General features: G+C 67.6%; 186 protein-coding genes, 5 tRNA genes and 1 pseudogene. 102 read left to right on the top strand and 90 right to left on the bottom strand.

Annotated features, from left to right (window positions below):
- Positions 1-74: 74 nt before the first annotated feature.
- The 4 genes from ACFOMP_RS04015 to ihfA form a co-directional block, all read right to left on the bottom strand.
- The gene (locus tag ACFOMP_RS04015; RefSeq protein WP_289895053.1) at positions 75-1,142 is read right to left on the bottom strand and encodes a 2'-deoxycytidine 5'-triphosphate deaminase; all 1,068 of its coding nucleotides are present in this window, start codon (positions 1,140-1,142) and stop codon (positions 75-77) included.
- A gap of 60 nt (positions 1,143-1,202) precedes the next feature.
- Positions 1,203-1,280: transfer RNA gene (locus ACFOMP_RS04010), tRNA-Pro, on the bottom strand.
- 124 nt (positions 1,281-1,404) lie between these two features.
- Entirely contained in the window at positions 1,405-2,016 is a 612-nt protein-coding gene (locus tag ACFOMP_RS04005) for a MerR family transcriptional regulator (RefSeq protein ID WP_379028025.1), read from the bottom strand.
- Positions 2,016-2,324, bottom strand: a complete 309-nt coding sequence (gene ihfA / locus ACFOMP_RS04000; protein ID WP_289895055.1) for an integration host factor subunit alpha — start codon at positions 2,322-2,324, stop codon at positions 2,016-2,018. The genes ACFOMP_RS04005 and ihfA overlap by 1 nt, the downstream gene beginning before the upstream one ends.
- A gap of 212 nt (positions 2,325-2,536) precedes the next feature.
- Between ihfA and ACFOMP_RS03995 the strand changes: the two genes are divergently transcribed.
- Entirely contained in the window at positions 2,537-2,812 is a 276-nt protein-coding gene (locus ACFOMP_RS03995) for a DksA/TraR family C4-type zinc finger protein (RefSeq protein WP_289895056.1), read from the top strand.
- A 4-nt stretch (positions 2,813-2,816) separates the two neighbouring features.
- Here ACFOMP_RS03995 and ACFOMP_RS03990 read toward each other — a convergent pair whose 3' ends face one another.
- The 4 genes from ACFOMP_RS03990 to ACFOMP_RS03975 all read right to left on the bottom strand — a co-directional run bounded on the left by ACFOMP_RS03990 (position 2,817) and on the right by ACFOMP_RS03975 (position 6,260).
- Positions 2,817-3,788 (bottom strand): beta-ketoacyl-ACP synthase III, encoded by a 972-nt coding sequence (locus tag ACFOMP_RS03990; protein ID WP_379028022.1) that lies wholly within the window; start codon positions 3,786-3,788, stop codon positions 2,817-2,819.
- Positions 3,788-4,900, bottom strand: coding sequence for a phosphate acyltransferase PlsX (plsX, locus tag ACFOMP_RS03985; RefSeq protein ID WP_289895058.1), 1,113 nt, complete (start codon positions 4,898-4,900; stop codon positions 3,788-3,790). The genes ACFOMP_RS03990 and plsX overlap by 1 nt, the downstream gene beginning before the upstream one ends.
- A gap of 17 nt (positions 4,901-4,917) precedes the next feature.
- A complete protein-coding gene (rpmF, locus tag ACFOMP_RS03980) occupies positions 4,918-5,124 on the bottom strand; it encodes a 50S ribosomal protein L32 (RefSeq protein WP_155037761.1) in 207 nt (68 codons plus the stop codon).
- 317 nt (positions 5,125-5,441) lie between these two features.
- Positions 5,442-6,260, bottom strand: coding sequence for a sulfotransferase family protein (locus tag ACFOMP_RS03975; protein ID WP_379028020.1), 819 nt, complete (start codon positions 6,258-6,260; stop codon positions 5,442-5,444).
- Positions 6,261-6,422: 162 nt separating this feature from the next.
- Here ACFOMP_RS03975 and ACFOMP_RS03970 point away from each other — a divergent pair, with 162 nt between their 5' ends.
- Both ACFOMP_RS03970 and ACFOMP_RS03965 read left to right on the top strand, forming a co-directional pair.
- A complete protein-coding gene (locus tag ACFOMP_RS03970; RefSeq protein WP_379028018.1) occupies positions 6,423-8,000 on the top strand; it encodes a DUF5928 domain-containing protein in 1,578 nt (525 codons plus the stop codon).
- A gap of 13 nt (positions 8,001-8,013) precedes the next feature.
- Positions 8,014-8,388 (top strand): histidine triad nucleotide-binding protein, encoded by a 375-nt coding sequence (locus tag ACFOMP_RS03965; protein WP_019352952.1) that lies wholly within the window; start codon positions 8,014-8,016, stop codon positions 8,386-8,388.
- On the opposite strand, the gene ACFOMP_RS03960 is transcribed toward ACFOMP_RS03965, so the two are convergent.
- The gene (locus ACFOMP_RS03960; protein WP_379028016.1) at positions 8,376-9,335 is read right to left on the bottom strand and encodes an ABC transporter ATP-binding protein; all 960 of its coding nucleotides are present in this window, start codon (positions 9,333-9,335) and stop codon (positions 8,376-8,378) included. The two genes, ACFOMP_RS03965 and ACFOMP_RS03960, sit on opposite strands and share 13 nt — an antisense overlap.
- Before the next feature lie 69 nt (positions 9,336-9,404).
- Here ACFOMP_RS03960 and ACFOMP_RS03955 point away from each other — a divergent pair, with 69 nt between their 5' ends.
- The 3 genes from ACFOMP_RS03955 to ACFOMP_RS03945 all read left to right on the top strand — a co-directional run bounded on the left by ACFOMP_RS03955 (position 9,405) and on the right by ACFOMP_RS03945 (position 13,579).
- The gene (locus tag ACFOMP_RS03955) at positions 9,405-9,593 is read left to right on the top strand and encodes a zinc-finger domain-containing protein (protein WP_379028015.1); all 189 of its coding nucleotides are present in this window, start codon (positions 9,405-9,407) and stop codon (positions 9,591-9,593) included.
- A gap of 172 nt (positions 9,594-9,765) precedes the next feature.
- Complete coding sequence (polA, locus tag ACFOMP_RS03950; protein ID WP_379028013.1) at positions 9,766-12,579, top strand: DNA polymerase I; 2,814 nt, start codon at positions 9,766-9,768, stop codon at positions 12,577-12,579.
- Positions 12,580-12,652: 73 nt separating this feature from the next.
- Positions 12,653-13,579: a cation diffusion facilitator family transporter gene (locus ACFOMP_RS03945; protein ID WP_379028011.1), complete on the top strand. Its 927-nt coding sequence runs from the start codon at positions 12,653-12,655 to the stop codon at positions 13,577-13,579.
- 2 nt (positions 13,580-13,581) lie between these two features.
- Here ACFOMP_RS03945 and hemN read toward each other — a convergent pair whose 3' ends face one another.
- Positions 13,582-14,937, bottom strand: a complete 1,356-nt coding sequence (gene hemN / locus ACFOMP_RS03940; RefSeq protein ID WP_289895065.1) for an oxygen-independent coproporphyrinogen III oxidase — start codon at positions 14,935-14,937, stop codon at positions 13,582-13,584.
- Between the two features lie 48 nt (positions 14,938-14,985).
- On the opposite strand from hemN, the gene fnrL reads away from it, so the two are divergent.
- A complete protein-coding gene (gene fnrL, locus ACFOMP_RS03935) occupies positions 14,986-15,735 on the top strand; it encodes a transcriptional regulator FnrL (protein ID WP_289895066.1) in 750 nt (249 codons plus the stop codon).
- Between the two features lie 60 nt (positions 15,736-15,795).
- Here fnrL and ACFOMP_RS03930 read toward each other — a convergent pair whose 3' ends face one another.
- Complete coding sequence (locus ACFOMP_RS03930; protein ID WP_289895067.1) at positions 15,796-16,629, bottom strand: universal stress protein; 834 nt, start codon at positions 16,627-16,629, stop codon at positions 15,796-15,798.
- Between the two features lie 238 nt (positions 16,630-16,867).
- Here ACFOMP_RS03930 and ccoN point away from each other — a divergent pair, with 238 nt between their 5' ends.
- The 8 genes from ccoN to ccoS all read left to right on the top strand — a co-directional run bounded on the left by ccoN (position 16,868) and on the right by ccoS (position 25,049).
- Positions 16,868-18,487 (top strand): cytochrome-c oxidase, cbb3-type subunit I, encoded by a 1,620-nt coding sequence (ccoN, locus tag ACFOMP_RS03925; protein WP_289895068.1) that lies wholly within the window; start codon positions 16,868-16,870, stop codon positions 18,485-18,487.
- 9 nt (positions 18,488-18,496) lie between these two features.
- Positions 18,497-19,222, top strand: coding sequence for a cytochrome-c oxidase, cbb3-type subunit II (ccoO, locus tag ACFOMP_RS03920; protein WP_289895069.1), 726 nt, complete (start codon positions 18,497-18,499; stop codon positions 19,220-19,222).
- Between the two features lie 8 nt (positions 19,223-19,230).
- Positions 19,231-19,419, top strand: a complete 189-nt coding sequence (locus tag ACFOMP_RS03915) for a cbb3-type cytochrome c oxidase subunit 3 (protein WP_379028007.1) — start codon at positions 19,231-19,233, stop codon at positions 19,417-19,419.
- Positions 19,419-20,465, top strand: coding sequence for a cytochrome-c oxidase, cbb3-type subunit III (gene ccoP, locus ACFOMP_RS03910; protein ID WP_379028005.1), 1,047 nt, complete (start codon positions 19,419-19,421; stop codon positions 20,463-20,465). Before ACFOMP_RS03915 ends, ccoP begins: the two co-directional genes overlap by 1 nt.
- A 287-nt stretch (positions 20,466-20,752) precedes the next feature.
- The gene (gene ccoG, locus ACFOMP_RS03905) at positions 20,753-22,210 is read left to right on the top strand and encodes a cytochrome c oxidase accessory protein CcoG (RefSeq protein WP_379028003.1); all 1,458 of its coding nucleotides are present in this window, start codon (positions 20,753-20,755) and stop codon (positions 22,208-22,210) included.
- A complete protein-coding gene (locus tag ACFOMP_RS03900; RefSeq protein WP_379028001.1) occupies positions 22,210-22,674 on the top strand; it encodes a FixH family protein in 465 nt (154 codons plus the stop codon). Before ccoG ends, ACFOMP_RS03900 begins: the two co-directional genes overlap by 1 nt.
- A 1-nt stretch (position 22,675) precedes the next feature.
- Positions 22,676-24,877 carry a heavy metal translocating P-type ATPase gene (locus ACFOMP_RS03895; RefSeq protein ID WP_379027999.1) on the top strand — a complete coding sequence of 734 codons (2,202 nt, stop codon included), beginning with the start codon at positions 22,676-22,678 and terminating at the stop codon, positions 24,875-24,877.
- 13 nt (positions 24,878-24,890) lie between these two features.
- Positions 24,891-25,049, top strand: a complete 159-nt coding sequence (gene ccoS / locus ACFOMP_RS03890) for a cbb3-type cytochrome oxidase assembly protein CcoS (RefSeq protein ID WP_019353195.1) — start codon at positions 24,891-24,893, stop codon at positions 25,047-25,049.
- Between the two features lie 83 nt (positions 25,050-25,132).
- Here the strand turns inward: ccoS and ACFOMP_RS03885 are convergent, their stop codons facing one another.
- Entirely contained in the window at positions 25,133-26,713 is a 1,581-nt protein-coding gene (locus tag ACFOMP_RS03885) for a serine hydrolase (protein ID WP_449302605.1), read from the bottom strand.
- Positions 26,714-27,057: 344 nt separating this feature from the next.
- Here ACFOMP_RS03885 and clpS point away from each other — a divergent pair, with 344 nt between their 5' ends.
- The 3 genes from clpS to ACFOMP_RS03870 are packed head-to-tail and all read left to right on the top strand — an operon-like array spanning position 27,058 to position 29,204.
- A complete protein-coding gene (gene clpS, locus ACFOMP_RS03880) occupies positions 27,058-27,375 on the top strand; it encodes an ATP-dependent Clp protease adapter ClpS (RefSeq protein WP_199259112.1) in 318 nt (105 codons plus the stop codon).
- 3 nt (positions 27,376-27,378) lie between these two features.
- Positions 27,379-28,398, top strand: coding sequence for a class I SAM-dependent methyltransferase (locus ACFOMP_RS03875; protein WP_379027994.1), 1,020 nt, complete (start codon positions 27,379-27,381; stop codon positions 28,396-28,398).
- On the top strand, positions 28,395-29,204 hold the full coding sequence (locus ACFOMP_RS03870) for an SDR family NAD(P)-dependent oxidoreductase (protein ID WP_289895075.1): 810 nt from the start codon (positions 28,395-28,397) through the stop codon (positions 29,202-29,204). The genes ACFOMP_RS03875 and ACFOMP_RS03870 overlap by 4 nt, the downstream gene beginning before the upstream one ends.
- On the opposite strand, the gene ACFOMP_RS03865 is transcribed toward ACFOMP_RS03870, so the two are convergent.
- The gene (locus ACFOMP_RS03865) at positions 29,201-29,617 is read right to left on the bottom strand and encodes a hypothetical protein (protein WP_379027991.1); all 417 of its coding nucleotides are present in this window, start codon (positions 29,615-29,617) and stop codon (positions 29,201-29,203) included. The genes ACFOMP_RS03870 and ACFOMP_RS03865 overlap by 4 nt on opposite strands.
- An 80-nt stretch (positions 29,618-29,697) precedes the next feature.
- Here ACFOMP_RS03865 and hemF point away from each other — a divergent pair, with 80 nt between their 5' ends.
- Complete coding sequence (gene hemF / locus ACFOMP_RS03860; RefSeq protein WP_379027989.1) at positions 29,698-30,558, top strand: oxygen-dependent coproporphyrinogen oxidase; 861 nt, start codon at positions 29,698-29,700, stop codon at positions 30,556-30,558.
- Positions 30,558-31,118 (top strand): histidine phosphatase family protein, encoded by a 561-nt coding sequence (locus ACFOMP_RS03855; RefSeq protein ID WP_289895078.1) that lies wholly within the window; start codon positions 30,558-30,560, stop codon positions 31,116-31,118. The genes hemF and ACFOMP_RS03855 overlap by 1 nt, the downstream gene beginning before the upstream one ends.
- On the opposite strand, the gene ACFOMP_RS03850 is transcribed toward ACFOMP_RS03855, so the two are convergent.
- The 4 genes from ACFOMP_RS03850 to ACFOMP_RS03835 form a co-directional block, all read right to left on the bottom strand.
- The gene (locus ACFOMP_RS03850; protein WP_289895079.1) at positions 31,115-31,663 is read right to left on the bottom strand and encodes a sugar O-acetyltransferase; all 549 of its coding nucleotides are present in this window, start codon (positions 31,661-31,663) and stop codon (positions 31,115-31,117) included. The genes ACFOMP_RS03855 and ACFOMP_RS03850 overlap by 4 nt on opposite strands.
- Positions 31,660-32,019, bottom strand: a complete 360-nt coding sequence (locus ACFOMP_RS03845) for an SUF system Fe-S cluster assembly protein (protein WP_019352663.1) — start codon at positions 32,017-32,019, stop codon at positions 31,660-31,662. The genes ACFOMP_RS03850 and ACFOMP_RS03845 overlap by 4 nt, the downstream gene beginning before the upstream one ends.
- Positions 32,020-32,086: 67 nt before the next feature.
- Positions 32,087-32,821: a MipA/OmpV family protein gene (locus ACFOMP_RS03840; RefSeq protein ID WP_289895080.1), complete on the bottom strand. Its 735-nt coding sequence runs from the start codon at positions 32,819-32,821 to the stop codon at positions 32,087-32,089.
- A gap of 103 nt (positions 32,822-32,924) precedes the next feature.
- The gene (locus ACFOMP_RS03835) at positions 32,925-34,769 is read right to left on the bottom strand and encodes an ABC-F family ATP-binding cassette domain-containing protein (RefSeq protein WP_379027986.1); all 1,845 of its coding nucleotides are present in this window, start codon (positions 34,767-34,769) and stop codon (positions 32,925-32,927) included.
- Between the two features lie 164 nt (positions 34,770-34,933).
- Here ACFOMP_RS03835 and ndk point away from each other — a divergent pair, with 164 nt between their 5' ends.
- Positions 34,934-35,356 (top strand): nucleoside-diphosphate kinase, encoded by a 423-nt coding sequence (gene ndk, locus ACFOMP_RS03830; protein WP_289895082.1) that lies wholly within the window; start codon positions 34,934-34,936, stop codon positions 35,354-35,356.
- Between the two features lie 120 nt (positions 35,357-35,476).
- Here the strand turns inward: ndk and ACFOMP_RS03825 are convergent, their stop codons facing one another.
- From ACFOMP_RS03825 to ACFOMP_RS03805, 5 genes are all read right to left on the bottom strand, one after another.
- Positions 35,477-36,685 (bottom strand): cytochrome b/b6 domain-containing protein, encoded by a 1,209-nt coding sequence (locus tag ACFOMP_RS03825; RefSeq protein WP_379027984.1) that lies wholly within the window; start codon positions 36,683-36,685, stop codon positions 35,477-35,479.
- Positions 36,682-37,260, bottom strand: a complete 579-nt coding sequence (locus ACFOMP_RS03820; protein ID WP_289895084.1) for a thymidine kinase — start codon at positions 37,258-37,260, stop codon at positions 36,682-36,684. Before ACFOMP_RS03820 ends, ACFOMP_RS03825 begins: the two co-directional genes overlap by 4 nt.
- An 83-nt stretch (positions 37,261-37,343) precedes the next feature.
- The gene (locus ACFOMP_RS03815; protein WP_379027982.1) at positions 37,344-38,786 is read right to left on the bottom strand and encodes a DEAD/DEAH box helicase; all 1,443 of its coding nucleotides are present in this window, start codon (positions 38,784-38,786) and stop codon (positions 37,344-37,346) included.
- Between the two features lie 182 nt (positions 38,787-38,968).
- Positions 38,969-39,418 (bottom strand): D-aminoacyl-tRNA deacylase, encoded by a 450-nt coding sequence (gene dtd / locus ACFOMP_RS03810; protein WP_289895086.1) that lies wholly within the window; start codon positions 39,416-39,418, stop codon positions 38,969-38,971.
- Between the two features lies 1 nt (position 39,419).
- Positions 39,420-39,647, bottom strand: coding sequence for a hypothetical protein (locus ACFOMP_RS03805; protein ID WP_289895087.1), 228 nt, complete (start codon positions 39,645-39,647; stop codon positions 39,420-39,422).
- A 93-nt stretch (positions 39,648-39,740) separates the two neighbouring features.
- On the opposite strand from ACFOMP_RS03805, the gene ACFOMP_RS03800 reads away from it, so the two are divergent.
- Positions 39,741-39,992: a DUF2312 domain-containing protein gene (locus ACFOMP_RS03800; protein ID WP_289895088.1), complete on the top strand. Its 252-nt coding sequence runs from the start codon at positions 39,741-39,743 to the stop codon at positions 39,990-39,992.
- Between the two features lie 68 nt (positions 39,993-40,060).
- Here the strand turns inward: ACFOMP_RS03800 and ACFOMP_RS03795 are convergent, their stop codons facing one another.
- The gene (locus ACFOMP_RS03795) at positions 40,061-40,936 is read right to left on the bottom strand and encodes a hypothetical protein (protein ID WP_379027980.1); all 876 of its coding nucleotides are present in this window, start codon (positions 40,934-40,936) and stop codon (positions 40,061-40,063) included.
- Positions 40,937-41,248: 312 nt separating this feature from the next.
- On the opposite strand from ACFOMP_RS03795, the gene ACFOMP_RS03790 reads away from it, so the two are divergent.
- Complete coding sequence (locus tag ACFOMP_RS03790; RefSeq protein WP_379027978.1) at positions 41,249-42,127, top strand: helix-turn-helix transcriptional regulator; 879 nt, start codon at positions 41,249-41,251, stop codon at positions 42,125-42,127.
- A gap of 307 nt (positions 42,128-42,434) precedes the next feature.
- Here ACFOMP_RS03790 and tsf read toward each other — a convergent pair whose 3' ends face one another.
- Both tsf and rpsB read right to left on the bottom strand, forming a co-directional pair.
- Positions 42,435-43,346 carry a translation elongation factor Ts gene (gene tsf / locus ACFOMP_RS03785; RefSeq protein ID WP_379027976.1) on the bottom strand — a complete coding sequence of 304 codons (912 nt, stop codon included), beginning with the start codon at positions 43,344-43,346 and terminating at the stop codon, positions 42,435-42,437.
- A 109-nt stretch (positions 43,347-43,455) separates the two neighbouring features.
- Positions 43,456-44,235, bottom strand: a complete 780-nt coding sequence (gene rpsB, locus ACFOMP_RS03780) for a 30S ribosomal protein S2 (protein ID WP_289895092.1) — start codon at positions 44,233-44,235, stop codon at positions 43,456-43,458.
- 354 nt (positions 44,236-44,589) lie between these two features.
- Between rpsB and ACFOMP_RS03775 the strand changes: the two genes are divergently transcribed.
- The 10 genes from ACFOMP_RS03775 to trpB all read left to right on the top strand — a co-directional run bounded on the left by ACFOMP_RS03775 (position 44,590) and on the right by trpB (position 52,136).
- Positions 44,590-44,997, top strand: coding sequence for a response regulator (locus tag ACFOMP_RS03775; RefSeq protein ID WP_289895093.1), 408 nt, complete (start codon positions 44,590-44,592; stop codon positions 44,995-44,997).
- Positions 44,998-45,056: 59 nt separating this feature from the next.
- Positions 45,057-45,132, top strand: a tRNA-Thr gene (locus ACFOMP_RS03770).
- A 148-nt stretch (positions 45,133-45,280) separates the two neighbouring features.
- Positions 45,281-45,865, top strand: a complete 585-nt coding sequence (locus tag ACFOMP_RS03765; protein ID WP_289895094.1) for a (d)CMP kinase — start codon at positions 45,281-45,283, stop codon at positions 45,863-45,865.
- Positions 45,862-46,941: an NAD(P)H-dependent flavin oxidoreductase gene (locus ACFOMP_RS03760; protein ID WP_379027973.1), complete on the top strand. Its 1,080-nt coding sequence runs from the start codon at positions 45,862-45,864 to the stop codon at positions 46,939-46,941. Before ACFOMP_RS03765 ends, ACFOMP_RS03760 begins: the two co-directional genes overlap by 4 nt.
- A 163-nt stretch (positions 46,942-47,104) precedes the next feature.
- Positions 47,105-48,784 carry a 30S ribosomal protein S1 gene (gene rpsA / locus ACFOMP_RS03755; RefSeq protein WP_289895096.1) on the top strand — a complete coding sequence of 560 codons (1,680 nt, stop codon included), beginning with the start codon at positions 47,105-47,107 and terminating at the stop codon, positions 48,782-48,784.
- Between the two features lie 157 nt (positions 48,785-48,941).
- Positions 48,942-49,295, top strand: a complete 354-nt coding sequence (gene ihfB / locus ACFOMP_RS03750; RefSeq protein WP_379027971.1) for an integration host factor subunit beta — start codon at positions 48,942-48,944, stop codon at positions 49,293-49,295.
- A 36-nt stretch (positions 49,296-49,331) separates the two neighbouring features.
- Positions 49,332-49,733 carry a LapA family protein gene (locus ACFOMP_RS03745; protein ID WP_379027969.1) on the top strand — a complete coding sequence of 134 codons (402 nt, stop codon included), beginning with the start codon at positions 49,332-49,334 and terminating at the stop codon, positions 49,731-49,733.
- Positions 49,734-49,737: 4 nt separating this feature from the next.
- The gene (locus tag ACFOMP_RS03740) at positions 49,738-50,385 is read left to right on the top strand and encodes a phosphoribosylanthranilate isomerase (RefSeq protein ID WP_379027967.1); all 648 of its coding nucleotides are present in this window, start codon (positions 49,738-49,740) and stop codon (positions 50,383-50,385) included.
- Positions 50,382-50,834: a GNAT family N-acetyltransferase gene (locus ACFOMP_RS03735; RefSeq protein WP_289895099.1), complete on the top strand. Its 453-nt coding sequence runs from the start codon at positions 50,382-50,384 to the stop codon at positions 50,832-50,834. Before ACFOMP_RS03740 ends, ACFOMP_RS03735 begins: the two co-directional genes overlap by 4 nt.
- A gap of 69 nt (positions 50,835-50,903) precedes the next feature.
- On the top strand, positions 50,904-52,136 hold the full coding sequence (gene trpB / locus ACFOMP_RS03730) for a tryptophan synthase subunit beta (protein ID WP_379027965.1): 1,233 nt from the start codon (positions 50,904-50,906) through the stop codon (positions 52,134-52,136).
- Positions 52,137-52,153: 17 nt separating this feature from the next.
- On the opposite strand, the gene ACFOMP_RS03725 is transcribed toward trpB, so the two are convergent.
- Positions 52,154-52,783 (bottom strand): DsbA family protein, encoded by a 630-nt coding sequence (locus ACFOMP_RS03725; RefSeq protein WP_379027963.1) that lies wholly within the window; start codon positions 52,781-52,783, stop codon positions 52,154-52,156.
- Between the two features lie 67 nt (positions 52,784-52,850).
- Here ACFOMP_RS03725 and alkB point away from each other — a divergent pair, with 67 nt between their 5' ends.
- Complete coding sequence (alkB, locus tag ACFOMP_RS03720; protein WP_379027961.1) at positions 52,851-53,507, top strand: DNA oxidative demethylase AlkB; 657 nt, start codon at positions 52,851-52,853, stop codon at positions 53,505-53,507.
- Between the two features lie 67 nt (positions 53,508-53,574).
- Here the strand turns inward: alkB and ACFOMP_RS03715 are convergent, their stop codons facing one another.
- Positions 53,575-54,939: an NCS2 family permease gene (locus ACFOMP_RS03715; protein WP_289895103.1), complete on the bottom strand. Its 1,365-nt coding sequence runs from the start codon at positions 54,937-54,939 to the stop codon at positions 53,575-53,577.
- Between the two features lie 216 nt (positions 54,940-55,155).
- Here ACFOMP_RS03715 and puuE point away from each other — a divergent pair, with 216 nt between their 5' ends.
- Together puuE and ACFOMP_RS03705 are read left to right on the top strand one after the other, a co-directional pair.
- Entirely contained in the window at positions 55,156-56,568 is a 1,413-nt protein-coding gene (puuE, locus tag ACFOMP_RS03710) for an allantoinase PuuE (RefSeq protein WP_379027959.1), read from the top strand.
- An 84-nt stretch (positions 56,569-56,652) separates the two neighbouring features.
- Positions 56,653-57,480, top strand: coding sequence for a bifunctional allantoicase/(S)-ureidoglycine aminohydrolase (locus ACFOMP_RS03705; RefSeq protein WP_379027957.1), 828 nt, complete (start codon positions 56,653-56,655; stop codon positions 57,478-57,480).
- A gap of 164 nt (positions 57,481-57,644) precedes the next feature.
- Here the strand turns inward: ACFOMP_RS03705 and ACFOMP_RS03700 are convergent.
- Positions 57,645-57,728: transfer RNA gene (locus ACFOMP_RS03700), tRNA-Leu, on the bottom strand.
- A gap of 83 nt (positions 57,729-57,811) precedes the next feature.
- The gene (locus tag ACFOMP_RS03695) at positions 57,812-57,979 is read right to left on the bottom strand and encodes a hypothetical protein (protein ID WP_289895107.1); all 168 of its coding nucleotides are present in this window, start codon (positions 57,977-57,979) and stop codon (positions 57,812-57,814) included.
- Between the two features lie 154 nt (positions 57,980-58,133).
- Between ACFOMP_RS03695 and ACFOMP_RS03690 the strand changes: the two genes are divergently transcribed.
- The gene (locus ACFOMP_RS03690) at positions 58,134-59,216 is read left to right on the top strand and encodes a PA0069 family radical SAM protein (RefSeq protein WP_379027955.1); all 1,083 of its coding nucleotides are present in this window, start codon (positions 58,134-58,136) and stop codon (positions 59,214-59,216) included.
- Here the strand turns inward: ACFOMP_RS03690 and bmt are convergent, their stop codons facing one another.
- On the bottom strand, positions 59,217-60,176 hold the full coding sequence (gene bmt, locus ACFOMP_RS03685) for a betaine--homocysteine S-methyltransferase (RefSeq protein ID WP_379027953.1): 960 nt from the start codon (positions 60,174-60,176) through the stop codon (positions 59,217-59,219).
- A 78-nt stretch (positions 60,177-60,254) separates the two neighbouring features.
- Positions 60,255-61,274 (bottom strand): tryptophan--tRNA ligase, encoded by a 1,020-nt coding sequence (gene trpS / locus ACFOMP_RS03680; protein ID WP_289895110.1) that lies wholly within the window; start codon positions 61,272-61,274, stop codon positions 60,255-60,257.
- 83 nt (positions 61,275-61,357) lie between these two features.
- On the opposite strand from trpS, the gene ACFOMP_RS03675 reads away from it, so the two are divergent.
- Positions 61,358-62,071 (top strand): rhomboid family intramembrane serine protease, encoded by a 714-nt coding sequence (locus ACFOMP_RS03675; protein ID WP_289895111.1) that lies wholly within the window; start codon positions 61,358-61,360, stop codon positions 62,069-62,071.
- On the opposite strand, the gene murJ is transcribed toward ACFOMP_RS03675, so the two are convergent.
- From murJ to ACFOMP_RS03660, 3 genes are read right to left on the bottom strand one after another with little or no spacing between them, the layout of a single operon-like run.
- On the bottom strand, positions 62,062-63,606 hold the full coding sequence (gene murJ, locus ACFOMP_RS03670) for a murein biosynthesis integral membrane protein MurJ (protein ID WP_379027951.1): 1,545 nt from the start codon (positions 63,604-63,606) through the stop codon (positions 62,062-62,064). The genes ACFOMP_RS03675 and murJ overlap by 10 nt on opposite strands.
- 10 nt (positions 63,607-63,616) lie before the next feature.
- The gene (locus tag ACFOMP_RS03665) at positions 63,617-66,427 is read right to left on the bottom strand and encodes a [protein-PII] uridylyltransferase (RefSeq protein WP_379027949.1); all 2,811 of its coding nucleotides are present in this window, start codon (positions 66,425-66,427) and stop codon (positions 63,617-63,619) included.
- A 2-nt stretch (positions 66,428-66,429) separates the two neighbouring features.
- Positions 66,430-67,632 carry a penicillin-binding protein activator gene (locus tag ACFOMP_RS03660; protein ID WP_379027947.1) on the bottom strand — a complete coding sequence of 401 codons (1,203 nt, stop codon included), beginning with the start codon at positions 67,630-67,632 and terminating at the stop codon, positions 66,430-66,432.
- Between the two features lie 103 nt (positions 67,633-67,735).
- Here ACFOMP_RS03660 and rsmI point away from each other — a divergent pair, with 103 nt between their 5' ends.
- The 3 genes from rsmI to gshB all read left to right on the top strand — a co-directional run bounded on the left by rsmI (position 67,736) and on the right by gshB (position 70,073).
- Positions 67,736-68,644: a 16S rRNA (cytidine(1402)-2'-O)-methyltransferase gene (gene rsmI / locus ACFOMP_RS03655; RefSeq protein WP_289895115.1), complete on the top strand. Its 909-nt coding sequence runs from the start codon at positions 67,736-67,738 to the stop codon at positions 68,642-68,644.
- Complete coding sequence (locus ACFOMP_RS03650) at positions 68,641-69,054, top strand: YraN family protein (protein ID WP_289895116.1); 414 nt, start codon at positions 68,641-68,643, stop codon at positions 69,052-69,054. Before rsmI ends, ACFOMP_RS03650 begins: the two co-directional genes overlap by 4 nt.
- A gap of 68 nt (positions 69,055-69,122) precedes the next feature.
- Positions 69,123-70,073 (top strand): glutathione synthase, encoded by a 951-nt coding sequence (gene gshB / locus ACFOMP_RS03645; RefSeq protein ID WP_289895118.1) that lies wholly within the window; start codon positions 69,123-69,125, stop codon positions 70,071-70,073.
- A 1,201-nt stretch (positions 70,074-71,274) separates the two neighbouring features.
- On the opposite strand, the gene ACFOMP_RS03640 is transcribed toward gshB, so the two are convergent.
- Positions 71,275-72,789, bottom strand: coding sequence for a YifB family Mg chelatase-like AAA ATPase (locus ACFOMP_RS03640; RefSeq protein WP_379027944.1), 1,515 nt, complete (start codon positions 72,787-72,789; stop codon positions 71,275-71,277).
- 134 nt (positions 72,790-72,923) lie between these two features.
- On the opposite strand from ACFOMP_RS03640, the gene coaBC reads away from it, so the two are divergent.
- The 10 genes from coaBC to ACFOMP_RS03590 all read left to right on the top strand — a co-directional run bounded on the left by coaBC (position 72,924) and on the right by ACFOMP_RS03590 (position 81,622).
- Positions 72,924-74,195 (top strand): bifunctional phosphopantothenoylcysteine decarboxylase/phosphopantothenate--cysteine ligase CoaBC, encoded by a 1,272-nt coding sequence (coaBC, locus tag ACFOMP_RS03635; RefSeq protein WP_379027942.1) that lies wholly within the window; start codon positions 72,924-72,926, stop codon positions 74,193-74,195.
- Positions 74,192-75,259: a cysteine desulfurase family protein gene (locus ACFOMP_RS03630; RefSeq protein ID WP_379027940.1), complete on the top strand. Its 1,068-nt coding sequence runs from the start codon at positions 74,192-74,194 to the stop codon at positions 75,257-75,259. The genes coaBC and ACFOMP_RS03630 overlap by 4 nt, the downstream gene beginning before the upstream one ends.
- A 1-nt stretch (position 75,260) precedes the next feature.
- Entirely contained in the window at positions 75,261-76,787 is a 1,527-nt protein-coding gene (gene sufB / locus ACFOMP_RS03625) for a Fe-S cluster assembly protein SufB (RefSeq protein WP_289895122.1), read from the top strand.
- Positions 76,784-77,095, top strand: a complete 312-nt coding sequence (locus ACFOMP_RS03620) for a heavy metal-binding domain-containing protein (RefSeq protein ID WP_028712396.1) — start codon at positions 76,784-76,786, stop codon at positions 77,093-77,095. Before sufB ends, ACFOMP_RS03620 begins: the two co-directional genes overlap by 4 nt.
- Before the next feature lie 9 nt (positions 77,096-77,104).
- Complete coding sequence (gene sufC, locus ACFOMP_RS03615) at positions 77,105-77,860, top strand: Fe-S cluster assembly ATPase SufC (protein WP_289895123.1); 756 nt, start codon at positions 77,105-77,107, stop codon at positions 77,858-77,860.
- Entirely contained in the window at positions 77,860-79,221 is a 1,362-nt protein-coding gene (locus ACFOMP_RS03610; protein ID WP_379027937.1) for a SufB/SufD family protein, read from the top strand. Before sufC ends, ACFOMP_RS03610 begins: the two co-directional genes overlap by 1 nt.
- The gene (locus ACFOMP_RS03605) at positions 79,218-79,706 is read left to right on the top strand and encodes a hypothetical protein (protein WP_379027935.1); all 489 of its coding nucleotides are present in this window, start codon (positions 79,218-79,220) and stop codon (positions 79,704-79,706) included. Before ACFOMP_RS03610 ends, ACFOMP_RS03605 begins: the two co-directional genes overlap by 4 nt.
- Complete coding sequence (locus tag ACFOMP_RS03600) at positions 79,703-80,290, top strand: YIP1 family protein (RefSeq protein WP_379027933.1); 588 nt, start codon at positions 79,703-79,705, stop codon at positions 80,288-80,290. Before ACFOMP_RS03605 ends, ACFOMP_RS03600 begins: the two co-directional genes overlap by 4 nt.
- Positions 80,287-81,498 (top strand): cysteine desulfurase, encoded by a 1,212-nt coding sequence (locus ACFOMP_RS03595; protein WP_289895127.1) that lies wholly within the window; start codon positions 80,287-80,289, stop codon positions 81,496-81,498. The genes ACFOMP_RS03600 and ACFOMP_RS03595 overlap by 4 nt, the downstream gene beginning before the upstream one ends.
- A 47-nt stretch (positions 81,499-81,545) precedes the next feature.
- Positions 81,546-81,622: transfer RNA gene (locus ACFOMP_RS03590), tRNA-Arg, on the top strand.
- A 315-nt stretch (positions 81,623-81,937) separates the two neighbouring features.
- Here the strand turns inward: ACFOMP_RS03590 and purL are convergent.
- The gene (gene purL, locus ACFOMP_RS03585; RefSeq protein WP_379027930.1) at positions 81,938-84,109 is read right to left on the bottom strand and encodes a phosphoribosylformylglycinamidine synthase subunit PurL; all 2,172 of its coding nucleotides are present in this window, start codon (positions 84,107-84,109) and stop codon (positions 81,938-81,940) included.
- 341 nt (positions 84,110-84,450) lie between these two features.
- Entirely contained in the window at positions 84,451-85,371 is a 921-nt protein-coding gene (locus ACFOMP_RS03580; RefSeq protein ID WP_289895130.1) for a LysR family transcriptional regulator, read from the bottom strand.
- Positions 85,372-85,772: 401 nt separating this feature from the next.
- On the opposite strand from ACFOMP_RS03580, the gene ACFOMP_RS03575 reads away from it, so the two are divergent.
- The 7 genes from ACFOMP_RS03575 (at position 85,773) to ACFOMP_RS03545 (ending at position 91,599) form a co-directional block, all read left to right on the top strand.
- Positions 85,773-86,585: a glutamate racemase gene (locus ACFOMP_RS03575; protein WP_289895131.1), complete on the top strand. Its 813-nt coding sequence runs from the start codon at positions 85,773-85,775 to the stop codon at positions 86,583-86,585.
- 18 nt (positions 86,586-86,603) lie between these two features.
- The gene (ccmE, locus tag ACFOMP_RS03570; RefSeq protein WP_289895132.1) at positions 86,604-87,047 is read left to right on the top strand and encodes a cytochrome c maturation protein CcmE; all 444 of its coding nucleotides are present in this window, start codon (positions 86,604-86,606) and stop codon (positions 87,045-87,047) included.
- Positions 87,048-87,124: 77 nt separating this feature from the next.
- The gene (locus ACFOMP_RS03565; protein ID WP_289895133.1) at positions 87,125-87,736 is read left to right on the top strand and encodes a holin-associated N-acetylmuramidase; all 612 of its coding nucleotides are present in this window, start codon (positions 87,125-87,127) and stop codon (positions 87,734-87,736) included.
- On the top strand, positions 87,727-88,239 hold the full coding sequence (locus ACFOMP_RS03560) for a holin family protein (protein ID WP_289895135.1): 513 nt from the start codon (positions 87,727-87,729) through the stop codon (positions 88,237-88,239). The genes ACFOMP_RS03565 and ACFOMP_RS03560 overlap by 10 nt, the downstream gene beginning before the upstream one ends.
- Positions 88,240-88,327: 88 nt before the next feature.
- Positions 88,328-90,289, top strand: coding sequence for a heme lyase CcmF/NrfE family subunit (locus ACFOMP_RS03555; protein WP_379027927.1), 1,962 nt, complete (start codon positions 88,328-88,330; stop codon positions 90,287-90,289).
- A 6-nt stretch (positions 90,290-90,295) separates the two neighbouring features.
- On the top strand, positions 90,296-90,760 hold the full coding sequence (locus ACFOMP_RS03550; RefSeq protein ID WP_379027925.1) for a cytochrome c-type biogenesis protein: 465 nt from the start codon (positions 90,296-90,298) through the stop codon (positions 90,758-90,760).
- Between the two features lie 68 nt (positions 90,761-90,828).
- Positions 90,829-91,599 (top strand): enoyl-CoA hydratase-related protein, encoded by a 771-nt coding sequence (locus tag ACFOMP_RS03545; RefSeq protein ID WP_379027923.1) that lies wholly within the window; start codon positions 90,829-90,831, stop codon positions 91,597-91,599.
- Positions 91,600-91,633: 34 nt separating this feature from the next.
- On the opposite strand, the gene ACFOMP_RS03540 is transcribed toward ACFOMP_RS03545, so the two are convergent.
- The 3 genes from ACFOMP_RS03540 to ACFOMP_RS03530 all read right to left on the bottom strand — a co-directional run bounded on the left by ACFOMP_RS03540 (position 91,634) and on the right by ACFOMP_RS03530 (position 94,309).
- On the bottom strand, positions 91,634-92,311 hold the full coding sequence (locus tag ACFOMP_RS03540) for an NUDIX domain-containing protein (RefSeq protein ID WP_379028070.1): 678 nt from the start codon (positions 92,309-92,311) through the stop codon (positions 91,634-91,636).
- Between the two features lie 41 nt (positions 92,312-92,352).
- Positions 92,353-92,772 carry a DUF983 domain-containing protein gene (locus ACFOMP_RS03535; RefSeq protein WP_289895139.1) on the bottom strand — a complete coding sequence of 140 codons (420 nt, stop codon included), beginning with the start codon at positions 92,770-92,772 and terminating at the stop codon, positions 92,353-92,355.
- 133 nt (positions 92,773-92,905) lie between these two features.
- Positions 92,906-94,309, bottom strand: coding sequence for a diguanylate cyclase (locus ACFOMP_RS03530; protein WP_379027921.1), 1,404 nt, complete (start codon positions 94,307-94,309; stop codon positions 92,906-92,908).
- Positions 94,310-94,423: 114 nt separating this feature from the next.
- Between ACFOMP_RS03530 and ACFOMP_RS03525 the strand changes: the two genes are divergently transcribed.
- A complete protein-coding gene (locus ACFOMP_RS03525; RefSeq protein WP_379027919.1) occupies positions 94,424-94,693 on the top strand; it encodes a DUF3572 domain-containing protein in 270 nt (89 codons plus the stop codon).
- A 120-nt stretch (positions 94,694-94,813) separates the two neighbouring features.
- Positions 94,814-95,191: a pore-forming ESAT-6 family protein gene (locus tag ACFOMP_RS03520; protein WP_289895142.1), complete on the top strand. Its 378-nt coding sequence runs from the start codon at positions 94,814-94,816 to the stop codon at positions 95,189-95,191.
- Between the two features lie 67 nt (positions 95,192-95,258).
- Here ACFOMP_RS03520 and ACFOMP_RS03515 read toward each other — a convergent pair whose 3' ends face one another.
- On the bottom strand, positions 95,259-96,620 hold the full coding sequence (locus ACFOMP_RS03515; protein ID WP_379027917.1) for an aminotransferase: 1,362 nt from the start codon (positions 96,618-96,620) through the stop codon (positions 95,259-95,261).
- 163 nt (positions 96,621-96,783) lie between these two features.
- Between ACFOMP_RS03515 and ACFOMP_RS03510 the strand changes: the two genes are divergently transcribed.
- Positions 96,784-97,233, top strand: coding sequence for a DUF2380 domain-containing protein (locus tag ACFOMP_RS03510; protein ID WP_379027915.1), 450 nt, complete (start codon positions 96,784-96,786; stop codon positions 97,231-97,233).
- Here ACFOMP_RS03510 and ACFOMP_RS03505 read toward each other — a convergent pair.
- Positions 97,212-97,559 carry a TfoX/Sxy family protein gene (locus ACFOMP_RS03505; RefSeq protein ID WP_379027913.1) on the bottom strand — a complete coding sequence of 116 codons (348 nt, stop codon included), beginning with the start codon at positions 97,557-97,559 and terminating at the stop codon, positions 97,212-97,214. The genes ACFOMP_RS03510 and ACFOMP_RS03505 overlap by 22 nt on opposite strands.
- Positions 97,560-97,628: 69 nt before the next feature.
- On the opposite strand from ACFOMP_RS03505, the gene miaB reads away from it, so the two are divergent.
- Positions 97,629-98,960: a tRNA (N6-isopentenyl adenosine(37)-C2)-methylthiotransferase MiaB gene (gene miaB / locus ACFOMP_RS03500; protein WP_379027911.1), complete on the top strand. Its 1,332-nt coding sequence runs from the start codon at positions 97,629-97,631 to the stop codon at positions 98,958-98,960.
- 40 nt (positions 98,961-99,000) lie between these two features.
- On the opposite strand, the gene ACFOMP_RS03495 is transcribed toward miaB, so the two are convergent.
- Positions 99,001-99,393 carry a hypothetical protein gene (locus tag ACFOMP_RS03495; RefSeq protein WP_379027909.1) on the bottom strand — a complete coding sequence of 131 codons (393 nt, stop codon included), beginning with the start codon at positions 99,391-99,393 and terminating at the stop codon, positions 99,001-99,003.
- A gap of 155 nt (positions 99,394-99,548) precedes the next feature.
- On the opposite strand from ACFOMP_RS03495, the gene alr reads away from it, so the two are divergent.
- From alr to ACFOMP_RS03465, 6 genes are all read left to right on the top strand, one after another.
- Positions 99,549-100,568, top strand: coding sequence for an alanine racemase (gene alr, locus ACFOMP_RS03490; protein ID WP_379027907.1), 1,020 nt, complete (start codon positions 99,549-99,551; stop codon positions 100,566-100,568).
- Positions 100,565-101,323: an MlaE family ABC transporter permease gene (locus tag ACFOMP_RS03485; protein ID WP_289895149.1), complete on the top strand. Its 759-nt coding sequence runs from the start codon at positions 100,565-100,567 to the stop codon at positions 101,321-101,323. Before alr ends, ACFOMP_RS03485 begins: the two co-directional genes overlap by 4 nt.
- Positions 101,323-102,060: an ABC transporter ATP-binding protein gene (locus ACFOMP_RS03480; protein WP_289895150.1), complete on the top strand. Its 738-nt coding sequence runs from the start codon at positions 101,323-101,325 to the stop codon at positions 102,058-102,060. Before ACFOMP_RS03485 ends, ACFOMP_RS03480 begins: the two co-directional genes overlap by 1 nt.
- A 115-nt stretch (positions 102,061-102,175) precedes the next feature.
- Positions 102,176-103,273 (top strand): PhoH family protein, encoded by a 1,098-nt coding sequence (locus ACFOMP_RS03475; protein WP_289895151.1) that lies wholly within the window; start codon positions 102,176-102,178, stop codon positions 103,271-103,273.
- The gene (gene ybeY, locus ACFOMP_RS03470; RefSeq protein WP_289895152.1) at positions 103,266-103,790 is read left to right on the top strand and encodes an rRNA maturation RNase YbeY; all 525 of its coding nucleotides are present in this window, start codon (positions 103,266-103,268) and stop codon (positions 103,788-103,790) included. The genes ACFOMP_RS03475 and ybeY overlap by 8 nt, the downstream gene beginning before the upstream one ends.
- Complete coding sequence (locus ACFOMP_RS03465) at positions 103,787-104,722, top strand: transporter associated domain-containing protein (protein ID WP_379027904.1); 936 nt, start codon at positions 103,787-103,789, stop codon at positions 104,720-104,722. Before ybeY ends, ACFOMP_RS03465 begins: the two co-directional genes overlap by 4 nt.
- On the opposite strand, the gene ACFOMP_RS03460 is transcribed toward ACFOMP_RS03465, so the two are convergent.
- The 3 genes from ACFOMP_RS03460 to ACFOMP_RS03450 all read right to left on the bottom strand — a co-directional run bounded on the left by ACFOMP_RS03460 (position 104,719) and on the right by ACFOMP_RS03450 (position 107,277).
- Complete coding sequence (locus ACFOMP_RS03460) at positions 104,719-105,528, bottom strand: GNAT family N-acetyltransferase (protein WP_379027902.1); 810 nt, start codon at positions 105,526-105,528, stop codon at positions 104,719-104,721. The genes ACFOMP_RS03465 and ACFOMP_RS03460 overlap by 4 nt on opposite strands.
- Before the next feature lie 215 nt (positions 105,529-105,743).
- The gene (locus ACFOMP_RS03455; RefSeq protein WP_379027900.1) at positions 105,744-106,637 is read right to left on the bottom strand and encodes an EamA family transporter; all 894 of its coding nucleotides are present in this window, start codon (positions 106,635-106,637) and stop codon (positions 105,744-105,746) included.
- A gap of 22 nt (positions 106,638-106,659) precedes the next feature.
- Positions 106,660-107,277, bottom strand: coding sequence for a nitroreductase family protein (locus tag ACFOMP_RS03450; RefSeq protein WP_379027898.1), 618 nt, complete (start codon positions 107,275-107,277; stop codon positions 106,660-106,662).
- Between the two features lie 106 nt (positions 107,278-107,383).
- Between ACFOMP_RS03450 and ACFOMP_RS03445 the strand changes: the two genes are divergently transcribed.
- Positions 107,384-108,277: a LysR family transcriptional regulator gene (locus ACFOMP_RS03445; RefSeq protein WP_379027896.1), complete on the top strand. Its 894-nt coding sequence runs from the start codon at positions 107,384-107,386 to the stop codon at positions 108,275-108,277.
- Between the two features lie 310 nt (positions 108,278-108,587).
- Here ACFOMP_RS03445 and ACFOMP_RS03440 read toward each other — a convergent pair whose 3' ends face one another.
- Positions 108,588-108,845, bottom strand: coding sequence for a hypothetical protein (locus ACFOMP_RS03440; protein WP_289895161.1), 258 nt, complete (start codon positions 108,843-108,845; stop codon positions 108,588-108,590).
- Positions 108,846-109,027: 182 nt separating this feature from the next.
- On the opposite strand from ACFOMP_RS03440, the gene ACFOMP_RS03435 reads away from it, so the two are divergent.
- The 6 genes and pseudogenes from ACFOMP_RS03435 (at position 109,028) to ACFOMP_RS03410 (ending at position 112,901) form a co-directional block, all read left to right on the top strand.
- Positions 109,028-109,432, top strand: a complete 405-nt coding sequence (locus ACFOMP_RS03435) for a sigma factor (RefSeq protein ID WP_354670360.1) — start codon at positions 109,028-109,030, stop codon at positions 109,430-109,432.
- Between the two features lie 341 nt (positions 109,433-109,773).
- A complete protein-coding gene (locus tag ACFOMP_RS03430) occupies positions 109,774-110,112 on the top strand; it encodes a hypothetical protein (protein ID WP_379027893.1) in 339 nt (112 codons plus the stop codon).
- Positions 110,109-110,612 carry a GNAT family N-acetyltransferase gene (locus ACFOMP_RS03425; protein WP_379027891.1) on the top strand — a complete coding sequence of 168 codons (504 nt, stop codon included), beginning with the start codon at positions 110,109-110,111 and terminating at the stop codon, positions 110,610-110,612. Before ACFOMP_RS03430 ends, ACFOMP_RS03425 begins: the two co-directional genes overlap by 4 nt.
- A gap of 58 nt (positions 110,613-110,670) precedes the next feature.
- Positions 110,671-111,066 (top strand): hypothetical protein, encoded by a 396-nt coding sequence (locus tag ACFOMP_RS03420; protein WP_379027889.1) that lies wholly within the window; start codon positions 110,671-110,673, stop codon positions 111,064-111,066.
- Between the two features lie 132 nt (positions 111,067-111,198).
- Positions 111,199-111,622, top strand: a pseudogene (locus ACFOMP_RS03415) (phosphotransferase); the annotation flags it as partial.
- Positions 111,623-111,944: 322 nt separating this feature from the next.
- Positions 111,945-112,901, top strand: a complete 957-nt coding sequence (locus ACFOMP_RS03410; RefSeq protein ID WP_379027887.1) for an IS630 family transposase — start codon at positions 111,945-111,947, stop codon at positions 112,899-112,901.
- Between the two features lie 131 nt (positions 112,902-113,032).
- Here the strand turns inward: ACFOMP_RS03410 and ACFOMP_RS03405 are convergent, their stop codons facing one another.
- The 6 genes from ACFOMP_RS03405 to ACFOMP_RS03380 all read right to left on the bottom strand — a co-directional run bounded on the left by ACFOMP_RS03405 (position 113,033) and on the right by ACFOMP_RS03380 (position 119,363).
- Positions 113,033-114,586, bottom strand: a complete 1,554-nt coding sequence (locus tag ACFOMP_RS03405; protein ID WP_379027885.1) for an FAD-dependent oxidoreductase — start codon at positions 114,584-114,586, stop codon at positions 113,033-113,035.
- The gene (locus tag ACFOMP_RS03400) at positions 114,583-115,380 is read right to left on the bottom strand and encodes a pyrroline-5-carboxylate reductase family protein (RefSeq protein ID WP_379027883.1); all 798 of its coding nucleotides are present in this window, start codon (positions 115,378-115,380) and stop codon (positions 114,583-114,585) included. Before ACFOMP_RS03400 ends, ACFOMP_RS03405 begins: the two co-directional genes overlap by 4 nt.
- On the bottom strand, positions 115,377-116,417 hold the full coding sequence (locus ACFOMP_RS03395) for a quaternary amine ABC transporter ATP-binding protein (RefSeq protein WP_289895464.1): 1,041 nt from the start codon (positions 116,415-116,417) through the stop codon (positions 115,377-115,379). Before ACFOMP_RS03395 ends, ACFOMP_RS03400 begins: the two co-directional genes overlap by 4 nt.
- Positions 116,410-117,297 (bottom strand): ABC transporter permease, encoded by an 888-nt coding sequence (locus tag ACFOMP_RS03390; protein ID WP_379027881.1) that lies wholly within the window; start codon positions 117,295-117,297, stop codon positions 116,410-116,412. The genes ACFOMP_RS03395 and ACFOMP_RS03390 overlap by 8 nt, the downstream gene beginning before the upstream one ends.
- Before the next feature lie 73 nt (positions 117,298-117,370).
- The gene (locus ACFOMP_RS03385; protein WP_379027879.1) at positions 117,371-118,366 is read right to left on the bottom strand and encodes an ABC transporter substrate-binding protein; all 996 of its coding nucleotides are present in this window, start codon (positions 118,364-118,366) and stop codon (positions 117,371-117,373) included.
- A gap of 358 nt (positions 118,367-118,724) precedes the next feature.
- Complete coding sequence (locus ACFOMP_RS03380) at positions 118,725-119,363, bottom strand: TetR/AcrR family transcriptional regulator (protein WP_289895959.1); 639 nt, start codon at positions 119,361-119,363, stop codon at positions 118,725-118,727.
- A gap of 148 nt (positions 119,364-119,511) precedes the next feature.
- Here ACFOMP_RS03380 and hpbA point away from each other — a divergent pair, with 148 nt between their 5' ends.
- From hpbA to ACFOMP_RS03360, 4 genes are all read left to right on the top strand, one after another.
- The gene (gene hpbA / locus ACFOMP_RS03375) at positions 119,512-121,548 is read left to right on the top strand and encodes an N-methyl-L-proline N-demethylase HpbA (RefSeq protein WP_379027877.1); all 2,037 of its coding nucleotides are present in this window, start codon (positions 119,512-119,514) and stop codon (positions 121,546-121,548) included.
- 58 nt (positions 121,549-121,606) lie between these two features.
- Entirely contained in the window at positions 121,607-122,191 is a 585-nt protein-coding gene (locus ACFOMP_RS03370; RefSeq protein WP_379027875.1) for a dimethylsulfonioproprionate lyase family protein, read from the top strand.
- A gap of 604 nt (positions 122,192-122,795) precedes the next feature.
- The gene (locus ACFOMP_RS03365; protein WP_289895459.1) at positions 122,796-123,797 is read left to right on the top strand and encodes a glycine betaine ABC transporter substrate-binding protein; all 1,002 of its coding nucleotides are present in this window, start codon (positions 122,796-122,798) and stop codon (positions 123,795-123,797) included.
- 115 nt (positions 123,798-123,912) lie between these two features.
- Complete coding sequence (locus tag ACFOMP_RS03360) at positions 123,913-124,965, top strand: proline racemase family protein (RefSeq protein WP_379027873.1); 1,053 nt, start codon at positions 123,913-123,915, stop codon at positions 124,963-124,965.
- A gap of 137 nt (positions 124,966-125,102) precedes the next feature.
- On the opposite strand, the gene ACFOMP_RS03355 is transcribed toward ACFOMP_RS03360, so the two are convergent.
- Entirely contained in the window at positions 125,103-125,645 is a 543-nt protein-coding gene (locus ACFOMP_RS03355) for a cysteine hydrolase family protein (RefSeq protein ID WP_289895457.1), read from the bottom strand.
- 97 nt (positions 125,646-125,742) lie between these two features.
- On the opposite strand from ACFOMP_RS03355, the gene ACFOMP_RS03350 reads away from it, so the two are divergent.
- Positions 125,743-126,693 carry a GlxA family transcriptional regulator gene (locus ACFOMP_RS03350; protein WP_379027872.1) on the top strand — a complete coding sequence of 317 codons (951 nt, stop codon included), beginning with the start codon at positions 125,743-125,745 and terminating at the stop codon, positions 126,691-126,693.
- A 25-nt stretch (positions 126,694-126,718) separates the two neighbouring features.
- Here the strand turns inward: ACFOMP_RS03350 and ACFOMP_RS03345 are convergent, their stop codons facing one another.
- Entirely contained in the window at positions 126,719-128,122 is a 1,404-nt protein-coding gene (locus ACFOMP_RS03345) for a hypothetical protein (RefSeq protein WP_379027871.1), read from the bottom strand.
- 296 nt (positions 128,123-128,418) lie between these two features.
- Between ACFOMP_RS03345 and ACFOMP_RS03340 the strand changes: the two genes are divergently transcribed.
- Positions 128,419-128,784 carry a hypothetical protein gene (locus ACFOMP_RS03340; RefSeq protein WP_289895454.1) on the top strand — a complete coding sequence of 122 codons (366 nt, stop codon included), beginning with the start codon at positions 128,419-128,421 and terminating at the stop codon, positions 128,782-128,784.
- A 17-nt stretch (positions 128,785-128,801) separates the two neighbouring features.
- Here ACFOMP_RS03340 and ACFOMP_RS03335 read toward each other — a convergent pair whose 3' ends face one another.
- From ACFOMP_RS03335 to ACFOMP_RS03320, 4 genes are all read right to left on the bottom strand, one after another.
- Entirely contained in the window at positions 128,802-130,286 is a 1,485-nt protein-coding gene (locus tag ACFOMP_RS03335; protein WP_379027870.1) for a UbiA family prenyltransferase, read from the bottom strand.
- 103 nt (positions 130,287-130,389) lie between these two features.
- A complete protein-coding gene (locus ACFOMP_RS03330; RefSeq protein WP_379027869.1) occupies positions 130,390-131,544 on the bottom strand; it encodes a glycosyltransferase family 87 protein in 1,155 nt (384 codons plus the stop codon).
- Positions 131,545-131,896: 352 nt separating this feature from the next.
- Positions 131,897-133,093 carry a calcium-binding protein gene (locus ACFOMP_RS03325; protein ID WP_379027868.1) on the bottom strand — a complete coding sequence of 399 codons (1,197 nt, stop codon included), beginning with the start codon at positions 133,091-133,093 and terminating at the stop codon, positions 131,897-131,899.
- A 143-nt stretch (positions 133,094-133,236) separates the two neighbouring features.
- Complete coding sequence (locus ACFOMP_RS03320) at positions 133,237-133,857, bottom strand: D-Ala-D-Ala carboxypeptidase family metallohydrolase (RefSeq protein ID WP_379027867.1); 621 nt, start codon at positions 133,855-133,857, stop codon at positions 133,237-133,239.
- Positions 133,858-133,877: 20 nt separating this feature from the next.
- On the opposite strand from ACFOMP_RS03320, the gene ACFOMP_RS03315 reads away from it, so the two are divergent.
- Complete coding sequence (locus tag ACFOMP_RS03315) at positions 133,878-134,105, top strand: hypothetical protein (protein WP_379027866.1); 228 nt, start codon at positions 133,878-133,880, stop codon at positions 134,103-134,105.
- A 16-nt stretch (positions 134,106-134,121) separates the two neighbouring features.
- Here the strand turns inward: ACFOMP_RS03315 and ACFOMP_RS03310 are convergent.
- Positions 134,122-134,897, bottom strand: a protein-coding gene (locus ACFOMP_RS03310; RefSeq protein WP_379027865.1) for an IS5 family transposase whose coding sequence is annotated in 2 segments (ribosomal slippage) — positions 134,122-134,558 and positions 134,558-134,897 — 777 coding nt in all. Because the reading frame shifts where the segments join, the coding sequence is not laid out codon by codon here.
- A 182-nt stretch (positions 134,898-135,079) separates the two neighbouring features.
- Here ACFOMP_RS03310 and ACFOMP_RS03305 point away from each other — a divergent pair.
- From ACFOMP_RS03305 to ACFOMP_RS03285, 5 genes are all read left to right on the top strand, one after another.
- Positions 135,080-135,631, top strand: coding sequence for a thioredoxin family protein (locus ACFOMP_RS03305; RefSeq protein ID WP_379027864.1), 552 nt, complete (start codon positions 135,080-135,082; stop codon positions 135,629-135,631).
- On the top strand, positions 135,632-136,315 hold the full coding sequence (gene gph / locus ACFOMP_RS03300) for a phosphoglycolate phosphatase (RefSeq protein WP_379027863.1): 684 nt from the start codon (positions 135,632-135,634) through the stop codon (positions 136,313-136,315).
- Between the two features lie 108 nt (positions 136,316-136,423).
- Positions 136,424-136,852 (top strand): TIGR01244 family sulfur transferase, encoded by a 429-nt coding sequence (locus tag ACFOMP_RS03295; protein ID WP_289895444.1) that lies wholly within the window; start codon positions 136,424-136,426, stop codon positions 136,850-136,852.
- A 263-nt stretch (positions 136,853-137,115) separates the two neighbouring features.
- Complete coding sequence (typA, locus tag ACFOMP_RS03290) at positions 137,116-138,936, top strand: translational GTPase TypA (RefSeq protein ID WP_289895443.1); 1,821 nt, start codon at positions 137,116-137,118, stop codon at positions 138,934-138,936.
- 66 nt (positions 138,937-139,002) lie between these two features.
- The gene (locus tag ACFOMP_RS03285) at positions 139,003-139,671 is read left to right on the top strand and encodes a TetR/AcrR family transcriptional regulator (RefSeq protein WP_379027862.1); all 669 of its coding nucleotides are present in this window, start codon (positions 139,003-139,005) and stop codon (positions 139,669-139,671) included.
- 12 nt (positions 139,672-139,683) lie between these two features.
- Here ACFOMP_RS03285 and ACFOMP_RS03280 read toward each other — a convergent pair whose 3' ends face one another.
- The 5 genes from ACFOMP_RS03280 to ACFOMP_RS03260 all read right to left on the bottom strand — a co-directional run bounded on the left by ACFOMP_RS03280 (position 139,684) and on the right by ACFOMP_RS03260 (position 144,601).
- Positions 139,684-140,007, bottom strand: coding sequence for a 2Fe-2S iron-sulfur cluster-binding protein (locus ACFOMP_RS03280; RefSeq protein WP_289895441.1), 324 nt, complete (start codon positions 140,005-140,007; stop codon positions 139,684-139,686).
- 164 nt (positions 140,008-140,171) lie between these two features.
- On the bottom strand, positions 140,172-141,380 hold the full coding sequence (locus ACFOMP_RS03275; RefSeq protein ID WP_379028068.1) for a beta-ketoacyl-[acyl-carrier-protein] synthase family protein: 1,209 nt from the start codon (positions 141,378-141,380) through the stop codon (positions 140,172-140,174).
- A 137-nt stretch (positions 141,381-141,517) separates the two neighbouring features.
- Positions 141,518-141,778, bottom strand: a complete 261-nt coding sequence (locus ACFOMP_RS03270; RefSeq protein WP_019353206.1) for an acyl carrier protein — start codon at positions 141,776-141,778, stop codon at positions 141,518-141,520.
- A 49-nt stretch (positions 141,779-141,827) separates the two neighbouring features.
- Complete coding sequence (locus ACFOMP_RS03265; RefSeq protein WP_379027861.1) at positions 141,828-142,922, bottom strand: UDP-3-O-(3-hydroxymyristoyl)glucosamine N-acyltransferase; 1,095 nt, start codon at positions 142,920-142,922, stop codon at positions 141,828-141,830.
- Between the two features lie 44 nt (positions 142,923-142,966).
- Positions 142,967-144,601 (bottom strand): L,D-transpeptidase family protein, encoded by a 1,635-nt coding sequence (locus tag ACFOMP_RS03260; RefSeq protein ID WP_379027860.1) that lies wholly within the window; start codon positions 144,599-144,601, stop codon positions 142,967-142,969.
- A 309-nt stretch (positions 144,602-144,910) separates the two neighbouring features.
- Between ACFOMP_RS03260 and ACFOMP_RS03255 the strand changes: the two genes are divergently transcribed.
- Complete coding sequence (locus ACFOMP_RS03255; protein ID WP_019353498.1) at positions 144,911-145,471, top strand: YcbK family protein; 561 nt, start codon at positions 144,911-144,913, stop codon at positions 145,469-145,471.
- A gap of 68 nt (positions 145,472-145,539) precedes the next feature.
- On the opposite strand, the gene ACFOMP_RS03250 is transcribed toward ACFOMP_RS03255, so the two are convergent.
- Together ACFOMP_RS03250 and ACFOMP_RS03245 are read right to left on the bottom strand one after the other, a co-directional pair.
- Positions 145,540-146,292, bottom strand: coding sequence for an SseB family protein (locus ACFOMP_RS03250; protein ID WP_379027859.1), 753 nt, complete (start codon positions 146,290-146,292; stop codon positions 145,540-145,542).
- Entirely contained in the window at positions 146,276-146,893 is a 618-nt protein-coding gene (locus ACFOMP_RS03245) for a uracil-DNA glycosylase family protein (RefSeq protein ID WP_379027858.1), read from the bottom strand. Before ACFOMP_RS03245 ends, ACFOMP_RS03250 begins: the two co-directional genes overlap by 17 nt.
- Before the next feature lie 187 nt (positions 146,894-147,080).
- Between ACFOMP_RS03245 and ACFOMP_RS03240 the strand changes: the two genes are divergently transcribed.
- From ACFOMP_RS03240 to kdsA, 3 genes are read left to right on the top strand one after another with little or no spacing between them, the layout of a single operon-like run.
- Complete coding sequence (locus ACFOMP_RS03240; RefSeq protein ID WP_019351755.1) at positions 147,081-147,734, top strand: ABC transporter ATP-binding protein; 654 nt, start codon at positions 147,081-147,083, stop codon at positions 147,732-147,734.
- Positions 147,718-149,463, top strand: a complete 1,746-nt coding sequence (locus tag ACFOMP_RS03235) for a capsule biosynthesis protein (RefSeq protein WP_379027857.1) — start codon at positions 147,718-147,720, stop codon at positions 149,461-149,463. The genes ACFOMP_RS03240 and ACFOMP_RS03235 overlap by 17 nt, the downstream gene beginning before the upstream one ends.
- On the top strand, positions 149,460-150,293 hold the full coding sequence (kdsA, locus tag ACFOMP_RS03230) for a 3-deoxy-8-phosphooctulonate synthase (protein ID WP_289895435.1): 834 nt from the start codon (positions 149,460-149,462) through the stop codon (positions 150,291-150,293). Before ACFOMP_RS03235 ends, kdsA begins: the two co-directional genes overlap by 4 nt.
- Here the strand turns inward: kdsA and ACFOMP_RS03225 are convergent, their stop codons facing one another.
- Positions 150,294-151,505, bottom strand: a complete 1,212-nt coding sequence (locus tag ACFOMP_RS03225) for a BaiN/RdsA family NAD(P)/FAD-dependent oxidoreductase (RefSeq protein WP_289895434.1) — start codon at positions 151,503-151,505, stop codon at positions 150,294-150,296.
- Positions 151,506-151,602: 97 nt separating this feature from the next.
- Between ACFOMP_RS03225 and ACFOMP_RS03220 the strand changes: the two genes are divergently transcribed.
- From ACFOMP_RS03220 to grxD, 3 genes are all read left to right on the top strand, one after another.
- A tRNA-Gln gene (locus tag ACFOMP_RS03220) sits at positions 151,603-151,677 on the top strand.
- 194 nt (positions 151,678-151,871) lie between these two features.
- Positions 151,872-152,114 carry a BolA/IbaG family iron-sulfur metabolism protein gene (locus ACFOMP_RS03215; protein WP_019351556.1) on the top strand — a complete coding sequence of 81 codons (243 nt, stop codon included), beginning with the start codon at positions 151,872-151,874 and terminating at the stop codon, positions 152,112-152,114.
- A 42-nt stretch (positions 152,115-152,156) separates the two neighbouring features.
- Entirely contained in the window at positions 152,157-152,519 is a 363-nt protein-coding gene (gene grxD / locus ACFOMP_RS03210; RefSeq protein WP_019351557.1) for a Grx4 family monothiol glutaredoxin, read from the top strand.
- Between the two features lie 57 nt (positions 152,520-152,576).
- On the opposite strand, the gene ACFOMP_RS03205 is transcribed toward grxD, so the two are convergent.
- The 3 genes from ACFOMP_RS03205 to ACFOMP_RS03195 all read right to left on the bottom strand — a co-directional run bounded on the left by ACFOMP_RS03205 (position 152,577) and on the right by ACFOMP_RS03195 (position 154,973).
- A complete protein-coding gene (locus tag ACFOMP_RS03205) occupies positions 152,577-153,296 on the bottom strand; it encodes a phage holin family protein (protein ID WP_379027856.1) in 720 nt (239 codons plus the stop codon).
- Between the two features lie 8 nt (positions 153,297-153,304).
- Positions 153,305-153,733 carry a DUF883 family protein gene (locus tag ACFOMP_RS03200; protein ID WP_289895432.1) on the bottom strand — a complete coding sequence of 143 codons (429 nt, stop codon included), beginning with the start codon at positions 153,731-153,733 and terminating at the stop codon, positions 153,305-153,307.
- Between the two features lie 112 nt (positions 153,734-153,845).
- Positions 153,846-154,973, bottom strand: coding sequence for an aminotransferase class V-fold PLP-dependent enzyme (locus ACFOMP_RS03195; RefSeq protein ID WP_379027855.1), 1,128 nt, complete (start codon positions 154,971-154,973; stop codon positions 153,846-153,848).
- A gap of 141 nt (positions 154,974-155,114) precedes the next feature.
- Here ACFOMP_RS03195 and ACFOMP_RS03190 point away from each other — a divergent pair, with 141 nt between their 5' ends.
- The 3 genes from ACFOMP_RS03190 to ACFOMP_RS03180 all read left to right on the top strand — a co-directional run bounded on the left by ACFOMP_RS03190 (position 155,115) and on the right by ACFOMP_RS03180 (position 158,556).
- On the top strand, positions 155,115-155,825 hold the full coding sequence (locus ACFOMP_RS03190) for a type 1 glutamine amidotransferase (protein WP_379027854.1): 711 nt from the start codon (positions 155,115-155,117) through the stop codon (positions 155,823-155,825).
- Positions 155,822-157,180 carry a glutamine synthetase family protein gene (locus ACFOMP_RS03185; protein ID WP_289895429.1) on the top strand — a complete coding sequence of 453 codons (1,359 nt, stop codon included), beginning with the start codon at positions 155,822-155,824 and terminating at the stop codon, positions 157,178-157,180. The genes ACFOMP_RS03190 and ACFOMP_RS03185 overlap by 4 nt, the downstream gene beginning before the upstream one ends.
- Positions 157,181-157,245: 65 nt before the next feature.
- Complete coding sequence (locus ACFOMP_RS03180) at positions 157,246-158,556, top strand: NAD(P)/FAD-dependent oxidoreductase (protein ID WP_379027853.1); 1,311 nt, start codon at positions 157,246-157,248, stop codon at positions 158,554-158,556.
- Here ACFOMP_RS03180 and ACFOMP_RS03175 read toward each other — a convergent pair.
- The 4 genes from ACFOMP_RS03175 to folK all read right to left on the bottom strand — a co-directional run bounded on the left by ACFOMP_RS03175 (position 158,553) and on the right by folK (position 162,375).
- The gene (locus tag ACFOMP_RS03175; RefSeq protein ID WP_289895427.1) at positions 158,553-159,203 is read right to left on the bottom strand and encodes a DUF2062 domain-containing protein; all 651 of its coding nucleotides are present in this window, start codon (positions 159,201-159,203) and stop codon (positions 158,553-158,555) included. The genes ACFOMP_RS03180 and ACFOMP_RS03175 overlap by 4 nt on opposite strands.
- A 12-nt stretch (positions 159,204-159,215) precedes the next feature.
- Positions 159,216-161,333, bottom strand: a complete 2,118-nt coding sequence (locus tag ACFOMP_RS03170) for a RelA/SpoT family protein (protein ID WP_289895426.1) — start codon at positions 161,331-161,333, stop codon at positions 159,216-159,218.
- Between the two features lie 21 nt (positions 161,334-161,354).
- Entirely contained in the window at positions 161,355-161,711 is a 357-nt protein-coding gene (gene rpoZ / locus ACFOMP_RS03165) for a DNA-directed RNA polymerase subunit omega (RefSeq protein WP_289895425.1), read from the bottom strand.
- Between the two features lie 70 nt (positions 161,712-161,781).
- The gene (folK, locus tag ACFOMP_RS03160; protein ID WP_379027852.1) at positions 161,782-162,375 is read right to left on the bottom strand and encodes a 2-amino-4-hydroxy-6-hydroxymethyldihydropteridine diphosphokinase; all 594 of its coding nucleotides are present in this window, start codon (positions 162,373-162,375) and stop codon (positions 161,782-161,784) included.
- A 12-nt stretch (positions 162,376-162,387) separates the two neighbouring features.
- Between folK and ACFOMP_RS03155 the strand changes: the two genes are divergently transcribed.
- Positions 162,388-162,942, top strand: a complete 555-nt coding sequence (locus tag ACFOMP_RS03155) for a LabA-like NYN domain-containing protein (RefSeq protein WP_289895423.1) — start codon at positions 162,388-162,390, stop codon at positions 162,940-162,942.
- 248 nt (positions 162,943-163,190) lie between these two features.
- Entirely contained in the window at positions 163,191-164,165 is a 975-nt protein-coding gene (locus ACFOMP_RS03150) for a glycosyltransferase family 8 protein (RefSeq protein ID WP_379027851.1), read from the top strand.
- Here the strand turns inward: ACFOMP_RS03150 and ACFOMP_RS03145 are convergent.
- The 3 genes from ACFOMP_RS03145 to ACFOMP_RS03135 form a co-directional block, all read right to left on the bottom strand.
- Positions 164,162-165,553, bottom strand: a complete 1,392-nt coding sequence (locus ACFOMP_RS03145; RefSeq protein ID WP_379027850.1) for a peptidoglycan -binding protein — start codon at positions 165,551-165,553, stop codon at positions 164,162-164,164. The genes ACFOMP_RS03150 and ACFOMP_RS03145 overlap by 4 nt on opposite strands.
- Entirely contained in the window at positions 165,543-167,141 is a 1,599-nt protein-coding gene (locus tag ACFOMP_RS03140; RefSeq protein ID WP_379027849.1) for a hypothetical protein, read from the bottom strand. The genes ACFOMP_RS03145 and ACFOMP_RS03140 overlap by 11 nt, the downstream gene beginning before the upstream one ends.
- Before the next feature lie 65 nt (positions 167,142-167,206).
- On the bottom strand, positions 167,207-167,776 hold the full coding sequence (locus tag ACFOMP_RS03135) for a gamma-glutamylcyclotransferase (RefSeq protein WP_289895419.1): 570 nt from the start codon (positions 167,774-167,776) through the stop codon (positions 167,207-167,209).
- Positions 167,777-167,870: 94 nt separating this feature from the next.
- Here ACFOMP_RS03135 and ACFOMP_RS03130 point away from each other — a divergent pair, with 94 nt between their 5' ends.
- Positions 167,871-168,878 carry a DUF2125 domain-containing protein gene (locus ACFOMP_RS03130; protein ID WP_379027848.1) on the top strand — a complete coding sequence of 336 codons (1,008 nt, stop codon included), beginning with the start codon at positions 167,871-167,873 and terminating at the stop codon, positions 168,876-168,878.
- Here the strand turns inward: ACFOMP_RS03130 and ACFOMP_RS03125 are convergent.
- The 11 genes from ACFOMP_RS03125 to yajC all read right to left on the bottom strand — a co-directional run bounded on the left by ACFOMP_RS03125 (position 168,875) and on the right by yajC (position 177,235).
- On the bottom strand, positions 168,875-169,810 hold the full coding sequence (locus tag ACFOMP_RS03125; RefSeq protein WP_379027847.1) for a prephenate/arogenate dehydrogenase family protein: 936 nt from the start codon (positions 169,808-169,810) through the stop codon (positions 168,875-168,877). The two genes, ACFOMP_RS03130 and ACFOMP_RS03125, sit on opposite strands and share 4 nt — an antisense overlap.
- Positions 169,810-170,913, bottom strand: a complete 1,104-nt coding sequence (gene hisC / locus ACFOMP_RS03120) for a histidinol-phosphate transaminase (RefSeq protein ID WP_289895416.1) — start codon at positions 170,911-170,913, stop codon at positions 169,810-169,812. Before hisC ends, ACFOMP_RS03125 begins: the two co-directional genes overlap by 1 nt.
- A 180-nt stretch (positions 170,914-171,093) precedes the next feature.
- On the bottom strand, positions 171,094-171,612 hold the full coding sequence (locus ACFOMP_RS03115; RefSeq protein WP_289895956.1) for a DsbE family thiol:disulfide interchange protein: 519 nt from the start codon (positions 171,610-171,612) through the stop codon (positions 171,094-171,096).
- 13 nt (positions 171,613-171,625) lie between these two features.
- Positions 171,626-171,769 carry a heme exporter protein CcmD gene (ccmD, locus tag ACFOMP_RS03110; protein WP_019353105.1) on the bottom strand — a complete coding sequence of 48 codons (144 nt, stop codon included), beginning with the start codon at positions 171,767-171,769 and terminating at the stop codon, positions 171,626-171,628.
- Complete coding sequence (locus ACFOMP_RS03105; protein WP_019353106.1) at positions 171,766-172,491, bottom strand: heme ABC transporter permease; 726 nt, start codon at positions 172,489-172,491, stop codon at positions 171,766-171,768. The genes ccmD and ACFOMP_RS03105 overlap by 4 nt, the downstream gene beginning before the upstream one ends.
- 52 nt (positions 172,492-172,543) lie before the next feature.
- Positions 172,544-173,200, bottom strand: a complete 657-nt coding sequence (gene ccmB / locus ACFOMP_RS03100) for a heme exporter protein CcmB (RefSeq protein ID WP_289895415.1) — start codon at positions 173,198-173,200, stop codon at positions 172,544-172,546.
- Between the two features lie 30 nt (positions 173,201-173,230).
- The gene (gene ccmA, locus ACFOMP_RS03095; protein WP_379027846.1) at positions 173,231-173,863 is read right to left on the bottom strand and encodes a heme ABC exporter ATP-binding protein CcmA; all 633 of its coding nucleotides are present in this window, start codon (positions 173,861-173,863) and stop codon (positions 173,231-173,233) included.
- Positions 173,860-174,216: an Mth938-like domain-containing protein gene (locus tag ACFOMP_RS03090; RefSeq protein ID WP_289895413.1), complete on the bottom strand. Its 357-nt coding sequence runs from the start codon at positions 174,214-174,216 to the stop codon at positions 173,860-173,862. Before ACFOMP_RS03090 ends, ccmA begins: the two co-directional genes overlap by 4 nt.
- Positions 174,216-175,208, bottom strand: coding sequence for a protein translocase subunit SecF (gene secF, locus ACFOMP_RS03085; RefSeq protein WP_379027845.1), 993 nt, complete (start codon positions 175,206-175,208; stop codon positions 174,216-174,218). The genes ACFOMP_RS03090 and secF overlap by 1 nt, the downstream gene beginning before the upstream one ends.
- 12 nt (positions 175,209-175,220) lie before the next feature.
- On the bottom strand, positions 175,221-176,885 hold the full coding sequence (secD, locus tag ACFOMP_RS03080) for a protein translocase subunit SecD (protein WP_289895411.1): 1,665 nt from the start codon (positions 176,883-176,885) through the stop codon (positions 175,221-175,223).
- Positions 176,886-176,902: 17 nt separating this feature from the next.
- Positions 176,903-177,235 carry a preprotein translocase subunit YajC gene (gene yajC, locus ACFOMP_RS03075; protein ID WP_019352115.1) on the bottom strand — a complete coding sequence of 111 codons (333 nt, stop codon included), beginning with the start codon at positions 177,233-177,235 and terminating at the stop codon, positions 176,903-176,905.
- A gap of 200 nt (positions 177,236-177,435) precedes the next feature.
- Between yajC and mazG the strand changes: the two genes are divergently transcribed.
- A complete protein-coding gene (mazG, locus tag ACFOMP_RS03070) occupies positions 177,436-178,308 on the top strand; it encodes a nucleoside triphosphate pyrophosphohydrolase (protein ID WP_379027844.1) in 873 nt (290 codons plus the stop codon).
- Positions 178,309-178,336: 28 nt separating this feature from the next.
- Here the strand turns inward: mazG and dusA are convergent, their stop codons facing one another.
- Positions 178,337-179,305 carry a tRNA dihydrouridine(20/20a) synthase DusA gene (gene dusA, locus ACFOMP_RS03065; RefSeq protein WP_379027843.1) on the bottom strand — a complete coding sequence of 323 codons (969 nt, stop codon included), beginning with the start codon at positions 179,303-179,305 and terminating at the stop codon, positions 178,337-178,339.
- A 154-nt stretch (positions 179,306-179,459) separates the two neighbouring features.
- Here dusA and ACFOMP_RS03060 point away from each other — a divergent pair, with 154 nt between their 5' ends.
- Positions 179,460-180,545: a tyrosine-type recombinase/integrase gene (locus tag ACFOMP_RS03060; RefSeq protein WP_379027842.1), complete on the top strand. Its 1,086-nt coding sequence runs from the start codon at positions 179,460-179,462 to the stop codon at positions 180,543-180,545.
- Positions 180,546-180,678: the final 133 nt, after the last annotated feature.

The raw sequence follows: 180,678 nt of genomic DNA, 5'->3' as shown, positions 1-180,678 counted from the left end.
GCCCCCGGCGCGCTGCCCGCGACTCCCCCGGGGTATTTGGAAAACGGTGAAGGATGGGCCGGCGGCGTCGCGGCTCAGGCGAATTGCTTGGCGAGCTTCAGCCCCTGGCCCTGGTAGTTCGAGGCGATGCCGCTGCCATAGAGCCGCTCGGGCCGGGCGGCCATGCGCTCGTAGACCAGCCGGCCGACGGTCTGGCCGTGTTCCAGCGCGAAGGGCGCCTCGTGGCAGCGCACCTCGAGCACGCCGCGCGCACCCTGTCCGGCCGCGCCATGGCCGAAGCCCGGGTCGAAGAAGCCGGCGTAATGCACCCGGAACTCGCCCACCATGGCCAGATAGGGCGCCATCTCGGCGGCGTAATCGGGCGGGATCGCCACTGCCTCGCGGCTGACCAGGATGTAGAAGGCGCCGGGGTCGAGGATCAGCTGGCCGTCGCTGCTGCGCAACTCGTCCCAGAAGTCGCGGGCCTGATAGGCGCCGATACGGTCGAGGTCGATGACGCCGCTATGCGGGCGGGCGCGGTAGCCGACCAGGTCGCCGGTTTCGGGCCGCAGATCGACCGAGAAGCCAAGGCCGTCGTCGATCAGCGCCTGGCCGGTGACCAGCGGCTCGGCCGCGTGCAGGCCGCGCAGCTCGGCATCGGTCAGCACCGCCTGGCCCTGGCGCAGCCGCAGCTGGTTCAGCCGCATGCCGGGCCGCACCAGCACCGAGAAGCTGCGCGGGCAGATCTCGGCATAGATCGGGCCGTCATAGCCTTCGGGCAGACGGTCGAACTCGGTGCCCTCGTCGGTGACCAGCCGCGTCAGCAGATCCAGCCGGCCGGTCGAGCTTTTGGCATTGGCGACCGCGTCGAGACCGGTCGGCAGCGACAGGCGCTCCATCAGCGGCACCAGGTAGACGCAGCCCTTTTCCAGCACCGCGCCGCCGGTCAGGTCCATCCGGTGCATCTCGAAATCCTTGAGCCGGTCGCTGACCTTGCGCCCGCGTCCGGCCAGGAACGAGGCGCGCAGCCGCCAAGCCGTCGTGCCCAGCCGCAGGTCGAGGCTGGCGGGCTGGACCTGTTCGGGCAGGATGGGCTGGGTGGCCGAGATCGCGCCGCTGGCGATCAGCCGGCGCAGGGACGAATCGGGAAGCACACCGTTCACACGGAACCCTTTCGGCAAAAGGAAACGCCCACCCCCGGACGGGGATGGGCGTTTTCGGAATGGTCGGGCCGGCGAGATTCGAACTCGCGGCCTTCCGCCCCCCAGACGGACGCGCTAACCAGGCTGCGCCACGGCCCGACGAGGGGCATATAGAGCGAAGCGGGCGGCCAGCACAAGGGGCGAAGCACGGAAATTTCGGCAAGAATCCTGATTGCTGCGGACAGGCTGCGGCCCTGGGCGGGAAACGCATCCGCCATGCGGCTTAGCGGGCGCCCTGCAGCGCGGCGCGCAGGGCCCCGGCTTGGGCGGGCAGGGGCCGGCCCTGCAATTCGCAGCCGCGCAGGCCGGCCGCGGTGGCGGCGAGGCGGCCGAGCCAGCCGGTCGCCAGCGGCCGTTCCAGACCGGCGAAAAGCGGCAGCGATTCGGTCTGCCGGGGGGGGCGGGGCGCGGGGCGGGGCGGTTTCGCGGCCGAAGCGGCGGGCACGGCCGGGATATCCGCCCCTTGCGGGGTTTCGGCCTGCGGATCGGGGACGGCCAGACGCACGGCCGGGGTGCGGACGGGACGCTCGGCCGCAGTCTCCTCGGCAAGGCTTTCGCCCAGGCGCGCGGCGCCGATCTCGCGCAGGCCGGCGCCGCGGTCGGCGGCGATCAATCGCTTGGCGCCGCGAATGCTCAGCCCTTCCTCGCGCATCACCTGGCAAAGGCCGGCGGCCAGGCGCACGTCATCGGGTCGGTAATAGCGGCGCCCGTCGGCGCGCTTGACCGGCGAAAGCTGCGAAAATTGCGTTTCCCAATAGCGCAGCACATGCGGCGCGACGGCCACGAGGCGCGAAACCTCTCCGATGGAACGAAAGGCGTCGGGGGATTTGCTCATCAGCCCTTGCGCCTGTTCCCGGCGGCCACGCGGTCCTTCATCAGATGCGAGGGGCGAAAGGACAGCACCCGGCGGGGCGTGATGGGGACTTCCTCCCCGGTCTTGGGATTGCGGCCGATGCGTTCATTCTTGTCGCGCACCGAGAAGGTGCCGAAAGAGGAGATCTTGACCTGCTCGCCGCGCACCAGCGCGTCCGAGATATGGCCGAGCACGCTTTCGACAAGTTGGGCCGATTCGTGGCGGGAGAGGCCCACCTCACGGAACACCGCCTCGGCCAGGTCCATGCGGGTCAGGGTAGTGTCGCTCATCTCGGAAACCTCTTGAATGGTGGGAAGGATGATTTCTTTACGGCGCCAAGTCAACAACCCCGGCCCGATTCCGTTCCCTGGAACCCCGATTTTGTTCCGCATTATTCGCGCCTTACCGGCGGGGCGCTGCGCAAGCTGCGCTGCCTGCCGCTTGGAACGGCGGGATTCTCGTCCTATCTTGGTAGAAGAAGCACAAGTGAAACGGGAATGTCATGGCTGGTGGCTGGGCCCGCGACGACGCGGTGAACGAACAGATCGACGTCTCGACTCGGGAGGCGATCGAGCGGATGCGGCAACGCAATGCGCAGCGCGTGACGCGCGAGAGTGCGGCGTTCTGCGACGAATGCGACGAGCCGATCCCCGAGGCGCGGCGGCAGGCGATACCCGGGGTGCGGCTTTGCGTGGACTGTCAGTCGGGCCGCGACAAGGCCTGGCGGCCGGCGGCCGGGATCAATCGGCGCGGCTCGAAGGATTCGCAGCTGAAATAACGGCTTACCAGCGCAGGACGACCGAGCCCCAGGCCAGGCCGCCGCCGATGGCCTCGGCCACCAGCACGTCGCCGGGCTTGAAGCGGCCTTCGGCATCGGCCACCGACAGCGCCAGCGGGATCGAGGCGGCCGAGGTGTTGCCGTGATCGGCCACGGTCAGCACCACCTTCGCCATCGGCAGGTGCATGCGTTTGGCGGTGGCCTCGATGATGCGCAGGTTGGCCTGGTGCGGCACCAGCCAGCTCACGTCCTCGGGCGTCAGCCCGGCCTTGTCCAGCGCCCGGTGGGCGGTGTCGGCCAGTTTCTCGACCGCGTGGCGGAAGACCAGGTTGCCCTGCATGCGCAGATGCCCGGCCGTGCCGGTCGAGGCGACGCCGCCATCGACATAAAGCAGGTCGCGATATTGCCCGTCGCTGTTCAGATCGGTGGCGAGGATGCCGCAATCGGCCGAGGTGCCGTCGCCTTCTGCCGCCTCCAGCACCACCGCGCCGGCGCCGTCGCCGAACAGCACGCAGGTGCCGCGGTCGGTCCAGTCCATGATGCGGCTGAAGGTCTCGGCGCCGATGACCAGCACCCGCTCGGCCAAGCCGGCGCGGATCATCGCATCGGCATTGGCCAGCGCATAGACGAAGCCGGCGCAGACCGCCTGCAGGTCATAGGCGAAGCCGCCGCGCATCCCGAGCCCCGCCTGGACCATGGTCGCGACCGAGGGGAAGGTCAGGTCGGGGGTCGAGGTGGCCACGATCACCGCGTCGATCTGGTCGGCGGCGATGCCGGCCTTGTCGAGCGCGGCCCGGGCGGCGAGAATGCCGAGGTCGCTGGTGCGCTGGCCCTCGGCCGCGAAATGGCGCCGCTCGATCCCGGTGCGGGTGCGGATCCATTCGTCGCTGGTGTCCAGCTTGTCCTCGAACCAACTGTTCTCGATCACGCGTTCGGGCAGGTAATGGCCGGTTCCCCGGACGATCGCACGCCGCATCAGGACGCCTCGCTTTCCTTGCTGCCGTTGATTTGGCCTGCCGCCGCGACGGATTGCGCCACGCGCGCCGCCAGCCGGTCCTGGAATCCGGATTGTGCCAGCCGGAAGGCCAGCTTGATGGCTGCCGAGACGCCGGTCGCATCGGCCGAGCCGTGCGATTTCACCACCGTCCCGTTCAGCCCCAGAAAGACGCCGCCGTTGACGCGGCGCGGGTCGATCCGCTTTTGCAGCCGCTTGAGCGAGCCCATGGCGAGAAGCGCGGCGAATTTCGACATCACCGACTTGCCGAAGGCTTCCTTGAGAAGATCTCCGACCAGTTTCGCGGTGCCCTCGCCGGTCTTCAGCGCCACATTGCCGGTGAAGCCGTCGGTCACGATCACATCGACGCGGGACGAGGGCAGGTCGCCGCCCTCGACGAAACCGACATAGTCGAAATTCGCCGCCTGCGCCGTGGTGGGGATCAGTTCATGGGCCTGTTTCAGCTCGGGCCGGCCCTTGTGTTCCTCGGTGCCGACATTCAGCAGGCCAACGCGCGGCCGCTCCAGCCCGAAACCGTTGCGGGCGTAAGAGGCGCCCATCAGAGCATAGGTCAGCAGATCCTGCGCATCGGCGCGGATATCGGCGCCGACATCCAGCATGACGTTGAAACCCTGCGGATTGCGCGAGGGCCACAGGCAGGCGATGGCCGGCCGGTTCACGCCGGGCAGCTTGCGCAGCCGCAGCATGGACAGCGCCATCAGCGCGCCGGTATTGCCGCAAGAGACGGCGGCGGTCGCCTCGCGCTGACGCACCGATTCGAGGGCGGACCACATCGAGGTGCCCTCGCCCTTGCGCAGCACCTGGCTGGGCTTGTCGCCCATGGACACCACGCCGGCCGCGTCGCGGATGTCGCAACGCTGCAGCAGGTCGCCGCGGCGGCCTATCAGCCGCTGCAGCTCGGCCCGGGGGCCGTGGACGATGAAGCGGATATCGGGGTTCTTTCCGGCGCTCTCGGCCATGCCGGCGATCACCGTCGCCGGGCCCCGGTCGCCGCCCATCGCGTCAACCGAGATCACCACGCCGTCCCCGTCGCCGGGGGCGCGCGGCAGAGCGCTGGTATCTGCCGAAGCCATATCCGCGGTCAGTCCGCTCAGGCCGCGTCTTCGTCCAGGTCGACCTCGTTGGCCTGCGCGACGACCTCGCGATCGGCGTAATGGCCGCAGGAGGGGCAGACGTGATGCGGGCGCTTCAGTTCGCCGCAATTGGTGCATTCGTTCGGGTTGCCGGCAACGAGCGCGTCATGCGAACGGCGCATGTTGCGGCGGGACCGGGTAACTCGGTTCTGAGGGACGGCCATGTCTCAACCTCAAGGGGTTCGGGGGGCAACCCGGCTGGGCGGCCCCGGATTCTGATTTCGGTTCTGGGGCGGGGCATAGGCCAAGTGAGCGTCGGCCGCAAGGCGCGAAACAGGGCAGCGCGCACGGGGGCAACGGTCCGGGTCATCCCCCGCCGGTCGAATGAAGGCGGGAAAATAGCGCGTTTCTGGTTTTTCGCAAGGGAAAACTTGGCCGCGGCGCGAGGAAGGCGAAAGCCTTGCGTCGCGGCGCTGGCCCGACGGGAATATCGGGCAAACGGAAGGCGGCGGCCGGAGCCCCGGACCGGCCCCGCGGGGGCTCAGCGGCCCAGCTTGGCGTGGATCTCGTCCAGGTCGATCTCGTGCCGGGGGAGCTTGTTGTCGGGATCGTCGAAGTCGTATTTGAACAGCTGGAAATCCTTCTTGTAGATTTCCCAGACCAAGTGCCGCGACAGGTCGTCGAAATAGTCGCTGACCTTGTGGGCGCGCTTGGGCCCGTGGCCTTCCGATTCGTTGAACTTGGGCACGTCGTTCACGTCCAGCTTCACCGGCGTCGGCGCGGCGTCCAGCACTTTCTGCATGCCGTCGTTGAACTTCTCGGTAAAGAAGATCTGGTCGTAGCGGCCGCCGTTCACGATGAAGGTCGAGATATGGCCGGACATGGCCGACCAGTGGATGTCCGGCTCCATCGGCCGGCGCCAGCGGATGGTGTCGCGCGCGAACAGCAGGAAGCGGCGGAAGCTGGCGACCTGGTCGAATTCGAAGCCGTTCTCGGGGCTGCCCACGTCGACGCCGTAGCGCTGGATCAGCTGCGGCACCAGGTTGCCGCGATAGCGCTTGCCGTTTCTCTGGATGCCGGCGATCTTGTCGAAGAACGAGGACAGGATGCGCGCATAGGGGTTCCTGACGCAGGTGAAGGTCAGGGATTTGTGGGCCTTGACGTTTGCCTCGATCAGCGGCTGGCTCTCGTCCTGGTTCCACTTGTGCAGGCCGCTGGTGGAATCGTGGATGTCGCCGTCGAAATAGCGGCCATGGTCGGAATAGAACATGATCTGCCCGATCGAGGAGCAGGCGCATTTCGGGACCACGCGATAGACCATGCTGGCGCTTTCCGTCATCCAGGTTCCTGGGAAACCCATTCTCATCTTCCCCTTCAAATCTCTGCGCCTGGCATGGGCAAGGCACACGCCCGGGTTGCCCGTCCAGCCAAAATCGGTAAGGACACAAAGCAAATCGCCGGCAGAGATTCAACCTGCTGCAGAGCGTTCGGGCGCGTGGATCGGACAGGACGGTGAAATAGCATGGCACGGATCGCCTTCATTCTGCTCTGCCACAAGGACCCCAAGGGCGTCATCGCGCAGGCGCAGCGGCTGACCGCCTCGGGCGACTATGTCTCGATCCATTTCGACGGCCGCGCCAGTTCCCGGGATTTCGAACGGATCCGCGCGGCGCTGGGGGACAATCCCTCGGTGGTCTTCGCGCAGCGGCGCTGGAAATGCGGCTGGGGCGAGTGGTCGCTGGTCGGCGCCACGCTGGAGGCGGTGCGCGCCGCCGTCGTCGCCTTTCCGCAGGCCACGCATTTCTACATGCTGTCGGGCGATTGCATGCCGATCAAGTCGGCCGAATACGCCCATGCCTTCCTGGACGCCGAGGATTGCGACTATATCGAGAATTTCGACTTCTTCGAATCGGACTGGATCAAGACCGGCTTCAAGGAAGAGCGGCTGATCTATCGGCACTGGTTCAACGAACGCACGCGGAAATGGCTGTTCTACACCAGCTACGATTTGCAGAAGCGCTTCGGCTTCAGCCGCAAGGTGCCGGCCGACATCCAGGTCATGATCGGCTCGCAATGGTGGTGCCTGCGCCGCCAGACCGTCGAGAAGGTGCTGGAATTTTGCGCCAGCCGCCCGGATGTGCTGCGGTTCTTCTCGACCACCTGGATCCCGGACGAGACCTTCTTCCAGACCATCGTGCCGCATGTGGTGCCGCGGCGCGAGCTCCGTGCCCGGACGCTGACCTATCTGGTCTTCACCGATTACGGCATGCCGGTCACCTTCTATAACGACCATTACGACCTGCTGATCGGGCAGAACTACCTGTTCGCCCGCAAGATCAGCCCCGAAGCGATCCGCCTGCGCGAGCGGCTGGGGGCGCTCTGGGCCGCCACCGGGGTGCATTTCCCGATCTCGAACGAGGCGAGCGGGCTGTTTCGCTTCCTGACCGCGCGGGGCCGGGTCGGGCGCCGCTTCGGCCAGCGCTTCTGGGAGACCGAGGGCAGCCTGGGCCGCGACAACACGCTGCTGCTGGTGGTGGCAAAGAAGTGGCATGCGGCCAAGCGGCTGACCGCGGCGATCCGGCGGCACAGCACCATCCCGGCGGTGGATTTCCTGTTCAACGAGCCCGAGGCGCATCTGCCCGACCTGGGCGGGGTCGAGACCACGATCGAAAAGCGCGACCGGCATCGCCGCGCCTTGATCCGGTTGCTGTTCGAGCAGTTCGAATCGAATCAGCTGGTGATCTGCCTGGACCCCTCGGCGCTGCATCTGATCCAGGATCTGATGTCGGACAAGGCCGACACCCGGCTGTTGCTGATCGATTCGCAATTCGACGACGATTACCTGCGCGGCCATATCGACCGGGTCGGCCTTGCAGGGGCGCAGACCGCGCCCGAGGTGGTCGAGCGGCTGCTGCCGACGGTGCGCGCCGATCTGGAGCACGAGGCCGAACGCCTGCGCGACATGGATTTCTCGGCCTTCCATTCCGTGGCCCCCTGGCGCTCGGCCGAGGAGAATGCCGCGCAGCTTGCCCGCTTCCTCGATCTGCCGCCCGATGCGGCGCTGAAGCTGGCCGCGACCGAATATCTGTTCGACGATTGAGGAGAGAACCGCCATGCCCGCCTATGACGACAGCAACATCTTCGCCCGCATCCTGCGCGGCGAGATCCCCAATGACACAGTGCTGGAGACCGAGCATACGCTGGTCTTCCGCGACATCCGCCCGCAGGCGCCGGTGCATGTTCTGGTGATCCCCAAGGGCGCCTATGTCAGCTATGACGATTTCGCCGCCAATGCCTCGGAAGCCGAGATCGTGGATTTCCACCGCGCCGTCGCCCGGGTCACGCGCGATCTGGGCGTGACGCTGGAGGGCGGGCAAGGCTTCCGCGCCATCACCAATGCCGGTGAACATGGCGTGCAGGAGGTGCCGCATTTCCACATGCATATCCTGGGCGGCCGGCCGATGGGGCGGATGGTTCAGCCGGCCTGAGGCGGCGGGCGCGAGGTCAGCTGGACGAAGACGTCCTCGAGGTCCGGCGCCTCGACCGCGACGTCGCGGATCGGCAGCCGGGCTTCGCGCAGCGCGTCGATCAGCCGGTCTGCCGGGATGCGCGATGGCGCGTAGCTGAGCGCAAGCCGGCCGTCGCCGCGCCGCTCGGCCCGCACGCCCTCGGGCAGGGCGGGCAGGGCGCGGGCATCGCCGGTATCGACGACCAGCGTCTTGGAATCGGCGCGGCCGAGCAGGGCGGCGGTTTCCTCGCAAAGGATCAGCTCGCCATGGTCGATGATGGCGATGCGGTCGCACATCTGCTCGGCCTCTTCCAGGTAATGCGTGGTCAGGATGATGGTCATGCCCTGGTCGTTCAGCCGCCGCACGTTGCGCCACAGCATCTCGCGCAGCTGGATGTCGACGCCCGCCGTCGGTTCGTCCAGCACCAGGATCTGCGGCCGGTGCACCAGCGCCTTGGCCAGCAGCAGCCGCCGTTTCATGCCGCCCGACAGGTGGCGCGAATAGCTTTCCGCCTGGTCGGTCAGCCCGACCAGCTCCAGCAGCTCGTCGGTCCAGCGCTCGCGTCTTGGCACGCCGTAGAGCCCGGCCTGGACCTCAAGGCTGGCGCGGGGGGTCAGGAACGGGTCGATGTTCAGCTCCTGCGGCATGACGCCGATGGCGGCGCGCGACTGGCGCGGGTTCACGTCCTGGTCGAAGCCCCAGATCGTCACCCGGCCGGCGGTCTTGCGCACCAACCCGGCCATGATGTTGATGGTCGTCGATTTGCCGGCGCCGTTGGGGCCGAGCAGGCCGAAGATCGAGCCGGCGGGAATCGACAGGTCCAGCCCCTTCAGCGCATGTTTCGCCGGCGCCTTGCCGGCGGCGGCATAGGTCTTGGTCAGACCTCTGATTTCGATGGCGTTCGGACTGCTTGCAGGGGCTGGCATCGGCTCATGGCGTTCATTATGATCGCCGCCGGTTTAACCGCGTTTGTCGTCAAAGCTCAAGGAACCGCCATGACCATCCCGGCCCCCGAGATCCAGACCGTCACCTCCTGGAAAGTCGCCTGCGACGGCGACGAGAAGCGGGGACTGGGCCATCCGCGCGTCTGGCTGGCCATTCCGCAGGATACCGGCTGGGTCGAATGCGGCTATTGCGACAAGCGCTTCGTCGTCGATCGCGAGCGCGCGCACGACGATCACTGAGCCCGGCTGCGGCCGGTCTTTCCCAAGCGGCGAGGCCGCGCCGGCGGCGGCGCGGCGATGCCTCCGGCGGGGGTATTTTTGCAACGGTGAAGGCCGGGGAAGCGCGGTCTTGGCCCCGGGGCCGCTTCGTGGCATCAAGGCTGCCGAACGCAAAAGCAGGGGGCGCGCGCATATGACGGACGGATTCGGCAAGGGCCATCACCTGCACCTGATCGACGGCTCGGCCTTCATCTTTCGCGCCTATCATGCCCTGCCGCCTCTGACCCGGCGTTCCGACGGGCTGCCCATGGGGGCGGTGGCGGGGTTCTGCAACATGGTGTGGAAATACCTGCAGGACGGCAAGGGCTCGGACCAGCCGACCCATGCGGCGGTGATCTTCGACCATTCGGCGCGGACCTTTCGCAACGACATCTATCCGCTCTACAAGGCCAACCGGCCCGAGCCGCCCGAGGATCTGCGGCCGCAATTCCCGCTGACCCGCGAGGCGACCCGCGCCTTCAACATCGCCTGCATCGAGACCGCGGGCTTCGAGGCCGACGACATCATCGCCAGCCTGGCCTGCCAGGCCCGGGACGCCGGCGGGCGGGTGACGATCATCAGCAGCGACAAGGACTTGATGCAGCTGGTCGGCGGCGGGGTCGAGATGATGGACCCGATCAAGGCCAAGCCCATCGGCCCCGAGGAGGTGCGCGAGAAATTCGGCGTCGGGCCCGAGCGGGTGGTGGACGTGCAGGCCCTGGCCGGCGATTCCATCGACAACGTGCCGGGGGCGCCGGGGATCGGCATCAAGACTGCCGCGCAGCTGATCCAGGAATATGGCGATCTGGAAACCCTGCTGGCGCGGGCGGCCGAGATCAGGCAGCCCAAGCGCCGCCAGACCCTGATCGACCATGCCGAGCAGATCCGCATCTCGAAGCGGCTGGTCGAACTGGATTGCCGCATGGCGCTGGATTTCAGCCTGGAGAGCCTGGAGATCCGCGAGCCCGATCCCGAGACGCTGCTGGAATTCCTGACCCGGATGGAGCTGCGCACCCTGTCGAAGCGGGTGGCCGAGCGTTTCGGGACCGAGGCGCCGACCCTGGCCGAGGTGGCGGCCCCGGCGGCCAGCGCCGAGCCGGTTGCGCCCGTCGCCGAACTGCCGGCCATCGACCGCGGCCTTTACGTCACCATCCGCGACGAGGCCACGCTGGCCGAGTGGCTGGCCGAGATCTCCGGGCAAGGCGTGGTCGCCATCGACACCGAGACCACCGGGCTGGACGAGATGCGGGCCGAACTGGTCGGGGTTTCGCTTTGCACCGGGCCCGGGCGGGCGGCCTATCTGCCGCTGGGCCATGTCGATGGCGCCGCCGACCTTTTCGGCTCGGGCGCCCGGGCCGCGGGGCAGATGGATCTGGACCGGGCGCTGGCGATGCTGAAGCCGGTGCTGGAGGATCCTTCGGTGCTGAAGATCGGCCAGAACATCAAGTATGACTGGAAGGTGCTGGCCCGCTATGGCATCCGCATGGCGCCTTTGGACGATACCATGCTGCTGTCCTATGCGCTGAACGCCGGGGCGCATAACCATGGCATGGACGAGCTGGCCGACTTGTATCTGGGCCATCGCTGTCTGCCGATCAAGGAGCTGATCGGCTCGGGCAAGGCGCAGATCAGCTTCGCGCAGGTGGCGATCGACAAGGCCAGCGAATATGCCGCCGAGGATGCCGAGGTGACCTGGCGGCTGTGGCATCACTTGCGCCCGAAGCTGGCCCCGAACCGTGTCGCCACCGCCTATGAGCGGCTGGAGCGGCCGATGATCGGCGTGCTGGCCGATATGGAGATGGCCGGCATCCGCATCGATTCAGAGCATCTGAAGCGCATGTCCAACGCCTTTGCGCAGAAGATGGCCGGGCTGGAGGCCGAGATCCACGAGCTGGCCGGCGGTCCGTTCAACGTCGGCAGCCCCAAGCAGCTGGGTGAGATCCTGTTCCAGCGCATGGGCCTGGCCGGCGGCAAGCAGGGCAAGACCGGCGCCTTTTCCACCGGCGCCGAGGTGCTGGAGGATCTGGCCGCCGAGGGCCACGCCTTGCCGGCGCGGGTGCTGGACTGGCGCGCGATCTCGAAGCTGAAATCGACCTATACCGATGCGCTGCCCCTGCATCTGAACCCCGAGACCGGGCGCGTGCACACCAGCTATTCCATCGCAGGCGCACAGACCGGACGGCTGGCTTCGACCGATCCGAACCTGCAGAACATCCCGGTCAGAACCGATGAGGGGCGGCGCATCCGCGAAGCCTTCGTCGCCGGGCCGGGGATGCGGCTGGTTAGCCTCGACTACAGCCAGATCGAGTTGCGGATCCTGGCGCATGTGGCGCAGATCCCGGCGCTGAAACAGGCCTTTCATGACGGCATCGACATCCATGCCATGACCGCCAGCCAGATGTTCGGCGTGCCGGTCGAGGGCATGGACCCGATGATCCGCCGCCGCGCCAAGGCGATCAATTTCGGGGTGATCTACGGCATCTCGGGCTTCGGCCTGGCGCGCAACCTGCGCATCCCGCGTGCCGAGGCGCAGAGCTTCATCGACACCTATTTCGAGCGGTTCCCCGAGATCCGCGCCTATATGGACCGCACCGTGGCCGGCGCGAAGCAGGACGGGTTCGTGCGCACGCTGTTCGGGCGGCGGATCATGACGCCGGGCATCAACCAGTCGGGGCCGGCGGCCGGCGGCGCGCGCCGCGCCGCGATCAACGCCCCGATCCAGGGCGCGGCGGCCGACATCATCCGCCGGGCGATGATCCGCATGCCGGAGGCCGTCGCGCATTTGCCGGCCAGGATGCTGCTGCAGGTGCATGACGAACTGGTCTTCGAGGTCGAGGAAAGCGCGGTGCCCGAACTGGTCGAGGCGGCGCGCGGGGTCATGCAGGGTGCGGCCGATCCCGCGGTCCGGCTGGACGTGCCGCTGATCGTCGATGCCGGGCATGGGCTGAACTGGGCCGAGGCGCATTGACGGCCGGCGGGCGCGCGGGCTGCGCGGCCGCAGGGGTATTGGGGCAACGAAGAAGCCGACAAGGGAGGGTGGAATGGGCCATTCGCATGCGCATGAGGGCGGGCACGGTCATTCGCATCTGCCGGGTGGGGCGGGCGACGGCACCATCCTGATTGCGGTGGTGGTCAACCTGATGCTGACCGGGGCGCAGATCCTCGGCGGCTATGTCGCCGATTCCACGGCGTTGATCGCGGACGGGGTGCATAATCTCTCGGATGCGCTGGCGCTGGTTCTGGCCTTCGGTGCCCGGCGGCTGGCGCGGCGGCCCGCCAGCCCCGAGATGAGCTATGGCTGGGGGCGGGCCGAGATCGTCGCGGCCTTCGTCAACTATATCGCGCTGATCGCGGTCTCGGTTTGGCTGGGGATCGAGGCCTTGGGGCGGCTGGTCGAGCCGCCGCAGGTCGCGGGCGGGCTGGTCATGGCACTGGCGGGCTTCGCGCTGCTGGTGGACATGGCCACGGCGGCGCTGGTCTGGCGTGCCTCGAAGGACAGTGTGAACATCCGCGCCGCCTTCCTGCACAACCTGGCCGATGCGGCGGTCTCGGTCGCGGTGATCCTGGGCGGGGCGCTGATCTGGGCCTTCGGCTGGAATCTCGCCGACCCGGTGCTGACGCTGCTGATCTCGGCGGTGATCCTGTGGCATATCGGCCGGGAGATCGGGCCGGTGATGCGCATGCTGATGTTGGCCGCGCCCGCCGGAGTCGACCACGCGGCGCTGATCGGCGCCATGACCGGTGTCGAGGGCGTGGCCGCCGCGCATCACCTGCATCTGTGGCAGATCGACGAACGGCGCACGGCGCTGTCGGCGCATCTGGTCATCGCCGGGGGTGCCGATCCGGTGCTGACGGTGCGCCGGGTCAAGGCCCTGCTGCGGCGGGATTTCGGCATCGACCATGCCACCATCGAGACCGAACGCGCGGGCGAGGCTTGCGGCGACGACCATGACGGCCATCGCCATTAACGTCAGATCGCGGCGGAATGACCCGAGGCCGCCATGTCGTAGCCGTCGAACATCCGGGCGATCATCCGGGTCAACGGCCGCCCCCTGGGGGTGATGCGCAAACCGGCGGCGTCGGCTTCGACCATCTCGCCGAAATGCGCCACCACCGGGGCGAAGACCCGGCCCAGGCTTGCCGCGTCGAAACCATGGTCGCGAATGAATTCCTCGGCCCGGATCTCGAAATCGCACATCAGCGCCTCGATCATCCGCGAGCGCCAGCGGTCCTCGGCGGTGAAGGCGTGGCCGCGCGTGGTCGAGAAGCGGCCGTCGCGGATCTTGCCCAGATGCGCGCCGGTGGCCGGGGCGTTCTGCGCATAGCCTTGCGGGAAGCGCGAGATCGACGAGGCGCCCAAGCCTACCAGCACCTCGGCCCGGTCGTCGGTATAGCCCTGGAAGTTGCGGCGCAGCAGCCCGGCCTTCTGCGCGCGCGCCAGCCCGTCGCCAGGACGGGCGAAATGGTCGATGCCGATTTCGTCATAGCCGTCGGCCAGGAACAACGCGCGCGCCGTCTCGAACAGCCGCAGCCGGCCATGCGGGTCGGGCAGCGCCTCGGAGGGGATCATCACCTGGCGCTTGGCCATCCAGGGCACATGCGCATAGCCGTAAAGCGCCACCCGGTCGGGCGACAGCGCCAGCAGCTTCTGCACCGATTCGGCGATGCGGTGCGGATCCTGATGCGGCAGGCCGTAAAGAATGTCCGCGTTCAGGCTGGCGATGCCGCGGTCGCGGATCATGTCCACGGCGCGTTTCGTCACCTCGAAGCTCTGCTCGCGGCCGATGACCTTCTGGATCTCGGGATCGAAATCCTGCACGCCGATCGAGGCGCGGGTCAGTCCGGCCTCGGCCAGCGCATCCATGCGCGCCTCGTCGATCTCGTTCGGATCGATCTCGACCGAGAATTCCGCGCCTTCGGCCAGCGGGAAGCTGTCCAGCACGGCGCCGGCGACCAGCCGCATCATCTCGGCCGGCATCAGTGTCGGCGTGCCGCCGCCCCAATGCAGCCGCGACAATCTGACACCCGGCGCCAGGGCTGCTTTCAGCATGTCGAGTTCGGCCAGCAGGGCCTGGGCATAGGCGCGCACCGGCTCGTCCGACTGCGTACCCTGCGTGCGGCAGGCACAGAACCAACACAGCCGCCGGCAGAAAGGTACGTGCATATACAACGAGATCGAGGCGCCGGCCGGGATCGCGGCGATCCAGTCGCGAAAGACCGGCTCGCCCACGGCGGTGGTGAAATGCGGGGCGGTGGGATAGCTGGTATAGCGCGGCACCCGCGCGTCAAACAGTCCCAGCCGCTCAAGTTGCGATTGCTGTTCCATAATGCTATATATGCCCAGAACCCGCGCCAGGACCTTGACACAAATCAAATGCAACAGACCGCCGCCATCTGTGCGACGCAGCAACCCTGCGAAATCTGCCCCATCCGCTACCGGGCCGTCTGCGCACATTGCGAAGGTGATGAGCTGGACGAGCTGGAAGGCATGAAATTCTACCGGCGCTACGATGCTGGGCAGGTCGTCACCTGGGCCGGCGACCGGATGGATTTCGTGGGCTCGGTCGTCTCGGGCATGGCCGGCCTGACCCAGCAGCTCGAGGACGGGCGCACGCAGATGGTCGGGCTGCTGCTGCCCAGCGACTTCCTTGGCCGGCCGGGGCGCGAATTCGCCGCCTATACGGTCACGGCGACCAGCGACCTGATGCTGTGCTGCTTTCGCCGCAAGCCCTTCGAGAAGCTGCTGATCGACAATCCCCGCATTGCCAGCCGGCTGCTGGAAATGACGCTGGACGAGCTGGACGCCGCCCGCGACTGGCTGCTGCTTCTGGGCCGGAAATCGGCGCGCGAAAAGATCGCCTCGCTTCTGGTCATCCTGGCCCGGCGCGAGGCGGCGCTGCTCAAGCGCCGGCCCGAGGGCCGCATCGCCCTGGAACTGCCGCTGACGCGCGAGGCGATGGCCGATTACCTGGGCCTGACGCTGGAAACCGTCAGCCGGCAGATGAGCGCGCTGAAGCGCGAAGGGGTGATCGAACTGGAAGGCAAGCGGCGGGTGATCGTGCCCTCGTTCCAGAAGCTGGTGCTGGAAAGCGGCGACGATTCCGACGGCGGACCGCTGAGCTGACCGTCTCGAATCGGTGCCGAAGCGCCCCCGGAGGATTCCGGGGGCTTTTTGCTGCACCGCTCAGCGCGCCATCAGCACCGGCACCTGCGCCTTTTCCAGCATGTTGCGCGTCGCGCCGCCCAGGATCGCCTGGCGGAATCGCGAATGGCCATAGGCGCCCATCACCAGCATGTCGGCGCCGATCTCGGTGGCGCGGCGGTTCAGGATGTCGCTGATCAGCGGCAGAGTGCGGGCCAGCACCGCGATCTCGGCCTTGACGCCGTGGCGGGTCAGCATCTGGCACAGCGCCCCGCCGGGGTCCGAGCGTTCTGGTCCGTTGGGCGAGGGGTCGATCACGGTGATCTCGACGTTTTCGGCCGCCATCAGCAGCGGCATGGCCCTGCGCACGGCGGCCATCGCCTCGTTCGACTGGTTCCAGGCGATCATGATCTTCTTGCCGAACGGTTCCTTCAGGTCGTCCGGCACGATCAGCACCGGCGCCGAACCCTCGAACAACGCCGCCTCGGTCACCGCCTCGGCATCGGGGGTGGCGCCGTCGCCATAGGGGCGGTTCAACACCACCAGGTCGGAATAGCGCGCCCGCATCCCGACCAGCGTCGACAGCCCGCCGACCTGCGCGACTGCCGAATCGACCGACCAGCGCACGTCCTCGGGGTTCAGCTTCTCGCGGACCTTTTCTTCCAGCTCGCTGGCGGCGGCCATCGCCTTGTCGATCGATTCCTGGAACACATAGGCCGAGGCGCCGGCATAGTAATAGCCGCTCTGCGTGTGATCGACGCCCATGCAGAACACGTCGAGATGCGCATCCTCGCGTCGGGTCATGGCGACGGCGGCATCAAGCTGATGATGCTGCGACATGTCGGTCAAGACGGTCAGGATGGTCTTGTAGCCCATTATCCTCTCCTTTCGGCGCTTTGGTGCGCCTGTCGTCGCTCTCCGGTGCGGGATGGGCTGGCTGCGACATCCTGCCGGATATGCGGCGATTTTACACCTTATTAACGGGTACCGATTGATACAGATCAAAGTCTCACAAAACCGTGCAACGGTAGAAGGGGCAATGTCGATCTGATTCCGGGGCGCGGCGCCACGCGATTCGGGAGACGGTCGGCACAGGATGAAGGACACGGATTTTATGTTGGATACCATCAAGCTGATCGCGCTTGGCACGATTGCGGTTCTGGCCGCGCTCGGCGCCAATTACGCGCGACCCGACGATCCCGCCTATATGGTGAACGCGCTGATCGTCATGCTGGCCGCGGGCGTCATGTTCCTGCGGGTGCTGCGCCAGATGGGCAACGGGCAACCCTCGCTCGAACCGCATCCCGAGACGCAATACATGGATGGTGTGGTGCGCGCCGGCGTCATCGCGACCGCCGTCTGGGGCGTGGTGGGTTTCCTTGTCGGCGTGATCATCGCCTTCCAGCTGGCCTTCCCGGCGCTGAACCTCAGCGACTGGACCATGGGCTATACCAATTTCGGCAAGCTGCGGCCGCTGCATACTTCGGCGGTGATCTTCGCCTTTGGCGGCAATGCGCTGATTGCCACCTCGTTCTATGTCGTGCAGCGCACCTCGGCGGCGCGGCTCTGGGGCGGCAACGCGGCCTGGTTCGTGTTCTGGGGCTACCAGCTTTTCATCCTGCTGGCGGCGACCGGCTATATCCTGGGCGCCACGCAGTCCAAGGAATATGCGGAACCCGAATGGTATGTGGACTGGTGGCTGACCGTGGTCTGGGTCGTCTATCTGGCCGTGTTCCTGGGCACCATCCTGAGACGGAAAGAGCCGCATATCTACGTGGCGAACTGGTTCTACCTGTCCTTCATCGTGACCATCGCCATGCTGCATATCGTCAATAACCTGGCGATCCCGGTCAGCCCCTTCGGCTCGAAATCCGTGCAGCTCTTCTCGGGCGTGCAGGATGCGATGACGCAATGGTGGTATGGCCACAACGCGGTGGGCTTCTTCCTGACCGCCGGCTTCCTGGGCATGATGTATTACTTCATCCCCAAGCAGGCCGAGCGTCCGGTCTACAGCTACAAGCTGTCGATCATCCACTTCTGGGCGCTGATCTTCCTCTATATCTGGGCCGGTCCGCACCACCTGCACTATACCGCGCTGCCCGACTGGGCCTCGACGCTGGGCATGGTGTTCTCGATCATCCTGTGGATGCCTTCATGGGGCGGCATGATCAACGGGCTGATGACGCTCTCGGGCGCCTGGGACAAGCTGCGCACCGATCCGATCATCCGCATGATGGTGGTGGCCGTCGGCTTCTACGGCATGGCGACCTTTGAAGGGCCGATGATGTCGATCAAGGCGGTGAACTCGCTGAGCCACTACACCGACTGGACCATCGGTCACGTCCATTCCGGGGCCCTGGGCTGGAACGGCATGATCACTTTCGGCGCGCTCTATTACCTGACGCCGCGGCTCTGGGGTCGGGACCGGCTCTATTCGACCGCGCTGGTCAGCTGGCATTTCTGGCTCGCCACCATCGGCCTGGTGCTCTACGCCGCCTCGATGTGGGTCTCGGGCATCATGGAGGGGCTGATGTGGCGCGAAGTCGACAGCCAGGGCTTCCTGGTCAACGCCTTCGCCGACACGGTCGCCGCGAAATTCCCGATGAACGTTGTCCGTGGCCTGGGCGGGGTGCTCTATCTCAGCGGTGCGCTGATCATGTGCTACAACCTCTGGGCCACCGTCGCCAAGCAACCCAAGACCCAGGCGACCACGGTCGCGGTCCCGGCAGAGTGAGGACGGATCATGGCCATTCTTGAAAAGCACAAGGTCCTTGAAAAGAACGCCACGCTGCTGCTGGTCTTTTCCTTCCTCGTCGTCACCATCGGCGGCATCGTCGAGATCGCGCCGCTGTTCTACCTGCAGAACACCATCGAGAAGGTCGAGGGCATGCGCCCCTATACGCCGCTCGAGCTGAAGGGCCGCGACATCTACGTGCGCGAGGGCTGCTATGTCTGCCACAGCCAGATGATCCGGCCGATGCGCGACGAGGTGGAGCGTTACGGCCATTACAGCCTGGCGGCCGAGTCGATGTATGACCACCCGTTCCAATGGGGGTCCAAGCGCACCGGGCCGGACCTGGCCCGCGTCGGCGGCCGCTATTCGGACGAATGGCATATCGACCACCTGACCGACCCGCAGGCGGTGGTGCCGGAATCGATCATGCCGAAATACGGCTTCCTGCACGACCGGCTCATCGACGCCTCGAACATGGGGCAGCGGCTCAGGACCGATGCGCTGGTCGGCGTGCCCTATGACGAGGTCATGGTGACGAATGCCGCCGCCGACTTCCGCGCCCAGGCCGATCCGGATGCCGATGCCTCGGGGCTCGAGGAGCGCTATCCCGGCGCGCAGCAGCGCAATTTCGACCGCCGCCCCGGCGTGTCCGAGATGGACGCCCTGGTCGCCTATCTGCAGGTCTTGGGCACCATGGTCGATTTCTCGACCTTCGAGCCCGATCCGAACCGCTGAGGCCCGCCATGGACAGCTATTCCTTCCTGCGCGAACTGGCCGACAGCTGGGTGCTGCTGCTGCTGGTGCTGTTCTTCCTGGGCACGGTCGTTTTCGCCTTCCGGCCCGGCTCGCGCCCGCTGCACCGCGACGCGGCGGAAAGCATCTTCCGCAATGAGAATACGCCCGCCGCCGCGCGCGAAAAGGAGGTCGAGTGATGGCCGACACCGATGACGAGCACACCAGCCCCCAGAATCCCGACAACCGCATCGAACTGGAGCGCCTGGCCGCGGATGCGAAGCACGAGGCCCAGATCCTGGCGCATCCGCCCAAGGGGCCCGAGGGTGAGCCGCTGCACAAGCCGATGCCGCGCCCCGGCGCCACCCGCGTCGTGCGGGACCGCAAGGGCGCGCGCAAGGTGGTCGAGGTGCCCTCGACCGGCCATAGCTGGGACGGGATCGAGGAATATGACAACCCGCTGCCGCGCTGGTGGCTCTGGACCTTCTACGCCACCATCGTCTGGGGGCTGGCCTATGTCGTCGCCTATCCGGCGATTCCGCTGCTGACCGGCGCCACTCAGGGCCTGCTGGGTCAGAACTACCGCGCCGACGTCGCGGTCGAGATCCAGCGCTTCAACGACGCCAATGCCCCGATCCAGGCCAGGCTGGTCGAGACCCCGCTGGAGGAGATCGCCGCCGATCCGGATCTGGCGAACTACACCGCCAATGCCGGCGCCGCGATCTTCCGGACCTGGTGCGCGCAATGCCACGGCTCGGGTGCCGGCGGGGCTTCGGGCTATCCGACGCTGCTGGACAACGACTGGCTCTGGGGCGGCACGCTGGAGGAGATCCACACCACCATCCAGCACGGCATCCGCGATCCCAAGGACGAGGAGACCCGCTATTCCGAGATGCCGCGCTTCGGCACCGACGAGCTGCTGGAGAATGCGCAGATCGGCCAGGTGGTGAACCATGTTCTGGCACTGGGTGGCCTGCCGCATGACGCCGCGCTGGCGGCCGAGGGCGCGACGGTCTTTGCCGACAACTGCTCGTCCTGCCATGCCGAGGACGGCAGTGGCGACCGGGCCCAGGGCGCCCCGGACCTGACCGATGCGGTCTGGCTCTACGGTTCCGACCAGGCAACGATCTCCCGGATCGTGCATGACGGGCCTTATGGCGTGATGCCGGCCTGGTCCGGCCGGCTGTCAGAGGCCGACATCCGCGCCGTGGCCTCCTATGTCCACAGCCTCGGCGGCGGCGAATAGGCCGCCGAGGCGCAGAAATCCCGAGATCCGCGGCCGGTCGACCGGCCCCGGAGGCACCGGCCCCCCGTCCTGTTCGCGCGTTTCCAGGGGGGCCGGTGTTCCTATCAAAGGCCAGGGCAGGGTCCGGCACAAGCCGGCCCCCGCTTTTTTGCCTGCGGGATGCGACAATGCGGCCCATGCCGCAGCGGTCTCGCCTTCGGTATAAGCCGACGCGCCCGCGCTTGACACAGATCAATGCGCCCGCACGGTCAGGTCCTATACCCGAGACACGCGAACAGGAGCCAACCATGTCGAATCCCGACATCGACCCGCCACGTCTGTATGCCGCCCGAGAGCCGATCTTCCCGCGCCGGGTCAAGGGCTGGTTTCGCAACCTGAAATGGATCATCATGGCGGTGACCCTGGCGATCTATTACGTCACGCCCTGGATCCGCTGGGACCGCGGCCCCGGCATGCCCGACCAGGCGGTGCTGGTCGATCTGGCCAACCGCCGTTTCTATTTCTTCTGGATCGAGATCTGGCCGCATGAATTCTATTTTGTGGCCGGGCTGCTGGTCATGGCCGGGCTGGGGCTGTTCCTGTTCACGTCGGCGCTGGGGCGGGTCTGGTGCGGCTATGCCTGCCCGCAGACGGTCTGGACCGATCTGTTCATCCTGACCGAGCGCTGGGTCGAGGGCGACCGCAACGCCCGGCTGCGGCTGTGGAACGCGCCCTGGGACGCGAAGAAGGCGCGGCTGCGGGTGACGAAATGGCTGATCTGGCTGCTGATCGCCCTGGCGACCGGCGGCGCCTGGATCTTCTATTTCACCGATGCGCCGACGCTTCTGGGCAACCTGCTCGCCGGCCAGGCGCATCCGGCCGCCTACACCACCATGGCCATCCTGACCGCGACCACCTTCGTCTTCGGCGGCTTCGCGCGCGAGCAGATCTGCATCTATGCCTGCCCCTGGCCGCGCATCCAGGCCGCGATGATGGATGAGGACACGCTGACCGTCGCCTATCGCGACTGGCGGGGCGAGCCGCGCGGCAAGCTGCACAAGGGCGAGGCGACGAAATCCGACGGCGGCGCCAAGGGCGACTGCATCGACTGCATGGCCTGCGTGAACGTCTGCCCGATGGGCATCGACATCCGCGACGGCCAGCAGATGGAATGCATCACCTGCGCGCTTTGCATCGACGCCTGCGACGAGGTGATGGACAAGATCGGCAAGCCGCGCGGGCTGATCGACTACATGGCGTTGAAGGACGAGACCGCCGAGCGCGCCGGCGCCGCGCCGAAGCCGTTGACGAAGCACATCCTGCGGCCGCGCACGGTGCTGTATTTCACCCTATGGGCCGGGATTGGCGTGGCGCTGGTGGTGGCGTTGTTCCTGCGCTCGCCCTTCGACCTGAACGTGACGCCGGTGCGCAACCCGCTTTACGTCACCATGGCCGATGGTGCGATCCGCAACACCTATGCCTTGCGGCTGCGCAACAAGCAGGGCGATGCGCGCGACTTCACCGTCTCGGTCACCGGCCCCGACGGCGCGGTGCCGCCGGGCGTCAGCCTGGTGCTGGAGGGTCTGCCGGGTGCCGCGGTCGGGGTGACGGCCGACAGCACCCACACCCAGCGGGTCTATATCACCGCCGAAAAGGCCTCGGCGCTGGCCGAGGGCGGCCAGGCAGAGTTGACGCTTTGGGTCGAGGATGCCACCGATGGGCAGCGCGCCCATGTCGATACCGTCTTCCACGGAAGGAGCGAATGATGTCCCGTGAACTCACCGGCCGCCACGTGCTGATGATCACGCTGGCCGCATTCGGCACCATCATCGCGGTGAACCTGTTCATGGCGATCAAGGCGGTCGGCACCTTTCCGGGGCTCGAGGTCAAGAACAGCTATGTCGCCTCGCAAAGGTTCGACCGCGACCGCAACGCGCAGGCGGCGCTGAACTGGACGGTGACGCCGGGTTACGACGGGCAGGAACTGGTGCTGGCGATCCGCGACGGCCAGGGCAACCCGGCCCCGGTTAGCACGCTTGAGGTGACAGTCGGCCGTCCGACCCATCTGCGCGAGGACCAGCGTCCGCAATTCACCTACCGGGGCGGGTTGTTCCATGCGCCGCTGGAACTGGCACCGGGGTTGTGGAACATCCACCTGACCGCCACCGCGCCGGATGGCACCGTGTTTCGCCAGCGCATCGACCATTACCACGGCAACCGGGTGAACTGAGATGTCGGACGCCACGCTGCACGATCACGACGTCCGGCTTTCGGCCTGTCCGGCCTGCGATGCGGCGCCGCTGGCGCAGCGGATCGCTGCGGCCAAGGGCGGGCAGGGCGAGGTGATCCTGTCGCTGCCGACCATCCATTGCGCGACCTGCATCACCGATGTCGAACGGGTGCTGAACCGCCATCCCGGCGTCCGCGCCGCGCGGGTCAACCTGACGCTGCGCCGCGTCGCCGTGGATGCGCCCGGCCTGACCGCCGAGGAGCTGATCCCGGTGGTCGAAAGCATCGGCTATGAGGCGCATGAGCTCGACCCCGCCGCCTTGTCGGCCAGTGCCGCCGACCGCCAGGGCCGCGACATCCTGATGCGCATCGGCGTGTCGGGCTTTGCGATGATGAACATCATGATCCTGTCGGTCGCGGTCTGGTCGGGGGCCGAGGCCGCGACGCGCGACATGTTCCACTGGATCTCCGGCGCCATCGCCCTGCCGACCGTGGCCTTCGCCGGCCGCCCCTTCTTCTCCAGCGCCTGGCGGGCGCTGCGGCACGGCCGGCTGGGCATGGACGTGCCGATCTCGCTGGCGCTGATCCTGGCCAGCGCCATCTCGGTCTACGAGACGCTGCATTCCGGCCATCACGCCTATTTCGACGCGGCGGTGATGCTGTGCTTCTTCCTGCTGATCGGGCGCTATCTGGATTATCGCACCCGCGCCGTCGCCCGCTCTGCCGCCGAGGAACTGACCGCGCTGGAGGTGCCGCGCGCCTTCCGCGTCACCGCCGCGGGCGACGAGCCGGTGCCAGTGGCCGAGCTGAGCCCCGGCGACCTGATCCGCATCCGCCCCGGCGCCCGCATCCCTGCCGATGGCGAGATTGCCGAGGGCAGCAGCGAGATCGACCGCTCGCTTTTGACCGGCGAGAGCATTCCGGTTCCCGCCGGTCCCGGCCTCGCACTTTCGGCGGGCGAGGTGAACCTGACCGGACCGCTGGTCATGCGGGTGACCGCGGCCGGGCGCGACAGCTCGCTGGCGCGGCTGACGGCGCTGGTGGCGGCGGCGGAATCGGCGCGTGGCCATTACACCGGCCTCGCCGACCGCGCCTCGCGGCTCTATTCGCCGCTGGTGCATCTTCTGGCCTTCTGCAGTTTTCTCGGCTGGTATCTGACCACGCACGACCTGCGGCTGGCGGTGAACGTGGCGGCGGCGGTGTTGATCATCACCTGCCCCTGCGCCTTGGGACTGGCGGTGCCGGCGGTGATCACCGCGGCCTCGGGCCGGTTGTTCCGGCGCGGCATGCTGATCAAGGACGGCACCGCGCTGGAGCGGCTGGCCGAGGTCGATGCCGTGGTCTTCGACAAGACCGGCACCCTGACCATGGGCGTGCCGCAACTGGTGTCGCTCGACCCGATCCCGAGGGATGCCCGCCCCGCGGCGCTGGCCTTGGCGCAGGGCTCGGGGCATCCCTTGTCGCAGGCGCTGACGCAGGCGCTGCGCGAGGCCGGCACCGAGCCTGCCGCGCTGGCCGATCTGCGCGAGGTGCCGGGTTATGGCATCGCCGGAACCTGGCAGGGGCGCGAGCTGCAGCTGGGCCGCGCCGACTGGCTGGGGGCCGAACATGGCGATGCGACGCTTTCGGCAAGCTGGCTGTCGCTTGGGCAAGAGGCGATGCCGATCCGGCTGGAATTCTCGGACCGGCTGCGGCCGGGCGCCGAGACCTGCGTGGCGCGGCTGCTTGCATCGGGCCGGCGCGTGATGCTGTTGTCGGGCGATGCGGCGCCGGTGGTCCGGGATCTGGCGCAGCGGCTGGGCATCGCCGATTGGCGGGCCGGCGTCACTCCGCTGGACAAGGCCGAGGCGCTGCGTGATCTCCATATGCAGGGGCTGCATGCGCTGATGGTCGGCGACGGGCTGAACGATACCGCCGCCCTGGCCGAGGCGCATGTCTCGATCTCGCCCGCTTCGGCGCTGGATGCGGCGCGCACCGCGTCGGATATCGTGCTGATGGGCAGCGATCTTGCTCCGGTTGCCGAGGCTCTCGATCTTGCGCGCAATGCCCGGCGGCGGATCAAGGAGAACTTCGCCATTTCGCTGGGCTACAATGTGGTGGCGGTGCCATTCGCCATCGCCGGTTTCGCGACCCCGTTGATGGCGGCGCTGGCCATGTCATTGAGTTCGATCAGCGTGACGCTGAACGCGCTGCGGCTGCGGTAAGGAAGGGAAGATCATGCAGATCCTGGGCATCCTGATTCCGGTTTCGCTGGCCCTTGGCGGGCTTGGCCTGCTGGCCTTCATCTGGGCGTTGCGCGGCCGCCAATACGAGGATCCGAAGGGCGATTCGCAGCGGATCCTCAGTTCGGAATGGGACGACCATCCCAAGCCGTGACGCCGCGACCGTCCGGGCGGGAAAACGGAAAACCCCGGTCTTGCGGCCGGGGTTTTCTGCAATTTGTCGGTGGCGGCGCAGGATCAGGGTCCGATCACCCGACAATCCTGCTGACGGGCGGCAATGCGGTTGCAGGCCAGCTCGGCCGTTTCCTTGGACATGCCGACGAAATTCGCCTCGAAGCCGCGCTTGGTATTGGCGACCCGGCTGAGCGCGCTGCCCAGCGACGCGCTTTCCTGCAGGGCGGTCCTGAGCAGCAGCTGTTCGGCTTCGCGTTGCGAGCGGAAGAGGCCCAGCGTCACGCCCCAATTCCCGCCGGTGCTGCCCTCGCGCGTGACGATCTCGGTCGTCTCGGGCTCGCTGCCGGCTTCGGGTTCCAATGAGGTCAGGATGATCGCGTCCGAGCGCGGCGCCGGTGCCGGCGCCTCGAACAGGGCCATGCTTTCCGGCTGCGGCGTGGCGGTCTGCACGAAAAGCGAGGGCGAGCCGGTCTCGGCGGGCGCGGCCAGGCTGGCGGAGCGGTCGTCGCGCGGTGCCGGGGCAGGGCGGGCCGCGTCGATCGCGCTTGCGCTGGGTTCAGAGGCATCGCCTTCCTCGGGCCGGGCTTCGGGACGGGCGGCGCGGGCCAGGACCTCGGGATCGACCGCGGCATTGGTGACGACCGCGCCGGTACCCGGCTTGCGGTTGGGCCGTGCGCTGGCCGCAAGTGTCGCGCCGCTGCTGCTGGCCTTGGGCGCCGCGGCGGCCTGAGCGCGCGAGATGGCGGCGGAAATCGCCGCGGGCGTGACTACGGCCACGGTCGACGCCCGCGCCACCGGGCGATCCGAGGACGAGAGGCGCACGGTCGAGGCGCTGGATGCGGTTCTTGGCGCGACGCTGGCGACCTGCACGGTGCGGCGCACCTTCTTCTCGGCCACGAAGACCGGCGGCGCGGGCTTTACCTCGCGCACACGGTTGGGGGCCTTTCCGAAGCCGGCGTCCAGCAACTGGACCATCGTGGCGTTGCGATGTGCGGTCGAGGTGCCGCCCAGCACGGTTGCGACGATGCGCTTCGAGCCGCGCTTGGCCGAGGCGGTCAGGTTGAAGCCGGCCGCCCGGGTGTAACCGGTCTTGATGCCGTCCGCGCCGTCGTAGCTGTCCAGAAAACGCCGGTTGGTGCTGGAGACGGTGGCGATGCCCGCATCCGCCGAGCGGCGCGAGAAGATCGAATAATACTGCGGGAAATCATAGAACAGCCGGCGGCCAAGGATGGTCATGTCGCGGGCGGTCGAATAATGCCCCTCGGTCGTCAGGCCGTTGGCATTGCGGAAATGCGTGTTGCGCATGCCGAGCGCCCTGGCCATCTGCGTCATCTGCGCGGCGAATTTCGGTTCGGACCCGGCCAGCCCCTCGCCGATCACGGTGGCGGCGTCATTGGCCGATTTCACCGCTGCGGCCCGGATCAGGTAGCGCAGCTCGATCCGCTGGCCGGCCTTGAGGCCAAGTCGCGACGGCGGCTGCGAGGCGGCGTGGCTGCTGACGAGAAACTTGCTGTCCAGCCGCACCTGACCGCGCTCGATGGCGTTGAACGCCAGGTAAAGCGTCATCATCTTGGTCAGCGAAGCCGGATGCAGACGCGTATCCGCGTTCCGGGCATAGATTTCCTGCCCGCTGCGCGCATCCATGACGAAGGCCGCGAAAGGCGCTGCGGCCACCGCCAGGGGCATGGCCCAGGCAATTAGGATCATCAGTCCCAAGCGGACTTTCTTGGTGATTCTGCTCACGGTCCCGGTCTTTCTGCCTCTGAGGGCCCGTTCATTATGCGGACCCTTCATTAATAAAAGCACAATAACACGGCTTTCCTCGTACGGGAACTGTAAGTTTGCAGGGCTTCCCGCGCAATCTTCCTTGGGTTGCACGGCCTTTCGGCTGAGGCGGTGGGGGCAGGGCTTATCAAGGCCGACGAAAACCCCTATATTCGGTCGCAGAACGTCCACATCCTGTTGCAAGCGTCGTGACCAATCCGCTGATGACCAACCGACCCGGAGACCGAGACGAGGTCGAACTGGGGGTGAAAACCCGCCCCCGCACGCAGCGGCCTCCGATGTACAAGGTCTTGCTGCTGAACGATGATTTCACGCCGATGGAATTCGTCGTGCATGTGCTTGAGCGGCTGTTCAACATGAGCCACGCCCAGGCGATCGAGATCATGCTGACCGTTCATCGCAAGGGGGTGGCCGTCGTCGGCGTCTTCTCGCACGAGATCGCCGAAACCAAGGTGGCGCAAGTGATGGAACTTGCCCGCCGTCAGCAGCATCCGCTGCAATGCACCATGGAAAAAGAGTAGAAATTGGCTGGATCACGGCTGGAACTTGTCTTTGGCGGCATGCCGCCCGAAGGGCGCTTGTTGCTTGTCGGCGCCGGCGCCTCGACCGATCTGGAGCCGTTCGACGCGGGCAGGACGCAGATCCTGCAGGGATTTTATCCCGACCACGCGGCCCTGCGCGCCCGCGGTTTCGACGTGGCGACCACGGCGACCGGAGCGTTCGACACGGCGGTGGTCTTCCTGCCGCGCGCGCGGGCGGCGGCGCGGGCCCGCCTCGCCGAGGCCGCCTCGCGGCTGGCGCCCGGCGCGGCGCGCTGGATCGACGGGCAGAAGACCGACGGTATCGATGCGGTGCTGAAGGAGATGCGCGCGCTGGCGCCGGTGGATGAAGTCCATTCGCGCGCCCATGGCAAGATCTTCCGCGTGACCCTGCCGGCGGCCGGCTGGCTGCCTGCGGATTGGGTCGCAAGCGACCATGAGGCGGCGCCCGGCATGGTGACGCGGCCCGGGGTGTTCTCGGCCGACGGGCCGGACCCGGCCTCGCAGGCGCTGGCGGCGGCGCTGCCCGAGAAGCTGCCGACCCGCATCGTCGATCTGGGCGCGGGCTGGGGCTGGCTCTCGGCCGAGATCCTCAAGCATCCCGGCGTCGAGCTGCTGCACCTGGTCGAGGCGGATGCCGCCGCGCTGGATTGCGCGCGGCGCAACATCGCCGACCCGCGGGCCCGCTTTCACTGGGCGGATGCGCTGGACTTCCGGCTGCCCGAGCCGGTGAACGGCGTCATCATGAACCCGCCTTTCCACGAGGGGCGCGCGGCCGATCCCCGGATCGGCGCCGGCTTCATCCGTGCCGCGGCGGGGCTGCTGACCGGGGCCGGGCGGTTGTGGATGGTCGCGAACCGGCACCTGCCTTACGAGCAGGCGCTGCGGGACTGTTTCGCCGACGTCACCGAGCTGGGCGGCGATTCCCGGTTCAAGATCCTGACCGCTTCGGGCGCGCGCCGCGCCGCGGCCGGCCGGACGCAGCCGAAAGGTGGAAGACGATGAGCCTGTCGATCCAGGGCAAGACCGCCATCGTGACCGGGGCCGCGCGCGGCATCGGCCTGGCCATCGCCCGGCATTTCGAGGAGGCGGGCGCCAATGTCATGTTCGCCGACAGCGACGAGGCGGCGTTGGATGCCGAACTGGGCGCCGAAGCCGCCGGCGACGGGCCGATCCGCGCCTTTGCCGGCGACCTTGGCCAGAAGCTGACGCTGGCCAACCTGGTCTCGGCCACCATCGACGCCTTCGACCGGGTGGATATCCTGGTGAATGCGCATCGCATGGTGCAGGGCTGCGATCCTTTGGCGGTGAACGAGGACCAGCTGGCCGAGATGCTGCGGCAGAACATGGTCTCGGGGCTGCGCCTGTCGCAGATGGTCGCCAAGCGCATGATGACGCAGGCCGACGCCGAGGAGAGCGAGGCGATCCAGAACGGCGCCATCGTCAACCTGACCTCGCTGGCTGCCGACTGGCCGCAGCCGCAGATGCTGGCCTATTCCATCGCCAGCGCCGCGCAGGCGCAGGCGACGCGCTCGTTGGCCTCGGCCCTGGCGCCCAGGCGCATCCGCGTCAACGGCGTCGCCTTCGCCAGCATCATGTCGAACAACATGCAGCTGAAGCTGCGCGAGGATCCGGGCCTGCGCGACCGGATGATCGCGGCCACGCCGCTGGGCCGCATCGCCGGCGCGGACGAGCTGGCGGCGACGGTGCAGTTCCTGGCCAGCGACGCCTCGAGCTTTGTCACCGGGCAGATCCTGCGCGTCGATGGCGGGCGCAGCCTGGGCGACCCGCTGGCGCCGGGGGTCTACTAGGACCGCTCCTCCTCCGGATAGGCCGTCTTGCAGGCCTGGACCGCGGCGCGGGCGGAAGGCGTCAGCGCCTGCTTGCGGGCCAGCAGGTTGTCGCGCTTGCGGGTCTCGGCCGCCGGGTCGATCGGCACCCGGTAGCGTTCGGTATCGGTCACGTCGCGCATGCAGGAACGATAGAGGATGCGGGCATTGCCGTCCTTGTCGCGCACCACATAGGGGCAGTCGTCCCATTCCGCGCGGGTGACGCTGCGCTCCTCCCAGGCATAACCGCGCGCCAGGTTGCCTTCGACCTCGGCCAGCAGGCTCGAGATCGTGCGATACTCCCGGGTGTTGCGGCTGATGCATTGCTCTTGCGGCGTGCCGCAGGCTGCGACAACCAGGACAGGCATCAGGGCAAGCAGGATGTTGCGGGTCATGGCCGGGATCTCTAGTTGTTTTGCCCGAAGCATAGGCCCGTCCCCCTGGCGGGGCAATTCACGAATCCGGAGGCAAGCCCATGGAAATGCAGGACGAGCGACAGGAGGCCGCGGTCTGGTTCCGGGCCTTGCGCGACCGGATCGTCGCGGCCTTCGAGGCGCTGGAGGAGCGCGGTCCCGGCTCCGTCCCGCCCGGCCGTTTCGAAATGCGCGAGACCAAGCGCGGCGAGGAGGGCGGCGGCGGCCTGATGTCGGTGATGCGCGGCGGCCGGGTCTTTGAGAAGGTGGGCGTGAACTGGTCGGCGGTGCATGGCGACCTGTCCGCCGCCGCCCGCCAGTCCATGGCGGCGCGCGGCGTGCCGGGGATCGAGACCGACCCGCGCTTCTGGGCCTCGGGCATCAGCCTGGTCGCGCATATGCAGAACCCGCATGCGCCGGCGGTGCATATGAACACCCGCATGTTCTGGACCCCCGGCGCCTGGTGGTTCGGCGGTGGCGCCGATCTGAACCCTTGCCTGGAAGTCGCCGAGGACACGGCGCATTTCCACGCCACCCTGCGCGACGCCTGCGCGGCCCATGGCGCCGATTACTACGACCGCTTCAAGGCCTGGGCGGACGAGTATTTCTTCATCCCGCATCGCGGCCGGGCGCGGGGCGTGGGCGGCATTTTCTACGACGACCTGAACAGCGGCGACTGGCGTGCCGATTTCGCCTTTACCCGGGCGGTGGGCGAGGCCTTCCTGCCCGCCTTCCTGCCCCTGGCCGAAAAGCGCATGGCCCAGCCCTGGGGCGAGGCCGAGAAGGATGCGCAGCTGGTCCATCGCGGCCTTTATGCCGAATACAACCTTGTCTATGACCGCGGCACCAAGTTCGGCCTGGCCTCCGGCCACGACCCCGAGGCGGTGCTGATGAGCCTGCCGCCGCTGGCGAAATGGGTCTGATGCGGGACTGGCCCGACCTCTACCTGATGCGGCACGGCCAGACCGAATGGAACGTCCAGGGGCGGATGCAGGGCCGGCTGGATTCGCTGCTGACGCCGCTGGGCGTCATGCAGGCGCGGCGGCAGGGCTGGCTGGTGCGCGACCTGCGCGGCCTGACGCGCCATGCCAGCACCGCCGGGCGGGCGCAGCAGACGGCTCGGATCGTGTTCGCGGGGCAGGATTTCGTCAGCGACGAACGGCTGCACGAGATCGACATCGGCGACTTCACCGGCCGGCTTTGGCACGAGCTGCGCGCCGAGCGCCCCGAGCTTTTCGCGGGCGGCGGGCTGGACTGGTATGACCGGGCGCCGCAAGGCGAGCATTTCGCCGGGCTGGAGGCGCGCGTCCGGTCCTTTCTGCAGGATCTCACCGCCCCGGCGCTGATCGTGACCCACGGCATCACCCTGCGCATGATCCGGCTGGTGGCGATGGGGTTGCCGCGCGAACGGCTTGCCGAGATGCCGGTTGCGCAGGGCGCGCTGCATCTCGTCAGCCGCGGCCGGCACCGGATGTTCTTCTAGGCGCGGGGTGGCAGGGGGCGGGCCGGGTTTCCGACCACCGTGGCATTGGGCGGCACATCCCGCGTCACCACCGCCCCGGCGCCGACGATGGCACCGTCGCCGATGGTCACGCCGGGCAGGACGACCGCGCCGCCGCCGACCCAGACATCGTCGCCGATGGTGATGGGCTTGCCCCATTCCAGACCCGCCGCGCGGCCGGCGGCGTCACGCGGCCGGTCCTCGGTCAGCAACTGCACGGCGGTGCCGAACTGGCAGCGCGCACCGATCCTGATCTCGCAGATATCCATGAAGAAGCAGCCGTAATTGACAAAGCAGTCCGGCCCGAAATGGATGTGCTTGCCGTAATCGACATGAAAGGGCGTGCGGATCACCGTGCCGTTCCAGGTGCCCAGCAGCTGGGTCAGGGTGCGGGCGCGGGTCTTGTCGCCGATGATCGTGGCATTGTAGTCGCGCATCAAGCCCTGTGCGACCTTGCGCATCGCCACCAACTCGCCGTCGCCCGGTTCATAGGGGCGGCCGGCCAGCATGTCCTCATGCGCCGTCAAATGAATCCAAGCTCCAGTCGGGCTTCGTCGGACATCATGTCCATGCCCCATTGTGGCTGAAAGGTCATCTCGACATCCACTTGCTTGACGCCGGGCAGGGGTTCGATGGCATCGGCAACCCAGCCGGGCATTTCGCCCGCGACGGGACAGCCCGGCGCGGTCAGGGTCATGACGATGCGTACGGCGTTTTCCTCGCTGATGTCAATGGTATAGATCAGCCCGAGGTCGAAGATGTTCACCGGGATCTCGGGGTCGTAGACGGACTTGCAGGCCTCGACCACGCTTTCATACAGCGGATGCTCGGTGGTTGACGGCGCGATCAGTGGATCGCCTTCCTTGAGGGTGTCTTCGGTCATGCGGCACGTCCTGTCAAAAGCCTGACGTGTATATAGGACCTGGACAGGGCAGGGTCCAGTGCGCTGCCTAGAAGCGGAAATTCAGCCGACGCGCCACGCCGATGCTGATCGAGGGCTGGTTGCGCGTCTCGACCAGCGGGCTGTCGCCGGCATCGCCCAGCAGCCGGCCATAGGTCACGCGGCCCATCAGCGCCGTGTCGGGCAGGAATTCATAGCGGGCCTCGACGCTGAGCCGGGCGATATAGGCGCCGCCATCGGGATCATAGGCGCGATGGCCGCTGGAAAGCGATTCGTCCGCGGTGACGCCGAAATAGGTGCCGGTGAAGTCGTCGCTGCCCATGCCCAACTCGGCCCCGGTCCACAGCGTCAACTTGTCGCTGGCCTCGAAGCGATATTTCGCGCCCAGCTCGCCCACCACGCCGTGATGGCCGCCGAAGCCCTTGCGGATGGCGCCATAGCTGGTCAGTTCGCCCATGCGATAGGACAGCTTCACCCCGATCTCGCCGGCATAGCCGATGTCGTCCATGCCGCGCAGGTCGTCGTAATCATCGGCGTCGCGCTTGCCGACATAGTTCAGCGACGGCAGGACCGAGAACCCGTCCGGCTTGTCGCGGTCGGCATCGGCATTGCGCAGGATGAACCAGGGCGAGGGGTCGAGATTGTCCGAGCCGATGAACTCGGGGCTGTATTTCACCCCCAGGCCGGCATCGAAGGAAAACTCACGTTCGCCCAGGGACTCTGCCATGACCGGCGTGCTCAGCGCGGTGGCAGAGAGCAGGGCGAACGCGATCATCCGGGTCATGGGCGAATCCTTATCGAAGGTGTCGAAACGCATTGAGCGAAACCGGCCAGCGGAGCAAGCCCGCAATGCGCCGCAAGGGGCGAAAAGCGGGAATGTGTGACATTCAGGCGCGTTCCGCCGCCTCCAGCCGCTCCAAGGCCTCCATCCACAGCGACTCGGCGCGCAGCATGGCCTCGCTGGCCTCGGCATGCTTGCGGCCCCATTGCTCGGCCTTCTGCGCATCGTCATAGGTCGCCGGATCGGCCATGATGGCGTCCAGCTTCTCCAGCATGGCGGTCAGCTTCTCGACCCGCTCCTCGGCACGCCTGGCGTCGGCGCGCAGCTCCAGAACCTGGTCGCGCGAGGGGCGTTTCGTCGCCGGTTTCTCGGGTTTCGGGGCGGGCTTCTCCTCGCCGGAGAGCAGCATCCGGCGGTAATCGTCCAGATCCCCCTGCCACGGGCTGACCCCGCCCTGATCGACCAGCCACAGCCGGTCGGCCACCAGGTTCAGCAGGTGCATGTCGTGGCTGACCAGCACCACGGCGCCGGTATAGTCGTTCAGCGCCTCGGTCAGCGCCTCGCGGCTCTCGATGTCCAGGTGGTTGGTCGGTTCGTCGAGAATTAGCAGATGCGGCGCGTCGATGGTCGCGAGCAGCAAGGACAGCCGCGCCTTCTGCCCGCCCGAAAGCTGGCCGACGCGGGTCTCGGCTTGCGCCTCCATCAGCCCGAACCCGGCCAGCCGGGCGCGCAGCTTCGCCGGCGGTTCGTCCGGGCGCAACCGGCGGACATGGGCGATGGGGGTCTCGCCCAGGTCCAGCTCATCGACCTGGTGCTGGGCGAAATAACCGATGCGCAGCTTGCCCGAACGCGCGATCCGCCCCTCCATCGCCTCCAGCCGCCCGGCCAGCAGCTTCGACAGCGTCGACTTGCCCTGGCCGTTGCGCCCCAACAGCGCGATGCGGTCGTCCTGGTCGATGCGCAGCGCCAGCCGGCGCAGCACCGCCCGGCCGTCATAGCCGACCGTCACCCCGTCCAGCGAGACGATGGGTGGCGACAGCTGGTCGGGCTGCGGAAAGCCGAAGCGGTGGAACTTGGCTTCCTCGGGGGCGGTGATCGGCTCCATCCGTTCCAGCATCTTGATGCGGGCCTGCGCCTGCCGGGCCTTGGTGGCCTTGGCGCGGAAGCGGTCGACGAAACTTTGCAGATGCGCGCGGCGGGCGTCCTGCTTCTTCGCCTCGGCGGCCTGCAAGGCGCGCTTCTCGGCCCGGGTGCGTGCGAAGATGTCGTAGCCGCCCGAATAGAGCACCAGCTTGCGGTCCTCGAGATGCAGGATATGGCCCACGGCGCGGTTCAGCAGGTCGCGGTCGTGGCTGATGACGATGACGGTATGCGGATAGCGCTGCAGATAGCTTTCCAGCCACAGCGCGCCTTCCAGGTCCAGGTAGTTGGTCGGCTCGTCCAGCAGCAAGAGGTCGGGTTGCGAGAACAGCACCCCCGCCAGCGCCACCCGCATCCGCCAGCCGCCGGAATAGTCGGCGGTCGGCCGGGCCTGGTCCTCGGTCGAAAAGCCCAGGCCGCGCAGGATGGTCGCCGCCCGCGCCTCGGCCGACCAGGCGTCGATATCGGCCAGCCGGGTCTGGATCTCGGCGATGCGATGGGCGTCGGTGGCGGTCGCCGCCTCGGCCATCAGCCCGGCGCGTTCCGTATCGGCCGCCAGCACCGTGTCCAGCACGCTGGTCGCGGTGCCGGGCGCCTCCTGCGCGACGCCGCCGATGCGGGCGCGCGGCGGCAGGGCGATGGCGCCGCCGTCAAGGCCCAGCTCGCCCCGGATCAGCCGGAACAGCGTGGTCTTGCCGGCGCCGTTCGGGCCGACCAGGCCGACCTTGTGGCCGTCCGGGATGGTGGCCGAGGCGTGCTCGAACAGCGGCCGTCCGGCGATGGAATAGGATATGTCGTCGATGCGCAGCATGCGCCCCGCATGGCGCAAGCGGCGGCGGGCGTCAATGCCGACATCAAAGGCCCGCGTCGGGGTGCGGGCCGGGGCCGCGCCGGCTTTTCAAGCGCCGCCGCCCATGCTAACGGGGCGCGGATTTCCGGGCCATCGCGGCCGGAACAAGGAAAAGGACGACCCCCATGGCCATCGAACGCACGCTCTCGATCATCAAACCCGACGCCACCAAGCGCAACCTGACCGGCAAGATCAACGCCAAGTTCGAGGATGCCGGCCTGCGCATCGTCGCGCAGAAGCGCATCCACCTGTCGCCCGCCCAGGCCGGCCAGTTCTACATCGTCCACAAGGACCGCCCCTTCTACGGCGAGCTGGTCGAGTTCATGGCCTCGGGCCCGGTCGTGGCGCAGGTGCTGGAAGGCGAGAACGCCATCGCCAAGAACCGCGAAGTGATGGGCGCCACCAACCCGGCCAATGCCGACGAAGGCACCATCCGCAAGGAATTCGCCCTCTCGGTCGGCGAGAACTCGGTCCACGGTTCGGACGCGCCGGAAACCGCGAAAGAGGAAATCGCCTTCTTCTTCTCGGGCCTCGAACTGGTCGGCTGAGCCCCGGGGTCTTCGATCCCCACCCCCTCAACGGAAAGGCCGCCCATCGAGGCGGCCTTTTTGCATCGCGCTTTCACCGTTTCCCAAATACCCGGAAAAGGCGCCCGCCGGGGCGGGCGTCTATCGCCGTTTCGCGGTCAGCTCGAAGCCGATCTCGACGCCGAAACCGACGGTGCTTTCATCGGCATAGCCGGCGCCGATGCCGAAATCGCGGCGATCGACGCGCATCTGCCCCTTCGCCTGGGCCACATCGCCCTGAAGCGTCAGCGCGAAGGGCAGGTCGGCCTCGACGGTCTGGCCGGCAATGGCCAGCCGGCCCTGCGCGACATGCGGCTGGCCCTCGGCCGGGGGCGGCAGGATCTCGGCCTCGAAACGCGCGGCGGGATGGGCGGCGGCGTTCAGGAAATCCGGGCCCTTGGCCGCGTCGCTGACCGCGTCCAGCGTCAGCGAGGCGATGTCGACATCGACCGTCACCCGCCCGGTCTGGGTTTCCGGGTCATAGGCGATGTCGGCCTGCCATTGCCCGAACTGCCCGGTGACCGCGTTCCCGGCCTGGGTGACCTCGATCTCCAGCTTGCCTTGCTCCACGACCCAATCGGATCCGGCGGTGGCCGCGGGGGCGGATGCGGCGGCTGGCGCTTCCTGCGCCTCCGGGGTGGCGGTGGGAATGAAGGCCGGCGTGATCCAGATCGCCAGCCCCACCAGGGCGGCCAGAACATGCGGCAGGAGGCCGGGCTGCGCGGCCGGGGGCTCGGGCGCGCGCTCGGGATTGCCGGCCATGCGGCGCATGGTGCCGTCGCGGTCGAGGATCGCGTGCTTCAGCGCCCCCGCGACATGCAGCAGGATCAGCCCGGCCAGCAGCCACCAGCCGAATTCGTGGAAGGCCGCGAAACGTTCCGACAGCGCCGCGTTCTCGGGGACGAAGGGCAGGCGCTGGCCGAAGGGCCAGAGGATGCGGGCAAAGCCGCCCGGCGCGGCCGAGTGCAGAAGCCAGCCCGACAACGGCATGACGACCATGCCGATCCATAGCGCCCAATGCACCGCCTCGGCGCCGAAGCTCTCCAGCCGCCGCTCGGGGTGCAGCGGGCGCGGCTTCGGCTGGGTCAGTGCCCACAGGATGCGCAGCGCGGCCAAGGCCAGCGCCGCCATGCCCACGGTCTTGTGCACGGAATAGGCGGTGAAGATCGCCTGCAGCTGCGATTCCCCGCCCTCGGGCAGGGTGTCGGCGTAAAGCCCGATGGCGATGGCGGCCAGGATCAGCACCGCGACCGTCCAGTGGAACATGCGGGCGACCCAGCCATAGGCGCGGGCGGTGTTGCTGGCTTTCATCGGATTTCCCCCATCGCTTCGCGCCAATGCCGCCGGCAAAGCGAGACATAGGTTTCATTGCCGCCGATCTGCACCTGCGCGCCCTCGCGCAGCGCGCGGCCCTGTTCGTCCTGGCGCACGACCATGGTGGCCTTGCGGCCGCAATGGCAGATGGTGCGCACCTCGCGCAGGTCGTCGGCCAGCGCCAAAAGCGCCGCCGAGCCGGGAAACAGCCGGCCGCGGAAATCGACCCGCAGCCCGTAGCACATCACCGGCTGGCCAAGGTCGTCGGCGACGCGGGCCAGTTGCCAGACCTGCTGCTCGGTCAGGAACTGCGCCTCGTCGACGAAAATGCAGGCGACGTCGCGGCCTTCGGCCTGGATCAGAGAGAAAAGGTCGGCATCGGGGGTGAAACCCAGCGCCGATTCGGCGATGCCGATGCGGCTGGCGATGCGCCCCGGGCCGGCCCGATCGTCCAGCGCCGCGGTCAGCAGCAGCGTCGCCATGCCGCGTTCGCGGTAATTGTAGGACGCCTGCAGCAACAGCGTGCTCTTGCCGGCATTCATCGTGGAATAATGAAAATAAAGCTTGGCCATGCCGGCAGATAGCCGCGCCGGGCCGGAGGTCGCAAGCCGCCGTGCGATGACGGCGGCTCACGTTTGCGCGCATCCCGGCGGGATCAGGCCCGCGGCGCCGATTTCGGCGCGCGCGAGGGCCGGCGGGCCGGGCGCTTGCGCGCCGCGCCCTGGGCCGGGCGACCGGCCGGGCCGCCGCGTTCGCGGATCTTGGCCGCCTCGAAAGGCTCCTCGCCGCCGACCACGGCGATCTTGGCCTTCATCGCCTTCTCGATGGCGCGCAGCTCGCCGATCTCGGCCGGGGCGCAGAAGGCGATGGCGCGGCCGTCGCGGCCGGCGCGGGCGGTGCGGCCGATGCGGTGCACGTAGTTTTCCGGCACGTTGGGCAGGTCGTAGTTATAGACATGCGCCACCTCGGGGATATCGAGGCCGCGCGCCGCCACGTCGGTCGCGACCAGCACCTTGGTGTCGCCGGCGCGGAAGCCGGCCAGGGCGCGCTCGCGCTGGCCCTGGCTCTTGTTGCCGTGGATCGCCGCGACCTTGTAGCCCCATTTCTCCAAAAGTTTCGACAGCTTTTCCGAACCGTGCTTGGTGCGGCCGAAGACGATGGCCAGCTCGTCCACATGCTTGGACAGGTATTCCGCCAGCAGCGCCGCCTTGTCGCCCTGATTGACGAAATGCACGCCCTGGTCGATCTTGGCCGCCGCCTGGCCGGGCGGGTTCACCGCCACGCGCAGGGGATCGTTCAGGTAGCTGTCGGCCAGCTCCTCCATCAGCTTCGGCATGGTGGCCGAGAACAGCAGCGTCTGGCGCTCGCGCGGCAGCATCTTGGCGATGCGGCGCAGCGCGTGGATGAAGCCGATGTCCAGCATCTGGTCGGCCTCGTCCAGCACCAGGTATTTGGTCTGCGACAGGTCCACGGCGCCGCGCTCGATCAGGTCGATCAGCCGGCCGGGGGTGGCGATCAGCACGTCGACGCCGCGCTCCAGCCGCTGGGTCTGCACGTTGATCGAGGCGCCACCGACGACGCGGAACTGCCGGATCGGCGTGCCGATGGCATAGTTGTCGATGTTCTCGGCGATCTGGGTCGCCAGCTCGCGGGTCGGCGCCAGGATCAGCGCGCGGCAGGTCCGGGGCTCGGGCTTGCGGCCGATGTTCAGCAGTCGGGTCAGCATCGGCAGGCCGAAGGCGGCCGTCTTGCCGGTGCCGGTCTGGGCCAAGCCCAGCAGGTCGCGGCCCTCGACGATGCCGGGGATGGATTTTTCCTGGATGGGCGAGGGGGTCTCGATCCCCAGGCCCGGCAGGTTGATCGCCACGCGCGGGTCGATGCCCATGCGGGTGAAGGGGGTGTCGATCTCGGGGATGGCGCGGCGGATGAATTTCTCTTCCGGCTCGGCGCGGTGTCGGCGGTGGTTGGTGTTGGGCTTGTCGTTGCGGACACGCGGCTTGCCGCCCTGCTGGGGGCGGGGATTGCCCGAACGGTTCGGACGGGTGGTCTCGTTGGTCATGTCGTCTTTCGGCCAGGTCGCCCGCGTATCGGCGCGCATGGCTGGGACCGTGCGAAGCGCACGGCTGGTTGCGAGGGGCGGGCGTGGATACGGTGATGCCCGCAGCCTCCCCGCGTGAATGGGAAACTGGAAAATCGGTGCCGACCTTGGCGCAGGGGCGCCGGCTACTCACGCGGCAGCGGGCGGCAACGTGTCGCAAATGAGGGTTCGGACGGCGAAAGTCAAGCGCGGTCTGCGGAATCCATCCAGATCGTCACCGGGCCGTCATTGACCAGCGACACTTTCATGTCGGCGCCGAAGGATCCGGTTTCGACCGCCAGGCCCAGATCGCGCAACGCCTCGGCAAAGCGCCGATACAGCGCCTCGCCGCGCTCGGGTGCCTCGGCCGAGGAAAAGCCGGGCCGGTTGCCGGTGCGGGTGTCGGCGGCCAGGGTGAACTGGCTCACCACCAGCACCGCGCCGCCGATATCCTGGACCGAGCGGTTCATCTTGCCGGCGTCGTCGCGGAAGATGCGCAGCTTGGCGATGCGTGCGGCCAGCTTCGCGGCGGCGTCGTCCGGGTCGCCCTGCATGGCGCAGACCAGCACCATGAGGCCCGGCCCGATGCGGCCGATGCTGCGGCCCTCGACCGCGACCTCGGCTTCCGAGACCCGCTGGATCAGCGCCCGCATGTCACTTGCCCAGCATGATGCCAAGGACGACCAGCATCAGCCCCAGGACCGAGGCCGCCAGCGCCGCCATGTTCACCGCCACGACCTTGCGCATGGCGGCGCGCATTCCGGCATCGTCGCGGATCCGCGCCTTGGCCCGCGCCGCGGTCAGGATGCACCAGGCCAGCGCGACCAGCCCGATCGCCGTCAGCGCGGTTCCGCCCCAGATCAGCCCGTCCCAGATCGTCATGTTTTCGCCTCCGTCTGCCGCTGACGGCCTAGCGGCGATTGCACCCGCCCGCAAGACCGCCTAGACCCGCGCCAAAACCCGAAGGAGCGGAACATGCAGGACGAGAATGCCTATGGCATCGCCGCCGGCGAGCTGCGTCAGTTCATCGAGCAATACGAGCAGCTCGAGGCGGAAAAGAAGGACGTGACCGAGCAGCAGAAGGAGTTGATGGCCGAGGCCAAGGCGCGCGGCTACGACACCAAGGTCATGCGCAAGGTCATCGCGCTGCGCAAGCGCGACAAGGACGACATCGCCGAGGAAGAGGCGATCCTGGAAATGTACAAGGCCGCGCTCGGCATGGCCTGACGCCGCGAAGGGCGCTTGCAGGCGGGGCCGGGCGACCGGCCCTTTTTCATGCGCGGGTTTTCATGCGCTCAGGGGGTGATGAACTCGATCCCCGGCAGGGCGGCGATCTCGGCCATGTCGGCGTCATAGGCGGCGGTGATGCGGTCGACCAGCTCCTGCGTCCAGCCCGGCAGGTTCAGCTGCACCTCGATCTGCTCGGGCAGGGCGTGCTTTTGCAGCGCGGCCGAGAAGATCCGCCGCCGGGTCTCGATGGTCAGGCGCTGTTCCTGGGCCAGGGCGTCGCGGATCATCTTGATCCCGTCCGGATGCAGGATATCGCCCAGAATCTGCAATCCCGCCTTCAGCGGCACATCGCTGGGCATGGTCGAGATGCGGCGCACCACCTCGGGCCAGATCAGCGAGGTGTCCTCGTGGCACCAGACCACGATGCGGCGGCCGGGCAGCGCGGCCAGGATGCGGCGCATGGCCGGGGCCCAACGCAGGCTCATCGGGTCGATGCCGCCCATCACCTCGGCATAGGTGCCGCTGCCTTCCTGCGCCAGAACGAAGGGGATCAGCGTGGCGGGGTTCTTCAGCGCCATGAAGAACTCGATCTCGGCGCTGGGAAACAGGTTCGCCAGCGCCGCCATCTTCTCGCCGGCATTGGCATAGAGCCCGTCGGACGAGATGGCCCGCTCGGCCTTGCCGAGGAAGGTGGGCGTGCTGCAGATGATTCGGTGCGGATCGTCCGATTCCAGGATCGCGTCCAGCATCACCTGTTCCATGTCATCCGTGGCCTGCGCGCCGTTCAGGGCGCTCAGCGCCTCGCCGAAGACCTCGCGGTGACGGTTCGGCGTGACCGGCTCGATGCCGTTGCGCAGCAGCCAGTCGCGGTTCTGCAACAAGGTCTTGACCATGCGGTAGAGATCGGTGCCGTGAACTCCGCAATGAAAGACGACCTGCATGCTGCCCGCCACTCCTGACTCGTTTTCGGCGGCACAGTAACCAGCAATGCCGGCCAGGAAAACCTCCTGGTTGAAACTCGGGACGCAAACACCGGATCCACTGCCGATTGCCGCGAGGTCAAGCGCGCCTTTCGGGAATTTTTGCGGATTTTCAATTGTATTGTGTTTCTATCACGCTGTAGTTACCCCGGCGTCAATCGAAAGATCCGCGGCGGGATTGCATGCTGCGGGATATTCGAAAATATTATTTCAATCATTGCAGGCCACCAGCAATTTATACGAACGCATTTCGACGACCGGGGCAGGGGGAAAATGCTGAACGACATACAGACCATCCTGGCCGCGCGTTCGGCCGAGGCTGTCTGGCGGCACTATGTCGGGCGGCTGGCCGGGCTGGGCTTTCCGCATGTCTCCTATTACGGCGCCCGGCTTCTTGAAGCCTCGGGCGAGCGGATGATCGACGACAGCATCTTCCTGTCCAGCTATTCGCCGCGGCTGTTCCAGGAAATCCTCGCGCAGGGCGGGTTCGAAAGCGTGCCGATGTATCGCTGGATGACCCAGAGCACCGGCAGCGAAAGCTGGGCCTGGATGCACCGGCGGCGGCTTGCCGGCCGCCTGACCCGGCTGGAAGAGCGGATCATGGACCTGTTCGCCCGGCACGGCCATGCCTCGGGCTATGCGGTCAGCCTCAGCGACAGCGTGCAGCGGGTGCGGGCGGGGGTGCTGCTGAGCGGCGCGATCGGCATGCGCCAGGACGGTCTGGACGCGGTCTGGCGCCGTTGCGGGCAGGGGGTCGAGGCCCTGACCGGGCTGATGCATCTGCGCCTCTCGACCCTGCCCTATACGCCGCCCGAGACCATGCTGACCCTGCGCCAGCGCGAAGTGCTCGAACATATCGCCGCCGGCCGCACCACGCCCGAGATCGCCGAGATGCTGGACCTGACCCCGGCCACGGTCGAGAAGCACCTGCGGCTGGCGCGCAAGGCGCTGGGGGCCCGGACCACCGCGCAGGCGATCCTGCATGCCGCCCATCGCCGGCAGATCTTCATCGACCCGGGCGAGCCCTGCAACCAGGCGGAAGGCGGCGCCCAGTCCGCCAGATCCGGCGCCGAGCCCTGGCGCTTCCTGTCCTTTGCCGAGGCGCTGCCCAGGGATCGGGTGGTGCTGGACGCCGGCGAGGGGGAGATCTGAAAACCGGCGGCACACGCCGTACACCCTGCGTACACCGGGCATACACGATGATACGCACGGGAAAGCCCGGCCCGCGCCGGTCCGGCGCAGGGGCCGCCGGCCGCATCGCATCCGCCAACCGGACTGCACCGCGGGGCCTCGGGCGCCGATCCGGCGCGACCTCTGGCAATGACGCGGCGACGGGCGAGGAAGGGACAGCCGGGACGAACGCGGCGCAAGCGGGACGAACGCGGCGCGAGCGCCAGGGCCCCGACATGAAAACGCCGGCCGCGAGGGCCGGCGTTCGTCAGTGCATGGCCCGGAAGGATCAGGCGCCGGCGCGGGTCTTGGCGACCTCGGCGGCGAAGTCCTCTTCCTTCTTCTCGATGCCTTCGCCGACCATCACCCGGGCATAGCCGGTGATCTCGACGCCGGCTTCTTTCGCGGCCTGCTCGACGGTCAGGTCGGGATTGACCACGAAGGGCTGGCCCAGCAGCGTGTTCTCGGCCACGAATTTCTTCATCCGGCCGGGAATGATGTTGTTCTGGATCACGGCCTCGGGCTTCGGCTTGGCCGAGGCGGCGTTCTCCTCGAGGGCCTTGGCGGTCTGCACTTCCAGCTCGCGCGCCAGCAGCGCCGGGTCCAGCGTGGCTTCCGACAGCGAGACCGGGTTGGTCGCGGCGATATGCATGGCGAACTGCTTGCCGATGGCCTGCGCCTTCTCGGCGTCGCCCTTCAGCGCGACCAGCACGCCGATCTTGCCCAGGCCATCGGCCGCGGCGTTGTGGACGTAGGAGACGACGGTATCGCCTTCCAGCAGGTGCATCCGGCGCAGGGTCATGTTCTCGCCGATGCGGGCGATGGCGTCGGTCAGCACGTCGGCGACCGGCTTGCCGTTCAGATGCGTGGCGCGCAGCACCTCGACATCGGTGGCGGTTTCCAGCGCGACCTCGGTGATCTCGCGCACCAGCTGCTGGAAATCGGCGTTCTTGGCGACGAAGTCGGTTTCCGAGTTGATCTCGACCGCGACGCCGCGGCCGGCATTCACCTGCACCCCGACCAGACCCTCGGCGGCGACGCGGTCGGCTTTCTTGGCGGCTTTCGCCAGGCCCTTGGTGCGCAGCCAGTCGATGGCGGCTTCCATGTTGCCGTCGGTCTCGGTCAGCGCCTTCTTGGCGTCCATCATGCCTGCGCCGGTCGTTTCGCGCAGCTCTTTCACCATCGCAGCGGTGATAGCCATCCGGGTGTCTCCTTGCTTTTCAATGCGTCAGGCGGGGCTTATCCCCGCCTGATGACTGTTCCGTAAATCCCCGCAGGGGGTGGCGGGCCCGTGGCGCGGGCCCCGCCGATCAGGCTTCGGCGGCTTCTTCGGTGGCCTCGCCGGCCAGCTCTTCCTCGACGCCGGCTTCCAGCGCGCCCAGGTCCACGCCGGCAGCGCCCATCTGCGCGGTCATGCCGTCCAGCGCGGCGCGCGAGGCCAGGTCGCAATACAGCGCGATGGCGCGGGCGGCGTCGTCGTTGCCCGGGATGATGTAGTCAACGCCCTTGGGCGAGCAGTTGGTGTCGACCACGGCGACGACCGGGATGCCCAGCTTCTTGGCTTCCAGGATGGCCAGGTCTTCCTTGTTCACGTCGATGACGAACAGCAGGTCGGGCAGGCCGCCCATCTCGCGGATGCCGCCCAGCGAGGCCTGCAGCTTGGCCTGCTCGCGTTCCATCTGCAGCCGTTCTTTCTTGGTCAGGCCCTCGGCGCCCGAGGACAGCGTCTCGTCGAGCGCTTTCAGGCGCTGGATCGACTGCGAGACGGTCTTCCAGTTGGTCAGCGTGCCGCCCAGCCAGCGGTGGTTCATGTAATACTGGGCCGATTTTTCGGCGGCTTCGGCGATGGCCTTCTGGGCCTGACGCTTGGTGCCGACGAACAGGACGCGGCCGCCCTTGGCGACGGTGTCGCGCACGATCTGCAGCGCCGCGTCCAGCATCGGCACGGTCTGGGTCAGGTCGAAAATGTGAATGCCGTTGCGTTCACCATAGATGAACTCGGCCATGCGGGGGTTCCAGCGCTGGGTCTGGTGGCCGTAATGAACGCCAGCTTCAAGCAGCTGACGCATGGAGAAATCGGGAAGCGCCATGTCATGTCCTTTCCGGTTTGCGCCTTGGCGGGGCTTTCAGGGGCTTACCCCAACCGGTGGACCGTCGAAGGATGTCTCCCTCCGGGGCCCGACCCCGCCTGTGAAGTGCGCGCGGCATAGTCCCTTCCGGCAGAGAATGCAAGCACTTTGGCGCGAAGGCCGCCGCGGCGCCCGGCCCGCGCCGGGCAGGGTCGGACGGAAACCGGAATCCGCTGCCCGTCAACCTGGCCTTAACCTCTCTGCGCCATGTTGGCGCCGGAACGGGGGATGCCAGCCGGAGATATGCCGCATGAGTGCAGGAAGATCCAGAGACGAGCGCCGGATTCGCGGCCGGAGGCACGGGCCGGGGCGGACGTGGACGCGGACGTGGACGCAGGCGTGGACGCGGGCGCGGGCATGGCGCTGACGGTGCTGGTCCTGCATGCCAGCGCCGATCTGCGCGAACGCACCGCGGGGGCGCTGCGCCAGGCGGGCATGGCGGTCGCGCTTTCCGGCGACGGCAGCGAGGGGCTGGCGCTGCTGCAGGACCGCCGGGTCGATGCGATCATCACCGGGATCGCCTTGCCCGGGCTGGACGGCTTCGGCTTCATCGAGGCGGTGCGGCGGCAGGAGCGATTGCGGGCGGTGCCGATTCTGGTGCTTTCGACGGCGACGCTGCCGGAGCTGAAAAGCCGGGCGCGCAATGCCGGCGCCGCCGGCTGGCTGCCGCAGCCTTTCGACGCGCGCCAGCTGGTGGCGAGCGTCCGGGCGGTCACCGGATGAGGGCGGCGGCCAGCCCGCGCTTGCGCCCGCCCGCGCCAAAGGCTATCGGAATGGAAAAGGCCGGTTTAGCTCAGCTGGTAGAGCAGCTGATTTGTAATCAGAAGGTCGCGGGTTCGATTCCTGCAACCGGCACCATGATCCAGCAAGGCGGGCCGTCGTCCGGGGCTGGCAGCCGGCATCGCTTCCGGCCCGCGACGATCCGGGCCGCAAGGGCCTGCCGGGCCGGTGCCGCCCAAGTCGAAATCGCCCGAGTCGAAAACGCCCGCGCCGAAATCGAGGACCCATGCCCTTCACCATCGCCATCGACGGACCCGCGGCTTCGGGCAAGGGCACCATCGCCCGGGCGCTGGCCCGGCAGTTCGGCTTTGCCCATCTCGATACCGGGCTGCTTTACCGCGCCGTCGGCGCCAAGCGCGGCGATCCCGTGGCCGCGGCCCGCAGCCTGGCGCCCGAGGATCTGGCCCGCGACGACCTGCGCAGCGCCGAGGCCGGACAGGCCGCCAGCCGCGTCGCCGCCATCCCCGAGGTGCGGGCCGCGCTGGTCGAGTTCCAGCGCCGCTTCGCCCGCTCCGAGCCGGGGGCGGTGCTGGACGGGCGCGACATCGGCACGGTGATCTGCCCCGGGGCCGAGCTGAAGCTCTACGTCACCGCCAGCGACGAGATCCGCGCCCGCCGCCGGGCGCTGGAACTGGGCGCCGACGAGGCGCGCATCCTGGCCGAGCTGCGCGAGCGCGACGCCCGCGACGCCGCCCGCGACGTGGCGCCGATGCGCCCGGCCGCGGATGCGCTGCTGTTCGACACCAGCGAAATGAGCATCGAGGAAGCGGTGGCCCGCGCCATCGCCTGCGCCAGGGAGGCAGGGGCATGAAGAGCGTTTTTCAGTTTTCCGATCTGCGGGTGCCGGTGATCCAGGCGCCGATGGCCGGCACCGCGACGCCGCGTCTGGCCGCCGAGGTCAGCCGGGCCGGGGGCATGGGCTCGATCGGCCTCGCTGCCGCCAATCCCGCCCAGGCCGCGGCGATGATGGCCGAGACGCGCGAGCGGCTGGGCTCGGACCGCTATGGCGTCAACCTGTTCTGCCATCGCCCCGCCCAGGCCGATCCGGCGCGCGAGGCCGGCTGGCTCGACTATCTGGCGCCCGAGTTCCGTCGTTACGGCGCCGAGCCCCCGGCCCGCATCGAGGAGATCTATCGCAGCTTCCTCGACCATGACGAGATGCTGCGCGCGGTGCTGGCGGCGCGGCCGGTGCTGGTCACCTTCCATTTCGGCCTGCCCGCGGCCGAGCGCATCGCCGCGCTGCGCGGCAGCGGCGCCATGCTGGGCGCCTCTGCCACCTCGCGCGCCGAGGCGCTGGCGATCCGCGACGCCGGGCTCGACCTGATCATCGCCCAGGGCTACGAGGCCGGCGGGCATCGCGGCATCTTCGAGCCCGACGGTCCCGACGCGCGGCTGTCGACCGAGGCGCTGATGCGCGACCTGCTGGAGCTGAGCCTGCCGGTGGTCGCGGCCGGCGGCATCATGGACGGCGCCGATGCCGCGCGCTTCCTGCGGGCCGGGGCGGCGGCGGTGCAGATGGGCACGGCCTTCGTCGCTTGCCCGGAATCGGCGGCGAACGACGCCTATCGCACCCGGCTGGCCGCGGCCCGGCCCGGCGACACGGTGATGACCCGCGCCATCTCGGGCCGGCCGGCGCGCGGGCTCGCCAACCGGCTGACCGCATTGGGCGAGGCCGAGGCCGCGCCGCCGCTGCCGGACTACCCGATCACCTATGATGCCGCGAAGCGCCTGCAGGCGGTGGCGGGCGGCTCGGATTACGCGGCGCAATGGTGCGGGACCGGGGCGCCGCGTGCCCGCGCCATGCCGGCGGCCGCGCTGGTGGCCCTGCTGGCGCAGGAGATCCGGGCGCATTTCCCCGGCCTCGGCGCTTGCCAGAGCGGCGAATGAAGGCTATATCGCGCCCGTCAGGGTAAGCGATGGGGCCAGAACAGGCCGCTTCACACAGGGTCGGGCGCATGCCGCGACCCTTTGCGCTTATCCCGGCGCCTACAAAGAGACCGGCGGAGCCAACCGCATGGCCAGAAATAATCGAAAAGGAAACTGGATCTATATGTGCGCTAAAGCGACCATGGAGGAGTTCGAGGCCCTCCTGAACGAAAGCCTCGCCATCGACACGCCCGACGAGGGCTCGGTGGTCAAGGGCAAGGTCATCGCCATCGAGGCGGGCCAGGCCATCATCGACGTCGGCTACAAGATGGAAGGCCGCGTCGATCTGAAAGAATTCGCAAATCCCGGCGAAGCCCCCGCCATCGCCGTCGGCGATGAGGTCGAGGTCTATCTGGACCGCGTCGAGAACGCCCGCGGCGAGGCTTCGATCTCGCGCGAGAAGGCCCGCCGCGAAGAAGCCTGGGATCGCCTGGAAAAAGCCTATGCCGCCGAAGAGCGCGTCGAAGGCGCCATCTTCGGCCGCGTCAAGGGCGGCTTCACGGTCGATCTGGGCGGCGCTGTCGCGTTCCTGCCCGGCTCGCAGGTTGACGTCCGCCCGGTGCGCGACGCAGGCCCGCTGATGGGTCTGAAGCAGCCGTTCCAGATCCTGAAAATGGACCGCCGCCGTGGCAACATCGTCGTGTCGCGCCGCGCCATCCTGGAAGAAAGCCGCGCCGAACAGCGCGCCGAAGTCATCGCCAACCTGACCGAAGGTCAGACGGTCGAGGGCGTGGTCAAGAACATCACCGAATACGGTGCGTTCGTCGATCTGGGCGGTGTTGACGGTCTGCTGCACGTCACCGACATGGCCTGGCGCCGCGTCAACCACCCGTCCGAGATCCTGTCGATCGGCGAGACCGTGAAGGTCCAGGTCGTCAAGATCAACAAGGAAACCCACCGCATCAGCCTGGGCATGAAGCAGCTGCAGGCCGATCCGTGGGATACCGTCGGCTCGAAGTTCCCGATCGGCTCGGTCCATACCGGGCGCGTGACCAACATCACCGATTACGGCGCCTTCGTGGAGCTGGAAGCCGGTGTCGAGGGTCTGGTCCATGTCTCGGAAATGAGCTGGACCAAGAAGAACGTCCATCCCGGCAAGATCGTCTCGACCTCGCAGGAAGTCGACGTCATGGTGCTGGAAATCGACGAAGCCAAGCGCCGCGTGTCGCTGGGTCTCAAGCAGACCATGCGCAACCCGTGGGAAGTCTTTGCCGAAACCCACCCGGCCGGCACCGTCATCGAGGGCGAAGTCAAGAACATCACCGAATTCGGTCTGTTCGTCGGCCTCGAAGGCGATATCGACGGCATGGTTCACCTGTCGGACATCTCGTGGGATGCCCGCGGCGAAGACGCGATCCAGGATTTCCGCAAGGGCGATGTGGTGAAAGCCGTCGTTCAGGAAGTGGATGTCGACAAGGAACGCATCTCGCTGTCGATCAAGGCGCTGGAAAACGACCAGATGGCCGAAGCCGTCGAAGGCGTGAAGCGTGGTTCGGTCATCACCGTCACCGTGACGGCGATCGAGGATGGCGGCATCGAGGTCGAATACAACGGCATGAAATCCTTCATCCGTCGTTCGGACCTGGCCCGCGACCGTCAGGACCAGCGCCCCGAGCGCTTCCAGGTCGGTGACCATGTCGACGTCCGCGTCACCAATATCGACACCAAGACCCGCCGTCTGGGCCTGTCGATCAAGGCCCGCGAGATCGCCGAAGAGAAGGAAGCGATCGACCAGTATGGCAGCTCGGATTCGGGCGCTTCGCTGGGCGACATCCTGGGCGCCGCGCTGAAGGGCCGCGGCTGAGGCCGCGCGCCCGGACCGGGGCAAGGCGCCCCGTCGGCTGATCCTTGCGCCCCCGGGTTGTCCCGGGGGCGCTTTTCATTGCGGATTTCCGCGTATTGCCCCATAAAGGCTTGAAAAGCACGGCAACCAAACCCGCCGCCGCGCGTTCTCGGATTGATTGCCACAACGCCCGACCTATGATCGGGGGCAGGAATTCGTTGGAACACCAGATTCAGGAAACGCAATGATCCGATCCGAACTGATCCAGAAAATCTCCGAAGAGAACCCGCACCTGTTCCAGCGCGATGTCGAGCGGATCGTGAACACCGTCTTCGAGGAGATCATCGACGCCATGGCACGCGGCGACCGGGTGGAGCTGCGCGGCTTCGGCGCCTTCTCGGTCAAGAAGCGCGACGCGCGCCAGGGCCGCAACCCCCGCACCGGCGAGGCGGTCAGCGTCGACGAAAAGCATGTGCCCTTCTTCAAGACCGGCAAGCTCTTGCGCGAGCGGTTGAACGGCGAGGCCGAATAGGCCAGATTGTCCGCGACCCATTCAGCGGAGTAAGCCATGCGCGCGATCCGGATCTTCTTCCTTGTCATTCTGGCCATCGTGCTGATTCTGCTGGCGGTGGCGAATCGCGACCTCGTCACCGTCAGCCTGCTGCCCGAGGCCTTCGCGCCCTTTGCCGGCGGGCAATGGTCGCTGACCATGCCGGCCTTTGTGGCGCTGTTCCTGGCCATGGTCTTCGGCGTGCTGGTCGGGCTGGTCTGGGAATGGCTGCGCGAGTCGCATCTGCGCGCCGAATCGAACCGCCGCGCCCAGCACCTTGCCGATCTGCAGCGCGAGGTGGGGCACCTGCGCAAGACCCATGCCGCGCCGCGCGACGAGGTTCTGGCCATCCTGGACGAGGCGCCGGCCCGCAAGCCGGCGGTGCAGCCCGCCGGCGCGAACCTGCCGGCGACCCGCTGAGCCGATGACTGTTTCCGTCAAGATCTGCGGCCTGACCGAGGCCGCTGGCCTCGCGGCGGCGGTCGAGGCCGGGGCGCGCTATGTCGGCTTCGTCTTCTTCCCGAAATCGCCGCGCCATGTCTCGCCCGAGGCGGCGGCCGAGCTCGCCGCGCAGGTGCCGCTGGGCGTGGCCAAGGTGGGGCTGTTCGTGGATCCCGACGATGCGGCGCTGGATGCGGTGCTGGCGCGGGTGCCGCTGGACCTGATCCAGCTGCACGGCGCCGAGACGCCGGCCCGGGTGGCCGAGGTCAAGGCGCGCAGCGGCCTGCCGGTGATGAAGGCGGTGGGCCTGGCCGAGCCGCAGGATCTGGATGCGCTCTGGGATTACGGCCTCGTGGCCGACATGCTGCTGATCGACGCCAAGCCGCCCAGGGATGCCGTGCTGCCCGGCGGCAACGGCCTCGCGTTCGACTGGCGGCTGCTGGCCGGGCGGCAGATCCTCAAACCCTGGCTGCTGGCCGGCGGCCTGACCCCCGAGAACGTGGCCGAGGCGCTGCGCCTGACCCGCGCGCCGGGGGTCGATGTCTCCTCGGGCGTCGAAAGCGCGCCGGGCGTCAAGGATCCCGAACGCATCCGCCGCTTCATCGCCCGCGCCACGGCGCCGATCCTGTGAGCCCCGCCGTCACTTTCCGCGCGGCGCGGCGCGACGAGGTGGCCGCGGTGGTCGCCCTGCTGCGCGACGACATGCTGGGTCGGGCGCGCGAGCGCGATGACCTCGGCCCCTATCTCGCCGCCTTCGACGCCATGCAGGCCGAACCCGCGAACCAGCTGATCGTCGGCGCAATCGGCGGCGAGCTGGCCGCCTGCTACCAGATCACCTTCATCTCGGGCCTGTCGCTTTCCGCCGCCCGCCGCGCCCAGATCGAGGGCGTGCGGGTCCGCCCCGACCTGCGCGGCCAGCGGATCGGCGAGGCGCTGATCGGCGACGCCGAGGCCCGCGCCCGCGCCGCCGGCTGCCGCCTGCTGCAGTTCACCACCAACCGCAGCCGCGGCGACGCGCATCGCTTCTACGACAGGCTCGGCTTTACCCCTTCGCATATCGGATATAAGAAATCCCTCTGACGGGCTATCCCTCCGACGGGCTTTCACCGTTTCCCAAATACCCATTCCGACCGCGCCGCGAGGAGAGCCATGGCCGAAGATCTCATCAACAGCTTCATGACCGGCCCGGACGAGCAGGGCCGTTTCGGCATCTTCGGCGGCCGCTTCGTCAGCGAGACGCTGATGCCGCTGATCCTCGATCTCGAGGCGGAATACGAGCGCGCCAAGGACGACCCGTCCTTCTGGACCGAGATGGACGCGCTGTGGAAGCATTACGTCGGCCGTCCCAGCCCGCTTTATTTCGCCCCCCGCCTGACCGAGGAGCTGGGCGGCGCGAAGATCTACCTGAAGCGCGAAGAGCTGAACCATACCGGCAGCCACAAGATCAACAACGTGCTGGGCCAGATCCTGCTGGCCCGCCGCATGGGCAAGACCCGGATCATCGCCGAGACCGGCGCCGGCCAGCACGGCGTGGCGACCGCGACGGTCTGCGCCCGCTTCGGGCTGCAATGCATCGTCTACATGGGTGCCCATGACGTCGAGCGCCAGGCGCCGAACGTCTTCCGCATGCGGCTGCTGGGCGCCGAGGTGGTGCCGGTCACCTCGGGCCGCGGCACGCTCAAGGACGCGATGAACGATGCGCTGCGCGACTGGGTGACCAATGTGCGCGACACCTTCTACTGCATCGGCACGGTGGCCGGCCCGCATCCCTATCCGGCCATGGTCCGCGACTTCCAGCGCATCATCGGCCGCGAGACCCGCTGGCAGCTCGAGGAGCAAGAGGGCGAGGGGCGGCTGCCCGACAGCGTGGTCGCGGCGATCGGCGGCGGCTCGAACGCCATGGGACTGTTCCATCCCTTCCTGGACGAGCCCTCGGTGCGCATCATCGGCGTCGAGGCCGGCGGCAAGGGCGTGGACGAGCGCATGCAGCATTGCGCCAGCCTGACCGGCGGCCGTCCCGGCGTGCTGCACGGCAACCGCACCTATCTCTTGCAGGACGAGGAAGGCCAGATCCTGGAAGGGCATTCGATCAGCGCCGGGCTCGACTATCCCGGCATCGGTCCCGAACATGCCTGGCTGAAGGAACGCGGCCGCGCCGAATATGTCAGCGTCACCGATGACGAGGCCTTGGCGGCCTTCCAGACCCTCTGCCGGCTGGAAGGCATCATCCCGGCGCTGGAGCCCAGCCATGCGCTGGCCCATGTCGTCAAGATCGCGCCCGCCTTGCCCAAGGATCACATCATGGTGGTGAACCTGTCGGGCCGCGGCGACAAGGACATCTTCACCGTCGCCAAGCATCTGGGCGTCGAGATCCGCACCTGAGGCAAAAGGCACGCGCTCTATTTCGCGGCGCGCGCCTCGGCCACCAGCTCGGCCAGTTCGGCCTTGCTCAGATAGCCGAACACCGCCCGGTCGCCGGCGATGAAGCTGGGCGTGCCGACCAACCCGATCTCGTCCGCCAGTTCCAGCGACCGCTCGATCCGCTGGGTGATCTCGGGCGCCTGCATGTCGCGTTGCAGCCGCGCCACGTCCAGCCCGACCTCGCGCGCGACGCGCAGCACCGAGGCCTGCTCGGCCTTGCCGTGCATCGCCATCAGGGCGCGGTGAAACTCGGGATACTTGCCCTGCGCCTGCGCGGCCAGCGCCGCCATGGCGGCAAAGCGCGAGCCCTCGCCGAAGATCGGGATCTCGTGCACCACCAGCTTCAACCCGGGATCCGATTCCAGCAGCGCCGCCACCTGCGGCGCGTTTTTCCGGCAGAAGCCGCAATTGTAATCCGAGAACTCGACCAGTACCGCATCGCCCTGGGCATTGCCCATCGCCGGCAGGTCGGGACTGCCGAACACCGCCTGCTTGATCGCCGCGATCTCGGCCGCGCTGTGATCCTGGGCCTGGGCCTGGGCCTGGGCTGGCGCCAGCGGCAGGGCGCAAAGCAGCGCCAAGGCGATTGCGGCAAGGGGACGGGGCATGGCATCAGTCCTTTGCTGTGGCCCAACCTGAAAGCCACTGCCGGGCGCGTGGGTCAAGGGCCGTGGCATGACAATAGCGTGGGAGGGCAGCATGGAGCCAGACCTGTTCGGAACCCGCCGCGACGAACCCATCGGTTCCGGCGCCGTGATCCTGCGCGGTTTCGCGCTCGACCCCGCGATGCTCGACGAGGTCGCGCGCATCGCCGGCCTTTCGCCCTTTCGCCACATGCAGACCCCGGGCGGGCGGCGGATCGGCGTCGAGATGACGAATTGCGGCGCGCTTGGCTGGGTCAGCGACCGCCGCGGCTATCGCTACGAACCGCGCGACCCGCTGACCGGCCAGCTTTGGCCCGAGATGCCGCCGCGCTTCCGGCAGTTGGCCGAGGCAGCCGCGGCGCTTGCGGGCTTTCCCGGCTTCCGGCCCGATGCCTGCCTGATCAACCGCTATGTGCCGGGGGTGAAGATGGGCCTGCACCAGGATCGCGACGAGGCGGGATTCGACGCGCCCATCGTCTCGGTCTCGCTGGGCCTGCCGGCGACGTTCCAGTTCGGCGGGCCGGAGCGCGGCGATCCGGTGGCGAAGCACAGCCTGAACCACGGCGACGCGGTGGTCTGGGGCGGGCCGGCGCGGCTGAACTGGCACGGCATCCTGACGCTGCGGCGGGGCGAACATCCGCTGACCGGCGCCTGCCGCATCAACCTGACCTTCCGCCGGGCGGGCTAGGGTCCGGGGGACGCAACGAAAAAGGGCCCGCCGCCAGGCGAGCCCCGTTTTCAGGCCAAAGCGCCGCTTATTCCATGAAGAAGGCGAAGCGGATCACGAACAGCGCGGCCACCACCCAGGTCGCGGCATGCACCTCGCGCGCGCGGCCGGTCAGCAGCTTGATCACCGCGTAGCTGACGAAGCCGAAGGCCAGGCCGTTGGCGATGGAATAGGTGAAGGGCATCATCAGCGCCGTCAGCACCGCCGGGGCGGATTCGGTGACGTCGGCCCATTCGATTTCCTCGAACTCGCGCACCATCAGGCAGGCGACGTAAAGCAGCGCCGGCGCCGTGGCATAGGCCGGGACCGAGCCCGCCAGCGGCGCGAAGAACATCGCCAGCAGGAACAGCACCGCCACCACCAGCGCGGTCAGCCCGGTGCGCCCGCCCGCCTGCACGCCCGAGGCGCTTTCGACATAGGCGGTGGTCGAGCTGGTGCCCAGCATCGAGCCGGCCAGAATCGCGGTGGAATCCGCCATCAGCGCCCGGCTCAGCCCGGTATTGGTATGGGCCGGCCCCTCGGTCAGCAGCCCGGCGCGCTTGGCCACGCCGATCAGCGTGCCGGTGGCGTCGAAGACCTCGACCAGCACCATGACCAGGATGACGTGGAAGATGCCGACGGTCAGCGCCCCCGCCACGTCGAGCTGCAGGAAGGTCGGCGCGATCGAGGGCGGCATCGAGACCACCCCGGCGAACGGGCTGGCGCCAAGCGCGATCGAGACCACGGTGATGACCAGGATGCCGATCAGGATCGAGCCGCGCACCTTCAGCGCGTCCAGGGCCGCGATGATGAAGAAGCCCAGCACCGCCAGCAGCGTGCCGGTCTGGGTCAGGTCGCCCAGCCCGACGAAGGTCGCCGGATTGTCCACCACGATGCCGGAATTCTTCAGCGCGATCAGCCCCAGGAACATGCCGATGCCGGCGGCGATGGCGCTGCGCATGGATGCGGGAATGCCGGCGATCAGCCAGCGCCGGATGCCGGTCACCGACAGGAACAGGAACACCAGGCCCGAGATGAACACCGCCCCCAGCGCCTGCTGCCAAGTGAATCCCAGCGCGCCGACCACGGTGAAGGCGAAGAAGGCGTTCAGCCCCATGCCCGGCGCCATGCCGATGGGCCAGTTCGCCCACAGCGCCATGATCGCCGATCCCAGCGCCGCCGCCAGGCAGGTGGCGACGAAGACCGCGTTGCGGTCCATGCCGGTCGAGGACAGGATGTCGGGGTTCACGAAGATGATATAGGCCATGGTCAGGAAGGTGGTGATCCCCGCGATCACCTCGGTCCTGATGCTGGTGCCATGGGCCGTCAGGCCGAATTGCTTGTCTAGCACTGTTCCTCCCGTTGGACTGATGCTGGCGCCGCTGGCCGTCAGGCCCGATTGCTTGTCTGGCATGATTCCTCCCATTGGCGGATCCCCGCCATGGTGGCCAGATTATGCCCGGCGATCTTCAACGACCATGCAGGGTCTAGCGACAGAGTTTCAACAGAGCGTTTATAAACCGTATTTTCAAGGAAAATTTGGCTCTGTTTATAGAAATTCTCGGGTTGCCTGACAGGCCGGCAGGGTGATGAGTGCTAGTCAGCCAGAAAAGGGAAAAGGAAGCAAGCGATGCGATACAGCCGCGACATGATCGGTTACGGGCCCCGGACGCCGGACCCGCAATGGCCCGGAAACGCCCGGATCGCGGTGCAGATCGTCATCAATTACGAGGAGGGCGGCGAGAACAGCGTCGAGCATGGCGACGCCGCCTCGGAAGCCTTCCTGTCCGAGATCATCGGCTGCCAGCCCTGGCCGGGCCAGCGGCACTGGAACATGGAATCGATCTACGACTATGGCGCGCGCGCGGGCTTCTGGCGCCTGCATCGCCTGCTCAAGGACGTGCCGGTTACGGTTTACGGCGTCGCCACCGCGCTGGAGCGCGCGCCCGAGCAGGTCGCCGCCATGCAAGAGGCCGGCTGGGAGATCGCCACCCACGGCTATAAATGGATCGACTACCGCGACATCCCGCGCGAGGTCGAGGCCGAGCATATCGCCCGCGCCGTCGAGTTGCACACCCGCGTCACCGGCGAGCGGCCGCGCGGCTTCTACCAGGGCCGCACCTCGATGAACACCGTGGGCTTGGGATGCGAGGAGGGCGGCTTCGAATACCTGGCCGACACCATCGCCGACGACCTGCCCTATTGGCATGTCCACAACGGCAAACCGCAGCTGATGGTGCCCTATACCATGGACGCCAACGACATGCGGTTCTCCTCGGGCCAGGGGTTCGGCACCGGGGTCGAGTTCTTCGACTACCTGCGCGACAGTTTCGACGTGCTTTATGCCGAGGGCGAGGCCGGGGCGCCGAAGATGATGTCGATCGGCCTGCATTGCCGCCTGGCCGGCCGGCCGGGCCGGGCCATGGCGGTCAAGCGCTTCCTGGACCATGCCCGCAACCACGAGGGGGTCTGGTTCGCCACCCGGCTGGACATCGCGCGGCACTGGGCCGGGACGCATCCCTGGCAGCCCCGACCGCGCCCCTCGCAGATGGAGCGCGCGGCGTTCGTCGAGACATTCGGCGGCATCTACGAGCATTCGCCCTGGATCGCCGAGCGGGTCTGGGACGGCGAGATGGGCGCCATCCACGACACCGCCGCCGGGCTGGCGGCGCGCATGGCGCAGGTGTTCCGCAGCGCCTCGGACGAGGAGCGGCTGGCCGTGCTGCTGGCGCACCCGGACCTGGCCGGCAAGCTGGCCGCGGCCAAGCGCCTGACCGCCGACAGCACCGCCGAACAGGCCAGCGCCGGGCTGGACAGCCTGACCGATGCCGAGCGGGCCGAGTTCGACCGCCTGAACACCGCCTATGTGGAAAAGCACGGCTTCCCCTTCATCATCGCGGTGCGCGACCACGACAAGCCGGGGATCATGGCCGCCATGCGCCGGCGCATCGACAACGACACCGCCACCGAGCGCGTCGAGGCCGAGCGCCAGGTCAGCCGCATCGGCGCGCTGCGCCTGCAGCAGATGCTGGGCAGCAACTGAGCCCGACCCCGGCCGCCGCCATGGCGGGCCGGGACCGCCACAGACGGACCGGGCAAAGCGATCCCGGCGCAACGGAGACCTGAGATGACCGCCAAGACCCCGACCTATGCCGGGCCTTTCGCCGGCCTGCCGCCGCAGACCGACCTGACCACGGACACCGCCACCTTCACCGAGGCCTATGCCGTCATCCCCGCCAGCACGATGCGCGACATCGTCACCAGCTTCCTGCCGGGCTGGACGGGGATGCGGATGTGGATGATCGCCCGGCCGCTCTCGGGCTTCGCCGAGACCTTCAGCCAGTATATCGTCGAATTGCAGCCGCAGGGCGGCTCGGACCGGCCCGAGGACGATGCGGGCGTGCAGGCGGCGATCTTCGTCACCGAAGGCGCCATCACGCTGACCATCGACGGCCAGGCGCATGATCTGCAGCCCGGCGGCTTCGCCTATATCCCGGCCGGCTTGGCCTGGTCGGTCAGGAACGGCGCCGAGACCGCGCGCTTCCACTGGTGGCGCAAGCGCTGGCAGGCCGTCGAGGGGCTGGAGAAGCCCGACGTCATCGTCGCCAACGAACGCGACATCGCCCCGATCCCGATGCCCGATACCCATGACAGCTGGGCCACCACCCGCTTCATGGACCCGACCGATATGCGTCACGACATGCATATCACCATCGTGACCTTCAAGCCGGGCGGCTCGATCCCCTTTGCCGAGACGCATGTGATGGAGCACGGGCTGTTCGTGATCGAGGGCAAGGCGGTCTATCGCCTGAACCGCGACTGGGTCGAGGTCGGGCCCGGCGATTTCATGTGGCTGCGCGCCTTCTGCCCGCAATGCTGCTATGCCGGCGGGCCGGGGAATTTCCGCTATCTGCTTTACAAGGACGTGAACCGCCACGCGCCGATCTGGAAGTGATGCTCCGACGCAGCCGGTATGATGCTCATGCCGGCTGCCGCTTTTTTTCCTGCCAGCGCGTGAGCCGGGGCGCGCGTCCGCACCGCCGAAGCTCCGGCCGTGCTACGGCCGGCTGCGGGACGCGCCGCTTGGCGCGATTTACCGGAACGATTCAGAGGGGGGATTGGTGCGGGTGGTCGGACTCGAACCGACATGCCTTGCGGCGGCGCATTTTGAGTGCGCTGCGTCTACCATTCCACCACACCCGCAACGATCCTCTACAAATCACAAATCCGGAACCCCCTCAAGGCCAATCTCCGCGGCTCGCGGCGGCGGAATTGCCGGGTGGCTCCTAGCGGGAATGATGGTCGCGCATGGTCAGATGCGCGATGCCCGCCGCCGCCAGCGCCAGCAATCCGATGGCCAGCAGCGGAACGCCCGCGGCGCTTGCCGCCCAGATCGTCAGCCCCGCAGCCAGGACCACGGCAAGGATCAGGATCAGGAAATGCGGCAACGGCATGGCACCCTCCATTCTTCTCAATATGGGTGGCAAATGCCCCGGCGAAAAGCCCCGTGCCGCAACCGGCGCGGCAGTTGGGCCTGCTTCGGCCGATTCCGGGCGGGGATGCGTGCCGGCGCTGGAAAATGTTCGCTAAATGTTCTAGTGTGGTGGCATGACCCTGCCACCCCGCAACCCCGACGAGATCCTGCGCGCCCGCGGCGCCGACTCGCGCCCCGCCGGCCGCTTCGAGCCCTATCAGGCCGAGCGCCAGCATGACGGCTGGGACATCCCCGAGGAACAGGCCCTGCTGCGCACCGAGGTCGCGCAGGAGCGGGCGCGCTCGATCATCACCCGCAACACCTCGCCCGACATCCCCTTCGACCGCTCGATCAACCCCTATCGCGGCTGCGAGCATGGCTGCATCTATTGCTTTGCCCGACCGAGCCACGCCTATCTGGGCCTGTCGCCGGGGCTGGATTTCGAGACGCGCATTACCGCCAAGCCCAATGCCCCCGAACTGCTGGAAGCCGAGATCGGCCGGCGCGGCTATGCGGTGGCGCCCATCGCCTTCGGCACCAATACCGACCCCTACCAGCCCGTCGAGGCGAAGCTGGGCATCATGCGCGGCTGTCTGCAGGTGCTGCATGACTGGAACCATCCGCTGAGCCTGGTGACGCGCGGTGCCACGGTGATGCGCGACCTTGATCTGCTGGGGGCGATGGCGGCCAAGGGACAGGTGATGGCCGGCGTCTCGATCACCACGCTGGACGCGGAGCTGGCGCGGCAGATGGAGCCGCGGGCCCCGGCGCCCTCGACCCGGCTGCGGATGATCCGCGGCCTGGCCGAGGCGGGCGTGCCGGTGCGGGTCATGGTGGCGCCGGTGATCCCGGTGCTGACCGAGCACGAGATGGAGCGCATCATGCAGGCCGCCCGCGATGCCGGGGCCAGCGCCGCCAGCATGATCCCGGTCCGGCTGCCGCTGGAGGTGGCGCCGCTGTTCCGCGACTGGCTGGACCGTCACCATCCCGGCAAGGCGGCGCATGTCATGGCGCGGGTGCAGGCGATGCGCGGCGGGCGCGACAACGATCCGCGTTTCGGCAGCCGGATGCGGGGCGAGGGGGTCGAGGCGGAACTCCTGCGCCAGCGTTTCCGGCTGGCCCGTAAGCGGCTGGGGCTGGTGCGCGAAGCCGAGGTGCTGGATTGCAGCCGCTTCGGCCCGCCGCCCCGGCCGGGGGACCAGTTGCCGCTGTTCTGACTATTCGCCCGGTCCCATGGCTTCAGCGATGCGGGCCGAGATCGCATCGGGGGTGGGGCGCGGTCCGCGCGGCGCCTCGACCAGCGCGTCGCGCATGGCGGCCAGATGCGCGGGCGTGGTGCCGCAGCAGCCGCCGACGATGCGGATGCCCATGTCGCGGGCCAGCACGGCGAATTCCGCCATGACCTCGGGCGTCGCGTCATAGATCAGCCCGCCGTCCTGATAGCGCGGCACGCCGGCATTGGGCTTGGCGATCAGCGGCCGCTCGTTGCCGGAGGCGGCGAAGCCCGCCACCGCCAGCAGCAGCTCGGCCGGGCCGGTGCCGCAATTCGCGCCATAGGCCAGCGGCGGATAGGGCAGCCGGTCGATCAGCGCCGCGAGCTGCGGCGGCGTCACCCCCATCATGCTGCGCCCGCCCGGCTCGAAGCTCATCATGCCGCACCAGGGCATGCGCACGGCCTGCGCGGCCCTGGCGGCGGCGCGCATCTCCTCGGCGGCGCTGATCGTCTCGATCCACAGCACATCGGCGCCGCCTTCCTTCAGCGCCTGCGCCTGTTCGGTGAACATGGTGGTGGCCTCGGCCTCGGTCAGCCGGCCCATCGGCGCCATGATCTCGCCGATCGGACCCATCGAGCCGGCGACGAGCACCGCGCGGCCGGCCTCGGCCACCGCCTCGCGCGCCAGCCGGGCGGCGGCGCGGTTCAACGCACCGACCCGGGCCTCGGCCTTGGCCAGCCGCAGCCGGCTGGCATTGGCGCCGAAGCTGTTGGTCAGGATGATGTCGGCACCCGAGGCGATCATCTGCCGGTGCAGTTCGCGCACCTTGTCGGGATGGGTTTCGCACCACAGGTCCGGCGCCTGTCCCGGCGCCAGCCCCATGTTGTAGAGATTGGTCCCGGTCGCCCCGTCGGCCAGAAGCCAGGGGTGTTCGCCGAGCATCCTCGACAGCAGGTCAGGCATGGTCTTTCCCGTTTTGCGGCAGGATGAGGGGAATCATAGCCCATCCTGCCGGGAAGTCATTGGAACATTTGCGGGCGCTCAGCGCGAGCGGATCATGCCCATGATGTCCTTGGCGCGCGCGACGATCGGCTCGGCGATGGCCTGCGCCTGACCGGCGCCGCGGCCGAGGATGCGGTCGATCTCGGCCGGGTCGGCCATGAACTCGGTCATCCGTCGGGTGATCGGCGCCAGCACCTCGACCGCGATCTCGGCCAGGGCGGGCTTGAAGCTGCCGAAGCCCTGGCCTTCGAACCGCGCCAGCACCTGGTCGCCGGTCTCGCCCGAAAGCGCGGCGTAGATGTTGACGAGGTTCTTCGCCTCGGGCCGGTCCTTCAGGCCTTCCATCGCCCCGGGCAGCGGGTCGGCATCGGTGCGGGCCTTGCGGATCTTCTGCGCGATGGCGTCGGCATCGTCGGTCAGGTTGATGCGGCTGGCATCCGAGGGATCGGATTTCGACATCTTCTTGCCGCCGTCGCGCAAGCTCATGACGCGGGTCGCCGTGCCCTCGATCAGGGGCTCGGTGATCGGGAAGAAATCGACGCCGTAATCGTGGTTGAACTTGGCGGCGATGTCGCGGGTCAGCTCCAGGTGCTGCTTCTGGTCCTCGCCCACCGGCACGGCGGTGGCGTGATAGGCCAGGATGTCGGCGGCCATCAGCGAGGGATAGGCCAGAAGGCCCAGCGACGAGTTCTCGCTGTTCTTGCCGGCCTTGTCCTTGAACTGGGTCATGCGATACATCCAGCCGACCCGCGCCACGGTGTTGAAAAGCCATGCCAGTTCCGCGTGCTGGGAAACCTGGCTCTGGTTGAACAGGATCGAGACCTCGGGGTCGACGCCCGAAGCCATGAAGGCCGCCGCCACCTCGCGGGTGTTGTGCCTCAGCTTCTCGGGCTCCTGCCAGACGGTGATCGCATGCAGGTCGACGACGCAATAGATCGTCTCGGCCCCCTTGCCCTGATAATCCGCAAAGCGTTTCAGCGCGCCCAGATAGTTCCCCAGCGTCAGCCCGCCCGAGGGCTGGATGCCGGAGAAAATGCGCTTGGCGAAGCTCGTGGTCATGGCACTACCTGCTTGGAAAATCCCGGGGGCTGGCTTACCTCTTGCCCCGTCCGGGCGCAACAGCCCACTGGAAAGGAGCCTAGATGCGACCCGGTTACGATGAATCGCCGCTGAATCCCGTGCCCGCCGTGGTCTGGATGATCGCCCTGCCGATGATCGCCAGCGAGGCGGTGTTCGGGCTGGGCCAGCTTGGCTTCGTCGGCGGCGGCGGGCAGGGGGCCGGCCTCGCCATGCGCCAGATCGCCGTCGAGCGCACCGCCTATATCCCGGAATTCGTGCTGCGGCTGTGGCAGATGAAGCTGTTCCTGCTGGACCAGAGCTGGCGCATCCTGACCTATCCCTTCGTGCATCTGTCGCTGACCCATGCGCTGTTCGTGATCGTCTTCACCCTGGCGCTGGGGAACCTGATCGCGAGCCAGTTCCGCGCCTGGGCGGTGCTGGCGCTGTTCTTCGGCTCGGCCATCGGCGGGGCGCTGGTCTATACGCTGGCCGCGGGGCTTTTGCCGCAATTCCGCTTTCAGCCACTGATCGGCGGCTATCCGGCGGTCTACGGCTTCGTCGGCGCCTTCACCTTCCTGCTTTGGACCCGGCTGGGGCAGGAAAACGCCAACCGCCTGCGCGCCTTCACGCTGATCGGCATGCTGCTGGCCTTCCAGCTGGTCTTCGGCATCCTGTTTCAGGATGGCAGCCTGACCTGGATCGCCGAGATCGCCGGCTTCTGCTGCGGCTTCCTTCTGTCGTTCCTGGTGGTGCCGGGCGGGATCGGGCGCGTGATGCGCCAGATCCGTCAGCGCTGACGGCGGAAGCCCGCGCGCAGGTCCGAGGGCCGGAAGGCGCCCAGCACCAGCGCCGCGGCGCCATAGGTCGCCATGCCGGCCAGCACCAGCGCGGCCAACGCCAGGTAACGGGTTCCGGACTGCTCCAATGCGTCGCCCAAGACCAGGATCAGCCCCCAGATCACCGCGCCCATCACCGCGGATGCGGCGCAGATGCGGGGCAGGCGGTGGCGGAAGCGGTCGTCGAACTCGGCCGCCTCGCCAAAGGCTTTCGTGCCGCGCCAAAGCTGCGCCGCCATGGTCCAGCCGGCGATGGTGGTGCCCCAGGCGGCGGCGGAAAAGCCGATGAAGGGCGCCAGCCCCAGCGCCGCCACCGCATTCACCACCATGGACCAGACCGCGAAGCGGAACGGGGTGCGGGTATCCTCGCGGGCGAAATACAGCGGTTGCAGCACCTTTTGCAGCACGAAGGCCGGCAGGCCCAGGCCGTAGATCGCCAGCGCCACGGCGGTCGGCCCGACATCGGCGGTCAGGAAGGCGCCGCGCCGGAACAGCACCGAGATCAGCGGATAGGCCATCACCACCAGCGCCACGGCGGCCGGAACGGTCAGGAACAGCGCGAATTCGGCAGCGCGGTTATAAGCATGGCGGCCGCCGCCGGTATCGTCGTTCTTGAGCCGGCGCGAGATGTCGGGCAGCAGCACGATGCCGATGGCGATGCCCACCACGCCCAGCGGCAGCTGATACAGCCGGTCGGCATTGGTCAGCCAGGCGATGGCGCCGTCGAAGAACGAGCCGACCTGCCGCCCGACCAGCAGGTTGACCTGCACCACGCCGCCGGCCAGCACCGCCGGCGCGGCGACGGCCAGCAGCCGCCGCATGTCCGGTGTCAGCCGCGGCCGACGCAGGCGCAGCGGGAAGCCCATGCGCTTCGCCGCCCACCAGACGGTGAAAAGCTGCGCGATGCCCGAGATGGGCGTGGACCAGGCCATGGCCAGCCCCATGTCCCAGCCCCGCCAATCGGCCAGCAGCATGGCGGCGATCAGCACGAAATTCATCAGCACCGGCGCGGCGGCGGCGGCCATGAAGCGGCCGCCGGCGTTCAGCAGCCCCGAAAGCAGCGCCGTCAGCGAGATGAACAGGATATAGGGAAAGCAGATGCGGCCATAGATCACCGCAAGCTCGAAACGCTCGTCGCCCTGAAAGCCCGCCGCCTGCAGCAGCACCAGCCAGGGCATGACCAGATGCGCGACCAGCGAGACGATCAGCACCACCGAGAACAGTCCCGAAAAGGCCTCTTCGGCAAAGCCGCGCGGGTTCTCGTCGCTTTCCAGCCGCTTGGCGAACATCGGCACGAAGGCGGTGTTGAAGGCACCCTCGGCGAAGAAGCGGCGGAACATGTTGGGCAGGGTGAAGGCGACGATATAGGCCTGCGCCACCGGGCCGGTGCCCAGATAGGCCGCGATCATCACGTCGCGGACGAAGCCCACGACGCGGCTGCCCAGCGTCCACGCCCCCACCGAGAGGAAGCCCCGGATTAGTCTGATCGGTTGCATCTTTGGTCCCTCAGAACGTCCCGCCCAGCGGTCGCTCGGCCTTTTCGGCCCGTTCGGCGCCGTCCTTGATCGCCTGGCGCAGCTTCTTTTCCAGCGACTCGCGGCGGCCGGCCTGGTGCAGCTTCAGTCCGAACATGTCCTTGACATAGAAGGTGTCCACCACCTGCGCCCCGAAGGTGGCGATCACCGCGCTGGCGATCTGGATATGGTTGTCGGCCAGGGTCCGCGTCAGGTCGTAAAGCAGGCCGGGGCGGTCGCGGGTATCGACCTCGATGACGGTGTAGACGTCGCTGCCCTCGTTGTCGAAGGTGATATGGGTCGGGAAGCGGAAGGCGGCCTCGCGCTTCCTGGGCTTGTCGCGGCCGGCCAGCGCCTCGCGCGCGACGATCTCGCCCTTCAGGGTGCGCTGGATCATGGCGCGCAGCCGCGGCAGCCGGTCGGTGGCATAGGGATGGCCATCGGCATCCTGCAGCCAGAACACCGCCGTGGCGAAACCGTCCTTGGTGGTATAGGTGCGGGCATCGACGATATTCGCCCCGACCAGCGCCAGCGCCCCGGCCATGCGCGAGAAGATGCCGGGATGGTCGGCCAGCACGAAGGCGGCGCGGGTCGCGTCGCGGTCGGTGTCGGGATGCAGGTCGGTGCGGATCTCGTCATCGCCCAGATCCTTCAGCATCTCGGCAAAGACGTAATGCGTGTCGGTCGGCAGGCCCGGCCAGTAGTTGTCGTAATGCCGGCCCAGTTCCGCCTTGATCGCCCGGGGCTCCCAGCCCTTGGCGGTCAGCAGGTGCCGCAGCGAGCGCTTGGCCTCGCCGGTGCGCTTGTCGCGGTTCAGCTCCTCAAGACCGTTCTCCAGCGCCGCCGTGGTTTCCTGGTGCAGCTTGCGCAGCAGCATCGCCTTCCAGTTGTTCCAGGTGCCGGGGCCGACGCCGCGGATGTCGCAGACCGTCAGCACCAGCAGCATGTCGAGACGCCGGATCGTCTTCACCGCCTTGGCGAAGTCGCGCAGCGTGCGCGGATCGGCGATGTCGCGTTTCTGCGCCACGTCCGACATCAGCAGGTGGTTGCGGATCAGCCATTCGATGGTCTCGATCTCGTCCGCCGGCAGGCCGAAGCGGGTGCAGATGCGCCGCGCCAGCCGGGCGCCCAGGATCGAATGGTCCTCGGCCCGGCCCTTGCCGATGTCGTGCAGCAGCACGGCAAGGTAGATCACCCGCCGGTTCATCTTGCCCCGCATGATCTTGCTGACCACCGGCAGATCCTCGGCATCCTCGCCGCGCTCGATGGCGGCCAGGGCGGCGACGCATTGGATCAGGTGCTCGTCCACGGTGTAATGGTGATAGACGTTGAACTGCATCATCGCCACCACCGGCGCGAATTCCGGGATGAAGGCCGCAAGCACCCCAAGCTCGTTCATCCGTCTGAGCGAGCGTTCCGGGTTGCCGTGCTTTAGCAGCAGGTCCAGAAAGAGCCGCACCGCCTCGGGGTCCGAGCGCATGCGGTCGTCGATCGTCTCGAGATTCGCCGCCACGGCGCGCATGGCGTCGGGATGGATCAGGATGCCGGTGCGCAGCGCCTCCTCGAACAGCCGCAGGATGTTCAGCGGGTCGGACAGGAACTGCTTTTCGTCGACATAGGTCAGCCGGCCGCGATCCACGCGGAACCCGGCGCGGACCCGGCGGCGGCGCTGGAACAGCAGGTTCATGATCGGCGCCTTGTAGAGGTGCCGCGCCTCCAGCGCGACCAGAAAGACGCGGGTCAGTTCGCCCACCTTGGTGGCATGCAGGAAATAGTCCTGCATGAAGATCTCGACCGCGCGGCGGCCTCCCAGGTCGCGATAGCCCATGCGCCTGGCCACCTCGACCTGCATGTCGAAGGTCAACTGGTCCTGCGGCCGGCCGGCGATCAGGTGCAGGTGGCAGCGCACCGCCCAAAGGAAATCCTCGGCCTGCCAGAAGGTCAGGTGCTCCTCGCGGGTGAAGAAGCCCAGATCGACCAGTTCCACGGCGCGGTCGACGCGATGGATGTATTTCGCGATCCAGTAGAGGGTTTGCAGGTCGCGCAACCCCCCCTTGCCCTCCTTGACATTGGGTTCCAACACATAGCGCTGACCGCCTTGGCGGCGGTGGCGCTCGGCGCGTTCGGCGAGTTTCGCCTCGATGAATTCGGGGACGGTGTTGTCGAACAGATCGGCCCACAGCCGGTCGCGCAGGGTCTCGGCGGTGGCGGCATGGCCGCAGACCAGCCTGTGCTCCAGCAGGCTGGTGCGGATGGTGATGTCGCCGGCCCCCAGCCGCAGACAGTCATCGACCGAGCGCGTGGCCTGGCCGATCTTCATCTTCAGGTCCCAGAGCATGTAGAGCATGGATTCCACCACGCTCTCGACCCAGCCCGAGATTTTCCACGGCGTCAGGAACAACAGGTCCACGTCGGATTGCGGCGCCATCTCGGCGCGGCCGTAGCCGCCGATGGCCAGCACCGCCAGCCGCTCGGCATCGGTGGGGGTGGTCACCGGATGCAGGATGGTGGTGGCGACGTGATGCACGGCGGCGACCGTGGCGTCGGTCAGGCTGGCGATGGCGCGCACCGTCTCGCGCGCCGCGCGGGGGTGGGACATGAAGCCCGCGGCGATGTCGGCCATGGCGGCGGCGCGGGCCGCGGCCAGGATCGCCACCGTCCGGGCGCGGATCTCGCGCGGCTCCGCGACGTCGGCCAGCGCCTCGGACAGCGCGGGCAAGAAGCTTTCAGGGCTGAACAGCGAATGCGCCCCGGGCAGGGCCGGGGCGCTTTGCGGCAGGGCGTCGGTATCCTTGGCGCTCAAGATCAGAAACCGAAGCCGCCGAAGCTGCGCGGTGCCGGATCCAGCACCACCACCTGATTGTTGCGCACGGTGGCCACGGCCAGCGCCCGCTCGTTGGTGCCGTCGCGCTTCAGGCGGAACGCGCCCGAAATCCCGGCGAAGCCCGAATTCTGCGTCAGCCCCGAGGTGGTCAGCGCATTGCGCTTGCCGGCGCGCACCAGGGCGGCGATGGCCGAGACGCCGTCATAGGCCAGCGAGCCCAGCTCATGCGGGGCCTCGCCATGGGCGGCGCGATAGCGCTGGTCGAACTGCGCCTTCATGGTGGTGTCGGGAATGGCGAACCAGCCGCCCTGCACGCCGCGCAGCTGCAGCCGGGCCGAGGGCTGGTCCCAGCGCGTCAGCCCCATCATCTGCACCGTGGCCGAGCTGACGCCGGCCTTGGCCAGCTGGTCGGTCAGATAGGGCAGCACCGCGCCCTGGTTCGCGGTCAGGAACACCGCATCGACATTGCCCGACAGCGCCGCCGAGGCGACGTTCGGCACGATGCCGTCGATGCCCTGCTTGGACAGCGGATGCACCGCCGTACCGGCCAGGGTGGCGCCGTTCTTCTGAACGGCGCGCTGGATGGCGCGGGCGCCGACCTGACCGGCGGCATCGTCCTCGGCCACCATCAGGATGCGGCGCTTGCCGTTCCTGACGCCGTATTTCACCAGCCGGTCGGCGACATTGTCGAAGGTATTGCCCAGCACGAAGACATTGCCGCCGGCGATGTCGGTATTGTTCGAGAAGGACAGCACGTTCACGCCGCGCGGCGCCATGGCATTGCCGACGGCATTGGCGCTGTCGGCGAAAAGCGGGCCCAGGATGATCTTGGCGCCCTCGTCCGCGGCGCGGTTGGCCATGGCGACGGCGGCGCCGGGCTCGGAGCCGGCGTCATAGACCCGCAGGTCGATGGTCGCGCCGCGCGCATCGGCTGCCGCCATCTTGGCCGAATTGGCCAGCGACCGCGCCAGCCAGTCCAGATCCGCGCTGCCGGTGCCGCCCGGCACCAGAAGCGCCACCGGGACCGGCTGCGACGGGTCGATGTTCTGACCGGTCTGCGGACCCGAGGCCCCCATCTCGATGGGCTGGCAGGCGGCAAGCGTCACGGCGGCAAGGACAGCTCCGACGCGCGCCAGCGGACGGCGCAGGTCGAAGGCGCCGCGGATCGTTTTCAGGACGGTCATGGCGTGATTCCCTGTTGGATCGAGGCTGGGGGTTTGATGAGGGCAGGTTATTGGCATATTCCGGACATGGCAACTTGCCCCGGCAGAGAGAAAGGGATCCGCGATGGAGGATGGCGCCAGCACAACCGGGACGGGCGCACGGCCGGTTTCCCTGACCGTCTCGGCCGTCCCGCCCGAGCCGGGCCTCTACCTGGTCGCGACCCCGATCGGAGCGGCGCGCGACATCACGCTCCGGGCGCTCGACGTGCTGAACACGGCCGATATGCTGGCCGCCGAGGATACCCGCAACCTCCGGCACCTGCTGGATATTCACGGCATTCCGGTCCGGGGCCGGCGCCTCGTCGCCTATCACGACCACAATGCCGACCGGGCGCGGCCGGCGATCCTTGCGGCGCTGGGCGAGGGGAAATCGGTGGCCTATGCCTCGGATGCCGGCACGCCGCTGGTCGCCGATCCCGGCTACCGGCTTGCGCGGGATGCTGCCGAGGCAGGATTTGTCGTCAGGGCGCTGCCCGGACCTTCGGCGGCGCTGGCGGCGCTGTCGGTCTCGGGCCTGCCCAGCGACCGTTTCCTGTTCGTGGGCTTTCCGCCGGCAGCGGCAGGCGCGCGTCGAAAATGGATCGCGAGCTGGCAAAAGATCGATGCGACGGTGATCGTCTTCGAAAGCCCGAGACGCGTTAAGCAATTGTTGGAAAACCTGTGCGAGAGTGAGGCGAATCGGACTACGGTGATCTGCAGGGAGCTGACGAAGAAATTCGAAGAGGTGATGCGGGGCAGTGCGGCCGAGCTGGCCGAAAGAATCCCTGAGGAAGGATTGCGTGGCGAGGTTGTGATGCTGTTCGGGCGTCCCGAACCCGTTGTCGCGGACGAGGGCAGCTTGCGTGCGGCGCTGGAAGGATTGCTGGGCGCATTGCCCGTGAAGGCGGCGGCGGCAGAGGTCGCCGCGCGGTTCGGTTTGCCCCGGCGCGAGGTCTATGCGCTGGCGGTCGAGATGAAGAGGGAACGGGAATGAAGTTCGAAAGAATCTCCGAGGGAACCCCTGTCTCGGCCACGGGCATCCGGGCACGACGCGGGGCCGTCGCCTGGTCGGCTGGCCGGTTCGCCGAGGAATCGGTGGCGCGGGAATATCGCCGGCGCGGCTATGAAGTTCTGGCCGAGCGCTGGCACGGCCGGGGCGGCGAAATCGACCTCATCCTGCGCAAGGACGAGGAATATGCCTTTGTCGAGGTCAAGACATCGCGTTGTCATGCCCGCGCGGCCGAGCGGATCAGCGGCCGGCAGATCGCCCGGATCTGCCAGGCTGCGCTGGAATATTGCGGGCGCCTGCCGGCCGGGCTGCTGACCGTGATGCGGTTCGATGCCGCACTGGTCGATCAACTCGGCCGGGTCGAGATCATCGAGAATGCCTTTGGCATGAACTGACCGCGGCGGCTTGCAAACCCGGCCCGCGCGCGCGACAAGATCGCTCGAAACAGGCTGGGGATGATGACATGAGTCTTTATGTGGCCCTGCAGATGGACCCGATCGAGCAGGTCTCGATCGACGGTGACAGCACTTTCCGGCTGGGGCTGGAGGCCGAGGCCCGCGGCCACAGGCTGTTCCAGTACACCGCCGACCGGCTGAGCTATTGCGAGGGAAGGGTCACGGCCCGCGGCCGTCCCGTTGCGTTGCGGCGCGAGCAGGGCAACCATGTGACGTTCGGCGACTGGGCCGAGGTCGACCTGTCGGAATTCGACGTGGTCTGGCTGCGGCAGGATCCGCCCTTCGACATGGGTTACATCACCACCACGCATTTGCTGGAGCGGGTGCATCCTGCGACCTATGTGGTCAACGATCCGTTCTGGGTACGCAACAGCCCCGAGAAGCTTCTGGTGCTGGATTTCCCCGAGCTGACGCCGCCGACGCTGATCACCCGCGATCTGGCACAAATCCGCGCCTTTCGAGAGCGGCATGGCGATTTCATCCTCAAGCCGCTTTACGGCAATGGCGGGGTCGGCATCTTTCACATGCGGCCCGACGATCCGAACCTGTCCTCGCTGGTCGAGACCTTTCTTGCCAACAGTCGCGAGCCGATCATCGCGCAGAAATACCTGCCCGCGGTGGTCAGGGGCGACAAGCGCATCATTCTGGTCGATGGCGAGCCCGTCGGCGCCATCAACCGTGTGCCGGCGGCGGGCGAGGCGCGCTCTAATATGCATGTCGGCGGGCGGCCGGAGAAGATCGGCCTCACCGAGCGCGAATACGAGATCTGCGCCCGCATCGGCCCGGTTCTGCGCGAAAAGGGGCTGCTGTTCACCGGTATCGACGTGATCGACGGCTGGCTGACCGAGATCAATGTCACCTCGCCCACCGGCATCCAGGAACTCGAGCGGTTCGATGGCATCAACGCAGCGGCGCTGATCTGGGAGGCGATCGAGCGACGGTTGGCTGAGCGAGGCTGACGGCCGGGTTCGTCCGGACCGGCACACGGCTGCGGCGGACAGGACTATCGGGCAGGTGAAGTCTCGATTGCGAATGGTTCCGTGGCTGGACGTCGTCTTGCAGCATTCCCAGCACCCTGCGGGGGCGCTGATATTTGCCGGTTGAAGGATGGCGAGCCTGCAGCACCGGTTGGCAATATGCGGGTGCGGATTAGAGCCGGGCTGTCAGATCATCCGGAAATGGCGGCCGGTTTCGCACCGGTGGCGACATCCGGTCAGTATCGCGGTGCTTCCGGCATTTTGCACAACGAAGGAGACCGCACCCGGTTCGCCGGAGGCTGATTGACGCTGGTTCCGCGACCATGGCGCCGGTTTCCGTCGAGGTGGGTTTCGGTTGGCGGGATGTCCCGATCGCTCGAGCAGACGGCCGCTGTTGAACCCACCCGCCTCTTCCGGCGTGCGGTGCTTCATCGCGATGACCCTGCGCCACGTCCCGCGCGCGGGGCGACCTCGGCCTTGGACGCGGACGTTCGTCGGCCAAGGCTTTGTGATCGCTGTTGTCGGCGCTGCCGACCGGGGACTCGATGCTCGCCGCGGGCAGGCGTTCGGTGCATATCGGCAGATGTTGTCTGATGCGACAGCCTTTGGTGCCCGTGCCCGTGCCCGTGCCCGTGCCCGTGCCCGTGCCCGTGCTTTTGCCCTTGCCCGGTTGGCGGTTGTGAACCGCCTCTCTAGGGCATCGGGCGCAAAGCCGGCATGTGCCGAGATGCCGACATAGACGGCCGGCAGTCGTCCGGGCATCGGCGGCGATGACGGGCCAGAACCGGCCCGCCACAGGTCCGAGGGCTGCCTCCGGACGGGCAGGGAGCCTTCCGAGTCGCGCCAGGTGAAGCCGCTGCATGAGTCGCGTCGATGACCGGCTTCATCACCTCGACCGGCGGCCGAGCCTCGCCATGGCAAGGTCGATCCCCGCACGCCGTTGGCGCAAGGGGCGTGATCGAGGTCGGCGCCGTGCGAAGACTTTCGTTTCCCTGGCGCTGTTCTGAGCTCTCATGAAGGCATCCTGCGCAAGGATCTGGGTTCCGCACCCCTCCGCCGGCGCGGGAATCCGTCGAGCTCCAGCGCAAGGCGGCCATAACGCCGGCAAGGCAAGACGTCGCCTGAACCCAGCCCAAAGACGCGCGGCCTCTGACCTGCCGCCGACGCACCGGCGGGCACGCCCTCAATCCGGCCGGCCGAAGGGCAAGCGGTAGGACAGCGCCTCGGCCAGGTGCGGCTGGCGGATGACCGGGGAGCCGTCCAGGTCGGCGATGGTACGGGCGCTGCGCAGGATGCGGTGATAGCCGCGCGGTGTCAGGCCCAGCCGCTCGGCCGCCAGCACCAGCAGCGTCCGGCATTCGCTGTCGAGCGGCGCGATCTCCTCGAGCAGCCGGCCCGAGGCGTCGGCATTCACCCGTGCCGCCGGGTGGCCGGCGAAGCGCCGGGCCTGCACGGCGCGCGCCTCGGCGACGCGGGCCGCAACGCTGGCCGAGCTTTCGCCGGTCGCCGGCAGGCCCAGATCCTCGATGGCGACCTGCGGCACCTCGATGCGCAGGTCGAAGCGGTCCATCATCGGCCCCGAGATCCGCCCCAGGTAGTCGGACCCGCAGCGCGGCGCCTTGGAACAGGCACGGGCGGCGTCGGCGATCTCGCCGCAGCGGCAGGGATTGGCGGCGGCAACCAGCAGGAAACGCGCCGGGTAGCGGATATGGGCGTTGGCGCGCGAGACATGGATCTCGCCCGTCTCGATGGGTTCGCGCAGGGCGTCGATGACCCGGCGCTCGAATTCCGGCAGTTCGTCGAGGAAGAGCACGCCGTTATGCGCGAGGCTCGCCTGGCCGGGCCGGGCGTTGCGGCCGCCGCCGACCATCGCCGCCATCGAGGCGGTGTGATGCGGCTGGCGGAAGGGAGCCATGCGCGAGATGCCGCCCTCGGCCAAGAGCCCGGCGACGGAATGGATGATCGAGGTCTCCAGCGCCTCGGGCGGGGTCAGCGGCGGCAGGATGCCGGGCAGGCGGGTCGCCAGCATCGACTTGCTGGCGCCGGGCGGGCCGACCATCAGCAGGTGATGCCGGCCGGCGGCGGCGATCTCCAACGCGCGGCGGGCGCGTTCCTGGCCCTTGACCTCGGAAAGGTCGGCCTCGAACACGGTTTCGGCCAGTTCGCCCGGCGCGGCGCGGGCCAGGGGCGCGCGGTCGGTCAGGTGGTCGACCGCCTCGCGCAGGGTGCGCGGCGCAAAGACCGGCACCGCGCCGACCCAGGCCGCCTCGGCCCCGCAGACGCGCGGCACCAGCAGCGCCCGGCCGTCCCCGGCGGCGGCCATGGCGGCGGGCAGGGCGCCTGCCACCGGCGAGAGCCGGCCGTCCAGCGCCAGTTCTCCCAGCGCCACCACCCGCTCCAGCGCCTCGGCCGGCACGATCTCCAGCGCGGCCAGCACGGCAAGCGCGATGGGCAGATCGAAATGCGAGCCCTCCTTGGGCAGATCGGCCGGGGACATGTTCACCGTCACCCGCCGCGACGGCATGGCGATGGAAAGCGCCCCGAAGGCGGCCTTGACCCGTTCGCGCGCTTCGCTGACCGACTTGTCGGGCAGGCCGACGATGCCGAATCCCGGCAGGCCCGGCGAGACCGAACATTGCACCTCGACCAGCCGCGCCTCGACCCCGTCGAAGGCCACGGTATAGGCAATCGCCGCCATCACCTCTCTCCACGTCACACCGGGTTCTGGTTAACCCGCGGTTGCTTAAAGATCGGTTAACGGGCGCAGCTTGCTTGTTCCGCGGCCCGCTTCCGCCTATGTGCAGGACGAGCGTCACGGCAGAGGAAGCGACCATGCAAGGCAGCCGCATATTGCTGATCGTCGGCGGTGGCATCGCCGCCTTCAAGATCCCCGAGCTGATCCGTATGATCCGGCGCGAGGGCGGCTCGGTCGTGCCGGTTCTGACGCGGGCGGGGGGGCAATTCGTCACACCGCTGACGCTCTCGGCGCTGGCCGAGGCGCCCTGCCATACCGAACTGTTCGACCTGACCCGCGAATCCGAGATGGGGCATATCCAGCTGTCGCGCGCCGTCGATCTGGTGGTGGTTGCGCCGGCGACCGCCGACCTGCTGGCGCGGATGGCGGCGGGGATGGCGGACGACCTGGCCTCGACCCTGCTTTTGGCGACCGACAAGCCGGTGTTGGCGGCGCCGGCGATGAATGTGCGCATGTGGCAGCACCCGGCGACGCAGCGCAACCTGGACATGCTGGAGAATGACGGCATCCGCTTCGTCGGCCCGGACGATGGCGACATGGCCTGCGGCGAATATGGCCCCGGCCGCATGGCCGAACCCGGGGCGATCCTGCAGGCGATCCGTGCGGCGCTGGGACGGGACAAGCCGCTGCGCCTGCCGCCCGAGGCGGTGGTCTCGCTGCCTGCGCGGGTGCTGAGCGGGCGGCATGTCATCGTGACCTCGGGTCCGACGCATGAGCCGATCGACCCGGTGCGCTATATCGCCAACCGCTCCAGCGGGGCGCAGGGCGCGGCCATTGCCGCGGCGCTGCGCGATCTGGGCGCGCGGGTCAGTTTCATTACCGGCCCGGCCGAGGTGCCGCCGCCCGAGGGCGTCGCGGTGGTCGCCGTCGAGACCGCGCGCGAGATGCGCGCTGCGGTCGAGGCCGCCTTGCCTGCCGATGCCGCGGTGATGGCGGCGGCGGTCGCCGACTGGCATGTCGCCAATGCCCGGCCGGGCAAGATCAAGAAGGACGGCTCGGGCGCGCTGCCCGAGCTGCAATTCGCCGAGAATCCCGATATCCTGGCCTGGATCAGCCAGCTTGGCCGCGAGCGTCCGTCGCTGGTGGTGGGCTTCGCCGCCGAGACCGACGACGTGCTGGACAACGCCGCCCGCAAGCGCAAGCGCAAGGGCTGCGACTGGATCGTCGCCAATGACGTCAGTCCGGCGACCGGCATCATGGGCGGGACCGAGAACGCGGTGACGCTGATTTCCGAGGCCGGTGCGGAAAGCTGGCCGCGACTCTCCAAGGACGAGGTGGCGCACCGGCTGGCCGCGCGCATCGCCGATGCGCTGAACGCCGGCGACGGCATGGCGGAGGGCTTGGCATGAACCGGGTCTATCTGGACTGGAACGCCACCGCGCCGTTGCGCCCCGAGGCGCGCGAGGCGATGTTGGCCGCGACCGAGATCGTCGGCAACCCGTCTTCGGTCCATGCCGAGGGGCGGGCGGCGAAATCCGCTCTCGAGCGGGCGCGCGAGGAGATCGCCTCGGCCCTGGGCGCCGAGGGGGTGGACGTGATTTTCACTTCGGGCGCCACCGAGGCGGCGGCGCTGGTGCTGCAGGGCCGCGGGCTGGCCTGCGCGGCGGTGGAACATGCCGCGGTAACGGCCTGGTGCGACAATTCGCTGCAGACCGAGCCCTCGGGCCGCGTGATTGTCCCCGATCCGGCCCGCGCGGCGCTGCAACTGGCCAATTCCGAGACCGGCGTCATCCAGGATCTGCCCCAGGGGCTGGCAGCGAGCGACCTGACCCAGGCCTTCGGCAAGATCGCCTTCGCCTTCAACTGGCTGGGGATCGAGGCCGGTTTCGTCTCGGCCCACAAGCTCGGCGGACCGCGCGGTATCGGCGCGCTGGTGGTCAAGCGCGGCACCGAGGTCGAGGCGCGTATCCGGGGCGGCGGGCAGGAACAGGGCCGCCGGGCCGGGACCGAGAACCTGATCGGCATCATGGGCTTTGCGGCGGCGGCGAAAGCGGCGCAGAATGATCTGGATCAAGGAATCGGGGAAAAAGTGTCGGAAATCCGCGATTCCCTGATGGCCGCTCTGGAATCCGGGGCGGAAATGGTTACATTCCCGGGGCGCGAATCCCGCCGCCTGCCGAATACATTGTCGATCCTGACGCCGGGATGGCGCGGAGAGACGCAGGTGATGCAGATGGACCTCGCCGGATTTGCCGTATCGGCAGGCTCGGCCTGTTCCTCGGGCAAGGTCCGGCCAAGCTCTGTCCTGACGGCTATGGGAATCGCGCCGGAACGGGCGGGCGATGCGATCCGCGTCTCGATCGGGCCGACCACGGACCCTCGGGACGTGCAGCGTTTCGCGGATGCCTGGCTGGCGGCGCGCGACCGCTGGCGGCAAAGGAATGATCAGCGGGCGACCGCGGGAAGGGTGTGAGATGTCTGTTGAGACCGGCGAGGCCATCGAAGTCCGCGAGGGCGTAGACCGCGAGACTGTCGAGACCGTTCAAAGCATGGGGTCCTACAAATACGGCTGGGACACCGAGATCGAGATGGAATACGCCCCCAAGGGCGTGAACGAGGACATCGTCCGGCTGATCTCGAAGAAGAACGAGGAACCGGAATGGATGACCGAGTGGCGGCTGCAGGCCTTCCGCCGCTGGCAGACCATGACCGAGCCGAAATGGGCGATGCTGCATTATCCCGAGATCGACTATCAGGAGCAGTATTACTACGCCCGGCCGAAAAGCATGCAGGTCAAGCCGAAATCGCTGGACGAGGTCGATCCCAAGCTGCTGGCCACCTATGAGAAACTGGGCATCCCGCTGAAGGAGCAGATGATCCTGGCCGGGATCGAGGGCGCCGAGGGCGCGCCGGCCGAAGGCCGCAAGGTCGCGGTCGATGCGGTCTTCGACAGTGTCAGCGTCGGCACCACCTTCAAGGACGAGTTGGCCAAGGCCGGGGTGATCTTCTGCTCGATCTCGGAGGCGATCCGCGAGCATCCCGAGCTGGTGAAGAAATACCTGGGCTCGGTCGTGCCGCAATCGGACAACTTCTTCGCCACGCTGAACTCGGCGGTCTTTTCGGACGGAAGTTTCGTCTATGTCCCGCCCGGGGTGCGCTGCCCGATGGAGCTGTCGACCTATTTCCGCATCAATGCCGAGAATACCGGCCAGTTCGAGCGCACGCTGATCATTGCCGACAAGGGTTCTTACGTCAGCTACCTGGAGGGCTGCACCGCGCCCAAGCGCGACGTGGCCCAGCTGCACGCCGCCGTGGTGGAAATCGTCATCCTCGAGGATGCCGAGGTGAAATATTCGACCGTGCAGAACTGGTTCCCCGGCGACGAGGAAGGCAAGGGCGGCATCTACAACTTCGTCACCAAGCGCGCCGATTGCCGCGAGGCGCGGGCCAAGGTGATGTGGACCCAGGTCGAGACCGGCTCGGCCATCACCTGGAAATACCCGTCCTGCATCCTGCGCGGCGACGAGAGCCAGGGCGAGTTCTATTCCATCGCCATCGCCAACAACCACCAGCAGGCGGATACCGGGACCAAGATGATCCATCTTGGCAAGAACACCCGCTCGCGCATTGTTTCCAAAGGTATTTCCGCTGGTCAGGCGCAGAACACCTATCGCGGTCTGGTGTCGATGCACCCGCGCGCCAAGAACAGCCGCAACTATACGCAATGCGACAGCCTGCTGATCGGCGACAAATGCGGCGCCCATACCGTGCCCTATATCGAGGTGAAGAACACCTCTTCGCGGGTCGAGCACGAGGCGACGACCAGCAAGGTGGACGACGACCAGCTCTTCTATTGCCGCCAGCGCGGCATGGATGAGGAGGAGGCGGTGGCGCTGGTGGTAAACGGCTTCTGCCGCGAGGTCCTGCAGGCCTTGCCGATGGAATTCGCCATGGAGGCGCAGTCGCTGGTCGCCATCTCGCTGGAAGGGTCGGTCGGATGATCGTCACCACCACCCCCGGCATCGAGGGCCGCCGCATCAGCGCCTATCACGGCGTGGTGACGGGCGAGACCATCATCGGCGCCAACATCTTCCGCGACATCTTCGCCGGGATCCGCGACATCGTGGGCGGCCGCTCGGGCGCCTATGAATCCGCGCTGGCCTCGGCCCGCGAAACCGCCTTGTCCGAGATGCAGGACCGCGCGACCGCCCTGGGCGGCAATGCCGTGGTCGGCGTCGATCTGGACTATGAAGTCATCAACAACATGCTGATGGTGTCGGCCTCCGGCACCGCCGTGACCGTCGAATAGGAACCGAACATGCTGGAAATCAAGAATCTGCACGTCAAGCTTGAGGACGAGGACAAGCAGATCCTCAAAGGCGTCGATCTGACCGTCCCGGCTGGCCAGGTCCATGCCATCATGGGGCCGAACGGCTCGGGCAAGTCGACGCTGTCCTATGTGCTCTCGGGCCGCGACGGCTATGAGGTGACCGAGGGCGAGGCGACCCTGGACGGCGAGAGCCTGCTGGAGATGGAGCCCGAGGAACGCGCCGCCGCCGGCCTGTTCCTGGCCTTCCAGTATCCGGTCGAGATCCCCGGCGTCGGCAACATGACCTTCCTGCGCACCGCCGTGAACGCGCAGCGCAAGGCGCGCGGCGAGGAGGAGCTGTCCTCGGCCGAGTTCCTGAAGCTGATCCGTGAAAAGGCCCGCACGCTGAAGATCGACGCCGAGATGCTGAAGCGCCCGGTCAATGTCGGCTTCTCGGGCGGCGAGAAGAAGCGCAACGAGATCCTGCAGATGGCCATGCTGGAGCCGAGCATGTGCATCCTGGACGAGACCGATTCCGGCCTCGACGTCGATGCGATGCGGCTGGTGGCCGAGGGCGTGAACGCGCTGCGTTCGCCCGACCGCGCTTTCCTGGTGATCACGCATTACCAGCGGCTGCTGGACCATATCCGGCCGGACGTGGTGCATATCATGGCCGACGGCCGCATCGTGCGCACCGGCGGGCCCGAACTGGCGCTGGAGGTCGAGCAGAACGGTTACGGCGATCTTCTGGCGGAGGTCGGGTGATGGCGGACACCGCTGTTCTTGCCGCGCAGATCCCCGCGGTCGAGGGCAAGGCCCGTCCCGGCGAGGCCGCCCTGGCGATGCGCCTGGATGCGCTGGACCTGCCGCATGGCGGCTTTACCCGCGCCGCGCGCGAGGATGCGGCGCGGCGGCTGCAGGCCATGGGCCTGCCCGGCGCCCGCGACGAATACTGGCGCTATACCGATCCTGCGCCCTTCAACGCCGCCCGGCCGCAGCCGCTTGAACTGGCTGCCGATGCCACGACCCTGTTCACCGGCATCGACCGGCTGAACATCGTCTTCGTGGACGGGCGTTTCGACGCCGCCGCCTCGGACGCGTTGGAAGCCGAGGGGGTCGAGATCGAAAGTCTCGCCGCCGCCGAGGCGCGGGCCGATCACTGGGCGATCGGGGTTTATGGCCGGTTGGAAGCTGCCGGGCAGGTGCCGGTCAAGCGTCCCTTCGCGACGCTGAACACGCTGGCCGCCGCCGAGGGGGTGCTGATCCGCGTCACCGGCAAGCCGTCGCGGCCGGTGCACATCACCTATCGCCGCTCGGCGGCCGATGCGGATGTCCTTCTGCATCACGTCGTCAAGCTCGAGGCCGGGGCCGAACTGACGCTGCTGGAAACCGGCGCGATCGGCGCGCGCTCGAACGTGGTGATCGAGGCCGATCTGGGCCAGGGCGCCCGCTTCCACCATATCAGCGCCAAGCGCGCCAATGATCCCAAGCTGGGGTTGGGCCATATCTTCGCCCGCGTTGCCGCCGAGGCGCTGTTCAAGTCCTTCACCCTGTCGGTCAACGGGTCGGTGATGCGCAACGAAGCGGTGATCGAGATCGCCGGCGACGACGCCGTGGCGCATATCGCCGCCGCGGTGCTGGGCGACGGTGATATCGGCCGCTTCCACCATGACGACACCGTCTTCATCATCCATGCCGCCGAGCGGTGCGAAAGCCGGCAGGTGTTCAAGAAGGTGCTGAAGAACGGTGCCGAGGGCATCTTCCAGGGCAAGATCCTGGTCAAGCCCGGGGCGCAGAAGACCGACGGCTACCAGATCAGCCAGGGGCTGCTTCTGGACGAGGGCAGCCAGTTTCTCGCCAAGCCGGAACTGGAAATCTATGCCGACGACGTGAAATGCTCGCACGGCTCGACGACCGGTGCGCTGGACGAGACGGCGCTGTTCTACCTGCGCTCGCGCGGGGTGCCGAAAGAGCGCGCCGTCGTGCTGCTGGTGCTGTCCTTCCTCGCCGACGCGCTGGACGAGATCGAGGACCAGCGGCTGCGTGACGACATCCTCGGCCGGCTGGAAGACTGGCTGACGGCCCGCGCGGGCAATCCGGGCAAGGCGGATCCGGGCAAGGCATGAGCCGGGCCGGCATCGTCCCGCGCATCCTGGAAAGCTGGTGGGCGCCGGGCAGGGTGGTCCGATCCCTGCGCGGCATGCCCGACCGGGCGCTGATCGTCGTGCTGATGGCGGCGATGCTGGTGTTTCTGATCGCGCAGGCCCCGGGCCATGCCCGGGACGCGCAATTGCAGCCCGAGGTGCCCCTGGGCGCGCGCATGGGCGGGGCGCTGCTGGCGGTGATGTTCATAATGCCGCTGCTGGCCTATGCGGTGGCGGCGCTGGTCGCGGCCCTGTCGCGGCTGACCTCCCGGCCCGTGGCGCCGCAGGATTCGCGGCTGGCGCTGTTCTGGGCGCTTCTGGCGGTGGCGCCGGCGATGCTGCTGGCCGGGCTGACCGCCGGGCTGGTCGGCCCCGGTCCGGCGCTTGGCCTGACGCGGGCGGTGGCGGGTCTGGGCTTTCTCGTGATATGGGGCGCGGGATTGCGCGCATTGGCGGGGAACAGATGAAACTGGGCGATCTTGGCGACCTGACGGTCCTGACCCTGCGCGACCCCGAGGCGGCGCTTGGGGCGTTGCGCGACCTGGACCTGCCGATGGTGGCGCGCTGGATGGTGCTCTTGCTGGCCGTGACCCTGTCCACGCTGTTGGCCGGGTTGTCGCTGCTGCTGTTTCCCATCGAGGTGGACAACCCCGTCTCGCGCATGCTCTCCGAGCCGATGACGCTGGCCGGCATCCAGCTGGCCGCCATGGTGCTGTCGGCGCTTTGCGTGGCGCAGATCGGCCGCTGGTTCGGCGGGCATGGCAGCTTTGCCGATGCGTTGCTGGTCGTCGGCTGGGTCGAGCTGATCCTGGTCGGGCTGCAGGCGGTGCAGGTGGTGATGATGGCGCTGTTCCCGGCCACGGCCACGCTGCTGTCCATGCTGGCCTTTGGCCTTTTCCTTTATCTTGCCGTGACCATGACCAAGGCGCTGCACGGCTTCACCAGCACCGGCAAGGTGGTGCTGGGCCTGATCGGCAGCATCTTCGTGCTTGGCTTCCTGCTGTCGCTGATCGCGGCGGCATTCGGCATCGTCCCCGAGGTGACACCATGAGTTTCGACGTCGAAAAGGTCCGCGCCGATTTCCCGATCCTGTCGCGGCAGGTGAACGGCCGGCCGCTGGTCTATCTGGATAATGGCGCCTCGGCGCAAAAGCCCCGCGCGGTGATCGACGCCATCACCCGCGCCTATGAGGCGGAATATGCCAATGTCCATCGCGGGCTGCATTTCCTCTCCAATCTCGCGACCGAGAATTACGAGCGCGTCCGCGCCATCATCGCCCGCTTCCTGAACGCCCCGCGCGAGGATGAGGTGATCTTCACATCGGGCGCCACCGAGGGCATCAATCTGGTCTCCTACGGCTGGGCCGGGCCGCGCCTGCAGGCGGGCGACGAGATCGTGCTGTCGGTGCTGGAGCATCACGCCAATATCGTGCCCTGGCATTTCCTGCGCGAGCGCCAGGGTGTGGTGCTGAAATGGGTCGAGCCCGAGCCCGACGGCAGCCTGCCGCCGGAAAAGGTTCTGGCGGCGGTGGGGCCGAAGACAAAGCTGATCGCCGTCACCCATATGTCGAACGTGACTGGCACCGTGGTCGATGTCGGCGCCATCGCGCGGGGGACCGACGTGCCGGTGCTGGCCGATGGCAGCCAGGCCGCCGTGCACATGCCGGTGGACCTGTCAGCGCTTGGCGTCGATTTCTACTGCATCACCGGGCACAAGCTCTATGGCCCCTCGGGGTCGGGCGCGATCTGGATCCGGGCCGAGCGCCAGGCCGAGATGCGCCCCTTCATGGGCGGCGGCGACATGATCCGCACCGTCACCCGCGACAGCGTCGATTATGCCGACCCGCCGCTGCGCTTCGAGGCCGGCACCCCCGGCATCGCCAACCAGATCGGTCTGGGCGCGGCGCTGGAATATCTGATGGCGCTCGGCATGGAGAACATCGCCGCGCATGAGCGCGACCTGCGCGACTATGCCCGCGACCGGCTGCGCAGCCTGAACTGGCTGTCGGTGCAGGGCGATGCGGCTGATAAGGGCGCGATCTTTTCCCTGACCATGCAGGGCGCGCATGCGCATGACATTTCGACCATCCTCGACAAGCGCGGCGTCGCCGTGCGGGCGGGGACGCATTGCGCCATGCCGCTGCTGGATTTCCTCGGCGTCACGGCCACGGCGCGGGCCAGCTTCGCCATGTACAACACCCGCGCCGAGGTCGATGCGCTGGTCGACGGGCTGACCTTCTGCCGCGAGCTTTTTGCCTGAACCCCATTGCAGAGCCACGCGTTTGCGGGTAATCAACGGGGGCTTGCGGTCCCATAGCTCAGCTGGATAGAGCGCTACCCTCCGAAGGTAGAGGCCACACGTTCGAATCGTGTTGGGACCGCCATTCTTCCATTCTCGCCATCGACAGACGACACCCCGCGTTATCGCCGGGGCCGGAACGCTATGAGAAAACCCCGCTCTGGCAGGAGCGGGGTTCGAGCGGCGGCGGGAGGAGGATTGGGGAGGAAATTCCGCTGCCCTGGATGACTGAGAACGCTTCGATCTTTACAGAACAGATCTAGGCGTCGCCCCGCTGGCGATAAATGGGCGTGTTTGCCTATGACGCGAGGTCAACATCGCCGATCTGCCCGGCCGCGGCTGGAGGAAGCCCGGCAAGGCGCCGTGGCGCGGTTGCCGGGTATCCGGTGCCGGTCAGGCTTCAGGCCAGTTCCAGGCTCAGCTGCTTCTCGAAGGCGCCGCGATAGAGCTGCGACAGTTCGGCCAGCGCCGCCGAGTCGCTGCCAAGGGACACGGTTGCGCCGCCGAAGCGCCCGACCTCGGCCAGCGGCACGCCCGCCGCCTGCGCCGCCTCGGTCAGTTTCGCGGCGCTCTCGGCGCTGCAGGCGACCAGATAGCGGGCCTGATCCTCGCCGAAAAGCTGGGCGATCTCGGCGCTGTCCAGCGTGACGCCCAGGCCGGCTGCCTCGGCCAGCTCGAAGGCGGCCAGCGCCAGCCCGCCATCCGCCAGGTCGGTCGCAGAGCTGAGCAGCTTGCCCTGCGCGCGCAGGAACTCGCCGTTGCGGCGCTCGGCCGCCAGGTCGACATGCGGCGCGTCGCCCGCCTCGATGCCGAAAGCCTCGGCCGCCAGCGCGGACTGGCCGAGATGGCCGCGGGTCTCGCCGATGACCAACGCCACGTCGCCCTCGGCCGGCAGCCCGGCGATGAGGTCGGCAAGGTCGGCGATCAGGCCGACGCCGCCGATGGTCGGGGTGGGCAGGATGCCTTTGCCGTCAGTCTCGTTGTAAAGCGAGACGTTGCCCGAGACGATGGGGAAGTCGAGCGCCGCGCAGGCCTCGCCGATGCCCTTGATGGCGCCGACGAACTGACCCATGATCTCGGGCTTTTCGGGGTTGCCGAAGTTCAGGTTGTCGGTGGTGGCCAGCGGCAGGGCGCCGCAGGCGGTCAGGTTGCGATAGGCCTCGGCCACCGCCTGTTTGCCGCCCTCATAGGGGTTGGCCTTGACGTAGCGCGGCGTCACGTCGCTGGTGAAGGCCAGCGCCTTCCGGGTGCCATGCACGCGCACGACGCCGGCGCCAAGGCCGGGGCGGCGGATGGTGTCGGCGCCGACCTGGGTGTCGTACTGTTCCCAGACCCAGCCCTTGTGGGCGTGGTTCGGGCTGCCGATCAGCGATTTCAGCGCTGCGATGGGGGTGATGGCGGGCAGGGCGGGCATCTTGGCCGCTGCCGGGGTCTCGACCCAAGGCCGGTCGTATTCCGGGGCGTTGGAGCTGAGCTTGGACATCGGCAGGTCGGCCTTGACCTCGTTGCCATGGACGATCAGGAAACGGTCCTCGGCTATGGTCTCGCCGACGATGGCGAAATCCAGGTCCCATTTCTCGAAGATCGCCCGCGCCTCGGCTTCTTTCTCGGGCTTCAGCACCATCAGCATCCGTTCCTGGGATTCGGACAGCATCATCTCATAGGCGGTCATGTTGGTTTCGCGCTGCGGCACGGCGTCGAGCACCAGCTTGATGCCCAAGCCCCCCTTGTCGCCCATCTCGACCGCCGAGCAGGTCAGGCCAGCCGCGCCCATGTCCTGGATCGAGATCACGCTGTCGGTCTGCATCAGCTCCAGGCAGGCCTCCAGCAGGCATTTCTCGGTGAAGGGGTCGCCGACCTGCACGGTCGGGCGCTTTTCCTCGATGGTGTCGTCGAACTCGGCGCTGGCCATGGTGGCGCCGCCGACGCCGTCGCGACCGGTCTTGGCGCCCAGATAGACGACGGGCATACCGACGCCCGAGGCGGCCGAATAGAAGATCTTGTCGCTGTCGGCGAGGCCGGCGGCAAAGGCGTTCACCAGGCAGTTGCCGTCATAGCTGCGGTGGAAGCGCACCTCGCCGCCCACGTTCGGCACGCCGAAGGCATTGCCATAGGCGCCGATGCCCTCGACCACGCCCTTGACCAGATGCGCGGTCTTGGGGTGCTCGGGCCGGCCAAAGGACAGCGCGTCCATGGCGGCGATGGGGCGGGCGCCCATGGTGAAGACGTCGCGCAGGATGCCGCCGACGCCGGTCGCGGCGCCCTGGTGCGGCTCGATATAGCTCGGGTGGTTGTGGCTCTCCATCTTGAAGACCACGGCCTGGCCGTCGCCGATGTCCACGACGCCCGCGTTCTCGCCCGGGCCGCAGATCACCTGCGGGCCCTTGGTGGGCAGGGTGCGCAGCCATTTCTTCGAGGACTTGTAGGAGCAATGCTCGTTCCACATGGCCGAGAAGATGCCGAGTTCGGTGAAGCTCGGCTCTCGCCCGATGATCTCGAGGATGCGCTGGTATTCGTCGGGTTTGAGCCCGTGCGCGGCGATCAGGTCCTCGGTGATCTGCGGTTCGTTCATGTCTGGCGCCCTTTTCCCCGGTTTCCCCGGCCTTTTAAGCGCAGGCGGGGCTTTAGGAAAGGGGCCGCGCGCGGTGCGGGGCAGCGATGGTCCGAAGCGGTTTTGCCGCGCTGCGGCGAAGGTCCGCGAGGCGGGCAAAAAAAAAGCCGGGCACGAAGCCCGGCTCAAGTCCAACAGGGAGGTTGAAGGTGATGAGAATTGCTTCAAATCATCGCCTTCGAGATGGGAAATATGTGCAGTCGGCGAACGGTTCAAGGTTCAAATGCCGATTGCGGGACATGGCCGATATGCATTCTGCGAATATCTCTCGCAGCTGCGGCAAAGCCCTGCCCGCAGGGCCGTCATTTGGCCGAGGGCAGGGCGGCCTGATCCTCGCTCTGCTGCTTGCGGATGGCCTGGATCTCCTCCAGCACGAAGTCGCGGAACGCCGTCACCCGGCGCGAGGTGCGCAGCTCTTCGGGGAAGGCCAGGAAGACCGGAACCTCGCCGGATTCGATGCTGGGCAGCACCCGCACCAGATTGGGGAAATCCGAGGTCAGATAATCCGGCAGCACGCCGATGCCGACATGGTTCAGCACGCCCTGCAGCACGCCGAAGTAATTGTTGACCATCAGCGTCGAGGTCATGTTCAGCCCCAGCAGCATCTGCGACAGCACCGCGCCCGAGCTGACCTGCGGGGTCTGCGGATTCTGGCAGATCAGCCGGTGCGGCTTCAGATCCTCGAGCGTGTCGGGCACGCCGGCCTTCTCCAGATATTGCTGCGTCGCATAAAGCCGCATGCGGATGTTCAGCAGCCGGCGCCGGATCAGATCCTGCTGGTTGGGCTCTTTCATGCGGATGGCGACGTCGGCCTCGCGCATGGGCAGGTCCAGCACCCGCTCCTCCAGCATCAGGTCGATCTTCAGGTCCGGATAGCGTTCGTAGAGCTTGGCCAGCCGCGGCACCAGCCACATGGTGCCGAAGCCGGTGGTCGTGGTGACCTTCAGTTCGCCAAAGACGTTCTCCTCGCTGTCGCGGATGCGGGCGGCGGTGGTGTCGAGCTTGCGCACCATGGACGAGGTGGCCTCGAAAAGCAGCTCGCCCTGTTCGGTCAGAATCAAACCGCGCGCGTGACGGTGAAAAAGCGTGGTCGCAAGCGAATCCTCCAGCGCGCGGATCTGGCGGCTGACGGCGGATTGCGACAGATGCAGAACATCGCCCGCATGGGTCAAACTCCCTGCGTCGGCGACGGCGTGAAATATTCTTAACTTATCCCAATCCATAACAGTGCTTTCTTGCGGCATCAGCCATGCAATCAGTGCAACCCTTATCACAGAAGATAAGGTGAACAACCCTGCAAAACGCGAAGGAAACCCTTTATCCGGCAGCCTTGCTGACCCATTATGCCGCCATGCCAGTCGGCCGGCTGCGGCAGGCTGGGGAAGCGGGCGGAAATCCTCTTTGGCCGGGTGATTCGGCCGGGCGGCGCGTCACGCATTTTTGACCCATATGGTCGCCCGGGATCCGATCTTCCAGATCCACCCGCCGGCGCCGCGACCTTCTGCCGCAATCCGCCGGCTCAGCGCCGGGCGGCGGCGGTTCCGCGCCGCCTTCTCCTGACATAAATCATGGCGTTCTGTCCCGCTGCGTCCTAAAAAGGCGCGTCGCGAGCAGGAGGCTAGTCATGGCAGTAGGCGTATTCGATTCGGGTCTGGGCGGTCTGACGGTCCTGGGCGCCGTCGCTGCCCGGCTGCCGGACCTGCCGCTGGTCTATCTGGGCGACAATGCCCATACCCCCTATGGCGTGCGCGATGCCGATGACATTTTCGACCTGACCTGCGCCGGGGTCGAGCGGCTTTGGGACGAGGGTTGCGACCTGGTGATCCTGGCCTGCAATACCGCCTCGGCCGCGGCGCTCAAGCGCATGCAGGAAACCTGGCTGCCCGCTGACAAGCGCGTGCTGGGGGTGTTCGTGCCGATGATCGAGGCGCTGACCGAGCGGCGCTGGGGCGACAATTCGCCGCCGCGCGAGGTGGCGGTGAAGCATGTGGCGCTGTTCGCCACCCCGGCCACCGTCGCCAGCCGCGCCTTCCAGCGCGAATTGGCCTTCCGCGCCATCGGTGTCGATGTCGAGGCGCAGCCCTGCGGCGGCGTCGTCGATGCCATCGAGATGGGCGACGAGATCCTGGCCGAGGCGCTGGTGACCAGCCATGTCGAGGCGCTGCTGCGCCGCATGCCGCATCCCGAGGCGGCGATCCTGGGCTGCACGCATTATCCGCTGGTGCAGGCCGCTTTCCAGAAGGCGCTGGGGCCGCAGGTCAAGGTCTATTCCCAGCCCGATCTGGTCGCCGAAAGCCTGGCCGACTATCTTGATCGCCATCCCGAGATGCCCGGCCGCGGCACGGTCTCGCGCTTCCTGACCACCGGCGATGCCGAGCGGGTCTCGGGCAAGGCCACACAATTCCTCCGCCAGCCGATCAGGTTCGAAAGCGCCTGAGGTGATAACAGTAAAATTATGAAATCGCTCAAGAAAAAACGTAGAATCCAGATTCTTGCCGCCGCTGCCATCGCCCTGGTGCTGGCGGTTGGGCTGATCGGCTACGGGTTCCGCGACGGGATCAACCTTTATCGCGCGCCCAGCCAGATGGTCGAGAACCCGCCCGAGGCCGGCGAGGTCTTCCGCCTGGGCGGGCTGGTCGAGGACGGCAGCCTGGTCCGCGGCGCCAGCGAAACGGTCAGCTTCCGCGTCACCGATGGCGGCGCCTCGATCCCGGTGCGCTTTACCGGCGTGCTGCCCGACCTGTTCGCCGAAGGGCAAGGCATGATCGGCACCGGCCGGATGGAGGGCGACACTTTCATCGCCACCGAAATCCTGGCCAAGCATGACGAGAACTACATGCCGCGCGAGGTCATCGACTCGCTCAAGGAACAGGGCGTCTACGAGGACCCGAATTCCTGACGCAACGCGCGCCGGCTTAACGGGCCGTTAACCGCGCTGCCCCAGCCTTGGCCCGTTTTTGCAAACGGGGGCTGGTCATGAAGACGGTGGAACAGATCGCGGCCGAGATCGTCGCGCGTGAGGGGGGCTACGTCAACGACCCCGACGATCCGGGGGGGGCGACGAATTTCGGCGTGACGCTAGCGACGCTGCGGCGGTTGGGCATCGACAGGACCGGCGACGGCCGCGTTGACATCCGCGACGTCAAGGCGCTGACCCGCGCTGATGCCGAGCGCATCTTCGTCGAGCATTATTTCCGCCGGCCGCGCCTGGCGGAGCTGCCCGCCTCGGTGCAGGCGTCGGTCTTCGACATGTATGTCAATGCCGGCAGCAATGCGGTGAAGATCCTGCAGCGGCTGGTGACGCGCATGGGCTTCGCCGCGACCGATGACGGGCTGGTCGGGCCGCGCACCATCCTGGCGGCGCGGCAGGCCGAGGCGGCGGCGCCGGGCCATTTCGGCGACGCCTACGGCATCGCGCGGCGTAATTATTACTATTCGCTGGGCGATGCGCGCCCGGCCAGCCGCAAATATGCCCGCACGCGGTCGGGCGGCAAGGGCGGCTGGATCCTGCGGGCCGAGGCGTTCGTCTCGCCCCGCTATCACCTGACGCTGGCCGAACATCGGGCAAGGGTGGCGGCATGGGGGTGATCGACCGTTTCCTGGGTGCCGGCGCCGCCGTCACCAGCGTCGCCAATGCCGCCACCGGCATGGCCGAGGTCTTCCGCGAGAACGCCACCCGTCGCATGGAGCTGGACGAGCAGGCCTATGCCCGCGCCATCGCCCAGCACGGCGCCGAATTTGCCGCCGCGCCGCGGGGCTGGTTCGACGGCATGATGAACGGGCTGAACCGGCTGCCGCGGCCGCTGATGACGCTGGGAACGCTGGCGCTGTTCGGCTATGCCATGGCCGAGCCCGAGGGCTTCGGGCTGCGGATGCAGAACCTGAACCTGGTGCCCGAGCCGCTGTGGTGGCTGCTGGGCGCCGTCATCAGCTTCTATTTCGGCGCGCGCGAAGCGCATTACTTCCGCAGCCGGCCGATCATTGCCAAGCCGGCGCAGGCGCCGCTGATCCCGCGGGCGGCGGAAGCGGGCGATCCCTTCGCCGACAACCCCGCCCTGCGCGACTGGGCCGAGGCGGAAGCGGCGAAATAGCGAGGCTGTGACAATCTGGTGGGCGCGGGGGGCTGGCTTGCCGCCCGCGCCGCGGCTATTCTACGGGCCAGCCATCCGGAGGAAGTCCATGATCGCCGAACTCGGCCATTTCGCCCTGATCCTGGCCTTTGCCGTGTCCCTGTTCCAGATGACCGTGCCGATGATCGGCGCCGCCAAGGGCTGGAGCGGCTGGATCGACAGCGCCCGGCCCGCCGCGCTGGCGCAGTTCGGACTGATCGGCATCGCCTTCGCGGCGCTGACCATGGCCTTCGTGACCTCGGATTTCTCGGTGGCGCTGGTCTACGAGAATTCGCATACCGCCAAGCCCATGCTCTACAAGATCAGCGGCGTCTGGGGCAATCACGAGGGCTCGATGCTGCTCTGGGTGCTGATCCTGTCGCTGTTCGGCGCGGCGGCGGCCAGCTTCGACGCCAACCTGCCGCCCCGGCTGCGGGCGCGGGTGTTGTCGGTGCAGGCGGCGATCGGCGCCGCCTTCCTGGCCTTCATCCTGTTCACCTCGAATCCCTTCCTGCGCATGGCCAGCCCGCCCTTCAACGGGCGCGATCTGAATCCGCTGCTGCAGGATCCCGGCCTCGCCTTCCATCCGCCCTTCCTCTACCTCGGCTATGTCGGGCTCAGCATGGCCTTCAGCTTTGCCGTCGCGGCGCTGATCGAGGGGCGGGTCGATGCCGCCTGGGCGCGCTGGGTCAGGCCCTGGACGCTGGCGGCCTGGGTCTTCCTGACCATCGGCATCGCGCTTGGGTCCTGGTGGGCCTATTACGAGCTCGGCTGGGGCGGCTTCTGGTTCTGGGATCCGGTGGAAAACGCCAGCTTCATGCCCTGGCTGATCGCCGCCGCACTGCTGCATTCCGCCATCGTGGTGGAAAAGCGCGAAGTGCTGAAAAGCTGGACCATCCTGTTGGCGATCCTGGCCTTCGGCTTTTCGCTGATCGGCACCTTCATCGTGCGCTCGGGCGTCATCACCTCGGTCCACAGCTTCGCCAGCGACCCCGAGCGCGGCGTGTTCATCCTGGCGATCCTGGCCTTCTTCGTCGGCGGCGCGTTGCTGCTGTTTTCCGTGCGCGCCGCCTCGATGCAGGCGCGCGGCGCCTTCGCCCCGGTCTCGCGCGAGGGGGCGCTGGTGCTGAACAACATCCTGCTGGCGGTTTCGGCCTTCGTGGTCTTCATCGGCACGGTCTGGCCGCTGGTGGCCGAGATGGCCTGGGACAAGAAGCTGTCCGTCGGCGCGCCCTTCTTCGAGAAGGCCTTCACCCCCTTCATGGTGGCGCTGGCGATCATCCTGCCGCTGGGCGCGATCCTGCCCTGGAAGCGCGGCCGGCTGAAGCGCGTGCTTTATCCGCTGCGCGGCGCGCTGCTGCTTGCCGCCGCCGTCATGGCGCTGGTCTATGCCGTCTCGACCGGGCATTCGGCGCTGGCGGTGATCGGCGCCGGGCTGGGCGCCTGGCTGGTCGGTGGCGCGGTGGTCGATCTGTGGCTGCGCACTGGAAATTCCGGCCTTTCCCGCCTGCGCCGCCTGCCGCGCGCCGATTGGGGCAAGGCGGTGGCGCATGCCGGGCTGGGCGTCACCTTCATCGGCATCAGCCTGCTGATGGCCTGGCAGGTCGAGGATATCCGCGTGGCGCAGGTCGGTCAGACCTTCACCGTCGCCGGCTATGACATCACGCTAGAGGCGGTCGAGGAACGCCCCGGCCCGAACTACGACGCGACCATCGCCACGATGAAGGTCAGCCGCGACGGCCGGCAGGTCGCGCTGCTGCATCCCGAAAAGCGGGTCTATCCGGTGCAGGCCATGCCGACGACCGAGGCGGCGATCCAGAACGGGCTGTTCCGCGATCTCTACCTGGTGATCGGTGACGAGCAGAAGAATGGCGGCTGGGCGGTGCGCAGCTATATCAAGCCCTTTGCCAGCTGGATCTGGCTGGGCTCGGCGCTGATGGCGCTTGGCGGCTGCATCAGCCTGTCGGACCGGCGCTATCGCGTCGCCGCCGGGGCGCGGCAGGCGCGCGTCGCGGCCCAGCCGGCGGAGTAACAGGTCATGCGCGCGCTGCTTCTTTGCCTGTCGCTGCTGCTCGCCTTGCCGGCCGCCCTGCCGGTCTGGGCGGTGCAGCCCGACGAGGTGCTGACCGACCCGGCGCTGGAGGCGCGGGCGCGCGAGATCTCGAAGATCCTGCGCTGCCCGGTCTGCGCGGGCGAAACCATCGACGAATCCAATGCGCCGATCAGCCGCGACCTGCGGCTTTACCTGCGCGAACGGCTGGTTGCAGGCGACAGCGATGCCCAGGCGGTGCAGGCCGTCACCGACCGTTTCGGCGAATATGTCCTGTTCCAGCCGCCGGCGCGCGGGGTGAACTGGCTGCTCTACCTGGCCGGGCCGGTGATGGCCGTCCTGGCGCTGCTGGTGGGCTGGCGCTTCGTGCGCTCGCGCAACCTGGCCGAGGAAGGCCCGGCGTGCCTGTCGGAGGAGGAAAGGGCCCGGCTGGACCGGATCATGCGCGACTGACGCAGGGTCGGACCTTTCCCCTTGGCCGGTGCTTGGGCAGGATGGCCGAAAGCATCGGGGGGGCAGGAATGAGCTTTCAGACCATCGAATTCACCCATCGGGACGGCATCGCGCGGTTGGCGTTGAACCGACCCGACACGGTCAATGCGCTCAACCGCACCATGCGGGCCGAGATCGTGGCCGCGATGATGAACCTGCCGCAGGACACCCGCTGCGTGGTGCTGACCGGGAACGGCCGCGGGTTCTGCTCGGGCCAGGACCTGACAGACGCCACCGCCGGCTTCGACGTCGAGGAGATCCTGCGCGAGGAATACGAGCCGATGCTGGCCGCCATCTCGGACGCGCCGGTGCCGGTGATCGCGGCGGTGAACGGCATCGCCGCCGGGGCGGGGGCCAATCTGGCGCTGGCCGCCGATGTGGTCGTCGCCACCGAAAGCGCCAGTTTCGTGCAGGCCTTCAGCCGCATCGGGTTGATCCCGGATGCCGGCGGCACTTTCATCGTGCCGCGTTCGGTGGGCGTGCCGCGCGCCATGGGGATGATGCTGTTCGCCGACCGTATCCCGGCGGCCCGGGCGGCGGAATGGGGGTTGATCTGGGAATCGGTTCCGGACGCGGAATTCGCAGCGGTGGTGGCGGCGCGGGCGAAAACCCTGGCCGAGGGGCCGACGGCGGCGTTCCTGGCGATTCGCCAGGCGCTGCGCGCATCGGGCGGCAACGACATGACGGCGCAACTGCGGCTCGAGGCGCGGCTGCAGGGCCAGATGGCGCGGACCGAGGACTTCGCCGAGGGCGTCGCCGCCTTCCTGCAGAAGCGCGCGCCCCGGTTCAAGGGGCGCTGACCGGCACCAAACGATGCGGCCCTTTGATGCGGTTTCAGCCGATGCGGCGGAAGCGCGGCGCCGACTGGCTGTTGTCGAAGAAGGGCACCGAGGCCGGCGGCAGCAGCGGGCCGTTGCCGGCCTGGGCGACCAGGCTGGCCAGTTCGGCCAGCACCACCTCGGTGATGAAGGGCAGGTCCAGCGCCCGCGCCTCGGGCAAGGGCACCCAATGCAGGTGCGAAAGCTCGTCGCAGGCGGCGCCGAAATCGTTGCGGTCGCCATGCAGGCGTTCGGCATCGAGCAGCAGGAAACGCGCGTCGAAGCGGCGCGGCCGGCCGGGTGGGGTGATTGCCCGGAACAGGAAGATCAGCGTCGAGGGATCGGGGGCGAGGCCGGCGCCGGCGTAATGGTCCCAGCCTTGGGGGGCGGGGCCGGGATGGCCGGTCAGCAGGCCGGTCTCCTCGGCCAGTTCGCGCAGTGCGGCGGCGGCCAGTGCATCGGGGGTGACGGTCGTGCCGGGCAGCGGATCGACCGCCAACCGGGCCGCCGTCTCGGCCGAAAGCGCGCCGCCCAGCCGCGCGCCGGCATCGGCAGCATCCACGGCGCCGCCGGGAAAGACGTATTTCGACGGCATGAACACCGCCGAGGCGCCGCGCTGGCCCATCAGCACCGAAGGGCCACCGGGGGCGCTGCGGTCCAGCACCAGGACGGTGGCCGCATCGCGGACCGGCATCTCGGCCGGCTTGCTTTCGTGCAGGGCCGCGGCCGCGCCGCTCACGAGGCGCGGGCCTCGGCCGGGGCCGGCTGCTGGCCGAAGCCATGCATCCGCCGCGCCCATTGGAAGCCGATGAAGCCGCCCTTGATCAGCGGCAGCAGCAGCAGCGACAGGATCACCGCGCCCAGGCTGAAGCCGATCAGCATCGCCATGGCCGAAGGGCGATACATCATGTAGATCGCCAGCAGCAGCGGCGCCCCCAGATGCGAAACCAGCAGGATGGTCAGATAGGCCGGCCCGTCATCGGCGCGCTGGTGGTGCAGCGCCTCGCCGCAATGGGCGCAGGACGGGTTCACGGTCAGGTAACCCTTGAACAGCCGGCCATGGCCGCAGGCCGGACAGCGCCCGACCGCCGTGCGCAGCATGGCTTGCTTGATCGGTCGTTCGGCTTCGGTCGCGGGGGAAGAGGCGTGGGACATTCGCGCGTTCCTTTCCTTTCCTGTTCCCATCCTATCTAGGGCATGGCCGCCTTGAAGAAAAGCGCGGCTTCGGTCGGAAGCGACAAAGCGTCGCAGGCCGGAACGCGGGGCCAACCCGGCACCGGCTCTGGCATCAGGCGTGGGCCATCTGCGGCGCGACGACGATGCGGTTGCGGCCCGAGGATTTCGCGTTCAGCAGCGCGCGGTCGGCGCAGGCCAGCAGGGTTTCCGGCTCGGCCGGCCATCCGCAGCCGGGGCCGGCCTGTCCGACCGCCACACCGACCGAGACGGTGACGCCCAGCGCGGCGCTGTCGCAGCCGGGCGGCAGGCAGACCGGCTCGGCCATCACCGCCTGGCGCAGCGCCTCGGCCACGCGGCGGGCGCTGCGGGCCGGGCAGTCGGGCAGCGCCGCCAGGAATTCCTCGCCGCCGATGCGGGCCAGCAGTGCATCCGCGGGCAGGGCCGAGGCGAGGCGGGTCGCCACCTCGCCCAGCACCGCATCGCCGGCGGGATGGCCGTAGACGTCGTTCACCTGCTTGAAGCGGTCGATGTCCAGCAGCATCACCGCAAAGTCGCGGCCCGCCTCCTGCGCCTCGGCCGCCAGTTCGGCCAGGCGGGGCAGGGCATAGCGGCGATTGTGCAGCCCGGTCAGCGGGTCGGTCATCGCCCAGCGCATGTTGCGCCGGGTCTCGTGCCGGCGACGGTCGGCCTCGCGCTTGCGCGCGAGCTGCGCTTCCAGCCGCATCGCCGCCTCGGGCGCCGTCCCGGGGCTGGCCAGGCTCCAGGCCAGCACGTCGCCCGCGCCAAGATCCAGCGCCACCGGCGCCATCTCGGCCCGCTCGGGGCGCAGGGCGACGACGAAGGCGGCATCGCGCGAATGCGGGCGCGAGCGCAGTTCCGAAAGCAGCCGCAGCCCGTCGCCCGGCTGCTGCACATCCGCCGCGATCAAGTAGAGATCGGCCACCCGACCCGAGGCCGCCTCGGCCAGCGCGCGCTCGGGCTCGGCGATGGCGATGGCGAAGCCGACCCGGCCCTGCAGGGCATGGCGCCAGCCCAGCGCCGTGGCCGGGCTGTCGGCGACGAAGACGGCGCGCGGCCGGTCGTCATGGGCAAAGCCCGCCGCCGCTTCGGCCAGGCCGGGCACCGGGGCTTCCAGCGCCCCGGTCTCTGCCCCCGGTTCGTGCCGCATCAGCCCGCGGATGCGGGCCAGCAGGGTGAGGTCGGCGTCGTTCGGCTCGATCAGGCCCGAGGCGCCGGCGCTCAGCGCCGCGACCCGGTCCTCGCCCCGGGCCTGGACCAGCACCGGCGTTTCGGCCCCCTGCGGCAGGGCGCGCAGCGCCGCGCAAAGCGCCGGCCCGTCCATGTCGGGCAGGTTGGCGCCGATCAGCACGATGCGGGGATGGATCAGCCGCGCCATGCGCAGCGCGTCCTGGCCCGAGGCGGCAGTCGCCACCTCGTGGCAGGCCGAGGCCAGCCGCACCTTCATGGTGATGCGGTTCGTCGGCACGCCGTCAACGACCAGAATCCGCCCCGCCATGCTTGCGCCCGCTTTACACCTGCTGCCCTGGCCCGCATCTTGCGCAGGAATGGTTAACAAATCCTTTCCGGCGCTGCAGAAATCGCTGCCGGCCTTCACGAAAGCGAGAGCGGAATGACACCGAGAGAAGCGCGCGACATCGCGGATTCGGGCTTTGCCCATATCGCGGCCGAGCCCGACCTGGTGGCGGCGCTGCTGGCGCAGTCGGGCAGCGACGTGGCCGGGTTGCGCGCCATGGCGGTGCGGCCGGAATTCGCCCTTTTCGTGCTGGACTTTCTGCTGGAGCAGGACCAGCGCGTGCTGGATTTCGCCCAGGCTGCGGGGTTGCGCCCCGAGCGGGTGCAGATGGCCCGCGCGGTGCTGGGCGGCGGCGATCCGTGGTAGCGCGCCGGCTCCGGGATCGGCGGGATGGCTCCTATCGGTAAAGCTGCGCATTGCGGGCGCCGCGCCGATGCATGCCAATGGCGCACCGGCAAGCCGCCGGCCGATTTTCAGGAGATCCTTATGAGACGCATTCTTGTCCCGACCCTGACGCTGGCGCTGCTTGGCGGCGCGGCGCTGGCGCAGACCGCGCCGAACCCCGATATGGCGGTCGCGGCGGCGAAGAACCAGCTGGGCGTGCTGGAATATTGCCAGGCCGAGGGGCATATCGACGGCAAGGCGGCCGAGACCCAGGGCAAGATCATGGCCATGCTGCCGGCCGCCCAGGACGCCGCAGCGGTCGAGGCCGCCTATGAGAAGGGCAAGACCGGCACGGTCAGCGCCATGGGCGTCGAGCAATCGCTGGCCGACGCAGCCAAGGCGCAGGGCGCCGAAGTGGCCGCGCTCTGCACCCAGATCGCCGCGGCGGTCGAGCAGGCTGCGGCGCAGCTGCCCCAGTAACGCCCGCTTCAACGCTCCGCTTGGCGGACGGCGCCCCCGAGCTTTGCGGGGGCGCTTTTCATGCCGGTCAGGCGACCTCGGCGAAGACCTTGTCGAGTGCCTGTTCCAGCTTTCCGAACATCTCGTCCATCTGCGCCTCGGTCAGGATGAAGGGCGGGCACAGCACCACCGATTGGCCCAGAGGCCGGCAGATCAGCCCCAGGTCGGTGCAGGTGTTGGCGATGCGCTCGCTGACCGACAGCGTCGCGTCGAAGGGGGTCTTGGTGGGCTTGTCCCGAACCGCCTCCAGCGCCCACATGAAGCCGACGCCGCGATACTCGCCGATATTCGGCTTTTCGGCCAGGCGGCGCAGGTTCTCCTCGAAACGCGGGGCGAGGCGGTTGACGTTCTCGGCCAGCCCTTCGTTCATCACCACGTCGATGGCCTTCAGCGCGATGGCGCAGCCGACCGGATGGCCCGAGGCGGTGAAGCCGTGCGGGAATTCCTCGATGGCCTCGACGGCGGCTTCGACGCGGCCGGCCAGGTCGGGGCCAAGGATCACCGCGCCCATCGGGAAGAAGCCCGCCGTCAGGTTCTTCGAGGAAATGATCGCATCGGGGATGAAGTCATAGGTCTCGCAGCCCCAGGTCTGGCCGGTGCGTCCGAAGCCGCAGATCACCTCGTCCGAGATCAGCGGGATGCCGTGTTTTCTCAGGATCGGCTGGATGGCCTGGAAATAGCCGCGCGCCGGGGGAATGACGCCGCCGGCGCCCATCACCGGCTCGGCGAAGAACCCGGCGATGGTGTCGGCGCCCTCGCGGGCGATGGTGTCCTCGAGCTCGCGCGCCAGGCGGGCGACGAACTGCGCCTCGGTCTCGCCCGCTTCGCCAAAGCGCCAGTAATGCGGGCAGGTCAGGTGGATGAAGCCGGGCAGCGGCAGGCCGAACACCTCGTTATAGGGCTTGCCCGTCATGCTGGCCGAGACGGCGGTGACGCCGTGATAGGCGTTCCAGCGCGTCAGGATCTTGCGGCGCTGCGGCTTGCCTTCGGCCCGGTGCAGGAACCACAGCATCTTGACCATGGTGTCGTTCGCCTCGGAGCCGGAATTGGTGTAGAACACCTTGCCCGAGGCGAAGGGCGAGACCTCGACCAGCTTTTCCGACAGCATCACCGTCTGGTCGGACATGCGGCCGAAAAAAGCATGATAGCCGGGGAAACGCTCGTATTGCGCCTTGGCGGCCTCGATCAGCCCGCGATGGTCGAAGCCCGCCACCATGTTCCACAGGCCGGAATTGGCGTCCAGGTAGCGCCTGCCATGCACGTCGAAGACATAGGGCCCCTCGCCATGCGTCACCACGACCGTGCCCCGCTGGTGCACCGAGGGCATGTCGGTGAAGCCGTAGAGCGAATATTCCTCGGCCCGGGCTTCCCAGCTTTGCGGTTGGTTCATTGCCGCCTCCATGATCATCCTTGCGGTCGAGGCTAGCCGGCCACCCCGGCCCGTTCAATGGGGCCCGGCGCCGCGGGGGAAGGGGTCCAGACCTTCCGCCCGGTTGCCGCATCCGGGGACGGGGCGCAATATGGTCGGGACGAACCCCGCCAAGGAGGATGCCATGCGCAAGCCGCTTCTGGCCCTGTCGCTGCTTGCGCCGCTGCCGACGCTGGCCGAGGGGCTGATGATCGCGCCGTTGAAATTGCTCGACACCTCGCACGAGGCCCGGGACCAAAGCGCGGATCACGACCGCCGGCAGGCGCTGCTGGCCTCGGTGCTGGCCGAGGAGATGGCGGGCACGCCGGTCGCCCCCGGCGAGGTGGCCGCGGCATGCCCGCGCGAGACCGCGGATTGCCTGGTCACGCTGCTGCGCGACCAGGGCGGCGATCGCGGGCTGTTCGTGGTGGTGCAGAAATCCAGCACGCTGATCCTGCAGATCTTCGCCTCGCTGGTGGACCTGAAGGACGAGAGGCTGATCCTGCACAAGGAACTGAACTTCCGCGGCGACAATGATGAGGCGTGGCGCCGCGCCGGCCGGTTCCTGGCGCGTCAGCTGCGCGAGGCGGGCTGAGGCTGAGGCGCAACCAGGCCGATCTCGCGCAGGGCGGCCTCGATGGCGGCGGGGCCGGTGCGGCGCATCTCGGCCAGCAGCGCGTCGAAATCCCGGCGCAGCCGGGCCTTTTCCTCGCCCCGGCAATCGTTCCAGGGCCGGCCCTGCAGCGCCATGTGCAAGACGTAATAGCCGATGAAATGCGGTCGTTCCCCGGCCAGCAACAGGGCGCGATAGGCCGCGTGCGCGCCCATGGCCCGCAGCGCCCGCGCATCCGCGACCCCGGCCGCGACCAGCGCCCGGGCGATGGCGGGGCCGATATTCGGCAGTTCGGTCAGGTCGGTCATTCCTTGCGCCCCGCTTTCCAAAGCCCCTGTCTTGCTGTATCAGCGCCGCAACTCCAAGGACAGCACGGCATGACGGACCAAGCCAATACCCCGGCGGCGAAGAAGCTTTTCATCAAGACCTATGGCTGCCAGATGAACGTCTATGACAGCCAGCGCATGGCCGAGGCCATGGGCGCCGAGGGCTATGTCCTGACCGAGAACCAGGCCGAGGCGGACATGGTGCTGCTGAACACCTGCCATATTCGCGAAAAGGCGGCCGAGAAGCTGTATTCCGACCTCGGCCGGCTGAAGCCCTTGAAGGCCGAGCGGCCGGACCTGAAGATCGGCGTCGCCGGCTGCGTGGCCCAGGCCGAGGGCGCCGAGATCCAGCGCCGCATGCCCATCGTTGATCTGGTGGTCGGCCCGCAGGCTTATCACCGCCTGCCGGCCATGGCCCGGGCGGGCGGCGGCGTCGATACCGAATTCCCGGCCGAGGACAAGTTCGAGCACCTGCCGAAACCCGCCGCCACCCGCCGCGCCCCCGCCGCTTTCCTGACCGTGCAGGAGGGCTGCGACAAGTTCTGCGCCTTCTGCGTGGTGCCCTATACGCGCGGGGCCGAAGTCTCGCGCCCGGTGTCGCGCATCCTCTCCGAGGCGCGCGACCTCGTCGCCCGCGGCGTGCGCGAGATCACGCTGCTGGGCCAGAACGTCAATGGCTGGCACGGCGAGGGGCCCGAAGGGGCCGAATGGGGCTTCGGCCGGCTGATCCGGGCGATTGCGGAAATCGACGGGCTGGACCGCATCCGCTATACCACCAGCCACCCGAACGACATGTCGGGCGACCTGATCGCGGCGCATCGCGACGAGCCGAAGCTGATGCCCTATCTGCACCTGCCGGTGCAGTCGGGCAGCGACCGCATCCTCAAGGCGATGAACCGCAAGCATACGGTGGACCAGTATCTGCGGCTGATCGACCGCATCCGCGAGGCGCGGCCCGACATCATGCTGACCAGCGATTTCATCGTCGGCTTCCCCGGCGAGACCGAGCAGGACCACCGCGACACCTTGTCGCTGGTGCGGGCGGTGAATTTCGGCACCGCCTTCAGCTTCAAGTATTCGCCGCGCCCCGGCACCCCGGCCTATGAGCGGCCCGAGATCGACGGCGACACCGCCGATGCCCGCCTGCACGAGCTGCAGGCGCTGCTGACCAGCCAGCAGAAGGCGGCGCAGCAGGGCATGGTCGGGCGCGAGCTGGGCGTGCTGTTCGAGAAGCCCGGCCGGCTGCCCGGCCAGATGGTGGGCAAGTCGGACTATCTGCACGCGGTCTTCGTCGAGGCGCCGCAGGCCGCGGTCGGCGATCTGGTCCGGGTGCGCATCACCCACAGCGCCCCGAATTCGCTGGCGGGCGAGCTGGTGGCCTGACCCCCCGCCCCAAGGGGCGGTTGCGGGGATGGGCCGGGGGCTATTTCGCGCCCAGCCGCTCCAGTTCCGGGAACTTGTGCCAGGGCACGTCGCTGCGGTTGCAGATCGGATGATCCAGCGTCCCGCCGGCCGGCTTGCCGTCGCGCAGCGGGATGCCGATATTGTGCACGCCGGTATAGATGCCCGAGACGTTCTTGCTGTCCGCCCGGACGCAGACCCCCTGCACGCCGTCGCCGAAGCTTGCCACGTTCGAGATCTCGGCATTGCGGATCGAGGCCGGGTCATAGGCCAGCCGGGCGGCGCCAGCGGCCAGTTCGGCCCGCAGCGCCGCGCTGGGCGGGGTCGAGCGGGCGATGATTTCGCCGTATTCGTCGCGGACGCCGCAGGCGGCCAGCAGCAAGAGGCTGCCCGCAAAGATCAAGCCGAGTTTCATGTCATGCCCCTTGGTCGAATGCCGTCTTTGGTAGCGAGGCTAACGGTGCCGCACCGCGAAGGAAAGACCAAGCTTTCCGGCCGGCGCGCGGCCCTGGGGCAGATTCTTCGCCCCGGCATCTTGACGACGGGATGGGCAGGGGCCATGCCGCTGGCATGGGACTCGTCATCGATATTCCGGCCATCGCGGCCAATTGGAAGGCGCTTGCGGCCAAGGCCCCCGGCGTGCGGGCGGCGGCGGTCGTCAAGGCCGATGCCTATGGTCTGGGCGCGTCGCGCGTCGCGCCCGCGCTCTACGAGGCGGGGGCGCGGGATTTCTTCGTCGCCCTGGCGGCCGAGGGGCGGGCGATCCGGCCGCTGCTGCCCGAGGACGCGCGCGTCTTCGTGCTGTCGGGCCATATGGAGGGCGAGGATCTGGCCGGGCTGATTCCGCTGTTGAACAGTCCCCAGCAATTCTTCCGCGACCGGGCGCTGCGGCCGCGCGGGCCGTTCGGCATCCAGCTGGACAGCGGCATGAACCGGCTGGGCTTCGAGCCCGGCGAATGGGCCGCCGTGCGGGCCGAGGCGCTGGCCGCCGGGCCGCAGCTGGTCATGTCGCATCTGGCCTGCGCCGACGAGCCGGACCATCCGGCCAATGCCCAGCAGCTTGCCGCCTTCCGGGCGATGACCGAGGGCGTGACCGCGTCGCGCTCGCTGGCGGCGACCGGCGGCATCCTGCTGGGGCCGGATTATCATTTCGATCTGGTGCGCCCCGGCATCGGCCTTTACGGCGGCGAGCCCTTCGCCGAGGCCCAGCCGGTGGTGACGCTGTCGCTGCCGGTGATCCAGACGCGCGAGGTGAAGCCCGGCGAATCCGTGGGCTACGGCTACAGCTGGACCGCCGGGCGCCCGGCCCGCGTCGCCACCGTGGCGGCGGGCTATGCCGACGGTCTGGCGCGGGCGCTGGCGCGCGAGGGCCGGCTGCGCCTCTGGGCGGGCGGACGGGCCTGCCCGGTGATCGGCCGCATCTCGATGGACCTGATCACCGTGGATGTGACCGATCTGCCCGACGTTCCCCCGGCGCTGGAGATCCTGAACGCCCGGCAGGGGGTCGACGACCTGGCGGCGCTGGCCGGCACCATCGGCTACGAGATCCTGACCTCGCTGGGCCGGCGCTACGAGCGTCGCTGGCTGTGAACCCGGTCCGGCTGATCGGGCGGGCGGCCATCGGCCTGACCCGCGCGACCGGGCGGGTGACGCTGTTCGCCGGCCGTGGCCTGGCGCGGCTGGGTCAGCACCCTTCGGAACTGGCGCGGCAGATCCTGCATATCGGCTGGCTGTCCTTGCCGGTGGTGGGGCTGACGGCGCTGTTCACCGGGGCGGCGCTGGCCTTGCAGATCCATTCCGGCGGCCAGCGCTTCCAGGCCGGCGACGTGGTGCCGGCCATCGTCGCCATCGGCATGGCGCGCGAGCTTGGCCCGGTGCTGGGCGGGCTGATGGTCGCCGCCCGCGTCGCCTCGGCCATCGCAGCCGAGCTTGGCACCATGCGCGTGACCGAGCAGATCGACGCCCTGGTGACGCTTTCGACCGATCCGGTCGGTTGGCTGGTCTCGCCCCGGCTTTGGGCGGCGATCCTGTGCCTGCCGGTGCTGGTGGGCGTGGGCGACGTGATCGGCATCATGGGCGGCTGGCTGATCGGCGTGCAGGCGCTGGGATTCAATTCGGCCACCTATCTGTCGAATTCCTGGGCCTATCTGGAAAGCTGGGACGTGGTCTCGGGCCTGCTCAAGGGCACGGTCTTCGGCCTGATCGTGGCGCTGTCGGGCTGCTGGTTCGGCATGACCGCCGGCGGCGGCGCGGCCGGGGTGGGGCGGGCGACGACCAATGCCGTGGTCGCGGCCTCGGTCGGCATCCTGGCCGCCAATTTCGCCCTGACCGGGCTGTTCTTCTGATGCTGGCGGTGCGCGGCCTGTCCAAGAGTTTCGGCGCCAAGCCGGTGCTCGATGGGGTCGACCTGGACCTGGCCGAGGGCGAGAGCTTGGTGGTGATCGGCGGCTCGGGCACCGGCAAGTCGGTGCTTTTGCGCTGCATCCTAGGGCTCGAGACGCCGGATGCCGGCACGATCCTGTGGCAGGGCCGGCCGCTGGCCGGGCAGCGGCGCGCCTTCATGGATCATTTCGGCATGCTGTTCCAGAACGCGGCGCTGTTCGACAGCCTGCCGATCTGGCGCAATGTCGCCTTTCGCCTGCTGCGGTCGATGCCGAAGACCCGCGCCCGCGCCATCGCCGTCGAAAAGCTGGCCCGCGTCGGCCTTGGCCCCGAGGTGGCGGATCTTTACCCGGCGGAACTCTCGGGCGGGATGCGCAAGCGCGCCGGCCTGGCCCGCGCCATCGCCGCCGACCCGCGGGTGATCTTCTTCGACGAGCCGACGACCGGGCTGGACCCGATCCGCGCCGCGGCGATCAACGCGCTGATCCGCGGCATCGTGGACGAGACCGGCGCCACCGCCATCACCATCACCCATGACATGTCATCGGTGCGCGCCATCGCCGACCGGGTGGCGCTGCTGGATCGCGGGCGGCTGCGCTGGCAGGGGCCGGTGGCCGGGATGGACGCGGCCGAGGACGACTATCTGCGCGATTTTATCGCCGGCCGCGCCCGGCCCATGGCGCGCGGGCCCGGCGCATGACGGCCGTTTTTCCGCCGACAGCTTGGCAAAACCGCAACAGCCGGTCTGCCCCCCTTGTGCGAATCCCGCGCAGTTGCAACCATGGGTTACCGAAAATCCGAACCCGGAGTGAAATTTGGGTCTGACCCCCACGCCCCCCGAGACCGCGACCCCCGGCGAAACCCTGCTGGAATTCCATGACAACAGGCTGCTGATCGACCTTTGCGGCCCGCATGACCGTCACCTCGCCCGGATCGAGGAGGCGCTGAAGGTGCATATCCTGCGACGCGGCAACCTGTTGTCGGTCGTCGGCCCGGTCGATGCCCAGGCCGAGGCGGCGCAGGTGCTGCGTGCGCTTTACGCCAGGCTGGAACAGGGCCGCCCGGTCGAGATGGCCGAGGTCGAGGCGGCGCTGCGCATGGGCGCCGAGACGGTGGCCGACGGCCCCAGCCCGGCCGAGCAGCTGGAAATGTTCCAGACCGGCCCGATCGAGCTGCGCACCCGCAAGAAGACCGTCGAGCCGCGCACCGAGGCGCAAAAGGATTATGTCCGGGCGCTGTTCGCCAACGAACTGGCCTTCGGCATCGGCCCGGCCGGCACCGGCAAGACCTATCTGGCGGTGGCGGTGGGCGTCACCATGCTGATCGGCGGCCATGTCGACAAGATCATCCTGTCGCGCCCGGCCGTCGAGGCCGGCGAGCGGCTGGGCTTCCTGCCCGGCGACATGAAGGAGAAGGTCGATCCTTACATGCAGCCGCTCTACGACGCGCTGAACGACTTCCTGCCCAGCAAGCAGATGCAGAAGCTGATGGAGGAAAAGCGCATCGAGATCGCGCCTCTGGCCTTCATGCGCGGCCGCACCCTGGCCAATGCCTTCGTGGTGCTGGACGAGGCGCAGAACGCCACCACCATGCAGATGAAGATGTTCCTGACCCGTCTGGGCGAAGGCTCGCGCATGGTCATCACCGGCGACCGCACCCAGATCGACCTGCCGCGCGGCGTGCATTCCGGCCTGACCGACGCCGAGAAGATCCTCAAGGACATCAAGGGCATCAGCTTCAGCTACTTCACCGCCAAGGACGTGGTGCGCCACCATCTGGTCGCCCGCATCATCGAGGCTTACGATTCCGAGGCCGAAGCGGCGCTGGCGCGCGGCGAAGTCTTCGACGAGCGCGGCCAGCGTATCCCGCGCCGCGAGCCGCGGCTGGCAAGCGGGGGGCCGGGCGATGCCTGACAGCCGGGGCGCCGCCGAGGAGGCGCTGGAGATCGTCGATATCGTGCTGGAGGATGACCGCTGGGAGGATGCGGGCCTGCCCGCCATGGCCGAGCGCGCCGCCCGCGCCGTGGGCGAATGGCTGGACCTGGGCGAGTTCCAGGTGGTGGTCATGGGCTGCGACGATGATCGGATCGCGACACTGAACGCCGAGTTCCGCGGCAAGCCCAAGCCGACCAACGTGCTAAGCTGGCCGGCGGTGGAATTCGACCCCCGGCCGCCGGGCACGCGTCCCGACCTGCCGGGCATCGAGGAACTGGGCGACATCGCCATCTCCTACGACACCTGCCAGCGCGAGGCCGAGGCGCAGGGCAAGCCCTTTGCCGATCACGCCACGCATCTTCTGGTCCATGCCATTCTGCATCTGGCAGGCTATGACCATATAGACGACCAGGACGCAGAAACCATGGAGGATGCCGAGCGTTCGATCCTTGGCAAGCTGGGCATCCCCGACCCCTATCTGGAACATGAGACATGAGTAACGACCGAAGTCCCGACACGCCGGTTTCCGCCGACCCCGCCTCATGGGCGGATGGCATAGGCGGGGACGGGCGTGACCTGCCGCAATCGCGCGGCTTTCTCGGGCGCATCCTGGGCGCCTTTGCCGCCGGGGACGAGGCCGATACCGCCGCCGAGCGCCAGGAAAAGGCCCCGGCCATGGCGCCGGCCGGGGTTCCGGGCATGGTCAATCTGCGCCGGATGCGGGTCGATGACGTGGCCATCCCCAAGGCCGAAATCGCCGCAGCCCCGGTGAACGCCACCCTGCCCGAACTGGTCGAGATGTTCCGCGAGCATGGCTTTTCCCGCATCCCGGTGTTCCGTGGCACGCTGGACAGTCCGTTGGGGCTGATCCATCTGAAGGATCTGGCGCTGAAATATGGCTTCGGCGCCCAGGTTCCGGTGAAGTTCGCGCTGCGCCCGATGCTGCGGCCGCTGCTTTACGTCCCGCCCTCGATGCCCATCGGCGTGCTGCTGCAGCAGATGCAGCAGAAACGCACCCATATGGCGCTGGTGATCGACGAATATGGCGGCGTGGACGGGCTGGTGACCATCGAAGACCTGATCGAGCAGGTCATCGGTGAGATCGAGGACGAGCATGACGAGATCGAGGGCGGGCTCTGCATCGCCGAAAAGCCCGGCCAATGGTTGATCCAGGCCCGCGCCCCGCTGGAGGATGTCGAGGCCGAGACCGGCCTGCGCCTTGCCTCGGACGAGGAGGAAGACGAGATCGACACGCTGGGCGGGCTGATCTTCATGCTGACCGGCCGGGTGCCGGTGCGCGGCGAGGTGATCCCGCATGAAAGCGGCGCCGAGTTCGAAATCGTCGACGCCGATCCGCGCCGCATCAAGCGCGTGCGGCTGCGGCTGACGCGGGCGACGGCCACGCCGCCGCCGGGGGCCGCGGATTAAAGCGCGGCGAAGGCCGGGGCATGGGCGATGCGGCTGCCGGCGGGCAGCTGCGGCCCCAGCGCCATCAGATGCGGCCCGGCATAGGGCGAATCCAGTTCGGCCGGCGTGAAGCCGAAGCGGCCGTAATAGCCCGGATCGCCCAGGACGACGATGGCATGGTCGTCGAATGCGGCAAGCGCGGCCCGGACCAGCGCCTCGCCGATGCCGCGCGATTGCACGGCGGGATGCACGGCCAGCGGCGCCAGCGCCAAGGCCGGCGTTTCGGCCTGAAGCGGCGACAGGGCGACATGGCCGATGACGGTGCCTTCCGCCTCGGCGACCAGCGACAGGGCAAGGCTGTCCTCGGCCCGCAGCGCCTCGACCAGGCGCGCTTCGGTCTCGCTGTCGAAGGCGCGGGTCAGCAGCGCGGCGATGGCGGCGCGGTCATGTGACCCCTCGGCGCGAATGCGGGGCGCGGGCTCGGCGCGGGTGAAGTCGCGTTCGATGCCGTGGCTTTCCCGCCCCCAGCGGCTGTCGCGCAGCCGGTCGCGATGCGCCTGAAACGCGGTATCGTCGGCATAAAGCTCGTTCAACTTCCAGACCAGCGGATCGTCGGCCTGGGCAAGGTCGAAGCGCAGATTGCCGGGTTCGGCCCGGCTCAGCTCGACATGTTCGGTCAGCAGGTCCAGGGCCAGAAGCATCTGCGCGGCGTCCTTGCAGATCAACCGGCCGGAAAGCGAGACCAGCGGCTGTTCCAGCCGGATCTTTTCGCCGCCCCGGGCGATCGGGGGGGCGTGATTGTGGTTATGTCCGCAGGCGCAACTCATGGCGAATTCCTTGGTTTCTATCACTTGGGGCAGCGACGGACGGTCCGGTTGCGGAGACGCCAGCGCCAAGGCGCCGCATCCCGTTCCCAAAACCCGTTCGCTGCGATGACCCTATCGGGCGGCATCGGGCGGGTTTTGTCAATTTGTGCGGCACATTTTGTTGCGATTGCGGCGTCGGACCCGCCCAGCACCCGATCACTTGCCGATTCGCCATGTCAATCAGCGAGCTTGGGCGATCTGCTGCCCGAGCTGGTCTTTGCCAAAGACCGGCGCGCGCTTCGTTGACTTATCCATATGCTGACCACCACGATCACCGCGCCGATGAATTGCAGCGAGGACAAGGCCTGGCCAAGAACCGCCCAGCCGAGCAGTATGGCGGTAAGCGGGCTCAGGAAGCCCAGAGACGACACCGCGGTCGTGTCGAGCCTCGCAACGCCGCGAAACCACAGGACGTAGGTGAGCGCGGTGAAGACCACGAGATAGGCGCTTCCAATCGCATTGGCCATCGTGAAAGCCGGCATCGGCGGGGCCGCCAGCAGCACCACCGGCATCAGCAACAAGCCGCCCGCGGAAAGCTGCCATGCGGTGAGTGTCAGCGCCGAGACCGGCGGTTGCCATTTGCGCGTGAGGACGGTTCCGAAAGCCATGGAGAAGGCACCGGCGACCGCCGCGGCAATTCCCATCGGGTCGAGAGCCGCTTCGCTGCGCAGTACAAGGAGTGCGACGCCGGCAATGCCGGCGACGGCCGCTGTTATCGCGAGAGGCCTTATCCGCGTGCCCAATATGGCGGCGGCGACGAAGATCACGATCAGCGGCTGAACCGCCCCGACTGTCGCGGCGATTCCCCCAGGCAAGCGATAGGCTGCCACAAAGAGCAGAGCCCAGAAGATTGAAAAGTTGAGCGCGCCAAGGACGAATGAACGCAAAAGCCAGATTCCGGCTGGCAATTGCCGCACGACAAGAAGAAGCAGCACCCCTGCAGGCAATGCGCGGATCGCAGCGACTGCCAGCGGAGACATGTCTGGCAGCAGTTCTGTCGCCACGATGTAGGTACTGCCCCACACGGCCGGCGCAGTCGCGGTCAGGACAACATCCGAAGTCTTTGTCATGGCTGGACCCTTGGCCATAGGCCTAAACAGTGGTGACGAAGCGCGCGACGGGCATGCGCGGTTTCTGGGGCCAGTTCTCTCGGGCGCCGTGTCCGATGGCGACCAAGAGCACCGGGCTCTCCCCTTGCTCGAGCATGAAGGCGCGCGCCAACCGTTCGGCGTCGAATCCTCCCATGGGGCATGAGGCGAGGCCGTATGCTTCAGCCGCAAAGATCAGAAAGGCCGCGCCAAGTGTCGCCGAGCGGATCGCTTCATCGCGCTGCATCGTGGCATTGCCGTCATCGGATTGTTTGACCGCCGTGATCCAGTTTTCGACGACGGATGACGGCAGGAAACCGGCTTCGACGGCAGGCAGCAAACGCTCGCCAAGTTCCCGATGCGACGGGGCCTGCCCACAGATGATGAAGGTTACGGCGGATTCCTCAATCTTGGCCTGACCGAACGCCACCGCCTTCAGCCGTGCTTTCGCCGCGGCCGACCGGACCGCGATCATCCGCCAGTTCTGCAGGTTGTAGGCGGTAGGCGCGCGGGTCGCGAGTTCCGCAAGGTCGTGGATCTGCCTGTCGGAGACGTTGCCGTCCGGGGCGAAGCGACCAGCGGAAACGCGGCGGGTGATGGCGGCGATGACGGCGTCGTTCATATCGGTCCTTTCTGCAGCCGATTTCCTTACGCCTTCGTTAGGATGTTTCTGAAAAGTTGATAATCTGCTATCCAGTTTAGATACTGTACACTTATGGTGCATAATAATGGATCACATGGTTGCCCTGCACGTGTTCCGTGCCGTCGTGGAACATGCTTCCTTCGCCGAGGCCGCCCGTCGCATGGGCTTGTCCCCGGCGGCCGTCAGCAAGAATGTCAGGGAGCTGGAAGAACACCTGAAGGTCAGGCTCATCAACCGCACCACGCGCAGCATGAGCCTAACCGAGGCCGGTCAGCGGTATTTCGAGCAGGTCGCGCGTATTCTCGACGACCTCGCCGAAGCTGACCAATCGCTTGGGCCGCTGCAGCGCAAGCCCAGCGGATTGCTTCGCGTCAGCGCACCGCTGACGTTCACTCTCACTCGGCTCTCGGCAGGGATCATAGGCTTCCTGAGGGAATACCCCGATCTCGTTCTGGATCTTCAACTCGACGATCGGCGTGTCGATGTCGTGAAGGAGGGGTTCGATCTGGCCATTCGCGGCAGCGATCGTCTTGAGGATTCCAGCCTTGTCGCCAGGAAACTCATGACACTCCATCACGTCGTCTGCGCATCGCCCGATTACTTCGAGCGCCACGGCAAGCCGCTTGTGCCGCAGGATTTGAAAGCACATGACTGCATCCGGTTCACTCTGTCGGACCATGCGCATGAATGGGAGTTCGCCAAAGGCGGGGAGATGGAGCGGGTGCCGATCAACGGTCGGTACAAGGTGACAAGCGGGCTTGCCGTTCGCGATGCCCTGCTGGCGGGTTTTGGGTTGAGCCTCATTCCTCGGCAGTATGTCGTGGACGATATTGCCACCGGCCGTCTGGCCACCGCCATGGACGATTGGACGCCGGTGCAGACCGCCATCTACGCCGTTTATCCGTCGCGCCGCTACCTTCTGCCCAAGGTCCGCGCCTTCATTGAATTCCTGGTTCAAGCAACGCAGGATGAAGCATAGCTTTCCAGGCAAGCCCAGCATACCGTTGGCTGCCGAAATAACGGCATCCAACGGCTGTCATTTTCGGCTCAGCGACGTGGAGCCGGCGGAATCAGGCGCATCCTACCACGCCGCCGAACCCGCAATCTGCCGAGTCGCGACATTGAAGCGGTTGAACAGATTGATGGTGGAAATCCGAAGCACCAGAGCGGCAGCCTCCCGCTCTCCAAAATGCACATGAACCTCAGCCTAGATCCCGTCTGAAACCAGGGCCTCCCGGTCGGCAATTCGGGTCATGGCCTCCGCCAGGCCCAACGCGGCCCGTTCTGCGTCAGAGAAAAAGGGGGCGTCCCGCCAGGCTGCAACCGCAAATAGCCGTTCTTCGCCGATCCCGGACTGCTGGCCATGCCTGGCCGCGCTGTGAACGCAAAACTGCGCCATTGATCTGGCTTACCCGCAGATGCGTAAGGTGAATGACCCCGGCATCAACACCGGCGCTGTGTGGATGGCCCACCAGTTGCTGAATCGCTTTCATCGCGTTCACCGGACCCGTCAGGTGGGCTGTCGGGTTTTCCATGCGTACTTTCATTGGTCGCTCCTGTCCTTGGCACGGATCCATTCCGTCCTAGGGGTGACGGTGCCGGCGAGGCGGATGTGACCAATGGCCGGGACGCAGGGTCAGGCTCGTCGCCGGACCTTTTTTCGACAGGCTGTCACATCTGTCGAAGGCCAGGCGTCATCTTCATGAGGACACCAGACGGTAAGGGGCATATGAGCGACGAAAATGACCTCGTGCGGCATTTCGAGCAGCATCGCGACTACCTGCGATTTGTTGCCCGTCGTATCCTCGGCTCGGACGGCCAGGCGGATGATGCTGTGCAAGACGCCTGGCTGCGGATAGCGCATTCGGATGTTTCGGAAGTCCATAGCCTGCGCAATTGGCTCACGACGATCGTCGCACGGCTTTGCCTCGTCCTTCACGACCTGTTCGCGGTGCAGTTCGATCACATTGCCCCGATAATCGGACGGTCACCGGCAGCAACCCGTCAGCTCGCAAGTCGGGCCCGGCGGCGTCTCACAGGGGCTCCAACCGAGATCGGCGCTAGCGGGCCCGGCGCCGAGAAATCGTTACCGCCTTCGTCGCCGCGTCACGCAACGGGGACTTCAAAGGGTTGATGGCACTTCTCGATCCCGATGTCGTGCTTGATGCTGATGAAGTCGCCATAGCTGCGGCAGCGAAAGCTGGCGGTGGACGCGCGCCGTTGGAGCCGGAATCCGGAGCGTGTTCGATTTGGGAGCAGTAGCTTTGGTCAATAACGAACCCGTCCTGATCTTCGCCCCCGAAGGATCGACAAAGGTAATCTGTGGACAGCACGCCGCTGTCAATGCTCGATCAAAAATACAAAGATCCTAAGCGCTTCCATGATTTTCCCTCTCGTGCTGTGACGACGGGCAGCGATTGGTGTAGGGGCGATATACTGCCGTTCTGAGAGGTAAGATGCTTGACAGGAACGAATATGATCTCCGCACCCGTGCCATCGCACTTCGAAAACGACGCCATGGTGTGGATGTCGGGCGGCATCTTACTTGGAAGCGGCCTTGCGATCATCGCATTTCACCAGCATTGGCGCGGCCTCGCAGCCATCCTGGTCTCGCTCTTCGGGTGGTTTCTGGCAATTCGCGGAGCCATGCTCATGGCGGTGCCAGAGCTGATTGAGCAGGGCGTTGCGGCCTCCACCCCGCATTCGAGTATCATGAGAGGCGGGTTCGCGTTGCTCACCGTGATCGGCCTTTACCTTACCTATTTCGGCTGGGTCGCCAAGCCGAAAGAGCCTTCAAAGGAACAGAAGCAATGAAGTGCCAGATTCGGCCTGAACATCCGGGAGATACGCGGGATATCCGCCAGGTGACGGAGGCCGCGTTCAAGGGCGCCGAACACAGCTCCGGGACCGAAGGAGCGATCATCGACGCCCTGCGGGCAAGCAATGCTCTCACCATTTCCCTTGTCGCGACAGCCGAAGGCGACATAGTCGGACATATCGCTTTCTCGCCGGTCACGATCAATGGCACCGAGATTGGCTGGTTCGGTCTCGGCCCCGTTTCCGTCAGGCCCGAGTTTCAGGGGAACGGCATTGGCGGAATGCTGATCCGGGCGGGTCTGGATCAGTTGAAAGCTGCTGGGGCCAGCGGCTGCGTCGTCCTTGGCGACCCCGCCTATTATCGGCGATTTGGGTTCGAGCAAAACCCCGCCGTGCGATACGAGGGGGTTCCTCCGGAATACTTTATGAAACTGTCTCTCGACGGTTCCGAAGTATCTGGAAGCGTTGCCTTCCACGATGGATTTTCGGCGTCCTGAATGCGGTGCAGAAGCCAGCTGCGTTAAGAGGTCGCCGGTGCGTACAGTTGCGGAGAAAATGGGACTGAAAGCGGGTTCCCGAGCCTATTTCATCGGCGCGCCGGCTGATGTGCACGCCGCAATGAAGTTGCCGGAACTGGATGTCCCAGCCTCCCTGGACGGGAGGTTTGATCACGTCCATCTCTTCGTTCTGACGGCATCGGACCTGAACGAGCAGTTTCCTGTCCTCAAAACCCATGTCGCGCCCAAAGGGCGGCTCTGGGTATCCTGGCCGAAGGGTAACAGGAACGGCACGGACCTGAACATTCGCGAAGTGATCCGGATCGGATATCAGCACGGCATGGTGGAGAGCACGGCCCTCAGCGTCGACGACGTGTGGACGGCTCTCAAATTCACATTCCCCATCCCGGGCAGGAAGTACAACAATAGCTACGGAACGCTGCCTGACTTGTAGAGGGCCTTATGCCCCTAAGTTGACGCGCGATCCTAAAAAGGAACGATACAGTTGAGTGATCTTGAAATCGACCTTGCGGCCTACCGGGAACATCTGTCTCCCGCGCTCGCAGGATATGAATGACGCCGCGACACCGTTGGAGCATCGGGCAGTTCTGTTTACCGTCTCCAGAACAGCGCGACCGCCCAGGATCTGTATTTGAAACATGGAATGGGCGCAGGCGCCGATGCTGTGACTGACGAAATGGTCAGATTGCACTGGCTTGCCGACCACGTCCCCGCTCCCTCCATTGTGCACTTTATTCGGGAGCCCGACGAAGCATGGCTGCTGACGACGGCAATCTCGGGAGAAACCGCTTATCAAGCGATGGGAAGCGCATCCTGATGCTCGCATTGCCGTTGTGGATGCTCTGGCCGCGTTCCTTCGCCGACTGCATGCGATCCCGCTTGACGCTTGTCCGTTCAATGGTGGCCATAGCTACAGATCAGCCCGCGCCCGCGCGCGGATCGATGCTGGCTTGGTGGATGTCGAGGACTTTGACGACGAGCGCGAAGGCCGGACAGTCCTTCGCAGAAGGCGGAGCACGAACAAAGCTCATGCGCGATTGCGCGTGGGCCACACTCCGAGCGGCAAGCGAGGCGCAAGCCGCTGGTCGCCTCGCCGGCAGCGCAGCTGCGGGGGCAGTCGGATCGGCGTATCTGCATCCCCTTGCAAAGGCAACTCAGGTTAAGGCCATCCTGGGGGCTGCGACTTACACGGCGTTGGCATTCGAACTTTGTCCAAACCAGAGGCTAGAGCGTATCGCGGACTATGAGATTCAGTGTTTCCAGACTGCGCCTGACGTGATTCTCTTCTGCTAAGGCAGATGGAGATTTCAGATGGGCAAGCCACATCCAGTAGAGCTTCGTAGCCGGGTCATCGGCTACGTGGACGAAGGTCACGGGCACCGTCAGGCGGCTCGGCACTTTCGGGTGTCACCGAAGTTCGTCAATGATTTGGTAAAGCTGCGGCGCGAGACCGGATGTTTGACACCGAGGCGACAAGGCAACGGCGGCGGATATGGCAAGCTGGTGGACGTGACCGGCTGGCTCGAGGCCCGCGTCACGGCCAAAAGCGGGATCACGCTTGATGAACTCGTGGCCGAGCTGGCTGAAATACATGGCATCGACGTCCACCGCACCACCGTCTGGCGCGTTCTGCGGGGTCTTGGACTGAGTCATAAAAAAACTCTGCAGGCGCTTGAACAGACGCGAAAGGATGTGGCTGGCCTGCGTCATGTCTGGATTGCGAGACGCCAGCCCTTCATGGCCAACCATCTGGAGCGGCTGGCGTTCGTCGATGAGACTGCGGTCAAGACGAACATGGCCAAGACCACCGGCTGGGCACCCCGCGGGCAGCGCCTCGTCGATCATGCGCCGTTCGGGCATTGGCGCACCCAGACCTTCGTTGCTGCCCTGCGCCATGACCGGTTAGACGCGCCTTGGGTGATTGACGGCGCAATGAACGCCGAGATGTTCGATCTCTACACCAAAACCCAGTTGGTCCCGACACTTCGGCCCGGGGACGTGGTCATTCTGGACAATCTTTCCAGCCACAAGAGCTCGGCGGCAGCGACAGCCTTGCGCGATGTCGGCGCCTGGTTCCTGTTCCTGCCGCCATACAGCCCTGACCTCAATCCGATCGAGATGGTATTCGCCAAGCTCAAGGCGCTGATCAGAAAAGCCGCCGCACGAACCTATGGTCAGCTTTGGGCCGCGGTCGGCCAGGTCTGCAACCTCTTCTCCGACGAGGAGTGCTACAATTACTTCAAAGCTGCAGGGTATGAGGTCGACTGAGTGCAACCGGCTCTAAAACAACGAGTTGAATGGCATTCTTTATCCACCGGCAGGTGATGCTCCGGCAGGCGCTATCGGCGTGCGGATTTTTCGCGCGTCGTTCGACAGGCCGGTGATCGACCCCGGCGGCTTCAAGCTATCCTCTCGGCCTGCAAGGATCGGGCCCGGCGCGCCAGGCTGATCGCGTCAGGCCCGGCGTTCTGTAATTGACGATATATCTGGGCCGTATCCACCTCGAAATGCTGCAATTCTTCGTGTCGACGGGCCTCGGACCAGCCAAGGCTGGCGGCGGCGATATGCGACAATTCCTCGGCCCGGTCGCGGCCCAGATCAGGTCCCAGCCCGTCCGGCAAACGCCGGCGGATCAAGTCCGAAAGGCGCACCACATGTTCCCGCGCTGCCATCTGGCCGATGCCCTCGTCGCGGCTTTCCGGCGCCGGGATGATCCCAGTCGGGGCGGGGCCGCGCTTGCCGAGGCGCTTCTCGACACGGCGTGCCACCTTCCGCGCCGCGTGACGATGCAGCATGATGGTCGAGCCGGTGACGGCCAGCAGGCCGGGGCGGGCGGGATCCTCGGCCACTTCGACCGGCAGGCTGGTGGTGCGGCCGTCGCGCGACGAGGTCGGCCGCACCCCGCACCAGCAATGCAGCACATCGGCGCGGGTCAGCCGCAGAGTGGGAAACAGGTTGTTGGCCTCGGCCAGGATATAGGCGATCTCGGCATCCTCGACGCGGATGTCGTCGGGATTGCCGGTGACCTCGGTCTCGGTCGGGCCGATGAAATGGAAATCCCGCCAGGGGAAGACGTAATAAGGCTCGCCCTTGCTGGAAAACGCCTCCAGGCCCTGACCGCGGAACGCCTCGGGCAGACGCACCATGACGTTGACGCCCTTGATGCCGATCACCCGGCGCCTGCCGGATTCGCCGCCGCCGCCCGGCACCCGGTCGATCCAGGGGCCGGCGGCATTCACCACCAGGCGGGCACGGACCTGCGCCCGGCCCTGCATCCCGGGGGCGCGCTCGTCCAGGGTGACAAGCCAGCCCTCGCCCTTGCGGCGGATGGCCACGACCTCGGCATAGGTGCGGATGCGGGCGCCGCGCCGCTCGGCATCCAGCGCGGTATCGACGCAGATGCGCTCGGGCCAGGCATACATGTATTCCTCGAACACGCCCACGCCGCGCAGCGGGCCGCCCAGGGCGGCGGCCATGGCGCTTTCGCCAGCGGCTTTCGCAGGCGGAAGGCGGCGATAGGCCAGCGGCACCCGCCAGCCGTCCAGCGCCTCGACCAGCCGGAAGCCCAGATCGACCAGCCAGGGCGGATAGCGGTCGCCGTTGCGGAACGGGTAGTGGAAGCGGTGCTTCGTCAGATGGCCGGGCATGTCGTGCACCAGTTCCGCCCGGCAGCGCATGACCTCGCGGGTGTAAAGCAGACGGCGCAGCATGTCGGCGGGGCGGAAAGGCATCTGCCAGAGCGGATAGCGCGCCGCGAGATAGCCGAGCCCGGAATAGAGCATGCGGCTGGAGCGCGACGAGGTGCCGGCGCCGATATCGCCGCGGTCGATCAGCAGCGTGCGAAAGCCGCGGCCGGCCAGTTGCCGGGCGCTGGCGCAGCCGACCGCGCCGGCGCCGATGACGATCACCTCGTATTCCGTCCCGTCGAGCTCGGAAAGCGGCGGCCGGCTCATTCCGCATCCCCCGCGTCCCGCGTCATGTGCCGGGCCTTGTCGGTCGCCGCTTCCAGCGCCGCGACGAGGGCGCGGCTGAAACCTGCCGCCTCGGCCGCCGCGATGCCGGCGGCGGTGGTGCCCCGATAGTCGCGATAGGCGGCCAGCAGCGCCGGCGCATCGGCGATCCGGCCCTGCAGCAGCCGCGCACCGCCGACCACCGCTGCCTCGGCCGAGCGCCAGGCGATGGCTTCCGAGATGCCCTGCGCCCGCATGAACCCGGCCATTGCCACGGCCATCAGCGCCGGATAGGCGGCGCCCGAGCCGGGCAGGGCGGTCATCAGGTCGATCTGCGCCTCGTCCGGCAATTCGTCGGTGGTGCCGATGGCGGAAAGCAGCCGCCGCACCGTATCGCGGTTGGCCTCGTCCACGCCCTCGGCGGCCCAGAACGGCGAATAAGAGGCGCCGATCTCGGCCGCCGCATTCGGCATCGCCCGCACGATCCGGCCGCCGCAGCGCGCCAGCTCTGGCGCCCCGACCCCGGCCATGAAGGACAGGACCAGCCGCCCCTCGGCCCGCAGCGCCAGGCCCGGCCAGTCCTCGGGACGCACCGAAACCACCACCACGTCGCTTTGCGCCACCAGATCGGCGGCGTCCCGCGCCCAGGCCATATCGGCATGGCCGTGATAGTCGGGCCGCGGTCCGCTGCGGTTCAGCAGCACCAGATCGCCCGGCCGGGCGATGCCGCGCGACAAAAGCCCGGCACCAAGCGCCGAGCCCAGCCAGCCCGTGGCGCCAATGATGCCGATCCTCATGCAGCGGCTCCGGTGCCGGTATAGGCGTCGATGGCGTTGCGGAAGGGCAGCAGGCCCAGCAGTCTGCCATCGGGGGACTCGACGCGCATGGCCTGAAGCCCGCCGGCGGCCATCTGCTGCAGCGCATCGGCGATGGTGGCATCCGCGGCGATGCTGGCCTGGGGCAGGTTGTCGGCGCCGTGCGGGCTGACCATGACCGCGCCGACCTTCAGCACCCGGCCGCGGTCGACATGCTGGACGAAATTCGCCACGTAATCGTCGGCGGGACGCAGCACGATGTCCTGGGCCGAGCCCTGCTGGATCACGCAGCCGTCGCGCAACAGCGCGATGCGGTCGCCGATGCGCAGCGCCTCGTCGAGATCGTGGGTGATGAAGACGATGGTCTTCTTCACCTCCTGCTGCAGGTCCAGAAGCACCGTCTGCATGTCGTAGCGGATCAGCGGGTCGAGGGCCGAATAGGCCTCGTCCATCAGCAGGATCGGCGCGTCATTGGCCAAGGCCCGCGCCAGCCCCACCCGCTGCTGCATGCCGCCTGAAAGCTGGCTCGGGTAGCTTTTCTCGAAGCCCTTCAGGCCGACGCGCTCGATCCAGCGCATGGCGGTGCGATAGCGCTCGGCCTCGGAGAGGCCCTGCACCTCGAGCCCGTAGGCGGCATTGTCCAGAACGGTGCGATGCGGCAGCAGCGCGAATTTCTGGAACACCATCGCCGTCTTGTGGCGACGGAACTCGCGCAGCGCCTCGGGCGACATGGCGACGACGTTCTGGCCCTCGATGACGATCTCGCCCGCCGTGGGCTCGATCAGCCGGTTGATGTGGCGGATCAGCGTCGACTTGCCCGAGCCGGACAGGCCCATGATGACCTGGATGCTGCCGGCCGGCACCTGGATGTTGATGTCGCGCAGGCCCAGAACATGGCCGTGGCGCGCCTGCAGCTCGGCCTTGGTCATGCCGGCGCGCACCGCCTCGACATAGGCGTCGGGATTGGGGCCGAAGATCTTGTAGAGGTTGCGGATCTCGATGCCGATGGGATCAGGCATGGCTGGCCTCGCGATGTTTCTGCAGCCGCTTGCCCCAGGCCTGGCTGACGCGGTCGAACAGGATGGCGATGCCGACGATGGCGAAGCCGTTGAACAGCCCCAGGGTGAAATACTGGTTCGAGATGGCGCGCAGCACCGGCTGGCCCAGTCCCTGAACCCCGATCATCGAGGCGATCACCACCATGGCCAGCGCCATCATGATGGTCTGGTTGATGCCCGCCATGATGGTGGGCAGCGCCAGCGGCAGCTCGGCCTTGACCAGCTTCTGCCAGGCCGAGGAGCCGAAGGCGTCGGCCGCTTCCAGCACCTCGCGGTCGACCTGACGGATGCCCAGGTTGGTCAGGCGGATCATCGGCGGCAGGGCATAGATCACCACGGCGATCAGCCCCGGTACCCGGCCTATGCCCAGCAGCATCACCACCGGGATCAGGTAGACGAAGCTCGGCATGGTCTGCATCACGTCGAGGATCGGGTTGAGCACCGACTGCACACGTTCGGAGCGCGCCATAAGGATGCCCAGCGGCAGACCGACGGCGATCGAAAGCAGCGTCGCGGCCAGGATCATCGACACGGTCTTCATGGTGTCGTCCCACATGCCGAACATGCCGATCAGCACCAGGGTCACCACGCTGCCGATCACCACGCGCAGGCTGCGGCTGGCCCCCCAGGCCAGGGCGGCGACGATCAGCAGGATGATGGGCCAGGGCGCGTTGGTCAGCAGCCGCTCGGACCAGATCAGGAAGGACTGCAGCGGGTTGAAGAAGCCCTCGATCATGTCGCCGTAGCTGCGGGTGAAATTGCGGAAACCCTCGTCGATGACCCGCTTGAGGTCGCGAAGATGGCCGTCGTCGATCTGGGGGAATGAGGTAAACCAGGACATGGCGTTGCCGTCCGCCTCTCTTTGCTGGGAGGAAAGGGGCGGGCGGCCCGGAAACCGCCCGCACGGGTCGCGATCAGAGCGCGGCCTTGATCTTTTCCGCCGCCTCGGGCGAGACCCATTGCGTCCACATCTCCTCGTGGGTGCGCAGGAACTCGCGGGCGCCTTCCTCGCCGATGGCCTGGTTGTCGGTCATCCAGGCCATCATCTTGTTGACCGTGCCGTTGTCCCAGCTGCGCTTGGACAGATAGTCGATCACCCCCGGATCGGCCGCGTCGGCGAATTCCTTCGAGACCAGGGTGAAGACGTTGTCGACCGGGAAGGCGTTCGGCTTGGGGTCGGCGCAATCCGCGACCGAGGTGCAGCGCTTCCATTCCGCCATGTCGTTTTCCATGCCGAAATCGACCGGCACCATGTCGTACTTGCCCAGAAGCGAGGTCGGCGCCCAGTAGAAGCCCAGCCAGGGCGCCTTCTGCTCGTAGGCCTTGGCGATCGAGCCGTCGAGTCCGGCGGCCGAGCCGGTATCGACCAGGCTGAAGCCATGGCCCTCGATGTCGAAGGCTTTCGCAAGCTGGGTGGTGACGACCGTGCCGCCCCAGCCGGCCGGGCCGTTATAGACCGCGCCCTTGCCCGGATCCTCGGGGGCCGGGAACAGCTCGGGATGGGCCAGGATCTCCTCGATCTTGTTCAGGTTAGGATGTTCGTCCAGCATGTAGCGCGGGATGAACCAGCCCTGCTGGCCGCCATCCGACAGCGAGCGGGCAAGCTCGACGATCTTGCCGTCCTTGAGCCCCGACGCCACGAGCTCGGGCATCAGGTCCACCCAGGCCTCGGGGATGACCTCGGGCTCGCCCTTCTCGACCAGCGAGGTGATGCTGGGCACGGTGTCGCCGACGACGATCTCGGCGTCGCAGCCATAGCCTTCGTTGAGGATGAACTGGTCGAGGCTGGCCATCAGCTCGGCGCTCTGCCAGTTCATGCTGGCGATGGTCAGGTTTCTGCAATCGGCCGAGGCGGTGCCGGCCAGCGCCATCAGGGCCAGGGCAGAGGCGGAAAGATAGGATCGTTTCATGATGTCATTTCCCTGTCGCGACATTGATCACCGCCGCCCGGCCCGTCGCAGAAAACCGGGTGGCTGATTGGGTCAGGATGGGTCTCCTGCCGGCTTTCGTCCCGGGAAGCGGCCACGCAGGGCGGCCGCCTGCAGGGCAATTCGGATCCGGGGCAGGATCCGCCGGCGGTCGGGTGCCGCCGATGTGCCATCCTTCCAGCCGGCCCGGCGGCGGGATGCAAGGATAACGGCATTTTGTGCAAGAATCGCGCCATCGGTCGTGCAGGGTCCGGTCGAGCAGGGCGGGCGAGGGGACACGGCCCGGGGATCGTCGCGATCCTGCCCCGGATGCAGGGGATGCCGCCTGGCATGGCGCCGCTCATGACGGGGCTTTCGCCATGCTTCTGACGCGGGCGTCGAAGCGGGCGATCTCGCGCGGCTCGGCGGCCTGGCCGGTATAGATCTCGACATAGGTGGGGATGCGCGCCAGCCGCGTCTCCAGCCTCTCCTGCGCCCGCATCGAGATATAGCCGATCTGCGTCAGATAGATGGTGCGGGCGCGGACATCGGCCTCGTGCTCGGGAAGGCCCCAGTGCATCAGCATGTCGCGCAGCGCCGACAGCCGCGCCTCGTCCGCGGCCTCGATGCGCGCGGCGACGCGGGCGTCCTGCAGCGCCCAGCTGCGCACCGCGAATTCCAGCCGCGCGTCGAAAGCCCCGGACAGGAAGCAGGCGAGCACGTTCAGCATCGCTTCGGCCCGCGATTCGGCATATTCGCGGGTCGCCGCGACCATCGGCTCGGTGGTCTTTTCCGCCCAGCCGTCGATCAGCGCGGTCAGCAGCGCCTCGCGGTCCGCGAAGAACCAGTAGAAGCTGGTGCGCGAAAGGTTCAGCTGCCGGGCCAGCGGCAGGATCTTCACCGCGTCGACGCCGCTGTCGATCAGCGCCTGGTAGCCAGCTTCCAGCCAGCCCTCGCGCGAGCCGCGCCATCCGGTCTCGGGAACAACAGGGTTTTCCATGACTTCTGCATAGCCGCCGCGACGATTCGCCTCAAGCAAAATGTCCATGAGTGCATACCAAAGGATCACTCATGATTTTTTAATTGACACAAGTGAACATTTCATTGCCTTCTTGGGGCAACGACTCCCACCCCTCACAGGCAGAGCCATGTCGAACGATCCCCTTTTGCAGCCCTATCAGCTGAAGCACCTGACGCTCCGCAACCGGATCATGATCACCAGCCACGAGCCGGCCTATCCCGAGGACGGCATGCCCAAGGACCGCTACCGCGCCTATCACGTCGAGCGCGCCAAGGCCGGGGTGGCGCTGACCATGACGGCGGGCTCGGCCTCGGTCTCGCGCGACAGCCCGCCGGTCTTCAACAACATCCTGGCCTGGAAGGACGAGGTGGTCGGCTGGATGAAGCAGCTGACCGACGAATGCCACGACCATGGCTGCGCGGTGATGATCCAGCTGACCCACCTGGGCCGCCGCACCCGCTGGGACAAGGCCGACTGGCTGCCCGTCGTCTCGCCCAGCCATGAGCGCGAGGCGGCGCATCGTTCCTTTCCCAAGAAGATGGAGGATTGGGACATCGAGCGCATCATCGGCGACTATGTCGATGCGGCCGAACGCATGAAGGCGGCGGGGCTCGACGGGCTGGAGCTGCAAGCCTACGGTCACCTGATGGACCAGTTCTGGTCGCCGCTGACCAATGACCTCGACGGCCCCTATGGCGGCAGCCTCGACAACCGGCTGCGCTTCACCTTCGACATTCTGCGCGGCATCCGCGAACGCTGCGGCGAGGATTTCATCCTGGGCGTGCGCTATACCGGCGACGAGGATCTGCCGGGCGGGCTGACCGCCGAGGAGGGTCTGGCGATCTCGCAAAAGCTCAAGGACAGCGGGCTGGTCGACTTCCTGAACGTGGTCAAGGGCCATATCGACACCGATGCCGGGCTGACCGATGTGATCCCGGTGCAGGGGATGCGCAACGCCCCGCATCTGGAATTCGCCGGCCAGATCAGGAAGGCCACGGGCTTTCCCACTTTCCATGCCGCGAAAATCCCCGACGTGCCGACCGCGCGCCACGCCATCGCCGCCGGGCTGCTGGACATGGTCGGCATGACGCGGGCGCACATGGCCGACCCGCATCTGGTCCGCAAGGTCGTCGAGGGGCGCGAGGACGACATCCGTCCCTGCGTCGGCGCGAACTATTGCCTCGACCGCATCTATCAGGGCGGCATGGCCTTCTGCCTGCACAATGCCGCCACCGGCCGCGAAGAGACCATGCCGCAGACCATCCCGCCCGCCCCGGCGAAACAGCGCATCACCATCGTCGGCGCCGGTCCGGCCGGGATGGAGGCCGCCCGCGTCGCCGCCGAGCGCGGCCATGACGTCACGGTCTTCGAGGCCGCCGACCAGCCCGGCGGCCAGATCCGCCTGACCGCCCTGGACGAACGCCGGCGCGAGATGATCTCGATCATCGCCTGGCGCATGGCGCAATGCGAGAAGCACGGCGTGACGTTCAACTTCAACACCTTCGCCGATGCGGCCGACGTGCTGGCCACCGATCCCGACGCGGTGATCGTCGCCACTGGCGGTCTGCCGCATGTCGAGGTGCTGGAACAGGGCAACGAACTGGTTGCCTCGGCCTGGGATATCCTGTCGGGCGACGTGAAGCCGGGCCAGAACGTGCTGATCTTCGACGATGCCGGCGATCACGCGGCGCTGCAGGCCGCCGACCTGATCTCGGCCGCCGGCGCCAGGGTCGAGATCGTCACCCCCGACCGCAGCTTCTCGCCCGAGGTGATGGCGATGAACCTGGTGCCCTATATGCGCAACCTGCAAAAGCGCGACACCACCTTCACCGTGACCTGGCGGCTCAGGTCGGTGACGAGCGAGGGCAACCAGCTGCGCGCCACGCTGGGCAGCGACTACGGCGGCGTCACCCGCGAGCGCATCGTGGACCAGGTGGTGGTCAACCATGGCACCCGGCCGCTGGATGAACTGTATTTCGCGTTGAAGCCGCTGTCCTCGAACCTGGGCGAGGTGGATTACGAGGCGCTGACCGCCGGCGGGCCGCAAGAGGTCCGCAAGAACCCCGAGGGCAGGTTCCGCCTCTACCGCATCGGCGATGCGGTGGCCGCCCGCAATACCCATGCCGCGATCTACGACGCATTGCGGCTGGTCAAGGATTTGTAACGCATCCTGGCACGCGGCGAGAACCCGCGCGCCGGCCGGATCCGAAAGGTGAACCCAAATGCCGCGACCGCAACCCTTGCAGGATTTCCTCGATGTCGCCTTGCCCGCCATGCGGGCGCGGGCCCATGATGGCAATTCCCCGGCCTCGCTTCAGGCCATATCGGAGGCGGTGCTTGCGGTGGGGCAAACGGGCGCCGGGCCGGCAAGCCTGCCGGTGGTGGATGCGCTGCTCGACCGGGCGCTGGCGCGCGAGATGGACTATGGGGATCTGGCCGAGCTCCTGCAGGCGGTGCGTGCCCTGGCGCCGCTGCTGTGCTGGCGCCGCCGGACCGGCGATGCCGGCGCCAGCGCGAATTTCGCCGAAAACCATGCCAATGCCATGCTGCTGGGCCCCGGCGGCATCGAGGAGCGTCGCGACCTCTGGATCGGCCTCAGCCTGATCGCGCCGCAGACCCGCTATCCCGACCACCAGCACGCGCCCGAGGAAACCTATCTGGTCCTGTCGCCCGGCAGCTTCCGCAAACCCGGCCGCGACTGGTTCCAGCCCGGCATCGGCGGCAGCTTCTTCGTGCCCCCGAACGCGGTCCACGCCATGCGCGCCGAGGAGGAACCGCTGTTTGCCCTCTGGGCGTTGCGGGTCTGATCCTCACCGTTATCCAAATACCCCGGGGGTGTGGGGGCAGAGCCCCCTCCGCCCGCACAAGCGACCGGCAACCGGGCGGCAAGGCTTGGCCCGGCGCTATCCTGATCTGCCCTCGCTCAGCGCGAAACCGCCAAGCTTCTGTCGCTGCACCGCCGCACCGACTTCCCGATCATCGTGCAGCTGATGCCGCGGAAAGCGTTGGCTGAAGATCTCGAAGAATGACCGCCTGACCCAGACTGGCGGCATTGCGACATCTGCCTGGCGGCCGGCTATGCCGTCAGCCTGCAGGAAACCACCGCCAAGGCCATGTCCCGCCCGGATATGCCCGGGCTCGGCGCCGCCCCGCGGCTCGACGTGCTGAGCGAGCCGAGCGCGACCTGTCGGCGCCGATGGGCCGGGCGCGAGATCGGCGCACCGCCCCGCAGTCTGCCGTTGCAGGAATCCCTTGACAGAATCGATGCGGGGCAGCAGATATCGAATATCGTATACGAATATACGAGTCATAACGAAACGGCCGACCTGCCAAGACCAACCGTTTCACCCAGCGGGGCAGGCATGACGCGGCACGCTGCCCTGAAACAACGCCGCAAACAGGGAGGGAAGAATGCCAAGACTGCTCGCTTCGACGGTCTTTGCCGCCGGGCTTTTCGGCGGCGCCTGCTTGGCCACCGCGCAGGATTGCGGCAATGTCACGCTGGCGCTGCATAACGTGCAAAGCGCCGAGCTGCTGACCTACGTCGACAAGTTCATCCTCGAGAACGGCTACGGCTGCAGCACCGAGACCGTTCCCGGCGATACCGTGCCCTCGACCACCTCGATGGTCGAGAAGGGCTCGCCCGACATTTCCTCGGAAACCTGGGTGGATCTGCTGCCCGAGATCGTGCCGCGCGGGCTCGAGGACGGCAAGATCGTCTATGGCGCGCCGGCGCTGCCGGACGGCGGCATCCAAGGCTGGTGGATCCCGAAATACCTGGCCGACGCGCATCCCGAGATCAAGACCGTCGAGGATGCCCTGGCACATCCCGAGCTTTTCCCTGACCCGGAAGACCCCGGCCGCGGCGTGATTTTCAACGGCGCCGAAGGCTGGGGCGCCACGGTGGTCACGGCACAGCTTTTCAAGGCCTATGAAGGGGAACAGAAGGGGTTCAACCTGATGCGCCCCGGATCGGCCGCCGGACTGGACGGCGCGATCGCCCGGGCCTATGAGCGGCAGGAAGGCTTCATCACCTATTACTGGGCGCCGACCGCGCTTCTGGGCAAATACCAGCTGGTGCTGCTGAAACCGGCGGTCAAGCACGATCCGGTCGAATGGAAACGCTGCATCACCGATCTGGATTGCGCCGATCCCAAGGTCACCGGCTGGCCCATCGACACGGTGATGACAGTGCTGACCAAGGATTTCGCCGACCGGGCCAGCCCCGCGATCCTGGACTATTTCAACACCCGCGGCTGGAGCAATGACACCGTGGCCAGGCTGATGGCCTGGCAGGGCGACAACCAGGCCATGGGCGAGGAAGGCGCCATCCATTTCCTTGAGGAGAACAAGGATATCTGGACCAAATGGCTGCCCGCCGAGGTGGCCGCGAAGGTCGAGGCCGCCCTCTAGATCGGTCGCCGGTGGCTGGACAGGCCGGCACGGCTGACGCACCCTGCGCTTCGCCCGATTCCTGGCGGGCGAAGCATCGACCCTTCCCCCAATCTTCGCCTCAGGAGAAACCCGTATGGCGTTCAAGCGAATGATCCATGCCGTCGATACCCATGCCGGAACGCCGATGCGGGTGATCACCGGCGGCGTTCCGCATATTCCCGGCGGCTCGGTCTACGAGAAGATGAAATGGCTGGAAGCCAATGACGACCAGCTGCGCAAGCTGATGCTGCGCGAGCCGCGCGGCTATGCGGCGCATTGCTGCAACATCATCGTGCCGCCCTCGCATCCCGAAGCCGATGCCGGCTATGTGATCATGGAGCAGGTCGAATATCCGGTCATGTCCGGCGGCAACACCATCTCGGTCGCCACGGTCCTGCTGGAGATGGGGTTGCTGCCCATGCAGGAACCGGTCACCGAACTGGTGCTCGAGGCGCCGGCGGGGCTGATCCGGGTCCGCGCCGAATGCCGCAACGGCAAGGTCAAAAGCGTGACCTTCCGCAACGTGCCGGCTTTCGCCGCCCATCTGGATGCCGAGATCGAGGTGCCGCATCTGGGCCGCGTCCGCGTCGATATCGGCTGGGGCGGCATGTTCTATGCCATCGCCGATGTCCGGCAATTCCCGGGCCTGCAGCTGATCCCCGAGCATGGCCGGGAAATCGCCCGCATCTCCTCGATGATCCGGCAGGCGGCGATCGAGCAATTGGCGGTCGAGCATCCCGATTATCCGGGCGTGGGCATCACCATCTCGCAACTGTCCGGGCCGACCGACGACCCGCAGGCGGACTGGAAGAACGCGGTCACCATGGCCTCGGGCGAATTTTCCTGGGACAATCCGGCGACCTGGACCGGGGCGCTGGATCGCTGCCCCTGTGGCACCGGCACCTGCGCCAAGATGGCGGTGCTGCATGCCAAGGGCGAGCTGCCGCTGGGCCAGAGCTTCCGGCACCAGAGCATTCTTGGCAATGTCTATACCGGGCGGCTGATCGAGGAGACCGAGATCGCCGGCCGCCGCGCCGTGGTGCCGGAAATCTCGGGCACCAGCTGGATCCATGGGCTGAACACGCTGGTGCTGGACCATGACGATCCGTTCCCGGAAGGCTTCACCGTCGGCGATACCTGGGCGTGACGCCGTTCCGGCGCCGACCGTTCGGTCGCGGGTGTCCCGTCGGGCCGGGGTCGGCCCCGGCCCGTATGAGGAAACCGCGCGGCGGCCCCGCCGGCCCCCGCCGGTCGCTGCGACGGGTCTGACGGCGCGGCGACCGCTCAGCGCGCCAGAAGCTCGTCGGTGCCGACGACCTCGCCATAAAGGAAGGCCAGCCCGGCCATGAAGGCGGCATGGACCTGCGCGGCGGGGGTGGTCACGCCGTTGAACTCCAGGTCGCGGGTGGCGCAGGCGTCGTGGACGGTCACCGTCCGGTAGCCCAGGTCGTTGGCAGCCCGGGTGGTGGCATCCACGCACATATGGCTCATGGCGCCGACCACCACCACCTCCTCGACGCCCTGTTGCGTCAGAAGCGCGTCCAGCCCGGTCTCGCGGAAGGAATTGGCGAAGTTCTTGGTGATCACCGGCTCATCGGCCTGGGGCAGGACGGCTTCGTTGATCTGCGCGCCGTCGCTGCCCGGCACGAAGATCGGCCCGCCCGGCATCTCGTGGCGGATGTTCACCACCAGATCGCCGTTTTCGCGGCCATGACGGATGACCCGGGCGGCATTGGCGGCCGCGGCCTCGATCCCGACCAGAGAGAAATTGCCCCTGGGCCAGTATTCGTTCTGCAAATCGACGACAAGAATGGCGCGCTTCGACATGGTCTGTCCTTTCGGTGCTTGTTGCCCCGGCAGCATGGCCTTGGGCGTCCGGTTCCGGCTACTGTCGAAACCGACAGAATCAGGGGTGATCCGGACAATGGCCCAGGCAAGGATCGGCATCCTGCTTTATCCCGGCACGCAGCTTTCGGCGGTGCTGGGGTTGACCGGCCTGTTCGGGATCGCCGCCCGCTCGGCGCGGCAGGGCGAGGGCCTGCGCGTGCTGCACCTGCGCGCCGAAGGGGCCGCCGCACCGCAACCGGTCTTCGACAGCGACCCGCAGCAGGCGCAGGAGGCGCGCTGCGACGTGCTGATCCTGCCGCCCTCGCTGGAGCCGCCGATCGGCGCCGAGACCGCCGCGCCGCTGGCCGGCTGGCTGCGCGAGTGCCATGCCGGGGGCACGGTGCTGGCCTCGGTCTGCGCCGGCGCCTTCCTGCTGGCCGAGACCGGGCTGCTGGACGGCCGCGCCGTGACCACGCATTGGACCTATGCGCAGGTCTTGCAGGACCGTTTCCCGCGGGTGCGGGTGGACAGCGACCGGCTGATCATCGACGGCGGCGACATCGTTTCGGCCGGCGGGCTGATGTCCTGGACCGACCTGGGCCTGAAGCTGGTCGACCGCTTCCTGGGGCCGGTGGCGATGACCGAAACCGCGCGGATGCTGCTGGTCGATCTGCCGGGGCGCGAGCAGCGCTATTACAGCGGTTTCGTGCCGCGGCTGAGCCACGGCGATGCCGCGATCCTGAAGGCGCAGCATTTCCTGCAGGCGCAAGAGGGCCGCGCGACGCGGCTTTCCGTCCTGGCCGGGCAGGCGGGGCTGGAGGAGCGCACCTTCCTGCGCCGCTTCCAGAAGGCGACCGGGCTGACGACGACCGATTACGCCCAACGGCTGCGGGTGGCGAAGGCGCAGGAACTGCTGCAATTCGGCCAGCAACCGGTCGAGCGCATCGCCTGGGAGGTCGGCTATTCCGACCCCGGCGCCTTTCGCAAGGTGTTCCTGCGCATCGTCGGCCTGCCGCCGGGCGAATATCGGCAGCGCTTCCACGCCTGAGCCGGCGGACCGCGACCCCGCGCCTCTAAAGGATGGTCGCCAGTCCGCGTTTCCTTGGCTCTGGCTCGCTTTCCAGGATGGCAGCGGGCGTGGTGCTGCTGGCATAGACCCGGGCCGCATTGCCCAGCAGCGAGCCGGCGATCAGCCAGGTGATCGGCGTCAGCGTGGCATTGGGGATCAGGTCGATGACGTTCATCGCCACCGCCACCGCCATGGCGCCCAGCAGCGCATATTCCGAAACGGGGCCGGATCGGTGTTTCGACATCGCGCGATACAGCAGGAAGACCGGCGCCGCCAGCAGCAGGAAGACCGCCAGATAACCGAGCATGCCGCGCGAACCCAGATAGATCACCCACAACCCGTCCGGAATCGCCATCAGATCGCCGTCATAGGGATCGACGATCAGCGAGCGCCCCGAGCCGCCCCAGCCCAGCAGCGGCTTTTCCATGGCGCGCTCCAGCAGCCGCTCCTCGTTCATCAGGCGGAACTCGAGCGAGCGGGCGCGCTCGGGCGAGGCGCTCATCGCCAGGTCGACGATGCCCTGCAGCGGCATGAAGGGCGATGAACGCAGCACCGGGTAAAGCGTCGCCACCGAAACCGCGACCGCCGCGACCAGCACCACCCGCCGGGGCGAGTAGAGCGCGATCAGCGGGATGAAGATGGCCGAAAGGATCAGCGCCCCGGCGGATTTGCAGATGAACAGCGCAAAGGCCAGGTAGCCGACGATCAGCTTTGCGCGCCGCGTCCTTTCCGACCGGGCCAGCCCGACGGCGAAGGCGAAGGCGACGGCGGTGATCGAGGCCACCCAGAGCGGATGCTCCAGGAAGACGATTGGCCGGTAGCCGCCATAGCGGATGGTCTGGATGAAATCGTGCTGGAAATAGCCGTAGACCCAGACGTTGATCTGCGGGCTCATGCGGATCTCGATCAGCATGGGGATGGAATACCACAGCATCGCCAGCACGATATAGCGGCAGAGCAGCCGCGCCCCGCGGAAATCGTGCAGATAGCGATAGCCGAGCAGCAGCGGCAGGACCTGGAAAAAGGCCCGGAACATCTCTTTCACGCCGCTGGCGACGGTCAGGCCGGGCCGGAAGGTGTTCCCTTCGATCAGGACATCGCCATTGAGCAGGTCGGTCAACAGCGGCGTGAAGATGAAGATCGCCAGCAGCGTCTTGATCAGCGGGCCCATCGACGGGGCTTCGGGAAATGGATCGCTGCCCTGCCGGCTGGCCAGCAGGATCGCCGCCACCACGGTCGGCGTGGTGTGCTTGTCGAAGCCGGGGATCCCGGGAATGAAGAAGGTGATCAGCGGCGGCAGGACCAGATAGCCGGCCACCAGCGACAGGATCAGCGCCTGTTGCCGGTCGTATCGGGTGAACATCCACATCATCACGACGGGCCATATCAGCAGCACGAAGACGGCCATGCTACCGATCCGTCCTGACCCGGGGTGATGCGCGCACGGGGAGGGGCTCCAGTTTCGATGCGGGACGCGGTGACTCGAGTTCTAGTCCATAATCGCCGGATTGCAACGTGCGCTTGCGGGGCTTTTTAGCGGCAAGCGCCCAGCCCGTCCCGGCCATACCTGCCGCAAGGGACAGGTCGCGCCGCCGGCAGATCGCTTGAACCTGGCGGGGGGCCGGCATAATCTGACCCTGCTTTCCCGCGGACCGAGTGGGGATATGCATGAGGCCCATCGTTTCCAATGATCTTGTTGCGCGTATGAACCACTGGACCCTGATCGTTACCGCCGCCGGCGCGAATGTGGCGCTGAACCTGTTGCTGAAGAAGGGCGGCCAGCATCTCGACACCAGCAATGTCGGTGCGCTGGTCCTGTCGATCCTCGGCTCGACCTGGATGTGGATGGCGGTGATCAGCGCCGGCCTGCTGCTGACCGCCTTCGTGGCGGCGATCCGGCTTTATTCGCTGAGCCTGACCTATACCGCCGTCACTGCCCTGGCCATGGTGTCGCTGACGGTGATCGACGCCCTGATCCAGCAGGAGACGATCGGCGTCGGCCGGTCGCTGGGGCTGGGTCTGATCGTTTCGGGCCTGCTGGTCACCGCCTTCGCCACCTCCTCGGCCTGAGAAGGCGGGCGGCGCGTTCAGCGCGCCGCCAGGATGAAGATCCCCAGCATCACCGCGCCGCAGACCAGTCCCACCCGGTCGCGGAAGGTGAAGACGATCGGGTCGTCGGTCATGTGGCCGCGCCGGGTCAGCAGCTGCATGCGGCCCAGCCAGAAGAACAGCACCGGGCAGATCAGCAGCAGCAGGTCCGGGGCATCGAAATGCTCCTGCACCTCGGGGTCCTGCGAATAAAGCGCGAAGACCAGCACCGCCGCCTGGGCCGCGCCGATGGACATGGCCTGCAGGATCGGCAGGTCGCCCACCATCATGTTGCGCCCCGCCGTCCTTTCCGAGCCGCGCAGCAGCATGTCCTCGAGTTCCGCCTGGCGCTTGATCGTGGCGAGCGCGAAGAACAGGAACATCGAAAACACCAGCAGCCACGGTGACAGCACGATCCCGGTCGCCGCGCTGCCGGCGACGATCCGCAGCGTATAAAGCGCGGCCAAAGCCAGCACGTCGACCATCATCTTGCGCTTGAGCGAGAAGGAATAGGCCGAGGTCGCCACCAGATAGACCATCAGCGTCCAGAAGAACGGCCCCGGCAGCCACAGCAGCGCCGCCAGCGCTGCGACGGCCAGCAGCCCGCCGGCCAGCAACAGGCCGTTCTTGACGCTGGCCGTGCCGGCGGCGAAGGGCCGAAAGCGCTTTCTGGGATGCTGGCGGTCCGAGGGCAGGTCCACCAGGTCGTTGATGATGTAGATGGCCGATGCGGCAAGGGAAAAGCACAGCATGCCCAGCAGCGCTGCCGGCAGATGGGTCAGGTCGTGCGCGGTCAGGACCGGCAGCAGGACCAGGACGTTCTTGGCCCATTGATGCGGTCGGCAGGCGCGCAGCAGGGCGGGCAGCTCCGAGGCGCTGTCGCCCACGGTCTGCAGCGCCGTGCCCTGTGCCCGCGCCCTTTTCCGGATGCCGGGCGCCACGCGGATGCCATAGGCCTGCCGCGCTGCCGCCCAGACCGGCAGGTCGGCGGCACTGTCGCCGATGTAGTCGAACCCCCCGGCACCGAAGCGGCCGACCAGATAATCCGCCTTGGCCTGACCGGACAGATTGCCCGCGACCCCGGGCGAGCCGGTGCCCACCGCGTCGTCGAACAGGCCCAGATGCGCGGCGACCGCGGCGACCTGGCGCTGGTCCGAGGCCGAGATCAGCGCCACGGGGCGACGCTCGGCGCGGGCGGCCGCGATCAGCGCCAGCACCTCGTCGTCATAAGGCAGCAGGGCGGGATCCACGGTTCTTCGCCCGGCCAGTTCCTGCTTGAACCCCGTCTTGCCGGAGGCAAGCCAGGCGGGCAGGCCAAGCATGGCCGCCGGGCTGGAGGCCAGCAGCCCGACCAGCGCCTCGTGCATGGTGTCGGACCGGCACAAGGTCCGGTCAAGGTCGACGATCAGCGGAACGGCGGCGGCCTGGGCGGCGTGGGGTTCCTGGACCCCCGGCGGGAAAGCCTGCGCATCTAGGGCGGACATGGGTGACAATCCATTTCTGTTCAAAGGTCTGAACGCGCCGCAGCGCGGATCGGTGCCGGCGAAAGGCGCCGGCGGGGCAGGGCGGCGAGGCGGAGCCCCGCGCTCAAGGCGCCGCCTCCAGCCGCCGTTCCCGCTGGGGCACCCGGCAGACGACCAGGTAGAGCGTCAGCAGGGCGCCAAGCGCCACCTCGCGTGAGCGGGCGAATTGCGCCAGGTCGAGGCTTTCCCAGATCCGCTGCGGAAAATAGATCACGAAGACCGTCAGGATGATCGCCGCCATGACCTGCGGCTTGCCGCGGGCGGCGATCAGCAGCGGGAAGGCCATCACCGCCAGCGGCGCCAGGTCATAGTCATGCGCGTAGACGAAAAGCACCGACAGGGCCAGCAACGGCCCGATCAGCCAGACGCCCTGGTAGTGCCTGCGGAAAACGTAAAGCAGCACCGTGCCGACCAGCGCCACCGGCAGGGTCGAGGGGATCAGCACGTCCTGCGTCGCCAGAAGACTGCGCAGCCCGAACACATGCTTGAAGGCCAGGGCGTTGTAGACGCCGTCCTTGTAATCCATCAGCGACCGCACCCAGGCCAGCCATGAGCCATCAAGCCCGTTCACCCAGAGCGGCCAGCCGGACATCGCCACCACGGTCAGCGCGGAGGCGGCGACGAGCTGCCAGCGCCGGTCCAGCAGGAACCAGAAACCGACCAGAAAGACCAGCTGCGGCTTGATGGCGCTGATGCCCAGCAGAATGCCGGCCAGCAGGTCGAGCCGCCGGCTGGCAAGCAACCAGCTGCCCAGCAGGAAGGCGGCGGAAAACAGCGTCGTCTGTCCCATCCAGACCACATGGGCGGTGAACGGGTTGCCGATGATCACCGCCCAGGTGACGATCTCGGCCGCCCGGATCTCCTGCTCGGGGACGCCCGGCGGGTCGAGACGGATGGCATGGTGCACAAAGGCCAGGATGCCCAGGATCGAGGCCAGGTTGATCGAACCGATGATGATCTGCGCCAGCCTGATCGAGCCGACCGAGAGCGACAGCGAGAAGGGCGCGGAATTCGGCGGATAGGCATAGCTGACCGACTGGATGCTCACCATGGAATCCATCTGGCCCTTGAAGGCGACCGGGTCATAGGGTGTCGCCCCGGTCTCCCACATTTCGCCGGAGACGTAGAAATACAGCGCGTCAAAGGAAAAGCTGCTCGTCCCGCGTGCCAGACCGACATAGCCGAACAGCAACAGGGCGACGATTCCCAGCAGAAGCATCGCCAAGGGGATGGGATGCGACAATCTGAACGAAGACGTCCCGCCGGAAATATGCACTTGTCACCTCACTACCGTACCAACGAGCTACCCGATTCGCAGGATATCTCCAGCGCATCTTTGGCATTTTTGCCGGCGCCGGTCATCTTGTCTAACGGGGCAGATTGTCGGCCATCGGCGGATTCCATGCGGTTGCGCAACGGCGATGTCTCAGGGACACGCTTTCCGCGCCTGCCGGTATCGGAACGGGGCCGGGGTCTTCGATAGGCATGGTTCGCCATGAACCGGCACGGAAACTGGAAAACGCCGGGCACCGACATCGGGCGCCCGGCGATATGTTGATGTCGCCTGCCGCTCAGACGAAGTCGAACACGTCCGACAGCAAGACGGTGTCGCCGCCGCCCAGGTTCAGCAGCGTGCCGTCGGCGGTCTCGCGCGCCGTGTAGTTGCGCCCGCCCATATTGAGAACGTCGAGGTCGGAATCGAAGCCGAAGACGGTGTCATGGCCATCGCCGGCGCGGAAGATCAGCACGTCGCGGTCGCCGTCGCCATATTCGGCCTCGCCGATCCAGAGTTGGTCATTGCCGTCGCCACCAGTCACGGTGTCGCGGCCCTCGTCCGCCACCAGCGTATCGTTGCCGCGGCTGCCGACCATCACGTCATGGCCCCAGCGGGTGTTGAAGTTGAACCCGGCGCCGTTCGCCGCGACCGCAGCATTGGCGCCGTTGACGGTGTCGTTGCCGGCATGGGTCCAGCCCAGCTCGAACCCGAAGAAGCGCAGCGAGGAGGGGCCGCCGATATCGGTCTGGGCGCGGCCATTGAAGCTGCTGTCGGCGCCGACCGCGGTGATCGTGACGCCGATGCCACCGATGCCGACGGCCTCGTTACGCGCCGAAACATCGCCGTTCTTGATCCAGACGTTGATCAGATCGTTGCCCGCCCCGCCATAGATCGTGTCATGGCCGGGATTGTGGGTGTTGTTGCCCGAGCCCCAGCGGATGTTCTCGCCGCCGGCGCCGCCATAGATCAGGTCGTTTCCGGTGCTGGAATGGATGAAATCGTCGCCGGCGCCGGCCCGGATCGTGTCATTGCCGGCGCCGCCGTCGATGACGTCGTTGAACCGCGAGGCGATGATGTCGTCATGGCCGCCGCGCGAGAAGATGGTCAAGCCGTGCTGCGGCGTGCCGCCATGCGGGGCATTCAGCACCGCCGCGCCGCCGCGGATCACGTCATTGCCCATCGTGCCGAAGAAGCGCTCGATCCCGGTGAAGTGCAGGGTGCTGCCGCCGATCTGCGCCGTTCCCGCCTCGGTCGAGGAGAAATGCACCCTGGCGCCCTGGGTTCCTTCCAGGATCATCCGGTCGCCGCCGGGATTGCCGGGCGAATAGGGGTTCGGGTCGAACTTGTCCGCGGTATCGCCGCCGTGGATGGTGTCGTTGCCCCGGCCGTTCTTCCAGTAGAAGAGATCGGCGCCGTCCAGGCCCCAGAGCACGTCGTTCCCGACGGTGCCCCGCATTGCGTTGTCAAGATTCGATCCTCGGATCACTGCCATGTCAAACTCCTGGCAAGTTGGTTTTGCGAGGGCTGTGTATAGCGACAATATTTGTCTAAATCGTTACCGAAACGGGGCGCCGTCGAACGCCCGGCGAAAACTCGCGACTTGTCCTGGGATTCACGGCGGGACCTCGCCATCTCTCAAGAAACGTAAAGGTTTTCTGTAGGAATTGCTCTCCGATTGGTGACTGTCTCTGCCGAAGGGGTCCGGCCGTGATTTGACGATTTCAACCAATTGAAGATCGGCGTTATTCGAGTTCCCGTCAAGCGAGAGCGGATGCCCGGCTTTTGCATGGGCTGATGCCGACATCCGGAGCCTGCACGGCAGGGATTCTCTCCGCGTTTGTGCGGGTTCAACGCGCACCGTGCCAGTCTGTGCTGACGCAGCATGATCCGGGCGGGCGGTCGGATCATGCGGGAAGCAGGGATGGGGATGTCAGTTTGAGCCCCTAAGCCGAACCCAGTGAAGCCGGCCTTTCGCGCCGCCGCCTCGAACTGGTGCGGATCGTGCCCGGCCATGCGGATGTCGTAGGCCCGGGCCGCAAGGTGCATGGAGCCTGCCGCGCCGCCGATGCGCTTGTTATAGCCCGGGCTGCGAAAGGCCGAGTTCACCACCAGCGGGGCGCCCAGTCGGTCGCGCAGGCGCTGAAGCTTGTCCACGGTCGGGGGGTGGATCAGAATCGAGCCGTCCTTGCAGGCCGGTTCCTCGGGCCGGAAATTCGGCCAGCACCAGCCGGCGCGCGGGAACTCGGCCAGCGGCACGGCCGAGGTTGGGAAAGCCGATGCGCTTATTTCCGCCCGCCGCGCTTGAAGCGGTGCTGCTGGCCGCGCCCTTCATCCTGTGCTTCGCAAACGGCTTGCAATGCGTTGTAAAACAAGGGTTTTGTATCTTTAACTCAAGCGTTCCGCCTTGGTATCGGACCGGCATGGGCGCGGCGCTGGCATGGGCCATCAAGCGGCCGAAGTGGTGCGGCTGGTCATGCCCAAAAAACGCGAATGTATTAACATAGTCGCACCGCAGCTAGGTCATGTTGACAAATGGCGGATCGATGTGATGTCGATGAAGCCCAAGAAGCTCTCCGCGGTCTTATCGTAGCGTGTTGCGACACGTCTGGCATTCTTGAGCTTGTTGAAGCAGCGCTCGAGCAAGTTTCGCAGGCGATAGAGCGAGCGATCCACGGCGATGCGTGTCTTGCGGGACTTGCGCGTCGGGATCACCGGCAGCACATTGCGCGCCTCCATCTTCGTCCTAATGCTGTCGGCGTCGTAGCCGCGATCCGCCAATAGCACGCTTGGACGAGGCAGATTGTCGGCCATGAGCAGATCGAAACCGAGGTGGTCGGAGGTCTGGCCTGGCGTGATTTCCGCTCTCATCGGAAGTCCGTGCGCGTTGACGAGGAGGTGGACCTTGGTCGTGAAGCCACCTCGAGAACGGCCGAAACCCTGTCGCGGAGTCCCCCTTTAGCACCCGCTGCCTGATGATGAGCGCGGATCACAGTGCTGTCGATCATCTGCAAGGCATCCGGCACGGCCGCGCTTTGGTTCAGGGCGTCCATGAGTTCCCCCCAAAGCCCCACCAACGTCCAGCGCTGGAATTGCCGGTAAACGCTCGACCACTTGCCGAACTCCTCAGGCAGGTTGCGCCATGGAGCTCCAGTTCGTGCTATCCAGAAAATCCCATCAAGAACGAGGCGGTGGTCAGCCGGTTTCCGTCCATTCGGGGCGCGGGCAGCGAGAATGAAGCGCTCAAAAAACGCCCATTCCTCGTTCGACATCAGGCCTCGGGCCAAGCTGGTCTCCATCACAGATGGCAGCTTGAATCACACCTTCAGCCCGGTGTGAACCTCTTTTGTCAACATGACCTAGGGCGAGCATTTTCCCGATAACCAGAGTTATGTAACATACTCATCCCAGACCAAAGGCGCTTTGCCTTCAAGCCGTGGATGGTGCTAAACCGGCCCGGACCTACAAGGAAGGAGATCTCATGGCTGTCCGACCTCCCGTCTGCGATTTCGGCGCAAAGGCTCCGGATTTCGCCTTGCCCGATCCCGACGGCCGGATCGTCGCCTTTGCCGATATCGCCGGACCGCGCGGCACGCTGGTCATGTTCATCTGCAACCATTGCCCCTATGTCCAGGCCGTCATCGACCGCATCCAGCGCGATGCGGCCGAACTGCAAAGGCTCGGCATCGGTGTCGCGGCAATCTCGGCCAACGATGTCGCGGAATATCCGCAGGACGCGCCCGAGCACATGAAGACCGAGGCCCGGAAGCACGGCTTCACCTTTCCCTATCTCTACGACGAAAGCCAGGACGTCGCCCGCGCCTATGGCGCCGAATGCACGCCGGATTTCTTCGGCTACAATGCCGCGGGAGAGCTGCAATATCGCGGTCGGCTGGATGCCTCGGGTCGCAGCCCCGGCGCGCCGGATGCGCGGCGAGAACTCTTCGAGGCCATGGTGCAAATCGCCGAAACCGGGCATGGTCCGCAGGACCAGACCCCGTCGATCGGCTGCTCGATCAAATGGAAGGCTTGAATGAACATCTGCTTTGCCCCCTGTCCCGTGGTTTTCGATCTGGACGGCACGCTGATCGACAGCGCGCCCGATATCCACGCCTGCGTGAACGCCGTCCTGCGGTTGCATGAGGTCCCGCCGCTGACCCTCGACCAGGTGCGCGGCTTCATCGGCGGCGGCGTGGACCTGCTGTGGCGGCGGGTCGTCGCCGCGACGGCGCTGCCGGTCGAGGCGCATCGCGATCTCGTGGCCTCGTTCATGACCCGCTATCACGACGCGACCAGCTTGACCCGGCTTTATCCCCATGTCGCCGACGCCCTGGGCACGCTTGCCGACCGTGGCTATCCGCTGGGCCTGTGCACCAACAAGCCGCTGGGTCCGACCCGGGTGGTGCTGGATCATTTCGGCATCGCGCAGCTGTTCCGGGTGGTGATCGGCGGCGATTCTCTGCCGCAGAAGAAGCCCGATCCGGCACCGCTGCGCGCCGCCGTGGCCGGACTGGGCGCGCATCCCGACGCGCCGCGCGCCCTCTATGTCGGCGACAGCGAGTTCGACGAGGAATGCGCGCGCAATGCCGGGCTGCCCTTTCTGCTGTTCACCCGCGGCTATCGCAAGACACCGATCGAGCAGTTGCAGCACCAGGCCAGTTTCGATGACTTCGCCCGGCTGCCGCTGTTGGTCGAGGAGGCCGCGGCCGTCGGCTGAGGCCGGCCGGCCGATCCCGCCGGCACGGCGATGCTTGACAGCGCGGCGAAACGGCGGAATCCGTCGCCCAGGCCGTCCCCCGGCCCGAACGAAGCCCAAGGAGTCGCGATGGACCTGCGCCAACTGACCCCGGATCTGGCCGTCTCGGCCCAGATCCAGCCCGAAGACCTGCCGGCGCTGGCCGAGGCCGGCTTCCGCGTGCTGATCAACAACCGCCCCGACGACGAGGTCGGCCCCGGCGAGGATGACGAAACCATGCGTCAGGCGGCCGAGGCGGCCGGCATCCGCTATTTCTTCAACCCCTTCACGCCCGGCCGCATCACTCCGGACCTGATCTCGGCCCAGGCCGAGGCGTTGTCCGCGCCGGGTCCGAAACTGGCCTATTGCCGCTCGGGCAACCGCTCGACGGTGCTTTGGGCGTTGGCGCAGGCCGGCCAGGAGCCGGTGGCGGACCTGATCGAGACCGCGGCGCGGGCCGGATACGACCTGTCGGGCATGCGGCCGCTGATCGAATCGCTGGCGGCGCCGGAGCGCTGAACGGCGGCGCGGGCCGCAGGAATCCCCGGAACCTCCGGCGCCTTTCTGGGGTTTCCCCAGCAGGCCTCGGGCCGCGGACGCATCCTGCGGCGGGCAAACGGGAGGAATCTGTCTTGAACTCGATCATCTATCTTGTTGGCCTCGTCGTCGTGGTGCTGTTCATCCTGGGGATGCTGGGCCTGCGCTAGACGCGCTTGCGATTGACGCTGGCCTTTCGCGCCCCTCTGCGTTACCGGGGGCGCAAATTCTGATAAAGGCCCCCTATGGACATCCGCAATATCGCGATCATCGCCCACGTCGACCACGGCAAGACCACGCTGGTCGACCAGCTCTTGAGGCAGTCGGGCAGCTTCCGCGAGAACCAGGCCGTGGCCGAGCGGGTGATGGACAGCAACGACATCGAGCGCGAGCGCGGCATCACCATCCTGGCCAAGGCGACCTCGGTCGAGTGGAAGGGCACCCGCATCAATATCGTCGACACCCCCGGCCACGCCGATTTCGGCGGCGAGGTCGAGCGCATCCTGTCGATGGTGGACGGGGTCTGCCTGCTGGTCGATGCGGCCGAAGGTCCCATGCCGCAGACCAAGTTCGTGACCTCGAAGGCGCTGGCGCTTGGCTTGAAGCCCATCGTGGTGCTGAACAAGGTCGACAAGCCCGCGGCTGATCCCGACAATGCGCTGAACGAGGTCTTCGACCTGTTCGCGAACCTCGGCGCCAGCGACGAACAGCTTGATTTCCCGCATCTTTATGCCTCTGGCATCGGCGGCTGGGCCGACGAGACGCTGGACGGGCCGCGCAAGGACATGTCGGCGCTGTTCGACCTGGTGCTGCGCCATGTCGAGGCGCCGAAGCAGATCGCCCGCCAGGACGAGCCCTTCCAGATGCTGGCCACAACGCTGGGTGCCGACCCGTTCATCGGCCGCATCCTGACCGGTCGCGTCGAGGCCGGGCGCGCGAAACCCGGCGATACGATCAAGGCGCTGTCGCGCGACGGCGAGCGCATCGAGCAGTTCCGCATCTCGAAGGTGCTGGCCTTCCGCGGCCTGACCCAACAGCCCATCGACGAGGCGGTGGCGGGCGACATCGTCACCATCGCCGGCATGTCCAAGGCCACCGTTGCCGACACGCTCTGCGCTCCCGAGGTCGAAACCGCCCTGCCCGCGCAGCCCATCGACCCGCCGACCATCAGCGTCACCTTCGGCATCAATGACAGCCCGCTGGCCGGCCGCGACGGCAACAAGGTGCAATCGCGCGTGATTCGCGAACGCCTGATGAAAGAGGCCGAAACCAACGTCGCCATCAAGGTCGAGGATACGCCCGGCGGCGATGCTTTCGTGGTCTCGGGGCGCGGCGAATTGCAGATGGGCGTGCTGATCGAAAACATGCGCCGCGAAGGGTTCGAGCTTTCGATCTCGCGCCCGCGGGTGATCTTCCGCGACATCGACGGCGTCCGCCACGAGCCGATCGAGGAAGCGATCATCGATGTCGATGACGAATATACCGGCGCCGTGATTGACAAGCTGACCGGCAATCGCAAGGGCGATCTGGTCGAGATGAAGCCCGCCGGCCATGGCAAGACCCGCATCGTCGCGCATGTCCCCTCGCGCGGGCTGATCGGCTATCAGGGCGAGTTCATGACCGACACGCGCGGCAATGGCGTTCTGAACCGCATCTTCCACAGTTGGGCGCCCTATAAGGGCCCGATCCAGGGTCGCCGTCAGGGCGTGCTGATCTCGATGGAGGATGGCGTTTCGGTGGCCTATGCGCTCTGGAACCTCGAAGAGCGCGGCAAGATGTTCATCGGCGCCCAGGAACAGGTCTATCAGGGCATGGTGATCGGCGAGCATTCGCGCGACAACGACCTTGAGGTGAACCCGCTCAAGGGCAAGAAGCTGACCAACGTCCGCGCCTCGGGCACGGACGAGGCGGTGCGCCTGACGCCGCCGGTGCGCATGTCGCTGGAAGAGGCCATCGCCTATATCGACGATGACGAGCTGGTCGAGGTCACGCCGAAAAGCATCCGTCTGCGCAAGCGCTACCTGGACCCGCACGAGCGCAAGCGGCAATCGCGCGGCGAAGGCTGAGCGAATCCCTCATCTTGCAGGATTACAGGCTTCCGCAATGCCGGAAGTCTGTTAGGATTGTTCCGAATGCTGTCGGGAGCGCTGATGGAGAGCCGGGGGAACGTCTATCAAAGACTGATCTTCGCTGCCCAGGACTATCTGGGCAGGAACGGCCAATTGCCGGCCGACCTGGCTGAATTCGCGCAATTCGCCGGCATCGGCGAGGACGAGGTCGGCGATGTCTTCCAGTCGCCCGAAGACCTGCACGAAGGGATGATCTATCACGGCGTCACGCTGCTCAATGACGCGCTGCGCGCGGGCGCGGTTTCCTCGACCACCAGCGATCCGATCGCACAGCTGCGCGCCATCGCGCATGGCTATCTGGTCTGGGCGGACAGGAACCCGGCGCTGTTCCGGCTGCTGGTCGCCGCCCTGAACGGGCCGATCAAGCCGGACAGCACGCTGCATCGCTATACCAGTTCGATGCGCGATCTCTATCGCCGCAAGCTGGTCGAGGCGCAACGCCTCGGCATCCTGGCCGAGGAAACCGATATCGAGCTGGCGACGATGATGCTGCATTGCCTGGTCAAGGGCGGCAACATGATCTTCATGACCCGTGCCACCGACCCCTGGTTCGCCCAGGACGATCGCTCGACCCCGGAACTGGCCGAACGGATCTTCGGCATGTTCATGGACAATCTGGTCCAGGCGAACGCCCCGGCCCGGCATCAGGCCAAGGCCCGGAAAAGCGGCTGACTGCCGCCCGGCTCAGATCTGGCGTTCGGGCAGCTTCACCACCAGCCCGTCCAGTTCCGGCGTCACCTTGATCTGGCAGGTCAGGCGCGAACGCTCGGGATCGGGCTGCCAGGCGAAATCCAGCATGTCCTCCTCCATCGGATCCTTGGCCGGCAGGCGGTCCACCCATTCCGGCGCCACATAGACATGGCAGGTCGAACAGGCGCAGGCGCCGCCGCAATCGGCGTCGATGCCGGGAACGCCATTGTCGCGCGCGCCCTCCATCACCGTCATGCCGGGCTTGACGTCGATCTCGTGGACGGTGCCGTTATGCTCGATATAGGTAATCTTCGCCATGGGGTGCCTTCCTTCTTTGCCCCGCAGATAGGCCATCCGGAACGGGCTGAAAAGCCCCGTTCCCGGCCGCCGGTCTTTTCCGTTGCCAAATCCCCCGGGGAGAAGGCGCGGCCCGCGCCGAGGGGGCGGCGCCCCTGCCCCTTTCCTTCCCATGCGGCGCGGCTTCAGGCCTTGCGCAGCGCGATCACCGCGTTCAGCCCGCCAAAGGCGAAGGCGTTGGACAGCACCGCCTCGACCCTGGCCTCGCGCGCCTCGTTCGGCACCACGTCCAGCGCGCATTCCGGGTCGGGCTCCTCATAGCCGATGGTCGGCGCGATGACGCCGTCGCGCAGCGCCATGATGCAGGCCAGAAGCTCGACCGCGCCGGTGCCGCCGATCAGATGGCCGTGCATGGACTTGGTCGAGGAGATCATCAGCCGGTCGGCGTGATGGCCGAAGGCATGCGCCACCGCCGCGCATTCCGTCTTGTCGTTCGCCGCCGTGCCGGTGCCGTGCGCGTTGATATAGCCGATCTCCTCGGGCCGCACATGGGCATCCTGCATGGCGCCGGTGATCGCCCGCTCGGCGCCGATGGCCGAGGGCATGACGATGTCCTGGGCGTCGGCGCACATGGAAAAGCCCACCACTTCGGCCAGGATGTCGGCGCCGCGCGCCACCGCATGTTCCCAATCCTCGAAGACGAAGACCCCCGCCCCCTCGCCCTGCACCATGCCGTTGCGGGTGGCCGAGAACGGCCGGCAGGCGTCCTTGGACATCACGCGCAGCCCTTCCCAGGCCTTGACGCCGCCGAAGCAGAGCATCGCTTCGGAGCCGCCGGTCAGCATCACCGTCGCCGCGCCGGACCGCACCATGTTGAAGGCCATGCCCATGGCGTGATTGGAACTGGCGCAGGCGGTCGCCACGGTGAAGCTGGGCCCCAGAAGCCCGTATTCCATGCTGAGATGCGAACAGGCGGCGTTGTTCATCAGCCGGGGCACCACGAAGGGATGGACGCGGTTCTTCCCCTCCTCGTAGACGGTGCGGTAATTCTCGTCCCAGGTGTTCATGCCACCGGCGGCGGTGCCCAGCACCACGCCCGAGCGCAGCCCCAGCTCGCCCTCGAAGATCAGCCCGGATTGCTCGACCGCCTCGCGCGCGGCCAGCAACGTGAACTGGGTGAACTTGTCATAGAGGACGATCTGCTGGCGGTTGAAATAGGTCTCCGGCTCCCAGTCGCGGACCTGGCCGCCGATCCGGATGGCCAGCCGGTCCACGTCGCGGAAATCCAGCGGGCCGATGCCGCAGCGGCCCTCGCGCATCGCCGCGAAGGTCGAGGGCACGTCGCGCCCCAGCGCGTTGACGGTGCCCATGCCGGTGATGGCGACGCGGCGCATGCCATTGGCGTGCCGTCCCATGATCACCCGACCCAGCACGGTGCGGGCGATCTTGGTCGCGGACTTCATCTTGCCCTTGACCTTGCCGGGCTTGCGTTCCGATTTGGGCGGCTTCTCGCCCTTGACCTTCTTGGCGTTCATGCCTTTTCAGCGACCAGTTTCTCGACCGCCGCGATGATGCTGCCGAGGCTCGAGATGTCGAACTCCGATTTCTCGGGCTCGTTGGCGTTGAAGGGCACCGAGATGTCGAATTCCTCCTCGAGCGCGAAGATCGACTCGACCAGGCCCAGGCTGTCGATGCCGATCTCCTGCGGCGACATGTCGAGCTTCAGCTCCGAGGGATCCAGCATCGCCTGTTCGGCGATGATCTGGACGATGCGGTCGCGGACTTCTGTCATCTCGGCCTCCGTTGTGCCCGTTGCGGGGCGATCTTGTCCCCGGGGAATGCTATTCCCGGGCGTCCTTGTCGAGCAGTTTCTTAACAGTTTCGCGAAGTTCGGCCACCTGTGCATAAAGCCGCGGCAGGCGGCGGATGTTCTTCTGCGCCTCGACATGGGTTTCCATCTTCACCGCCGGACTGCCCAGCAGCACCCGGCCGGCCGGAGCATTGGTGAAGATCTTGGTGGCGCCGCCGGCGATCACGTCGTCGCCGACGAAGATATTGTCCGAGACGCCGACCTGCCCGCCCAGCACCACCCGGTTGCCGATGCGGGCCGAGCCGGCGATGCCGACCAGGCCGCAAAGCAGGCAATCCTCGCCCACCACGCAATTGTGGCCGATCTGCACGAGGTTGTCGATCTTGGTGCCGCGGCCGATGCGCGTGGCCCGGATGGTGCCGCGGTCGATGGTGGCATTGGCCCCGACCTCGACATCGTCGCCGATCTCGACCCCGCCCAGGGAATGGATGCGCGTCCAGTGCTGCGCCCGGATCTCGGCCCGTCCGCCCAGGGTCTCGCGGATCTCCTCGACCCCGGATTTCTCGGGCGTGACGAAGGAGAAGCCGTCGCCGCCGATCGAGACGCCGGGATTGAGGATCACCCGGTCGCCGAGGGTCACGTCATGGGCGATGCGCACGCCGGGATGGATCAGCGCATCGCGCCCGATCACGGTGCCGGCGCCGATCGAGACATGCGCGGCGATGCGTGCCCCCGCGCCGATGCGCACCCCCGCCCCGATCACCACGAAGGGGCCGATGGCCGCATCCGGCGCGATCTCGGCGCCGGGGTCGATCACGGCGCTGGGGTGGATGCCCGGCGCGATGCCCGGGCCGGGATCGAAGGCGCGGGTCAGCCCGGCCATGGCCAGCCGCGGCCGCGCGACCAGGATGGCGGCCCGAAGCCCCAGCGCCTCGGGGTCGCTGCCATCGGCCAGCAGCGCCATGCCGCCGGGCGCCAGTTTCTCGGCATAGGCGGACGAGGTCGCCAGCGCGATCTGTCCCGGCCCAGCCTGCCCGGCCTCGGCGGCGCCGGTGACGATCAGGCTGCCGTCGCCCCAAAGACGGGCATCCAGCGCGCGGGCCAGTTCGGCGATGGTCAATGTCATGCGACTTCCCCCTGGTCGTTCGAGCCCTGTGGTTCGGGGTTCATCTATTCATCCGCGGCGGCGGAATCCAGTCCGGCCTTGACCAGGGCCGCTTGGATCAGCGCATCGCGGCCATAGATGTCGGGGAAACGGTGGATCTTCCCGGTCTCGTCCGGGAAGGCGGTGAAATAGACCAGATGCACCGGCACCGGCGGCCGCAGGTTCAGATAGGTCTCGCGCCCCGATTTCAGCGCCTTGGCGAAGACCGCATCGGGGTTTGCGACCTGCGGGCGCAGCAGTTCATGCGCCAGGTCTATGGGCCGGCCGATGCGGATGCAGCCATGCGAATAGGCCCGCGAGGACTGGTTGAACAGATGTTTGGTCGGGGTGTCGTGCAGGTAGATGTTCCAGGGGTTGGGGAACATGAACTTCACCACCCCCAGCGCATTGTCGTCGCTGGGTTTCTGCCGCATCCGATAGGGAAAGCTCGCGGCGCTGTATCGGCGAAAGTCGATGCGGTCGCGCGGGATGACATTGCCCGCCCCGTCCACCACGTCGAGATGCGCGACCGCGTAGCGGTTCGCCTGCAGCCGCGGCAGGTATTCCTTGACGGTGATCGAGCGCGGCACGTTCCAGCGCGGATTGACCACCAGATATTTCATCGTCTCGCTGAATTCCGGTGTCTCGAATTCGCGGTTCGCCTTGCCGATGACCGCGCGGGTTTCGAAGATCTCGCGGCCGCCTTCGAAGATGCGGGCATTGTATTCGGGCAGGTTCACCCACACATGGCGGGCGTTCAGGTCGTGGCCGGCCATCCAGCGCATCCGCTCCAGCGCCACCAGGATCGCCTCGGCCTCGGGGCCCGTGCCGCGATTCAGCCGGGCGACGGTCCGCGGCCCGGCCACGCCATCGGCCGGCAGGCCCGCCGCCTGCTGATAGGCCGCCACCGCCTGCGCCAGCGGCGCGTCGAAGCTGGCCGGGCTGCCCAGCGGCGGCGCGGCAAAGCCGATCGAGGACAGCCGCACCCGCAGCATCGCCACGGCAGAATCGCTCATCCCCTCGCGCCACAATCCCTCGGGCACCAGGGGCACCTCGGCCGGGGCGGCCAGTTGCGATTGCCGGCCAAGCGCGCTGCGCAGCGCCTCGTAACGGGGATCGCGCGGCGGCAATGCCGCCAGAACCGCGGCCGGATCGGCGGCGCGGGCGAATTCCCGCATGAGATCGCCGGTGCGCGGCCGCTGCACCTCGCGCTTGATGCCGCTTTCGACCTTGCGCGGATCCAGGATGCCGCCCGAGACGTCATGGCTCCAGCGGGCGAAGGCGCGGGCGAAACCCAGTTCCTCCTCGACCGAATCGACGCCTTCGCGGTCGAGCCTGCGCAAGGCGGCCTGACGATAGCGCGCCGGGGGCAGTCCGTGCGAAGCCGCCTGCCCTACCGCTTCGATCAGCGCCGCGCGCCGCGGCGCGCCCTCCGGCCCCAGGAAGATCGGCTGCAAGCCGTTGGTTCCATAGAAATCCGCCAGCCCGGGATCGCCGGCGACCCGCTGCGCCAGCGCCATCTCCTGTTCCGAAAAGGCCAGCCGGGGCGCCGGCAGCGCCGCCACCGGCACGGCGTCCAACGCCTGCGCCCCCGCCAGCCGGGGCGCGGCCCCCAGCAAAAGGGCGACAATCAGAAGGCGAATCGGTCCTGCGAAATGCACCTTTAACTATTCCTTTTCCGGTGGCGGAAATCTTCTCATTCGCCGGGTTGGGGGTCCAGCGCAGGCATTTTTTTCTTGCGTCACTGATGCGGCCCGAGCACGGCCGTTGAAAAACATTGGGCCGGGTTCCGATTCGGATCGTCTATCGGCGGATTTTTGCCGAGAAGGGCGGAACTTCGCCGCGTCCGGAACGAAACGCTTCCCTCTGCTCGCGCGGCAGTGACATATTCTTAACCAGTCCCGGCTAAACCGGGGCCGGGTCGCCCCAGAACGGGCGGCGACACAACGAAGCAGGACAGGCGATCTGACATGACGTTTGAAACCATCTCGCGTCGGGGCATCCTTGGTGCCTTTGCGGCGACGACCGTGGCAGCAGCGCCGGTTATGGCCAATGCCTTCGGACTGATGCGGGGCGCCGGCGACATCCGCCGCATTCGCATGTATTCGGGGCGCACGGGCGAAAGCATCGACACGGTCTATTGGGTCGATGGCAAGTATATCCGGGACGCCCTGAATGAAATCAACGTGTTCATGCGCGACTGGCGCACGGGCCAGGTGATCGGGATCGACCCGCGCACCGTCGATATCGCCGCAGCCTCGCACCGGCTGCTGCAAACCAACGAACCCTACATGATGCTGTCGGGCTATCGCTCGCCCAAGACCAACGCCATGCTGCGGTCGCGGTCCTCGGGCGTGGCGCGCAATTCGCTGCACATGGTGGGCAAGGCCGCCGATCTGCGCCTGAAATCGCGCTCGGTCGGGCAGATGTACAAGGCCGCTGCCGCCTGCCGGGCGGGGGGCGTCGGCAAATATTCGCGCTCGAATTTCGTCCATATGGACTGCGGCCCGGTCCGCCATTGGGGCGCCTGACTCGCGAAAGATCACAATCCGATGATCACGCAAAGACCCGCCCCTTGGGGCGGGTTTTCGTTTTGCGCCTAGCGCAGCCGCGGCGGCGCCTTGGGATCGCGCCGGGCCGGCTCGGGCGCCGAGGGCGGGGGCGGCGGTTCGAGAATCAGCGCCCCGCGCGGCAGATCGCGCGCCGCGAATCCGATGTCCACGCCGCCCGGCAATTCCGGCAGGAAGGCCAGCAACTCGGCTAGGGCCTTGGCGATCGCCGCTTCATGCGCCGGATCGACGCCGTCCAGAAGCAGCGCATGGTTGCGCCGCCCATCGCGCCATTGCGCGGCGACCAGCGCCATCCGCGGCACCAGCCCGGCCATATCCGCCAACCGCTGCGCCAGGGGTTCGGCCAGCAGCGCCACGGCGTCGGGCGCCGGTGCCGAAAGGCTCTGCGCCGCCTCATCCGGGGCCATGCTGGGCCGCGCCTCAAGGGCGCCGACCAGCCAGGCCAGCATCCCGGCATCCAGCATCAGTTGCGAGGCATGGCCGGGATTGACCAGCAGCCCCCGCCCTTCCGAGGCAAGGGCGGCGGCCAGCACCCGGCCCGGCAGCGCCACATAGGCGACCGGCCCGCCCAGGAAATCGGCCAGCCGGTCCTCGCCGTCGCAGGCCAGCGCCACCGGCCCGTCGGGCAGGTCGAAGATGCGCAGCTCGGCCCTGTCGTCCGGCGGTTCGGCAACCAGCGCGGCGAAAAGCTCGGTATCGGCGAGGCGGGACAGGATGCGCGCCCGCGCCGGCGCCTCGGCCTCGTGAAACGGGATCTGGCAAAGCTCATCCAGCGGGGTCATCGGCCTCTCTCAGCAATCCGGCAATGGCGGCGCGCAGCTCGGGCAGCAACTCGGCCTCGAACCAGGGATGGCGCCGCAGCCAGGCGGTATTGCGCCAGGACGGATGAGGCAAGGGAAAGATGCGCGGTGCATGGTCGCGCCAGCCGGCGACCGTGGCCGTGACGCCGCCCCTGGCCGCCTGCCCCAGATGCCAGCGTTGCGCATGGCCGCCGACCAGCAGGGTCAGGTCCGGCTGCAGCTCCTCCATGACCCGCGCCCGCCAGGTGGCGGCGCAGATCGGCGGCGGCGGCAGGTCCGAGCCCTTGGCGTCGTAGCCCGGGAAACAGAAGGCCATCGGCACGATGGCGATGCGCGTCCGGTCATAGAAGACCTCGTCCGTGACCCCCATCCAGTCGCGCAACCGGTCGCCGGACCGGTCGGCAAAGGGCCGGCCCGCCAGATGCACCCGCATGCCCGGCGCCTGCCCGACGACCAGGATGCGGGCGCCCGGCGCGAACCAGGCGACGGGACGCGGGCTGTGGCGGGTCGCAGTCTGCGCGAACCGCGGCGCACAGAGCCTGCAATCCGCGATTTTCCGCACAAGATCACCGGAGAAAGCCATGACCCGCAAATATGGATGAAATGCGCCGGAAAAAAGACCGGGCATTCACGATGTTTCAAGCATTGATCGGCCATGGTGGACAGCGGATGCCCCTGCGCATAATGTCCGGCCAGCCCCGCCGGGCTGATCCTGCACGGCGGCTTGTCAGTTTGTCAGCTGCGCGGGATGCGCGGATCGGGACGGTCAGATGATCGAATTCGACGATGTCTCCAAGTCGTTCTGGACCGGGACCCAGCGCAAGGTGATCCTCGATCGCGCCTCGTTCCGCATCGAGCTGGGACGGTCCATAGGCATCCTCGCGCCGAACGGCACTGGCAAGACCACGATCATCAACATGATGTGCGGGCTGGAAAAGCCAGACGAGGGCACGATCCGCACCGATTGCCGCGTGTCCTTCCCCCTCGGGTTCATGGGCGGCATCACCGCCACGCTCAGCGCCAACGAGAATGCCCGCTTCATCGCCCGCATCTACGGGCTCGACCCGGATTACGTCGAGGCCTTCTGCCGCTGGCTGACCGATATCGACGAATATTTCGACATGCCGGTCGGCACCTACAGCGCCGGGATGCGCTCGCGCTTCACCTTTTCGCTGATGCTGGCGCTGGAATTCGACGTCTACCTGATCGACGAGGGCATGCCGACCACCACGGATGCGGAATTCAACCGCAAGGCCGGCTCGGTGCTTTACGACCGGCTGAAATCGGCCACGGTGGTGGTGGTGTCGCACCAGGCCCAGACCATCGAGAAATTCTGCAATTGCGCGGCCGTATTGCGCGACGGCAAGCTTTATCAGTTTGAAACCCTCGAAGAGGCAAGGCAATATTATGACTACACCGCCTAAGGCGCGCGCCTATCGCATCAGCCGCGAGGAATCGGTTCTGGCGGTCCAGCGCGGGTCGAATGCGGTCGAGACGGCGCGCAAGGTGCAGATCTCGGTGCAAAAGCGCGACGAGGCGACAAGGCCCGCCGCCGGGCCCGAGCAGCTTTTCGAGGCGGCGGCCGGCGATGACGGGTTCGGCGACATGCGCTTTCCCGGCGCGGCGCCGCAAAAGCCGCCGACCGAGGGCCAGCCCTCGATGCAAGAGCGGATCGCGGCGGTGCGGGCCGAGAACCTGACCGACCGGCAGTTGCGCATGGCACGCCGTATTGCCGCCATGCACGAGATCCAGGTGGATTCCGACCACGAGGCGGTGGTGGTGCTGCGTGACCGCGGCATCGACCCGTTCCATCGCGCCGCCGTGGGCAAGATCCTGTCCGACGAGGGCGCGCGCGCCCAGGCGCAGGCCGAGCCGGCAGCCTCGGCCAACATGCCGGTGCCGACCCGCAAGAACACCCCGGCGCGCCGCGGCCGCGGCACCGAGATCATGCCGCTGCCGCCCGGCACGACCAAGCTGCCCTCGCGCGAGGCGCTGACCGAGGATCGCCGCGCCGCCGAGATCATCCGCATCCAGCAGGACATCGCCCGCCGGCGGCGCCGCAAGCTGCTGATGCTGCTGGGCCGGCTGGCGGCCTTTGTCATCCTGCCGACGCTGATCGCCGGCTGGTATTATTTCTTCGTCGCGACGCCGCTTTACGCCACGGTGTCGCAATTCCAGATCCAGCAGGCCGACAAGTCCAGTTCCGCCAGCCTGGGAGGGCTGTTCAGCGGCACGCAATTGGCGACCAATACCGACTCGGTCTCGGTGCAAAGCTACCTGACGTCGCGCGATGCCATGCTGCGGCTCGACAGGGATCTGGGTTTCCGACAGGCCTTCCAGGTCGCCGCCATCGACCCGATCCTGCGCCTGCTGCCCGAGGCGACCAACGAGGAGACCTACAAGCTTTACCAGAACTCGGTGAAGATCGGCTACGACCCGACCGAAGGCGTGATCAACATGGAGGTGATCGCCCCGGACCCGAAGCTGAGCCAGGAATTCTCGCTGGCGCTGATCAAATATGCCGAGGGCCAGGTGGACCAGATGACCGCCCGGCTGCGCGAGGATCAGATGAAGGGCGCCATCGAAAGTTATCAGGACGCCGAGGCGAAGGTCGAGGCGGCGCAGCGCCGCGTGCAGGAACTGCAACAGAAGCTCGGCGTGCTCGACCCGGCGGCCGAGGGCTCGGTGATCATGGGCCATATCGCCGAATTGGAGCGCCAGCTGGCCGAGAAGAAGCTGGAGCTGGGCCAGCTGCAATCGAACCTGCGGCCGAATCAAAGCCGGGTCGCCGGGGTGATGGGCGACATCAGCCGGCTCGAGGAGATGCTGGCGGACACCCGCAGCCAGTTGACCGAAGGCAACAATGCCCGCGGCTCGCTCGCCACCATCTCGGGCGAGATCCGCATCGCCGAATCCGACCTGCTCACCCGTCAGGAACTGCTGGCCGCCGCCGCCGCGCAGATGGAGAACGCCCGCATCGAGGCGAACAAGCAGGTCCGCTATCTCTCGCTGTCGGTGGCCCCGGTGCCGCCGGACGAACCGACCTATCCCAAGGCTTTCCAGAACACGATCGTCGCCTTTCTGATCTTCGCGGGCATCTACCTGATGCTCTCGCTGACGGCCTCGATCCTGCGCGAACAGGTGTCCTCATGAACCATGTCCAGACCGGCAATGTCACTTTCGGAAACGATCTGCCCCTGGTGCTGATCGCCGGGCCCTGCCAGCTCGAAACGCTCGATCATGCGCTGATGATCGCCGAGACCGTGGCCGAGGCCTGTGCCAAGGCAGGCGCCGGCTACGTGTTCAAGGCCAGCTACGACAAGGCCAACCGCACCTCGCTCAGGGGGCGCCGCGGCATCGGCATCGAGGAAGGGCTGCGAATGCTCGAAGAGGTGCGCAGCCGCATCGGCTGCCCGGTGCTGACCGATGTGCATGATATCGAGCAGGCGCGCATGGCCGGCGCGGTGGTGGATGTGATCCAGATCCCCGCCTTCCTGTCCCGTCAGACCGACCTGCTGCTGGCGGCGGGCGAAACCGGGGCGGTGGTCAACATCAAGAAGGGGCAGTTCCTGGCCCCCTGGGACATGCCGAATGTCGCCGACAAGGTCGGCTCGACCGGCAACCAGCGCATCCTGCTGACCGAGCGCGGCGTCAGCTTCGGCTACAACACCCTGGTTGCCGACATGCGCAGCCTGCCGATCATGGCCCGCACCGGCTGGCCGGTGATCATGGACGCGACCCATTCCGTGCAGCAGCCGGGCGGCCAGGGCGGTTCCTCGGGCGGGCAGCGCGAATTCGCCCCGCTCATGGCGCGGGCGGCCGTGTCGATCGGCGTGGCCGGGGTGTTCATCGAGACGCATGAGGATCCCGACAACGCGCCCTCGGACGGGCCGAACATGATTCATCTGGATCGGATGCCGGCTCTGGTCGGCTCGCTGATGCGCTTCGACGCGTTGGCCAAGTCGGACCCGGTGATGGGCTGATCAGCCGGCGGCGATGGCCTGGGCCGCGGCATGGGCCGAGGCCCAGGCCCATTGGAAATTGTAGCCGCCGAGCCAGCCGGTCACGTCCACGACTTCGCCGATGCAGTAGAGCCCGGGCACGGCCTTCGCCTGCATGCTGCGGGAATCGAGGCTGCGCGTATCGACGCCGCCGACCGTGACCTCGGCCGTGCGCCAGCCTTCCGAACCGACCGGGCGCAGATGCCAGCGGTTGACCCGGTTCGCAATGCTGTCCAGCGTCGCATTGCCCTGGTCGGCCAGCCGTGCCCCGGCAAGCTCAAGCTCGGCGCAGATCGCCTCGGCCAGGCGTGCCGGCAGCCAGCGCGACAGCGCCGTCGCGACCGCGACCCGGCCGCCCTGCCCCCGCAACTCCCGCAGCCCTGCCGCGATATCCGCATCCGGCGCCAGATCGACGCGGATCGTCTCGCCCGGCCGCCAGAAGCTGGAAATCTGCAGGATCGCCGGTCCCGAGAGGCCGCGATGCGTAAAGAGCAGCCCGTCGCGGAACAGCGCCCGGGTCCGACCGGCGCCATGGCCGACCTCGGCGGTGACGGACAGCCCGGCCAGCGGCCGGCACAGGTCCAGGTCCTGCTGCGCGAAGGTCAGCGGCACCAGCCCGGCCCGCGGCTCGACGATGTCCAGCCCGAAGCGCCGGGCGATATCATAGCCGATCCCGGTGGCGCCCATTTTCGGGATGGATTTTCCGCCGGTCGCCACCACCACCCGGCGCGCCTGCAACGGGCCGCGCGGCGTGGCGATGCGGAACCCTTCGGCCAGGGGCTCGACGCTCTCGACGGCGCTGTCCAGGCGCAGCTCGGCGCCCCGCATCCGGTGCAGCAGCAGGTCGATGATCTGCCGGGCGCTGCCGTCGCAGAACAATTGGCCGAGGGTCTTTTCGTGCCAGGCAATGCCCGCCCGGTCCACCATGGCGACGAAATCCGCCGCAGCGAACCCGGCCAGCGCCGAGGCGGCAAAGCGCGGATTCTGCGACAGGAATCGGTCCGGCGCCGTCGCCAGATTGGTGAAATTGCAGCGCCCGCCGCCCGAGATCCGGATCTTCTCGCCCGGCGCGCGGGCGTGATCCAGGACCACGATGCGCTGTCCGCCCCGGCCCTGCAGCCGCTCGAGAATCGTGCCCGCGCAGAAAAGCCCGGCCGCGCCGGCACCCAGAATGACTGTATCCGCCTGTTCCATGCGGGGCGCATAAATGCCTCGGCGGGAAGCCACAAGATTTTTCCTTTTTGCCCCTTGCACGCTCCTGCCGGCTTGGATAGATACGCCTCCACAGAGTTGGGGCGTGGCCAAGTGGTAAGGCAACGGTTTTTGGTACCGTGTACCGTAGGTTCGAATCCTACCGCCCCAGCCAATTCATTTCATCCCTGAAATCAATCTACTATCGCCGGTTTCCCGATTCTGCGTCAGCTATGGCGAAGCCGTGTCTCCGGGCATCGGCGCCGGGACTCTCGCCTTGCCCGATGCTGCGGCCCCTGCGGCAAGGTGGTGATCTTGCGGCCTGCGCGGGCTTCGCCTACATCATGGAGAACAGTGAAAGGAACCGCCATGGCTATGGAAGCCCAGGACATCGAAGCCCTGATCCGCGCTGCCTTCCCGCATGCCAAGATCACCATCACCGACCTTGCCGGGGACGGCAATCACTATGCTGCGGAGGTGATCGACGAAAGCTTCCGTGGCCAGAACCGCGTCCAGCAGCAGCGCGCCGTCTATGCCGCCTTGCAGGGCAAGATGGACGGCCCGCAAGGCGCGCTGCACGCGCTGGCGTTGACCACCAAGGCCCCCGAGTAAAAGCAGGCAAGCATGACCATGCTTCAGGAAGGAACCAGCAGAATGACCGAAGCGCGCCAGCAGATCCAGGAAACCATCGACGGCAATGATGTCGTCCTGTTCATGAAGGGCACCAAGGAAATGCCGCAATGCGGCTTCTCGAGCCGGGTGGCCGGAGTGCTGAACTACATGAACGTGCAATATCGCGACGTGAACGTGCTCGCCGACGAGACGATCCGGCAAGGCATCAAGGAGTTCTCGGACTGGCCGACCATTCCGCAGCTTTATATCAAGGGCGAGTTCGTGGGCGGCTGCGACATCGTCACCGAGATGACGCTGTCGGGCGAGCTGGATCAGTTGCTCGACAAGGCCGGGGTGGCTTATGACAAGGACGCCGCGAACAAGATCCGCGAAGCGAACGCCTGAGGCATTCCAGACCGCAGAGACGTGAAAGCCCGCCGACAAGGCGGGCTTTCACGTTGGTTAATAAGGGTCGTAGGGATCGTCGGGCCAGTCCCCGGCATCGTCCCATTCCGCATCATCCCCGCCGTCGCGGTGCCGCCAGGCCTGCACGCGCGAGGCCAGCGTCATGCCGACCGCAAAAGCCCCGATCAGCGGGGCGAGGCCGGCGGCCCGCGACTGCGACATCTCGCCCAACCGCCCGGACAGCCGCTGCATGGCATCGGGGGGCAGACCCAGCCTGCGGGCGGCGTTTTCACCGGCGCTGCGGGCCGCGCCCTGGACCCGTGCCTCGGCCCGATCGGCGAAACGGTCGGCCTTGTAGGAGATGCTGTCGGCAACGGCGTGGACGCGCTGCTCGGCCTGCTGCATCAGGTGGCTGGCTTTTTGCGAAGCCTTCTCCAGTGCGGCATCGGCCGCGCCGGTGGCCTTCTCGACCGCGATATCGGCGGCGATGGTCAGCTTCTGTTCGATCTCGGCCTTCAACTCATCCGTGCGGGGCAGCCGGTGGCGCTCGTGGCGCGCCATCAGCATCATCACCAGCCCGGCCAGCAGGAAGGTGATGCCGATCGCCAGCGAGGCCCCCAGCGGGCCCCAATGCAGATGATAGGCCAGCCAGGTCCACAGCGCCGCAAGCAGGAAGCCGGCCGCGACAAGCAGCACCGCCCCTGCGCCGGCCATCAGCCCTGCGCGGCGCAGCCTGTCCGTCACGGCAAGCTGCAGGTTCCTGGTGTAATCGAACATCGGCGGGCTCAGCGGCGCGCGATGATCAGGCCAAGCAGGAAGCCGAGGCCGGCGGCGATGCCGAGCGCCTGGGCCGGGTTGCGGCGCACCGCGCCCGACACCTCGTCGTAATAATCCTCGGCATGGGAGGCGACCTCGCCGGCGCGGCGCTCGCCCTCGCGATAGATGCGCCGGGCCTCGCGGCGGGCACGCTCGGCATAGTCATGACCGCGCTCGCGGGCACCCTCGAGATATTCCTCGCCCCGCTTGCGGGCCGAATCGACGAATTCGGCGCCCTTTTCCCGGGCCGATTCGTAAAGGTCGGTGCCACGATCCCGCGCGGTCTCGAAAGCCTCGCTCGCCTCGTCGGCGGCGCGGCGGGCGTGGCGGCCGATCTCGTCGGCCGCCTTGCGCGCTTCGGCTTTCAGCTCTTCGGGGGTCGCTTCTTTGTTCGCCATGGTTGTCTCCTTTCAAAGACAGTCTCCCAGTTCGGCAAGCCAACGGTCGAGCCCCGCGGATTGTTCCAGCCCTGCGACGCTTTGTCCCCGCGGACGCGCCCGGGCCGGCGGGTCAGAACACCGCGTCGAAGGCCGGGATCAGCCGCGCCAGCGTGCCGTCGACATCCTTGAGCTTGTCGAGCCCGAAAAGCCCGATGCGGAAGCTGCGGAACCCCTCGCCCTCGCCGATCTGCAGGGGCACGCCGGCCGCGATCTGGTAGCCCTCGGCCAGGAATTTCCGGCCGGTCGAGACCTCGGGATCGTCGGTATGGCAGACCACCACCCCCGGCGCCGCGAAACCCTCGGCCGCGACCGAGCGCAGCCCGCGCCGCGCCAGTTCGGCCCGCACGGCACCGCCCAGCCGCCATTGTGCCTCGCGCGCGGCCTCGAAGCCCATTTCGCGGGTCTCGGCCATGGCGTCGCGCAGGCCGATCAGCGCGTCGGTCGGCACGGTGGCGTGATAGGCGTGGCCGCCGTCCTCATAGGCTTTCATGATCGCGCGCCATTTCTTCAGATCCAGCGCGAAACTGTCGCTGGAGGTCGTCTCGAGCCGCTGCAGCGCGCGGGGCGAGAACATCACCATCCCGGCCGAGGGAGAGGCCGACCAGCCCTTTTGCGGCGCCGAGATCAGCACGTCGACGCCGGTTTCGCGCATGTCGACCCAGATCGCGCCCGAGGCGATGCAGTCGAGCACCATCAGCGCGCCGACCTCATGCGCGGCGGTCGCCAGCGCCCGGATATAGTCGTCGGGCAGGATCATCCCCGAGGCGGTCTCGACATGCGGGGCGAAGACGGCATCGGGCCGGCCGTCGCGGATCTTCGCCACCACCTCCTCGATCGGGGCCGGGGCGAAGGGCGCGCGCACCTCGTTCCCCGCCGGTCGCGCCGACATCACCGTCGTCTCGCGCGCAAAGCCACCGGTCTCGAAGATCTGGCTCCAGCGATAGCTGAAAAAGCCGTTCCTGACGATCAGCGCATGGGCGTCGCGGCCGAATTGGCGGGCCACCGCCTCCATCGCACAGGTGCCGCCGCCGGGCACCAGGGCCACGGCCTCGGCGCCATAGACCTCGCGCAGCGTGGCCGAGATGTCGCGCATCGCGCCCTGGAATTTCTGCGACATGTGGTTGAGCGAGCGGTCGGTGAAGACGACCGAGAATTCCTGCAACCCCTCGGGGTCCACATCTGGGCGAAGTCCGGGCATGGTCAATCCTTTGTCCTGCTGATCCTGCGGGCAAGCCTAGCGCGGCCCGCCGGCATGGGCCAGCCCCGCGGAAAGTCGCAGCCCCTTGCCGGCAAGCGCCCCGGCGACTAGCTTGAGGGCGAACAACCGACAGGCCAATCCATGCGTATCGGCATTCTCAAATGCGGCCAATCGCCCGAGCTTCTGCGCGGCGAACTGGGTGACTATGACACCATGTTCGAGCGGCTCCTGGCCGGACGGGGCTTCGACTTCACCAGCTACCATGTCGAGAACATGGAATTTCCCGGAAGCGTCCACGAGGCCGACGGCTGGCTGCTGACCGGCTCGCGCCATGGCGCCTATGAAGCGCACGCCTTCATCCCGCCGCTCGAGGATTTCATCCGCAAGGCCTATGCCGCGCATGTGCCGATGGTCGGTATCTGCTTCGGTCACCAGATCATCGCCCAGGCCCTGGGCGGCAAGGTCGCGAAGCATCCCGGCGGCTGGGCGGTCGGCCCGCAGGATTACGATTTCAGCGGCGAGCCGGTGACGCTGAACGCCTGGCATCAGGACCAGGTGGCCGAGCGCCCGGCCGATGCCGAGGTGGTGGCCAGCAACGCCTTCTGCGAGAACGCGGCGCTGGTCTATGACACCCGCGCCTTCACCGTGCAGGCGCATCCGGAATTCGAGGATGCCTTCATCCAGGGGCTGATCGACCATCGCGCCAGAGGCGTGGTGCCCGAGGATCTGCAGCAGCAGGCGCAGGCACGGTTGGGCGGACCGCTGCAGTCGGGCAGCATCGCCGACCGGATCGAGGCCTTCTTCAAGGCTCCGCGCGTCTTTGCGGCGCAGATGAAACAGGGTGCCGCATGAAATCGCACTGGATCGAAGAGACCCCGCAGGCCGCCCAGGATTACGTCGCCGGGCGGCGGCTGGACGAGGTGGAATGCATCGTCGCCGACATCGCCGGGGTGGCGCGCGGCAAGGCCATGCCGGCGTCGAAATTCGCGCATCAGGAACGCTTCTACCTGCCGAACTCGATTTTCCTGCAGACGATCACCGGCGACTGGGCCGACAATCCCTCGGGCGCCTTCACCGAGCCGGACATGATCCTGACGCCGGATTTTTCGACCGCGACGGCGGCGCCCTGGACGGCGGACGTGACGCTGCTGGTGATCCATGACGTCTCGGACCAGTCCGGCAAACCGGTGCCGATCGCGCCGCGCAACGTGTTGAAGCGGGTGGTCGATCTTTACCGGCAGAAGGGCTGGCGCCCGATCGTCGCGCCCGAGATGGAGTTCTTCCTGGTCGCGCGCAACATCGACCCCAACCAGCCGATCATGCCGCCCATGGGCCGCACCGGCCGCCGCGCCGCCGCCAAACAGGCCTATTCCATGTCGGCGGTGGACGAATACGGCAAGGTGATCGACGACATCTACGATTTCGCCGAGGCGCAGGGCTTCGAGATCGACGGCATCCTGCAGGAAGGCGGCGCCGGCCAGGTCGAGATCAACCTGAACCATGGCGACCCGGTGCATCTGGCCGACCAGATCTTCTATTTCAAGCGGTTGATCCGCGAGGCGGCGCTGCGCCACGACTGTTTCGCCACCTTCATGGCCAAGCCCATCGAGGGCGAGCCCGGCAGCGCCATGCATATCCACCATTCCGTGGTCGGGATCGAGGACGGGCGCAACATCTTTTCCGACGAACAGGGACGCGAGACGCCGGCCTTCCTGCATTTCATCGCCGGAATGCAGAAGCACCTGCCGGCGGCGGTGGCCTTGCTGGCGCCCTATGTCAACAGCTATCGCCGCTACGTCCCTGACTTCGCGGCGCCGATCAACCTGGAATGGGGGCGCGACAACCGCACCACCGGGCTGCGCGTGCCGATCTCGGGCCCCGAGGCGCGGCGGGTCGAGAACCGGCTGGCGGGCATGGATTGCAACCCCTATCTGGGCCTCGCCGCCAGCCTGGCCTGCGGCTATCTGGGGCTGATCGAGGCGGAGAATCCGCGTTCGGAATGCCTGGGCGATGCCTATATGTCCGAGGACGGGCTGCCCTATAACCTGGGCGATGCCCTGGATCTGATGGACGAGAGCGCGCCGATGCGCGAAGTTCTGGGCTCCGAGTTCATCGACGTCTACCAGGCGGTCAAGCGAAACGAATACAAGGAATTCCTGCAGGTGATCAGCCCGTGGGAGCGTGAGCACCTGCTGCTGAATGTGTGAAATCGGCACGGGCGGGAGGTCTGGACCGTTCGGATGGGTATTTGAGAAACGGTGAAAGCCGGAGCATGAACCTGCTGTTTTCCAACGACCGGCTGGGGGAATATCCGCCCAGCCTCTATGCCGCCACCCGCGATCCGCTGCCGCCCTTTCCCGAGCAGCGGGGCGAGGAACGCGCCGATGTCGTGGTGGTCGGCGCCGGCTATACCGGCCTTTCCGCGGCGCTGCACCTGGCCGAGGCGGGGCGCGAGGTGGCGGTTCTGGAGGCGCATCGCGTCGGTTTCGGCGCCTCGGGGCGCAATGGCGGCCAGCTCGGCTCGGGCCAGCGGCTGGAGGTGGACGAGCTGGAAGCCATGGCCGGGCGCGAGGCCGCCCGCCGCCTGTGGGACATGGCCGAGGAGGCCAAGCGGCTGACCCGCGAGTTGGCCGCCCGCGCCGGCGTGCCGGTGATGGACGGCATCGCCCATGCCTTTCGCAAGCCGGCCGAGTTCGACCATGCCCGCGCCCTGATCGACAGGCTGGCCCGCGATTACGGCTATGGCCGGATCGAAGCGCTGGACCGCGACGCATTCCGCGCGCTGGTGCCGTCCGAGGCCTATGTCGCCGGCGAGCTGGATCGCGGCGCCGGGCATCTCAACCCGCTGAACCTGGCCATCGGCATGGCGCGGCTGGCCGATGCCGCCGGCGCCCGGATCCGCGAGCTGAGCCATGTCCACCACATCCGCCACGGCCAGAAGGCCGGCGAAAAAAGCATCGTCCAGACCGGCAAGGGCCGGGTGATCTGCGACCATGTCATCCTGGCGGCCAATGGCTATCTGGGCCATCTCGACAGCCATGTCGCCGCCCGCGTCATGCCGATCAACAATTTCATCGCCGCGACCGAGCCTTTGGGGGCGCGCGCCGCCGAGGTGCTGGCCCGGCCCATCGGCGTGCATGACACGAAATTCGTGGTGAACTACTGGCGGCTGGACCCCGAGGGACGGCTGATCTTCGGCGGCGGCGAGAATGTCAGCTATCGCTTTCCCGCCGATATCGCCGCCAAGGTCAGGAAGCCGCTGCTGGAGATCTATCCGGGCCTTGCCGATGTGGCGCTGACCCATGCCTGGGGCGGCACGCTGGCGATCACCATGAACCGGATGCCCTGTTTCGCCCGCCCGGCGCCCAATTGCCTGTCGGCCAGCGGCTATTCCGGGCACGGGCTGGCGCTGGCGACGCTGGCCGGCAAGCTGATGGCGCAGGCGGTGCAGGGCCAGGCCGAGGGGTTCGACACCATGGCCGCCCTGCCCTCGCCCGCCTTCCCCGGCGGCGCGGCGCTGCGCTGGCCGCTGCTGGTCGCCGGCATGGGCTGGTATTCGCTGCGCGACCGGCTGGGCTTCTAGCCTTCGGATTTCCCGGCCAGTTCGCGCTCGCGCCGGGCCTTGGCGCGGGCGATGCGCTCGGCCATCTGCCGTTCGCGGTGGCGGTGATAGGCGCGGATCAGCGGCACGGTCAGGTAATGCGCCGCCACCGAGACGGCGAGACCGGGCAGGATGCCCCCCACCGCATAGGGCAGGAAGATCTGCTCGTTGAACTGCAGCAGCTGGTCCCAATGCGCCGTGCGCTCGGCGCTCAGCGGCGCCAGCAGGTTGTTCCACAGCTCGCCGCCGGCACGGGCGAATTCGCCGAAGATGAGATGCGGGGTGAACTTGCCCTCGACCCCCAGCATCCAGCGGCCGAGCCCGACCGAGGTCAGCGCGATGAAGGGCGTGGTCAGCGGGTTGCCGACGAAGGTGCCCAAGAGCGCCGCCAGGATATTGCCGCGGATCAGCCAGGCCAGCGCCGCCGCGCCCATGAAATGGAAGCCGAAGAACGGCGTGAACGAGATGAAGATGCCGCAGGCCCAGCCGCGCGCCACGCGATGTGGCTGGTCCGGCAGGCGGCGCAGCCGATGCAGCACGTATTTCGACGCCCGCTTCCAGCCCGAGCGCGGGTAGAACATCTCGGTCCACATCTGAGCATAGCTCAGCGGCTTGCGGCGCTTGAACATGTGCGGCCCGCCTCAGGCGACATGGGCCGAGGGGTCGCGGATGCGCGACACCTGCGCCACGTCGCTCTCGGCCTCGAGCGCGGTCAGCAGCGTGTGCAGATGCTCGCGGTCGCGCAGTTCGATCTCGACGCGCAGCCGATAGAAATCCGGTTTGCGGTCGATGAATTCCAGGTCCGAGATATTGGCGCCCTGCGCGCCGATCAGCGTGCAGATCCGGCCCAGCACGCCGGCATCGTGGCGGATGGTCAACGACAGCATGGTCGAATAGGCGGCCGGGTGCTGGCCCTCGCGCCAGTGCAGATCGACCCAGCGTTCCGGGCTGTCCTCGAACTCGGCCAGCACCGGGCAGTCGATGGCATGGATCACCACGCCCTTGCCGCGATAGGTGATGCCGACGATGCGCTCGCCCGGCAGCGGGTTGCAGCAAGGGGCGCGGGTAAATTCCTGGTCGGCCTCCAGCCCGGCGACGGCGCGCTTGGCGTCGATCTCGCTGCGCTTCTCGGCCAGTTCGGGATAAAGCGTGGTCAGCACGTCATGGGCCGAAATCTCGGCGCTGCCGATGCGCGCCAGCAGCTCGTCGGTGTCGGGCAGCGCCATGGTCTTGGCCGCCGTGCGCAGCGCCTTGTCGCTGACCTTGCGCCCGACATGCTCGAAGGCCACCCGAACCAGTTCCGAGCCGAGGCGGATGAAGCGTGTCCGGTCCTCCTGCCGCAGGCTGCGGCGGATGGCGGCCTTGGCGCGGCCGGTGACCACGATGTCGAGCCAGGTCGCCTGCGGCCGCTGGCCGGAGGCGGCGATGATCTCGACCGACTGGCCGTTCTTCAGCCGCGTCCACAGCGGCACGCGGATGCCGTCCACCTTGGCGCCGACGCAGGACGAGCCCAGCCGGGTATGGATCGCATAGGCGAAATCCAGCGGCGTGGCGCCTTTCGGCAACGGGATCACGTCGCCCTTGGGCGAGAAGCAGAACACCTGGTCGGAATACATCTCGAGCTTCACATGCTCGAGAAATTCGTCGTGATCTTCCTCGCCGAAACGCTCGGTCAGGCTGGCGATCCATTCGCCCGGATCGACCGCGAAGGGGTTTTCGGTGCGCACGCCGTCGCGATAGGCCCAATGCGCGGCGACGCCGGCCTCGGCCACCTCGTGCATCTGCCGGGTGCGGATCTGCACCTCGACCCGCTTGCCGTCGCGGCCCGAGACCGTGGTGTGGATCGAGCGATAGCCGTTGGCCTTGGGCTGGCTGATGTAATCCTTGAACCGGCCCGGCACGGCGCGCCAGCGATGGTGGATGACGCCCAGCGTGCGATAGCAGTCGGCCTCGGTCCGGGTGATGATGCGGAAGCCGTAGATGTCCGACAGGCGCGAGAAGGAAAGCTGTTTTTCCTGCATCTTGCGCCAGATGCTGAACGGGCGCTTGGCGCGGCCATAGACATCGGCCTCGATCGCCTCGCGCTCCAGCTCGGCGCGGATATCGGCGGTGATCTTGGGGATCACGTCGCCGGATTCGCGTTGCAGCGACACGAAACGGCGGATGATCGAATTGCGCGCCTCGGGGTTGATCACCTTGAAGGCCAGGTCTTCCAGTTCCTCGCGCATCCATTGCATGCCCATCCGGCCGGCCAGCGGCGCGAAGATGTCCATGGTCTCGCGCGCTTTCTGCAGCTGCTTTTCCGGCCGCATCGACTTGATGGTGCGCATATTGTGCAGGCGGTCGGCCAGCTTGACCAGGATCACGCGAAGATCGCGGGACATCGCCATGAAAAGCTTGCGGAAATTCTCGGCCTGCTTGGAGTGGGCGCCGGACAGCTGCAGGTTGGTCAGCTTGGTCACGCCATCGACCAGATCGGCGATCTCGCGCCCGAACATCTGCGACACCTCGGACCAGGTCGAGCGGGTGTCCTCGATGGTGTCGTGCAGCAGCGCGGTGATGATCGTCGCGTCGTCCAGCCGCATCTCGGTCAGGATGGCAGCGACGGCGACGGGATGGGTGAAATAAGGCTCGCCCGAGTGGCGGAACTGCCCCTCATGCATGCGACGCCCGTATTCATAGGCGTCGCGGATCAACTCGGCATTGGTGCGCGGGTTGTAATTGCGGATAAGCGCGATCAGGTCTTCGACGTCGATCATGTTCAGCCGAAGACCTTATGCTCAGTTCCTGCCTTGCGCTTCCAGCATCATGCGCAGCATGCGCTCTTCCGATTCCTCGTCGGCGGGCTTGGGGCGGTCGATCTCGGCGCCCAGCAGCAGCGCCATCGCGTCCTCCTCGGGCTCGTCGACCTCGATCTGGGTCTGGCTCGACTCGATCATGCGCTCGCGCAGCTCGTCCACCGGCTGGGTCTCGTCGGCGATCTCGCGCAGCGAGACGACGGGATTCTTGTCGTTGTCGCGATCCACGGTCAGCGGGCTGCCCGCAGCGATTTCACGCGCGCGATGGGCCGCCAGCATCACCAGGTCAAAACGGTTCGGAACCTTGTCGACGCAATCTTCGACTGTAACGCGGGCCATCGGTCACCTTATCAGCTGGAATCGGGGTGCAGGGGCGAAGCCGGATATTTGGTGCCTCGATCCGGAAATGTCAAGCGCTTGCGGGCCTCATGCCCTGCAGCGCCCCGGCCGGCAGCGCCGCCAGCATCTGCGCCACGCTGCGGCCAAGGCGCGGATGCACCCAGCCCGGCGCGATCTCGGCCAGGGGGGCCAGAACGAAACCGCGGTCCTGCATGCGCGGATGCGGCAGCACCAGTTGCTCGGGGGCGTGCAGCGGCTGTTCCTCGGGCGGCAGACCGCGCCAGCGGTCCTGGACCGAGGCGTCGGGCAGCACCAGGCCGTCATAGGCCAGCAGGTCCAGGTCCAGGCCGCGTGCCTGCCAGCGGGCGCCCTCGCGGCTGCGGCCCAGCCCGGCCTCGATCGCGTGCAGCTCGGCCAGCAGCGTATCGGGCGGCATGGTGCACAGAAATGCGGCAGCGGCGTTCACATAATCGGGACCGGAACCGGCCGGATAGGCCGGCGTGGTCCAGAATCGGCTGACCGCCACCGGCACAACCTGCGGTAATTGCAAGATCTTTTCGAGGGCAAAACGCAGGTTTTCCGCCGGAATACCTGCCGAACTAGGTAGGTTTGCACCCAGTGCAACCAACGCTAAGTTCGCCTTCTGGATTGGGTTACGAGACATCTCGGGGGAATCGTGTTTTACAAGGACGACCGGCTGGCGTTGTTCATCGACGGGTCGAATCTCTACGCTGCGGCAAAGTCGCTGGGTTTCGATATCGACTACAAGCTGCTGCGGCAGGAATTTGAGCGGCGCGGCAAGCTGATCCGCGCTTATTATTATACAGCGTTGCTGGAAAACGAGGATTATTCACCGATCCGCCCGCTGGTCGACTGGCTGCATTACAATGGCTATTCGATGGTGACGAAGCCCGCCCGCGAGTATACCGACGCGCTGGGGCGCCGCAAGGTCAAGGGCAACATGGATGTCGAGCTGGTGATCAACGCCATGGAACTGGCGCCGCGGCTGGACCATGCGGTGCTGTTCTCGGGCGACGGCGATTTCCGGCCGCTGGTCGAGGCGCTGCAGCGCCAGGGCGTGCGGGTCTCGGTGGTTTCGACCATGCGCAGCCAGCCGCCGATGATCGCCGACGAGCTGCGCCGACAGGCCGACAATTTCATCGAGCTCGACGCCCTGCGCGACATCATCGGCCGCCCGCCGCGCGAAGCCGCCACCCCCCAGGACAGCTGACCCTGCCCCCTTGGCGGGCCAGCGCCCCTCGCTCGAGCGCGCCGATTCCGCAGCCCGTCCGCCTTGCAGCAAGGCCGGCCCGCAAGGGCTTGGCCGTGGCGGCGCCGGGGGGCGGCATCGTGCCTTGGCTATGCAAGCCCGCGAACCCGGTTCCATGAAACCCGCCGCCCCGCCAAGACGTTGAGCAGGGCGCCGCGGCAGCCTTCGGGCATCGCCTTCGGCGCGGATCACGCCCAGTCGAGGTGCCGATGGCTCTTGCCCCCGTCTTCGCGTCCGATTTCCGCCCCGGCTCCGACAGGGCGGTCGCCATCGCTTGCGATGCGGCCTATCTGCCCTATGCCGCCACGCCGGCGCTGGCACTGGCGGCCAGGCCGGGGCGGGATTACGATGTGCTGATCGGCAGTCCCGATCCCCTGGACCTGCCCGCCAGCCTGTCCCGCGCCGGCATCGGCCAGGTCGCGGCGCGCGACGAGGCGCTGGCCGAGGCGCTGCCACTGGACGCGCGGCGCTCGCTCGCCTCCTATATGGGGGTCTTCCTGGGCCATGCGCTGGCCGGGCATTATCGCCGCATCCTGGTGCTGGACGCGGACATCCTTTACGAGCGCGGCGATCCGGCGCGGCTGATGCGGGCGGATATGCTGGGCCGGGCGGTGGCGGCAGTGCGCGACAACCGGCAATGGCGCAGCCCGCAGCGCCGCGTGGCCGAATTCCGCAAACTGGGCGAGCCGGCGCATCCTTATTTCAACGCGGGCGTGGTGATGATCGACACCGAAGCCTTTGCGGCGCAGGATCTGCCTGCCCGTCTTGCCGGCTTCGCCCGCCAGCACCTGCGGGGTTTGGGACGGGATCAGGCGCTGTTGAACGGCACGCTGAAAGGCGACTGGGCCGAGATCAGCCCGCTGTGGAACTGGCAGTTCACCTGGGCCTCGTCGCATCTGACCAGCATGGCCGATCCCTGCCTGATCCATTTCATCGGCCCCGCGAAGCCCTGGCGCGACGAGGCGGCCGGGGTGGTACCGATGCGGATGCGCGCCGCCTTCGCCGAGGTGTTGGCCCGGCATTTCCCCGACGCGCCACGCCCCGCCGGGGCACGGGCGCGGCATTGGCCGCGCGCCGGGGCGCTGCGGGCGGCGCTGCTGCGGCAATGGCGCGCGGCCGGGCCGATGCTGCGCTATCTGAACCGCTTCCCCGACGAATACACCCTGCTCGATCCGCGCGCCTAGCGCTCGGTCAGCTTCAGCTCGATGCGGCGGTTCTGGGCGCGGGCCTCGGGCGTGTCGCCCGGCGCCACCGGCCGCGTATCGGCAAAGCCGGCAGGCGCAAGGCGGGTCGCGGGGAAGCCCAGCTCGTCCACCATGTAGCGCACCACCGCCAGCGCCCGGGCCTGGCTCAGCTCCCAGTTGTCGCGATAGCGTCCCTGCCCGGACAGCGGCTGGCTGTCGGTATGGCCGTCCACCCGGATCATCCAGTCGATCTCGGCCGGGATCTCGGCCGAGATCTGCTTCAGCCGGTCGGCCACGCGGGCGATCTGCTCGCGTCCGCCGGGCGACAGGGTCGCCTCGCCCGGCGCGAACAGCACCTCGGACGAGAACACGAAGCGGTCGCCCACCACCCGCACCCCTTCGCGCCCCGCCAGGATCTGCGACAGCCGGCCGAAGAACTCGGACCGATAGCGCGCCAGGTCCTTGGCCTCGGCCTCGGCCTTGGCGCGCGCCTCCTCCTCCAGCGCCCGGCGCTTGCGCTCCTCCTCGGCGGCGCGCAACAGGGCGAGGTTGAGCTGCCGGCCCAGATCCTCGGTGCGCAGGTCGGCCTCGCGGCGTTCTTCGCCCGCCGCGTCCAAGACGGCGCGCAGGCTGCCCAGCTGGTCGTTGAGCTGCGCCACCCGCTGGTTGAGCAGCGCGACGCGGCGCTGGTCCTCGGTCGAAAGCGCCTCCTGCTCGGACAGCTTCTGCTGCGCCAGCGCCAGCAGGCCGGCCTGCTTCTCGGTCTCGCTGGCCTGGGTCTCGGCCTTCTCGCCCAGGTCCTTCTTGGCCGCCTCGGCGGCGGCGAGCAGGGTCAGCGTCTCCTCGGCCTGCTTGCGCGCCGCCTCCAGCTCCAGCGTCGCGGCATCCAGTTCGGCATCGGATTTCGCCAGCCGCTCGCGCAGCGCCTGGGCGGCGGCGGCATCGGTCAGCCGCGCGGCCTCGGTCTCGTCCAGTTGCTGCTGCGTCTCGGTATTGCGGCGGCGCAGGTCGCCGATCAGCGCCTCCAGCGCCTCGCGGCGGGCGGCGGCAAGCCGGGCGGCCTCGGTCTGGGCGTCGATCTCGGCGCGGGCGCCGGCCACCGCCTGCTCGGAGCGGCGCAGCCGCTCGCGTTCGGCGGTCAGGTCGCGGTCCAGCGTGGCGGCGCGGGCCTGCGTGCTGGACAGCGCATCCGAAAGCTGCGCCACCTGCCGGCCCAACTGGTCCAGTTCGCTGTCCTGGGTGGTGATCTGGTCGCGCAGCACCGATTGCACCAGCAGGAAGATGGTCAGCACGAACATCATGACCATCAGAAGCGCGGTCATCGCATCGACGAAGCCCGGCCAGATCGTGGCCGAGAAACGGTTGCCGCCGCCCCGGCTAAGCCCCATCGCCACGCTCCAGGTTGCGGATGGCGCGGGTCAGCGCCGCCATGTCCTCGCGCAGTTCCGAGATCAGGCCGTCGCGGCCGCTGGCCGCTTCCTCGACCAGCCGGCCCAGTTGCACGTCGATCGAGCGCAGCCGCATCCGCGCCTCGGGATCGTCGCCCGAGGCGGGGCGTTGCACGCCCAGCTCGATGATGCGGTCCTGGCCCTCGGCCAGCCGCTCCAGCGCCCGCACCAGCCGGGCATTGTCCGGTGCCGGGATCGGCGTCGGGGTCTCGGCCAGTGCCGCCAGACGAGCCTGCCCTTCGGCCAGCCGCTGCAGCGCTTCGGCCAAGGCACCGTCCGGCGCTGGCTGCGGTATCTCGGCCAGTGCGACCAGACGAGCCTGCCCTTGGCCGATCCGCTCCAGCGCCTGCGCCAGCGCCGGGTCGTGGCGCGGTTCGGCAAGATCGCCAAGCCGCCGCTCCAGCCCGGCCAGCGCCTGCGCCACCGCCTCGCGCTCGGCCGTCAGGGTCGCGCCCAGCCGGTCGCGATCCGCGCCGAACAGCCCGGCCATCTTCTCGACCCCTTCGACCAGCGAGAGCGTCCGCTGGTCGGCGGCCGAGGCTTCCTCGTCGCGCAATTCGTCGCGCTGGCGGTAGAAATCCTGCAATCCGGCCAGCTGCGTCTCGACCCGCTCGACGAAACCGGCCAGCGCCGCCTCGCCCAGCCCCTGCCCCTCGGCGCCGCCCAGACCGATGCGGGTAAAGCCCGACAGCCATTCCTCGAGCTCGCGGTAGAAGCGGTTCTGGCCATGGGTCACGAACAGCTCCAGCAGCCCCACCACCAACGAGCCGGCCAGACCCAGAAGCGAGCTGGAAAAGGCCGTGGCCATGCCGCCGAGCTGCGATTCCAGCCCGGTCATCAGCTTGTTGAACACCTCGATCCCGGTCTCGCCGTCCTTCGGGGCCAAGGCGCGGATGGTGTCGACCACCGCTGGAACCGTGGTGGCGAGACCGTAGAACGTGCCCAGAAGCCCCAGGAAGATCAGCAGGTTGGCAAGATAGCGGGTGATGTCGCGCGCCTCGTCGATCCGCGTCGCCACCGATTCCAGGATCGAGCGCGACGATTCGGTCGAGATCACGCCGCCCGCCGGCCCACGCTGGCCCAGCAGCGCCGCCAGCGGCGCCAGCAGCCGCGGCGCCTCGTCCGGTCCGACCGGTTCCGGCGCGCTGACGCCGCGCTCGGCGGCATTGCCGCGGCGGGCGGCGAATCGTTCGATCCAGCTGACCGACTTGACCAGTTCGGCCACCTGCCAGAAGCAGCCCAGCACGCCCATGACGAAGACGGCAAGGATCAGCCCGTTCAGCGCCCTGTTCGAAGAAAAGATCGACAGGATCCGGCCATAGGCGAACCAGGCCCCGGCCACCACCAGCGCCAGCACGATCAGCATCAGCACGATCTGCCGGACGGGTTGCGAGAATTGCGGCTGGGAGGGGCCGGTCACCCCCGGCCCGGCACCGCGCGACGCCGCCAGCCGGGCGGCGCGGGATCGGCGGCCTTCGGGCGCGGCGGGCGGCGGCGGCGAGGGCGGCTCAGCATCAGATCGGGACAAGTCACACTTCCTTCCCTGCTTCCGGCCCCGACTGTAGTGGCCCGATCCGGCCCTGCCAAGCGCTGCTAAGGGCCGAGCCCCGATCCGCTGCCGGGACGCAGCAACCCGCGCACCCTGTCGGCCAGTTCGGCCAGCGCCAGATCCTCGATCCCCATCTGCGCCAGATGCATGGCGGTGTTGAACAGGTATTCCGCATTCGGTCCGCGCCCGCCCTGGGCTCGGGCGATGATCTCGGCCTGCTCGCGGGAATCCAGCAAGCCGGCATATTGGTCATGGTCGCGGCGGATCACATAGGCGATCGCCTTGACCTTGCGGCCATCCTGCAGCGCCAAGGGCAGGAAAAGCTCGGCATAGGCATTGGTCGTCAGTTCGCGCGCGCGCAGGCCGGCCAGCGTTTCGGGCCAGTCCGGCTCGGCCACGCGCAGCGCCAGGCCGATGCAATGCGCCCCCGGCTCGGCATCCAGACCCAGCACCAGGCCGGGCGTCTCGGCGGTGCCGCGATAGACCACCGAGCGCAGGCAGAAGCTGCGCGCATAGCCTTCGACCCGCGCCGTCACCATCTCCGCGACGGGAAAGCCCGGATCCCACATGAGCGAGCCATAGGCAAAGACCCAATGCTCCGGCCGTTCACCCATTCTTTACCCCGGTGCCCTACATACTTTCGGTCAGGAAAAACTTAGGACAGCCTGACCGGCGTTCCAAGACGCCACGACCAGCCGCGAGGATCCGATGCGCCGACTGCTTGCCCCCCTTGTCGTTCTTGCCCTGTTTCTGGGCGGGCTCTGGCTGGGCGGCGAAAGCCTGATGGCCCAGCAACTGCGCCAGATCGCGGCCGAACAGCCCATGCTCGGCCTGGGCGCGGTGCGGGAACTGCGCGACCCAAGGCGGATCGGCGTGCAGGCCGCCGCGCTGGAGCTGCGGACGGATGCCGGCACGCTGGCCCTGCCGCAGGCCGAGCTGTGGTTGAACCCGCTGCGCCCGACCGAGCTGCGGCTGGCCCTGCCGGCCCGCGCCACGCTGGATTCCGGCCCTGGCCCGCTGCAGCTGGGCATGACCGATGCTTCGGCGCGGCTGCGGCTGCAACCGCTGAACGGGCTGGGCATGGCGTCGGCCGGACTCGCGGCCGGGCCGCTGACGGTCGAAGGCCGGGATCTGGCCCAAGGGCTGCGCGCCGACGCCCGGCTGACAGCGCTTGAGGCGGATGCGCCGCCGGCGGCCGCTGCGGCCTATGACCTGGACCTGACCGTGGATCAGCTCGAGCCCGGCCTGTTCGCGGCCCTGCCCCTGCCCGGCCGGCTGAGCCTGACCGCCAGCGGCAGGGTCTGGCTGGACGCCCTGCCCCGCCCATCGACCCTGACCCCCGATCTGGCACCGCTGCCGGTGGGGCTGCGCCTCGACGATGCCGAGCTGCGGCTGGGGGCGCTGCACACGCGCATCCTCGGCCGCGTCCAGGCCGATGCCCAGGGCCGGGCCCAGGGCCGGGTCGCGCTTTATACCAGGGATGCGGGGCCGCTTCTGCAGGCCGCGGCCACGGCCGGGCTGATCCCGCCGAAGCTGGTGACACTGGCCGGGACCATGCTGAAAACCATCTCGGCGCAGCCGCTGCCCGAGGCTGCCGGCTTCCGCTTCCCGCCCCCGGCGGCGGGCGAACTGCGCCTGCCGCTGACCTTCGCCGACGGCAAGACGAGCCTGGGCCCGCTGACGCTGGGCCCGGCGCCGGTCTTTCCGCGCCGCTAGGGCTTCGGTGCCTCGCCGGCGGCCAGGCTGCGGCCGAAATCCGGCGCCGCGGTGTCCTGCCCGGCCTCAATGATGCCGCGGCGGATCGCCCGGGTGCGGGTGAAGTAATCGTGCAGATGCGGGCCGTCGCCCATGCGGATGGCGCGCTGCAGCATGAAAAGCTCTTCGGTGAAGCGGCCCAGGATGTCCAGAACCGCCTCCTTGTTCTGCAGGAACACGTCGCGCCACATGGTCGGGTCCGAGGCGGCGATCCGGGTGAAGTCCCGGAAGCCGGCGGCGGAATACTTGATGACCTCGCTTTCGGTGACGCGCTTGAGATGATCGGCCACCCCCACCATCGTATAGGCGATCAGATGCGGCGTGTGGCTGGTCACCGCCAGCACCAGGTCGTGATGCGCGGCATCCATCGCCTCGACATTGGCGCCCATCGCCCGCACCAGCGCCGAAAGCCGTTCCACCGCCGCCGGGTCGCTGCCCTCGACCGGGGTCAGCAGCCACCAGCGGTTGCGAAACAGCGCCGCAAAGCCCGAGCGCGGGCCGGAATGCTCGGTCCCGGCCAGCGGATGGCCGGGAATGAAATGCACGCCTTCGGGGATATGCGGCGCCACCGCCTCGATCACCGCCTGCTTGACAGAGCCGACGTCGGTCACCGTCGCGCCCGGCTTCAGATGCGGCGCGATCTCGGCCGCGACCGCGCCCATGGCGCCGACCGGCACCGCCAGCACAACCAGGTCGGCACCCTCCACCGCCTCGGCGGCACTCTCGGTCACGCGATCGACCAGCCCGATCTCGCGCGCGGTCTCGCGGGTTTCGGGGCTGCGGGCATGGCCCACCACCTCGCGCGCCAGCCCGGCCTCGCGCATCGCCAGCGACATCGAGCCGGCGATCAGCCCCAGCCCGATCAGCGCCACCCGGTCATAGATCGCGGCCATCAGCGGCTCTCCGCGCGCTCGGCCATGAACTGGCCGATGACATGCGCCACGCGCCGGCAGGATGCCTCGTCGCCCACGGTGATGCGCAGGCATTGCGGCAGACCGTAGCCAGCGACGCGCCGCACGATCAGCCCCTGGGCCTTCAGATACTCGTCGCAGGCCCCCGCCGTCCCGGCATCGGCAAAGCGCGCCAGGATGAAATTCGCGCAAGAGGTGTCCGAGGGCACGCCCTTTTCGGCCAGCGCCTCGGCCAGCCAGGCGCGCATGCGGGCATTCTCGGCCTGGCAGCGGCCGATGTGCTCGCGGTCGCGCATGGCGGCCTCGGCGCCTTCCAGCGCGACATGGGACAGGTTGAAGGGGCCGCGGATGCGGTTCAGCACATCGACGATCTCGCGCGGACCATAGCCCCAGCCGACGCGCAAGCCCCCCAGACCGTAGATCTTGGAAAAGGTCCGGGTCATGAACACGTTCGGCAGCCGGGTCGCCAGCTCGGCGCCGCCGTCGTAATCCTCGACATATTCGGCATAGGCGGCATCGACCACCAGGATCGCCTGCGGCACGGCGCGGGCCAGCCGCTCCAGTTCCGGCAGGCCGATCATCGTGCCGGTCGGGTTGTTCGGGTTGGCGACGAAGATCAGCCGCGTGCGCTCGCTCGCGCCGGCGATCAGCGCCTCGACATCGGTCACCCGGTCGCGTTCGGCCACCTGCACCGGGGTCGCCCCCGCCGCATGGGCCGAGATGCGATACATCAGGAAACCGTGCTCGGTGAACAGCACCTCGGTTCCCGGCCCGGCATAGGCCTGGCAGAGGAAATGGATGATCTCGTCCGACCCGACGCCGCAGATGATGCGGTCGGGGTCCAGCCCATGCACCTCGCCGATGGCGGCGCGCAGCCCGGCATGGTCGGTATTGGGATAGCGATGCAGGGCATGGGCGGCGCGGATCACCGCCTCGCGCGCCTTGTCCGAAGGCCCGAAGGGGTTCTCGTTCGAGGAAAGCTTCACGACATTCTCGACCCCGGCCACCTTCGAGGCCCCGCCTTCGTAAAGCGAGATCTCCAGGATGCCGGGTTGCGGAGCGATGGTCGTCTGGTTCTGCGACATGGCGGCCCTCTTGCAAGCCCGGCCGTCTTAGCGCCCGCCGCAGGGCTTGGAAAGCCTTACCGCCGCGCCGGCGCTTTCACCGTTTCCCAAATACCCATGCGACGGCACCCCAAGGCGCCACCCCGGGTCTTCTTCCTTCCCGAAGACCCGGGCAACCGCGATCCGGCACAGGCGGCGCCGTCACTCGGCCGCCAGCGCCTTCTCCAGCTCGGGCAGGAAGCGGTTCTGGTAATCCTCGCGCACCAGCGGGCCGGCATGGCGATAAAGGATGCGGCCCGCGCCGTCGATGATGAAGGTCTCGGGCGGCGCGGTCACCCCCCAGTCGATCGCCACCCGGCCGCGCGGGTCGCTGGCCAGCGCGTGATAGGGGTCGCCATGTTCGGACAGAAAACCCAGCGCGGCGGATTCGGGATCCTTCAGGTCGACGCCATAGACCGGCAGCCGGGCCGAAAGCTCGGTCAGCGTCGGATGCTCGGCCCGGCAGGGCGGGCACCAGCTGGCCCAGAAGTTCACCAGCTTCACCCCCGGCTGGCGCAGCATGGCGTCGGTCAGCTGCGGCTTGCCGGGCAGCGTGCTCGCGCCGACCGGGGGCGCCTCGCGCCCAACCATGGCCGACGGCAGCGCATCGGGATCGTCGCGCAGCAGCGCCCAGCCGGCCAGCCCGGCGAAACCGGCGAAGATCGCCACCGGCAGCAGCATCATCGGCGAGATTCTAGCCACGGCGTTCATACTCCTGCAATTCGCGACGGGCGCGGGCATTGGCCAGCACGGTCTGCACGATGATGCCGACCAGCAGCACCAGGCTCGCACCATAGGCGGCCAGGACGGTGGTGGCGTATTTGCCAAGCTCGGTCATGCGCGGTTCTCCCTTGCCAGCAGCGCGGCCAGACGGCGGCGGCGGATCTCGGTGCGGGTGCGGATCAGCAGCAGCGCCAGGAACAGCAGGAAAAAGCCCAGCATGGTCAGGTAAAGCGGATAGCGATAGACCGCCGACATCCGCTCGCCCGGCGCCAGCGACAGCGAGGCGCCCTGGTGCAGGCCCTGGTTCCAGAAATTCACGGCATAGCGCGACAGGAGCGCGAAGACCGAGCCCACGAGGCACAGCACCCCGGTCAGGTCGGCGGCGCTGTCGGGATCCTCGACCGCCGCCCACAGCGCCATGTAGCCCAGATAGAACAGGAACAGGATCAGGAACGAGGTCAGCCGCGGATCCCATTCCCACCACGTCCCCCACATCGGCTGGCCCCAGATCGCTCCGGTGATCAGCGCGATCAGCGTCATCACCGCGCCCACCGGCGCCGCGGCCTTGGCGGCCAGGGCGCTGACATGGTGGCGCCGCACCAGCCAGATCAGCGAGGTGACCAGCATCATCAGCCAGATGTTGATCGCCATCAGCGCGGCGGGCACATGCAGGAAGATGATCTTGACCGTCGCGCCCTGCTTGTAGTCCTGGGGCGTCAGGAATCCCCAGACCAGCCCGGCGACGGTGCAGAGCGCCGCGCCCGCCACAACCCATGGCAGGATCGCGCCCGATACGCGCATGAACTTGACAGGGTTGGCATATTCCCAGATCGACATGATTGCTCCGTAAACCGGGCGCGCCGCCCGCTCAAGTGGCCAGAGGTCGTATTCACCGCAGATTGACGCGCAGCGCGGCGGCCGCGGCAAAGGGCGCCAGCGCCAGGGTGGCAAGCGTGATCGCGGCCAGGAAGACCAGCGGCGCGCCCGGATCGGCGCCCGCGGCGCCGCGCCGCACCGCCTCGGCGCCGAAGATCAGCGTCGGCACGTAAAGCGGCAGCACCAAGAGCGACAGCAGCAGCCCGCCGCGCCGCAGCCCCACCGTCACCGCCGCGCCGAAGGCGCCCAGCATCGACAGCGCCGGCGTGCCGAGGATCAGCGAGGCCACCAGCCAGGGATAGGCCGGCCCCGGCAGGTGCAGAAGCAGGCCGAAGACCGGCGCCGACAGCGCCAGCGGCAGGCCGGTGACCAGCCAATGCGCAAGCGCCTTGATCGCCACCGTCCCTTCCAGCGGCAGCGGCGCGGTCGCCAGCAGATCCAGGCTGCCATCCTCGAAATCCAGCGCGAAGATGCGGTCGAGCGACAGCAGGCAGGACAGCAGCGCCCCGACCCACAGGATGCCGGGCGCGATGCGCGACAGCGTGCCCCCTTCCGGGCCGACGCCGAAGGGGACCAGCGTGCAGACGATCAGGAAGAAGGCCAGCGCCAGCCCGAAGCCGCCTCCGGCGCGCGTGGCCAGCCGCAGGTCGCGGATCAGCAGCGCCTTCATCCGCCCGTTCCTGTCATCCGCCCCCTCCTGTCATCCGAATGCCTCATTGAAGCCGGCGGGGCGCGATTCGCGGCGGGTCTGCGTGGCGCGATAGGGGGCAAGGTCGATGATCTCGGCCTCGGGCATGCCCAGGTCGATATGGGTGGCGATCACCGCCGCGCCGCCCCGGCCCAGATGGGCGCGCAGCATGGCGGCGAACAGCGCCACCGAATCGCGGTCCAGCGACACCGTCGGCTCGTCGAGCAGCCAGACCGGCCGTCCCGTCACCATCAGCCGCGCCAGCCCCAGCCGCCGCTTCTGTCCGGCCGACAGCGCATGGGCCGGCCGCGAGGCCAGTTCGCGCAGGTTCATCGCCTCCAACGCGGCGGCGATGTCATGGCCGCCGAAGATCTCGGCCCAGAAACGCAGGTTCTCGGTCACGCTCAGCGCCGGCTTCAGCCCGTCGGAATGGCCGGCATAGGCGATGGCCTCCGGCGCCGTCTCGATCCTGCCGGCGACCGCCGGCTGCAGCCCGGCCAGCGTGCGCAGCAGTGTGGTCTTGCCGATGCCGTTCGGCCCGCGCAGCACCAGCGCCCGGCCGGGATCGAGTCCGAAGGAGACCCCTTCGACGGCGCGCAGCCCGCCCCGCGCCACGGCAAGGTCGCGGACCGCGAGCAGGCTCATAACGGGATCAGCGCACAGGCCACGCGCCGGCCCTCGGACAGTGTGACATTGTAGCTGCGCGCGGCCGAGGCCGAACTCATCGGCTCGGCCATCACGCCGGCGGCATCCAGCGCCGCGGTCAGGTCGCGCGGCGGAAAGGCGATCTCGGCGCCCATGCCCAGGAACAGCACGTCCACCTCGCCGGCCAGCGCCAGCAGCGGCTCGCGGTCGCCCAGCCCGCCCCAGGCGCGCACGCCCGCGGCGGTGACGATCACCGCGCCGTGATGCACCACGCCACCGACCCGGAAGAAGCCGGGGCCGTAGCCGTCCACCGGCACGGCCCCGGAGAATTCCGTGGGGGTCATCACCGCCATCAGGGCGCGTCCCGGAAGGCGGCGGGAATATCCTCGCCCGGCGTCTTCTCCTTGGGGCCGGGCTTGCTCCAGTCGCGCTTGACGCCCAGCCACAGCACGATGTTCTTGGCGACGTAGATGGTCGAATAGCAGCCGACGAACACGCCCCACAGCATGGCGAAGACGAAGCCGCGGATCACGTCGCCGCCGAAGATCATCATCGCGCCAAGCGCCAGCGCCGTGGTGACGGCGGTCATGATGGTGCGCGACAGCGTCTCGTTCACCGTCAGGTTCATCACGTCGATCAGCGGCATGGTCTTGAACTTGATCAGGTTCTCGCGCAGCCGGTCGAAGACGACCACGGTGTCGTTCACCGAATAGCCCAGCGTGGTCAGCAGCGCCGCGATGGTGGTCAGGTCGAACTTCAGCTGGAAGAGCGAGAAGATCCCCACCGTCAGCAGCACGTCATGCACGATCGAGACCACCGCCCCCAGCGCGAACTGCCATTCGAAGCGCAGCCAGATATAGAACATGATGCAGATGGTCGCGGCACCCACCGCGTAGAAGGCGGTCTTGATCAGCTCTCCCGAGACCTTGGGGCCGACCGATTCCACCGCGGCGAAGACCACCTTCGGATCGACGGTCTGCAGCGCCGCCTCGACCTCGTTCAGTTGCTCGGGCGTGACCGAGCCGGTCTCGTCCGTGGTGCCGATGCGGATCATCGCCACATGTTTGCTGGCGCCGAAGCTCGGATCGAAAACCTCGGTGATCGAGACGTCGCCCAGGTCCAGCCCGTTCAGCGCCTGCCGGTAGTCGCCGACCTCGAAGGCGGTCGGACTTTCGGTGCGGATGGTGGTGCCGCCCTTGAAGTCGATGCCGAAGTTCAGCCCCATGACCAGCACCAGCACGACCGAGACGACCATCGCCAGGGCCGAGATGCCGAAGGTCAGCCATTGCCAGCGGAAGAAGTTGTAGCTGGTGTTGTCGGGAACGAGTTTCAGACGAAATGCCATGGTCCTGCTCCCTTACAAGATCAGCTCTTTGGGTTTGCGCCATTCCAGCCAGAGCACGATCAACAGGCGGGTCAGGTAGATCGCCGTGAAGACCGAGGTGACCAGGCCGATGGTCAGCGTGACCGCAAAGCCCTTCACCGGCCCGGAGCCGAGGAAGAACATCACCATCGCCGCGATGAAGCTGGTGACGTTGGCGTCGATGATCGCGCTCATCGCCTCGCTGAAGCCGTCGTCGATGGCCTTGGCCATGCGCTTGCCGGCGCGCAGCTCCTCGCGGATGCGCTCGTAGATGATGACGTTGGCGTCGACCGCGGTGCCGACGGTCAGCACGATGCCGGCGATGCCGGGCAGCGTCAGCGTCGCCCCCATCATCGACATGACCGACAGGATCAGGATGACGTTCACGATCACCGCGACCGAGGCGAAGACACCGAACAACCCATAGCTCGCGACCATATAGGCCACCACCGCCACCGTGGCGATGATCGAGGACAGCCGGCCGGCGTCGATCGAATCCTGGCCCAGTTCCGGGCCGATGGTGCGTTCCTCCAGGAAGGTCATCTGCGCCGGCAGCGCGCCCGCGCGCAGCAGCACTGCCAGCTGCGTCGAGCCTTCGACATCCATGGCGCCCGAGATCTGCCCCGAGCCGGTGGTGATCGCCTGCCGGATCACCGGCGCCGAGATCACCTGGTTGTCCAGCACGATGGCGAAAGGCTGGCCGATATTGGCCGAGGTATAGGCCCCGAACCGCTTGGCGCCCGAGGGGCCGAACCGGAAATCCACCGCCGGCGCGCCGTTCTGGTCGAAGCTCGGCCGGGCGTCGGTCAGATCCTCGCCGGTGACAACCGGATTCTCCTCGATGACGTAATAGACGCCGGGCTCGTCCATCGAGGGCAGCAGGACATTGCCGGTGCCGGGACGCGCATTGGCATCGGTGGTGCGGTTCACCACCGGGTTGAAGGTCAGTTTCGCCGTGGTGCCGATCAGCTGCTTCAGTTCCTCGGCCGAGCCGATGCCGGGCACCTGGATCAGGATGCGGTCCTTGCCCTGGCGCTGGATCGTCGGCTCGCGCGTGCCGACCTCGTCGATGCGGCGGCGGATGATCTCCAGAGACTGCTGCACGGTGCGGTCGTCGGTCGCGGCCTTCTCCGCATCCGAAAGCTGCACGGTCAGCCGGCTGCCCGAGGCCGAGATCGCCAGATCGCTCTGCCCGGCGCCGGTCAGCGAGGTGACGGGCGTGGCCAGGCCGCGGGCGATCTCGACCGCCTTGGCCATCTGCTCGGGATTGCCGATCTCGACCGTCAGCTGGCCGTCGGGGGCCTGGACCCGGCGGACGGCGCCGACCAGGTCGCGCTGCGCTGCCAGCGCGTCGCGCAGCTCGGGCCACAGCGAATCCATCCGGGCCTTGTAGACGTCCTGGACATGCACCTCGCCCAGCAGATGGGCGCCGCCGCGCAGGTCGAGGCCCAAATTGACCAGGCCCGAAGGCAGCCAGTCCGGCCAGCCGGCGCGGGCCTGGGTCTCTTCCTCGGTTGCGAAACCGTTGCGCTCGGCGGCGGTGACGGCGTCGTTATGCTGCTCGACCCGGTTGTAGAACAGGTTCGGCATCGCATAGAGCAGACCCAGGCCGATGAGGGCGAGGATCAGCAGACGCTTCCAGAAGGGGATGTCCAGCATGGTCGGGATGGCGGCCTTCAGTTGTTGGCGGCGGCGGGCTGGGTGCGATTCACCAAGCCGGTGATGGTCGAGCGGATCACGCGGACCTTGACGCCCGGCGCGATCTCGACCTCAAGCTCATTGTCGCGGATCGAGGTGATCTTGCCCACCAGGCCGCCCTGGGTGACGACCTCGTCGCCCTTCTTCAGCGCCTCGATCAGGGCGCGATGTTCCTTCATGCGCTTCTGCTGCGGCCGGATCATCAGGAAATACATGATCACGAAGATCAGGACCAACGGCAGGAACGAGGCGATGCTGGCGGCCCCCGAAGGCGCTCCGGCGGCCTGGGCATGGGCGGCGGTCACGAACATGGATTGATCCCTTTGCAAGCGTTCTCCGGGCCATCCCCCGGCGGAATTGGCGCGCACCCTATCCGCGGGACCGCGGGATGGCAAGAAAGCCGGAACGACAAGACGGCCCCGACGGACGACCCGGCAAACCGGCCCGGCGGCGTGGACATGCGGGCCGGGCTGTGGCAGGTCGGACGGGATCCTTTCCGAAAGGCGGCATCATGGCACAGGACACGGCGACACAGGACACGGCCAGCCGGGATACGGCACGGGCGCCCCATCCGGCGCTGACCCGCGAGGAGAGCGACCGCACCGGAATCCGCCGCCTGCTGGCGATCATGGCGGCGCTGCGCGACCCGCAGACCGGCTGTCCCTGGGACATCGAGCAGGACTTCGCCTCGATCGCGCCCTATACCATCGAGGAGGCGCATGAGGTCGCAGACGCCATCGCCCGCCAGGCCTGGGACGAGCTGCCGGGCGAGCTGGGCGACCTGCTGCTGCAGGTGATCTTCCATGCCCAGATGGCCGACGAGGCCGGGATGTTCGACTTCGCCGAGGTGGTGGCGAAGATCTCGGACAAGATGATCGACCGGCATCCGCATATCTTCGGCGACGAATCCCGCGACAAATCGGCCGAGCAGCAGGTCCGCGACTGGGAGGCGATCAAGGCCCGAGAGCGCGCCGCCAAGGCCGAAAAGGGCGTGCTGGACGGCGTGGCGCTTGGCCTGCCGGCGCTGACCCGCGCGGTCAAGCTGCAGAACCGCGCCGCCCGCGTCGGCTTCGACTGGCCCGGCCCGGCCGATGTGCTGGACAAGATCGTCGAGGAAAGCCGCGAGCTGGTCGAGGCCAGGGACAGCGCCGATCACGCCCATTTGACCGAGGAATTCGGCGATCTGATGTTCGTGATGGCGAATCTGGCCCGGCACCTGCAGATCGACCCCGAGGAGGCGCTGCGCGCCGCCAATGCCAAGTTCACCCGCCGCTTCCAGGCCATCGAGGCGGCGCTGGCCACCCAGGGCCGCCGCCCCGAGGACAGCGACCTGGCCGAGATGGATGCGCTTTGGGATCGCGCCAAGGCGGCCGAGCGCGAATAGACCGGTCGCGCGCGCCCCGCGCCCGCGGTCAGGCCGGGACCATGACCTCGGCCAGCGCGGCGTCATAGACCGCCAGCGCCTCGGCGCGGTCGCGGGCCCGCGAGGCGCCTTCGGAAAGCTGCCGCCGCCAGCCGCGCGCGCCCGGCCGGCCATGGAACAGTCCCAGCATGTGCCGCGTCACCTGATGCAGCCGCCCGCCCGCCGCCAGATGCGCCTCGACCAGTTCGCGCAGCGCCTGCGCCGCCTCGAGCGGATCGGCAAAGCGCGGCGCCTCGTTCCAGAGCCGGTCGGCCGCGCCCAGCATGTCCCAGGGCTGGTGATAGGCGGCGCGCCCGACCATCACCCCGTCCATCATCCGCAGATGCTCGCCCACCGCGTCGAGCGAGGCGATGCCGCCATTCACCGACAGATGCAGGTCGGGAAAGTCCCGCTTCATGCGATGCACCAGCGGATAGTCCAGCGGCGGGATCTCGCGGTTCTCGCGCGGCGACAGGCCCTGAAGCCAGGCCTTGCGGGCATGGATGGTGATGCGGTGCACGCCGGCCTCGCGCATCCGGCGCAGGAAATCCGGCAGCACCGCCTCGGGGTCCTGCTCGTCCACGCCGATGCGGCATTTCACCGTGACCTCGACCGGGCTGGCCGCGATCATCGCCGCGACACATTCCACGACCAGCTCGGGCCGGGTCATCAGCACGGCGCCGAAGCAGCCCGACTGCACCCGGTCGCTGGGGCAGCCGACATTCAGGTTGATCTCGTCATAGCCCCAATCGGCGCCGATCCGCGCCGCCTCGGCCAATTGCCCGGGATCCGAGCCGCCCAGTTGCAGCGCCAGCGGATGCTCGCCCGCGTCGTGGTCCAGCAGTTTTGCGCGGTCGCCGAAAACCAGCGCCGGGGCAGTCACCATTTCGGTATAAAGCAGGGTGCGGCGCGACAGCAGGCGGTGGACGCGGCGGCACAGGCTGTCGGTCCAGTCCATCATCGGGGCCACGGATAGCATTGCGCTATTGTTTTCATTAATAAAATTGCCAGTTCTGGCCATTTCTAGCACCCGTCGCGGTCTCTTATCCTGCCTTGTTTTTGCTGGTTTAATTCCGTTCCCGGTTTTGCTTTGCTTACGTTTAGCAAGAATCGCAGAGGCTTTAGCAAATCACATGGGAACGATCACCGAGCGCCGCCTCAAGGACGGCTCGATCGTCTATACCGCACAGGTCCGGATAATGCGAGATGGCAGGAAGGCCTCCGCCTCCTCCAGCTTCGAGAGGAGGTCGGCGGCGGAGGCATGGCTGCGCCGGAAGGAAGCTGAACTGAAGAAGCCGGGCGGATTCGAGAAGATGGAACGCCATCGCACCGGCGGCGCCACCCTGGCCGAGGCGATCGACACGTATGTGAGGACGTCGACAAAGAAGATCGGCAACACCAAGGCCCAGGTTCTGAGAACCATCAAGTCCTTCGACATAGCCTCCCTGCCCTGCGCCGCCGTGACATCGCAGAAGCTGGTCGAGTTCGCGCAGGAGCTTTTCGATGGCGGCCGGCAACCCCAGACGATCGGCAATTACCTGTCCCATTTATCCGCGATCTTCGCCATCGCGGAACCGGCCTGGAAGATCCCCCTGGACCCCGCCGAAATGCGTGCCGCGACGACCGTGTGCAAGAACCTCGGGCTGATAGGAAAATCCAAGAAGCGCGACCGGCGGCCCACCCGCGCGGAGATGAACAAGCTGATGGCGCATTTTGAGGACCGCTGGCGCAAAGGTCGCTCGCTTCCCATGCACAAGGTCTGCGCCTTCGCGATCTTCTCGACCCGCCGCCAGGAGGAGATCGTGAGCATCACCTGGGCGGATCTCGAAGCCGGCCGCGTCCTGGTGCGCGACATGAAACATCCCGGAGAGAAGGAAGGAAACGATATCTGGGTTGACCTGCCGCCCGAGGCCGAGCGGATCGTCAAGACCATGCCGGCCGAGAGCAGCCGCATCTTCCCCTACTCAACCGATGCGGTGAGCACCGCGTTCACCAGGGCATGCAAGCTGCTCGGCATCGAGGACCTGCATTTTCACGATCTGCGCCATGAAGGCGTGTCGCGGCTTTTCGAGATGGGCAAGACCATCCCCCAGGCTGCCAGTGTGTCGGGTCACAGGAGTTGGCCGAGCCTGCAACGCTACAGTCACCTGCGCGCGACGGGTGACAAATGGGCGGGCTGGGAATGGCTCGACAAGATCGACCCGCAGACGCCAAGCTGATGGGCGGCTACGGCGCAGATGCCTGCCGCAGCCCGAGCGCGTTCCTTGCATCGTGCAGCGCCTCGGTCATGCTGTCCGCCCAGCCCCTTTCCTTGGGATCGGTATAGATGTCCCAGGACCACTGGCCGCCCCA

The organism is Paracoccus simplex, from assembly GCF_042648325.1.
Classification (GTDB): domain Bacteria; phylum Pseudomonadota; class Alphaproteobacteria; order Rhodobacterales; family Rhodobacteraceae; genus Paracoccus; species Paracoccus simplex.
Note: the sequence above shows the minus strand (reverse complement) of the source record. Positions and strands in the feature narration are given on the sequence as shown.

Coding starts and splice junctions, on each gene's coding strand:
- ACFOMP_RS03760 (WP_379027973.1), top strand. CDS start 45,862: ATGAAGAGCGTTTTTCAGTTTTCCGATCTGCGGGTGCCGGTGATCCAG.
- grxD (WP_019351557.1), top strand. CDS start 152,157: ATGACCGAAGCGCGCCAGCAGATCCAGGAAACCATCGACGGCAATGAT.
- ACFOMP_RS03315 (WP_379027866.1), top strand. CDS start 133,878: ATGCGCTTATTTCCGCCCGCCGCGCTTGAAGCGGTGCTGCTGGCCGCG.
- typA (WP_289895443.1), top strand. CDS start 137,116: ATGGACATCCGCAATATCGCGATCATCGCCCACGTCGACCACGGCAAG.
- ACFOMP_RS03430 (WP_379027893.1), top strand. CDS start 109,774: ATGATCTCCGCACCCGTGCCATCGCACTTCGAAAACGACGCCATGGTG.
- ACFOMP_RS03425 (WP_379027891.1), top strand. CDS start 110,109: ATGAAGTGCCAGATTCGGCCTGAACATCCGGGAGATACGCGGGATATC.
- bmt (WP_379027953.1), bottom strand. CDS start 60,176: ATGCCTGACCTGCTGTCGAGGATGCTCGGCGAACACCCCTGGCTTCTG.
- miaB (WP_379027911.1), top strand. CDS start 97,629: ATGACGGACCAAGCCAATACCCCGGCGGCGAAGAAGCTTTTCATCAAG.
- purL (WP_379027930.1), bottom strand. CDS start 84,109: ATGAACGAACCGCAGATCACCGAGGACCTGATCGCCGCGCACGGGCTC.
- secF (WP_379027845.1), bottom strand. CDS start 175,208: ATGGCATTTCGTCTGAAACTCGTTCCCGACAACACCAGCTACAACTTC.
- ACFOMP_RS03090 (WP_289895413.1), bottom strand. CDS start 174,216: ATGGCGGTGATGACCCCCACGGAATTCTCCGGGGCCGTGCCGGTGGAC.
- ACFOMP_RS03235 (WP_379027857.1), top strand. CDS start 147,718: ATGACTACACCGCCTAAGGCGCGCGCCTATCGCATCAGCCGCGAGGAA.
- dusA (WP_379027843.1), bottom strand. CDS start 179,305: ATGCTATCCGTGGCCCCGATGATGGACTGGACCGACAGCCTGTGCCGC.
- ACFOMP_RS03185 (WP_289895429.1), top strand. CDS start 155,822: ATGAAATCGCACTGGATCGAAGAGACCCCGCAGGCCGCCCAGGATTAC.
- gph (WP_379027863.1), top strand. CDS start 135,632: ATGAACATCTGCTTTGCCCCCTGTCCCGTGGTTTTCGATCTGGACGGC.
- ACFOMP_RS03180 (WP_379027853.1), top strand. CDS start 157,246: ATGAACCTGCTGTTTTCCAACGACCGGCTGGGGGAATATCCGCCCAGC.
- ACFOMP_RS03630 (WP_379027940.1), top strand. CDS start 74,192: ATGAACCGGGTCTATCTGGACTGGAACGCCACCGCGCCGTTGCGCCCC.
- ACFOMP_RS03765 (WP_289895094.1), top strand. CDS start 45,281: ATGCCCTTCACCATCGCCATCGACGGACCCGCGGCTTCGGGCAAGGGC.
- ACFOMP_RS03620 (WP_028712396.1), top strand. CDS start 76,784: ATGATCGTCACCACCACCCCCGGCATCGAGGGCCGCCGCATCAGCGCC.
- ACFOMP_RS03825 (WP_379027984.1), bottom strand. CDS start 36,685: ATGAAAGCCAGCAACACCGCCCGCGCCTATGGCTGGGTCGCCCGCATG.
- murJ (WP_379027951.1), bottom strand. CDS start 63,606: ATGCAACCGATCAGACTAATCCGGGGCTTCCTCTCGGTGGGGGCGTGG.
- ACFOMP_RS03245 (WP_379027858.1), bottom strand. CDS start 146,893: ATGGCTTTCTCCGGTGATCTTGTGCGGAAAATCGCGGATTGCAGGCTC.
- ACFOMP_RS03190 (WP_379027854.1), top strand. CDS start 155,115: ATGCGTATCGGCATTCTCAAATGCGGCCAATCGCCCGAGCTTCTGCGC.
- ACFOMP_RS03640 (WP_379027944.1), bottom strand. CDS start 72,789: ATGGCGGCGATTGCCTATACCGTGGCCTTCGACGGGGTCGAGGCGCGG.
- ACFOMP_RS03945 (WP_379028011.1), top strand. CDS start 12,653: ATGGGCCATTCGCATGCGCATGAGGGCGGGCACGGTCATTCGCATCTG.
- ACFOMP_RS03990 (WP_379028022.1), bottom strand. CDS start 3,788: ATGCGGCGTGCGATCGTCCGGGGAACCGGCCATTACCTGCCCGAACGC.
- ccoS (WP_019353195.1), top strand. CDS start 24,891: ATGCAGATCCTGGGCATCCTGATTCCGGTTTCGCTGGCCCTTGGCGGG.
- ACFOMP_RS03250 (WP_379027859.1), bottom strand. CDS start 146,292: ATGACCCCGCTGGATGAGCTTTGCCAGATCCCGTTTCACGAGGCCGAG.
- ACFOMP_RS03595 (WP_289895127.1), top strand. CDS start 80,287: ATGAGTTTCGACGTCGAAAAGGTCCGCGCCGATTTCCCGATCCTGTCG.
- ACFOMP_RS03560 (WP_289895135.1), top strand. CDS start 87,727: ATGGGGGTGATCGACCGTTTCCTGGGTGCCGGCGCCGCCGTCACCAGC.
- ACFOMP_RS03900 (WP_379028001.1), top strand. CDS start 22,210: ATGTCCCGTGAACTCACCGGCCGCCACGTGCTGATGATCACGCTGGCC.
- ACFOMP_RS03605 (WP_379027935.1), top strand. CDS start 79,218: ATGAGCCGGGCCGGCATCGTCCCGCGCATCCTGGAAAGCTGGTGGGCG.
- ACFOMP_RS03105 (WP_019353106.1), bottom strand. CDS start 172,491: ATGTCGATCTGGGAATATGCCAACCCTGTCAAGTTCATGCGCGTATCG.
- ybeY (WP_289895152.1), top strand. CDS start 103,266: ATGCCTGACAGCCGGGGCGCCGCCGAGGAGGCGCTGGAGATCGTCGAT.
- ACFOMP_RS03395 (WP_289895464.1), bottom strand. CDS start 116,417: ATGCCTGATCCCATCGGCATCGAGATCCGCAACCTCTACAAGATCTTC.
- ACFOMP_RS03540 (WP_379028070.1), bottom strand. CDS start 92,311: ATGCCGGTCCGCGATGCGGCCACCGTCCTGGTGCTGGACCGCAGCGCC.
- gshB (WP_289895118.1), top strand. CDS start 69,123: ATGAGTCTTTATGTGGCCCTGCAGATGGACCCGATCGAGCAGGTCTCG.
- ACFOMP_RS03995 (WP_289895056.1), top strand. CDS start 2,537: ATGGCTGGTGGCTGGGCCCGCGACGACGCGGTGAACGAACAGATCGAC.
- ACFOMP_RS03610 (WP_379027937.1), top strand. CDS start 77,860: ATGGCGGACACCGCTGTTCTTGCCGCGCAGATCCCCGCGGTCGAGGGC.
- rpsA (WP_289895096.1), top strand. CDS start 47,105: ATGTGCGCTAAAGCGACCATGGAGGAGTTCGAGGCCCTCCTGAACGAA.
- ACFOMP_RS03410 (WP_379027887.1), top strand. CDS start 111,945: ATGGGCAAGCCACATCCAGTAGAGCTTCGTAGCCGGGTCATCGGCTAC.
- ACFOMP_RS03280 (WP_289895441.1), bottom strand. CDS start 140,007: ATGGCGAAGATTACCTATATCGAGCATAACGGCACCGTCCACGAGATC.
- hpbA (WP_379027877.1), top strand. CDS start 119,512: ATGTCGAACGATCCCCTTTTGCAGCCCTATCAGCTGAAGCACCTGACG.
- ACFOMP_RS03205 (WP_379027856.1), bottom strand. CDS start 153,296: ATGTTCGATTACACCAGGAACCTGCAGCTTGCCGTGACGGACAGGCTG.
- ACFOMP_RS03815 (WP_379027982.1), bottom strand. CDS start 38,786: ATGCGCGCCGATACGCGGGCGACCTGGCCGAAAGACGACATGACCAAC.
- ACFOMP_RS03335 (WP_379027870.1), bottom strand. CDS start 130,286: ATGTCCGCCCTAGATGCGCAGGCTTTCCCGCCGGGGGTCCAGGAACCC.
- mazG (WP_379027844.1), top strand. CDS start 177,436: ATGGCACAGGACACGGCGACACAGGACACGGCCAGCCGGGATACGGCA.
- trpB (WP_379027965.1), top strand. CDS start 50,904: ATGGCCGAAGATCTCATCAACAGCTTCATGACCGGCCCGGACGAGCAG.
- ACFOMP_RS03330 (WP_379027869.1), bottom strand. CDS start 131,544: ATGCTTCTGCTGGGAATCGTCGCCCTGTTGCTGTTCGGCTATGTCGGT.
- ACFOMP_RS03455 (WP_379027900.1), bottom strand. CDS start 106,637: ATGACAAAGACTTCGGATGTTGTCCTGACCGCGACTGCGCCGGCCGTG.
- sufB (WP_289895122.1), top strand. CDS start 75,261: ATGTCTGTTGAGACCGGCGAGGCCATCGAAGTCCGCGAGGGCGTAGAC.
- ACFOMP_RS03520 (WP_289895142.1), top strand. CDS start 94,814: ATGAGACGCATTCTTGTCCCGACCCTGACGCTGGCGCTGCTTGGCGGC.
- ACFOMP_RS03365 (WP_289895459.1), top strand. CDS start 122,796: ATGCCAAGACTGCTCGCTTCGACGGTCTTTGCCGCCGGGCTTTTCGGC.
- ACFOMP_RS03270 (WP_019353206.1), bottom strand. CDS start 141,778: ATGACAGAAGTCCGCGACCGCATCGTCCAGATCATCGCCGAACAGGCG.
- ACFOMP_RS03150 (WP_379027851.1), top strand. CDS start 163,191: ATGGCTCTTGCCCCCGTCTTCGCGTCCGATTTCCGCCCCGGCTCCGAC.
- coaBC (WP_379027942.1), top strand. CDS start 72,924: ATGCAAGGCAGCCGCATATTGCTGATCGTCGGCGGTGGCATCGCCGCC.
- ACFOMP_RS03350 (WP_379027872.1), top strand. CDS start 125,743: ATGGCCCAGGCAAGGATCGGCATCCTGCTTTATCCCGGCACGCAGCTT.
- ACFOMP_RS03420 (WP_379027889.1), top strand. CDS start 110,671: ATGGGACTGAAAGCGGGTTCCCGAGCCTATTTCATCGGCGCGCCGGCT.
- ACFOMP_RS03405 (WP_379027885.1), bottom strand. CDS start 114,586: ATGAGCCGGCCGCCGCTTTCCGAGCTCGACGGGACGGAATACGAGGTG.
- plsX (WP_289895058.1), bottom strand. CDS start 4,900: ATGGCTTCGGCAGATACCAGCGCTCTGCCGCGCGCCCCCGGCGACGGG.
- ACFOMP_RS03480 (WP_289895150.1), top strand. CDS start 101,323: ATGCTGGCGGTGCGCGGCCTGTCCAAGAGTTTCGGCGCCAAGCCGGTG.
- ACFOMP_RS03820 (WP_289895084.1), bottom strand. CDS start 37,260: ATGGCCAAGCTTTATTTTCATTATTCCACGATGAATGCCGGCAAGAGC.
- yajC (WP_019352115.1), bottom strand. CDS start 177,235: ATGTTCGTGACCGCCGCCCATGCCCAGGCCGCCGGAGCGCCTTCGGGG.
- ACFOMP_RS03845 (WP_019352663.1), bottom strand. CDS start 32,019: ATGACCGAAGACACCCTCAAGGAAGGCGATCCACTGATCGCGCCGTCA.
- ACFOMP_RS03545 (WP_379027923.1), top strand. CDS start 90,829: ATGAGCTTTCAGACCATCGAATTCACCCATCGGGACGGCATCGCGCGG.
- ACFOMP_RS03705 (WP_379027957.1), top strand. CDS start 56,653: ATGACCGCCAAGACCCCGACCTATGCCGGGCCTTTCGCCGGCCTGCCG.
- ACFOMP_RS04005 (WP_379028025.1), bottom strand. CDS start 2,016: ATGAGCAAATCCCCCGACGCCTTTCGTTCCATCGGAGAGGTTTCGCGC.
- ACFOMP_RS03580 (WP_289895130.1), bottom strand. CDS start 85,371: ATGGATTGGGATAAGTTAAGAATATTTCACGCCGTCGCCGACGCAGGG.
- ACFOMP_RS03370 (WP_379027875.1), top strand. CDS start 121,607: ATGCCGCGACCGCAACCCTTGCAGGATTTCCTCGATGTCGCCTTGCCC.
- ACFOMP_RS03745 (WP_379027969.1), top strand. CDS start 49,332: ATGCGCGCGATCCGGATCTTCTTCCTTGTCATTCTGGCCATCGTGCTG.
- polA (WP_379028013.1), top strand. CDS start 9,766: ATGACGGACGGATTCGGCAAGGGCCATCACCTGCACCTGATCGACGGC.
- ccmB (WP_289895415.1), bottom strand. CDS start 173,200: ATGAAGGCGCTGCTGATCCGCGACCTGCGGCTGGCCACGCGCGCCGGA.
- ACFOMP_RS03450 (WP_379027898.1), bottom strand. CDS start 107,277: ATGAACGACGCCGTCATCGCCGCCATCACCCGCCGCGTTTCCGCTGGT.
- ACFOMP_RS03115 (WP_289895956.1), bottom strand. CDS start 171,612: ATGCTGCTGCCGGTGGCGATCTTCGCCGGTTTCGCCGGGCTGGCCGGC.
- ACFOMP_RS03285 (WP_379027862.1), top strand. CDS start 139,003: ATGCTGTCGGGAGCGCTGATGGAGAGCCGGGGGAACGTCTATCAAAGA.
- ccoN (WP_289895068.1), top strand. CDS start 16,868: ATGTTGGATACCATCAAGCTGATCGCGCTTGGCACGATTGCGGTTCTG.
- rpmF (WP_155037761.1), bottom strand. CDS start 5,124: ATGGCCGTCCCTCAGAACCGAGTTACCCGGTCCCGCCGCAACATGCGC.
- ACFOMP_RS03385 (WP_379027879.1), bottom strand. CDS start 118,366: ATGAAACGATCCTATCTTTCCGCCTCTGCCCTGGCCCTGATGGCGCTG.
- ACFOMP_RS03465 (WP_379027904.1), top strand. CDS start 103,787: ATGAGTAACGACCGAAGTCCCGACACGCCGGTTTCCGCCGACCCCGCC.
- ACFOMP_RS03835 (WP_379027986.1), bottom strand. CDS start 34,769: ATGCTGCGCATCGACGACATATCCTATTCCATCGCCGGACGGCCGCTG.
- dtd (WP_289895086.1), bottom strand. CDS start 39,418: ATGCGGGCGCTGATCCAGCGGGTCTCGGAAGCCGAGGTCGCGGTCGAG.
- ACFOMP_RS03255 (WP_019353498.1), top strand. CDS start 144,911: ATGACGTTTGAAACCATCTCGCGTCGGGGCATCCTTGGTGCCTTTGCG.
- ACFOMP_RS03725 (WP_379027963.1), bottom strand. CDS start 52,783: ATGCCCCGTCCCCTTGCCGCAATCGCCTTGGCGCTGCTTTGCGCCCTG.
- rsmI (WP_289895115.1), top strand. CDS start 67,736: ATGGAGGATGGCGCCAGCACAACCGGGACGGGCGCACGGCCGGTTTCC.
- ACFOMP_RS03355 (WP_289895457.1), bottom strand. CDS start 125,645: ATGTCGAAGCGCGCCATTCTTGTCGTCGATTTGCAGAACGAATACTGG.
- puuE (WP_379027959.1), top strand. CDS start 55,156: ATGCGATACAGCCGCGACATGATCGGTTACGGGCCCCGGACGCCGGAC.
- ACFOMP_RS03145 (WP_379027850.1), bottom strand. CDS start 165,553: ATGGGGCTTAGCCGGGGCGGCGGCAACCGTTTCTCGGCCACGATCTGG.
- ACFOMP_RS03275 (WP_379028068.1), bottom strand. CDS start 141,380: ATGCGCCGCGTCGCCATCACCGGCATGGGCACCGTCAACGCGCTGGGG.
- ACFOMP_RS03170 (WP_289895426.1), bottom strand. CDS start 161,333: ATGATCGACGTCGAAGACCTGATCGCGCTTATCCGCAATTACAACCCG.
- ACFOMP_RS03915 (WP_379028007.1), top strand. CDS start 19,231: ATGGACAGCTATTCCTTCCTGCGCGAACTGGCCGACAGCTGGGTGCTG.
- ACFOMP_RS03390 (WP_379027881.1), bottom strand. CDS start 117,297: ATGTCCTGGTTTACCTCATTCCCCCAGATCGACGACGGCCATCTTCGC.
- ACFOMP_RS03960 (WP_379028016.1), bottom strand. CDS start 9,335: ATGCCAGCCCCTGCAAGCAGTCCGAACGCCATCGAAATCAGAGGTCTG.
- ACFOMP_RS03445 (WP_379027896.1), top strand. CDS start 107,384: ATGGATCACATGGTTGCCCTGCACGTGTTCCGTGCCGTCGTGGAACAT.
- ACFOMP_RS03060 (WP_379027842.1), top strand. CDS start 179,460: ATGGGAACGATCACCGAGCGCCGCCTCAAGGACGGCTCGATCGTCTAT.
- ACFOMP_RS03955 (WP_379028015.1), top strand. CDS start 9,405: ATGACCATCCCGGCCCCCGAGATCCAGACCGTCACCTCCTGGAAAGTC.
- ACFOMP_RS03345 (WP_379027871.1), bottom strand. CDS start 128,122: ATGGCCGTCTTCGTGCTGCTGATATGGCCCGTCGTGATGATGTGGATG.
- ACFOMP_RS03840 (WP_289895080.1), bottom strand. CDS start 32,821: ATGACCCGGATGATCGCGTTCGCCCTGCTCTCTGCCACCGCGCTGAGC.
- ACFOMP_RS03975 (WP_379028020.1), bottom strand. CDS start 6,260: ATGGGTTTCCCAGGAACCTGGATGACGGAAAGCGCCAGCATGGTCTAT.
- ACFOMP_RS03650 (WP_289895116.1), top strand. CDS start 68,641: ATGAAGTTCGAAAGAATCTCCGAGGGAACCCCTGTCTCGGCCACGGGC.
- ACFOMP_RS03215 (WP_019351556.1), top strand. CDS start 151,872: ATGGCTATGGAAGCCCAGGACATCGAAGCCCTGATCCGCGCTGCCTTC.
- secD (WP_289895411.1), bottom strand. CDS start 176,885: ATGCTGGACATCCCCTTCTGGAAGCGTCTGCTGATCCTCGCCCTCATC.
- ACFOMP_RS03575 (WP_289895131.1), top strand. CDS start 85,773: ATGGCAGTAGGCGTATTCGATTCGGGTCTGGGCGGTCTGACGGTCCTG.
- ACFOMP_RS03225 (WP_289895434.1), bottom strand. CDS start 151,505: ATGGAACAGGCGGATACAGTCATTCTGGGTGCCGGCGCGGCCGGGCTT.
- ACFOMP_RS03525 (WP_379027919.1), top strand. CDS start 94,424: ATGACACCGAGAGAAGCGCGCGACATCGCGGATTCGGGCTTTGCCCAT.
- folK (WP_379027852.1), bottom strand. CDS start 162,375: ATGTCTCGTAACCCAATCCAGAAGGCGAACTTAGCGTTGGTTGCACTG.
- ACFOMP_RS03555 (WP_379027927.1), top strand. CDS start 88,328: ATGATCGCCGAACTCGGCCATTTCGCCCTGATCCTGGCCTTTGCCGTG.
- alr (WP_379027907.1), top strand. CDS start 99,549: ATGGGACTCGTCATCGATATTCCGGCCATCGCGGCCAATTGGAAGGCG.
- ACFOMP_RS03175 (WP_289895427.1), bottom strand. CDS start 159,203: ATGTTCAAGCGCCGCAAGCCGCTGAGCTATGCTCAGATGTGGACCGAG.
- rpsB (WP_289895092.1), bottom strand. CDS start 44,235: ATGGCGCTTCCCGATTTCTCCATGCGTCAGCTGCTTGAAGCTGGCGTT.
- ccmE (WP_289895132.1), top strand. CDS start 86,604: ATGAAATCGCTCAAGAAAAAACGTAGAATCCAGATTCTTGCCGCCGCT.
- tsf (WP_379027976.1), bottom strand. CDS start 43,346: ATGGCTATCACCGCTGCGATGGTGAAAGAGCTGCGCGAAACGACCGGC.
- ACFOMP_RS03660 (WP_379027947.1), bottom strand. CDS start 67,632: ATGACCGTCCTGAAAACGATCCGCGGCGCCTTCGACCTGCGCCGTCCG.
- ACFOMP_RS03965 (WP_019352952.1), top strand. CDS start 8,014: ATGCCCGCCTATGACGACAGCAACATCTTCGCCCGCATCCTGCGCGGC.
- ACFOMP_RS03360 (WP_379027873.1), top strand. CDS start 123,913: ATGGCGTTCAAGCGAATGATCCATGCCGTCGATACCCATGCCGGAACG.
- ACFOMP_RS03565 (WP_289895133.1), top strand. CDS start 87,125: ATGAAGACGGTGGAACAGATCGCGGCCGAGATCGTCGCGCGTGAGGGG.
- ACFOMP_RS03600 (WP_379027933.1), top strand. CDS start 79,703: ATGAAACTGGGCGATCTTGGCGACCTGACGGTCCTGACCCTGCGCGAC.
- ACFOMP_RS03325 (WP_379027868.1), bottom strand. CDS start 133,093: ATGGCAGTGATCCGAGGATCGAATCTTGACAACGCAATGCGGGGCACC.
- ACFOMP_RS03515 (WP_379027917.1), bottom strand. CDS start 96,620: ATGAACCAACCGCAAAGCTGGGAAGCCCGGGCCGAGGAATATTCGCTC.
- hemN (WP_289895065.1), bottom strand. CDS start 14,937: ATGGAACAGCAATCGCAACTTGAGCGGCTGGGACTGTTTGACGCGCGG.
- ACFOMP_RS03675 (WP_289895111.1), top strand. CDS start 61,358: ATGCGACCCGGTTACGATGAATCGCCGCTGAATCCCGTGCCCGCCGTG.
- ACFOMP_RS03135 (WP_289895419.1), bottom strand. CDS start 167,776: ATGGGTGAACGGCCGGAGCATTGGGTCTTTGCCTATGGCTCGCTCATG.
- trpS (WP_289895110.1), bottom strand. CDS start 61,274: ATGACCACGAGCTTCGCCAAGCGCATTTTCTCCGGCATCCAGCCCTCG.
- fnrL (WP_289895066.1), top strand. CDS start 14,986: ATGCAACAGACCGCCGCCATCTGTGCGACGCAGCAACCCTGCGAAATC.
- kdsA (WP_289895435.1), top strand. CDS start 149,460: ATGAACCATGTCCAGACCGGCAATGTCACTTTCGGAAACGATCTGCCC.
- ACFOMP_RS03800 (WP_289895088.1), top strand. CDS start 39,741: ATGCAGGACGAGAATGCCTATGGCATCGCCGCCGGCGAGCTGCGTCAG.
- ACFOMP_RS03530 (WP_379027921.1), bottom strand. CDS start 94,309: ATGGCGGGGCGGATTCTGGTCGTTGACGGCGTGCCGACGAACCGCATC.
- alkB (WP_379027961.1), top strand. CDS start 52,851: ATGACAATAGCGTGGGAGGGCAGCATGGAGCCAGACCTGTTCGGAACC.
- ACFOMP_RS03195 (WP_379027855.1), bottom strand. CDS start 154,973: ATGCCCGGACTTCGCCCAGATGTGGACCCCGAGGGGTTGCAGGAATTC.
- ccoO (WP_289895069.1), top strand. CDS start 18,497: ATGGCCATTCTTGAAAAGCACAAGGTCCTTGAAAAGAACGCCACGCTG.
- ACFOMP_RS03715 (WP_289895103.1), bottom strand. CDS start 54,939: ATGCCAGACAAGCAATCGGGCCTGACGGCCAGCGGCGCCAGCATCAGT.
- ACFOMP_RS03740 (WP_379027967.1), top strand. CDS start 49,738: ATGACTGTTTCCGTCAAGATCTGCGGCCTGACCGAGGCCGCTGGCCTC.
- ACFOMP_RS03535 (WP_289895139.1), bottom strand. CDS start 92,772: ATGTCCCACGCCTCTTCCCCCGCGACCGAAGCCGAACGACCGATCAAG.
- ACFOMP_RS03460 (WP_379027902.1), bottom strand. CDS start 105,528: ATGAGTTGCGCCTGCGGACATAACCACAATCACGCCCCCCCGATCGCC.
- ACFOMP_RS03870 (WP_289895075.1), top strand. CDS start 28,395: ATGAGCCTGTCGATCCAGGGCAAGACCGCCATCGTGACCGGGGCCGCG.
- ACFOMP_RS03865 (WP_379027991.1), bottom strand. CDS start 29,617: ATGACCCGCAACATCCTGCTTGCCCTGATGCCTGTCCTGGTTGTCGCA.
- rpoZ (WP_289895425.1), bottom strand. CDS start 161,711: ATGGCCCGCGTTACAGTCGAAGATTGCGTCGACAAGGTTCCGAACCGT.
- ACFOMP_RS03130 (WP_379027848.1), top strand. CDS start 167,871: ATGCGCCGACTGCTTGCCCCCCTTGTCGTTCTTGCCCTGTTTCTGGGC.
- ACFOMP_RS03885 (WP_449302605.1), bottom strand. CDS start 26,713: ATGGATGCGCGCAGCGGGCAGGAAATCTATGCCCGGAACGCGGATACG.
- ACFOMP_RS03305 (WP_379027864.1), top strand. CDS start 135,080: ATGGCTGTCCGACCTCCCGTCTGCGATTTCGGCGCAAAGGCTCCGGAT.
- ACFOMP_RS03855 (WP_289895078.1), top strand. CDS start 30,558: ATGCGGGACTGGCCCGACCTCTACCTGATGCGGCACGGCCAGACCGAA.
- ACFOMP_RS03400 (WP_379027883.1), bottom strand. CDS start 115,380: ATGAGGATCGGCATCATTGGCGCCACGGGCTGGCTGGGCTCGGCGCTT.
- hisC (WP_289895416.1), bottom strand. CDS start 170,913: ATGTCGCAGAACCAGACGACCATCGCTCCGCAACCCGGCATCCTGGAG.
- clpS (WP_199259112.1), top strand. CDS start 27,058: ATGACCAACCGACCCGGAGACCGAGACGAGGTCGAACTGGGGGTGAAA.
- hemF (WP_379027989.1), top strand. CDS start 29,698: ATGGAAATGCAGGACGAGCGACAGGAGGCCGCGGTCTGGTTCCGGGCC.
- ACFOMP_RS03805 (WP_289895087.1), bottom strand. CDS start 39,647: ATGACGATCTGGGACGGGCTGATCTGGGGCGGAACCGCGCTGACGGCG.
- ndk (WP_289895082.1), top strand. CDS start 34,934: ATGGCCATCGAACGCACGCTCTCGATCATCAAACCCGACGCCACCAAG.
- ihfA (WP_289895055.1), bottom strand. CDS start 2,324: ATGAGCGACACTACCCTGACCCGCATGGACCTGGCCGAGGCGGTGTTC.
- ACFOMP_RS03380 (WP_289895959.1), bottom strand. CDS start 119,363: ATGGAAAACCCTGTTGTTCCCGAGACCGGATGGCGCGGCTCGCGCGAG.
- ACFOMP_RS03930 (WP_289895067.1), bottom strand. CDS start 16,629: ATGGGCTACAAGACCATCCTGACCGTCTTGACCGACATGTCGCAGCAT.
- ACFOMP_RS03895 (WP_379027999.1), top strand. CDS start 22,676: ATGTCGGACGCCACGCTGCACGATCACGACGTCCGGCTTTCGGCCTGT.
- ACFOMP_RS03690 (WP_379027955.1), top strand. CDS start 58,134: ATGACCCTGCCACCCCGCAACCCCGACGAGATCCTGCGCGCCCGCGGC.
- ACFOMP_RS03200 (WP_289895432.1), bottom strand. CDS start 153,733: ATGGCGAACAAAGAAGCGACCCCCGAAGAGCTGAAAGCCGAAGCGCGC.
- ACFOMP_RS03440 (WP_289895161.1), bottom strand. CDS start 108,845: ATGAAAGTACGCATGGAAAACCCGACAGCCCACCTGACGGGTCCGGTG.
- ACFOMP_RS03550 (WP_379027925.1), top strand. CDS start 90,296: ATGCGCGCGCTGCTTCTTTGCCTGTCGCTGCTGCTCGCCTTGCCGGCC.
- ACFOMP_RS03505 (WP_379027913.1), bottom strand. CDS start 97,559: ATGACCGACCTGACCGAACTGCCGAATATCGGCCCCGCCATCGCCCGG.
- sufC (WP_289895123.1), top strand. CDS start 77,105: ATGCTGGAAATCAAGAATCTGCACGTCAAGCTTGAGGACGAGGACAAG.
- ACFOMP_RS03510 (WP_379027915.1), top strand. CDS start 96,784: ATGCGCAAGCCGCTTCTGGCCCTGTCGCTGCTTGCGCCGCTGCCGACG.
- ACFOMP_RS03295 (WP_289895444.1), top strand. CDS start 136,424: ATGGACCTGCGCCAACTGACCCCGGATCTGGCCGTCTCGGCCCAGATC.
- ccoP (WP_379028005.1), top strand. CDS start 19,419: ATGGCCGACACCGATGACGAGCACACCAGCCCCCAGAATCCCGACAAC.
- ACFOMP_RS03265 (WP_379027861.1), bottom strand. CDS start 142,922: ATGACATTGACCATCGCCGAACTGGCCCGCGCGCTGGATGCCCGTCTT.
- ACFOMP_RS03240 (WP_019351755.1), top strand. CDS start 147,081: ATGATCGAATTCGACGATGTCTCCAAGTCGTTCTGGACCGGGACCCAG.
- ccoG (WP_379028003.1), top strand. CDS start 20,753: ATGTCGAATCCCGACATCGACCCGCCACGTCTGTATGCCGCCCGAGAG.
- ACFOMP_RS03695 (WP_289895107.1), bottom strand. CDS start 57,979: ATGCCGTTGCCGCATTTCCTGATCCTGATCCTTGCCGTGGTCCTGGCT.
- ACFOMP_RS03790 (WP_379027978.1), top strand. CDS start 41,249: ATGCTGAACGACATACAGACCATCCTGGCCGCGCGTTCGGCCGAGGCT.
- ccmA (WP_379027846.1), bottom strand. CDS start 173,863: ATGAGCCTGCTCGCGGTCCGCGACCTTGCCGTGGCGCGGGGCGGGCTG.
- ACFOMP_RS03340 (WP_289895454.1), top strand. CDS start 128,419: ATGAACCACTGGACCCTGATCGTTACCGCCGCCGGCGCGAATGTGGCG.
- ACFOMP_RS03495 (WP_379027909.1), bottom strand. CDS start 99,393: ATGAAACTCGGCTTGATCTTTGCGGGCAGCCTCTTGCTGCTGGCCGCC.
- ACFOMP_RS03970 (WP_379028018.1), top strand. CDS start 6,423: ATGGCACGGATCGCCTTCATTCTGCTCTGCCACAAGGACCCCAAGGGC.
- ACFOMP_RS03795 (WP_379027980.1), bottom strand. CDS start 40,936: ATGCAGGTCGTCTTTCATTGCGGAGTTCACGGCACCGATCTCTACCGC.
- ACFOMP_RS03435 (WP_354670360.1), top strand. CDS start 109,028: ATGAGCGACGAAAATGACCTCGTGCGGCATTTCGAGCAGCATCGCGAC.
- ACFOMP_RS03125 (WP_379027847.1), bottom strand. CDS start 169,810: ATGGCCGCGATCTATGACCGGGTGGCGCTGATCGGGCTGGGGCTGATC.
- ccmD (WP_019353105.1), bottom strand. CDS start 171,769: ATGACCGAGCTTGGCAAATACGCCACCACCGTCCTGGCCGCCTATGGT.